This window comes from Streptomyces sp. NBC_01571, assembly GCF_026339875.1.
In the GTDB taxonomy this organism is placed as follows: Bacteria; Actinomycetota; Actinomycetes; order Streptomycetales; family Streptomycetaceae; genus Streptomyces.
On the sequence record NZ_JAPEPZ010000001.1, the window covers coordinates 2968866 to 3199551 of the forward strand.

Sequence of the window (230686 nt, forward strand, 5' to 3'; positions counted from 1 at the left end):
CCTGTGCCGCCGGCGGGACATGCTGCTGATCGTCGACGACATCCAGATGGGCTGCGGGCGGACGGGAGCGTTCTTCTCCTTCGAGGAGGCGGGGATCGTGCCCGACATCGTGACCGTGTCCAAGTCCATCAGCGGCTACGGACTGCCCATGTCGCTGTGCCTGTTCAAGCCCGAGCTGGACGTCTGGGAGCCCGGCGAGCACAACGGCACCTTCCGCGGCAACAACCCCGCTTTCGTCACGGCGGCCGCGACCCTGGAGACGTACTGGTCGGACGGCTCCGCCATGGAGAAGCAGACCCGCACCCGCGGCGAGCAGATCGAGCAGGGCCTGATCTCCATCACCGAGGAGAACCTCGCCGACGTCCGGGAGTACCGGGGGCGCGGGCTCGTCTGGGGGCTGGAGTTCCACGAGAAGGAGCGCGCGGGGCGCGTCGCGCAGCGCGCCTTCGAACTCGGGCTGCTCATCGAGACCTCGGGGCCGGAGAGCGAGGTCGTGAAACTCCTCCCGGCGCTCACCATCACCCCCGACGAACTCGACGAAGGCCTGCGCACCCTCGCCCGCGCCGTGCGCGAGACCCTCTGAGACCCACCCCGAACCCCGCACCCGAGCCACGAGAGAGAGGCATCGCAGCATCGTGATAGTCCGTTCGTTCAAGGACATCGAAGGCACCGACCGGCACGTGAAGTCGGCCTCGGGCACCTGGGAGAGCAAGCGCGTCGTCCTCGCCAAGGAGAAGGTCGGCTTCTCCGTGCACGAGACGATCCTGTACGCGGGCACGGAGACGTCGATGTGGTACGCGAACCACATCGAGGCCGTCGTGTGCGTCGAGGGCGAGGCCGAACTCACCGACGACGAGACCGGGTTCACGTACACGATCACACCCGGCACCACGTACCTCCTCGACGGACACGAGAGGCACACGATGCGGATCAAGGAGGACTTCCGCTGCATCTGTGTCTTCAACCCGCCCGTCACCGGGCGCGAGGACCACGACGAGAACGGCGTCTACCCGCTGCTCACCGAGGAGGTGTGACCCGCCGATGACCACCCTCACCGATCTCTACCCCAGCCGCGGCGCCACCGAGGTGTCCGTACCCCGCCAGGACCCGGTCGTGTGGAGCGCGCCGGGCGAACCCGGCCCGATCACCCCCTCCGAACTGCACACGTACGAGCGTGACGGCTTCCTCCCCGTGGAGGAGCTCCTCAGCGAGGACGAGGTCGCCGTGTACCGGCAGGAGTTGGAGCGGATCGTCACCGATCCCGCGATCCGGGCGGACGAGCGCTCGATCGTCGAGCCGAAGTCGCTCGAGATCCGGTCCGTCTTCGAGGTGCACCGGATCAGTGAGATCTTCGCCCGTCTCGTCCGCGACGAGCGCGTGGTCGGGCCGGCCCGGCAGATCCTCGGCTCGGACGTCTACGTCCACCAGTCGCGGATCAACGTCAAGCCGGGTTTCGGGGCCAGCGGGTTCTACTGGCACTCGGACTTCGAGACCTGGCACGCCGAGGACGGGCTGCCGAACATGCGGACCGTGTCCGTGTCGATCGCGCTGACCGAGAACTACGACACCAACGGCGGCCTCATGATCATGCCGGGGTCGCACCGGACGTTCCTCGGCTGTGCGGGGTCCACCCCGGAGGACAACTACAAGCAGTCGCTGCAGATGCAGGACGCCGGCACGCCGTCCGACGAGGCGCTCACCGACTTCGCCACCCGGCACGGCATCAAGCTCTTCACGGGCCGGGCCGGTTCGGCGACCTGGTTCGACTGCAACTGCATGCACGGCTCGGGCGACAACATCACCCCGTTCCCGCGCAGCAACGTCTTCATCGTGTTCAACAGCGTGGAGAACGCGGCGGTGGAACCCTTCGCGGCGCCGGTGCGCAGGCCCGACTTCATCGGGTCCCGCGACTTCACCCCGGTGCGCTGACCCCGGACCGCGCCGGGACGCCCCGGACCGCCGACAGTGGCGGCCCGGGGCGTCGCGCTCTCCCGTGCCGGGAGTCGCCGGGTTTCAGGGGCGCAGGGCGTCCAGCAGCCGGTCGACGTCGGCGGACGTGTTGTACAGATGGAAGGCGGCGCGCAGGTTGCCCGCCCGGTCGGAGACCTCGACTCCGGCCTCGCTCAACTCCGGCTGCAGGCGGCCCAGTCCCGGTACGGAGACGATCGGCGAGCCGGGCGCGGGCACCGGTTCGTGACCGAGTTCCCGCAGCCCGGCGCGGAACCGGTCGGCGAGGCCGAGGTCGTGGGTGCGTACGCGCTCCACGCCCAGCTTCTCGAGGAGCTCCAGCGAATGCCGGGCGCCCGCGTACGAGAAGAGGCTGGGGCTCTCGTCGAACCGCCGTGCCGAGTGGGCGAGTTCCTCGACCGGGCCGTAGCAGCTGTCCCAGGGCGCCTGCCCCGCGACCCAGCCTGCGAACAGCGGTGTGAGCCCGCCGAAGTCCTCCGGGACGACCAGGAAGGCCACTCCGCGGGGACAGACGAGCCACTTGAAGGCGACGGAGGAGACGTAGTCGTAGGCGTCCGCCGTCAGCGGCAGCCAGCCGGCGGCCTGCGACGCGTCGACGTACGTCCGCGCGCCATGGGTCCGCGCGGCCTCGCGGATCGCGGGCAGGTCGGCGACCCGGCCGTCCGCGGACTGCGCGGCGCTGACCGCGACGAGTGCGGTGCCGGGGCGTACGGATTCGGCGAGCCGCTCCAGCGGTACGGCGCGCACCTTGAGGTCGCCGCGGGCGTGGAAGGGGTTCACCACGGAGCTGAAGTCGGCCTCGGCGGTGAGCACTTCGGCGCCGGGCGGCAGCGCGGCGGCGATCAGCCCGCTGTAGACGGCGACCGAGGCCCCGGCCGCCACCCGGGCCGCCGGGACTCCGGCCAGCCGCGCGAAGGAGGCACGGGCGGCCTCGACGTCCGCGAACATGTCGGCGGGGCGTCCGGCCGCCACGGACGCGACGGCGGTGCGCATGGCGTCCACCGCGCGGACCGGCAGCAGTCCGGTGCTCGCGGTGTTCAGATAGGTGTTCTTCGGGGCGAACTCGGCGCGTACGAGGCTCTCGAAGGTCTCCATGGGACCTACTCTGCGGCCCCGGGCACCCCCCGTCCATTGCGGACTTTTACCCGGTTCCCCTAAAGAACGCTTATGCAAGCGCCCCGACCAGGGATTTTCACCGCTGGGGCACGGCGCATCCGTCCGGGCCGCAGACCTCCGCGTCGGTGGAACCCTGCTGGATCAGCCGCAGCGGCGGGCGCTCTCCCCAGGCCTGGGTCAGCGCCTGGGTGAACACCTCGGCGGGCTGGGCGCCGGAGACTCCGTACTTGCGGTCCAGGACGAAGAACGGCACTCCGTTCGCGCCCAGCTCGGCCGCCTCGCGCTCGTCGGCGCGCACGTCGTCGGCGTACGCCTTCGGGTCGGCGAGGACCGTGCGGGCCGCGTCCGCGTCGAGTCCGGCCGCGACGGCCAGCTCCACGAGCCGCTCGTCGTCGCCGAAGACGGTCCGCTCCTCGGCGAAGTTCGCCCGGTACAACAGGCCGATCAGCTCGTCCTGACGGCCCTGCTCCTTGGCGAAGTGCAGGAGACGGTGCATGTCGAAGGTGTTGCCGTGGTCGCGGTCCCGGGTGCGGTAGGCGAGGCCCTCGGCGGCGGCCTGCGTGCCCAGGTTCTCCTCGCCGGCCTGTGCCTGCGCCTCGCTCATGCCGTACTTCTTGGTGAGCATCGCGAGGACGGGCTGGACGTCACCCTTGGCGCGGCCCGGGTCGAGTTCGAAGGAGCGGTGCACCACTTCGACCTCGTCGCGGTGCGGGAAGGCGTCGAGCGCCTTCTCGAAGCGCGCCTTTCCCACGTAGCACCAGGGGCAGGCGATGTCGGTCCAGATCTCGACGCGCATGTCTCGGCTCTCTCCAGGTCGTACGGGTAGGGGGGTAAGGCGGCACCCTCCACGGGTCCTCGTGCGGAAACGTTCAGGCGACCAGGTTCATTCCCCGGGGACGGTGTACCGCAGGAAGAGGTGGTGATCGCCCTCGGCCGGCGGGTTCTCCGGGTCCGGCACCCAGCCCTGGCGGGCGTAGAAGGCCTGCGCGCGTTCGTTGCCGACGTGCACGTCGAGCGTCGCCGTCCGCTTCCCGTCGGCCTGCCACTCCTCCACACAGGCCGCGTGCAGGGAGGTGCCGATGCCGTCCCGCCAGCGGTCGGGGGCGACGTGGAACTGGAAGAGCTTCACGGAGTCGGCGGGCGCGCCCTCGTCCGTACGGAAGGAGGCGATGCCCACGAGCCGGCCGTCGCGCACCGCGCACAGCACATGGGTGTCCGGGCGCTCGATGGCGCCCCGCCAGCGCGCCGGCCAGTCGGCTCCGTCGTCGGGCAGGCCGTCCGGGTAGTAGGTGGCACGGGCGCGGACATGCAGGTCGGCGATGGCGGCCGCCTCTCCGGCCAGCGCGGTCCTGATCACGAGGGAGCCGACGGTGCGGTGCGTTCTGATCACGTAGCGGAGGACGTGGCGGTGGGGGTTCCGGTTCCGGTCCGTCCGAACCGGCTGCGGTCAGCTGCCGTCCCTCAGGTCCTGGGGCCAGTGCGGGCGGAACTCGATGCCGTCGTACGTGACCACGCACCCCTCCCCCATCGGGGACTGCGTCATGAAGCCGACCAGCGCGTCGGACGTCTCCTTCTCGTCGCCCAGCGTGAAGAGCCGGATGAACGTCCAGTTCGTTCCGTTGCGCGAGGCGTGGAAGGCGAAGGCGCGGCCGGTCCTGCTGATCCGCAGCCAGACTGAACTCCCCTCCACGGTGAAGGAGTTGGCGTCGTCGGAATGGCCCCGGGTGACCACGGTGCAGACGGTGGGCACGTCCGGGGAGTACTCCAGGCACAGCTTCGCCCAGGCCCGCTCCCCCACGTGGACGTAGAGCACGCCCGCGTCGAAGGAGGCACCGAAGCCGACCGTGACCCGGGCGATCAGCTGGAAGTCCCCCTCGGGGGCGCCGAGCAGCCGGGGCGCGTCCGAGGCGGGGTCCAGGGCCTCGCCGGTGGGCGGCACGAAACGGTCCTGGCGACCGCCGGCCCAGCCCGCGAGCACCCCGTCCTCGTAGGACCAGTGCCCGTCCGGGCCGTACGTGCGCAGCGAGAAGGGAAGTTCAGGAAGTTCCAGGTCCATCCGCCAAGTCTCCCAGGTCCACCACGGTGCGCTCGAACGGGGCGCGGGCGACCGCGTGGCCGGCCCGAGCCGGCCCGCGGCCCGCCGCCGGCCGCGGGCCCGAGGACGCTTCCCGCCGAGTTGTCAGCGCTCCAGCCGCCCGTTGAACCGACGCGGCAGGTCCAACGGGTTGTCGTCCCTCAGTTCGGCGGGCAACAGCGCCTCGGGCGCGCCCTGATAGGCCACCGGCCGGAGCCACCGCTCGATCGCCGTGCCGCCGACGGAGGTCGACGTGGACGTCGTCGCGGGGTACGGACCACCGTGGTGCTGGGCCGGGGCGACGGCGACGCCCGTCGGCCAGCCGTTGACCACCACGCGCCCGGCGAGCGGCGTCAGCTCGGCGAGGATCTCGGCGCCGCGCCCCTGGCCGGCCGCTTCCTCGGCGGAGAGCTGCACGGTGGCGGTGAGGTTGCCGGGCAGACGGGCGAGGACCGCGCCGGCCTCGGACTCGTCCTCGTAGCGGGCGATCACCGTGAGCGGGCCGAAGCACTCCTCCAGGAGCAGGTCGTGCTCACCGGCGGTCGCGAGCTTCTGCGCGGGCACGGTCAGGAAGCCGGGGCTCACCGTGTGCTCGCCGCCCGCGCCGGGCGTCACCGGGGCCTCCACGCCGGGGAGTCCGGCGCGCTCGGCGACCCCGGCGACGAAGTTGTCGCGCATACGGTGGTCGAGGAGGACACCGGCGTCGGTGTTGCTGACGGCGTCGGTGAGCGACTTGACCAGACGGTCGCCGGCCGCGCTCGCCGGGGCCAGCACCAGGCCGGGCTTCACACAGAACTGGCCGACGCCCAGCGTCATCGAGCCCGCGAGTCCGGCACCGATCGCCTCGGCGCGCTCGGCCGCCGCGGCCTCGGTGACGACGACGGGGTTCAGGGAGCCGAGCTCGCCGTGGAAGGGGATCGGCACGGGGCGCGCGGCCGCCGCGTCGAAGAGCGCCCGGCCGCCACGGACGGACCCGGTGAACCCGGCCGCCGCGACCAGCGGATGCCGGACGAGTTCGACGCCCGCGTCGAAGCCGTGCACCAGGCCCACGACGCCCGCCGGGATGCCGTGCCGGCCAGCGGCCCGGCGCAGGACGGCCGCGACCAGCTCGGAGAGCGCCGGGTGGTCGGGGTGCGCCTTGACCACGACCGGGCAGCCGGCCGCCAGCGCGCTCGCCGTGTCGCCGCCGGCGACCGAGAAGGCGAAGGGGAAGTTCGAGGCCGAGTAGACGGCGACGACACCCAGCGGCACCTTGTAGCGGCGCAGGTCCGGGATCGGCGGGGTCGCCGTGTCATCGGGGTGGTTGATCACGACGTCGAGGAACGCGCCCTCGTCGACGATGTCCCCGAAGGCCCGCAACTGGTAGCAGGTGCGGGTGAGTTCGCCGGTGAGCCGGACCGGTCCGAGCGCGGTCTCCGCGTCGGCGGCCTCGACGAGGTGGTCCTTGGCCCCTTCGAGCAGGTCCGCGGCGGTACGCAGGAAGGCCGCGCGCGCGGTGCGGTCCAGGAGGGCTCCCCGGGCGGCGTGCGCGGCGCGGACGGTCTCGTCGACCTCCTGGGCTGTGGCCTCCACCGCAACCTGCTCGCGCTGCTTCCCGGTACGGGGGTCGACACTCCAGACTGGTGCTGCTGCCACCGGGGGTCCCTCCAGATGTGATGCCGCGGTTCTTGTGTCACCGACCAGCGGCGTTCGATATACTGAACGCTGTCTCTGATGGTGAATATGATGCGGAGACTATTTCCCGTCCAACGAGGGGGTCAAGGGCGATGTCGGCAGGCGAGACAGGCGGCGGAGCGCAGGTCAAGTCCGCGGTACGGACCGTGGAATTGCTCGAGTACTTCGCGGGCCGGCCCGGAATGCACTCCCTGGCCGCGGTCCAGGAGGCCGTCGGTTATCCGAAGTCCAGCCTGTACATGCTGCTGCGCACCCTCGTGGAGCTCGGCTGGGTGGAGACGGACGCGACGGGCACGCGGTACGGCATCGGCGTGCGCGCCCTGCTGGTCGGTACCTCGTACATCGACGGCGACGAGGTGGTGGCCGCGGCCCGGCCCACCCTGGACCGGCTGTCGGACGACACGACCGAGACCATCCACCTTGCACGCCTGGACGGCACGAACGTCGTCTATCTGGCCACCCGCCAGTCCCAGCACTACCTGCGCCCCTTCACCAGGGTGGGCCGCCGCCTCCCGGCGCACTCGACCTCGCTCGGCAAGGCGCTGCTCGCCACCCACACCGACGAGCAGGTCCGCAAGATGCTCCCGGAGACGCTCCCCGCCCTCACCGAGCACACGATCACCGACCGCGAGAAGCTCATCGAGGAGCTGCGCCAGGTGCGGGAGCAGGGCTTCGCCGTGGACCGCGAGGAGAACACGCTGGGGCTGCGCTGCTTCGGCGTCGCGATCCCGTACCGCACCCCGGCCCGTGACGCGATCAGCTGCTCGGTGCCGGTCGCCCGGCTCACCCCCGCGCACGAGCAGACGGTGAAGGACGCGCTGTTCGACGCCCGCGACCGGCTGACGCTCGCCACCCGGAGGCTCTGACCCATGGAGGTCGCGCTCCGCCCGGTCCACGACAGCGACCTGCCGGTCTTCTACCGGCAGCTGAACGACCCCGAGTCCCTCCGGACGGCCGCGTTCACCCCCAGGGACCCGGCCGACCGGGAGGCCTTCGACGCCCACTGGAAGCGTGTCCGCGCCTCGTCCGACGTGACGCGCACGGTGCTCGCGGACGGCGACGTGGTGGGCAGCGCCGCGGTGTACGGGGAGCCCGGTGAGCGCGAGGTCACGTACTGGATCGACCGCGCCTACTGGGGCCGGGGCATCGCGACGGCCGCGCTGCGGGACCTGCTGGCCGAGGTGCCCGAGCGCCCGCTGTACGCGCGGGCGGCTGCCGACAACACCGGGTCACGGCGGGTCCTGGAGAAGTGCGGGTTCCAGGTCACCGCGCGGGCCCGGGGGTACGCGCACGCCCGGGGCGAGGAGACGGACGAGGTCGTTCTCACCCTGGCGCGCTGACCCGGACATCATGAACGGCGGATGAGAAATACCGGCGGGAGGGAACGCTTCGCCCCCGCCCGCTCGTCCTTCTGAGCGGGATGAACAAGACGATCAGGCGTGCCGCCGTCTTCACCCTGCTGCTCGTGATCTCCCTGCTGGTCAGGGCGACCTGGGTGCAGTTCTACGACGGCAAGGCACTCGCGGACGACAAGAACAACCGGCGGAACGCGATCGAGCAGTACGCGAACCCGCTCGGGAACATCATCGTGGCCGGCGACGCGATCACCGGTTCCGCGCAGACGAAGGGCAGCGACCTCAGGTACAAGCGCACGTACACCGACGGCAGCCTGTACGCGGCCGTCACGGGCTACAGCTCGCAGGTGTTCGGGGCGACCCAGCTGGAGGGCATCTACCGGAACCTGCTGGACGGCACGGACATCCAGCTCAGGAACCCCCTCGACACGGTCACCGGCAAGCGCGCCGATCCGGGTGACGTGGTCACGACGATCGACCCGGACGTGCAGAAGGCGGCGTACAGGGCGCTCGGCGACAAGAAGGGCGGGGCCGTCGCCATCGACCCCACGACCGGCAGGATCCTCGCCGCCGTCTCCACGCCGTCGTACGACCCCTCGCTGCTGAGCACCGGCGACTCCGCCGCCTGGAAGAGGCTGACGACGGACGCGGACAAGCCGATGACCAACCGGGCGATGCGCCAGCCGCTGCCCCCGGGGTCCACGTTCAAGCTGGTCGTCGCCGCGGCCGCCCTGGAGGACGGGCTGTACGCGGACGTGGATGCCAAGACGGACAGCCCGAACCCGTACACGCTGCCGAACACGACGACCGTCCTGAAGAACGAGAGCGCCTCCGCACCCTGTGCGAACGCCTCGATCCGTGTCGCGCTGCAGTACTCCTGCAACAACGTCTTCGCGAAGATGGCCGTCGACCTCGGCCAGGACAGGCTGAGGGCGATGGCCGAGAAGTTCGGCTTCAACGACACCTCGCAGGATGTGCCGGTGCGGGCGTACCCGAGTGTCTATCCCTCGGACATGGACAAGTCGTCCACGGCGCTGACGGGCATCGGCCAGTACGACGTGACCGCGACCCCGCTCCAGATGGCCATGGTGTCGGCGGCTATTGCCAACGACGGCAAGCAGGTCTCGCCGCACATGGTGACGCAGACCAGTGACGCCGGCGGCACTGTGGTGAAGAACTACGACGACAGTACGGAGACCAAGGAGATCGTCAGTCCGTCGACCGCCGAACAGCTCCGGTCCGCGATGCGCACGGTCGTCGAGGACGGCACGGGCACGAACGCGAGGATCCCCGGCGCGACGGTGGGCGGCAAGACGGGAACGGCCCAGCACGGCGAGAACAACAGCAAGACGCCCTACGCCTGGTTCACGTCGTACGCGAAGTCCGACTCGAACGGCAAGGAGGTCGCCGTCGCGGTCATGGTCGAGCAGTCCGACGCGGCCCGCTCCGAGGTCAGCGGCAACGGCCTGGCGGCCCCGGTGGCCAGGGCGATGATGCAGGCGGCCCTGAAGAACTGAGGCGCCCCGCACGACGCGCGAAGGGCCGCCCCGCATCCCCGGGGCGGCCCTTCGCGTGCCGTCACTTGACGCCGAACAGCTGCCTCACCGGGTCGATCGCGAAGTACACGAGGAACAGCGCCGACACGGCCCACAGCAGCCAGTGGACCTCACGGAGCTTGCCGAGCACCGCCTTGATCACGACGTAGGCGACGAAACCCGCACCGATGCCGTTGGTGATCGAGTAGGAGAAAGGCATCGCCGCGATGGTGAGGAACGCGGGAATCGCGATCTCGTAGTCGTCCCATTCGATGTGCTTGACCTGGGTCATCATCAGGAAGCCGACCGCGACGAGGGCGGGGGCCGCCGCCTGGAGCGGGACGATGGTGAGCAGCGGGGTCAGGAACAGGGCGAGAGCGAACATGCCGCCGGTGATCAGGTTCGAGAAGCCGGTCCGCGAGCCCTCGCCGACCCCTGCCGCGGACTCGATGTACGCGGTGTTGGACGAGGCGGAGGCCGCGCCGCCCGCGACCGCCGCGGCGCCGTCGATGAACAGCACGCGGCCGATGCCGGGCACCTTGCCCTCGTCGTCGAGCAGTCCGGCCTCGGCGCTGATGCCGACGATCGTGCCCATGGCGTCGAAGAAGTCCGACAGGATGAGGGTGAAGATCAGCAGGACGACCGTCAGGGCGCCTGTCTCGCCGAAGCCGCCGAACAGACTGAAGTGACCGACGAGGCCGAAGTCCGGGGCGGCCACCACGTCGGAGGGGATCTTCGGCGTGGTCAGGCCCCAGCTCTTGATGTCGGCGGCCGAGTTGATGAGCACGGCGAGCACGGTCATCGTCACGATGCTGATCAGGATGGCGCCCTTCACCTTGCGCGCCATCAGTCCGATGGTGAGCAGCACGCCGAGACAGAAGACCAGGACGGGCCAGCCGGTCAGCGAGCCCGTCGCGCCCAGTTGCACCGGCACGGTGGTGTTCGCGATGTCCGGGATGCGGCTGACGAAGCCGGCGTCCACGAAGCCGATGAAGGCGATGAACAGTCCGATGCCGACGCCGATGGCGTGCTTCAGCTGTTGCGGGATGGCGTTCATGACCGCTTCGCGCAGTCCGGTGAGCACCAGTACGCAGATGATGACGCCTTCGATGACCACCAGGCCCATGGCGTCGGGCCAGCTCATCAGCGGGGCGATCTGGAAGGCGACGACGGCGTTCAGTCCGAGGCCCGCCGCGATCGCGAGCGGCAGGTTGCCACCCACCCCCATGATGACGGTCATCACGGCGGCCACCAGGGCGGTGGCCGTGACGAGTTGGCCACTGTCGAGGTGGTGGCCGAACTTGTCCTTGGCACTGCCGAGAATGATCGGATTCAGGACAAGGATGTAGGCCATCGTGAAGAACGTGGCGAAACCGCCGCGTATCTCCCGCCCGAACGTGGAACCCCGTTCGGAGATCTTGAAAAACCGGTCGACGCTGTTCGCCGCCGGTGGCACGGCACTTGGCCGCTCTGCCACCTTCTGTGATTCGGACATGGCGATACTCCTCGTAACCTGCGTGGCGGGTGTGCGGATGCTGGCTGGATTGTTCCCGCGTTGAACCTCGTTCAGGTGTTCCCTGTGTTACGGAATCCGGTGCGGGCCGCCACACGCCGTTCGAGGCCCTGCCCGAACGCCCCCGCGGCCACGCATCGCGTCACACGGGGACACCGATTTCCCCATGGGTCGCGGACGCGGACCGTATACGCGGCCGGGCCACCCGCCGCGGGCGCGCACCACGGACCAACGGCCTCGTGCCAGGCGGCCCGAGGCGGCTCGGCAGCACGGATTCGTGCCGCGGAACAACCGCCCGCTCGTTTTCTTCGTCCTCTCCAGTGCGTGGAGGAAGGACACCGGTCGACGGCTCCACGGGCTCGGCCCCGCCGAACCCGGTGCGTTGTTCGGCCCCATGGATCTGCTGGCCTGAGCCCCCCCTCGGAGCCAGTCAGAGAAACGCCCCCGCCGGTGACGACCGGCGGGGGCGTCCGCCTTGTCCCACAGGGACGGTGAGGGTGTGTCAGCTGACGAAGTACGTCGGGTTCGGCAGCTTGTAGGTCTTGTCGGCGTAGCCGCCGTCGAGGTCCGAGTACTGGTCGCCGAAGTTGGCGACGATGTCGTACCCGAGGGACTCGATGTGCTTACGCGTGCCGGCCTTGTACTGCACGGTGGTGCAGTTCCAGGCGGCGGCCGTGGCGCAGGAGCTCAGGTACGCGGGCGGGTTGGCGGCGTCCTTGAGGAACATGTGGGCGGCGTCGAGGTTGACGTCGGCGCCGACCTTCCTGAGGTTCGTGACCGCGTCGACGCGCTGCGACTCCTTCAGGCCCGAGTTGTAGAAGACCTCGACGCCCTTGGACTTGGCGTACGCGACGAGCTCGGGGGTGCCGAAGACGGCCGGACGGTCGGCCTGGGCCACGTACGACGTCCACGTGGCGCCGTTGTACGTGTAGTTGGTCTTCTTCTCGTAGTCCAGGGAGAGCAGCAGCGTGTCGTCGATGTCGAAGACGACCGCCGGCTTCTCGCCCCGGTGCCTCGCCTTGTGCGCCGCCTTGTCGATGTGGCGCTCGGCGTCCGACTCCAGGCGCGCCAGGTCCTTGGCGTACTGGCTGGTGCTGGAGGCCTGGTACACGCCGTTGCTGTCGAGCGTGGTGCCGTAGTAGGTGTCGATGTCCTTGACCAACACCCCGATGTTGTAGGGCTCGTGGGTCGAGTTCGCCGTCGACTGCCCGGCGGTGGCGACACCGGTGCCGTAGAGGGCTGCACCGGCGACGACACAGGCGGCACCGATGGCCGCAGTTCTGAGGGACTTCCGCATGGGTTCTCCGGATCTGGGTGAGTTGGTTAACCGGCCGTTCCGCACCAGGTCACCGACTGTCTACGCGCATCACCCACGACACGCGAGAGCCTTTATCCGATCGATATCCCAGCCGCGGGGGGCACTTCCACCGACACATTGCCCCCGCGTGACATGTCCTTGACCGTCTCTTGGAGGGAATCTCCTGGGGTCGGAACGCGCATGCGAACGGTGCGTCGGACGGGGAGATCCGCGTGGGTGAGGGCAACGGCGACGGCATGGTCCTGCACATCCGCACCGCCGATCTGAAGCGAGCGGCGCCCGACTTCCAGGAAGGGGCGAAGAACCTCAGCAAAGCGCTCACCACTCTCGTCACCACCCTGGACGGTCTGGGCAAGCCCTGGGGCGACGACGAGCAGGGCAACGAGTTCGGTGACTCCTACTCACCCCTGCAGAAGAAGATCGAGAGCGCCGCGGGCACGCTCGTACTCGGCCTGGTGAGCATCCACGAGGCCATGGACGACCTGGCCGACGGACACGCGGACAACGACCAGTTGATCGCCGGGATGTTCACCGAGGTGAAGGTCACGGGCAAGGACAAGCAGAGCGACGGTGCCGGTGAGCGTTGAGGACGAGGCCAAGAAGATCCTGCTGAAGCTGGGACTGTGGTGGCCGGACGCCAACTCCGGTTCCCTGCGGTCCGCGGCGACCGCCTGGCGTACCTTCGCCGACGCGGTCGACGACGTACGGGGGCCGGTGCACACGAGCGCCTCCTCCCTCATCCACCACAACACCGGTGAATCGATCGACGCGTTCGCGAAGTTCTGGGACCGCTACGCCAAGGGCAAGGACGCCGGCTGGCTGAGCGATCTGGCCGGGTCCGCACGGGCGATGGCGACGGCGCTGGACAAGTTCGCGGACGCGATCGACGACGCCATCAACAAGCTCTGGACGCAGATCGGCATCGACGCCGCCGTGATCGCGGGCGGGGTGGCACTCGCCTTCTTCACCGCGGGCCTCGCCTCCGGAGCCGCCGTCGCGGCGGCGGACGCCATCATCGAGTTCGGCGCCACCATGGGCGTCGCCGTGTCCACCACCGTCGCCGAGATAGCGGCGGCCACCCTGGTCGCGGCCTCCTTCGGCGGGATCGAGTCGGTCACCGTCGATCTCGCCGTCGCCCAGCCGCTGAAGATTGTCACCGGACTTCAGCAGGGCTTCAGCCTGGACGAGGTCAACCAGGCCGCCAAGGACGGCATGATCTTCGGCGGCGCGCTGGGCGCGGGCAGCGACATGCTCAAGGCGGGGGTGGAGGGCGCGTTCAGCGACACCACTCCCTTGCTGCTGCGGCCACCGTCGCTCCGCCCCGACCTCGTCGAGCTCGGACCGGCCGCGCGTACCGCGGACCGCACACCCTGCGTCGGCGAGCCGATCGACGTGGCGACGGGCGCCATGCTGATGACCCGGACCGACCTGACCCTGCCCGCCTCCCTCCCCCTCCTCTTCCAGCGCACCCATCTGTCCTCCTACCGCGGCGGGGTCTGCTTCGGCTCCACCTGGACGTCGACCCTCGACGAGTGCGTGCAGATCGACGGCGAGGGGGTCGTCTTCGCGGCGTCGGACGGCATGCGGCTCGTCTATCCCGTGCCGGAGCCGGACGTGGCGACGCTCCCGGTGAAGGGCGCTCGCTGGCCCCTGTGCTGGGACGGCAAACCCGACGGCGTCATGACGATCACCGACCCCCGCACCGGCGTCGTGCGCACCTTCAGCACCCCCTTCTCCTCGGGCTCCTTCGGCGTCGTCCATCTGCCGCTGGACTCCTGGAGCGACCGCAACGGCGCCCGGATCGACGTCGAACGCGACGAGGAGGGCGTGCCGTTCGGCATCCGCCACTCCGGTGGCTACTACCTGGCCGTCGACACCCGGGGCCCCCGCGTCACCGCCCTGCGCCTGCTCGACGAACCCCCCTCCCGGTACGGCCCCGACGGCCCGGTGGGCGAGGGCACGCTCGTCATGCGATACGGCTACGACCCGTCGGGCAACCTCACCGAGGTGATCGACTCCAGTGGTGAACCACTGCGGTTCACCTACGACGACCAGGGCCGGATGACGCGGTGGACGGACCGCAACGGGACCTGGTTCTCGTACGTCTACGACGAGCGCGGGCGGGTCGTCCGTACCGAGGGTGTCGACGGCATCCTGTCCGGCACGCTGACGTACGACGACGCCACCTCCACGACGACGTACACCGATTCCCTCGGCCACGTCTCCGGCCATCGGTACAACTCCGAGGGCCTGGTCGTCGAGGAGACGGACGCGCTGGGGCACGTCACCCGCACGGAGTGGGACGAGTGGGGTGCGGGGCTCCGCTCGGTCACCGATCCGCTGGGACGTACGACCCGGTACGGCTACGACGGCGCCGGGAATCTCACCGGGCTCACGTTGCCGGACATGTCGGTGGCCGGGGCCGTCCACGACGCGCACGGCCTGCCGACGGAGGTCCTCGAACCGGGTGGGGCGATCTGGCGGCACACCCACGACGAGCGCGGCAACCTGCTGGCGACCACCGACCCGGCCGGTGCCGAGACCCGGTACACCTACGACGAGTCGGGCCGTCGGACGTCCGTCACGGACGCGCTCGGCCACACCCGCACGACGGCCCACGACGCGGCCGGGCTGCCCGTCGCCCTCACCGACGAACTGGGTCACACGACGTCCGTGCGCCGGGACTCCTTCGGCCGCGTCGTCGAGGTGACCGACCCGCTGGGCCACACCACCCGCATGGGCTGGACGACCGAGGGCAGGCCTGCCTGGCGCGAACAAGCCGGCGGCACGCGGGAGTTGTGGACCTGGGATGCCGAGGGCAACCTCCTCGCCCATACCGCTACCGCGGGGAACACGACTCACCGCACCACCGGTCACTTCGACGTTGCCGCCGCCCGGAACGACCCGGACGGTGCGGCTCACACGTTCACCTACGACACCGAGCTACGGCTGACCGGCGTCACCAACCCGCAGGGGCTGACCTGGTCGTACACCTACGACGCGGCCGGCCGCCCGACGGCGGAGACCGACTTCGACGGTCGTACCCTCACCTACACGCACGACGCCGCGGGCGGTCTGCTGTCCCGCACCAACGGCGCCGCGGAGACGTTGAGCTTCACCCGGGACGCACTCGGCCGGGTGACGGAGCAGGCGGACGACACGGGCACCGTCACGACGTACACGTACGGTCCGGACGGTCACCTCGCGCGCACCGCCAACGCGGATGCCGACCTCACCATGGAGCGCGACGCGCTCGGCCGTGTTCTAGCCGAAACCGTCAACGGCCGCACGACCACGCACGCCTACGACGCTCTCGGACGGCGTACCCGTCGCCGTACCCCGAGCGGCGTCACTTCGCGATGGACGTACGACCCCGCCGGGCGACCGGCCGAGCTCCTGGTCGCGGACGGGAAGCTGCGGTTCGCCTACGACGCGGCCGGACGCGAGACACGTCGCCTCATCGGCACGGACACAGCCCTCTCCCAGAGCTGGGACGCGGGCGACCGCCTCACCACCCAGTCGCTGACGACACGGGGCGCCGCGGAGGCGGACCTCCTGCTCCAGCACCGCGCCTACGCCTACCGAGCCGACGGCTACGTCACCGAGGTCCGCGAACTCACCACGGGCACCCGGCGCTACGACCTCGATGTCATGGGGCGGGTCACGGGCGTGCGCGGTCACGGATGGACCGAGACCTATGCGTACGACGCGTCGGGCAACCTCACCCACGCTCGGCGCCGGCCCACGACGCGACCGGCGACCACGCGTCCGAAGGCACCCTCGTCCGCCGCTCCGGCCGCACCTCGTACGCGTACGACGAGCAGGGCCGCCTGGTACGCAGGGTCCGCAAGCTGCTCAACGGGCAGCAGCGCGTCTGGACGTTCGCCTGGAACGCCGAGGACCGACTCACCGAGGCCACCACACCGGACGGCGGGCGCTGGCGCTACGCCTACGATCCGCTCGGTCGCCGCATGTCCAAGTACCGTCTCGGCGACGACGGCACAGAGACCGATCGCACGGACTTCACCTGGGACGACACCCGTCTCGCCGAACAGCGAGCCGCTGACGGCAGGGTCGCCACCTGGGACTACGCACCCGGCACACACCGTCCGCTCGCCCAGACCACGCACAGACCCGCGGAGATCGCCCCGGGCGCCTCGTTCCTCGCCCGGCTCGCCGAGGACACGACGGCCGACCGCACCGTCCGCTTCCACGCCGTCGTCACGGACTCGGTCGGTACCCCGGCCGAACTCGTCTCCACCGACGGCGACGTGGCCTGGCAGCGCCGTACCACCCTCTGGGGAACGCGATATCCCGCCCCCACGGACGACCGTGAGTCCGTGGACTGCCCGCTCCGGTTCCCGGGCCAGTACGCGGACCCCGAAACCGGCCTGCACCACAACTTCCACCGGTACTACGACCCGGAGACCGCACGGTACGTCTCGTCCGACCCGCTCGGTCTGGACACGGGTCCGAACCCGTACTGGTACGGCCCGCATCCGCTGACCTGGATCGACCCCTACGGGCTGGCGCTCTGCCGCACCGCTCCGAGGATGGAGGACGGCAACCCCAAGGAGGGCTGGCAGCACATCGACGAACGTCACATCGCGGGCACCGCGAACGGCGGCCACGGCGATCTCCTGCCTCCGTCGACCACACGCGCTCAGGTGGAGAAGGCCGCGGAGACGATGATCGAGAAGGGCACGCGGGTCTCCGATCCCGCGCGCCGGATGCAGACCTATGAGAAGAGGATGATCGTGAACGGAATGCGGGCCCGGTACCGCCTGGTCGTCGACTCGGACGACGGGAACCGCATCATCACCTTCTTCCCGGTAGGAAAGAGCTACACCCCGTGATCACTGTGCGGTTCACCGTCAGGCCCGGTCAGGGCGACCCCAGTGGCTTCGACCTGGGTGACATGTCCGTCGCCGGGGATCTGGGTACGGCCGACTCGGCGGGCCGTACCCCCGACCGGGGCATGATGATCTACCTCTCGGTGACACAACTGCTGGACAGCCTCCCCGCGCTTCTCCGCGGCAGTGTCAGAACACTCGCCTTCACCGGTGTCGACACCTCGTTCGGCCTCTCCTTCCGACGCAACAAGGACGGAGTCTCCGTCTCCTCCGAGGACGGCGTCATCGCCCGCACGACGCCGGACGAACTCGCGTCGGCGGTTCTGGGCGCGGCCGAGGCGCTGGCCCTCACCCTGCCCACCGGGGATCCGGCCGCGTCCGACTACGCGGACGCCCTGGCGGCATTTCGTCCGCTCGTGTCACGGCGCGGTCCCGGCGGCGGTCATTGATGGGGAGGGAGACGAACCGTCACGGGCACCAGTCGCCGAGGTACACCTCGCGGGTCGCCGACTCGGCCTCCGAGCGGCTCAGTTGGGGCCGGTTCGGCGGGACACTGATCGCCGCTCCGGGTCCGGAGTTGCGGTACTCGGCGAACCGCTGGCTCTGCCACGGGTAGGTGTCCGACATGTTGGTGTAGGGCGCGACCGCGTCGATCCCGGCGGTGAGCCGGGTGTCGCGGACGGTGAGCATGGGCCGGGCGGTGGTGTCCGAGCTGGGCACCCAGGGGCGGGCCAGCTTGTAGTACGCGTCCGGGGCCTCGCTGCTGACCCGGCCGTGGGTGACCAGGTAGCCGCGCGGGTCGGCGCGCGCGGTGGAGGGGGCGAAGACGAAGCCGTACGGGGCCCCGGCCAGGTCCGTGCGGTTCAGGGCGCGGAAGTGGCAGCGCTCGAAGACGGCGGTCGCCCGGCCGAAGACGAAGTCCACGTCACCCTCGACGTAGCAGCCGCGGTAGTACTGCCGGGCGAAGGTGCCGAGCGCCATGGAGTCGGCGTACAGCGTGTCCTGGTGGCCCAGGAACCGGCACCCCACGAAGGCCGAGCGGTCGCCCTGCACCTTGATGGCGACCGCCTGGGTGCCGGTGATCCCGGGGTGGCCGGCGCGCAGCCAGTCGTTGGCGAAGGTGATCCGGCGGGCGGTGAAGCCGTCGGCCTGCACGGTCGTGGTGGCCGACCCGGTCGTGCCGTAGGTGCCGCCGCCGGGCTTCGGCGTGCCGGCCGCGTTGTCGTACACGACGACGACGTCCCGCGGGTCCCCGGAGGCGCCGATCCAGGTCATCTCCGTACGGTCGGTGCCGACGGCCACGGTCTCGCGGTAGGTGCCCGGGGCGACGACCAGCGTGTATCCGCTTCCGCTCGCCGCGTTCACGGCGGCCTGGACGGTGGTGTGGTCGCCGCGCCCGCCGGGATGCACGTACAGAGTGCGGGCGGTGAGGCGCGCGGAGGGCGAGCCGTAGCGTCCGAACGGTGACCGGTCGACCGCGCGGGCGGGTGCCGCGAGCGCCGGAGCCAGTACGGCTCCGATGCCCGCGGCGACGAACGTCCTTCTGCTGAACGGGGCTTCGGCCATGGTCAGCAGACCTTGCCCGCGCCCGCGCGGTGGTCCACGATGCCCGGCACCGCACTCGGCGGATCGACCCGGGTCCGCAGGGTCGGGGTCCAGCCGGCGCCGGACTGCAGCGTCTCGGACGGGATCCCCGCGTTGTGCACGGCGATCAGGTCCGTCGCCACCCCGTTGACGTAGTTGTCCGCGGCGGTGAGCGGCGCCTCCTTCCACTTCTTCAGGACGGTCGCCGCGCTGATCCCGCCCGGCAGGGTGAACGCGTTGTGCTCGGCGACGAGTTGGGACTCCATTCCGACGCCGTAGCTGTAGGAGAAGCCGGCGTCCGCGACGAAGTGGTTGTTGTACGAGTCGACCTGGCCGAAGCGGACGCGCGGCGCGCGCTCGACCAGGTTCGAGAAGAGGTTGTGGTGGAAGGTCACCTTGAGGTGGCCCCGGTCGACGGCGGCCGTGGAGGCGCTGTCGCTGTTGCCGACCAGGATCGTCTTGTCGTGGTCGGTGAACACGTTCCAGGAGGCGGTCACGTAGTCCGCGCCTTTGACGATGTCCAGCTCGCCGTCGTGCTGCTCGTAGATCCGGCCGAAGTACGAGGGCAGCGAGCTGTCGGGGTGGTCCCCGTCGGTGAAGGTGTCGTGGTCCAGCCAGACATGGGTGGACCCGTAGACCACCGCGCTGTCGTACTCGGAGTTCCAGTTGCCGACGGCCGTGTCGGTCGGGTCCCACTGCGGGAAACAGTCGAGCGGGCTCTCGAAGGTGAGGTTGCGGACGATGACGTTCTCCACGGCCTCGATCTGGAGGCTGGCGCCCTTGAAGCCCGCGTTCCCGCCGATGCCGATGACGGTGGTGTTGGCGGGGATGTCCACCTTGATGGCGGTGGCCTGGCGGGCGGCGGAGGCGCGGCGAAGGCCTTCGGGACTGTCGTCGGGCTCGGCGTCCAGGTTGGTGCCGTAGCCCCAGTTCTCCGGCGCGTACTTCCGCAGATAGGCGTCGAAGTCGTAGCCCGGCACGGCGAAGGAGTCGCAGCCCTCGGCGGCGGCGTCGATCGTGCCCTTCACCCTGATGATCTTCGGAGCGGTCGAGCCGTTCTTCAGCGCGGCCTTGAACTCGGTCCAGTTGGTGACGGTGTAGACGTGCGCGGCGTCGGCTGCCGTTCCTCCGGTGGTGCCGGTGGTGGCGGAACCCCAGCCGTCGCCGGCGGGGAGGGCCTGGCGGGCGGGGTCGCGCGGCCGCGTCTGGGCCTGGGCGGTGGTGCCGGTGGCGGCCAGGACCAGGGCGGTGCATCCGACCAGGGAAGCTATGGCGCGTGCATGACATCCACGGGTGTTCATGGTGCGGCTCTCTCTTTCCGGTGGGCCGGCGGCCCGATGGGCCAGTAGGGCGAGGGGGTCGGGGGAAGAGGTGGGGTCCGGGGGGGGAAGAGGTGGGGTGGGACGGGGTGGGACGGGGTGTGAGGCGGGACGGGTGGATGGGCCCCGCGCGGGGGAACCGCGCGGTCCGGCCGCGGCCGGTCCGCGGGCCACGGGGCACCCGTGCAGGGCGGTCCCGCGCCCCCGGACCGGCCGCGCACGGACCGGCCGGCGCGGCGAACCGGCACGGCGGACCGGCGGACCGGCGGACCGGCGGAGCGAACCGGCGGAGCTAGTGATTCGCCTTCCAGTCCGCCTGCGCCTTGTTGAGCTGGTCGGCCAGCGTGTCCAGGAAGTCCTTCGCGGTCATCTTCCCGAGCAGCAGCTTCTGGAAGTTGGGCTCGTTGTCGGCCTTGGAGATGGTGTTCCAGTCGGGCAGGTAGTACGGCAGCTGCACGATCTTGGTGTCGGCGCCGTTGAGTGCCTCCGCGGCGAGCCTGGTCGGCTCGGCCTGCTGGATCCAGGCGTCCTCGGCGGCGTCGGTGTTCGCCGGGACCTGGCCCGCGGACTCGTTGAACTTGGAGTTCTCCGCGGCCGAGACGGCGAACTCGATGAACTTCCAGGCCGCCGACTTGTTCTTGCTGGACTTGAACAGACTCAGCCCGTCGACCGGGTTGGACACCTGCACCCGGGTGCCGTTGTCCTGCGTGGGGTTCGGGATGCCCTTGAACTTCTCCGCGCCCAGCGCCTTCAGATGATCCTGGTACGAGCCGAGGTTGTGGCTCAGCATGCCGATGCTGCCGCTGTCCCACTGGGCGACCATCTTGGCGAAGTCGTTGTTGACGTCGGCGGACGGGGTGTCCTTCTTGTACAGGGCGATGTACTTCTCCAGGGCCGCCACGTTCTTCGGGTCGTTGACGGTGGTTTTGTCGCCGTTCCAGAACGAGGTGAGGCCCGTCTGGCCGTACACCGCGTCCAGGGCCGGCGCGATGGCGCCCTCGCCGCCGCGGATGGTGAAGCCGAACCGGTTCCTGCCCTTGTCGGTGAGCTTGTCGGCGGCCTCGTAGAACTTCGACCAGGTGGTCGGCGCGTCCAGGCCGGCCGCCTTGAAGAGGTCGGTGCGGTACCACAGCGTGCCGTTGTTCGCGGAGGTCGGCACCTGGTAGAGCTTGCCCGCGCCGCCGGCGGCGCGGCTGACGTCGAGCAGGTTCTGGCTCAGCCTGCCGTTCAGCGGGCTCTTCTCCACGCGGCTGTCCAGTGGCTCCAGCGCTCCCTGGACCGCGACCTCGGCGAGCATCGCGGTGCCCACACCGCCGACGTCGGGCAGGCCGCCGCCCTGGATGGCGGTGTCGTACTTCGACTGGGCGCTCGCCGCGGGGATGCCGACGTAGTTGACCTTGATGTCCGGGTACTTCTTCTCGAAGTCCGCGATGATCTGCTTCCAGATGTCGGTGCGGACACCGCCGTTGTTGTCCCAGAAGGTGATCTCGCCCTTGCCCGAGCCCTCGTCGCCCTTGTCCCCGGCCGCTCCGCTGCCGTTGTCGCCGCAGGCGGTGGCGGTGAGCGCGAGCACGGAACCCAGGGCGACGGCCAGCGCGGAACGCCTGGTTCTGTGGTTGCTGATCTTCATTGGTCGGCTCTCTTCTTCTGGTTCCAACAGGGTTGCGGGGTCAGGTCGGTGATGGTCGGCCGGTGCCGGCGGCACCGGCCCCGGACGTCCGGCACACGATTTCGGAAAGCGCTTGCTCCGGAGATGCGGCACTGCGGCTCCCCTCAGGGCTCACGAATGGCGGTGGATGACCCTCAGGGGGTCGCGGTGATGCGGAACTGCGTGAACGAGGCCACGCCGGCGTGGCCCGCGCCGGCGGGGGCGAGCGCGAACAGCCCGAGCAGGGCGCCGACCCAGCGCCAGGGGGTGGCCGCGAAGACTTGACCGGAGGACACCCGGCCGTCGCCGACGTCGTACGAGAAACGGCAGCGCGCCCCCGCGCCGGTCTCGATCCACAGCCGGGCCCGCCCCTCGGGCGCCTCCCGGGAGACGGCGGCGTCCCGTTCCCTCCCCCACGGCCCCGAAGTCGTGGCGGGCGCCCCCGTCCCGAGGGACTCGGCGAACCGGTGCACGAGCCGCACCGACCCGTCGGGGCCGCGCTGGAGCCCGATCCAGCTGAACGCGTCCCCGAGCACGGCGAGTCCCGCCCGCGCGCCGGGCTCCTCGCTGTCGAGCCGCAGCTCCACCTCGGTGGTGGCGGCGATCCCGGGCAGCCGCTGGGTGAGGACGTGCGGCAGCTTGCGCAGGTCGTGCGCGTCCGCCGTCCGTACACAGGTCAGCCGCAGCCCGTCCGAGGAGTGCTGGGTGGCCCAGCCGTCGTAAGGGTCCCCCCTGTTCGAGCGGAGCCGAGAACTTGATGGAGGGTTGGCGGTCCACTGCCACTGCCGCCCGAACCGGCCGCCCGGGAAGTCGTCGTCGGTGGCGGGCGCCGAGGGCGGCTGCCACGGCAGATCGGGCTTCCGGTGTACGGCGACGGGGGTGCCCTCGTCGCCGATCACCGGCCAGCCGTCCGGCCCGTCCCAGCGCATCGGCTGGAGGTGCACGACCCTCCCGTACGGACCGCGGTGCTGGAAGTGCGCGAACCAGTCCTCGCCGGCCGCCGTGCGCACCCAGCCGCCCTGGTGCGGGCCGTTGACCCCGGTCTCCCCCTGCTCCAGCACCACCCGCTCCTCGTACGGGCCGAAGAAGCCGCGCGAGCGGAAGGCGCCCTGCCAGCCGGTCTCCACTCCCCCGGCGGGCGCGAAGATCCAGAACCAGCCGTCGTGCCGGTAGGCCTTGGGCCCTTCGAGGGTGAACCAGCCGGGGATCCGGTCCGCGTCGATGATCACCTCGCCCTCGTCGAGCAGGCCGGTGCCGTCGGGACGCATCCGGTGCCCGGTGAGCCGGTTCTTCACGCCCGAACGGGATCCGGCCCACGCGTGCACGAGGTAGGCCTCGCCGGTCTCCTCGTCCCACAGCGGACAGGCGTCGATCAGCCCCTTGCCCTCCTTCACCAGGTGCGGCCGGGTCCAAGGGCCGCGGATCTCAGGGGCGTTGACCTGGAAGATGCCGTGATCGGGGTCGCCCCAGAAGATCCAGAAGCGGTCGTCGTGATGACGCAGGGACGGCGCCCACACCCCGCGGTCGTGCCGGGGCCTGCTGAACTCCTGCACCGGTTCGAGGCGTTGCAGGGCGTGGCCGACGAGCGTCCAGTTGACCAGGTCCCGGGAGTGCAGCAGCGGCAGGCCCGGCACCCGGCCGAAACTGGAGGCGGTGAGGTAGAAGTCGTCCCCGACACGGAGCAGATCGGGGTCGGACCAGTCGGCGTCGAGAACGGGGTTGCGGTAGGTGCCGTCGTTCAGGTCGGCGGAGGGGAGGGCCATCAGGGGTTCACCGCCCCGCGGACGAGCGCGGCGGCCTCGCTCCGGTCGAGGATGCCGTCCGCGACGACGGTCACGACCCGGCGTACGACGGTGTCCTCCGCCCCGATGGGCAGCCGCTCGGTGTGCGCGAGGGAGGAACCGACGCCCGGATACTCGGTGGTGCGCACGAACCACGGGTCGAGGCGGGTCCGTTCGGTGGCCCCGGCGAAGACCAGGGTCCAGCGGGCACCCGCGAGCGCCAGCCAGTCGGCGCGGGCGCCGTGCACCGCCTCCTCGCCCTCGGTGTCGGCGGTGAACACGCGCGGCGCCCCGGACTCCTTGCGGGCCCGCCAGAAGAAGCCGCCGTAGGCCGCGCCCGGCCGCCCGTTGGTGGCCGGGCTGCCGATGGAGAGGGCTTTCCCGGTCGTGTTCGTGAGCGCGAAGGTGAAGTCCAGCGCCCAGGCGGAGTCGGTGAGTCCGGTCGCGGTGACGGTGCGGCGCTCGCGCAGCAGCTCGCCGCCCGCGGCCACCCAGCGCAGCTCCTCCACGAAGCCGTCCGGGTCGCTCAGCTGGAAGCCGGAGTGCCGCTGGGCGCCGTGGCCGGCCGGCTCGGTGGGGCCCTGGTCGCGCACATAGGTGCGCCCGCCCCAGAAGTTGTGCCCCTCGACGTCGGGAACGGCGACACCGACGCCGAGGTGGTGGAGGTGGTCGGCGGGACTGAACTCGGTGACCGCCGTGCCCGCCAGGGTGGTGACCGGATGGAAGTACGGACGCGGGGCCAAGCGGGCGGGCAGCTCGGGGCGGGTGTGGTACCGGCCGACCGGGCGGCCCGCGACCCGCAGGACCGGCGACTCGGGATGCGACGCGGTGTTCATCCGGTGCTCACCTCGTTCGGGGCCGCCCAGGAGGCGCCCAGCTCGGAGTAGAGGGCGAGGCTGTCGGCCGCCGCCGCGACGAGTCCGTCGATGCCGCGCACGATCCGGCGGTTCTCCGCGGGGACCGTCTCCCAGGCGTCCGCGGGCAGCGCGACCGGGTCGGGCGCCCGCCGGATCGCCTCGACGACCTTCATGAAGGCGCCTGTCGACTCCGGAGTCACCAGCAGTTCGTCGCCGCCGGTCAGATGCGCGACCAGGTTCTCCAGCAGGTCCGCGCGGCCGTACTCGATCTCCTCCGGGCCGTGCCCGGACCGCTGCACGAGTACGCGGTCGAGCTTGTACCAGAAGGTGATCCGGCCCCCGCTGCCGTGCACCAGGACATACGGCTCGCCCGGCCGTTCGGCGCAGAGCGTGGCGGCGACGGCGACCCTGCCCCGGGGGGTGGTGACGCGTACGCAGGAGGTGTCGTCGGACTCGATGTCGTTGGCGCGCAGCAGCTCGGTCTCGATCGTGCCGACGTCCTCGGCGCGGCTGGCCCCGTGCAGCGCGAGGGCGGTGACGACGGCGTGCGCGAGGGGGTTGGTGAGGGCCCCGTCGATCACGTCCACGCCGTTCAGGCGGCGCTTGCCCGCCCACGCCGCCCTGCGGTAATAGGCCTCGTCGCGTGCCCAGGCGCCCGCTCCGCCGATCCCGGTGACCGTGCCCAGTACACCCGACGCGATCATCTCCCGGATCGCCGGCAGGGCGTGCGAGCCCAGTGACTGGAAGCCGATCTGGCAGGCGACCCCGGCCGCCGCGACCCCGTCGGCCAGCCGGCGGAACTCGGCGTACGAGGGCGCGGGGGGCTTCTCCAGCAGCAGGTGGACGCCCCTGCCCGCCGCGATGAGCGCCAGGTCGGTGTGGGTCGGGATGGGCGTGCAGATCACCGCGATCGCGGCGCCGGTGGAGTCGAGCAGGGCCCCGAAGTCGGCGGACTGCTCGGGAGGCCGTCCCCCGAAGTCCTCGAAGTCCTCGAACACCTCCGCGAGTTCGTCCGGCGTGAGGGCGTTCAGCTCGCAGATGCCCGCCAGCCGTACGAGCCCCTTGTCCTGGAGCCGGCGGATGTTCCGCAGGTGCCAGCGGCCGTGGCCGCGCGCCCCCGCGAGGACGATCGGCAGCGGAAGTTCCCGGCCGGGCGTGTGCATCCCGCTCATCCCTTCACCGCCCCCGCGCTGAAGCCGGTGATCAGCCACTTCTGGATGAAGGCGAACACGATGACGACGGGGACGGCCGCGATGATGCCGCCCGCGGCGAGCGCGCCGAGGTCGACGCTGTCGGCGCTCATCAGGGTGTTGAGGCCGACCGGGATCGTCTGCTTGCTCTGGTCGCTGAGGAACATCAGGGCGAACAGGAAGTGGTTCCAGGCGTGGACGAAGGCGAAGGAGCCGACCGCGATCAGCCCCGGGCGCAGCAGCGGGAGTACGACGATCCGGAAGGAGGCGAGGCGGCCGCAGCCGTCGACCCAGGCGGCCTCTTCCAGGGAGTACGGCACGTTCCTGATGAACCCGCTGATGAGGATCATCGACAGCGGCAGCTGGAAGACCGTCTCGGCGATGACGACGCTGCCCAGCGAGTTGATCATCTGGAGCTTGGCGAAGATCTGGAAGAGCGGTACCAGCAGCAGCGCGCCCGGCACGAACTGCGAGCACAGCAGCGCCAGCATGAAGCCGCGTTTGATCCTGAAGTCGAAGCGGGCCAGGGCGTATCCGCCGGCCAGGGCTACCACCGTCGTCATGACGAGGGTGGCGACGGCGATGAGCACGCTGTTCTGGAAGTAGGTCCCGAAACTGCGCTCGGTCCACACCTTTTCGAAGTGCTCGAAGGTCATGGGCCACGGCACCAGCGAGGTGGAGCCGGCCGGGCGGAGCGCGAAGAGCAGGATCCAGTAGAAGGGGATCAGGGTGAAGAGGAGGTAGACGCCGAGCGGGAGGTAGATGTGCCGGCGCGGGACCTCGTCCCAGGCGCGGCGCTTCGTGCCCGGGCGCCGCCGGGGTTCCTCGGCCGCCGGGGCCGGTGCCGCGGGGGCGCTGACGGTGACGTCCTCGGTGATCACTTCTCCCCGCCTCCGAACTTGCTCAGCCGCAGATAGACGATCGAGCAGAACAGCAGAATCACGAACGCGACCGTGGTGAGGGCGGACGCGTAGCCGAAGTTGTGTGCGTCGACACTGGTGTTGGCGATGTAGAGCGGAAGGGTGGTCGTCTCACCCGCGGGTCCGCCGCCGGTCAGGGTGTAGAGCAGGTCGACGTTGTTGAACTCCCAGACCGCGCGCAGCAGCGTGGACAGGACGATGGCGTCCTTCAGGTGCGGCAGCGTGATGTGCAGGAACTGCCGGAAGCGGCTCGCGCCGTCCACCTCGGCGGCCTCGTACAGGTCCTTGGAGACGGACTGGAGGTCGGCGAGGATGAGGATCGCGAAGAAGGGCACGCCGCGCCACAGGTCGGCGACGACGGCGGCCGGGAAGACGGTGGCGGTGTCCGACAGCCAGCTGGTGCCGTACTGGCCGATGCCGGCGTCCGCGAGGTAACGGGTGATGCCCGTCTGGGAGTTGTAGAGCAGTACCCAGATGGCGGAGGTCAGCACCCCGGAGACGGCCCACGGCGAGAAGACCAGCGCCCGGCCGACGGCACGGCCCACGAAGGTCTGGTTGACGATCAGTGCCAGCGCCAGACCGAACAGCAGCTGCAGACCGACCTCGACGACGACCCACTGGGCGCTGAAGGTCAGCGTGTCCCAGAACTGGGGGTCGGCGGTGAAGGCGTGCACGAAGTTGTCGAAGCCCGCGAACCCGTTGCGCCACGGCTTGGTGGGGTTGTAGTTCTGCAGGCTGTAGTAGAAGACGCTGATGACCGGGTAGGCGATGAAGCCCAGCATCAGCAGCCCGGCGGGGGCGATCAGCAGATACGGGAGCCTGCGGGGCGTCGCCGAGCCGCGGCGCCGCCGGAGCGGCGCGGGCTGTTTCGCCACGGCTGCGGCTTGGGCCATGACTGTTCTCCGTTCTTGCGGGTGCCGTGGAGCGCTTGCTGTCGGTGACACAGGAAGCGCTTGCTACATGCGCATGGGTGAAAGCGCTTCGGACGTGTCGTTCGGTGGTCGGCCAGGCGTGCGATCCTCGCGGACCGCCCTCACCCGGCGTACGGATCCGGCACTTTGCCCGGCCGGGCCAGGAACGCGAAGTCGCAGCCGGTGTCGGCCTGGGTGATCTGCTCGTTGTAGAGCGCCCCGTAGCCGCGCTCGTACCGCTCGGGCGGCGCCGTCCACAGCGCCCTGCGCCGCTCCAGCTCCGCGTCGTCCACGTCGAGCCGGAGCGATCGCGCCTCGACGTCCAGAGTGATCGTGTCGCCGGTCCGCACCAGGGCGAGCGGGCCGCCGATGTGCGACTCGGGCGCCACGTGCAGCACACAGGTGCCGTAACTCGTGCCGCTCATCCGGGCGTCGGAGATCCGGACCATGTCCCGCACGCCCTGCTTCAGCAGATGGTCGGGGATGGGCAGCATGCCGTACTCGGGCATGCCCGGACCGCCCTTGGGGCCGGAGCCGCGCAGCACCAGCACACTGTCCGCCGTGATGCCGAGGGACGGGTCGTCGATGGTCCGCTGCATCGTCCGGTAGTCGTCGAAGACGACCGCGGGCCCGGTGTGCTTGAGCAGTCGCGGCTCGGCGGCGATGTGCTTGATGACCGCGCCGTCGGGGCAGAGGTTGCCGCGCAGGACGGCGACACCTCCCTCGGCGGCGACGGGGTTCTCCCGCGGGCGGATGACGTCGTCGTTGTGCACCCGGGCGGTGGCCAGCTGCTCGCGCAGGGTGTCGTACGACACCGTCGGCCGGTCCAGGTGCAGCAGGTCCGTGATCCGTGACAGGAACCCGGGCAGACCGCCGGCGAAGTGGAAGTCCTCCATCAGGTACGTCCGGCCGCCGGGCCGTACGTTGGCGAGCACCGGCACGGTCCGCGCGATCCGGTCGAAGTCGTCGAGCGTGAGGGTGACGCCCGCCCGTCCGGCCATGGCGATCAGGTGGATGACGGCGTTGGTGGAGCCGCCGAGTCCGAGGACGGTCGTCACGGCGTCGGCGAAGGCCTCCTCGGTGAGGATGTCGGACAGCTTCCGGTCCCGGTGCACGAGGTCGACGATCCGCAGGCCCGCGGCGGCCGCCATCCGGTCGTGGCCGGAGTCGACGGCGGGGATGCTGGACGCGCCCGGGACCGTCACCCCGAGCGCCTCGGCGGCGGCGGTGAGCGTGGACGCCGTCCCCATGGTCATGCAGTGCCCGGGGGACCGCGCGAGCCCGCTCTCCAGTTCGGTCATCTCGCAGTCGCCGATGAGTCCGGCGCGCTTGTCGTCCCAGTACTTCCACATGTCGGTTCCGGAACCGAGGACCTCGTCGCGCCAGTGACCGGGCAGCATCGGCCCGGCGGGCACGAAGACGGCCGGCAGGTCGGCGGAGGCCGCGCCCATCAGCAGCGCGGGGGTGGACTTGTCGCAGCCGCCCATCAGCACCGCACCGTCCACGGGGTAGGAGCGCAGCAGCTCCTCCGTCTCCAGCGCGAGCAGGTTGCGGTAGAGCATCGGGGTCGGCTTCTGGAAGGTCTCGCTGAGGGTGGAGACCGGGAACTCCAGCGGGAAGCCCCCGGCCTGCCACACGCCCCGCTTCACGGCCTGCGCCCGGTCCCGGAGGTGGACGTGGCACGGGTTGATGTCGGACCAGGTGTTCAGGATCGCGATGACCGGCTTGCCGAGGTGCTCCTCGGGCAGATAGCCGAGCTGGCGGGTCCTGGCCCGGTGGCTGAAGGAGCGCAGCCCGTCGGTGCCGTACCACTGGTGGCTCCTGAGGTCCTCCGGGCGCCTCGTCTCCCGTCCCGTGTTCACAGGGGCCATCCCGCGGCGATCCCGGCGACTTCCGACCGCTCGGACTCGGACAGCTCCCTGCTCGGCGGGCGCACCTCGCGCCGGCACAGACCGAGCGAGGCGAGCGCCTCCTTGACCACGGTCACGTTGTTGGCGGAGGCGTCGGCGGCGCGCAGTTCCTCGAAGCGGCGGATCTGCTCCCAGACCTTCATGGCGGCCGGGTAGTCACCGGAGCGGAGCGCCTCGATCATGTTGAGCGAGAGGGACGGGGCGACGTTCACCAGGCCGGAGGTGAAGCCGGTGGCGCCCGCCGAGAAGTAGGAGGGCGCGTAGGGCTCGGCGAGCCCCGCCACCCAGACGAACCGTTCGAGTCCCGCGTCCCGGGCGAAGGCGGCGAAGCGGGCGGCGTCCGGGACCGCGTACTTCACGCCGATCACGTTCGGGCAGAGGTCGGCGAGTTCGGCGAGCCGGGCCCCCGGGAGCCGGGGGTTGCGGATGTAGGGCACGACCCCGAGCTCCGGCACGGACTCGGCGACGGCCCGGTGGTAGTCGAGCCAGCCGCCCTCCGAGACGTAGGGGTGGACGGGCTGATGGACCATCACCATCCGTGCCCCGAGTGCGCGGGCGTACCGGGCGGAGGCGACGGCGGTCGGTACGTCGTGGCCGACCCCGACCAGGACGGCGGCCCGGTCCCCCGCCTCCTCGATGGTCAACTCCGTGACGAGCTGCCGCTCTTCGGGGGTCAGGGCGTAGAACTCGCCGGTGTTGCCGTTGGGTGTGAGGGTGCGGACCCCGCCGTCGAGCAGCCGGCGCAGCAGCGCCCGGTGGGTGTCGCGGTCGATCGTCCCGTCCTCCGAGAAGGGGGTCACGGGGATCGCCACGACCTCGGCGAGTGCCGCCCGCTGGGTCTCGTACGTCGCTGTCATTCCGGTCCGTCCTCCTCCCGGGCCGGGGGGAAGGCCCGTTGCACGAACGACGCGATGTGGGCGTGCAGCGCGCGGGCCGCGCCGTCGGCGTCGTCGTCGAGGGCCAGGCGCAGGATCTCCCGGTGCTCGCCGGCCTCGCGCTCCCAGGACGGGTCGGCGGCCCAGGCGACCGCGGAGACCAGGGCGGCCTGGTCGCGGACCTCGTCGAGCATGCGACCCAGCAGCGGGTTGCCGCAGGACACGTACAGGGCGCGGTGGAACTCCCGGTTGGCCAGGGAGCGTTCGGCGGTGTCGGTGGCGTCGTCGGCACGGGTGAGCGCGTCCCGCGCGGCGGCGAGCGAGGCTCCGCGCAGGACGGACCGGCGCAGCGCCTCCGGCTCCAGCAGCAGCCGGACGTCGTACACCTCGCGCGCCATGTCCGCGTCCACCATGCGCACCGTGACGCCCTTGTACTGGTTCATGACGACGAGTCCGGTACCGGCCAGGGTCTTGAGCGCCTCGCGCACGGGAGTCTTCGACACCCCGAACTGCGCGGCGAGCTCGCTCTCGACCAGGGCCTGACCCGGCGTCAACTGCCCGGTGAGGATGCGGTGTTTGATCCCCTCCAGCACGAACTGCGTGCGGGACGGTATCGGTGTGGGCACAGAGGTCATGCGCGCCTCTCGGATCTCACGTATCGGATCTCACGTATCGCGTCTCATATATGACGTACGAAGTACGACGCGACGAACGTAGGAGCGCGCTCGTGTTTCGTCAACGCTTCGGACAGAAGAGAGGGCGGCGAATCGCGGAAGGGCCCGGTCCGAAGCCCGCAACGGGGCTTCGGACCGGGCCCTTCCAGGGTGTGCTAGTACTTCCAGCCCGGGTCGCGGCCGCTGAGCGCGATCACACGGTCCAGCAACGGCGCGTCGTCCGGGACGGGCACCACGGGGCCGAACAGGCCGCCGCCCCGGCCGGGTCGGGCTCGTACTCCTGGCCGGTGGCGCGGGCCAGATCCCAGCCGTGCACGACGAGTTCGTCGGCGACCACGGCGCCGGCGACGGGGCCCGGCAGGGACACCCCGCCCGCTCGGGTCTCCCCCGCCCAGGCGGCCGGGTCGCGCCAGACCTCCACGAGTTCGTCGAGTGCCTTCGGCAGGGTCTCGCGCCAGTCCGGGGCGATGTCCGGCACGGCCGTGTCCGGGCTCGTGTCGGTCCTGGCACCCAGGTTCTTGCGCCCGGCGTCACAGAAGGCGACGGCCAGTCCGCCCAGATGCCCGAGCAGGTGGCGCACCGCGTACGCCGGACAGGGGGTGATGTCCTCGAGCTGCCGTTCCGTCACCCCCGCGGTGAGTCGCGCCACGATCAGGGCCTGCGGCCCGAGGTCGAGAGTCGGGTCGGTCATCGGCTGCTCCTCGGTTCAGAATCCTCACAGTGTCCGCTCACGGGGTAGACCGGGGACGCGCCGAGAACTCATCGGTGCGGCGCCCGCGGGACGGAGCGCGCCGGTCTAGGGCACCTGCCCGATCCCCGCCGGCCCCCCTTAGGACCACGATCACCTGTCATGACATGGACAGTGACGCGTGTGCTGCGGGACCGCGACGCGGGCCTCTATCTGACCGCGGTGGTGGTCTCCGGCTTCGGCTCCTCGGCGATGTGGCTGGTGTCGGGCATCTGGGTCAAGGACCTGACGGGCTCGAACGGTCTGGCGGCCCTGTGTGTGTTCGCGCTCTGGGCCCCCGTGCTCGCCGGCCCCCTCCTGGGCACGTTCGCGGACCGCACCCGCCGCCGGCCCCTGCTGATCGGCACGAACCTGGCACTGGCGGTGCTCCTGCCGACCCTCCTCGCCGTGGACGCCCCGGGCCGGCTGTGGATCCTGTTCGCCGTGCTCCTGGTCTACGGCGCGGCGGGCGTCGTCCACGACGCCGCCGAGTCCGCGCTGGTGGCCGCGGCGGTCGACCGGAGCCTCCTGGGGGACTTCAACGGGCTGCGCATGACGGCCAACGAGGGCATGAAGCTGGTGGCGCCGCTGGCCGGGGCGGCCCTGTACGCGGCGTACGGCGGCGCGCGGGTCGCGCTCCTCGACGCGGTGACGTTCGCCCTGGCGGCCGGGGTGTGCGCGCTGCTGCGGGTCCGGGAGGCGCCGCCCGCCCCGGACACCGCGGCCTGGCGGTCCCGGACGGCCGCGGGCGCACGGTACGTCCTCGGGCACCCGGAACTCCGGCCGCTGGTCCTGGCCGGCGGTACGACGATGCTCTTCGCGGGTGTCAACGGCGCCCTGATCTACGCCGTCGTCGAGGGACTTGGCCACTCCCCCGCGTACGCCGGGCTCCTCTACGCCGTCCAGGGCGCCGGGTCGGTGCTGATCGGCCTGGTCTCGGGCCCGCTGCTGCGGCGGTTGGGGGAACGTCGTTTCGCCGCGTACGGGATCGCGCTGACCGCGGTGGGGGCCGGGGCGCGTGCGGTGACGTCCGACGGGGTGGCCCTGGTGTGCAGTGCCGCGATCGGGGCCGGGCTTCCCTGTGTGCTGATCGCCGCGTACACCGCCGTGCAGCGTGAGACGCCGGGACCGCTGCTCGGGCGTACCGCCGCCACCGCGAACACCCTGATGTTCGTGCCGAACGCGCTCGGACTGGCGGTCGGGGCGGGGGTGGTCGAGCTGGTCGACCACCGTCTCCTGCTCCCGGTGCTGGCGCTCGCCCGCCTGCTGACGCTCCGGCCTCTGCTGACCCGGCGCTGAACCTGCCGTCGCCTCGGGGGCCGCGTCCCCGACCCGAACCCCCGCATCGGCCTGAACGGCCTCGTCCTCGAACGCCGGACGGGCTGAAGATCCCGACCCGCGCCGAATACGCCGGGCACGGGCCGCGCACCCGGCGGGCGCGAGGAACCGCGCGACCAGCCCCCACCCACCGCACCCGGACACGCCGGGCACGGGCCACGCCCTCGAGGGGCGCGGGGAACCGCGCGACCGGACCCCGCTCAGCCGCACTCGAAGAACCGCCTCAGGACGCGTCCCCCAGCGCCCCCCGCACCGCCTCCAGATCCCCCTCCGAGGCCAACCCCGCGTGATACAGCCGAAGCTCCCCCGCACCCAGCGAAGCCGCCCGCGCCGCGTCGGCCGCGAGCGTGCCCGGACTGCCTCCCATGCCCGACACGACCGTGAAGTTGGCGGCCAGTACCGCCTCGTCCCGCCCCTGTCGCGCGAACGGAGTCAGCAGTTCCGTACCACCGGTGCAGGGCACCACCACCCCGTCCGCCACGGAGAGGATGTGCGCGGGATCGACCCCGGCGTTCGCCCCGCAGTAGAACGACACGGGGTCGGCGTGCAGGAGCACCTGGAACCCGTCGGGCGCGGCCGCCCGTACCGCCGCGACCGTGGTCTCCTGGAGGGAGCGGGCCACCCCGTCGCGCCACGCGCGCGTGGCGCCCGCCACCTCGCCGCCGAGCAGTTTCTCGATCGCCGGCCAGCCCCCGTCCGACGGCACGGCCCCCCGCCACACGGGCTCCAGGGCCTCCCGTACGGTGGCCGCCACCTCGCCGCCGTCGAGCCCGTGCCCCGCGTACCCGTCCCGGCACGCCGGGCAGAAGCACAGCGACATCAGGTACTGCCCGGCGTCCCCGAGTCCCACCCCGCCGATCTTGTCGTGCGCGTGCAGATGCGCCATGCCGTACCACCCGAGGGACTCCAGCTCGGTGCCCCGCGCCCCGGGCCGCACCGCCGCCTCCACCGCGAGGTCGACGAGGTACTCCCGCGTGCCGGCCTGCGCGACACACGGCGCCCACCCGTACCGGTCGCCGTACGCGTTGACGACGGACGTGGCCGGATGCTCGGCCCCCAGGCGGGAGTTGTGCGCGAGGACCACCCATGTGTGGACGTCGAGACCGGCCTCGGCGAGCGCGGCGGCCGCCGTCCCGTACGCGTCCCCGGGCGCCCAGTCCCCGGCCTCGTACGGCCGCAGGGCGCGCCCGGCCCATCGCGCGCCGTCCACCGGGTACAGGACGGCCGCGTGCGACGCCGTCACGATGCGGTGCCGGGGGTGACGAGGGGTCAGCGCACGGGTGGAGTGGTAAGCGGAGGCGAGCGTCGCCTGCCGCACCCCGAGCCCGGCGATCCGCCCGGCCGCCGCCGGGTCCCCGACGACGTCCCACGGATAGACGAAGGCCGACGCCTTCACCGGCTCTCCCCCTCGACCGGCTCCAGCAGCGCGTACCCGCGCTCGACCAGCTCGGCGAGCTGCTTCACGTGGTCCTCGGTCGGTTCGTGCAGCGGCGGCCGCACCTCCCCCACGTCCAGGCCGCGCAGCCGTACCCCCGCCTTGACCAGCGACACGGCGTAGCCGCGCCCCTGGGCCCGCAGATCGACGAACGGCCGGTAGAACCCGTCCAGCAGGCGGTTCACCATGTCGTCGGCCCCGGCGTTCAGCGCGGCGTGGAAGGCCAGCGCGATCTCGGGCGCGAAGCAGAAGACCGCGGACGAGTACAGCGTGATGCCGATGCCGCGGTACGCGAGGCCCGTCAGTTCCGCGGTGGGCAGCCCGTTGAAGTACAGGAAGTCGCCGGGGAACTCGCTGCGCACCGCGCTGACGATGCGCTGCATCAGGTCCAGGTCGCCCAGCCCGTCCTTGAAACCGATGATCCCCTCGGTCCGGGCCAGTTCGACCACGGTGGCGGGCGTGAACACGGCGTTGTCGCGCTGGTACACCACGACGTCCAGCGAGGTGGCGGCGGCCAGGTCCCGGTAGTGGCGCAGCAGCCCCTCCTGTCCCGCGACCACGAGGTACGGCGGCATCGCGAGCAGCCCGTCGGCCCCGGCCTCCTCGGCGAGCCGCGCGAACCGTACGGCGAGCGCGGTCCCATACCCCGCGCCCGCGACGACCGGTACCCGTCCCGCGGCCTCCTCCACGGCCGCCCGCACGCACTCCTGGAACTCCTCGGGCGCGAGCGCGTGGAACTCGCCGGTGCCGCAGCAGGCGAAGACCGCGGCGGCGCCGGCCTCGACGCCGCGCCGTACGTGCTCGCGGTACACGTCGAGATCGAGGGCCCCGTCGGGGCCGTACGCCGTGACGGGGAAGAACAGCGGCCCGCTGGGGATGCTGAGCCGAGCGGCAAGGGGGGCTGACGTCACGGACTCTCCCTGAGACAGATGCTCACGCACGCGACAGCGGGTGCATGTTTCTGATCCACGTCCATATTTCTGAACGCGACCACGCTAAAGCGCGACCTTGGGGCCGGTCAAGCGCGCAAACCCGCAACACGGCAGCGGATTGACCGCCTCCGCGCGACACTTGACTCGACAGGCGGGCGATCCTTAGCGTGTCCATGGATGTGAATGCCGTACAAGCATACGGCCGCTCGCGTGGCCCTGAGGAGACACCCGCATGCCCGCTCCCCGCACCGTTCTGCTCACCGGCGCCGCCGGCGGACTCGGCACCCTGATGCGGGGGCTGCTGCCCGGGCACGGCCACCGGCTGCGCCTGCTCGACCTGCTCCCCGTCGAGGGCGAGCCGGACGCGATCACCGCGGACCTGGCCGACCGGGCCGCGCTGCGCGAGGCGGTACGCGGAGTCGACGCGATCATCCACCTCGCCGGCATCTCCCTGGAAGCCTCCTTCGACAAGATCCTCAAGGCGAACATCGAGGGGACCTACAACCTGTACGAGGCGGCGCGCGAGGAGGGGGTACGACGGGTCGTCTTCGCCTCCTCCAACCACGCGGTCGGCTTCACTCCGCGCCCGCGGGGGGACGCCCCGTTCGGTGCGGACTCCCTCATCCCCGTCGACACCCCCCGCCGGCCGGACACCTTCTACGGCCTGTCGAAGTCCTTCGGCGAGGACCTGGCCCAGTTCTACTGGGACAAGCACGGCCTGGAGACGGTCTCGGTCCGCATCGGCTCCTGCTTCGCGGAGCCCACCAGCGTGCGCATGCTCTCCGTGTGGATGAGCCCCGAGGACGGTGCCCGCCTCTTCCACGCGGCGCTCACCGCCGAGAACGTGGGCCACACGGTCGTCTACGGCTCGTCCGCCAACACCCGTCTGTGGTGGGACCTGTCGACGGCACGGGCACTGGGCTACGAGCCGCAGGACGACTCCGAGCCGTACGCCGAGAAGCTCATCGCCGAGCAGGGCGAGCTCGACCCGGACAATCCGGACCACGCCCATCTGGGCGGCCACTTCACCACGCACCCGCCGATCTGGCCGTACTGACGGCGCGGCACGGGCACGACCGAGCGGGCGGGCACCGAACGGGCCCGCCCGCCGCCGTGTTCGGACACGAACCCTGCCCGATCCCACCCCCGCAACGACTCCACCCCAGGTCCGGAGCGCTCCCCCGTGCCGCCGAACGGGCACAGCCGGGCATCATCGGGCGTGCAACAGGCCTGGTCAGTGCCGCGCGCCCGCTGTAGAACTTCCTCCAAGGCCCGACCGGGCCCGAACGGGCAGCGAGGACAGGACGCGGGAAGCGGGTGCCGGCCATGAGCGCGGAAGAACGTCAGCGGGAGATCGTCCGAGCAGCCCGCCGTACGGGTTCGGTCGACGTCACCGCGCTCGCCGCCGAACTGGGCGTCGCCAAGGAGACCGTACGACGCGACCTGCGCGCCCTGGAGGACCACGGTCTGGTACGCCGCACCCACGGCGGCGCCTATCCCGTCGAGAGCGCCGGGTTCGAGACGACGCTCGCCTTCCGCGCCACCAGCCACGTACCCGAGAAACGGCGGATCGCCGCCGCCGCGGCCGAACTGCTCGGGGACGCCGAGACGGTCTTCGTCGACGAGGGCTTCACCCCCCAGCTCATCGCCGAGGCCCTGCCCCACGACCGGCCGCTGACCGTGGTCACCGCGTCACTCGCCACCGCGGGCGCGCTCGCCGAGGCCGACAACACCAGCGTCCTGCTGCTCGGCGGCCGGGTACGCCCCGGCACTCTCGCCACCGTGGACCACTGGACGACGAAGATGCTCGCCGGCTTCGTCATCGACCTGGCCTACATCGGCGCCAACGGCATCTCCCGCGAACACGGCCTCACCACCCCCGACCCGGCGGTCAGCGAGGTCAAGGCCCAGGCGATCCGGGCCTCGCGGCGCACCGTCTTCGCCGGCGTGCACACCAAGTTCGGGGCGGTCAGCTTCTGCCGCTTCGCGGAGGTCACCGCCCTGGAGACGATCGTCACGAGCACCCTGCTCCCGACAGCCGAAGCCCACCGCTACTCCTTGCAGGGACCCCAGGTCATACGCGTCTGAACAACCGAACCACCCCCTCGCACCGCGTCCGACATCCCCGCCCACCGTTCCCGTCCCCACTCACCCCTCCCCACCCCCACCCCCACCCCCGTCTCCCGTCACCCTCCCCAGGGGCACCCCCACACCCGGTAGCGCCCCAAATCTCCCTATAAGTCCAGGAGTGATCCATGCGAACCCCGAGCCGACGGAGGCCGCGCGCGCTGCTCGCCGCGGTCGCCGCAGGGACGCTGCTCACCCCGCTGCTCTCCGGGTGTTGGACCGGAGCGGGCGGGGCGGGCTCCGGCGGCGACTCCATCAACGTCCTGATGGTCAACAACCCCCAGATGGTGGAACTGCAGAAACTCACCAAGGCCCACTTCACCAAGGAGACCGGCATCAAGGTGAACTTCACCGTGCTGCCGGAGAACGACGTCCGTGACAAGATCAGCCAGGACTTCGCCAACCAGGCGGGCCAGTACGACGTGGCCACGCTCTCCAACTACGAGATACCGATCTACGCCAGGAACGGCTGGCTGCACGAGATGGACTCCTACGTCCGCCAGGACAGCGGCTACGACGAGCAGGACATCCTCGCGCCCATGCGGCAGTCCCTGACGGCCGACGACGGCAAGCTCTACGGGCAGCCCTTCTACGGCGAGTCGTCCTTCCTGATGTACCGCAAGGACGTGTTCGCCGCGAAGGGCCTGACCATGCCCGCGCATCCCACCTGGGACCAGGTGGCACGACTGGCCGCCCAGGCCGACGGCGCCCAGTCCGGCATGAAGGGCATCTGCCTGCGCGGCCTGCCCGGCTGGGGCGAGCTGATGGCCCCCCTGACGACCGTCGTGAACACCTTCGGCGGCACCTGGTTCGACAAGGACTGGAAGGCGCGCCTCGACTCCCCCGAGTTCGAGAAGGCGACGAAGTTCTACGTGGACCTGGTCCGCAAGCACGGCGAGTCCGGCGCCGCCCAGTCCGGCTTCGCCGAGTGCCTCAACACCATCACCCAGGGCAAGGTCGCCATGTGGTACGACGCCACCTCCGCGGCCGGTTCCCTGGAGGCGTCCGACTCCCCCGTCAAGGGCAAGATGGGCTACGTACCGGCGCCCGTGGAGAAGACCGAGTCGTCCGGCTGGCTCTACACCTGGGCCTGGGGCCTCCAGAAGGCCTCCCACAACTCCGACAAGGCCTGGAAGTTCATCTCCTGGGCCTCCAGCAAGCAGTACGAGCAGCTGGTCGGGGACACCATCGGCTGGTCCAACGTGCCGGCCGGCAAACGCGCCTCGACCTACACCAACGCCGCGTACACCAAGGAGGCCTCGGCCTTCCAGGAGATGACCCGCGCGGCCATCGAGGGCGCCCGTCCCCGCGACCCGGGAGTTCAGCCGCGGCCCGCGCCCGGCATCCAGTTCGTCGGCATCCCCGAGTTCACCGATCTCGGCACCAAGGTCTCGCAGGAGATCAGCGCGGCCATCGCCGGACGCCAGTCCGTCGACTCGGCCCTGGAGAAGTCCCAGAAACTCGCCGAGAAGATCTCCAAGGAGTACGAGGGACGATGACCGCCACGACGACAGCCCCCCTGGCCACCGCTCCCGCCCGCGCGGCCCGGCCGCCCTCCGGCCGCCTGCGCGCCTGGGCCACCCGCGCCCCCCTCCTGCCCGCCCTGATCTTCATGATCGCCGTGACCCAGCTCCCGTTCGTGGCCACGCTGGTGATCTCCTTCTTCGACTGGAACTCCCTCTATCCGAAGGCCCGTCACTTCACCGGTCTGTCCAACTACTCGGACGTGCTCACCGATCCGGACCTGCGCCACTCGGTCTGGACGACGATCCTCCTGACCGCGGCCGTGGTCCTGGTCAGCCTGGTCCTCGGCCTCGCCCTCGCGCTGCTCCTGGACCGCAGGTTCCGGGGGCGGGGGGTGGTGCGCACGCTCCTGATCGCGCCGTTCCTGGTGGTCCCGGTCGCCGCGGCCCTGCTCTGGAAGCACGTGCTCTACAACCCTGAGTACGGTCTCCTCAATGGTCTGCTGCACTATGTGGGCGGACCCCAGCCGGACTGGATCTCGAACACCCCGCTGCTGGCCGTCGAGGCCTCCCTCGTCTGGCAGTGGACGCCCTTCATGATGCTGATCCTGCTGGCGGGCCTGCAGAGCCGCGACCAGCAGCAGATCGAGGCCGCCCGGGTGGACGGCGCGAGCGACTGGCAGGTCTTCCGCCACCTCACGCTCCCGCACCTGCGCCGCTACCTCGAACTCGGCGCCCTGCTGGGCTCGATCTACATCGTCCAGAACTTCGACGCCGTCTTCACGATCACCTCCGGCGGCCTCGGCACCGCCAACCTGCCCTACACCGTCTACCAGAGCTTCTACCAGGCCCATGAGAACGGCCTGGCCTCGGCCGCCGGGGTCCTGGTCGTCATCGGTTCGATCATCATCGCGACCTTCGCGCTGCGCGTGGTCTCGTCCCTGTTCCGCGAGGAGGTGTCCCGCGCATGAGCACCACCACGATCCGCGTACGTCCCCGGCGCACCCGGGGAACGGGCCTCGGCCTGCTGGCCTGGGTACTCGGTGTGCTGTTCTTCCTGCCCATCGCCTGGATGGCCCTGACGTCGTTCCACTCGGAGGCGGACGCGGCGACCAACCCGCCGTCCTTCGGCGCCGCCCTCACCCTCGACGGCTACCGCGACTTCTTCGGCACGGGCGGCGGCGCGAGTCCCTGGCCGGCGCTGGTCAACTCGCTGGTGGCCTCCGTGGCCTCCACCCTCTTCGTCCTCCTCCTCGCCCTGCCCGCGGCGTACGCGCTCTCGGTCCGGCCGGTGAAGAAGTGGACGGACGTCCTGTTCTTCTTCCTGTCGACGAAGATGCTGCCGGTGGTGGCGGGCCTGCTGCCCATCTACCTGTTCGCGAAGAACGCCGGGATGCTCGACAACATCTGGCTCCTGGTCATCCTCTACACCTCGATGAACCTGCCGATCGCGGTGTGGATGATGCAGTCGTTCCTCGCCGAGGTGCCGGTGGCGGTGATCGAGGCGGCGCAGATCGACGGCGCGCGGCTGCCCACGATCCTGGCGCGGGTCGTGGCCCCCATCGCCCTGCCGGGCATCGCCGCCACGGCCCTCATCTGCTTCATCTTCAGCTGGAACGAACTGCTGTTCGCCCGAGTCCTGACCGGTGTGGTCGCGGAGACCGCCCCCGTCTTCCTGACCGGCTTCATCACCAGCCAGGGTCTCTTCCTGGCCAAGGTGTGCGCCGCGTCGCTCGTCATCTCCCTGCCGGTGCTCGCCGCGGGGTTCGCCGCCCAGGACAAACTGGTCCAGGGCCTGTCACTGGGAGCCGTGAAATGAAGGCCGCCGTCATCGAGTCCGTGGGCCGCGCCGTCGTCACCGAGGTCCCGGACCCGACGCCCGGCCCGCGCGAGGTCGTCGTCGAGGTCGCCGCGTGCGGGCTGTGCGGCACGGACCTGCACATCCTCCAGGGCGAGTTCGCGCCGAAGCTGCCGATCGTCCCGGGCCACGAGTTCGCCGGCACGGTGGTCGGCGTGGGCACCCAGGTCACGGAGGTCTCGGTCGGCGACCGGGTCGCGGTGGATCCCTCGCTGTACTGCCACGAGTGCCGCTACTGCCGTACGGGCCACAACAACCTCTGCGAGCGCTGGGCCGCGATCGGTGTCACGACGGCGGGCGGGGCCGCGCAGTACGCGACCGCCCCCGTCGCCAACTGCGTCAAGCTGCCCGATCACGTCCGCACCCAGGACGCGGCTCTCGTCGAACCGCTCTCCTGCGCGGTGCGCGGCTACGACGTGCTGAACTCCCGGTTGGGGGCCCATGTCCTGATCTACGGCTCCGGGACGATGGGGCTGATGATGCTGGAACTGGCGAAGCGGACGGGGGCGGCGAGCGTGGACGTGGTGGACGTGAACGCCCAGCGGCTCGCCACGGCCCAGTTGCTGGGGGCGTCCGCGTCGGCGGCGAACGCGGACGAGCTGGACCGGCCGCGGGGGTGGGACGTGGTGATCGACGCGACGGGGAACGCGGCGGCGATCCAGGACGGCCTGGACCGGGTCGCCAAGGCCGGCACCTTCCTCCAGTTCGGGGTCGCCGACTACGCGACGCGGGTCTCGATCGACCCCTATCGCATCTACAACCAGGAGATCACCATCACCGGCTCCATGGCCGTCCTGCACAGCTTCGAACGTGCGGCCGAACTCTTTGCCGGGGGTGTCCTCGATCCGGACGTCTTCATCAGTGACCGCATCCCGCTGGCGGACTATCCCCAGGCGCTGGAACAGTTCGCCGCGGGCGTGGGCAGGAAGATCGTCGTGGTCCCGTAGGGGTTCTCTCACCCCCGTCGCCCCTACCCGCCCCGTCCCTGGGGCTGCCGCCCCCAGACCCCGCCAAGGGGCTCTGCCGTCCCCGGACCCCCGCACCGCCCGAAGGGCTCGCCCTCAAACGCCGGACGGGCTGGGTATTTCAGCCCGTCCGGCGTTTGAGGACAAGGCCCTTGAGGCCGGAGCGGGGGTCCGGGGGCGGCAGCCCCCGGGGACGGGTCGGGTAGGGGCGGCGGGGGCGAGGGAAGCCCCTTTTCTCCGGCCCGCACCCGCCCCGGGCAACTCACCCTTGGGTAAGGGAACGGTAAAGCGCCCCCGGTCGTTACCCCAGTCATGACAGCTATGACCCCTGGCTCGAACATCCCTCTCCCCGTCACCCGCGTGACGGTGGACGTCGCCGCTCCGGTGCGGCTAGACGTGTCGGGCCTGCTGCTCACCGCCGACGGCAAGGTGCGCTCCGACGACGACTTCATCTTCTACAACCAGCCCACCGGCCCCGGCGTGACCTACCGCTCGGGCGGCGGCACCTCCCCGGACGCGATCACGGTCGACACGACCGCGATCCCCCCGGGCATCGAGAAGATCGTCGTCACCGCGAGCCCCGACGCGGCCGGCCAGACCTTCCAGGGCATCGAGCCCACGGCCACCATCCGCAACGCCGACGACAACGCGGTTCTGGCCAGTTTCACCCCGCCCCGGCTCGGCACCGAAACGGCCCTGGTGATCGTCGAGGTCTACCTCCGCAACGGCGCCTGGAAGGCCCGCGCGGTCGGCCAGGGGTACGCGAACGGCCTGGCGGGCATCGCCACGGACTTCGGCGTCACGGTGGAGGAGCCGGCCCCCGCCGCCCCGGCGGCCGCACCGACGCAAGCCCCCGTGACCCCGACCTCCGTGACCCCGCCGGCCCCGGCGGCTCCCCCCGCGCCCGCCGCCCCGCCCGCCGCCCCGCCGTCCGGGAAGATCAACCTCGACAAGGGCCGGGTCAGCCTCCAGAAGAACCAGACCGTCTCCCTGGTCAAGGGCGGCCGCCCGCTGCTCTCCCAGGTCAAGATGGGCCTCGGCTGGGAGCCGGCGTACCGCGGCAAGGACATCGACCTGGACGCCTCGGTCATCGCCTACGGCCCGCAGCGCAACCACATCGACAGCTGCTACTTCGGCAAGCTCTCCATCGTGAACGGCGCGATCAAGCACTCCGGCGACAATCTCACGGGCGAGGGCGGCGGTGACGACGAGGTGATCGTCGTCGACCTCGGCCGGCTGCCGCAGGAGGTCACCGGCCTGGTCTTCACCGTCAACTCCTTCTCCGGCCAGAAGTTCACCGAGGTCGCCAAGGCGTACTGCCGCCTGATCGACGCGGCCAGCGGCGAGGAACTGGTCCGCTTCGACCTCACCAACGCCGAAGCCCAGACCGGCGTGATGATGGCCAAGCTGATCAAGCAGTTCTCCGGCGAGTGGGAGATGACGGCCATGGGCGACTTCGTGAAGTCCCGCACGGTCCGCGGCATGGTGAAGCCAGCAGCCCAGGCTCTCTGAGCCACCAGCCCCCACCACCCCCGCGGCCACCCCGAACGAAAGGGGCCGTGCCGGTACATCGCAAGCCCGTCGCTCACGCCCGGATCCGGAAACGGACCCCTCCGGGGCAACGTCTGATCCAGCGGCGACGGGCTCGATGTACCGGCACGGCCCCGACCCGCCATCAGGCCGCGCCCGCGCGCACACCCCAGCAGCGCCCCCACCCCCGCAACACCCCCGACGCTAGGGCCGAAGCCCCTCCGTCAGCAGCGACAGGTACCGCCGGATGTACTTCCCCTGGCCGTCCGCCAGCTCCGACGCCGTGGCGACCCCGTGCGCCAGCCGCAGCACCTCGATCGGCTCCACGTCCGCCCGCAGCGTGCCCTCCCGCTGAGCCGCCTCGACCAGCCGTTCGGCCGCGCCCTTGACGGACGTCCCGCACGCGGTGAGCACCGCGCTGCTCCCGTCCGCGACGGCCGATCCGAGCAGCGCCTTCAGGCCGCGGACCTGGATCATCATCCCGCTCAGCTCGTTGAGCCATTCGACCAGCGCCTCGCCGGGCGCGAGTTCCGCGGCGATCTCGTCCGCGCGGGCGGCGATCGCCTCGATGCTGTCGACGTAGACGGCCTCCAGGAGCGCCTGCCGGGTGGGGAAGTGCCGGTACAGCGTCCCGGAACCCACTCCGGCCCGCTTGGCGATGTCGTCGAGGGACGCGCCCTCCCCGTGCTCGGCGAACGCCACGGCGGCCTCCTCGATCAGCCGCTCATAGTTCCGCCGCGCATCCGCCCGCATCGGCTTGACCTGCGTCATTCAGTTACTCCTTGCCAACCGGGGACACTCTCCGTATCTTGGCGAGCATCAAACGGAGACAGTCCCCGCTTTTCTTCGCGGGCGGTCCGCGCTGCCCGCACGCCACTCACCGGGGACACCAGACAGGGAGCATCCCATGTCCACCCCGTCACTACCTTCCACGCCGTCGGTACCTTCCACCCCGTCAGCACGTACCACGCCGCCGGCACCCTCCACCACGTCCACGCCCGGTCCGCCCGAGGCCCCGGAACAGGCCGCCGACCAGCACCCGGCCCGGCTCGGCACCGCTCTCTTGGTCATCGTCACCGCCTACCTCATGGTCGGCGTCGACTCCACCGTGGTCAATGTCGCGCTGCCCGACATCCAGCGGGACCTGCGCTTCAGTCCCACCGGCCTGTCCTGGGTGCTCAACGCGTACACCCTCGCCTTCGGCGGCCTCTTGCTGCTCGGCGGCCGCGTCGGCGACCTCGCGGGCCGCCGCCGCACCCTCGCCTCCGGCGTCCTGCTCTTCGCGTTCTCCTCGCTCCTCGGCGGCCTGGCCACCGACAGCGGCTGGCTGCTCGCGGCCCGCGCGCTGCAGGGCGTGGGCGCCGCGCTCACCGCGCCCAGCACCCTCGCCCTGATCACCACCAACTTCCCGGAGGGCCCCCGCCGCCACCACGCGCTCGGCATCTACACCTCGATGGCGAGCATCGGCGCCTCCATCGGCCTGGTCCTCGGCGGCATGCTCACCTCCTGGGCGTCCTGGCGCTGGGCCCTGCTGATCAACGTGCCGATCGGCGTCTCGGTGGCCCTCGCGCTGCCGCGTGCCGTGACCGAGACCCCCCGGCACGCGGGGCGGTTCGACGCGGCGGGCGCGCTCACCGGGACGGCCGGGACGACCTCACTGGTCTACGCGTTCATCCGGGTCTCGGAGGAGGGCTGGACCGACACCGGGTCTCTGCTCGGCTTCACGACCGCGGCCGCGCTGCTCGCGGGCTTCGTGCTGATCGAGTCCCGGGCCGAGCAGCCGGTCATGCCACCGCACCTGTTCCGCGACCGCAACCGCGCGGGCGGCTACGCCGGCGTGCTCCTGCTGCCCGCGGGCATGTTCGGCGCCTTCTACTTCCTCACCCTCATCACCCAACAGTCGCTCGGATACAGCCCGTTGCGGGCCGGCTTCGCCTTCCTGCCGATGACCGCGGCGGTCTTCCTGCCGCTGCGCTTCGTGCCGCGGCTCGTGCAGCGCGTCGGCGCCAAGCCGCTGCTGCTGACCGGCATGTCGCTCATCGTCGTCGCGGGCGCCTGGCTCTCACGGATCGAGCCCGGTGACGGATACACCGCGGGCCTGCTGGGACCGATGATCCTCATGGGCCTCGGCGTCGGCCTCAGTTTCATGCCGCTCAACGCGACCATCCTGGCGGCCGTCGCCCCGCGCGAGGCGGGCGCCGCGTCCGGTCTGCTGCAGACTCTGCAGTGGCTCGGCGGGACGCTCGGCCTCTCGGTCCTGGTCACGGTCTACGGAACGGCGACCCGGCACGCGACCGGTTCCCCGGCCGCGGTGCTCACCGAGGGCGCGGCCCGCGCGTTCGGTGTCGGCGCGCTGATCGCGGTGGCGGCGCTCCTCGTGGCCGCCCTGGCCATCACCGGGCGCCGCCGACAGGATCAGAAGAGCGCGCTGTAGGCGTTCAGGGCGGCCTGGCCGCCGAGATGCGCGTACAGGACGGTGGAGTCGCGCCCGATCTCGCCGCGCGCCACCAGGTCGATCATCCCGGCCATCGACTTCCCCTCGTAGACGGGATCGGTGACCATGCCCTCGGTGCGCGCCGCCAGGCGCATCGCCTCCAGGGTGGCCTCGTCCGGAATCCCGTACGTGCCCGCGTGGTACCGCTCGTCCAGTTCGACGTCCGAGTCCGTCAGCTCCTTCTCGACACCGATGAGCCGTCCCGTGCCCTGGGCGATCCGTGCGATCTGCTCACGGGTGCGGGCGGGCGCCGCCGACGCGTCGATCCCGAGGACACGCCGCGGCCTGCCGGCCGCCTCCTCCAGGGCGAACCCGGCGACCATGCCCGCCTGCGTCGAGCCGGTGACCGAGCACACCACGACGGTGTCGAAGAAGACCCCCAGATCCCTTTCCTGGGCGGCCACTTCATGGGCCCATCCGGCGAAGCCGAGACCGCCGAGCGGATGGTCGGAGGCACCGGCGGGAATGGCGTACGGCTTGCCGCCGGCCTCCTCCACCTCCCGCAGGGCCTGCTCCCAGCTCTCCTTGAAACCGATCCCGAACCCGGCCCGTACCAACCGTACGTCCGCGCCGGCCAGGCGGCTGATCAGGATGTTCCCGACCCTGTCGTAGACGGGGTCCGGCCACCGAACCCAACTCTCCTGCACAAGAACGCACTTCAGCCCCGCATACGCGGCAACGGCCGCCACCTGACGGGTGTGGTTGGACTGCACCCCGCCGATCGAGACCAGGGTGTCGCAACCCTGGGCGAGTGCCTCGGCGACCAGGTACTCCAGCTTGCGGGTCTTGTTCCCGCCGTACGCCACACCGGAGTTGCAGTCCTCCCGCTTGGCCCAGAGCGCGGCACCTCCGAGATGCCGGGTCAGCCGCTCCAGCGGATGCACCGGCGACGGTCCGAACAGCAGCGGGTAACGCTCGTACGAGGAAAGGGACATGGGGCCGGCCTGCCTCTCCACTCCACCGCGCCCGCGCCCGGGCCGGGCAAGTCACCGCGTCGCCCGATGACTTCCCCGGCGGCCGCGCGCTCATTCAGTCATCCACGGCCAGAGCCCTTCCCTGCCGGACTCGAGCAGGGAGACCATCCGGAACGCCGTGTCCGACAGGCCCCCGAACGTGTGCCGGTTGTCCTTGCCGGACGGGCCGTGGCCGGCCCGGTGGCCGGCGAGGTTCCAGGTGTAGACCGGTACGTGCGCCGGGACCTGCTCGGTCGGGTCGCCGCGGTGGCTGTACGCGGCCTGCTCGTCCGTGACGATGAGCACCCGGTCGTGCTCGCGGTAGTGCGCCCGTACCGCCTCACTGGTGTTCGTGCCACCGAGGTCACCGAACCGCTCCAGCACCTTCAGCACCGACTCGCCCCTGCGGTAGCGCACCCGGTCGCTGCTGGTGCCGAACTGGACGAGGTCCGCGTCCGCCGCGCGCAGTGCGAGCGCCGTGCCGAAGACCGCGGCCGCGTCGGCCCGGTTGAGCTCCGAGCGGTCCGACAGCCGCGAGAAGAACATCGAGCCGGACCGGTCGACGAGCACGAGCGTCCGTCCGGGCAGCGCCGGCACGTTGGCCAGCGAGTGCCCGAGCGCCTGCTCCAGCGGGTACGCCCAGCGCAGCGAGGGCGCGTGCTGGTAGGCGGCCAGGTAGCGGAAGGGGAACTGGCGCGAACGCACCACCTCCGCCGGGTCGCTGATCCGCGTGGCGACACGCGCCGCCACGTCGTCGCCGACACCCGCCTCGTCGAAGTTCCGCAGGTTCCGGACGAGCGCCATCGTGCCCATGGACGGGATCACCGCCTCCCAGGCCGCCTTGTCCATCGGACCCTGGAGCCAGCCCGCCAGCGCCTCCCAGGTGAGACCCGCCGCCGCGAGCCGCTCGGCACCGTCCGGAGCCGTCACGACCGCGCGCCGCTCGGCGACGGGCACCGCCATCAGCTCGCGGTGCGCGACGAGCACACGGTTCGAGGCGGGCGGCTGCGCCGTGTCGGGGTTGTGGCGCCGGTCCAGGGCGTACTGGAACAGCTCGCCCTGCCACGGCTTGTCGGGGTCGGGCGCCGCGTGCACGAGGTTCAGGATGTCGCCGAAGCGGTAGCCCTTGGACGCGGTGTCGTACTTCAGCAGCGACCTGCCGTTGTAGAGACGGCGTACGGCGTCGGCGACGCCGCGCTTGACGGGCTTGGGCACGTTGCGGCCGTACCGGGAGGTCCAGTAGGCGAGCAGCTCGCCGGGCTCGTCGGGTCGGCGCAGCACGGAGGCCACGACCTGACGGTTGGCGGGACCGTCGGTGGCGCCCGCGTCGAGGCGTGCCTTCACGTACTCGGCGGCGCCCATGACCGAGGCGGAGCGCAGGTTGCCGTCGCCGCGCAGCCAGCCGAGCAGGGCGGCCGTCCACGAGGGGTCGTGGACGGCGAGCTCGCGCACCAGTGCGGTGAACCGGTCGTCACGGTCGGTGCCGGTCTCGTAGAAGGTCTGCTGGGAGACGAAGTGGGAGACGGCGAGGAGAAAGAGCTCGGAGCGCGCGTCGCGCTCCTGTCCGCGGCCGCCCTGATGTGTCCGCAGGACGCGGCCGGTCGAGGTGACCCGCGAAGTGGGCTGTGCCTTGGCGGCCTTGGTGTTGAATCGCGCCATGATGAATTCCCCCGAATTCTCGGTACGACGGTGACGTCGTGTTTCGGAGGGAGGCACAGCGAAGGGAGGGTGCCCGAGTTCGGAGGGCGGCGACGGACTCAGCCAGATGCTCTTCCCGATTGAGCTACGCCGGCCGAAGCCGGCGGCGGGACTCGAACCCGCAACCGTCCGATCCAATGAAGTAACCGTCGCCTGCGCACCGGGCACCCACCATGTGCTGCGCCTCCCGAGATCAGAATCGGCGGCGGCATGGGATTCTTTTGCAGAGAAGTAGCCGCAGCCCGCGCACCGGGAGGTGCATGAAGTTGTGGTGTCCAGAGTTCAGGATCGACGGAACCGACAAGGTGCTCTGGCCCCTGAGCTACACCGGCCCGTTGTACCGGTGACGGGATTCGAACCCGCGGCCGCCCCATGATGAGTGGAAGTAGGTCCTGCCTTCGCACCTGGACGTGCATCACTCTAGGAGGCGTACCGCGGGACGGGCGAGCGAATTAACCGCCGGGTGGAAGCGGGGAGTTCAGCCGCGCTTCTGGCGCTTCCAGGGACCTGTGATCGCGAGCATGATTCCGGGCTCCTGGATGTTCGCGAACAGTGTCCGGCCGTCGGGCGAGAAGGTGACGCCGGTGAACTCGCTGTAGGCCGGCTCCTCCGCGGTGCCGATGTTGAGTTCGTTGCGGGCGATCGGGTACGTACGGCCGCTGTCGGTGGCGCCGAACAGGTGCTGGACGCCTTCGCCGTCCTCGGCGATGACCAGGCCTCCGTACGGGGAGACCGTGATGTTGTCGGGACCGTCGAAGGGGCCGTCGGCCGAAGGGTCGGGGTTCACACCGATCAGTACCTTCAGGGTCAGGGTGCGACGCTTGGGGTCGTAGAACCAGACCTGGCCGTCGTGCTGGACGGGGCTCTCCTCGCGGGCGTACGAGGAGACGATGTAGACGCCGCCGTCACCCCACCACATGCCTTCGAGCTTGCGGGCGCGGGTCACCTCACCGGCGGCGAACTGCTTGCGTACGGAGACCGTCCTGGCGTCGCGGTCGGGGACGTCCACCCAGTCGACGCCGTACACGGTGCCGATCTTCGTGGCGCGGGAGAGATCGTCGACGAAACGGCCGCCGGAGTCGAAGCACTTGAAGGCCTGCAGGGCGCCCGCGTCGTCGGCGAGGGTGCGCAGTTGTCCGTGGCCGTGCTCGAAGCCCTGCGGCGGGGTCCAGCGGTACAGCAGGCCGTTGGGCGTCGCGGCGTCCTCGGTGAGGTAGAGGCGGCCGCGCTTGGCGTCGACGACGACGGCCTCGTGGGCGTACCGTCCGAGCGCCTTGATCGGCTTGGGATTCCGGTTGCGACGCCGGTCGGCGGGGTCGACCTCGAAGACGTAGCCGTGGTCCTTGGTCATGCCGCCCTGGCCGGCCTTGTCCTCGGTCTCCTCGCAGGTGAGCCAGGTGTCCCAAGGGGTGTTGCCGCCCGCGCAGTTGGTGGAGGTACCGGCGATGCCGACCCACTCGGCGACCTTGTCGTGGCGTACCTCGACGACCGTGCAGCCGCCGGACGCGGCCGGGTCGTAGACCAGGCCCTCGGTGAGCGGCACGGGGTACTTCCAGCTGTCGCGGGCGCCCTTGAGCTCGTGGTTGTTGACGAGGAGGGTGGCGCCGCGGGGGCCGTCGAAGGTGGACGTGCCGTCGTGGTTGGACGGCGTGAACTCACCGGATTCCAGCTTGGTCCGGCCGCTGTAGGTGATGACGCGGTAGGAGAATCCGGCGGGCAGCGCGAGTACGCCCTCGGGGTCGGGGACCAACGGTCCGTAGCCCACACCGCCGTGCCGGTCCGCGGACTCCTCCCCGACACTCTCGGTGTCGGTGGAGGCGAGGGCGTTCGGAGCGGTGGCGAGGGCGCCCACGCTGCCGGCCAGGGCCACTCCGGCACCGGTGATCGCGGATCGTCTGGCGAAGTCCCTGCGGGTGAGCGACATGGGTGTCTCCTGTGACGGTGAGGATGACCATGGAAGGCTACGGAGGGCCGCGGACGGCGTTGCGGCCACACCGTCCCGCCCTGGCCTGAACGGGAGTTGAACGCCCGGCGACTTCACCGGACTCCCTTCCATGAATCCGTAAGGACTCGGCCACAGGAGCCCAAAACCCCCTCACCCGCCCTCGCGCACCCCGCCCCTCCCCGACCCGGCGCGCGACTGCCGGCCGGGCCTCAGCCCCCTTGTTGGGAACGTGCCTTGAAGGCGGCCTTGCGGGCCTCCTTGGCGACCTTCTTGTCGGGGTGCAGCCGCCCCATCGCCTCCAGGACGTCCGGCGTGGCGGGGTGGTCGACCCGCCACGCCGCCGCGAAGAAGCCGCCGTGCTGCTGCGCCAGGCCTTCCACGAGCCCCTGGAGCTCCGCGGAGTTGCCCTCGGCCGCGAGTTGCGCGGCGACCGTGTCGATGGTGAGCCAGAAGATCATCGCCTCGGACGGCGGGGGCACGTCGACGGCGCCGTGCTCGGAGAGCCAGACCCGGGCGAGGCCGCCCAGCTCGGCGTCGTCGAGGACGTCACGCAGCGCGGGCTCGGCCTCCATGCCGACGAGCGAGAGCGCCTGCTGACAGCGCAGCCGCCGCAGCGGCGCGCCGGCGTCGCCGCCCCGTGCCGCGGCGAGCAACTCCCGTGCGGCGGCGAGGGGTTCACGCCGGACGAGCCACTGCTCGGTCTCGGCCCGGGCCGCGGCCGGCGGGAAGACGCCGGTGCTGTCCAGCAGCGCGTCCGCGCCCTTGTCCGCCAGGTCGCCCACCGCGGGAACGGAGAATCCCGCCTCCAGCAGCCGGGCCCGCAGGCCGTACAGCCCGAGCGGTGTCAGCCGCACCATCCCGTACCGCGAGACGTCCGTCTCGTCGAGGGGGCCGGCCGGCTCCTCGTCGGTGTCCGCCATCAGCGCCTCGTCGACCGGCTGGAAGTCGACGAGTCCGACGGGTTCCAGCAGCCGGAACTGGTCGTCGAGCCGCATCATCGCGTCGGACACCTGTTCCAGCACGTCGTTGCTGGGGTCTCCCATGTCATCGGGCACGATCATCGACGCGGCGAGGGCGGGCAGCGGCACCGGCCCCTCCCCGTCGTCGCTCACGGTCAGCAGGTACAGGTTCCCGAGCACTCCGTCCAGGAACTCGGCCTCGGCCTCGGGGTCCCAGTCCAGCGAGGAGAGGTCGAGCTCCCCGCCCTCCTCCACCGCCCCGGCCAGTTCGTCGAGGTCGGGCACGCTCGCGTCGGCGAGCACCGCCTCCAGGGCGACGAGCCACACCCCCAGGACGTCCTGCGGCCCGCCGGAGGTGAGCAGGGCGAGGTCCGCGCCCGCGGCGACGGTGCCCTCGTCCTCGTCCACGATCTCCACGAGCCCGGCGTCGACGGCGATCAGCCAGGCCTCACTGGCGAGGGCGGCGGCGTCGTCACCGGTCAGCCCGAGCGCGCCGGCCGCCTCCGCGAGCTGCTCGTCGACGAGTTCACCGCCCGCGTCGACCCGCGTGTCCGGCCCGGCCCAGCGGGCCAGCCGCGCGGCGCGGGAGAGCAGCGGCGTGGCGAGCGCGTCCCGCGCCAGCTCCGCTTCGGAAGTCAGCCGCACCGGCGGCAAGGGGGAGCTGTCTGACATCGGCTGGGTTCTCCTCCGAACGATCAGGACCCGACGAGCGGGACCGGACAGGACCCGACGAACAGGACCGGTACAAGCATGACGGACAGGGGTGGGCGTGACGGACGAGGACAGGCGGGGCACGTCAGGGAGTCCGTCGAGGCCAGGAGCCCGCCCTGGACACGCACACCCGGACGCCGCCCCGGAAAACCACGTGGACGACTCAGCCTAGACGGATTTCCACCCATGCCGCCCGGTTCATGTCCCTGCCAAAAGCTGGACACCACCGAAACCTTGACAACTCCCCCGCTCACACACGAGATTGACGCGCGTAGAAGTTCAACGGGGGTTGGGCTCGCCGATTTTTTTCTACGCGCGTCACCGATCCGCACACGGGTCGTGTCCCCCCACCGCTTCGCCCTCGTCCCGGCGCTCATGTAAGTCCCCGGAGGGATTCCCTTGCCGAGCAAGAGAACCGCGCGCATCGGCGCGCTGACCGTAGCCGCGGTCTGTTCCACCGTCTCCGCCGTCGTGCTCACCGCACCGGCCCACGCGGACACCGTCCGCATCCACGACATCCAGGGCACCACCCGGGTGTCCCCGTATGCGGGCCGGCAGGTCACGGACGTCGCGGGCGTGGTGACGGGGGTGCGGACCTACGGCTCGTCCAAGGGCTTCTGGATCCAGGATCCCACCCCGGACGCCGACCCCGCCACCAGTGAGGGAGTCTTCGTCTTCACCAGTTCCACCCCGAAGGTGGCGGCCGGCGACTCGGTCACGGTCTCGGGCACCGTCTCGGAGTTCGTGCCGGGCGGAGCCTCCACCGGCAACCAGTCGGTGACGGAGATCACCAAGCCGGTGGTCACGGTGCTGTCGTCCGGCAACGCGGTCCCCGCCGCCACGGTGATCAACAGCCGTTCCGTGCCGGACGCCTACACCCCCGCCGGTGACACGGCGGCGAGCGGCTCGGTCAACGCGCTCACCCTGGAGCCGAAGAAGTACGCCCTGGACTACTACGAGTCCCTGGAGGGCATGAACGTCCAGGTCTCCGACACCCGAGTGGTCACCGCGACCGACCCCTACAGCGAGCTGTGGGTCACGGTGAAGCCGCACGAGCACGCCAACCGCCGCGGCGGCACGGTCTACGGCGCGTACACCTCGCAGAACACCGGGCGTCTTCAGATCCAGTCCCTGGGTTCGACCGCCGACTTCCCCGCCGCGAACGTCGGCGACGAGCTCGCGGGCACCACCGCGGGCCCGCTCGACTTCAACCAGTTCGGCGGCTACACGCTCGTCGCGAGCCGGCTGGGCACCCTGGACAAGGGCGGCCTGCAGCGCGAGACGACCCGCAAGCAGTCGCGCGGCGAGCTGGCGGTGGCGACGTACAACGTGGAGAACCTGGACCCGGGTGACAGCACCTTCGCCGCCCACGCGGCCGCGATCGTGAACAACCTGCGGTCGCCCGACATCGTGTCCCTGGAGGAGATCCAGGACAACAACGGCCCGACGGACGACGGCACGGTCGCCGCCGACCAGACGGTGAACAAGCTGATCGACGCGATCGTCGCGGCGGGCGGCCCGAAGTACGAGTGGCGTTCCATCGACCCGGTCAACGACCAGGACGGCGGCGAGCCGGGCGGCAACATCCGCCAGGTGTTCCTGTTCAACCCGCAGCGGGTCTCCTTCACGGACCGCGCGGGCGGCGACTCGACGACCGCCGTCGGTGTCACCAAGGTGCACGGCGAGGCGCGGCTGACCGCGTCCCCGGGGCGGATCGACCCGGGCAACACGGCCTGGACGACCAGCCGCAAGCCGCTGGCCGGCGAGTTCGTCTTCCGCGGCCGGACGGTCTTCGTGATCGCCAACCACTTCGCCTCCAAGGGCGGCGACCAGGGTCTGACCGCGCAGTACCAGCCTCCGGTGCGCAGTTCGGAGACCCAGCGCCACCTCCAGGCGACCGCGGAGAACACCTTCGTCAACCAGATCCTGAAGGCGCAGAAGGACGCGGACGTGATCGCGCTCGGCGACCTGAACGACTTCGAGTTCTCGGACACGGCGAAGATCCTGGAGGGTCACGGCGAGCTCTGGTCGGCGATCAAGTCGCTGCCGAAGAGCGAGCGTTACACGTACGACTACCAGGGCAACGAGCAGGTTCTCGACCAGATCCTGGTCAGCCCGTCGATCCGCCGGGACTGCGACTTCGACTACGACAGCGTGCACATCAACTCGGAGTTCTCCGACCAGATCAGCGACCACGACCCACAGGTGCTGAGGTTCAGGCCGTAACCCCGCGTGCGGAAGAGCCCGGCCCCGTCGTCCGGGGGGCCGGGCTCTTTCCTGCGCACGCTCAGGCCGCGAACACGCCGTTCAGCCAGCCCCGCCAGGCGATCTCGTCGCGCTTGGCGTCGGCGTCGGCCGCGAAGTCGTGGACGCTGATGCCGACCGGCGCACCCCAGCGGTTGCGTCCGAAGAAGCGCAGCAACTGGTCCTCGGTGCGCAGGCCGATGAAGTACGGGTTGCGGAAGTCGAGGACGGCGTCGAGGAGTTGTCCCTCGGCTCCCCGCACCCGTACGCGCGCCCCGGCCTCGGTGTCGTCGGCGAGACCGAGCGCCCGCCCCACCGCGGTGAAGGCGTCGGACGCCATGGACGCCTCGGGTCCGTCGAAGGTGGCGAAGGCGACCGGGCGGCCCGCGAAGTGCGTCACGTACTCGCGCAGGGTGTGCAGGTAGAAGTCCGTGTGCCAACTCGCCCCGTCGTACTGGTTGTCCCAGTCCTCGACGAAGATGCCGCTGTGCACATAGCGCACCCAGGAGCGGCGGCCGTCGTCGCGCGGCTCGATGGTCTCGTCGATCTGGTTGAGGGTCTGCTGGGAGATGCCCTCGACGTCCTCGACCCGGCTGGTCAGGCGGTGCGGCGGGTCCCAGTTGGTGAGCGTGGAGCCGAAGGGTCCGGTGCCTCCCTGGCGCGGCTCGAACTCCATCGGCCACAGCCAGCCACCGGTGCCACTGGTGATGGCGTCCCACACCTGCTCCGGGGAGGCGTCGACCTCGAACTCGCGGGCGATCTCGAATTCCTTGGACATGGTGGTGATTCTCCTGGGGTCAGCCCTGTGCGGGCGGGATCGGGGCGGGGGCCGCGGCGGCGACGGCGGAGGCCGCCGAGGAAGCGGCCTCGACGGGAGCGGCGTCGGAGGTCGCGGCGGACTCCGGCTTGAGCGTGGGGTGGACGGCGACGACGATCCGGTGATCCCGGCCGCCCTCCGCGTTCCCGTCGTGGTACTTGCGGATGAGCGCGCCGACCCCCTGCGTCAGCTCCTCGATGAACGCGGCACGGTCGGCGGCGGTCGCGAAGGTCACCTCACCGTCGAGCGCGAACGTGGCGAGCCGCTTGCGGGCCTTGGCCGCGCCGGTGATCAGCGAGCCGACGTCCCGGACCAGCCGGGCGCCGAGCGCGAGCAGCCAGCGGGCCGAGAGCTGGTCGCGGAACCGGTCCGGATCGGGCTGCACGGCGGCGAGCGCGAGCGGCGAGATGACGTACGACGCCGCGGTCGCCCGCATCAGCCGCTCGGTGACGTTGCCCTTGCGGCGCTCGCCCGCCAGCTCGACCAGGCCGTGCCGCTCCAGCGTCTTCAGGTGGTAGTTCACCTTCTGCCGCGGCAGCCCGACCTTTCCGGCCAGCATGGCGGCCGACGCGGGTCCGGCGGCCAGCTCGGCCAGCAACCGGGCCCGTATCGGGTCCAGCGAGACGGCGGCGGCCTCTGCGTCCTCGATCACGGTCACATCCAACATGACTCCACCGTCTCACCGAACACTTTTTTTGTCCAGGCGGGTGGAGTTGTCGGTTGGGTGGCGGGTGATGGGGCGGGGCGGGGTCAGGGGGCGGACCGGGGGGGTGCGCAGGGGCAGCAGAGGCGGGCGGCGCGGGGAACGACAGGGAGAGGTGGCGCGGGCGTGCGCGAAGTCGGCGTCGGCGTCGGCGTGCGCGAGGCCGGCGGCGCGGGCGTGCTGCGCAGGCGTACCGGAGGCCCCCGGCGCGGGCGTGCTGCGCAGGCGTACCGGAGGCCGGCGGCGCGGGCGTGCTGCGCAGGCGTACCGGAGGCCGGCGGCGGCGCGCCGGCGGACACACGGTGCGCGTGCCCGCCGGCGCCCGGCCACGCCACCCCTCTGCCGCCGTCCCGCTCCCGCGCTATCCCCGCTCCCCGCTGTCGTCGAGACGCGCCAGCTGGGTCTGGAACCAGTCGAGCCGGGCCTGCAACAGGGCTGCCTCGGCGACGAGTTCGGCCATCCCGAGCCCGGCGGACGGGTCCACCGCCGCGATCCCGCTCCCGGCGCGGACCCGCAGCCCCTCCCCGGCCAGCCGGGCGAACCCGGCGGGCGACACGGACCTACGGCCGCGTACGCAACCCGCGCAGGCCGCCGTCAGACCGCACCAGCCCGGTCGCCCCCAGCCCGCGTCCGCGAGCGCGGCGGCCACCGCACCGCATGCGCAGGGGCCGACCGTCGCGGTCCGCACCCGCTGGCGGGCGTAGCGGAAACCCCGCTCGAAGCGGATGTACGCGCCGAGGACGGAGACCTCCAGAAGGGCGGCCGCCCGGTGCTCGGTGGTGCACAGCAGCGCCTCGGCCGTGGTGCGGTCGTGCACACAGTGGAAACCGCAGTCGCAGCGGCGGTGCGGCGTACGGTGCCGCAGTCCGTAGACGCAGCGCGCCTCGTCCAGCACTCCGTACGGCAGCGCGCCGCCCAGTGAGACGCCGGTGAACCCGGCCCGGGTGCCGTCCTGGGACAGTACCGGGTGGGCGATCTTGTATCCGGTCGGCGGCTCCGTCGGACGTTCCTCGGGGAGCCGCAGCCTCATCGGGCGACCGGGACCTCTTCGCGCGTGGACGCCTCCGGCTCCGCGGTCTCCGCGATCTGCCGGAGATCCTCTTCGTCCACGCGGACCTGCTCCTCCGCGACTCCGGTGGCGAGTGCCCTGCCCAGCCTCATGACGCCTCCCGCGATCTGCCGTCGACTTCCGTCCTCGCCATGGTGACCCATGGGGAGCCGAGTTGGCACCAGTGCCTCCGGGAAGCCCCCGAAAGAGGCATGTCGTAGCAGTCCTTCTCCTCATGTCGTAGAAGAATTAAGTGGAGCTTCACCATGGGGGTGCCGAGACTGCTCGCATGACGCGGACACCTCGCACCACGACCTCGGCCACACCGACACCTCCCTTCGGCCGCGCGCTCTGCGCGATGGTCACGCCCTTCACCGATGCGGGCGCGCTCGACCTCGACGGGGCGGGGCTGCTCGCCGACCGGCTGGTCCGCGGGGGCTGCGACGGTCTGGTCCTGTCCGGCACCACGGGCGAGTCCCCGACCACGACGGACGCCGAGAAGGCCGTGCTCGTAAGAGCCGTGCGGGAGGCGGTCGGAAACCGTGCGTCGATCCTCGCGGGCGTCGGCACCGCCGACACACGGCACACCGTGGAGCTGGCCCGGCAGGCCGAAAAGGCGGGTGCGGACGGCCTGTTGGTCGTCACCCCGTACTACAGCAGGCCGCCGCAGGACGCCGTCGAGGCCCACTTCCGCGAGATCGCCGACGCCACCGGGCTGCCGCTCGCCCTCTACGACATCCCGGGCCGCACAGGAACCCGCATCGAGCCCGACACCCTGATCCGGCTCGCCGGGCACCCCAGGATCATGGCCGTCAAGGACTGCGCGTACGACCTGCTCGGCACCCAGAAGGTGCTGGCCCGGACGGAGTTGGCGTACTACACCGGGTGCGACGAGTACGTGCTCGCGCTGCGGGCGGTCGGCGGGACCGGCTACGTCAGCACGGTGGCGAACGCGGCGCCGGGCGCCTTCCGCGCGATCCTCGACGCGTTCGACTCCGGCGACACCGCCGAGGCGGCCCGGCGCCAGCGGCGGGTGATCCCGCTGGTCGAGGCGATGATGTCGGCCGGTCTGCCCGGCGCGGTCACGGCGAAGGCCCTGCTCGGCCGGCTCGGCCTGCCCGCGGGTCCGGTCCGCGCGCCCCTGCGGTCCGCCGGCCAGGAGGTGACCGGCGGTCTGCTGGCGGTCTACGAAGAGCTGGTGGCCGGGTGATCAGCGGTCGGCGAAGACGGGCTCCCACAGCTGCCGCGTCGGGTCGCTGTTCAGTGCCGGGCCACCGCTCAGCGGTACGACCTTGTCGCTGCCGATCGTCACCAGCACGAGCCGGGGCCGGTACAGGGTCCCGCCCGGGAGCCTCTCCCAGGCGATGAGCCTCTTGTCGTCGACCCAGGCGAGCAACTCCGCTCCACGCACCAGGGTGATCCGTTTGCCGGTGCGCGGATCGAGGAGCGCGGAATACGACTTGTCGGGCTTCTCGCGCGTCAGGCCGCTCGCGGCGAGGCCGCCGTCCGGGGACAGCCGCGCGCCGACGTCCGCCCGGAGGTACAACTCGTCCGCGGGTGCGGGCACCTTCGCGCCCTCCAGGTCGTAGAACTGCTGCGTGCCGTCCCGGCCCCCCGGCACGACGACCCGGGAGTACACCAGCCTGCCGTCGCGGCTGAAGGCGAAGTCCTCACGGGCTCCGGTGTAGCGGCCGGATGCGACACCGCTCCAGGTCCCCTTGCCGGAGGCCACGTCGACGACGAGGAACCCTGACCTGCTCGACCCGCCGTAGCGCGCCATCCAGTCGGTCCCGGAGGGGCCGTGCACCTTGTCGCGCAGGTCCGGGTTCTCGTCGTAGGTCGTCGCGACGAGCCTGCTCCCGTCCCGGGAGAACGCGAGTCCCCCCACCCCGTGGTCGACCGGGATCCACCGCTCGATCCTGCCGGTGGTGAGGTCGAGCAGACCGATCCGGCGGGTGGGCAGGTCCTGTTCCAGGACGGCGGCGGTCCGCAGACCGGGGGCGAGGGCGACGAAGGACCACTTGGTGCTCTTCTCGTACCGTCCGGACCTCGGGTCGAGCAGCCAGTAGGTACGGGCGTAGACGGCGCGGTCCTTCGTCCGTGGCACGGCCTGCGCCGTGTAGTACGCGCCCAGCGCCACATTTCCGGCCGCGATGAGGTCGCGCGGCGGCGACTGGTCCGGGTGGGCGCTCAAACCGGTTCCGTCCAGAACGCTCGCGGGGCGCACGTCGTCCCGGCCGGAGACGAGCGGCACCGCCACGGCGACGGCGACCACCGCGGCTACGGCCGCGGCTACGGAGCCGAGCGTACGGACGCGACGGCGCCGGCGGACGGTCAGCACGCGGTCGGCGAAGCCCGGCCCCACGGAGGGCTGTTCGGCGGCCTGCTCCCGCAGGGAGTCGCGCACCAGTTCCTCGACGTTCACGATCGCACCTCCACGGGCGAGAAGTCACGGGACGGCTGCTGCCCGGCGTCCCCGGTTCCCAGCGCGGCCAGTTCAGGGGCGAGGGCGCGGAGCCGGGCGAGCGAGCGGTGTGTCGTGGACCGCACGGTCCCGACGGAGCAGCCGAGGAGCCGGGCCACGTCCGCCTCGGGCAGATCCTCGAAGTAGCGCAGCACGAGCACGGTGCGCTGGCGTGCGGTGAGCCGGGCCAGCGCTCCGCGCATCACGACGCGCAGCTCGGCCGCGGCGGAGGAGTCCGTGCCGTGGCGCGCCCCGTCCGGCGGCTCGGCGACACTCACCTCCCGCCGGGGCCACTTCAGCCGCCAGCGGCTCACCTGCTGCCGGTACAGGATCTGCCGTACGTACGCCTCGGGTTCGTCGATGCGGTGCCAGCGCCCGGCGGCCTTGATCAGGGCGTTCTGCAGCAGGTCCTCGGCGGCGTGCCGGTCCCCGCCGCTGAGCAGGACGGCCGTCCTCAACAGCGCGGACGACCTGTTCGCCACGAACTCCCGGAAGTTCTCCTGTGCGTCGGCATCCATCGTCACCTTCGTCTTTCCCGAGGGTCTTCTCCGACGGCCCTTGCCGTACTCCCCTGTGCCCCGTGTGACGCGCGGAGCCGCCCCCCGCTATGCCTCCGACCCGAGGGAAATTATCGGCCTCCTCCAACCGGTGTCCCCTACGGTGGCCCCGTGAGCCGACCGCTGCTGTTCCTCGACGTCGACGGCCCGCTGAACCCGTACGCGGCCCAGCCGGAGCGCCGGCCCGAGGGGTACACGACGATCCGGGTGACGCTGACCCCCGGCAGGCCCCTGCGTGTCTGGCTCCACCCCGGGCACGGCCGTGCCCTCCTGGACCTCGGCTACGACCTGTGCTGGGCGACCACCTGGATGGACGCCGCCAACCGCCACATCGGGCCGGTCATCGGTCTGCCCGCACTCCCGTACGTCGACTTCACCGGCGCCCTGTTCGCCGCACGGCCGGACGGCGTGCACTGGAAGACGGAGCGGATCGTGACGTACGCGGCCGGCCGGCCCTTCGCATGGGTGGACGACGAACAGTCCCCGGCCGACGACACCTATGTGGCCGCCCACCACCCCTCCCCCGCGCTCCTGCACCACGTCGACCCCCGACGGGGTCTGCTCGCACCGGACTTCACGGCCCTGGAGGAGTTCGCGGCGACGCTGCCCGCGTAGCGGGTCCCCCGGCCTCTCCTGTCGCGGAAACCCGTGGCTCCCCGCTGTCCCGGCACCCACGTGCGGTCGCCCGATCTTCCGAGCTGCTGCGGCGTGGCCGCTAGGATCGGCCCATGACGTCCCCTCAGGCGGATGCCGCGTAGATCTCCGCGCGAGCTGCGGGCCACCGTGCCCGCCGGCCGAAGCGCTGGTGCGGTGAGCACGCTCCTCATCAGCACGTGTCCTGGGCCGCCGGTGTGTGCTGCCCTGCACACGTACCTCTTCGTCGACGGCCTCGACGTGGTCGCGCGCAGCGACAGCAGAATGGCCGGCCTCGATCCGATGCGGCTGCTCCGCCCGGGCGGACCGCTCCGTCCGGCGGATATGCCGTGCAGGGTGGAGGTGGCGGCCCAGGAGCGGCCCGAGCCGGGGCCCGACAGGCTGACCGTCCGGGTCCGGCTCCGGGGCGAGACGGTCGTCTGGTCCGGCCTGATGTACCCGGGCCTCGACGGGCGGGTCGTCGAGGAGGTCCGCTTCCGTCTGGAGCAGTACCTGGGCGAGGTCGGGCGCGCCTACGCGGCGTTGGAGAACGGGCTGGTGATCCCGCCCGGTGAACCGGGGTGAGGCGCGGTCGTCCGTCGCCGTCGTCGACGGACGTCACGCGGTCGGACAGCTCAGCCGGTGCCGAAGGAGGCGATGACGCGGGCCGGGGCGCGGAGGGTGGTTCCGGTGGGGGCGCGTTCGATCAGGATGCTGACACCCGGGCCGGGGCCCGTGCCCTGGTAGCTCCAGGCAGGTCCCTTGAGAGCGGGGCCGCACAGTCCGTCGGGCAGCTCGCTGTCGCCCTCACGTAGCCCGTATGCGCTGCCGTCGTTCTCGTCGAACAGGGAGTCCCCCTCCGGGACGAGTCCCGCGCGGTGCAGATAGTCCGGCATCTGGTCGCTCAAGGAAGGAGACCTCGGCGAAACCCTGCTTCGTGAGGTAATGGACGTCCGTGGCGTCGGCGGGGATCGGCACGCCCCCGAGCACGATCCTCCCTGTCAGCGCGGCGTCGCTGCCGTCACAGGCCCGGGCGTCCCCGAACGGGTGGAACAACTCGTCCTGGAACAGCCAGAACGCGCCTCCCGCCACTACGGCGACGAAGGCGAGGCCGACGACCACGACCGCCGGGCTCAGCAGTCCCCATCGCCGTATGGAGCCCTCGCGAACCGCGTCGTCCGCGCCCTCGGGATACGACGTTTCGTTCGTCTCCTCCGCTACGACGCCCCCGCCGCCCGCTTCCGCCTCACCCATGAAAGCCCCCTCAGACTGCCCGCCCGTGATCACGGGCAGCATAGGTGAGCCGAACGGCGCGAACCCCGGGCACAGTTGACTTCAGCGATGTCACCCGACGCACGAGCGCCCTCCCGGGCCGTCCTCGGGCCGTGGAAGGGCGCTCGGTGGTGACCGGCGTCGACGACTGCCGACGACTCGGCAGCGGGTCGGGGCGGTGGTCGATGAGGCGGCCGCACGTCACGGCCGCCAGTTATCAGTCCTCAGTTGTCAGTTGTGGCTGTGCAGGATCTCGTTCAGTCCGCCCCACACCGCGTTGTTCGGCCGCGCCTCGACGGTTCCGGTGACCGAGTTGCGGCGGAAGAGGATGTGGGAGGCGCCGGAGAGTTCGCGGGCCTTGACGATCTGGCCGTCGGGCATGGTCACGCGGGTGCCCGCGGTGACGTACAGGCCCGCCTCGACCACGCACTCGTCGCCGAGGGCGATGCCGACACCGGCCTCGGCGCCGACCAGGCAGCGCTCGCCGATGGTGATGCGGACGTTGCCGCCGCCGGACAGGGTGCCCATGGTGGAGGCGCCCCCGCCGATGTCCGAGCCGTCACCGACCACGACGCCGGCCGAGATACGGCCCTCGACCATCGAGGTGCCGAGGGTGCCCGCGTTGAAGTTCACGAAGCCCTCGTGCATCACGGTGGTGCCCTCGGCGAGGTGCGCGCCGAGCCGGACGCGGTCGGCGTCGGCGATACGGACGCCCTTGGGCGCGACGTAGTCCGTCATGCGCGGGAACTTGTCGATGGACGTCACCTGGAGGTGCAGCCCCTCGGCGCGGGCGTTGAGCCGCACCCTCTCGACGTCGTCGACGGCGACCGGGCCGAGCGAGGTCCAGGCGACATTGGCGAGGTGGCCGAAGATGCCGTCCAGGCTCTGGCCGTGCGGGCGTACGAGACGGTGCGAGAGCAGGTGCAGCCGCAGGTAGGCGTCGTGCGCGTCGATCGGCTTCTCGTCCAGCGAGGCGATGACCGTGCGGACCGCGACCACTTCGACGCCTCGGCGGGCGTCGGACCCGACGGCTTTGGCGGCGCCTTCACCGAGCAGTTCGACGGCACGCTCGGCGGACAGCCGCTCGGTGCCGGCCGGGCCGGGTTCGGTGGACAGTTCGGGCGCGGGGAACCAGGTGTCGAGGACGGTGCCGTCGGCCGTGAGGGTGGCGAGGCCCGCGGCGACGGCGCCGGTGGTGCGCGTAGCAGTCGTGTCGGTCATGGGTGAAACCTAACGCGGCGCGGGCCGCGCGGGCCAACCGGTGCCACCGCCGTCTCATGTCCCGGGCGAACCGCGCCCCCGCGCCCCCAGTCCCCTGTGACGGGGCGACCCGCGCACCCGCCGTCGCGTGCGCCGGACGACCGGCCCGCCCGGCGGCCCGCCCCGCCGGGGCACGGCCCGCGCACCGTACGCGGCGGCTCCGGACCGGCGCGCGGGTGCTCTCACGGGCACCCGCGCCCACCCGCTCTCAGCCTCCGGCTCCGCTCCCGTCTCCGCCGATCAGCCGGCTCAGCACCTCCCGCGCGTACGTCTCGTCGTAGATCCCCCCGGTCAGCAGCACCTGGAGACAGATCCCGTCCACCATGGCCACGAGCGCCCGCGCGGTGACGGGGTCGGTGCGGCGGGCGAGGGGGTCGACGAGGCCCTGGACCCAGGCGGCGGCGACGGGACGCAGGGCAGGGCGGCGCAGGGCGGCGAGGTACAGCTCGTACTCCAGCTCGACCCCCGTGCGCTCCCCGGCGAGCCAGGCGCCCATGAGTCCGGCGAGTTCGCCCGCGAGGTCGACGCGGGGGTCCTCCAGCGCGCCGCGCGCGGCGACCATCTCGGCGAAGCCCTCGTTCGCCTGGCGCAGGGCGGCGACCATGAGTTCGTCGAGGGTCTTGAAGTGGTAGGTGGTGGAGCCGAGCGGCACGTCGGCCTCGGCGGCGACGGAGCGGTGGCTCAGCCCGGCGAGCCCCTTGCTGCCCACGACCCGGATCGCCGCGTCGATGATGCGCTGGCGTCGCTCGGGGTCGTAGCGGCGCGGGGCCATCAGTGCGCTCCGCCCAGGTTCAGCACCACGACCCCGCCGATGATCAGCAGTATCCCGGCCACCTTGGTGACGGTGAGCGCCTCCCCGAGGAAGAGCGTGCCGATCGCGGCGATGACGGCGGTCCCGGCGCCGGCCCAGATCGCGTAGGCCGTGCCGACCTGGACGGTCTTGAGGCACTGCGCGAGCAGGAGGAAGGCGACGACGTATCCGAGGGCGGTCACCAGCGACGGCCACAGCCTGCTGAAGCCCTCGCTGTACTTCATGGCGGTCGTCGCGGCCACCTCGGAGACGATGGCTCCGGCGAGCAGCAGGTATCCCATGTGTACAAGGGTACACATGGATGCGTACGACCGTACACAAGGCGGTCGCGCGCTTCTGACGGCCGTCGACGGAGCGGAAACAGGCGTGACCCCCGGCGCACTGCCGGGGGTCACGCCTGTACGAGCGGGGTGGGCGTCCCGATCGGACGCCGCCGCGGAGGGCCGGACCGATCGGACGTCGGAGCGGACGATCGGTTCGGACGTCGGTCGGAGCGGCCGACCGGTCAGACGTTGAAGCCGAGCGCCCGAAGCTGCTCGCGTCCGTCGTCCGTGATCTTGTCCGGGCCCCACGGCGGCATCCACACCCAGTTGATGCGCAGCTCGTTGACGATGCCGTCCGTGGCGGACTTGGCCTGGTCCTCGATGACGTCGGTGAGCGGGCAGGCCGCGGACGTCAGGGTCATGTCGATCGTCGCGATGTTCGCGTCGTCGATGTGAATGCCGTAGATCAGGCCGAGGTTGACGACGTCGATGCCCAGCTCGGGGTCGACGACGTCGTACAGCGCCTCACGGAGTTCGTCCTCCGAGGCCGGCTTCGTCGTCAGGGTCTCGTTCTCGCTCATGCCGTCTTCCTCTCGGCGCTCTCGCCCAGAGCCTGGGCGGTCGCGTCCTTCCACGCCATCCAGCTGAGGAGGGCGCACTTGACCCGGGCCGGGTACTTGGAGACACCGGCGAACGCGACCGCGTCCTCCAGTACCTCCTCCATCGCGTCGTCCGGCTCGGTGCGGCCCTTGGACTGCATGAGCTCCAGGAAGGTCTCCTGGATCTTCTGCGCCTCGGACACGTCCTTGCCGACGAGCAGGTCGTTGAGCACGGACGCCGAGGCCTGGCTGATGGAGCAGCCCTGCCCCTCGTACGAGATGTCCGCGATCTGTTCGCCGTCGTACTTCACGCGCAACGTGATCTCGTCGCCGCACGTCGGGTTGACGTGGTGCACCTCGGCATCGCCATCCCGCAAGCCCCGCCCGTGCGGGTGCTTGTAGTGGTCCAGGATGACTTCCTGGTACATCGAATCCAGCTTCACGATCCAGCCAGCCCCTCAGCCGAAGAAGTTCCGGACGTGCTCCAGGCCGTCGACCAGAGCGTCGATCTCGGCCGGCGTGGAGTACAGGTAGAACGACGCTCGCGTGGTCGCAGGAATTCCGTACCGCAGGCAGACCGGGCGCGCGCAGTGGTGTCCGACCCGGACCGCGATGCCCTGCTCGTCCAGGACCTGGCCCACGTCGTGCGGATGGATGTCACCCAGCGTGAACGAGATCGCCGCGCCACGGTCCTCGGCCGTGGTCGGGCCGATGATCCGCAGGTCGGGAACCTCGGTGAGCCGCTTCACCGCGTACTCGGTGAGCGCGTGCTCGTGGGCGAGGATCTTGTCCATGCCGATCGAGTTCAGGTAGTCGATCGCCGCGCCGAGACCGACCGCCTGGGCGATCGGGGGGGTGCCCGCCTCGAACTTGTGGGGCGCCGGGGCGTATGTCGACGAGTGCATCGACACTGTCTCGATCATCTCGCCGCCGCCCAGGAACGGGGGCAGGTCCTCCAGCAGCTCCTGGCGGCCCCAGAGGACGCCGATGCCCGTCGGGCCGCACATCTTGTGGCCGGTGAAGGCCACGAAGTCGGCCTGGAGGGCCTGTACGTCCAGCGGCATGTGCGGAGCGGCCTGGGAGGCGTCGATGCAGACCAGTGCGCCGACCTCCTGGGCGCGGCGCACTATCGCCTCGACCGGGTTCACGGTGCCCAGGATGTTCGACACCAGCACGAAGGAGACGATCTTCGTCTTCTCGGTGATGATCTCGTCGATGTTCGAGAGGTCGAGACGGCCGTCGTCGGTCAGGCCGAACCACTTCAGTTTCGCGCCCGTGCGCTGCGCCAGCAGCTGCCACGGGACGATGTTGGAGTGGTGCTCCATCTCCGTGATGACGATCTCGGTCTCGTGGTCGACCCGGTAGGGCTCGTCGGCCCAGCCGAGCATGTTGGCCACGAGGTTGAGCGACTCGGAGGCGTTCTTGGTGAAGATCACCTCGTCGCGGCTCGGCGCGTTGATGAACGCGGCGACCTTGTCGCGCGCGCCCTCGTACAGCGCCGTGGCCTCCTCGGCGAGCACATGCACACCGCGGTGGACGTTGGCGTTGTACTGCTCGTAGTAACCACTGAGGGCGTCCAGCACCTGGCGCGGCTTCTGCGAAGTCGCCGCGTTGTCCAGGTACACGAGCTTCCGGCCGTCGTGGACCTGTCGGTCCAGGATGGGGAAGTCCTTGCGGATCGCCTCGGTGTCGAGGAGGCCCGGCAGCTGCGTCACGCTGATACGCCACCCTTCGTGTAAGCCTCGTACCCCTCGTTCTCCAGCTTGTCGGCGAGCTCGGCACCGCCGGACTCGACGATCCGACCGGCGGAGAAGACGTGGACGAAGTCAGGCTTGATGTAGCGCAGGATGCGCGTGTAGTGCGTGATGAGCAGGGTGCCCACCTCGCCGGACTCGCGGACGCGGTTCACGCCCTCGGAGACGACGCGCAGGGCGTCGACGTCCAGGCCGGAGTCGGTCTCGTCGAGGATCGCGATCTTCGGCTTGAGAAGCTCCAGCTGAAGGATCTCGTGGCGCTTCTTCTCACCGCCGGAGAAGCCCTCGTTCACGTTGCGCTCGGCGAAGGCGGGGTCCATGGAGAGGCGCTCCATGGTCTCCTTGACCTCCTTCACCCACGTACGCAGCTTGGGGGCCTCGCCGCGGACGGCGGTGGCGGAGGTACGCAGGAAGTTGGAGACGGAGACACCGGGGATCTCGACCGGGTACTGCATCGCCAGGAACAGGCCCGCGCGGGCGCGCTCGTCGACGGACATCTCCAGGACGTCCTCGCCGTCGAGGGTCACGGTGCCACCGGTGATCGTGTACTTCGGGTGGCCCGCGAGCGAGTAGGCGAGGGTCGACTTGCCCGAGCCGTTGGGGCCCATGATGGCGTGCGTCTCGCCCTGCCGGACGGTGAGGTCGACGCCCTTGAGGATCTCCTTCGTGGCGTTGTCGGCCTCGACGGTGACGTGCAGGTCGTGGATTTCAAGCGTAGCCATGGGTTCCTCAGGACTCCTGGGAGAGGGAGACGAGCACGTCGTCCCCTTCGATCTTTACGGGGTAAACGGGGACGGGGCGCGTCGCGGGAAGGCCGGACGGTTTGCCGGTGCGGAGGTCGAACGCGGAGCCGTGCAGCCAGCACTCGATCTGACAGTCCTCCACCTCGCCCTCGGAGAGCGAGACGTTCGCGTGCGAGCAGATGTCGTTGATCGCGAACACCTCCCCCTCGGTCTTCACGACCGAGACCGGCGTGCCGTCGAGTTCCACCCGCTTCGGGGTGTCCTCCTCCAGCTCGCTCAGCCCACAGGCGCGTACGAACGTCGTCGAGGCAGTCATCAGAGCGACGCCTCCAGCTCCTCGTCGATCTTCACGAGAAGCCGCTCTTCGATGTCGTCGACGCCGATCTGCTGGACCAGGTCGGCGAAGAAGCCGCGGACGACGAGCCGACGGGCCTCGTCGGCCGGAATGCCGCGGGCCATCAGGTAGAAGAGCTGCTCGTCGTCGAAGCGGCCGGTGGCGGAGGCGTGACCGGCGCCGACGATCTCGCCCGTCTCGATCTCCAGGTTCGGCACGGAGTCGACCCGGGCCCCGTCGGTCAGAACCAGGTTGCGGTTCATCTCGTAGGTGTCGGTGCCCTCGGCCTTGGCCTCGATGAGGACGTCACCGATCCACACCGCGTGGGCGCCGTCGCCCTGGAGCGCGCCCTTGTACATGACGTTGGACTTGCAGTGCGGGGTGTTGTGGTCCACCAGGAGGCGGTGCTCCTGGTGCTGGCCGGCGTCCGTGAAGTACAGGCCGAACAGCTCGGCCTCGCCGCCGGTGCCGGCGTAGGCGACCCGCGGGTGCAGGCGTACGACGTCGCCGCCGAAGGTGACCACGAACGACTTGAAGGTGGCGTCCCGGCCGATCAGGGCGTTGTGCTGGCCCACGTGTACGGCGCTGTCGTCCCAGTCCTGGACGGAGACGACGGTGAGCTTGGCCCCGTCGCCCAGCACGAAGTCGACGTTGGCGGCGAGCACCGCGTCGCCCGTGTGGTCGATGACGACGACGGCCTCGGCGAAGGCTCCGAGCTCGACGACCTGGTGGCCGTAGGCGACCCCGCCCTCGCCGTGCACGGCGATGCGGATCGGCTCGGTGAGCACCGTCTCCTTGGGGACGGTGACGACACCGGCCTTCTCGAACGCCGAGTACGCCTGGGCGGCGACGCGGTCGACGGGGGTGCCCGCCGCGCCCAGCCGGGCGTCGTCGCGGCCGACGGTCTCCACGACGACGCCCTCGGGCGCGTCGATGTCGACCTTCACGCCGTCACCGGTGGCGACCGCGGTGCCGTCGTGCAGCCCGCGCAGGCGCTCCAGCGGCGTGAACCGCCACTCCTCCTCGCGGCCGTTGGGGACCGGGAAGTCCGCCACGTCGAAGGACGGGGGCGCGCTCATGCGTGTGGCGACGGTCGACTCGGCGGCCACCGCGATCTGCCCGGCGGTGGTGGAACCCAGGGGTGGGGGTCCCCCCGCCCGAACGGAGTTGAGGGTGGGGGAGTTCTGAGCCTCGGCCATGGCTGTCGGTCTGCTCTCTTTCCTGCGTCGGTTGAGATCCTCGGGCCCGCCGGGAGAGGCGGGCCACCAGCTGTTCTCCGGAAGGCGGCGTTTAACCGACCGAGCCTTCCATCTGCAGCTCGATCAGCCGGTTGAGTTCGAGGGCGTACTCCATCGGCAGTTCCTTGGCGATCGGCTCGACGAAGCCGCGCACGATCATCGCCATCGCCTCGAACTCGGTCATGCCCCGGCTCATCAGGTAGAAGAGCTGGTCCTCGGAGACCTTGGAGACCGTCGCCTCGTGGCCCATGGACACGTCGTCCTCGCGGACGTCGACGTACGGGTACGTGTCCGAGCGCGAGATCGTGTCGACGAGCAGCGCGTCGCACAGCACGTTGGACTTCGAGCCGTGAGCGCCCTCGCCGATCTCGACCAGACCGCGGTACGAGGTACGGCCACCGCCGCGCGCCACCGACTTGGAGACGATGTTCGACGAGGTGTTCGGCGCCATGTGGACCATCTTGGAGCCGGCGTCCTGGTGCTGGCCCTCGCCCGCGAAGGCGATGGACAGCGTCTCGCCCTTGGCGTGCTCGCCCATCAGGTAGACGGCCGGGTACTTCATGGTGACCTTGGAGCCGATGTTGCCGTCGATCCACTCCATGGTCGCGCCCTCGTACGCCACGGCGCGCTTGGTGACCAGGTTGTAGACGTTGTTCGACCAGTTCTGGATGGTCGTGTAACGGCAGCGGGCGCCCTTCTTCACGATGATCTCGACGACCGCGGAGTGCAGGGAGTCCGACTTGTAGATCGGCGCCGTGCAGCCCTCGACGTAGTGGACGTAGGCGTCCTCGTCGACGATGATCAGCGTCCGCTCGAACTGGCCCATGTTCTCCGTGTTGATACGGAAGTAGGCCTGGAGCGGGATCTCGACGTGCACGCCCTTCGGCACGTAGATGAAGGAGCCGCCGGACCACACCGCGGTGTTCAGCGACGCGAACTTGTTGTCGCCGACCGGGATGACCGTGCCGAAGTACTCCTTGAAGAGCTCCGGGTGCTCCTTGAGGGCGGTGTCGGTGTCCAGGAAGATGACGCCCTGCTCCTCCAGGTCCTCACGGATCTGGTGGTAGACGACCTCGGACTCGTACTGGGCCGCGACGCCCGCGACGAGGCGCTGCTTCTCCGCCTCCGGGATGCCGAGCTTGTCGTACGTGTTCTTGATGTCCTCGGGCAGGTCCTCCCAGGACTCCGCCTGCTTCTCCGTGGAGCGCACGAAGTACTTGATGTTGTCGAAGTCGATGCCCGACAGGTCCGAGCCCCAGTTGGGCATGGGCTTCTTCTCGAAGAGGCGCAGACCCTTGAGGCGGAGCTTGGTCATCCACTCCGGCTCGTTCTTCTTCGCGGAGATGTCGCGGACGACGTCCTCGTTGATGCCGCGCTTGGCAGAGGCACCGGCCACGTCGGAGTCGGCCCAACCGTATTCGTACGTACCCAGACCCTCGAGCTCGGGGTGGGCAGTCTCCTCGATGGGGAGCGTCATGCGGGGTTCCTCCCGGCGGTGCTTGCAGATGCGTTGGGATCACGCTGATCGGACTTGGAAATCTTGGGGATGAACGTCGTGCACACACCGTCGCCGTGGGCGATGGTGGCCAGTCGCTGGACATGTGTGCCGAGCAGCTGGGAGAAGAACTCCGTCTCCGCCTCGCACAGCTGCGGGAACTGCTCGGCGACATGCGCGACCGGGCAGTGGTGCTGGCAGAGCTGCTCGCCGACCGGTGCGCTACGCGCCGTAGCAGCGTACCCGTCCGCACTCAGGGCCTTGGCCAACGCTTCGGTGCGTCCTTCGGGGGCCGCGGACTCGATGACCTCGCGGTACGCGTCCGTCTGGGCGGCGATCCTGGCGCGGGCGAAGGCGACGATCGCCTCGTCCCCGCCCTCACGCTCCGCGATCCAGCGCAGAGCGTCCGTGGCGAGCGTGTCGTAGGACTGGTCGAAGGCGTCCCGGCCGCAGTCGGTCAGGGCGAACACCTTGGCGGGACGGCCGCGCGTCCGCGCGCCGTAGACCCGCTGCTCACGTGCTTCCACGACGTCGTCGGCGACGAGCGCGTCGAGGTGGCGGCGCACGGCGGCCTGGGTCAGTCCCAGCCGTCCCGCGAGGTCGGCCACCGTCGACGGGCCGTGGTCCAGGATGGACCGCGCGACCCGGTTGCGGGTGGACCGCTCACCGGTCGCGAGTTCCTCCTGCGGGGCCCCCGTGGGGGTCTCCCGAGCCTCGCCAACGTTTTTCACAACGCCATTGTTGCGTAATTCCTCAGGGCCTGACAAGCCGCGTCCCAGGAGGCGGACGGTGCGCTGCATCACTTAGGCATGCCTAAGGTGACCTGCGGAAACGATCTTTGATCGATCAATTCGGTGGCATCGGGACGAGGTCTCGGGGAGACTCGCGAAGCATGTCGACACCCCCTCCCACCGGCCCACTCGTCACCCGGGGCACCCTCGCGACGGAGCTGCGCGCGCTCGGCGTCCGGCCCGGCGAAGCGCTCCTCGTGCACTCCTCGCTCCGTTCCCTCGGCTGGGTGAACGGCGGCCCGGTCGCGGTCGTCCAGGGCCTGCTCGACGCACTCGGTCCCGACGGCACGCTGGTGGTCCCCACACAGTCCGGCGACCTGTCCGACCCGGCCCTGTGGAGCCGTCCGCCGGTACCCGAGGAGTGGTGGTCGGCCATTCGGGCGACGATGCCCGCCTACGACCCCCTCGTCACCCCCACCCGCGGGCTCGGCGTGATCCCGGAGACCGTCCGCACCTGGCCCGGCGCCCTGCGCAGCGCGCACCCGCAGACCTCCTTCGCGGCCGTCGGCCCGCGCGCGGCCGGGATCGTCGACGGCCACGCCCCGGACTGCCGGCTGGGTGAGCGCAGCCCGCTGGCCCGGCTGGAGGCCCTCGGCGCCCGGGTGCTCCTGCTCGGCACGGGCTATGACACCTGCACCAGCTTCCACCTCGCCGAGTACCGCATACCGGCGCCGCGCGTCGAGGTCGGACGCCCGGTGCGGACGGCGCGGGGAGCGACCCGGTGGGAGGTGGTCACGGAGGTCGCGATCGACTCCGACCGCTTCGACCAGCTGGGCTCCGACTTCGAGCGGGACCGCCCCGTCGTACGCGGCCGGGTGGGCGCGGCCGACGTACGCCTGTTCCCGGTCGCCGACGCGGTGGCGTACGCGGAGCGGTGGCTCGCGCTGCACCGCCCCGGTGCGCCCTTCCCTGATGCGGCCCCCGGCGCCCGCGGGCCCCGGAGACGTCCCTAGACTTGCGCCTCATGCGAAGCGAGCCCGTGCTCCAGGTCCAGGCCCTGGTGAAGCGGTACGGCACGAAGACCGCGGTGGACGGCCTCGACCTGGTGGCCAGGGCGGGCATCACCGCCGTACTCGGTCCCAACGGTGCGGGCAAGACGACCACGGTCGAGACCTGCGAGGGGTACCGGAGGCCGGATTCCGGCACGGTGCGCGTCCTGGGCCTCGACCCGGTCAGACAGTCCGGCGAGCTGCACACCCGTATCGGCGTGATGCTCCAGTCCGGCGGGGTCTACTCCGGCGCACGGGCCGACGAGATGCTCCGGCACGTGGCGAAGCTCCACGCCCGTCCCCTGGACGTGGACGCGCTCATAGCGCGCCTGGGCCTCGAGAGCTGTGGCCGTACGACCTACCGGCGGCTGTCCGGCGGCCAGCAGCAGCGCCTCGCGCTCGCGATGGCCGTGGTCGGCCGCCCCGACCTGGTCTTCCTCGACGAGCCGACCGCCGGCCTCGACCCGCAGGCCCGCCGGGCGACCTGGGACCTGGTCCGCGATCTGCGGACCGACGGGGTCTCGGTCGTCCTGACCACGCACCACATGGACGAGGCCGAGCAGCTCGCCGACGACGTCGCGATCATCGACGCCGGCCGGGTCATCGCACAGGGCTCCCCGGAGGAGCTGTGCCGCGGCGGCGCCGAGAACACGCTGCGGTTCACCGGCCGCCCCGGTCTCGACGTCGGCTCCCTGCTGAAGGCCCTCCCGGCGGACTGCACGGCGGCCGAACTGACCCCCGGCGCCTACCGGGTGGGCGGGAAGGTCGATCCGCAGCTGCTGGCCACCGTCACCTCCTGGTGCGCGCAGCACGGGGTCATGCCGGAGAAGATCTCCGTCGAGCGGCACACCCTCGAAGACGTGTTTCTGGAACTGACCGGCAAGGAGCTGCGTTCGTGACCACCGCCGGCACCTACACCCCGAGCCCGGGGGCGGCCCCGCTGCCCCGCATGATCGGCGCGCAGGCCGCACTCGAGACGAGGATGCTGCTGCGCAACGGCGAGCAGCTCCTCCTCACGGTCGTCATCCCGACCCTCCTGCTGGTCCTGTTCGGGTCGGTGGACATCGTCGACACCGGCAAGGGCGCGGCGGTCGACTTCCTCACCCCCGGCATCCTGGCGCTCGCGGTGATGTCGACGGCCTTCACCGGCCAGGCCATCGCCACCGGCTTCGAGCGGCGCTACGGCGTGCTGAAGCGGCTCGCCGCCTCCCCGCTCCCCCGCTGGGGTCTGATGACCGCGAAGACGGTGTCCGTGCTGGTCACGGAGGTCCTCCAGGTCGTCCTGCTGACGGTGATCGCCTTCGCGCTCGGCTGGTCGCCGCACGGCAACCCGGCGGCCGTCCTGCTCCTGCTGCTCCTCGGCACGGCCGCGTTCTCGGGCCTCGGCCTGCTGATGGCCGGCACGCTGAAGGCGGAGGCGACCCTGGCCGCCGCGAACCTCGTCTTCCTGCTGCTGCTGGTGGGCGGCGGGGTCATCGTCCCGATGGACAAGTTCCCCTCCGGTGTTCAGGACGTGCTGGGTCTGCTGCCGATCTCGGCGCTCTCGGACGGCCTGCGGGACGTGCTCCAGCACGGTGCGGGCATGCCGTGGGGGGACCTGGGGATCCTGGCGGTCTGGGCGGTCGTGGGTCTGGCGGCCGCGGGACGCTTCTTCCGCTGGGAGTAGCGGGACGCTTCTTCCGCTGGGAGCAGGCCGGGGCGCGGGACAGCTCTCGCGCGGCGCGCGGCGGGGTCCGTGAGCAGCGACGCGCGCGGGTGCCCGGGGCCCTCGTGAAGGCGTGCACAAGCGGCCGCCTACGATGGGCCGCGTGCCAAACGTGACCCGAGCCGACGCCGTAGCCCTCGTGAGCAACCCGCTCGCCTTCATCGCCGAACGCTGGACTCCGACCGCACGGACGGTCCGCCGGGCGGCCCTCGCCGCACTGGTCATGTCCGTGGTCATCGTGGTCACCGGCGGCGCGGTACGGCTGACCGGTTCGGGGCTCGGCTGCCCGACCTGGCCCAAGTGCACCGACGACTCGCTCACCACGACGAGCGCGATGGGCTTCCACGGGGTCATCGAGTTCACCAACCGCATGCTGACCTACGTGCTGTGTGCCGCGGTGGGCTGGGCGATCATCGCCGCGCGCTCCGAGAAGCCGTGGCGGCGCGACCTCACCCGGCTCGGCTGGGCGCAGTTCTGGATCGTCATGAGCAACGCGATCCTCGGCGGCGTCGTCGTCCTGGTCGGCCTCAACCCGTACACGGTCGCCGCGCACTTCCTGCTCTCGACCGCGCTCATCACCGTGGCGGCGGTGATGTGGCAGCGCACCCGGGAGGGCTCCGCCGCGCCGCGCCCGCTGGTCGGCAAGGCGGTGCAGCAGCTCGTGTGGTGTCTGGTCGCCGCGACCGTGGTGCTGATCGCCGTCGGCACGGTCGTCACCGGCGCGGGTCCGCACGCGGGTGACTCGAGCGAGGTCGACCGCATGCACGTCAGCTGGGAGAACGTCGCCAAGCTGCACGCCGTGCTGGCCTGGATCGTGGTCACGCTGACCTTCGCCCTCTGGTTCGTCCTCAAGGCGGTCGACGCCCCCCGGGGCCCGCTGGACCGCACCCGCGACCTGTTCCTGATCCTGCTCGGGCAGGGCGTCATCGGCTATGTCCAGTACTTCACGGACCTTCCCGAGGCTCTGGTGGGCCTGCACATGTTCGGCTCCTGCCTGGTGTGGATCGGCGTGCTGCGCGTCCTGCTGTCGCTGCGCGAGCGGCCCGCCCTCGTGGCGGACCTGACGGGGCCGGCCGCGGAATCGGCGCTCACGCGCGCGTGAGCGGTTCGTACGGGGCCACCGCAGCGTCGCCCGCGGGGCGCGGGTAGGTCCAGGCCGGTCCGCCGGGAGCGCGCGCCGGAAGCCCCTCCTTCCCGTCCGCCTCGGCCCGTACAGCGCCTTCACCGCACCCCGTACAGCGCCTTACAGCCCTCTCACCACACCCCGTGCGCCCGTTCACTGCACCCCGTAGACCCGGCGCGCGTTCCCGGCGGCGATCAGCCCCGCCACCCGTTGCGCGTCCGCCGGCGACCAGGCCCCCTCCGCGACCCAGGTGCCGAGCACCCGGGTGAGCGCCTCGCGGAAGAGACGTGCGCCGACCACATGAAGTTCGGGCAGGCCGTGTGCTCCGCTGGAGAAGAGGAGCTTGCCGAAGGGAGCCAGCTCCAGGATCTCGGAGAGGACGGCCGCGGCCCGGGCTCCGGTGCGCACCAGTGCGGCGCCCAGGTCGGCGTACACGTGCGGGAAGACCCCGGCGAGGTGCGCCGCGTGCCGGTGGTACGGGTAGCCGTGCAGCAGCACGAGATCGGTGCCGAGACCGGCCGTGGCGCGTGCGAAGTCCGTGAGCAGGACGGGGTCGGTGCGGTCGATCCGCAGGCCCGGCTCGCCGAGACCGGCGTGGAGCTGGAGGGGCAGCCCCGAGGCGACCGCGATCCACAGCAGATGGCGCAGCAGGACGGGGTCGCTGAGCGCCCCGCCGGCCCGGCGGTCCGCGAGCCACCGGCCCGCCGCCCCCCGTACCTCGCCCGGCCCGGGCGGTTCGGGAGCGAGCGCCAGGCCGTGCCGTCCGCCCGCCACGGACGTGAAGGCGACGGCGTTCGCGGCGGCTCCGTGGACCGACTCGGCGAGGTTGGCGAGGAAGGACTCGACCGTGCCGGAGGTGTCCGCGACCTGTTCCGCCAGCAGCTCCAGGCGGACGATCTCGTGGGCGTCGGCAGCGCCGGTGGAGGCCATCTCGCCCGGCCCGGTCAGGTCGCCGGGCAACCCGGTGTCCACGAGAAAGGTCGTGACGCCGCTGCCGCGCAGCAGTCTGCGGCCCGCTTCGAGGACGCCGAGTTCGCGCCGCCGCGCGAGATAGCGGGCGGGCGGGCAGTGCGGCTCCAGGCCGAGCAGGGGCGGACACCAGCGGCGTACAGCGAAGCCGGTCTGGGTGTCGAAGAGGGTGGTGCCGGGGGCCGGCGGCCCCTCGGTTCTGGCGAGGTGGGCCTCGAAGGTGCCGAGGCCCAGCTCGGTCCTCAGCACCCCGTGACAGTACTGGTCCACCAGGGACGGCGTTTCGATCATCCGGACTCCCCCGCGCGACTGGACCGTTCTTTCTCAGGTCCTAACGGGTGAGCCGGGCGTCAGGTGTTGGTCGCCCGTGTTCCAGGAGCGTCGCTCGGCCGTTCGTGGGGTCCGGAGACCCCCGGCGGCACGCACCCGTGGCGGGGCGGACGGCCGGACCAACAGCTTGCCGCTACGGCTCCCCGGAGCCGTCCGGGGGCGCGGACGTCACGGGCCCGCCCGCGGCCGATCGGGTGAGGTCGGCCCGGCGTGAGCCACCCGTTCGGCTCAGTCGTTGCGCGGGCCGCCCAGCTGGATCCCCGCCATCCGCTTCCACTCGTACGGCCCGGTCCGCACCTTGGCGGCGAACTCCCCGTCGAACTCCTCGTGAACAGTGATCCCGGCCTGCTTCACTGCGTCCTCGGCGATCGCGTAGCTGGGCGCCACCAGATCGCCCCAGCCGCCGTCCTCGCCGACGAGCACGACGCGCGCGCCGAGCTCCCCGATGTACGCCACGTGGCCCTCGGCCCCGCCGTGCTCGTCGGCGAAGGCGCGGATCTGCCGGGCGAGCCTGGCCGCCTTGCGCTCGGCGCCGGTGTCCCGGGCGGTGCCGGTGGTCTCGTCAGTCTGCTCGGTGTCTGCCATGGCCAGGATGCTACCGACGGGTAGATCGAACGGCGACGGGCGGGGTGCGTGGCCTTGACCACGCGCCCTCAAGCTTTCTCGGCTTCCCCCGAGCGGGGGGCGGGCACCTCCATCGCCCGTCGGGCGGATCCAGGGCGCCTCCGGCGGAGGAAGGGCTCCACCTAGTGGAGGAAGGGGTCCACCGCGACGGCCACGAAGAGGATCGACACATAGGTGATCGACCAGTGGAACAGTCGCATCTCCTTGAGCTTCCCGCCCGTCACCTCGGCCTTGGCGCGGTTCTGCAGCCCGTGCGCCTCCCACAGCCAGAACCCGCCGGCGGCCAGCGCGACCACCGTGTAGAACCACCCCGTGTAGCCCAGCGGGGTCAGGAGCAGCGAGACCCCGACCATCACCCAGCTGTAGATGACGATCTGGCGGGCGACCACCTTGTTGGAGGCGACGACCGGCAGCATGGGCACGCCCACGCGCGCGTAGTCGTCCTTCACCTTCATGGACAGCGGCCAGTAGTGCGGCGGCGTCCAGAAGAACATGACGAGGAAGAGGATGACGGGCGCCCACGACAGCGAGTTCGTGACGGACGACCAGCCGATGAGGACCGGGAGGCAGCCCGCGATGCCGCCCCAGACGATGTTCTGGGACGTACGACGCTTGAGGAGCATCGTGTAGACGACGACGTAGAAGAGGAGCGCTCCGAGTGACAGCCACGCGGACAGCCAGTTGACGGCCAGACCGAACAGCAGCGTCGAGACGACCGCCAGCGCGATGCCGAAGGCCAGGCACTCACGGGGGCTGACCATGCCGGTGACCAGTGGACGTTGTGAGGTCCGCTCCATCAGGGCGTCGATGTCACGGTCGATGTACATGTTGAGCGCGTTGGCGCCGCCCGCGGACAGATAGCCGCCGAGGCAGGTGAGCAGGACCAGTTTGAGGTCCGGTACACCCTGCTGGGCCAGGAACATCACCGGAACGGTGGTGATCAGGAGCAGTTCGATGATTCGTGGCTTGGTGAGCGCCACGAATGCCTTCACACGGGCCCCGAACGGCCGGTGGCTCGGGCTGCTGCTCGTCCCGAGCACCCCCGCTGGACGGGATTCGACGGCCGTCACGCACACCCCTGACAGAGACATCCCAGCAAGCCCCCGGGTGTGAACTCCCCGTAAAGGCTCGCGCGTACCACGCCACTGTAGACGTTGCCCAGACCCCGACCTTCGCGGGGGTGGGGTCGTGTTGGGGGCGCCCGGACCGGCGCCTCGGCGGGGCCCGCACAACGGGCGTCGGGGAGCTCGATTGAGCACTCTTACGAGCGGCTCCGTATTCAGTTGCCGAAGACGGAACGGACCAGTCGGGAGGCGGATTCCGCCGAGTCCCGGCAGTCTGGAATGACTCGAAAAAACGCAGGTACCTACGGGGGTAGGCTCGACAACGGCCGGTGGGCGCCCAGTGCACCGGTATTCGACATGCGTGACATGTGGAGAGGAGCCCTGACCCAGGGTGAGCACCAAGCCGACCACCACAGACCTCGAGTGGACCGAGTTGGACCAGCGGGCCGTCGACACCGCCCGCGTCCTGGCCGCCGATGCCGTACAGAAGGTCGGCAACGGCCATCCCGGTACGGCGATGAGTCTGGCGCCTGCCGCCTACACCCTCTTCCAGAAGGTGATGCGGCACGACCCGGCGGATCCCGACTGGACCGGACGCGACCGCTTCGTGCTGTCCGCGGGCCATTCGTCCCTGACGCTCTACACACAGCTCTACCTGGCCGGGTTCGGCCTGGAGCTGGACGACCTGGAGTCCTTCCGCACCTGGGGCTCGCGCACTCCGGGCCACCCTGAGTACGGACACACCCCCGGCGTGGAGACCACGACGGGTCCGCTGGGACAGGGCGTCGCCAACGCGGTGGGCTTCGCGATGGCCTCCCGCTACGAGCGCGGTCTGTTCGACCCGGACGCACCGCAGGGCGAGTCCCCGTTCGACCACTTCATCTACTGCATCGCCGGTGACGGCTGTCTGCAGGAGGGCATCTCCGCGGAGGCGTCCTCCATGGCCGGGCACCAGAAGCTCGGCAACCTGATCCTGCTGTGGGACGACAACCACATCTCGATCGAGGGCGACACGGAGACTGCGGTCTCCGAGGACACCGCCAAGCGGTACGAGGCCTACGGCTGGCATGTGCAGCGGGTGGCCCCGAAGCCGGACGGCGACCTCGACCCGCACGCCATCTACAACGCGATCCAGGCCGCCAAGCTGGTGACCGACAAGCCGTCGTTCATCGCGATGCGGTCGATCATCGCCTGGCCCGCCCCGAACGCGCAGAACACCGAGGCCGCGCACGGCTCGGCGCTGGGCGACGACGAGGTGGCGGCGACCAAGCGCGTGCTGGGCTTCGACCCGGAGCAGTCCTTCGCCGTGGCCGACGAGGTCCTCGCCCACACCCGTCAGGCACTCGACCGGGGTCGTGAGCAGCGGGCCGAGTGGGAGAAGGGCTACCAGGAGTGGCGCACCGCCCAGCCCGCGCGTGCGGCCGAGTTCGACCGCATCGCCGCGTGCGAGCTGCCGGCGGGCTGGGAGGAGAAGCTCCCGGCGTTCGAGACCGGCAAGACCGTCGCGACCCGTGCCGCGTCCGGCAAGGTGCTCCAGGCGCTCGGCGCGGTCATCCCCGAGCTGTGGGGCGGCTCCGCCGACCTCGCGGGCTCGAACAACACGACGATCGACAAGAACTCCTCGTTCCTGCCGGCCGACAACCCGCTGCCGGGCGCGAACCCGTACGGGCGAACGATCCACTTCGGTATCCGCGAGCACTCCATGGCCGCGGAGATGAACGGCATCACGCTGCACGGCAACACCCGCGTCTACGGCGGCACGTTCCTGACGTTCTCCGACTACATGCGCAACTCGGTGCGGCTGTCCGCGCTGATGCACCTGCCGGTCACCTACGTCTGGACGCACGACTCGATCGGCCTCGGTGAGGACGGTCCGACGCACCAGCCGGTCGAGCACATCGCCTCACTGCGCGCCATCCCCGGCCTCAACGTCGTCCGTCCCGCGGACGCCAACGAGACCGCGATCGCCTGGCGCGAGATCCTGAAGCGCTACACCAAGGTGTTCGGCGAGGGCGCCCCGCACGGGCTGACGCTGACCCGGCAGGGTGTGCCCACGTACGACCGCAACGAGGACACCGCGAAGGGCGGCTACGTCCTGTTCGAGGCGGAGGGCGGCGAGCCCGAGGTCATCCTCATCGCCACCGGTTCCGAGGTGCACGTGGCCGTGGAGGCGCGCGAGCAGCTCCAGGCCGGGGGTGTGCCGACGCGCGTCGTCTCCATGCCGTGCGTGGAGTGGTTCGACGAGCAGGACCAGGCCTACCGCGAGAGTGTGCTGCCGCCGTCCGTGCGCGCGCGGGTCTCGGTCGAGGCCGGTATCGGACTGACCTGGTACCGGTTCGTCGGGGACGCGGGACGCATTGTTTCGCTGGAGCACTTCGGTGCTTCGGCCGACGGCAAGGTGCTCTTCCGCGAGTACGGCTTCACTGCCGAGAACGTCGCCGCCGCCGCCCGGGAATCGATCGCCGCAGCCCAGCTCTGACGCTGACATACGACACGTAGGAGATGCATTTTCCATGACAGACGCACTCAAGCGCCTCTCCGAGGAAGGCGTCGCGATCTGGCTGGACGACCTGTCGCGCAAGCGGATCACGTCCGGCAATCTCGCCGAACTGATCGACCAGCAGCACGTCGTGGGCGTCACCACCAACCCGTCGATCTTCCAGAAGGCGATCAGCAGCGGCGACGGCTACGAGCAGCAGCTCGCCGAGCTCGCCGCCCGCAAGGTCACCGTCGAAGAGGCCATCCGCATGATCACGACGGCGGACGTCCGTGACGCCGCCGACATCCTGCGCCCGGTCTTCGACGCGACGCAGGGCCAGGACGGCCGGGTCTCCATCGAGGTCGACCCGCGCCTGGCCCACAACACCACCGCGACCGTCGCCGAGGCCAAGCAGCTGGCCTGGCTGGTGGACCGTCCGAACACGCTCATCAAGATCCCGGCGACCAAGGCGGGCCTGCCCGCGATCACCGAGGTCATCGGCAAGGGCATCAGCGTCAACGTCACGCTGATCTTCTCGCTGGAGCGTTACCGCGAGGTCATGGACGCCTACCTGGCGGGGCTGGAGAAGGCGAAGGCCGCGGGCCTGGACCTCTCCAAGATCCACTCGGTGGCGTCCTTCTTCGTGTCCCGCGTGGACACGGAGATCGACAAGCGGCTCGACGCCCTCGGCACCCCCGAGGCCAAGGCCGCACGCGGCAAGGCCGCCCTGGCCAACGCCCGGCTCGCCTACCAGGCGTACGAGGAGGTCTTCTCCTCGGAGCGCTGGGCCGCCCTCGACAAGGCGCAGGCGAACAAGCAGCGCCCGCTGTGGGCGTCGACCGGCGTGAAGGACCCGGCGTACAAGGACACCCTGTACGTCGAAGACCTGGTGGCGCCGAACACGGTGAACACCATGCCGGAGGCCACCCTGCAGGCCACCGAGGACCACGGCCGGATCACCGGCAACACGATCGCCGGTACGTACGAGCAGTCCCAGGCGGAACTCGACGCGGTCGAGAAGCTCGGGATCTCGTACGACGACGTGGTCCAGCTCCTGGAGGAGGAGGGCGTCGAGAAGTTCGCGGCGTCCTGGAACGACCTGCTCAAGTCCACAGAGGCGGAGCTCCAGCGCCTCGCCCCTTCGGAGGGCTGAAACCTTGTCAAGCAGCAACCCGCTGCGTGACCCCGCAGACCGACGGCTCCCGCGTATCGCGGGGCCGTCGGGCCTGGTCATCTTCGGCGTCACGGGCGATTTGTCACGTAAAAAGCTGATGCCCGCCGTGTACGACCTCGCCAATCGCGGACTGTTGCCGCCGGGCTTCTCGCTCGTCGGTTTCGCCCGTCGCGAGTGGAAGAACGAGGACTTCGCCCAGGAGGTCCACGACGCCGTCAAGGAACACGCCCGTACGGAGTTCCGCGAGGAGGTCTGGCAGCAGCTCATCCAGGGGATGCGCTTCGTCCAGGGCACCTTCGACGACGACGACGCGTTCGAGCGGCTGCGCGCCACGATCGAGGAGCTGGACAAGGCACAGGGCACGGGCGGCAACTTCGCCTTCTACCTCTCCGTGCCGCCGTCCGCCTTCCCTGTGGTCATCAAGCAGCTGAAGAAGCACCACCTGGCCGACCAGCCGAAGGGCTCCTGGCGGCGCGCGGTCATCGAGAAGCCCTTCGGGCACGACCTGAAGTCGGCCGAGGAACTCAACGCGATCGTGCACGAGGTCTTCGCCTCGGACCAGGTCTTCCGTATCGACCACTACCTCGGCAAGGAGACCGTCCAGAACATTCTGGCGCTCCGCTTCGCCAACACGATGTTCGAGCCGATCTGGAACCGGTCCTTCGTCGACCATGTGCAGATCACCATGGCCGAGGACATCGGCATCGGCGGCCGGGCGGGCTACTACGACGGCATCGGCGCGGCCCGTGACGTCATCCAGAACCACCTGCTCCAGCTGATGGCCCTGACGGCCATGGAGGAGCCCTCGTCCTTCGACGCGGACGCGCTCGCCGCCGAGAAGACCAAGGTGCTCGGCGCGGTGCGGATCCCGAAGGACCTGGGACGCGACACCGTCCGCGGACAGTACGCGGCCGGCTGGCAGGGCGGCGAGAAGGCCGTCGGCTATCTCCAGGAAGACGGTATCGACCCCAAGTCGAAGACCGACACCTTCGCCGCGATCAAGGTGGAGGTGGACAACCGCCGCTGGGCGGGCGTCCCGTTCTATCTGCGGACCGGCAAGCGGCTGGGCCGTCGTGTCACCGAGATCGCGGTCGTCTTCCAGCGCGCCCCGCACTCCCCCTTCGACCACACCGCGACGGAGGAGCTGGGCCAGAACGCGATCGTCTTCCGCGTCCAGCCCGACGAGGGCGTCACGGTCCGCTTCGGCTCCAAGGTGCCCGGCACCTCCATGGAGATCCGGGACGTCTCGATGGACTTCGCCTACGGCGAGTCGTTCACCGAGTCCAGCCCGGAGGCGTACGAGCGACTGATCCTCGACGTGCTGCTCGGCGACTCGAACCTCTTCCCGCGCACCGAGGAGGTCGAGCTGTCCTGGAAGATCCTCGACCCGATCGAGCAGTACTGGGAGACGCACGGCAAGCCCGCGCAGTACCCCGCGGGTACCTGGGGCCCCGTCGAGGCGGACGAAATGCTCGAACGAGACGGACGGAGCTGGCGTCGCCCATGAAGATAGACCTCACCGACTCCACTGCCAGCAAGATCAACAAGGCGCTCGTGCAGGGCCGCCGGGCCATCGGCACCCCCGCGGTCGGCATGGTCCTGACCCTCGTCATCGTCACCGACGAGGAGAACGCCTACGACGCCCTGAAGGCCGCCAACGAGGCCTCCCGCGAGCACCCCTCGCGCACCCTCGTGGTCATCAGGCGTGTCTCGCGCTCGCCCCGTGACCGCACGAAGTCCCGCCTCGACGCCGAGGTGCGGGTCGGCGCGGATGCGGGCACCGGCGAGACCGTCGTGCTTCGGCTGTACGGCGAGGTGGTCGACCACGCCGACTCGGTCGTCCTGCCCCTGCTGCTGCCGGACGCGCCGGTCGTCGTCTGGTGGCCGGTGAACTCGCCGCTCGACCCGGCGAAGGACCCGCTGGGCGCACTGGCCCAGCGCCGGGTCACGGACACCTACGCGGCCGAGGCGCCGGTACGGGAGCTCAACGCCCGCGCCGACGCCTACGCCCCCGGGGACACCGACCTCTCCTGGACCCGCATCACACCGTGGCGTTCGATGCTGGCCGCGGCCCTGGACCAGGTCGTCTGCGACGTGAGCGCGGTCGAGGTGGAGGGCGAGGAGTTCAACCCGAGCTGCGAGCTGCTCGCCATGTGGCTCGCGGACCGGCTGAACGTGCCGGTCAGGCGTTCGCAGTCGTCCGGCCCCGGCCTCACGGCCGTCCGGATGGAGACCACCTGCGGCCCGATCGTCCTGGACCGTGCCGACGGCTCCCTCGCCACGCTGTCCATCGAAGGCCAGCCCGACCGTGCCGTGGCGCTCAAGCGCCGCGACACGTCCGAGCTGATCGCCGAGGAACTGCGCCGGCTCGACCCGGACGACACGTACGCCTCGGCGCTGCGGTACGGGGTGGACCGGCTGAACACCTCGTCGGACGAGTCCTCGGACGAGACCCCGGCCAGGACGGCGGTCAAGGTCGCCGCCAAGGCACCGGCCAAGGCACCGGCCAAGAAGGCCGCCGCCAAGACCGGCACCTCGGCCCCGGCCAAGAAGGCGGCCTCCAAGTGATCACTCCGCAGCTTGTCGTGCACCGCGACAAGGAGCTCATGGCCCAGGCCGCCGCGGCTCGGCTGATCACCAAGGTCGTGGACGCGCAGGCCTCGCGCGGCTACGCCTCGGTGGTCCTCACCGGCGGCCGCAACGGCAACGGACTCCTCGCGGCGCTCGCGGCCGAGCCCGCCCGGGACGCCATCGACTGGGGCCGGCTCGACCTGTGGTGGGGCGACGAGCGGTTCCTGCCCGCGGGCGACCCGGAACGCAACGACACCCAGGCCCGTGCGGCACTGCTGGACTCGGTACCGCTGGACCCGGCACGGGTGCATCCGATGCCGGCGTCCGACGGTCCGCACGGCGCGGACGCGGACGCGGCGGCCGAGGCCTACGCCGCCGAGCTCGCGAAGAACGCGGGACCGGAGAACCACGGTTCGGTCCCGACCTTCGACGTCCTGATGCTGGGCGTCGGTCCGGACACGCATGTGGCCTCGCTCTTCCCCGAGATGCCCGCGGTGCGCGAGACGGAGCGGACGGTGGTGGGTGTGCACGGCGCGCCGAAGCCCCCGCCGACCCGGATCTCGCTCACGCTGCCCGCGATCCGCTCGGCCCGCGAGGTGTGGCTGCTCGCGGCCGGCGAGGACAAGGCTCAGGCCGCGGCGATCGCCCTGTCGGGCGCGGGTGAGGTACAGGCTCCGGCGGCGGGTGCCCGCGGGCGCTCGCGGACGCTGTGGTTGCTGGACGCGGCGGCCGCTTCCCAGCTGCCGCGCTCGCTGTATCCGCCGGCTTCGGCGTGAGGTGACCGGGTAGGGGCGAGCGAGGGGTCACACGCCCCCGCCGCCCCTACCCGTCGTCCGTCCCGGGACAGGCTGGAGGTGCCGGGCGCGGACCATGCTCTTGAGGGGCGCGGGGGAGCCGCGCGACCGGCCCCCACCCCCTCGCACCCGGGAGAACACCTCGGACGGGCGGCCCCCCACCGCCCGTCGTCCCGCACGCACGGGGCCTAACGGCTGCGCAGCTCGCGGTACTTGCCGACCAGCGCCGTGGTGGAGGGGTCGAGGCCGGGTACCTCGGTGCCGTCGGTGAGTGCGGGTTCGATGCGTTTGGCGAGGACCTTGCCGAGTTCGACGCCCCACTGGTCGAAGGAGTCGATGTTCCAGACGGCGCCCTGGACGAACACCTTGTGTTCGTAGAGGGCGATGAGCTGGCCCAGGACGGAGGGGGTCAGTTCGCGGGCGAGGATCGTGGTGGTGGGGTGGTTTCCCTTGAACGTCTTGTGGGCCACCAGGTCTTCGGGCACGCCCTCGGCGCGGACCTCGTCGGGTGTCTTGCCGAAGGCCAGGGCCTGGGTCTGGGCGAAGAAGTTCGCCATCAGCAGGTCGTGCTGGGCGGCCAGGCCCGTCTCCAGCTCGTCGACCGGGTTGGCGAAGCCGATGAAGTCGGCCGGGATGAGCTTGGTGCCCTGGTGGATGAGCTGGTAGTAGGCGTGCTGGCCGTTGGTGCCGGGAGTGCCCCACACCACCGGTCCGGTCTGCCAGTCCACCGGCTCGCCCTGCCGGTCCACCGACTTGCCGTTGGACTCCATGTCCAGCTGCTGGAGGTAGGCGGTGAACCTGCTGAGGTAGTGGGAGTAGGGCAGCACGGCGTGGGACTGCGCGTCGTGGAAGTTGTTGTACCAGATGCCCAGCAGGCCCAGCAGCAGCGGCGCGTTGGACTCGGCCAGCGCGGTACGGAAGTGCTCGTCGACGAGGTGGAAGCCGTCGAGCATCTCCCTGAACCGGTCCGGGCCGATCGCGATCATCAACGACAGGCCGATGGCCGAGTCGAAGGAGTAGCGTCCCCCGACCCAGTCCCAGAACTCGAACATGTTGTCCGTGTCGATGCCGAAGTCGGCGACCTTGCCGGCATTCGTCGACAAGGCCACGAAGTGCCTGGCGACCGCCTCCGGACCGGCTTTGAGTCCGGACAGCAGCCAGGACCGCGCCGAGGTGGCGTTGGTGATCGTCTCGATGGTGGTGAACGTCTTCGACGCGATGATGAAGAGTGTCTCGGCCGGGTCGAGGTCACGCACCGCCTCGTGCAGGTCGGCACCGTCCACGTTCGACACGAACCGCACCACCAGACCACGGTCGGTGAAGGACCGCAACGCGTCGTAGGCCATCGCGGGACCCAGGTCGGAACCGCCGATCCCGATGTTCACGACGTTCCTGATACGCCTGCCCGTGTGCCCGGTCCACTCACCCGAACGCACCCGCTCGGCGAAGGCCGCCATCTTGTCGAGGACCGCGTGGACCCCCGGGACCACGTTCTCCCCGTCCACCTCGATCACCGCGTCCCGCGGCGCCCGCAACGCGGTGTGCAGAACCGCACGCCCCTCGGTCACATTGATCTTCTCACCACGGAACATCGCATCCCGCAGCCCGAACACATCCGTGGCCACCGCCAGCTCACGCAGCAGCCGCAGTGTCTCGTCGGTGACGAGGTGCTTGGAGTAGTCGACGTGCAGGTCGCCGACCTGGAGGGTGTACCCGGACCCGCGCCCGGGGTCGGCTGCGAACAGGTCCCGCAGATGGGTCTCCGCGAGCTCCTCGCGGTGCTCCCCCAGAGCGGTCCACTCGGGCGTCCGGTCGAGCCTGGTACGGGTGTCTGCGTTCATCTCTGACTTCCGCCTTCTCTCCTGCGTGTGCTGCTGCGTACCTCGCCCCGCTGCCGGTCCCAACCTAATTGATCAGGGCTTGACGTGAGCTGTCGTCACGCCGTCGTCCGGCTCAACAACAGATACGTCCGGCTTGAGCGCGGGTATCAGCGAAGCGACGGCGAGTGCGAAGAGCGCGGCCGCGAACAAGGCGGGCCCGTTCAGCCCGTACGCCGCGGCGACCGCGCCGCCGAGCAGGGCGCCGACCGGGGCTCCGGAGGTGGAGGCGGTGCGGAAGGCGGCGCTGATGCGGCCGACCAGGGCCCTGGGGCTGCGCTGCTGCATCAGCGTGACCTGGTTGACGTTCCACACCATGCCCATCACTCCGAGCAGCGCCATGCCCAGCAGGAGGGCACCCAGCTGGCGGACGGTACCGATGAGCAGGAGGGACGCCGTCTGGACGCTTCCGCCCAGGAACAGGCCGCGGACGCGTCCGAACCGGCGTGCGACTCGCTGTGCCAGCAGTACTCCGCCGGCCAGGCTTCCGGCCGAGTAGGCCGTCATCGCGGCGGCGAAGCCCGCGTTTCCCGCGTGCAGCCAGCCGGTCACGTGCAGTACCAGCGTGGCGATCAGGGCGCCCATGCCGATGTTGCACAGCAGCGTGGCCGTACAGACGGCACGCAGCACCCGGTCGCGCCACAGGGCGCGCAGTCCCTCGGCGGCCTCCGCCCGCAGGGTGCTTCCGGCCGGCCGGGGCGCCCGCTCGGGCGCCGCGATCCGGAGGGACGCCACGAGCGCGGCGGCCAGCAGATAGGTGGCGGCGTCGGCGACGAACGGCACGGCGGCCCCGGCGGCGAGCAACAGCGGTACGAACGGGCCGGCCAGGAAGCCGCCGGCGAGCTGCTGACCGGTCATCAGCCGGGCGTTGGCGCTGCCCAGGGCCTCCTTGTCGACCAGGGACGGCAGCAGGGCCGTGGACGCGTTGTCGAAGAGGGTCTGGAGGCTGGTCAGGGCGAAGGCGAGCGCGATCAGCAGCCCGATCGAGGCGTGGCCGAGCCCGACGGCGAGGCCGAAACAGGCGACGAGCGTGCCCCGCAGGGTGTCCACGGCCCACATCGCCCGGCGCTGGTCCACCCGGTCCGCGACCGCGCCGCCGAGCAGCCCGAAGAGCAGCCACGGGAGGTATCCGCAGGCGGTGACGGACGCGATGACGAACGGGTCGTCCGTGAGGCGCACGGCGATCAGCGGCAGTGCGGCGGTACGCAGCGCGTCCCCGAAGCGCGACACCACCGCCGCGCTCCACAGTCGCCCGAATCCCCCGCGCCACGCGGGCACCCGCACACCTGTCGCCTCGCTCACCGCCACAACGCCCCCTCCTCTGCCACCACTTCGACAACCGTAGAGGGCACCACTGACAGTCGGACGGAGAGCGGATGGGGGGGCGGGCGGGGCAAGCCCCACCGGACCGCGAGGTACTGGGACGCCCGCCTCGGACGCGACGCGCAGACGCCACGGGATGTCACCCGGACGAGGCTCGGCCGGAACGAAAAGCCCCCGGCCCAGTGGACCGGAACGGGATGTTCACCCGCACGAGGCGAGACCGGGCCAGGCGGGTACAGACAGTCGCAGGGACAACCGCGACAGGTACGGCCGCGACGGCGCACGGCCTTCGGCACGAGATCGGCCGCGCGTGAGCGACCGTGCACGGTCCGGCGTACGAGGTCGCCGCACGAGGTCGGCCGCACGAGATTCGCCGTACGAGATCGGCAGCCGCGCGGCGCCGGGTCGCCGTGCGGGCCCGGCTCACGGGCCCCAGGGGCCCCACGCACACCCGTGCTCACGAGGGGCACCACAACGACCACGCACTGCCCGCGCGCGGCCCTGCGCGGCAGGCGTACGGATCAGGTGCGACCGGAGGCACCGAGGCGGTCGGCCGCGCGGCGCCGGAGGGTTCGCGCCGCGGGCACGCCGATTCCGTTCGCGGACGTCGTGCGAAACAGCTCCGGCCGGACACCTCTCGATGCCCGGCCGGTTCGCAACTCCTAGATCTCGCCCCGCAGTTTGGCGAGCGCCTCGGCGAGGATCGCCTCGCCGTCCGCGTCGCTGCGCCGCTCCCGTACGTACGCCAGGTGCGTCTTGTACGGCTCGGTGCGCGGCGGGTCCGGCGGGTTGTCCCGGTCCTGTCCGGCGGGAAAGCCGCAGCGCGGGCAGTCCCAGGTGTCGGGAACCTGCGCGTCGCTGGCGAAGCTGGGCTGCGTCTCGTGCCCGTTGGAGCACCAGAAGGAGATGCGCAGCCGGGGCGCGGACTCGCCACGCTCGGCCTCGCCCATCGGCCCCGCCCCGACCCGGCTTCCTCGGATCGCGTTGCCACTTGCCACGGTCGTAACTCCCTGCGTGATGGTGCCGCGAAGCGAGTCGGCGTGACGCTTCGCTGCGAGCGCCTCAGTCTACGTAAGGCCCAACGCGCGTCCAGTGTTTGGAGTTACACCCCACCCCTAGACGCAAGCCCCATGATAGGCCGCGCCCGCGGGCGCGTACCGGACATGGGGCCTTACGTGTGGATCGTGCTTGCGTACTGTGCGATTGTGCGCCCGTACCGATGTCAGCCGGTGATCAGTTGTTGACCTTCATCAGGATGCCGAGCACGACAATGCACGCGAACCACAGCAGACCGATCACCACGGTGATGCGGTCGAGGTTGCGCTCGGCGACCGAGGAGCCGCCGACGGACGACTGCATGCCGCCACCGAACATGTCGGAGAGGCCGCCGCCCTTCCCCTTGTGCATCAGCACCAGCAGCATCAGCAGCAGGCTGAAGACGATCAGGGCGATCGAGAACCCCAAAACCACGGCTGGACCAACTTCCTCGGAACTGGATGGACGACGGGGGTCCGGTGACACTCACCAGACCCCCGCAAGGGTACGACGGATCGTCGCTACCGCATACTCACTGGTCGCGGAAGCGGACGATCTTGACGAACTCGTCGGCGTCCAGGGACGCGCCACCGACCAGGGCGCCGTCGATGTCCGGCTTCGCCATGATCTCGGCGACGTTGCCGGACTTCACCGAGCCGCCGTACTGGATGCGGACCTTGTCGGCCACCTCCTGGGTGTACAGCTCGGTCAGCCGGCCGCGGATCGCCGCGCAGACCTCCTGGGCGTCGTCGGCGCCGCAGACCTTGCCGGTTCCGATGGCCCAGACCGGCTCGTACGCGATCACGATCGTCTCGGCCTGCTCGGCCGGGATGTCCTTGAGACCGCCGTCGACCTGCGAGAGCGTGTGGGAGACGTGGTCCCCCGCCTCGCGGACCGCCAGCTCCTCGCCGACGCAGAGGATCGGGGTCAGGCCGTGCCTGAACGCGGACTTGACCTTGGCGTTGACGATCTCGTCGGTCTCCGCGTGGTACTGGCGTCGCTCGGAGTGACCGACCACCACGTACGTGCACTTCAGCTTGGCCAGCATGGAACCCGAGATCTCGCCGGTGAAGGCACCGGAGTCGTGCGCCGAGAGGTCCTGGGCCCCGTACTTGATCTTGAGTTTGTCGCCGTCGACCAGGGTCTGCACGGAGCGCAGGTCGGTGAAGGGCGGAAGGACGGCGACCTCACAGGCGTCGTAGTCCTTGTCGGCCAGGGCGAAGGCGAGCTTCTGGACGTGCGCGATGGCCTCGAGGTGGTTGAGGTTCATCTTCCAGTTGCCCGCCATCAGCGGCGTGCGCGTGCTCATAAAAGGTCAGTCCTCCAGTGCGGCGAGACCGGGAAGCGTCTTGCCCTCGAGGTATTCGAGGGAGGCGCCGCCACCGGTCGAGATGTGGCCGAATGCCTTCTCGTCGAAGCCCAGGGTGCGGACGGCCGCGGCGGAGTCGCCACCGCCGACCACCGTGAAGGCCGGGGAGTCGAGGAGGGCCTGGGCGACCGCCTTGGTGCCCTCGGCGTAGTCGGGGTGCTCGAAGACGCCCATCGGACCGTTCCAGAAGACGGTGGCCGCGTCGGCGAGCTTCGAGGCGTAGAGGGCACCGGTCTCGGGACCGATGTCGAGGCCCATCCCGTCGGCCGGGATGGCGTCCGCGGCGACGATGGTGGGGTTGGACGGGGCCTTGGTCTTCAGGTCGGGGAACTGCGTCGCGGTCACGACGTCGACCGGGAGGACCAACTCGACGCCGTTCTTCTCGGCGCGCTCGATGTACTCCTTGACGGCGGACAGCTGGTCGTCCTGAACGAGGGAGGCGCCGATCTCGTAGCCCTTCGCCTTGAGGAAGGTGAAGGCCATGCCGCCGCCGATGAGCAGCCGGTCGGCCTTGCCGAGCAGTGCGTCGATGACGGCGAGCTTGTCGGAGACCTTGGAACCGCCGAGGGCGACGACGTAGGGGCGCTTGACGTCCTCGGTGAGCCTCTTCAGGACGCCGACCTCGGTGGCGATGAGGTAGCCGGCGTAGTGCGGCAGGCGGGCGGGGAGGTCGTACACGGAGGCGTGCTTGCGGTGCACGGCGCCGAAACCGTCACCCACGTAGACATCGGCCAGAGCCGCGAGCTGGTCGGCGAACTCGCCGCGCTCGGTGTCGTCCTTGGACGTCTCGCCCGCGTTGAAGCGCAGGTTCTCGATGACCGCGACCTGGCCGGGCTCCAGGCCGTTCACGGCGTCGTGGGCGGCGGGGCCCACGGTGTCCTGGGCGAACGCGATCGGGGCGCCGAGGAGTTCGCCGAGGCGCTCGGCGGGCTGCAGCAGGGAGAAGGCGGGGTCCGGGGCGCCCTTGGGACGGCCCAGGTGGGAGGCGACGATCACCTTGGCGCCCGCTTCGGCCAGCGCCTTGACGGTGGGCAGGACCGCGCGGATGCGGCCGTCGTCCGTGATGAGGCCGTCGGACAGTGGCACGTTCAGGTCGGCGCGGACGAAGACCCGCTTGCCGTCCACGCCTTCGGCGATGAGTTCGTCGATCGTCTTCATGAAGGGACTCCTAGGAAGGCTCTTGAGATCCGAGAGGGCTGATCGATCCGTACGCGAGACAGGGCTCGGGCAGCGCGGCCTTGCGCTGCCCGAGCCCTGTGCTCACATCGAGGTGCCTGGCTCCGGGACTTAGAGCTGGCCGCCGACGAAGACCGTGAGGTCGACGAGGCGGTTGGAGTAGCCCCACTCGTTGTCGTACCAGCCGAGGATCTTCACCGAGTTGCCCTCCTGGACCATGGTCAGGGAGGAGTCGAAGGTGCAGGAGGCCGGGTCGCCGACGATGTCCGACGAGACGATCGGGTCCTCGGTGTAGGCCAGGTAGCCCTTGAGGTCGCCGTCCTCGGAGGCCTTCTTGAACGCGGCGTTGACCTCGTCCTTGGTGACCTCGCGCTGCAGCGTCACGACCAGGTCGGTGGCCGAGCCGGTCGGGACCGGGACGCGCATCGCGATGCCGTCGAGCTTGCCCTTGAGCTGCGGGAGGACCAGGGCGGTGGCCTTGGCGGCACCGGTCGTGGTCGGGATGATGTTCTCGGCGGCGGCGCGGGCGCGGCGCAGGTCCGAGTGCGGGAAGTCCAGGATGCGCTGGTCGTTCGTGTACGCGTGCACCGTCGTCATCAGGCCCTTGACGATGCCGAAGTTCTCGTCGAGCACCTTGGCCATCGGCGCCACACAGTTGGTGGTGCAGGAGGCGTTGGAGATGATGTTGTGCTGCGCCGGGTCGTACTTGTCCTGGTTGACGCCCATCACGATGGTGATGTCCTCGTCCTTGGCCGGAGCCGAGATCAGGACCTTCTTGGCGCCGCCGGCGATGTGCTTCTCGGCGTCGGCCTTCTTGGTGAAGATGCCCGTCGACTCGATGACGATGTCGACGCCGAGCTCGCCCCACGGGATGTCGGCGGGGTTGCGCTCGGAGAGCACCTTGATGGTGTGGCCGTCGACGGTGATCGTGTCGGCGGTGTGCGACACCTCGGCCTTGAGACGGCCCAGGATGGTGTCGTACTTGAGCAGGTGAGCGGTGGTCGCGGTGTCACCCAGGTCGTTGACAGCCACGATCTCGATGTCAGCACCCTGCTCCAGCAGCGCGCGGAAGTAGTTACGACCGATGCGGCCAAAGCCGTTGATGCCTACGCGGATCGTCACGAACCGATCTCCTCGTTGGTACGCCGGCTCACGTGCCGGCGAGTTGTATGGGATGTCCCCGACCGCCTTGAACCCTACCTCCCTGAGACGTCTGGAGTGACATTGAGATGCCCCATACACGGCAGGGTGTTCCGTACCCACCAGTAGGGGTACGGAACACCCTCGGCGTTGACGAGGCGGTCGCCTGAAATCAGCTCTTCAGAGCGGTGAGCGCCTTCCCCATCAGGGCCGCGCGGTCGGCCGCGGCGGTGACGTGCTCCAGGCCGAAGCCCAGCAGCACGGTGTCACCGGTGGTGATCCCTCCATAGGTCTTGAACAGCTCTCCGTAGCGTGCCCAGTCCTTGAGGACGGCCGGGCTGCCCGGGGGCGGTCCGGGGACGCTCCAGGGGCCGAGTGAGGTCTCGAAGCCCTCCGTCCCGGTGGCCGTCCCGGCAACGACGAGAGAGGTGTCGTCCGCGAGGACGCCGTGGCCGCCGGTGCTCGGGTCGGTGACGTAGCTCAGGGACACCTCCACCGACTTCCCGGCGTACGCGCTGAGGTCGAAGGCGACCTGCTGCCAGCCGCTGGAGGCGCCGGTGAAGCTGTTCCAGGCCCCGCTGGTGCCGGTGTTGGCGCAGCCGGACGCGTTGACGGTCAGGTAGTGCTTGAGCCAGGGGTGCTCGTGGACCAGGAATCCGGCCTCGCACTCCGCGGGTACCTCGCTGCTGGTGGCGCCACCCGCCTCGGGCAGCGTCGTCCAGTCGTCGGCCCCGGTGGTGTGGATCTCGACGACGGCGTGGTCGTAGCCGGGCTCGGTGTCCCACAGGAGCTGGGTGCGCAGCGCCGGCTTGTCGGCGGCGCTGACGCCGGTGAGGTCGATGGTGCGGGTGAGTCGTTTGTAGGCGTCGTCGGTGTGCACCGCGGCGGCCATGGACGAGCCGGCGTAGGGCCCGTAGGGGTTGACGGTGCCCGCGAACTGGCCGGCGCCCGCGCTGGACGCGAACTGCGGGTACTGGGCGGCGGGCAGGCTGTCCGAGGTGACGCCGTAGGTGCCCGCCGTGTTCAGCGGGTTGCCGGGCGCGTCCCCGAGCGCTCCCGTGAAGCCGGTGAGCCTGCCGGAGCCGGTGAAGCCGTTGGCTCCCGGGGTGGACGTACGGGAGTAGGCGCCGAGGTAGTACTGGCTGAAGTCGTTGGAGAGGTTGCCTCCGCCGAGGTCGACGTTGCCGCCGGCCTGTTCGCCCGCCTCGACCAGCTTCCCGCCCTGGTTGAGGAAGGCGCGCAGCTGGAGCTGGGTGGCGTTCGCGGGCCGTGCGGCTCCGGTGTAGTGGACGACCGTCCTGAAGTGGTCGAGCACGCCGAGCGCGTCGGGCGCGCCGAGGGTGGCCACGTCCCAGACGAGGGACTTCTTCCCGTTGGCCTTCAGGGCGTCGACGTACGCCTGGGACTGGGTGGCTGCCGCGCCCTCCTCGGCGACGACGAGGGTGTCGGCCACGGGCCGTTCGGCCACGGTGTAGGTGAAGTGGGTGCTGGAGGTCTTCTTGCCGCTCCTGGTCTCGCCGGTGAACCAGACCTCGACCTTGTCGCCCCGGTCGCCGTCCTTGACCTTGGCGCGGTACTCGTCGAAGTAGAGGTTGTCCGCGCCGCCGTAGGTCTCGCCGCCGCGCCAGGGCTTGAGGGCCATGTCCAGCGTTCGGCCGCCGTTGACGCGGTACTTGAGCTCCTTGTCGCGTACGGACTTGCGGACGACGACGGAGACCTCCTGGTCCGCTCCGCGGGAGTACGACGTGGTGAAGGCGGCCGGGGTGAAGTCGGGCGCGTCGATGCCGACCGAGGACGAGGGCCGGTCGGGGTGGGCGGCGGTCTCGGCGACGGAGAGCGCGAACGGGACGTTCTTCTCGAACTCCTGCTCGATCAGCTTCTCGTCGTCCGGGAAGGTGAAGACCGAGGCGCAGTCCGCCGCGTTCCAGGCGTCGTTCGGGTCGATGTTCGACGCGGTCTGGCAGGTCGACATCTCGGGGGTGAACATCGCCATGCCGTTGACGTTGCCGGCGTGGCCGTCCGCCTCGCCGTTGGTGGTGTAGAGCTCCGAGGAGACCTGCGGGTGATAGCCGGGGATCGCCGAGTTCTCCGGGGTTCCGGCGAGCGACTTGTAGAGCACGTCGTCCGGGGTCGGCGTCGCCACCTGCCAGCCCACTCCGTAGAGGAGCAGTTCGGCGGCGGAGTGGTAGTTGATGCCGTACGTGAAGTCGACGCGCTTCTCGAAGGCGTCGAGGGCCCGGGTCTCGGGCTCGGACCCGGGGCTCGCGCCGCGGTAGGTCTCGTTGGTGGGGTTGGGGGACGAACCCTCGTCGTCGTAGCCCCACTTGTAGGCGAAGTTGCGGTTGAGGTCGACGCCGTCGCCGGTGGAGATGACGCCGTCGCCGTTCACGTCCCGCAGGTTCTTGCGCCACTGGCGCTCGTCCTCGCCCTGGAACGTGTAGTCGTAGCCGTCCGGGTTGGCCGACAGCACGAACCACAGTTCGGTCGAGTCCACGATCTTCTTGATGCGCTTGTCCGTGGAGTAGTTGTCCAGGTAGTAGTGCATCAGGCGCCGGGTCATCTCGGGCGTGATCCACTCGCGAGCGTGCTGGTTGGACATGTACAGCACGGACGGCTTGGAGCCGTCCTTCGTCTTCTTCGCGCCCTTGGTCAGCTTCAGCGCGAGGATGTCCTGGCCCTTGAGGGTCTTGCCGATGGAGACGACCTTGGTGAGGTCGGGGTGGGCCGCGCCGGTCTTGACGATCTCCTCCTGGAGATTGCCCTTTCCGCTGTACGGCCGGAACACGCCCTGGGCCGCGTCCTCGACGCGCGCCTCGGTCCTGGCGGAAAGCGTGTGCTCGGTGAGCTCGACGCCCTGCTTCTCCAGCTTCCGGGCCTGCTTGTCGGTCAGGTAGACCTCGACCGCGCTCTTGCCGTTCTTCGCGGTCTGGTCGCCGAGTTCGTGTCCGTCCTGCCCGGCCGCGAGCAGCAGGGGTATCTGCTGTTTCGTGACCTCCGCGTGGAACACCTTCACGGCGTTCGCGTCGGGTTCGGGCGAACTCCCGCTCTGCGCCTGGGCGATGGGCGCCATGCCGGCACCGCCCAGCAGGAGTGCGCCCGCAGCGAGGATCGCTCTCGCTCTTCGTCTCATGAGCCCCCCTTGCATGTGTCCGCCACAGTGGCGAACAGATGCCAGGCTCATGACACTTCATGGTCAAGTCAAGGGCGCCTCACAGACAGGCAAACGCCGGTGCCGATGTCCCAAGTGGGCATCGGCACCGGCGGGTTGGACTTCCGGCGACCCATCGAGCCGTCAGCCCGCGAGGTTGTCCGCCATCTCCTCGGTGAGATTGGACTCCGTACCCGGGATCCCCAGGTCCTGGGCCCGCTTGTCGGCCATGGCCAGCAGCCGCCGGATACGGCCGGCGACGGCGTCCTTGGTCAGCGGCGGGTCGGCGAGCGCGCCCAGCTCCTCCAGGGATGCCTGCTTGTGCTCCATGCGCAGCCGTCCGGCCGCGGCGAGGTGTTCCGGCACCTCGTCGGCGAGGATCTCCAGGGCGCGCTGCACGCGCGCCCCGGCGGCGACGGCCGCGCGGGCGGAGCGGCGCAGATTGGCGTCGTCGAAGTTGGCGAGCCTGTTGGCCGTGGCCCGGACCTCGCGGCGCATCCGCCGCTCCTCCCAGGCGAGCACGGACTCATGGGCGCCGAGGCGGGTCAGCAGCGCGCCGATCGCGTCCCCGTCCCGTACGACCACCCGGTCCACACCCCGCACCTCGCGGGCCTTCGCCGCGATCGACAGCCTGCGGGCGGCGCCGACCAGCGCGAGCGCGGCCTCCGGGCCCGGGCAGGTCACCTCCAGCGAGGAGGAGCGGCCCGGCTCGGTCAGCGAGCCGTGCGCGAGGAAGGCTCCCCGCCAGGCGGCCTCGGCGTCGCAGGTGGCCCCCGAGACCACCTGCGGCGGAAGGCCCCTGATCGGGCGTCCACGGCCGTCCACGAGTCCTGTCTGGCGGGCCAGCTGATCGCCGCCCGCCACGACGCGTACGACATAGCGGGAGCCGCGGCGCAGTCCGCCGGGCGCCATCACGATCAGTTCGGAACTGTGGCCGAAGATCTCCAGGATGTCCCGCTTCAGCCGACGTGCCGCCATCGCTGTGTCCAGCTCCGCTTCGATCACGATCCGGCCGCTCACCAGGTGAAGGCCGCCCGCGAACCGCAGAATGGCGGAGACCTCCGCCTTTCTGCAGCAGGTCCGGGTGACGGGAAGCCGGGAGATCTCATCCTTCACCGCTGCCGTCATCGCCATGGGCCGATCCTTCCATGCATCCGAAAAATACGGTCGTACGCGGCGGCCAACAGCTCCGGGTCGTGCCGCGGAGATCCGTCGGTCCGGGCCACCGGCGCCAGCTCGACCGCGGCGCCGAACCGCTTGGCAGCGTCGGTCAGTGAGTCGCGGTCGGGCACGGCGGCCTCGTCGGCCAGCACCACGTCCAGGGCGAGTTTAGGGGCGTGTCGTCCCAAAACCTCCAAATGACGCTGCGGAGAGAAGCCCTCGGTTTCTCCGGGCTGCGGGGCGAGGTTCAGGGAGAGTACCCGGCGGGCCTTCGTCTGTGTGAGGGCGTCCAGCAGCTCGGGGACGAGAAGGTGCGGAATCACCGAGGAGAACCAGGAGCCGGGACCCAGCACCACCCAGTCCGCGTCGAGGACGGCCGCCACGGCCTCGGGGACGGCGGGCGGGTCGTGCGGCACGACGTGCACGGACTGCACCTCGCCGGGCGTGAGGGCCACCGTGGCCTGCCCGCGGACCGTCTCCACCTCGTCGGGCCGCTCCGGCCGGTGCCCCCTGACCAGGGCCTGCAGCTCCAGGGGCACGGCGGACATGGGCAGCACCCGGCCGTGCGCGCCCAGCAGTCTGCCGACCAGGTCCAGGGCCTGGACGTGGTCGCCGAGCTGCTCCCACAGGGCGACGATCAGCAGATTGCCGACCGCGTGCTCGTGGAGGTCGCCCTTGGACTGGAAACGGTGCTGGATGACGCGGGCCCAGGTCTGGCCCCAGTCGTCGTCGCCGCACAGCGCCGCCAGGGCCTTGCGCAGGTCACCGGGGGGCAGTACCCCCAGCTCGTCCCGCAGGCGACCGCTGGAGCCGCCGTCGTCGGCCACGGTGACGACGGCGGTGAGGTCGCCGGTGATCCGGCGCAGCGCGGCGAGCGAGGCGGACAGGCCCATGCCGCCGCCCAGGGCGACCACCTTGGGCTGGGCACCGCGGCGGCGCGGCTTCGCGCCGCGTGCCTCGGCGGGTCTGCCGCCCTGTCCCTCCGCGGTGATCCTCCGCAGCCTGCTGAGCCGCAGTGCGGCACGTCCCGTCATTCGCGGCCCATGTCCCGGTGGACGACCACGGTCTCCACACCCTGGGAGGCGAGGCGGGCGGCGAGCTTCTCGGAGGTGGCGACGGAGCGGTGCTTGCCGCCGGTGCAGCCGACCGCGATGGTCACGTAGCGCTTGCCCTCGCGGCGGTAGCCGGCGGCGATCAGCTGGAGCAGCTCGGCGTAGCGGTCGAGGAACTCCTTGGCGCCGGGCTGGTTGAAGACGTAGGCCGCGACCTCCTCGTTGAGGCCGGTGTAGGGGCGCAGCTCCGGGACCCAGTGGGGGTTGGGCAGGAAGCGCATGTCCACGACCAGGTCGGCGTCCACGGGAAGGCCGTACTTGAAGCCGAAGGACATGACGGTGGCCCGCAGCTCGGGCTCCTCCTCGCCCGCGAACTGGGCGTCCATCTTGGCGCGCAGCTCGTGCACGTTCAGGCTGGAGGTGTCGATGACCAGGTCGGCGTCGCCGCGCAGCTCGCGCAGCAGCTCGCGTTCGGCGTCGATGCCGTCGACGATGCGGCCGTCGCCCTGGAGGGGGTGCGGGCGGCGCACGGACTCGAAGCGGCGTACCAGGACCTCGTCGGAGGACTCCAGGAAGACGATCCGCCGGGTGACGTTCTTCGACTCCAGGTCGGCGAGGGACTCACGGAGGTTGTCGAAGAAGCGGCGGCCGCGTACGTCGACGACGACCGCGATCCGGGCCACGTTGCCCTGGGAGCGGGCGCCGAGCTCCACCATGGTGGGGATCAGCGCGGGCGGCAGGTTGTCCACGACGAACCAGCCGAGGTCCTCCAGGCACTTTGCGGCCGTCGACCGGCCCGCTCCGGACATCCCGGAGATGATCACCAGTTCGGGGATGGCGGCGTCGGATGCCACGGCCGTCTCCGTCGTCGTGTCTTCCTGTGTTCCCTCTGTCGCGTCGGCGCCCTGCGGGGCGTCCTCTTGTCGGTCCTGTCGTTCGTTGTCGCTCATGTCTCCTGCCCCCGTCGCTCGTACGAGGCGCCCGCGGACACGGGCTCCTCCGGGGAGTCCGGCGTCGTCCCGGGCTCCTCGTCTTCCATGATCTCTCCAGTCGCCGTGTTCACGGCGGGTGCGGCCGGAGCCGCCTGGGCGAGGGCCACGGCGATCGCCTCGGCCGTCTTGCGGCCTATGCCGGGAACTTCGCAGATCTGGTCGATTGTCGCGGATCGCAGCTTTTTCACGGAACCGAAGTGCTTGATCAGCGCCTGTTTGCGTGTCTCGCCGAGGCCCGGCACCTCGTCCAGCGGGCTTGCTTTGAAGCGCTTGGCCCGTTTGGCGCGCTGGTAGGTGATGGCGAAGCGGTGGGCTTCGTCACGGACACGCTGGAGCAGGTAGAGGCCCTCGCTGGTGCGCGGCAGGACCACCGGGTCGTCCTCGCCCGGCAGCCAGACCTCCTCCAGCCGCTTGGCCAGACCGCAGACGGCGATGTCGTCGATGCCCAGCTCGTCGAGAGCCTTCTGGGCGGCCGCGACCTGCGGCCGGCCGCCGTCGACGACGACCAGCTGCGGGGGGTAGGCGAAGCGCTTGGGGCGGCCGTCGTCCTCGGTGAAGGTGTTCTCCCCGTCGCTCGCCCCCTCGCCCTCGCCGTCCGTCCATTCGCCGGTCCGCTCCTTCTCGGCGAGATAGCGCCGGAAGCGGCGGGTGATCACCTCGTGCATGGACCGGACGTCGTCCTGGCCCGCGAAGCCCTTGATCTGGAAGCGGCGGTACTCGCCCTTGCGCTGCAGGCCGTCCTCGAAGACCACCATCGACGCCACCACGTCGTCGCCCTGGAGGTGCGAGATGTCGTAGCACTCGATGCGGAGCGGGGCGCTGTCCAGGGCGAGGGCCTCGGCGATCTCCTCCAGGGCCCGGGAGCGGGTGGTGAGGTCGGAGGCGCGCTTGGTCTTGTGCAGGGCGAGCGCCTGGAGCGCGTTGCGCTGCACGGTCTCCATGAGCGCCTTCTTGTCGCCGCGCTGCGGGATGCGCAGGGACACGTTGGACCCGCGGCGCGCGGCCAGCCACTCCTGGACGGGCTCCACCAGGTCGGGGAGCGCCGGGACGAGCACCTCCTTGGGGACGGAGTCGCCCGTCTCCTCCCCGTAGAGCTGCTGGAGCGCGTGTTCGACCAGGTCACCCGTGGTGACGGCCTCAACCTTGTCGGTGACCCAGCCGCGCTGTCCGCGTACCCGGCCGCCGCGTACGTGGAAGATCTGCACGGCGGCTTCCAGCTCGTCCTCGGCTACGGCCATCAGGTCGGCGTCGGTCGCGTCGGCGAGGACGACCGCGTTCTTCTCCATGGCCTTCTTCAAGGCCTCGATGTCGTCACGCAGGCGAGCCGCCCGCTCGTACTCCATGTCCTCGGCAGCGTCCGTCATCCGCTTCTCCAGGCGGCGGATGTACGTCCCCGTGCGGCCGGCCATGAAGTCGCAGAACTCCTCGGCCAGTTCACGGTGCTCCTCGGCGGTGACGCGCCCGACGCAGGGGGCGGAGCACTTTCCGATGTACCCGAGGAGGCAGGGGCGGCCGGTGCGGGCGGCGTTCTTGAACACGCCCGCGGAGCAGGTACGGACGGGAAAGACGCGCAGCAGCAGGTCCACGGTGTCGCGGATCGCCCACGCGTGCCCGTACGGACCGAAGTAGCGCACGCCCTTGCGCTTGTGGCCGCGCATCACCTGGACGCGCGGGAACTCCTCGTTCATGGTCACCGCGAGGTAGGGGTAGCTCTTGTCGTCGCGGTACTTGACGTTGAACCGGGGGTCGAACTCCTTGATCCAGGAGTACTCCAGCTGGAGCGCCTCGACCTCCGTGGACACCACCGTCCACTCCACGGACGCTGCCGTGGTGACCATGGTGCGGGTGCGGGGGTGGAGGTTCGTCAGGTCCTGGAAGTAACTGGCCAGGCGCTGGCGCAGGCTCTTCGCCTTCCCGACGTAGATCACCCGGCGGTGCTCGTCGCGGAACTTGTACACCCCTGGAGAGTCCGGGATCTGTCCCGGCTTGGGGCGGTAGCTGGAGGGGTCGGCCATGCCACACACCCTACTGGCGCGGGGTGACACCGTGACGGCCCCCCGGCCCGCCGGTGGACGAGTCCGGCGCCGTCCGGGGCCCCGGCTGGACTCCGGATCGCCGGGCCTGTGCGGTGAGGCCGCGGATACCAGGGGCGCGACAGCGAGGCCGGGGCCGGCCGGCGACCCAGGACCGGTACGGGGAGCCGGGCGGGTGCCACGGACCCGATATCCGCGGGGCGCCCGACCAGCGACGTGACGCGCTCCCGGTGATCTGCTGCCGATCGTGACCGGTCCGGCCCGCGCGTTCCCGCCGAAGTCGGCTCCGGCCGGGCGTGCGCCCGGGGTGCCCCTCGGCCTCTCCGGCCCTGTCGGCGGGACGGGCGGGCGCGGCGGACGAACGGATCCGCGCCACAGGGCCGACCGTGTTGGGCATCAGGTGTTGTCGGGACTTGGTCAACACGCTTCAATGCGGGGGAACTCGGGGGCGTGGACGGCGACAGGCGCGTGTGAACCGGACCCACGCGCCGGCCGGGCGTCCCCGGGAACCCTCGCGCGACGGTCTGACCAGCCGTTGTGAACTCCACAGAAAGGCCCCTGCATGCGGTACGGCACACAGCACGCGGACGTCGCCACGGCGGAACTGGAGACGGCCCTCGCGGGCGGCCCCTTCCATATCGCGCTGCGCGCCGCGATCACCGCACGCGGCCTGCCCCTGCAGCGCGTCCAGCACCATCTGTCGCGGTACGGGGTGAAGGTCGGGGTGACCAGCCTGAGCTACTGGCAGCAGGGTGCGCGGCGCCCGCAGCGCCCCGAGTCGCTGCGGGCCGTTCGCGCCCTGGAGGAGATCCTCCAGCTCCCCGACGAGTCCCTGATCCGGCTTCTCACCAAGGCCGACGAACGCTCCGAGCCCCAGCGCCCGGGGGGCCGCTCGTACCGCTCCCTGGTGGAGGCCTCCGGCGTCCTGGAGGAGCTGCTGGCCGAGCTGGAGTCGACGCTCGACGGCGGACTGCACACGATCGGCCACCACGAGCGCGTACGGATCGGCGCACACCGCGAGCTCCTGGCACGCGAGTCACAGCACATAGTCCGGGCCCACAGAGACGGGGTGGACCGCTATGTGGCTATCCACCATGGCGATCCGGGTTGCGCTCCTGACCGTACGAGGGTCCGCGCCCTGGAGAACTGCCGTTCGGGCCGGGTGCGATGGCACCGTGACACCGGGGTGCTGGTGGCCGAGCTGCTCTTCGACACACGCCTGCGCGCGGGCGACACGTTCCTCTTCCGCTACGCGTTCGAGGACGGCACGGCGGGCGCGTCCAGCGAGTACGTGCGCGGGTTCAGCTTCGCGGGCGGGCAGTACGCCCTCCAGGTGGGGTTCACCGAGGAGGCGCTGCCGGTGCGCTGCCACCGCTTCACCCAGCACTCGGCCGCGGCACCGCGCAGCGGCCGCCAAGAGCTGCCGCTGAGCGGGCACCACCGCTCGGTGCACCTCGTCGAGCCGCGGGTACGGTCGGGCATCGTGGGGATCGGCTGGGACTGGGAGTGATCCGGTCCGCGCGTCCGCGGTGATCAGGCGCCGGGACCCGCGACGATCTTCCCGCCCTTCGCCTCCACGGGCAGTTCCTTCAGCGGTTCGGTGGCCGGCTCCCGCAGCACCCTGCCCGTCGCCGCGTCGAACTCGCTGCCGTGGCAGGGGCAGACCAGCGTCGTTCCCTGAAGCTTGTTGATGGCACAGCCGGCATGCGTGCAGATCGTACTGAAGGCCCTGAGGGAGCCGTTCCCGGCGCGGCTGACCACGACGTTCTGGTCCCGGTACAGCTTGGCGCCGCCCTCGGCGATCTCGCTCTCGGCACCCAGATCGACGGGCGCGGTCGGCGCCGCCGGTGTCCCGCCGCCGCTGCCGGAGCAGGCGGTGAGGGCGATCCCGGCGACGGGGGCGAGCGCCGCTCCTCGCAGGACGGTACGGCGGCCGGGCATGGCGTCTCCACTGGTCGGGGCCGGATGCGCCTCGACGATACCGGTACGGACCGCGCGCTCCCGAGCGGGGCGGGGGTCGGGCACCCTCGGGGACGTAAACGTTTGCGCAACCGTTTACGCCGACCCCCGCGTGCGATAGGTTCCGGCCCGGGAAGGACCACGGCGGGGAAGGGCTGGGCGATGGCGACGATGGTCGACGTGGCGGCGCACGCGGGAGTGTCCGTGGCGACCGTCTCCCACGTCCTCAACGACACGCGCCCGGTGCTCCCCCACACACGTCAGGCCGTCCTGGACGCCATCGACGCGCTCGGGTACACCCCCAACGCCCTGGCGCGCTCACTGGTCACCTCGCGCACCCGGTCCATCGGCCTCGCGGTGTCGGCCATCAGCAACCCGTACTTCACGGACATCCTCCAAGGTGTCGAGGCGGGCGCCCTGGAACAGGGCTACGGCCTGCTCCTCGCCGACCCGCACGACGACCCCCGGCACGAGCGGAAGGTCGTCCAGCTGCTGCACGAGCGGCGGGTCGACGGACTGATCGTCGCGCCCTCGGCGGACCCCGACGCGCTGCTGCGCTACCTCGGCCGGCACCAGGTTCCGACCGTCTTCCTGGACCGCCTGGTCGAGGTCCCGGCCGGTCACTCCTTCGCCTTCGACCAGGTCTGCACCGAGAACGCCGCCCCCATGGCGCGGCTGGTCGCCCATCTCGCCGAGCGCGGCCACCGGCGGATCGGACTCGTCGCCGGCCTGCCCGGCCTGAGCACCACCACCGAGCGGATCTCCGGCTACCGCCACGGCCTCGCGGGGGCCGGGCTCCCGTACGACGAACGGCTCGTGGCACACGGCGACTCCGTGACGGAGGCGGCCGAGCGTGCCACCGGGGCCCTGCTCTCCCTCGGCGCGCCGCCCACCGCTCTCGTCACCGCGAACAACGCGATGACCATCGGCGCGCTGCGCGCCCTGCGCGAGCGCGGCCTGTCCGTACCGGACGACCTGGCACTGTGCTGCTTCGACGACTTCGCCTGGGCGGACCTGTTCGCGCCCCGGCTGACCGTGATCTCCCAGCCCAGCAAGGAGATCGGAGAACAGGCCGCGCGGCTGCTCCTGGAACGGCTGGCCGCGCCGGAACTGCCCGGCCGGACGGTCCGGCTCCCGTGCGCCTTCGTCCACCGCAGCTCGTGCGGCTGTGCCGAGACCCTCCGCCCCGAGATTCCCGAGAGCCACGCGAAAGGATCCCTGTCGTGATCGTCGTCGCCGGTGAGGCCCTGATCGACCTGGTGCCGCAGGGCGCGGGCGCGCTCGTGCCCCTGCGGCCCGCGCGAGGGGGCGGTCCCTACAACACCGCGGTGGCACTGGGCCGCCTCGGCTCCCCCACCGTCTTCTGCTCCCGTGTCTCGAACGACGCCTTCGGCGAGGCACTGCTGGGCGGACTGCGCGAGGCGGGCGTCGACGTGTCCTCGGTGCAGCGCGGCGCGGAGCCGACGACGCTGGCGGTCGCCACCGTCGACGCGGCCGGTTCGGCCGCGTACTCCTTCTACGTCGAGGGCACGGCGGACCGTCTGTTCACCGCACCGGACCGGCTTCCCGACGCCGTGCGGGCGGTGTCCTTCGGCACCGTCTCCCTGGTCCTGGAACCCGGCGCGAGTGCCTACGAAGAGCTGCTGCGGACCGCTGCCGCACGGGGTGTGTTCACCGCGCTCGACCCGAACGTCCGGGCGGGGCTGATCCCTGACGCGGACGCCTACCGCGCCCGCTTCAAGAGCTGGCTGCCTTCCGTGGCGCTCCTGAAGCTCTCTGAGGAGGACGCGCGGTGGCTGGGCGGTACCCCGCGCGAGTGGCTGGCGTCCGGTCCCGCGGCCGTCGTGATCACCCGGGGCGGCGACGGTCTGACGGTGTTCACCGAGGCCGGCGCGGTCCACTCCGTGCCTGGTGAACCGGTCGAGGTCGTGGACACCATCGGCGCCGGTGACACGGTGAACGCGGCGCTGCTGCACGGCCTGGCCGCGCGGGACGCGCTCTCTCCCGCCGCCCTGGCGGACCTGAACGCCGAGGACTGGACCGGGCTGCTGCGTTTCGCGGCCCGCGCGGCGGCGATCACCTGCTCACGCGCGGGCGCGGAACCGCCGTACGCCGCCGAACTCGACGCCCCCTGAGCTCTCCAGGTCCCTTACTCTCCAGGCCCCTTTCGGAACCGGACGGGCAGCGGACGGGCAGCGGACGGGCAGCGGACGGGCAGCGGACGGGCAGCGGACGGGCGCCGAATGCGCGGGCCCCGCGGGGAGTTCCCGCGGGGCACCGTTTTCTGCCGTCCTGCTGCCGTCGTGTCAGGCCTTGCGCGCCCGCGTGGTCTTCTTCGCGGGTGTCGCCTTCTTGGCCGCCGTGTTCTTCGTGGCCGTGTTCTTCGTGGCCGCGGCCGCCTTCTTCGTGGCCGTGTTGTTGACGGCCTTCGTGGTCGTCTTCCTGGTCGCCGTCTTGGCCGCCACCGCCTTCTTGGCCGCCGCCTTGCGCGGGGCCTTCACGGCGGAGCCGTCACTGATCCGGTCGGCGCCCAGGATCTCGCGGAGGAACTTGCCCGTGTGGCTGGTCGGAACCCCGGCGACCTCCTCGGGGGTACCCTCGGCGACGACGAGACCGCCGCCGTTGCCCCCTTCGGGGCCCATGTCGACGACCCAGTCGGCGGTCTTGATGACATCGAGGTTGTGCTCGATCACGATGACGGTGTTGCCCTTGTCGACCAGGCCGGACAGCACCGTGATGAGCTTGCTGATGTCCTCGAAGTGCAGACCGGTGGTCGGCTCGTCCAGCACGTACACCGTGCGTCCCGTGGAACGCTTCTGCAGCTCGCTCGCCAGCTTGACGCGCTGGGCCTCGCCGCCGGACAGCGTCGGCGCGGACTGGCCGAGCCGGACGTAGCCGAGACCGACGTCGTTGAGCGTCCTGAGGTGGCGGTTGATGGCGGGGACGGCCTCGAAGAAGTCGAGGGCCTCCTCGATCGGCATGTCCAGGACCTCGGAGATGGACTTGCCCTTGTAGTGGACCTCCAGGGTCTCCCGGTTGTACCGCGCCCCGTGGCAGACCTCGCAGGGGACGTACACGTCCGGCAGGAAGTTCATCTCGATCTTGATCGTGCCGTCGCCCGAGCAGTTCTCGCAGCGGCCGCCCTTGACGTTGAAGGAGAAGCGGCCGGGCAGATAGCCCCGCACCTTCGCCTCGGTCGTCTCGGCGAACAGCCTGCGGACGTGGTCGAAGACCCCGGTGTAGGTCGCCGGGTTCGAGCGGGGGGTGCGGCCGATCGGCGACTGGTCGACGTGCACGACCTTGTCGACGAGGTCGTCGCCCTCCACGCGGGTGTGCCGCCCGGGAACGCTCCGGGCGCCGTTGAGCTCGCGCGCCAGATGCGTGTACAGGATGTCGTTCACCAGCGTGGACTTGCCGGAACCCGAGACACCCGTGACGGCCGTGAGCACGCCCAGGGGGAAGGACACGTCGATGTCCTGCAGGTTGTTCTCCCGGGCGCCGTGCACCGTGAGCCTGCGGCCCGGGTCGGCGGGGCGGCGGATGTCGGGGAGCGGGATCTGCCTCTTGCCCGACAGGTACTGGCCGGTCATCGACTCGGTGTTGGCGAGCAGCTCCTTCAAGGGGCCGCTGTGCACGACCTTGCCGCCGTGCTCGCCCGCGCCGGGGCCGATGTCGACGACCCAGTCGGCGACCTTGATGGTGTCCTCGTCGTGCTCGACGACGATGAGCGTGTTGCCCATGTCGCGCAGTCGGACGAGGGTCTCGATCAGGCGGTGGTTGTCGCGCTGGTGCAGGCCGATGGAGGGCTCGTCGAGGACGTACAGGACGCCGACGAGTCCGGAGCCGATCTGGGTGGCCAGGCGGATGCGCTGGGCCTCGCCGCCGGAGAGGGTGCCGGCCGCGCGGTTGAGCGAGAGGTAGTCGAGGCCCACGTCGACCAGGAAGCGCAGCCGTTCGTTGACCTCCTTCAGAACCCGCTCGGCGATCTTCTTGTCGCGGGCGTCCAGTCTCAGCTCGCCCAGGAAGTCCGCGCAGTCGCTGATCGACATCGCGGAGACCTCGGCGATCGACTTCCCCATGACGGTGACCGCGAGGATGAGGGGCTTGAGGCGCGTGCCCTCGCAGGTGGGACAGGGCACCTCGCGCATGTACCCCTCGAAGCGCTCCCGGCTGGCGTCGCTCTCGGCCTCGCTGTGCCGCCGCTTGACGAAGGGGACGGCTCCTTCGAAGGGCGTGGTGTAGACGCGCTCGCGCCCGTACCGGTTGCGGTACCGCACTTCGATCTGCGTCTTGTGGCCGTACAGCAGGGCCTTCCTGGCGCGCTGCGGGAGACCGGCGAAGGGGATGTCGGTCCGGAATCCCAACGCCTCCGCGAGGGCTCCTACGAGCCGCCCGAAGTAGTCCTTGGTGTGCCCGTGCGACCAGGGGTGGATGGCTCCCTCGTCGAGCGACTTGTCCTCGTCGGGGATGATCAGCTCGGGGTCGACCTCCATGCGCGTGCCGATGCCGGTGCACTCGGGGCAGGCGCCGAAGGGCGAGTTGAAGGAGAAGGAGCGGGGCTCCAGCTCCTCGAAGGAGAGGTCGTCGTAGGGGCAGTACAGGTGCTCCGAGTACATGCGCTCGCGCTCGGGGTCGTCCTGCGGGAGGTCGACGAAGTCGAGCACGACCATGCCGCCGGAGAGGCCGAGGGCGGTCTCCACGGAGTCGGTGAGGCGGCGCTTGGCGGTGTCCTTGACCGTGAGGCGGTCGATGACCACCTCGATGGTGTGCTTCTCCTGCTTCTTCAGCGTGGGCGGCTCGGTGAGCTGGATCGTCTCACCGTCGACCCTCGCCCTGCTGTACCCCTTGGTCTGGAGGTCGGCGAAGAGGTCGACGAACTCGCCCTTGCGCTCGCGCACCAGCGGCGAGAGCACCTGGAAGCGGCTCCCCTCGGGGAGCTCCAGGACCCTGTCGACGATGGCCTGCGGCGACTGCCGTGTGATGGGACGGCCGCACTCGGGGCAGTGCGGCTTGCCGATGCGCGCGAAGAGCAGGCGCAGGTAGTCGTAGACCTCGGTGATGGTGCCGACCGTCGAGCGCGGGTTGCGCGAGGTCGACTTCTGGTCGATGGAGACCGCCGGCGAGAGGCCCTCGATGAAGTCGACGTCCGGCTTGTCCATCTGGCCGAGGAACTGCCGGGCGTACGACGAGAGCGACTCGACGTAGCGCCGCTGACCCTCGGCGAAGATCGTGTCGAAGGCCAGCGAGGACTTGCCCGACCCCGACAGGCCCGTGAAGACGATGAGCGAGTCGCGCGGGAGGTCGAGCGAGACATTCTTCAGATTGTGCTCGCGCGCTCCACGGACGATGAGACGGTCGGCCACGCCGGTCCGCACCTTTCTTGAGAGAAGTGACAGGGGCGGGGCCCCCGTCGTTTTCAGACTAGGGGGAGCCACTGACAGCGCTGGTTGCTTTCTCCGGTTCACAACAATCCCGGACTCTCAAGCATGCCCGACGCCGCGCCCGAGCTTATAGCACGCGCATTCGATTTACGGGGGCGGCCGACCACCTTCACCCGAACGTGTGGCGGGGCTAGGGTCGGCCTCATGATGGATCATGTGCGCGACCTGGCGTCTGTACGTGACGCGACCGAACGGCTGCTCAGCGCAGCCACCGAACTGGACAACGCCTCCGCGGCCGAGCCGTCACGGCTGCCGGGCTGGAGCCGTGGTCATGTGCTCGCCCACCTCGCCCGCAACGCGGACGCACTGGTGAACGTCCTCGACGGCCGCCCCATGTACGTCTCCGGGGACGCCCGGGACGCCGACATCGAACGGGACGCCCCGCGCCCCCTGGACGTACAGATCGCGGACCTCCGCGAGAGCGCGGCCCGTTTCCAGGAGACCGGGGCCGCACCGGCGGACTGGTCGCGCACGGTGGAACTGCGCAACGGGGTCACCGACATCGCCGCCCGGGTGCCGTTCCGGCGATGGGTCGAGGTCGCGCTGCACCATGTCGACCTCGGGATCGGGTACGAGCTGGAGGATCTGCCCGCGGAGTTCGTCACGCGGGAGATCGACTTCCTCGCGGAGCGGTTCGGCGGCCACAAGGACGTGCCGTCGACCGGGCTGGCCACCGACGAGGGGCAGGTCTGGACGACCGGCGGCGGCGCCGGAGGCGGCCCGGTCGCCCTCCGCGGTCCGGCCACCGACCTGCTCGGCTGGCTCTCCGGCCGCCGTGACGGGTCCGCGCTGCGGGTCGAGGGCGGAACACTGCCGACGCTCCCGGCCCTGTAGGCCAGGACGGACCTCGGGCCCGCTCCCCCGCTATAGGCTGGCCGCCATGACGTACAGCGGAGCGGTGAAGGTCGGCGGACCCGCCGAAGTGCACGAGCTGCAGAACCTGATGATCTCCAAGGTCGCGGTCGGCCCGATGGACAACAACGCTTATCTGCTGCGCTGCCGGGCCACCGACGAGCAGCTGCTGATCGACGCCGCCAACGACGCCTCGGCGCTGCTCACGCTGATCGGTGACGACGGCATCGCGTCCGTCGTCACCACCCACCGGCACGGTGACCACTGGCAGGCGCTCGACGAGGTCGTGGCGGCCACCGGCGCCCGTACCTACGCGGGCCGGGACGACGCGGAGGGGATCCCGGTGCCCACCGAGGTCCTCGTGGACGACGGCGACACGATCCGGGTGGGCCGTGTGGAGCTCACCGCACGTCACCTGGTGGGACACACGCCGGGCTCGATCGCCCTCGTCTACGACGACCCGCACGGGCACCCCCATGTCTTCACGGGGGACTGCCTGTTCCCCGGCGGTCCTGGGCGGACAACACGTCCGGAGGAGTTCAACTCCCTGATGGACGGCCTGGAGACCAAGCTGTTCGACGTCCTGCCCGACGAGACGTGGATCTACCCCGGCCACGGCAACGACACCACCCTCGGCACGGAGCGGCCCCACCTCGCGGAGTGGCGCGCACGAGGCTGGTAACCGGCCGCATCCGCGCGGTGCCGCCACCCCGGTGAGGTCCAACGCCCGCGGCCACTGCCGCACGCCGAATGGCCGGGGTTACGCTGGCCGAACGGTGAGGGCCGGATAGACCCTCACCGCAGGCTGCCTTCATGACGGGAGGCCCGTGTCTTTGCCCTGCGAAAGCGAGCACGGATCCCCAGATCGGGTAGCCAGGGGCCGGTCCCTCATCGAGGGCCGGCCCACAGACTGAGCAGGACCGGCGCGGCCAGCAGCACGGTGTCCAGCGCGTGCCACGCGAATCTGCCGCGTGCGGTCATCGACCAGCGCACGAACCGGCCGTACTTGGCCCTCGGCTGCTGCCGCTCGCGCCGGCGGGCTGTCTTCCTCATTGCTCCTCATCCCTCCTTTCTCGATCGTCGTTGTGGTCGGGGCGGCGGACGTGTCCGGTGGTCCTCGGCTTCGCGGACGCAGGTGGTCGGCGGCGGTCATCCCGGCTGTCCGGCCTGGATGTCGGCGCCGTCCTGCGGCGCGAGCGGGCCGCGCTCCTCGGCCTCCAGTCGTTCGACCTCGGCCTTGCTCAGGTTGATGTTGAACGGTTCGGCCAGCTGGTAGGTGTGCAGCCATTCCCAGCCGCGCATGGCGCGCGCGTCCATCACCTCGTCGGGCCCCATCTTCACCAGCAGCTTGTGGTGCAGCAGCTCCTCGATGCCCCGCGCCATCGTGTGGCGACCCAGGCCCAGGGCCTGGGCACCGCGGGTGTCCTGCGGGAGGGTGAAGGTTTCCTTCCGTCTGCTCATCGCGGCCAGCAGGACGGCCTTGCCGGGCATGTTCAGCTTCACGTGCCAGTTCTCGCGCCAGTAGGCGAAGGGGACCCGGAAGTAGACATCGCTCTTGGTGCCGGTGGGGACGGTGTAGTCCACCGTCATGTTCTCGACCCGTCCGATCTCGTGGCGCTTGACGATGCGCTTGAGGCGGCCGTGCTGCCTCCGCTCGATCAGGCCCAGCTTCTCCAGGTGCTCCCACTGCCGGGAGACGGCCACGCTCGCCCCCTTGTCGGGACGCATGTAGATGCCGGCCGCCCGCGCCCAGAGCTGCGAGCGCTCGGTGACGCCGAAGTCTCTGCCGGTGGTGACGGCGTAGACGAGCAGCAGCAGCTCCAGGGCGTGGGGGGTCCGCAACAACTTGGACAGGGGCCCCGGCCCAGTGCTCGGATCTCCGGGCGGACTATTGATGTGGCTCTTCTGGACGAACTCCCGGCGTATCGGGAACACTTCGTCCTTGCGTCGGGAACGCCGCAACAGGTACTCGATCGACTCTTCCCGGGTCATCACACGCTCGACCATGGCCTCGCTCCCCTCCACCGGCACCCCGACGGTGCCCCCGAGAAGAGAATGCCTCCAGCCCCGTGGTCCGGACGAACTGCGAGCGCGGCTCCCGCACCCCCTCGTCACCGGTGCCGGAGGCACTGGTAGATCCAGACCACCAACACCACCATGCAGGACCCTGACCCGCCGAAAAGGCAGGTCAACGCGCAGCAGCACCGCCTCAATGTCGGTTCTCAGACCGGAATGTTGCAGTCTGAGAACCCATCGGCGTCATAGATCTGCAGCAAAGGGTGCACCGCGAGGCACGGCGAACCGGCCGCCTCCGGAACCCGACCCGCGACCTCAATCTTGGGGAACGGCGGTACGGCGGCGCTGAAAACGACCATGGTCAGGGGTCTTCGATCGAGGAAGCTACCCGCCAGGAACATGCAGAGGACCCCGAGAAGTCGTCTCGCGCCACTTCTCCGTCGCGGTAGGCTCTCGCCCGGTTAGATGCGTACGCCGCCCGCCGCCACCCCGCGCCCACGCCGCAGGTGATCGACCGGCCAAGGTTCCTGCGGGAGCCCGCACCCCTCCGGCATTCCTCGTCCGGCGGGAGCGTGGGGACCGCCAGGAGCGAGCGTCAGAGATGCCGAAGAAGAACCCGTCGACAGCCGCGCAGCGGGCCCGCCAGCGCCAGGCCACGACGGGCGAGAACTACACGACCGCCCTCCGCGCCGAGACCCGTCCCGCCGTCCCACGGCCCGCCGTCGCGCACGCCATCTTCAGCGCGGCTGGCGAGGGATGGGCGCCCATCAGCAGGCAGGCGGAGCGCGAGCTGCGCGAGGTCTGGCCCGGCCACCCCGTGCCGTACTGGCAAGAGAAGTTCGGTGACCTGTGCTGGAAGTCCGTGCCTTACGACGCGGCTCCCGAGGTCCATGCGGTGATCTTCCGGGCCATCCGGCAAGCATCGGTCACCTGCCAGACCTGCCCGTCCCCGGGCCGCAAGCGTGTCGTCTGGGTCGGTCTGGACTGGGGAGGGATGCCGTGGGTCAAGACCTGCTGTGACACCTGCTACTACATGCCACCGGCCCATGAAATCCCCGGCTGGAGGATCCAGCGGAGCGAGTACCAAGATCTCGTCGACTCGTACGAGGACCGCGGCTGACCGTACGGCCGGATAGACCGACGGGGCCCGGCGGAATCGTCCGCAGGGCCCCGCCGGTCGCGGTGTCGTCGGGGGAGGGAGGTCAGGTCAACCCGGCCGTGGCGTTGTCCTCCCAGCCATCGACCCGCTGGAAGTAAGCTGGCCCGGGACGTGTGCCACGGCAAGCGCGGCACCATCCACCAGGCGTACCGGGACGGGATGGAGGACCAGCTCGGCGCGCTCGGCTTGGTCCTCAACGCCATCGTGCTCTGGACGACGAAGTACATCGACGCCGCCGTCGCCCAGCTCCAAGCCGAGGGCCACGACATCCGGGAAGAGGACATCGCCCGACTTTCCCCGCTCAAGCACCGCAACCTGAACCTGCTCGGCCGCTACAGCTTCGCCGGCAGCGTCCCGGCCGCCGGTGCCCTGCGTCCGCTGAGCGACCCGGATGCGCACGAACTGGATGAGGACGAAGAGGGCGAGGAGTGAGCAGGAGGGTGCTGCTCAAGGGTTACGCGGTGCCCTCGATCTCGGCCCGCAGCCGGGGCGGCGAAGCCACAGCGCCGGATGTGCTCCCAGCGTTGCCGCACGCGGCACCAAGAAACACCCGTTGAGTTTGTCCTCGAACGGGCCGGTCCGGTCAGTTCAGCAGGGCAGCTGTGAACGTCTTGCGGTGGTCCACCAGCCAGGTCTGCACGCGGTCCCAGCGCTCCCATCCACCACGCTCGGCCAACGCCTGGAGATAGGTAGGGTCTCCGCTGGCTACGCGGTGGGCGACGAAGGCCCGGCAGACCTCCGTGGCCTGCTCGATGACGCCAGGCAACTCGGCGCGGCCCTCCGCCGAGAGGCCGTAGCCGTCGGCAAGAATCCGCAGCCGTGCGGCCGTCTCTAGCCCGGGGGGATGGAGAGCAGCCGCGGGCTCGGGATCAAGCATGGGCACCCAATAACGGGCGGTCATGGCGATGTCCCAGAGGGCACGGCCCGGGGCCGCCAAGTCGAAATCGATCAGGGCCGCGGCACGACCGTCGCGGAAGACGACGTTCTCCGGGCACACATCGTTGTGGCACAGCATCGTTCCCCCCTCCGGGTCGGCCAGGTCCCGCGGCCACTCGGCACGGGTGTCGACCGCGACGGCCGCGCTGGTCTCATGCAGACGCCGCAGCAGGCTCCCCACCGATTCGAGGGCAGAACTCCTCATCGCCCAGTCCGGGAACGGCGGCAGAGCCACGTCGCCAGGGATGAAGGTCAGCTGCTCACGGCCATCCGCTGTGAGACCGACAGGGGCCGGCGCCGCGTCGAAGCCGTGCTCCTTCAGCGCAAGGAGATAGGCATGCAGGGCGCGTGCGTTGCGCGGTGCCGGTCGCTCCACCAACTCCCCCCGGCGGAAGACCGCCCCCACGTTCACCATCCCGCCGACCAGCGCCTCGTCTTCAGCCGTCATGAGGATCACGCTATCGGCAGATCGACCCCGCGCGGGGCGGCCTGCGCACGACGTGGATCAACGTACGACGGAACGCGCGACGCGGAATCCCACGTCGTCGACCTGGAAAGTCGGGTGGCTGCGGCGCCGCGCGGAGGCCCGGCAACTCCAGTGCTCATCTAACCAACCACCGCCACGGAGCACCCGGTGGGCGCCATAGACCTCGGCGTCGTAGACGTCCCAGCACCAGTCCCAGACGTTGCCGAGCATGTCGTAAAGCCCCCACGAGTTGGGGCGTTTGCCGCCCACCTCGTGGATGCGCTCGGCGAGTTACCGCGGTACCAGCCGATCTCGTCGAGATCCCCGTAGTGCGGCCCGGTCGTCCCGGCCCGGCAGGCGTGCTCCCACTCGGCTTCGGTCGGCAGTCGATACCCGTCGGCGGACGCGTCCCACTCGATGACTTCAGCCTCGGCACGGATGTGGTACGCGGGCGTGAGGCCGGCCCACTGGGACAGGGCGTTGCAGAACCGCGTCGCGTCCCACCAGGAGACGCACTCGACGGGCAACTGGTCCCCAGGGGTGGTACTGGGCCGCTGGCCTGTGATCTGTTGATCGACGCGATGCGCGCCGCCGGAGTCGCCGAGGAGCACATCTACGTCGACAAACGCACCGGCGCGAACATGGACCGCGAGGGCCTGGCCGCGCTGGTCGCCTTCGCCCGGCCCGGCGACCGGATCAACGTGCTCACCCTGGACCGGCTCGGCCGCAACATGCGCGAGACTCTCAACCTCGTGCACGACCTCACCCAGCGCGGCATCCACTTGCGTACCCTCGGCGACAAACTCGCCGTCGACACCGGCGAGCCCGGCCCCGGCACCGAGATGGCCATCGCCCTGCTGGCGATGTTCGCCCAGATGGAACGGATCTACATGCTGGAGCGTGCCGCAGGCGCCCGCGCCGCCAAGCAGGCCCACGGCCTGCCGACCGGGCGCCCGGCAAAGCTCAACGCGACAACCCGCGCCGGAGCCGCTCAACGGATCAAGGACGGCGCGATCCCCGAGCAGGTCGCCGCCGAGCTCGCGGTGAGCCGCTCCACCCTGTACCGGGAACTACGCAAACACCGCGAGAGCGCCACCGCCGAACAAGTCGCGCAGGAGGGCTGATCAGCCACCCGGCCCACATTCCTACTGGTCAGCGTTATCCGTTGTTTCTGCGGCCGTTGCTACCGGGATCCCATGAAGTGGCGTGGATCACATCACGTCGAAAACCTGATGGCCGGCCCCGGCGTCTAGCCGGTGTGAGATCAGTCAGGAAGGCACCGGGCGAGTCGGACGAGGAGCGCCTTGTCCGACTGGTGGCCAGGGGCGACCGCGCGGCGTTCGATGAGCTGTACTGGCGCACCGCGCCATGGCTCGCGGTGCGTCTGCGGCGGCGCTGCGCGGACGAGCAGATCGTCGCCGAGGTCATGCAGGAGACGTATCTGGCGGTGTGGCGGGCGGCGGGCGCGTTCGCCGGGGCCGCGGTCGGTGGAAGCGCCGTGGGCTGGCTGTGGACGATCGCGGCACGCCGTCTCGTCGACGCGTTCCGGCGCAGGGCCCACCATGCGGAGCCGCCGCCGGCGGCCGCCGCGCAGTGCGTGGCGCCCGCCGCCGAGGAGGAGGCGCTCGCGGCGACCGTCGGTGGTGACGTCGGGGACGCGCTGCGGCGCCTCGCGCCCGAACTCAGAGAAGTACTGCAGGCCATGGTGCTGGACGGGTTGTCCGTCCGGGAGACCGCGGTCCTGCTCGGCGTGCCCGAGGGCACGGTCAAGACCCGTGCCCGCCGGGCCCGGACCGAGATGCGGAGGGAGCTGGCATGAGTATGGAGCACGCGTCGGCACGGCTGATCGACGACTACGCGCGCGGTGACCGGGGCATCGCCGCCGACGAGGTGTGGGCCGTGGAGGCCCACCTGGAGGTGTGCCGGGAGTGCCGTGACCGGCTGTCGGCCGCGACCCGGGCGCATGCGCCTGCCGTGACGGCGCTGGTCGAGGCGGTGTGGTCCGGCCTCGGACCCCGGCTGGACACCGGCAGCATGTCCCGCCGGCCGCGCTGGTCGGCACGGGTGTCCGGCTGGCTGACGCCCACGATGGTGCCGTGGCTGGTCATGGTCATGAGCGTGACGCTGCTCGCGCTGCTGCTCGATCTGGCCGGCACCGGCGCGGGTTACGGCTCCGGCCACGTGTCGCTGGTGCTGCTGCTCGCCCCCGTGCTTCCCGTGCTCGGCGTCGCGGCGTCGTGGTCGCGCGGTCTGGACCCGGCATACGAGCTGACGGCCTCCGTGCCCAGGGCCGGGCTTCCCCTGGTGCTACGGCGCACCGTGTCCGTGCTCACGGTCGTCGTCCCCGTGTTGCTGGTGGGCGGATGGGCGACAGGGGTGACGGTCGCGCAGTGGCTGCTTCCCTGCCTGGGGTTCACCTCGACGACCCTGGCACTCGGCGGCGTCGTCGGCGTGAGCCGTGCCGCCGTCGCGCTGGCCATGGTTTGGGCCGCGGTGGTCCTGGCACCGGCCCTGGCCACCGACGGGATCCCCCTTGCTCTGCACACGGCCGGCCTGCCCGTGTGGGCGCTGATCCTCACCCTCGGCATTGGTGTCGTGATCGCCCGCAGGGGCGCGTACGCCGAGTTGGGGGCCCATCGATGACCCATAGGAAGGAACACCTCTTGATGTCCGAGGTGAACGCGGCCGACCTCGCACCGACGCCCTACGCCTGGGAGATCCAGGCAAGGGGGCTGAAGGTGCGGGTCGGTCGGAAACGGATGGCCGTCGACGGGCTCGACCTGAAGCTGGGCACCGGCGTGCACGGCCTGCTCGGACCCAACGGGGCCGGCAAGACCACCCTCATCCGGGCGCTGGCCACGGTGCTGCGCCCCGCCGAGGGCACCTTGGAACTCCTCGGCGAGCCTGCGGGCGGGGTGGGCCGGCATCGTGCGCTACGCCGTCGGATCGGCTATCTGCCGCAGGAGTTCGGCTACTACAGGCGGTTCACGGTACGTGAGTTCGTCGAGTACATGGCGTGGCTGAAGGAGGTTCCCAAGGCGGACATCCCCGCGGCGGTACAGCGAGCAGTCGAGCGAGTCGGCCTCGCGGACCGTGCCGACGACCGGATGAGGACCCTGTCGGGCGGCATGGTGCGGCGCGTCGGGATCGCCCAAGCCATCGTCAACGACCCGGCGATCCTGCTCCTCGACGAGCCGACCGTCGGCCTGGACCCGGCCCAACGACTGCGCTTTCGCGCGCTGTTGCAGGAACTGGGCACGGACACCTGCGTGGTCGTCTCGACCCACCTGGTGGAGGACGTCGGCGCCGCCTGTACCGACGTGGTGCTCTTCGCCGAGGGCCGGCTGGTCTTCCAGGGCACCCCGGACGAACTGGCCGCGGCCGGCCGTCCCGAGCATGTTGGCGACAGCCCGCTGGAGCGCGGCTACTCGGCGCTGCTGCTCGCCCCCGAGCGGGCAGGGGGTACGTGGTGAGTCTCCGTGTCCTGTCCATCGAGCTGAAGCGCTCCGTCGCACCGTGGGCCGGCGCCATGAGCCTGGCAACGGCGCTGACGTTCCTGCTGTCGGGCTCTGGGCAGGGAACCCTCACGGGATGGACGGCGCAGTGGACGTCACTGGCCCTGCAGACCCGCTTCCTGTTGAACTTCCTGTGGCCGCTGGCCATGGGACTCGGGGCGCTGCAGGGCCTGCGTGACCACCGCTCCAAGGTGTCTGAGCTGCTGACAAGTACACCGAGGCCGGCCTCGCACCGTGCGGCCTCACTGTCGAGCGCGATGGCGATCACGCTCGCCTCGGCTTTCGCGGTGCTCGTTCTGGTGGGCGGGGTGCAGGTAGTCGCCCGCACCGAGTACACGCACCTCGGGTGGCTGCCGATTTCGCTGGTGGGGGCACTCGCTCTCGCCGCGGGGGCCGTGCTGGGCATGGGGGTCGGGCGAACCCTGCCGTTCGTGCTCACTCCACCCGCGCTGGCCGTCAGCGCCCTGGCGTGCATGCAGCTCGTGTACATCTCGCTGACGAAGGTGGACGCGTCGACGGGGTTCACCATGCAGGAGCCGAACCGGCTCTCGCTGCTGTCGCCGGCCCAGGAAGCACGCGATGTGCTCCTCACGCTCTCCACGTCGGTGCACGTCGGGCAGATGATCTGGCTGCTGGGCATGACCGCGACCGGATTCGCACTGCTGGTCACCAAGAGGCTTCGCAACCGGCTGATCGCGCTGACGCCCATCCTGGTGGGCGCGGCGATCGCCCTGTGCGTCTTCCCCTCCGACCCACATCGGATGTACGTCGTCGACAAGGCCGCCGCGCACCTGGTGTGTGACGGCCCCATATGTGTGACGAGGACTCACCAGGCCCGACTCGACGCCCTGGCAGGCCCTGGCAAGGACGCGTTGCGCAGGATGCGCGGTGCCCTGGGGGATTACGCGCCGGTGTCGGTCCGGGAGGACACCGACGCATGGCCGGACGGCTCTACACCGCGGTGGTCCCGCAGGATCGCGCTCTTCGACTTCGCCAGCGACGACACCCTGCTCACCGCGGAGGGAGAAGAGCTCTCCAAGGCCCTGGTCGGCGACAGTCTGGTGCCGAATTGTTCTCCACGCGCCTGGGCATCGGTGAACGTCAGCGACATCTCCGCGCAGAGTATCGCCGTGGGCTGGCTCTTCAACGACCCCGAACCGTCCAGCAGCGACATCGCCTATCTGTCGAAGGACCAACTCGGCAAGGTTCGTAGGGTGTGGAGTGAATTCAAGGATCTCCCGTCGGCCGAACAGCGCACGCGGGTCAGGGCGATGTACCTCGGCGCGGTCGCATGCAAGGGCGATCCGCTCGCCGTGCTGGACGGCGGACCGGCATGATGAGATGGCTGACCCTGTACGCACGCTCGCGGCAGATACCCGTGTCCCTCGCCACCCTGATGACCAGCACAGTGCTTGTCTGCGCACTCGCCTGGGACGGGAGCGCGGGGCCAGGTGATCCGCGACTGCCTGTGCTCGTCATCGGTACGGGGACGATGGCAGCCTCGATCGGGCTGAGCGGGCAGGACCTCGCACTGGACCGGACGGCCGCGATCCCGTGGATCCCCCGAAGAGCGGCGCATGTGCTTTTGGCCGGAGTGCTTATCGGCGCGGTATTGGCGGCAGCGCAGACGATCGGCGAGGACATGGCCCCTACCGGCCTCATAGCCCGAGACTGCGCGGGCCTGATGGGACTGGCTGCGCTGGGCGCGACCCTCCTGGGCGGTCACTACGCGTGGTCCCTACCGTTCGCCTGGCTCGCGTTCTCGATTTTCGCCCCGCCCCCGACCAGCGTCGCCACGGAGGCGGCCACCTGGCTGCTCCTGCCACCCGGCACACCTGCCGGCACCTGGACTGCCCTGAGCCTCGCACTCGTCGGCACGACCACCTACGCCATCGCGGGACCGCGCCGTTTCGGAGTCCGGCACCAGTAGCCGGAGATCGCTGACCGGGACGGAAGTGCCGGTCAGCGATGGGGCCCCACGCCGACTCAGCCCCCGCCATGAGCGAAACCACCACAGCTACCTGACCTCCTCGGACTCGCCGCCGCACTGTGCTGCCACAACCGACTCATCCGCCTCACCACGTAGGACACGGTGCAAGTGGGGCGGGCGTTCGGAGGGGGCCGCCCTCTGTGACCGTAGTTCGGTGATCTCCTTCCGTGCGGCAGTCTCCCGCCGATCGAGCTCCTCCAGCCACGACACCATCGCCGCCTCCCACCACGTCCTGAGACACGACGATCCGCCGTCCGAGCACGAACGGCAACGGCGCACAGCATCACCAGCTCACTGCAGAAGAGCCGCACCCGTCGTCCTTCACTGACACAGACAGCCATCGATCATCCTTCAGTGGCAATCGATCAACGTTCACTGGCACAGGTCAATCTCCCCAGGCTGATCGCCGTCCAGCTTGCGCCTGTCGGCAAACGATCGTTTGACGACAGGCAGGCGGCGCGTCCAATGAACCCGTGCAATCCGGGGGTTCACGGCGGCCCGAATCCAATCGGATCCGATGGTGATTGCCGACAGGGTTTGACGACAGGTAGGGTCCGATCCTCCGTACGGAAGGGGCCCCTCGGTGGCGAACCTGGTCTACAAGCGGGTCTCGACCGACCAGCAGTCCACCGCCCGGCAGAACCTCGTCCTGGACGAGGCCGGGATCGAGGACCCGGTCGTCTTCGAGGAGGACCCGGGCACCTCCAGCCGCCTGCACCCCCTCCAGCGGCCGAAGTTCCGCGAGCTGCTGACGTATTCGCGGCCGGGCGACACCGTGCACATCTCCGAGATGTTCCGCCTCGTCCGCGGCACCGGGCACATCCTCGACGTGCTCGACGTCCTCCACTGCGACCAGGTGGCGCTGCGCATCCACGACGGCGCGTTCTCCGCGATGGACCTCACCGCCCGTCACCCGCGCACCGGGGAGCTGCTGTCCACCGTGAAGTTCATGGTGCAGACCCTCGCCGCCGCCGGCGAACTCCAGCGAGACCTCCAGCGCGAGCTGACCTACGACGGACTACGCGCCGCCGAGGCCAAGGGCAGCAAGGGCGGCCGTCGGCCCGCCGTGGCGACCGACAAGACCGACACCGTCCGCACCGCATACCTGGAGGGCCGCTCGATTGCTGCCCTCGCCCGCGACCACGGCGTCAGCCGCGGCGCGATTCGCACGGCGGTCGCCGACCTCATGCCCGACCACAACGGCATCGCGCAAGAGGGCACCCGCGCCTTGGAGCTGCCGGTCACCCTCGACATGCCGGGCAAGGTCGCGGACTTCCTCCGCACCGCTGACCTGGAGCCCGCCGAGCGGGCCGCGCTCGGCGAAGGGGTGACCGTACGGCGCGGCCAGGGCTACACCCTGCGCATCACGGCCGTGCCAGCGGTCCACCGCCAGCTCCTCGCCCGCTGCCAACCGCTCGATGGCGGCCAGGGTGTCCCTGCCGTCCCTGCCCAGCGCAAAGCCCGGCGCGAGTACGAGAACCGCGTCACCGGCCTCGGAAATCCGGCCTGAACAAGATCACCCGCTTAGCGTTAACCGCTGTACCGATGTTCCCCGAGGCCGGTGTCGGCGGTGTTCTCCGAGGTGATCGCCTTCCCGGGTGGTGTGGGCAACACCCGCAAGGACCCGGAGGCGTTCGCCAGCCTCATCCACGACGTGGAGACGAAGATCTTCGGCCCGCTGCCGGACGAGACCTGGGTCTACCCGGGGCACGGCAACGACACGACTCTGGGTGCCGAGCGCCCGCACCTGCCGGAGTGGCACGCGCGCGGCCGGTGATCGCGGGCCGTCCGGCGGAACCCCGGCCGGGGCGTGAAGCAGCCGGGAGCGCGCCCCGTGTGAATCGGATGCACGCGTCGGCGCCCCGCGCGCGCTCCCGGCGTGCGCAGTGGTGCAGTCCACTGGAAGCTGCCCCGCACAGGATGACGGCTCCTGTGGTGGAACGGGCCGCCGGCCTTCGATCCCCACGCTCGGCCGGCGGCCCCGGCGAAGCCCCCGCCGGAGCGATCGGCCGGGCTTCTCGCCGAGCGTTCACGGGACTGCAACACACGTTCCCACTATGCGGACAATTACCGCTGTGACCTCGACAAACGGCATGGTGCACTGCCACTCTCCCGCCATGCCTCTCGCCCAACGCGCTCTGCGCCGCGCCGCGTCCACCGCCACCGTCGCCCTGCTCGCCGTCGCCGTGGGCTGTGCCCCGCAGCCGGAAGGCAAGGCCTCCGACAAGGCTTCCGGAAAGACCGGGAAGACCGGGGGGACCTGCGCGAAGGGCGCGTTGGGCACCCGGTCGTCCGGCGAACTGACGGTCGCGACCGACGAACCCGCGTACGAACCGTGGTTCAAGGACGACAAGCCCGCCAACGGCAAGGGCTTCGAGTCGGCGGTCGCGTACGCCGTGGCGAAGCAGCTCGGCTACGACAGGTCCAAGGTCGTCTGGCAGACCGTCCCCTTCAACAAGGCCTTCGCGCCCGGTGAGAAGACCTTCGACTTCGACATCAACCAGGTGTCGATCAGCGCCGAGCGCAAGAAGGCCGTGGACTTCTCGTCCGGCTACTACGACGTCCGCCAGGCCGTCATCGCGCTCAAGGGCTCCAAGGCGGCCGGGGCGAAGAGCCTCGCGGACCTCAAGGGCGTGAAACTCGGCGCCCAGGTCGGCACCACCAGCCTGAACTACATCGACGACGTGGTGAAGCCGGACCGGCAGCCCGCCGCGTACGCCAAGAACGACCAGGCCAAGTCCGCGCTGAAGAACGGTCAGGTCGACGCCATCGTGGTCGATCTGCCGACCGCCTTCTACATCACCGCGGCCGAGGTGACGGACGCGAAGATCGTCGGGCAGTTCGAGAACACCGGTGGCACGCCGGAGCAGTTCGGACTCGTCCTCGACAAGGGCAGCGCGCTCACCCCGTGCGTGACCAAGGCCGTGGACGCGCTGCGCGAGGACGGCACGCTCGCCTCGATCGAGAAGCAGTGGCTGTCCGAGGCCGTCGACGCTCCGGTGCTCAAGTGACCGTCACGAAGGAGGAGTCGGGAGAAAGCCCGGGAGAGGACTCCGGCGAGGGTGACCTGGCCGGGACGTACGTTCCGTCGCGACGACGCATCGAACGGGAGCGCTACAAGCGGGCCCGGGCCCGCCGGGCGACGGCGATCGCCGCGCTCTCCACCCTGGTGACAGGCGCCGCCCTCTATCTCGTCGTCGTCAGCGCGCCCGGCTGGCAGCGCACCCAGGAGACGTTCTTCAACGGCCGGTACGCGCGCGAGGCGTTCCCCAAGGTCCTGGAAGGGCTCTGGCTCAACGTCCGGCTGCTCCTGGTCTGCGGTGTCGCCGTCCTCGTCCTGGGCATGCTGATCGCCGTCGCCCGCACCCTGCGCGGCCCGGTGTTCTTCCCGGTGCGCGCGCTCGCCGCCGCGTACACGGACTTCTTCCGCGGACTCCCGCTGATCATCAACCTGATGATCGTGGTCCTGGGCGTCCCCGCGCTGCGATTGCAGGGCGTCACCGTGGACCCGGTGCTGCTAGGCGGTACGGCGCTCACCCTGACGTACTCGGCCTACGTCGCCGAGGTGTTCCGGGCCGGCATCGAGTCCATCCACCCCTCACAGCGCGCGGCGGCCCGCTCGCTCGGTCTCACCAACCGGCAGGCCCTGCGGTACGTCGTCCTCCCCCAGGCCGTACGCCGCCAGGTGCCGCCGCTCCTCAACGACCTGGTCTCCCTCCAGAAGGACACCGGGCTCGTGTCGATCGGCGGCGCGGTCGACGCGGTGCGCGCCGCGGACATCATCGTGGGCCGCAGTCTCAACTACACGCCGTACATCGTCGCGGGACTGGTCTTCGTCGCCCTGACCATCCCGATGACCCGCTTCACGGACTGGGTCACGGGCCGGATGGACCGTCGGCGGGCGCAGGGAGGGGCCATATGAACGACACTCCGGCGATGACCGGCGCTCCGGTGCTGCGGATGGAGTCCGTCCGCAAGACCTTCGGCGAGACGGTGGTGCTGCGGGACGTCGACCTGGACGTCGCCCCGCACACGGTGACCGCGCTGATCGGCGCCTCCGGCTCGGGCAAGTCGACCCTGCTGCGCTGCGCGAACCTCCTGGAGGAGATCGACGACGGCGCGATCTGGCTCGACGACGAGGAGATCACCCACCCACGGGCCGACCAGGACGCCGTACGTCGCCGTATCGGCGTGGTCTTCCAGGCCTACAACCTCTTTCCGCACATGACGGTCCTGGAGAACATCACGCTCGCCCCGCGTCGTGTGCACGGCGCGAGCCGCGCCGAGGCTGAGGCGCACGCCCGGGAACTGCTGGACCGGCTCGGCCTCGGCGCCAAGGCCGGCGAGTACCCCGACCGACTCAGCGGCGGCCAGCAGCAACGGGCCGCGGTCGTCCGCGCGTTGGCCGTACGTCCCCGGCTGCTGCTGCTCGACGAGATCACCGCCGCCCTCGACCCGGAGCTCGTGGGCGAGGTGCTGGCCGTCGTCCGGGACCTGAAGGACGAGGGCATGACGATGGTGCTGGCCACCCATGAGATGGGCTTCGCCCGCGAGGTGGCCGACCAGGTGTGCTTCCTGGACGGTGGTGTGGTCCTCGAACGCGGCACGGCCGAGGCGGTCTTCGGGAACCCGCGCGAGGAGCGCACCCGGCGGTTCCTGCGCCGGATCGTGGAGGCGGGACGGCTCTGAACCGCGCCTCTGCCGGTCAGGCCTCCGTCTTCCCCGTTCCCGCCAGCGCCGCGACCCGCTCCACCGCGAACGCGTACCCCTGCACGCCGCATCCGGCGATGACCCCGTCGGCTCGCAGGGAGACGTACGAGTGGTGCCGGAACTCCTCGCGCTGGTGGATGTTGGAGATGTGGACCTCCACCACCGGCAGTCCGTCACAGGTGTTGAGCGCGTCCAGGATCGCGACAGAAGTGTGCGAGTAGGCGGCCGGGTTGATCACGATCCCGGCGTGGTTCTGCCGTGCCTCGTGGATCCAGTCGACCAGTTCGCCCTCGTGGTTGGACTGGCGGAAGTCCACCGTGCCGCCGTGCACGGCCGCCGCCTTGGCGCACAGGGCCTCGACGTCGGCGAGCGTGTCGGAACCGTAGATCTCCGGCTGCCGCTGCCCGAGAAGGTTCAGATTGGGCCCGTTGAGAATCATGATCGGGGTGGTGGCGAGGGTGCGGGGCACGGTTCCTCCGGTCCTTCCAGGTCTGCCGGCCCTTCAAGGACCGCTGCTCAGACCCCGGTTTATCACGGTGCGACGCGTCCGTGACCGTCCGTGCGCGTCCCTCGTGACTACGCCCCCGGCCTCACGATCGTCGCGGCGTGGCCCCGGGACAGGACGGTCCCCGACCGGTCGTCCCCCAAGGGGGAGCAATCCGTGTCGACGTAACCGCGCCCGGCGCATCACCGTCACCTGCTGACACACCCTGCGCTCCCGCACGCCCCCCGTAACCGTTGGTCACTGTGGGTAGTTGACGCGGCATGCACGACGTACGCACCGTTAGGGCGCCCTCCATGGTCAGGCTCGCGGCCGCCTCGCTGGTCGGGACGGCCATCGAGTTCTACGACTTCTTCGTCTACGGGACCGCTGCCGCGCTCGTCCTGGGGCCACTGTTCTTCCCCACTTTCTCGCCGCTGGCCGGGACGCTCGCGGCCTTCGCGACGTTCGGCGTCGGATTCGTCGCGCGCCCTCTCGGCTCGGTGCTGTTCGGGCACATCGGTGACCGGCGCGGACGGCGGCCGGTGCTCGTCGCCTCGCTGCTGCTGACCGGCGCGGCGACGGTCGCGGTCGGCTGCGTGCCGACGTACGACACCCTCGGCGCGGCCGCTCCCGCGCTCCTTCTCGTGCTGCGGTTCCTGCAGGGGCTCGGGCTCGGCGGGGAGTGGGGCGGGGCGGTACTGCTGACCGCCGAGCACGCGCCCGCCGAGCGCCGCGGGCTGTGGTCCAGTTTCCCGCAGATGGGCCCCTCACTGGGGTTCGTGCTGGCCAACGGTGTGATGCTGGTGCTGTCGGCGGCACTGTCCGACGCGCAGTTCGCCGAGTGGGGGTGGCGGGTGCCGTTCTGGGCCTCGGGCGCGCTCGCGGCGGCGGGGCTGTGGCTGCGCGGCTCGCTACCGGAGAGTCCTCGGTTCCTGGAGGTGTGCGACCACTCGCGGGCGCCGATCGTGGAGGTGGTGCGCGACCACTGGCGCCTGGTGCTGCTGACGGCCGGCGGCCTCGCGGTCGGATACGCGGTTTTCTACGCCGTGACGACCTGGGCCCTCGCCTACGGTGTCGAGCGGCTCGGCGTGAGCCGTACCGTCATGCTGGCCTGCATCATGGCCGCCGTGGTGGTGAAGGGCTCCCTGACCCCCGTGGTCGCGCTGCTCGGCGACCGGTACGGACGGCGGCCGCTGTGTCTGGCCGGGTGCACGGGGGCCGCGCTGTGGATGTTCCCGATGATCGCGCTGCTGTCCACCGGCGAACCACTGCTGATGTTCCTCGGGTTCCTGGTCGCGCTGCTCACCTTCATCACGATGTTCGCCGTGATCGCCGCGTATCTGCCTGAGTTGTACGAGCCTCGGGTGCGCTGCACGGGTGCGGCGGTGGGCTACAACCTGGGCGGGGTCCTCGGGGGCGCGCTCACGCCGATCGTGGCGACGGCGGTGGCCGACGGAGAGCGGGTTCCCTGGGGCGTGGCCGCGTATCTGACGGGGGTCGCGCTGCTCAGCCTGGGGTGCTTCGCGCTGCTGCCGGAGACCCGGCCGGTGCCCCGCCTGGCCGTCTCGGCCGTCACCGAATGACCACCGGTCACCGAGCGCCGGCCCAGGGCCGGCCACCGGCCGCGACGTGGACGTCGATCACCGGGCGGGCGCCGTCTAGGGGTTGACCGCCAGTTCCAGGTACGCCGCGAAGAGCACCAGATGGACGCCTCCCTGGAGAGGCGTGGCGCGCCCGGGGACGACCGTCAGGGAGCTGACGACCACGGTCAGCACGAGCAGCACCATATGGGTGGCGCCGAGGCCGAGGACCAGCGGCCCGGAGAGCCAGACGGACGCCAGAGCGACCGCGGGAATCGTCAGGCCGATGCTGGCCATCGCGGAGCCGAGCGCCAGGTTGAGACTGGTCTGCACGCGGTCGCGACGGGCCGACCGGAGCGCGGCGATGGTCTCGGGGAGCAGAACGAGCAGTGCGATGATCACGCCGACCACGGACTGTGGCAGGCCGGCCGCCTCGACACCGGACTCGATGGTGGGCGAGACGCCCTTGGCCAGACCGACCACGCCCACCAGCGCGAGGGCGAGCAGCCCCAGACTGATCCTCGCGGCGCGGGCGGACGGGGCGTCCGCGTGCTCGTCCACCTCGATCACCTGGCCCTGGCGGGTGATCGGCAGGAAGTAGTCGCGGTGCCGCACGGTCTGGGTCGCCACGAACAGGCCGTACAGGACGAGCGAGGCGAGCGCGGCGAAGGTGAGCTGGACCGTGGAGAACTCGGGGCCCGGCTTGCTGGTGGTGAAGGCCGGGAAGACCAGGCTCAGTGTCGCGAGCGTCGCGACGGTCGCCAGGGCGGCGCCCGTGCCCTCGGCGTTGAAGACGGCGAGCCCGTGGCGCAGGGAGGCGACGAGCAGACACACCCCCACGATGCCGTTACAGGTGATCATCACGGCCGCGAACACCGTGTCGCGGGCGAGGGTCGAGCTCTTGGCGCCGCCGTCCGCCATCAGGGTGACGATCAGAGCCACCTCGATGATCGTGACGGCGACGGCGAGCACGAGGGAGCCGAAGGGTTCACCGACCCGGTGCGCCACCACCTCCGCGTGGTGGACGGCTGCCAGCACCGCCCCGGCGAGGACCAGGGTCACCAGCGCGACCATCGCGCCGGGCAGGCCGCGCCCCCAGGTGAGGACGAGCAGGACCACCGCGACGACGGGCACGACGGCCGTCCACCGTGTCACGAGTGACCGGAGCGGAACGATCATGCAGCGATCGTCGCAGGCGTGGACGACCCCCGCATTCCGATGGAGCGCCGCCCCCGGCGACCGGAAGCCCCGGGAGGACCGCGCGACAGTTCAACCGCGCAACCGTCCCGGGATGCCCGCTCCCGCGCCCGACGCGGTCAGACGTCGACGCTGTCCTTCTGAGTGCCTTCGGCGTTCTCCCGCGCCGTCCGCTTCCTCGTGGCCGTCAGGCTGGTGATCGTCGTGACGATCAGGACCGCGCAGATGACGCCGAGCGAGACCGGGATGGATATCTCGGGGACGTGGGCGCCGGACTCGTGGAGCGCGTGCAGCACGAGCTTGACGCCGATGAAGCCGAGGATGACCGACAGGCCGTAGGAGAGGTGGACCAGCTTCTTCAGCAGACCGCCGATCAGGAAGTACAGCTGACGCAGACCCATCAACGCGAACGCGTTGGCGGTGAAGACGATGTACGGGTCCTGGGTCAGGCCGAAGATGGCGGGGATGGAGTCCAGTGCGAAGAGCACGTCCGTGGTGCCGATCGCGAGCATCACGACCAGCATCGGCGTCATGACGCGCTTGCCGTTGTGCTGGATCCACAGCTTGGTGCCGTGGTACCGGTCGGCCACACCGAAGCGCTTCTCCGCAGCCTTGAGCAGGCGGTTCTCCTCGAACTCCTCCTCGTCCTCGTCGGCCCGGGCCTCCTGGATCAGCTTCCAGGCCGTGTAGATGAGGAACACGCCGAAGATGTAGAAGACCCACGCGAAGTTCGCGATGATCGCGGCGCCCGCGGCGATGAAGATCGCGCGCAGGACCAGCGCTATGAGCACACCGACGAGGAGCACGCGCTGCTGGTACTGCGAGGGCACCGCGAACTTCGCCATGATCAGGACGAAGACGAAGAGGTTGTCCACACTCAGCGACTTCTCGGTGATGAAGCCCGCGAAGAACTCGCCGGCCGGCTGGCCGCCGGAGAAGACGAGCAGTCCCAGCCCGAACAGTCCGGCCAGAGCGATCCAGACGAGCGTCCAGATTCCGGCTTCCTTGATCGAGACGTCGTGCGGTTTGCGGCCGATGAAGAAGTCGACCGCGATGAGGGCGGCGAGGCCCAAGATCGTGAGGACCCAGAGGGTCAAGGAAACATTCACTGCGCCTCCGGCAGTACGTAACGGCAGATTTCAGCGTCGTCGCTACCGGAGGTCTCTTCCACCCGTGTCCGGTGGGGCGCGTGGTGCGCCTTCCGGTCACGGGCCGGCGCCCCGGGATCTGGCCAGATCCGTATTGACGGGTACGCCGCAGCAGGTAGGGAGTACTCCCCTCCGTGAGAACGAGAGTACCCGAATTACCAAGTGAAGGTAAAGGGATTGGTAAAAGAAATGCCAAGTTGGCTGGTCAGGGAGCTTTACTGATGCTTGGTGAAGCGTCCCGACGGTCAGCGGTTCCACGAGCGGCGGGCCGCCGCGACCTGGGAGAGCACCTGCTGGAGCACCTGACTGCCCGGCGGGACTAGCGCGGGCTCGTACACCCAGGCGTGACCGACCCACGGGTCGGCGAGGTGGTCGTCGGGCACCGGCGTGAGGCGCAGCAGCCCACGCCACAAAGGGTCCAGCAGAGGGCCGTAGCCGGCGGCGTCCTCCCGGTCGGCCACCAGCATCAGATGCACGCCGACGGCCGGCCCCTCGTCCGCGAGATAACGCAGCTGGGTCACGGCGCGGTCGTCGAAGCCGTGCGGGAAGTCGTTGACGATCAGCAACTGCTCCGCGGTGTCGAGGCCGGGCGGCAACGAGTCGGCGGCTCCGCCGCGCACCGCCATCTGCACCAGGTCCACCCGCTGGGTGAGCCGGGTCAGGACGTCGGCCACACCCGTGGCGCCCGCGGCGGGTGGACCGTCCAGCACCCCGGAGCGCACCAGCGGCGCGAGCGACGGGGCCGCGGAACCGGCCGGGTCGATGACGTGCACGGTGAACTCGCCCGCGGGATGGACGGCGAGCAGCCGCGCGGCGTTCGCCACCGCCGTGTCCATCGCGAGCCGGCGCAGTTCGTCGGAGTCGGCGAGCGAGTCCTCCAGAGTGGCTCGTCCGCTGTCGATCCACAGACCGCGCTCCAGCGGCAGCCGGACCAGCATCGGAATGCTCAGCTCCTCGCTCTCCGGCAGGTGGAGGTCGCCGAGGCGCACGGCCATGGGGATCTCCATGGGCACCCGGTAGCCGTGCCAGACCGGGTTGTCCCAGCGTGCGTACGCCGCGGGCAGCGCGGGCTCGACGACGTCGGCCTCGGCGGCGAGCTGGGCGAGGTCCCGGTCGAGCGCCGCGCGGGCCTGGTCGACCAGGTCGGCGTGCTTCGCCTGGGCGGCCTCGCGGGCGGCCTCGCTCTGCCCGCCGATCCGGCTGCGCGGGTCGGACAGGGCCTTGTCGAGCTCCTGCTCCATGCGCGAGTCGGCGAAGTCGACGGCACTGCGGTAGGCGGCCGTGCTGCGGGCCAGGTCCTCGAACATCCCCCACACCTGGTTGTAGAGGCGCTCCTCCATGGACCAGCCGGTCGCGTCGCCCGCGACGGGCCGCGCGGGCTGTCCGGGCGGGGCCGGCGGCGCGGTCGGCGGGGGCGGGGGCGGCGCCGAGGTCCGCCGGCCGGGGTGGCTGTAGTCGACCGGGCCGGTGGTGGGTCCGGAGGGCTGCGCGACCGCGGAGGGATCGGGCTGTGCGGTGCCGCCCTGGTATCCCGGCTGCGGCACGGTGACTCCCTGACCACCGGGCGTGTCGTACGGGGACGAGGACGGGGTCTGGAGCGGCGGTACGGTCCCGGAGGCGCCCTGCGGTCCGGCGTACGGCTGATCCGGTCCCGGCGCCGAGGCGGCCGCGTGTCGTGAGCGGTCCGCGTCCGGCGTACGGGGCGGGGGCGCCGGCACCGAGCGGGCCAGCCCCTGTGCCACCGCCTCGTTGATGCTGTCCGCGAGCCGGCGGGCCTCGGGCAGCCCCTGGTCGGTGAGGAGTTCGGCGAGGCCGCCCGCGTATCCCTGGCCGACCGCGCGCACCTTCCAGGCGCCTTGTCTGCGGTAGAGCTCGAGGGCGACGACGGCCGACTCGGTGTCCAGGCCGGTGATGGTGTAGCTGGCGACCTCGGAGCCGTCGAGTCCGGTCACGGCGACGAAGGGGGCGGCCACGGCTCCGAACCGGACCGGGCCCACGCCGGCCGGCAGCGCGAGCAGCACGCTGACCCGGTGCACGGTCCCTGGCAGGGCGTCGAGATCGAACGCGAGACGGTGGTCCGCCGCCGCCTGCTTGGAGACCTCAAGCCCGGGAAGAGTGGGGGCGCCCGGGTGCGCCACCCATTCGGCGCCCCGGACCCTGCCCTGCTCGTCACTGAGCGTGGCCCCGGCCACGACCGGCCGGCCGGCCGATACACGGACCTCAAGACGGACCTGGGAGAGCGGGTGGTTCTGCCCCCGGACCAGCTCGGCCGTCATCGCCTTGTCCCCCTGTGTCGCTTCGTGCCTACGGTCGGGCTGCCTACAGGTGCGGCAGGATCGCGGGCATCAGGTCCTGGAAGGTACGGCCGTTGGCCGGGGTGCCGAGAGCCGTCATCTGCCAGCCCTGGCCGGAGCGGTGCACCTTCGCCATGATCTGGGCGGTGTACTGGCCGCCGCCCGCGAGCGTGTAGCGGGCGAGCTCCTGGCCGTTGGTCTCGTCGACCAGACGGCAGAACGCGTTCTGCACCTCCTGGAACGTCTGGCCCGTGAAGGAGTTCACGGTGAAGACGATCTGGTCGATGTGGACCGGGAGGCGCTGCAGATCGACGAGGATCGCTTCGTCGTCCCCGCCCTGGCCCACTCCGCCGACCACATTGTCACCGGTGTGCCGCACGGAGCCGTCGTCGCTGACGAGGTGACGGAAGAACACCACGTCGACGGGCTGCTTGTCCGCGAACAGCACGGCGGAGGCGTCGAGGTCGATCTCCCTGGTGCGCGAGCCGAACAGGCCGCGCCGGGGTGCCGCCTGCCAGCCGAGCCCCATGCGCACCGCGGTCAGGGTGCCCCCGTCGTTCTTCTGCAGACTGATGGCCTGACCCTTGGTCATGTTGACCGTCACGCGCTGATCCCCTCTCGGACTGTCCCCTGTTGCCGCGGAATCCGCGGATGACCAGAACCCTACGCAGCGCCACCGACAGTGCCGAACCCCGCGGCGCGCTTTGTGTCGGTCTTGCAACACAGCGCGTATCCGCCGAGGTCCGACGCGGTCGAAGGGGCGTCAGGCCAGGCCCGCCTCCCTCATCTGACGCAGTTCCTTCTTCATCTCCGACACCTCGTCGCGCAGTCGGGCCGCGATCTCGAACTGGAGGTCCGCCGCGGCGGCCCGCATGCGGTCCGTCATCTCCTCGATCTGCCCGGCGAGCTCGGCCGCGGGGCGGTCGGTCGGGGTCTTCGCGGCACTCTTGGCGGACTTGGCCGCCTTGCCACCGAGCGAGGGCACCGGGGCCTTGGCTCCCTTGCCGTCCTTCGCCTTGCGGTAGCCCGAGCCGAGCAGCTGCTCCGTGTCGACGTCCTCGCGGGCGATCTGCGCCACGATGTCGTTGATCTTCTTGCGGAGGGGCTGCGGGTCGAGGCCCCTCTCCTCGTTGTACGCGACCTGCTTCTCGCGGCGCCGGTTGGTCTCGTCGATGGCCTTCTCCATCGCCGGGGTGATCCGGTCGGCGTACATGTGGACCTGGCCGGAGACGTTGCGCGCCGCGCGGCCGATGGTCTGGATCAGGGAGGTGCCCGAGCGCAGGAAGCCCTCCTTGTCGGCGTCGAGGATCGACACCAGGGACACCTCGGGCAGGTCGAGGCCCTCTCGCAGCAGGTTGATGCCGACCAGGACGTCGAACTCGCCCGCGCGCAGCTCGCGCAGCAGCTCGACCCGGCGCAGGGTGTCGACGTCGCTGTGCAGATAGCGCACCTGGATGCCGAGTTCCAGGAAGTAGTCGGTGAGGTCCTCGGCCATCTTCTTGGTGAGTGTGGTGACCAGAACGCGTTCGTCCTTCTCGGTGCGCTTGCGGATCTCGTGCACCAGGTCGTCGATCTGGCCCTCGGTGGGCTTGACGACGACCTCGGGGTCGATCAGGCCGGTGGGCCGGATGATCTGCTCCACGTAGCCGTCCGCGCGGGAGAGCTCGTACTTGCCCGGGGTCGCCGACAGATAGACGGTCTGTCCGATGCGCTCCTGGAACTCCTCCCACTTCAGGGGGCGGTTGTCCAGGGCGGAGGGCAGCCGGAAGCCGTGGTCGACGAGCGTGCGCTTGCGGGAGGCGTCGCCTTCGTACATGGCACCGATCTGCGGCACCGTGTTGTGCGACTCGTCGATGACGAGCAGGAAGTCGTCCGGGAAGTAGTCGATGAGCGTGTTCGGCGGGGAACCGGGCTCACGTCCGTCGAAGTGCATCGAGTAGTTCTCCACGCCGGAGCACGAGCCGATCTGGCGCAGCATCTCGAGGTCGTACGTGGTGCGCATGCGCAGCCGCTGGGCTTCCAGGAGCTTGCCCTGCTTCTCCAGCTCGGCGAGACGCTCGCCGAGCTCCTTCTCGATGTCGTTGACGGCGCGCTCCATGCGCTCGGGACCCGCCACGTAGTGGGTCGCCGGGAACACGTAGATCTGTTCGTCGTCGCTGATGACCTCGCCGGTGAGCGGGTGCAGCGTGGAGAGCGCCTCGATCTCGTCGCCGAACATCTCGATGCGGACGGCGAGCTCCTCGTAGACCGGGAAGATCTCGATGGTGTCGCCGCGGACCCGGAAGGTACCCCGGGCGAACGCCACGTCGTTACGGGTGTACTGGATGTCGACGAAGCGGCGCAGCAGGTCGTCGCGGTCGATCTCGTCGCCGACCTTGAGGCTGACCATCCGGTCGACGTATTCCTGCGGCGTTCCGAGGCCGTAGATGCAGGAGACCGAGGCGACGACCACGACATCGCGTCGGGTGAGCAGCGAGTTGGTCGCGGAGTGGCGCAGCCGCTCGACCTCCTCGTTGATCGAGGAGTCCTTCTCGATGTAGGTGTCCGACTGGGGGACGTAGGCCTCGGGCTGGTAGTAGTCGTAGTACGAGACGAAGTACTCGACCGCGTTGTTCGGGAGCAGCTCGCGGAACTCGTTGGCCAGCTGCGCGGCCAGCGTCTTGTTCGGGGCCATGACGAGCGTGGGGCGCTGGAGCTTCTCGATCATCCACGCGGTGGTGGCGGACTTGCCGGTGCCGGTCGCGCCCAGCAGGACGACGTCTTTCTCACCTGCGCGGACGCGCTTGTCCAGCTCGGCGATGGCCGCCGGCTGGTCACCGCTCGGCTGGTAGGGGCTGACGACCTCGAAGGGCGCCACCGAACGTTCGATCTTTGATACGGGCCGCATGGGTTCCACCGTACGACCCCGCACTGACAACGGGGCCCGATCACCGGCTCTGCGGGGTCCGCACGTTCCGGTGCGCACGGTCGTGGCCGGTGCGCCGCTGCGGGCGGTGGCCGCGATAGGGACCGCCCGGGTGGGCCGGAATGCCGGGTATGCGCTCCACGGGGGTCCGGTCCGGCTTTCCCATCACCATCAGGGGGTCGAACAGCACGACGGCACCGGCCAGACAGAGGAAGACCAGCGGGCCGATCATCATGGGCGCGAGCAAGGTGGTGGCCGAGTCACCCGCGGGGGTGCTGGAACTGTGGTGGAGATGGACGCTGAGGGCGGCCATACCCGTGTAGTGCATGCCGCTGACAGCCAGCCCCATGACGAGACTGGCGCCCACGCTCCAGAGGAATCCCCGGACCTGGCCCGCCGCCCACAGGGCGGTGATGGCGGCGACGACGGCTATGACGACGGAGGCGGCGACGGTGAGCGTGTTGTACTCCAATTTGCCGTTCAGGCGCATGCCGGCCATGCCCAGGTAGTGCATGGAGGCGACGCCCAGACCGGTGAGGGTGCCCCCGGTGAACAGTGCCGTCCCGGTGGCGCCGCGGTAGCCCACGATGAAGATCCCGACGCCGACCATCACGATGGCCACGCCCAGACTCGCGAACGTCGTGGGCCTGTCGTAGTGGATCGGGGTCTCCGCGACAGAGAACCCCATCATCGCGATGAAGTGCATGGTCCAGATGCCCGAGCCGATCGCGGCCGAGCCGAGCGCTAGCCAGCCGGCCCGCCAGGAACGGGTGACGAGCATCGATCTGGTGGTGCACCGCAGGCCGAGCGCTCCACCCAGGCACGCCATGAGGAACGCCACCACCGGTGTGACGAGTCCGTAGCTGAAGCCGTCGATCGTGCCCTGCATGTACGGCTGTCCTTCCCGCCCTTTTGCACCAGAAATCCCAGAAACGCCCCCACTCCTCCGGGCCGCGTCGACGGCCGGGGGTGAGGCAGAGAGTATGACCCCCACCGGAATGGTCGAACGATTTTCCGGCAAAGAATCACGATCTCACCGCACTTGTGCGTTGCCGGTGCGCGGACTTGGTCAACTCCATTCGATGCACGCCCGGCGCACCTCCCCCATGTCTCACCCTCTGCTGTCACTCTTGAGCTGTACGTGATCGATCGACGCGAGGAGTACGCATGCACGCGCGCGTTGCCGCCGCCACGACCACAGCGCTCATCGGGGGCACCGTGCTTCTCGGGGGCACCGCCTCGATACTGCCCGCTCCGCACGGGCGGGCCGGCTCCCCGGACGGCGGTGTCGTGATCGTCGCGCACCGCGGCGCTTCCGCCCACGCGCCCGAGAACACCCTGGCCTCCATCGACAAGGCCGCCGCGATGGGATTCGACTGGGTCGAGAACGACGTCCAGCGCACCAAGGACGGCCAACTCGTGGTGCTCCACGACGCCACACTGGCGCGCACGACCAATGTCGAGAAGGTCTATCCCCGCCGGGCTCCCTGGAAGGTCAAGGACTTCACCGCCGCGGAGATCGCGCGTCTCGACGCGGGCAGCTGGTTCGGCCGCCGGTACGCCGGTACGCGCGTGCCGACGCTGCGGCAGTACATGGAGCGGGTCTCGCACAATCACCAGAAGCTCGTCCTGGAGATCAAGAACCCCGACCTCTATCCGGGCATCGAGCGGGAGACCCTCAAGCTGCTGAGCAACGAGGGCTGGCTCGACCAGGAGCACCTCCGGCACCGGCTGGTCGTCCAGAGCTTCAGCGCGGAGAGCGTGCGGACGGTCCACGATCTGCGTCCCGGGATCACGACGGCTTTCCTGGGCAAGCCGTCGTACGCGCAGTTGCGCGAGTACGCGCGGTTCACCGACCTGATCAACCCGGACAGCACCTCCCTCACCTCCGGCTACGTCGCCACGGTCCATGCCTTCAAGGGACCGCACGGCAGGCCCATGGGGGTCTTCGTCTGGACCGTCGACGACGCGCGCACCGCCCAGCGTCTGTCCGGCTACGGCGTGGACGGCGTCATCACGAACAAGCCCGACGTGGTCCGCAGCGCGCTGCAGGAGAGCTGAACGGCTCCCGGGGCCGTCGGACGCGGCACGGACGCCCCTGGTGCGTGCCGCGTCCGGACCGCGGGCGGGACCACGGGCGTTGTCAGTGGCGCGCCGTACGGTGGATCTCATGAACAGCCATGGACAGGACGAGCATCGGGTCGTGTGGAGCGTCGTCGGCACGGACATCGGTCCGCTGCTGCTGGCGGCGACGGACGACGGCCTGGTGAACGTGGTGTTCCACGCCACGGACGCGGTCCGCGACAGGGCGCTCGAGCGGCTCGCCGCGCGCCTGGGCACCGAGCCGGTCGAGGCACCCGCGTCCCCGTTCCTGGCCGAGGCGATACGCCAGGTCGGGGCGTACTTCGCGGGTGAGCGACGTGACTTCGAGCTGCCGCTGGACTGGTCGCTCATCTCCGGGTTCAACCGCCAGGTGCTGCGCGAGCTGGAGTCCGGCGTCGCGTACGGCGCGGTCGTGGGCTATGGCGACCTCGCCCGGCGGGTGGGCCAGCCGGGCGCGGCGCAGGCGGTCGGCGTGGCGATGGGTTCGAACCCGCTGCCGGTCGTCGTGCCGTGCCACCGGGTCGTGGAGAGCGACGGCGGCATCGGAGGGTTCGGGGGCGGACTGGAGACGAAGCGGAAGCTGCTGGCGCTGGAAGGGGTGCTGCCGGAACCGCTGTTCTGAAGCGGAGACGAGGAGCGGCGACCGGACCGGAGGTCCTGAGCGGCCGCCCTGAAGCCGTGGCTCGCACGGCGGTGTACCGGCGCCCGCGGACGCAGGCGGCCGGCCGCCCCGAGTGCTCCCCCTTGTTCGCTCGCGGCGCGGAATGGAGACTGCGCCGGTGACCCGAGCCCGTTCCACCGCATCCGCACGCCCCGTGGCCGCACACCTCGCAGTCGCGTGCCCGGCAGACGCCGGCTCCGCCTCCACGTGCGCCGCTTCCAGGTGCGCAGCTTCCGGTTGCTCCGCTTCCGCTTGCTCCGCTCGTTCCACCTGTTTGACATGCGGGTCTTCGCGGTGACCGCCGTCGGACGGCAGGCCGCCGTGCCCGTGGACATCGAGGGGATACCGGCGCTGCGGCGCCGAGTCACCGCCGTACTGATCGCGGGCCAGATCCTCGGCGGGCTCGGTGTCGCCACCGGCATCGCGCTCGCCACCGTACTGGCCAAGCAGGTCAGCGGAACCGAGTCGCTGTCCGGTCTGGCGCCCACCGCGACGGTCACCGGCACAGCGGTGCTCTCCGTACCGCTGGCCGCGCTGATGACCGCACGCGGGCGTCGGCCCGGGCTCGTACTCGCCTATCTCATCGGCGCCTCGGGGGCCTGCCTCGTCGTGGTCGCCGCGTGCCTCGGGAGCTTCCCCCTGCTGCTGCTCGGCATGGCGGGGTTCGGCGCGGCCTCGTCGGCGAACCTCCAGGCGCGGTTCGCGGCCGCCGACCTGGCCGAACCCCAGCGGCGTGCCCGCGCCATCTCGAACGTGGTGTGGGCCACCACGATCGGTGCGGTGCTCGGGCCCAACATCGCCGCGCCCGCGGGACGCAGCGTGGCCGGGCTCGGGATACCACAGGCGGCCGGGCCGTTCCTCTGGGCGGCCGGGGTCTTCCTGCTCTCGGCGCTGCTGGTGGCCGTCCTGCTGCGGCCCGATCCACTGCTGACCGCCCGGGCGCTCGCGCCGGCCGAGGAGGGGTCCGCCGACGCTCGGTCCGTCCGAGCCGGTTTCGCCGCCGTCGCCGCTTCGCCACGGGCCAGGCTGGCGCTCGTGACCGTGGCGGTGTCGCACACCGCGATGGTCTCGATCATGTCGATGACCCCTGTCGACCTCGGGCACCACGGGGCGAGCATCGATCTGATCGGGCTGGTGATCAGCGCGCACATCGCGGGTATGTACGCGTTCTCGCCCCTCATGGGACGGCTCTCCGACCGCTACGGGCGTCTCTCCGGGATAGCGCTCGCCGGAGGTCTGCTCGCCTGCGCGGCACTGCTCGCGGGCACGGCGGGCGGCAGCCACGGACAGACCGCAGCGGGGCTCTTCGTCCTGGGCCTGGGCTGGTCGTCCGGACTGGTGTCCGGGTCGGCGCTCCTCACGGACTCGGTGCCCCAGGCCGCGCGGGCCGCCGCGCAGGGGGTCTCCGACCTGACCATGAACACGGCGGCCGGTGTGGGTGGGGCGACGGCCGGTCTCATCGTCGCGGAGGCGAGTTACGGGTGGTTGAACCTCGTCGCCGCGTGCCTGCTGCTCCCCCTGGGCGGACTGGCGCTCTTCACCCGCAGACGGCACGGCCGACCCTCCGAAAGCCTTCGGGACACCGCGGGCCAGGGCCCCACGGCCCTGGGCTAGGGACAGGGGCTCCCAAGTCCGGAGCAGCGGGCGGGGAACGAGGCGTCGGGCTGAAACAGCCGGAGGCTACAGGCTGATGTGGTACGCCTTGCGGAGCGTCTCGTGCACGGTCCACGTCGTACGGTCGCCCTCGCGCAGGATCGCCGCGTCGCCCGGGCCCACCTCGATGAGGCCCCCGCCCTCGATCGCGATCGTGGCGCGGCCGCTGACGACGACGAAGAGCTCGTTCGCCTCGGTGTCGGTCACCACGCCGGGGGTGATCTGCCAGATGCCGCGCGACTGCTTGCCGTCGGCCGACTCCCACAGCACCTTGCCGGTCACGACCGGGGCGCCGGAGACGATCTGGTCCGGGTCGAGCGGCTCCGGTTCGAGCTCGGCGTCGGGGATGTGGACGGCGAAGGACGGGGTGGCCCGGCTGTTCTCGGTCATGAGCGGTCACCTTAGGGGCATTCGGGAAAGGCGTCGCGCGGAGGGTGGTCGGAACGCGTGACCGGTAGCAGACTCCGCCCTGCGCACAGCCGCTGGCATCCGAAGACACGGGGGCCGAAGGGACGGCGATCACGCATGAGCGAGAGCGGAAACAGGGCAGTCGCTTATCTCAAGCCGGGTGCGGTGGAGGTCAGGACCATCGACCATCCGACGCTCGAACTGCAGGACGGGCCGGGAGTGGCCTCCGAGAACGTCGGCCGCAAGTGCCGGCACGGGGTCATTCTCAAGGTGCTCGCGAGCAACATCTGTGGCAGTGACCAGCACATGGTGCGGGGCCGTACGACCGCCCCCGAGGGGCTGGTCCTCGGACACGAAATCACCGGAGAGGTACTGGAACGCGGTCCGGACGTCGAGTTCATCGAGGTCGGGGACATCGTCTCGGTACCGTTCAACATCGCCTGCGGCCGGTGCCGCAACTGCAAGGAGCGCAGGACCGGCATCTGTCTGAACGTCAATCCGGCCCGGCCGGGGGCCGCCTACGGTTATGTCGACATGGGCGGCTGGGTCGGAGGCCAGGCCCAGTACGCCATGGTCCCCTACGCGGACTTCAACCTGCTGAAGTTCCCCGACCGCGACCAGGCGCGCGAGAAGCTCCTCGACCTGACCATGCTGTCGGACATCTTCCCCACCGGCTTCCACGGCGCGGTCACCGCGGGCGCCGGGGTCGGTTCGACGGTGTACGTCGCCGGGGCTGGTCCGGTCGGTCTGGCAGCGGCCGCGTCGGCGCAGCTCCTGGGCGCCGCAGTCGTCATCGTCGGAGACCTCAACGCCGAACGCCTCGCCCAGGCCCGGAGTTTCGGCTGCGAGACGGTGGACGTCTCCGAGGGCCGGGTGGAGGACCAGATCGCGCAGATCCTCGGCGAACCCGAGGTCGACGCGGCCGTCGACGCGGTCGGCTTCGAGGCACGCGCGCACGGCCCGGACGCCGAGGAGGCGCCCGCGACCGTGCTCAATTCGCTGATGGGCATCACGCGCGCGGGTGGGGCGCTCGGCATTCCCGGGCTGTACGTCACGGACGACCCCGGCGGGATCGACCAGGACGCGCGCACCGGAACGCTGAAGGTGCGGCTCGGCCTGGGGTGGGCGAAGAGCCATCGCCTCAGCACGGGGCAGTGCCCGGTGATGCGATACCACCGGGGGCTGATGCAGGCGATCCTGCACGAACGGGTGCACATCGCCAAGGCGGTCAACGCGACCGTGATCGGTCTGGAGGACGCCCCGCGCGGCTACGCCGAGTTCGACCAGGGCGCCGGCCGCAAGTACGTGCTCGATCCGCACGGGGCCCTGGCCGGTGTACGGCCTGTCTGATCCAGGGCGTACGAAGGGGGTGCTTCCCCGAATCCGGGAAGCACCCCTCTCCCGTTCTACTCGTAGTGCCGCGCCTCGAAGACGTTCCCGTCCGGGTCACGGAAGTAGAAGCTGCGCCTGGCCAGGCCGCGGGCGCCGAACGAGTCGTAGGAGAAGCCCGAGACGGGGACGGACCGCTCCTCCAGACGCGCCCGCAGAGCGTCGAAATCGTCTCCCCCCAAGGACAGGCATACATGGTTGACGGGGTGGCCGGCACTGGCCGCGCCCCCGGGGACCATGTTCATGTACGCCGCCAGCGGGAGCGGCGCGAGGTCGAAAATCGTCTCCTCGTTCAGGCGTACGGAGGGGAACGGTTCCTTCCCCGCGGCGTATTCGGTGACCCTCAGGGGCTCCAGGCCGACCGCCCTCTCGTAGAAGTCGGCCGACGCGACCGGATCGCGTACCCAGAGAACGACATGGTCGAGACGTGGCGAGTTGTCCGTCATGCCCCCAGGCTGGTGCCGTGGGCCTCGGCTCGCAAGGGTTTGACCGGGCGCGCCGCCCGCCAGAGATGAGGTAGGCCGACAGACAGGAGGCAGGCGCGTGATCGTGGTGTCCGAAGAGGTGCGGGAGGCGCTCGACACGCGCCGGCCGGTGGTGGCCCTGGAGTCGACGATCATCGCGCACGGGCTGCCGCGTCCGCGCAATCTGCAGGTCGCGCTGGAACTGGAGGACGTCGTACGGCGGGAGGGTGCCGTACCCGCGACGATCGCCGTGCTGGACGGGCGTCCTCATGTCGGACTGGACAAGGAGCAGTTGGAACGGGTCGCGAACGAGGACGGCATCCGCAAGCTCGGGCACCGCGATCTGCCGCTCGCGGTGGCGACGGGCGCGAGCGGGGCGACGACCGTGTCCGCGACGGCGCTGCTGGCCGCCCTCGCGGGCGTACGGGTGTTCGCGACGGGCGGGCTCGGCGGTGTGCACCGGGAGTGGACGACGACGCAGGACGAGTCGGCCGACCTGGGCCTGCTGGCGCGTACCCGGATCACGGTCGTGTGCGCGGGCGTGAAGTCGATCCTCGACGTGCCGGCGACCTTGCAGCGCCTGGAGACGCTGGGTGTCGCGGTGGCCGGGTACGGCACCGGTCACTTCCCCGGCTTCTATCTGTCCGACTCAGGTCATCCCGTGGACTGGACGCTGGATTCTCCCGGTCAGGTGGCGGATGTCATGCGCGCGCAGGACGCGCTGGACGGCCCGGCATCGGCGCTGATCGTCGCGAACCCCGTCCCCGAGGAGGAGCAGCTCGATCCGGGGCTCCACGCGCGCGTGCTCGCCGACGCGCTGCGCGCGTGCGAGGCCGAGGGCGTGACCGGGCAGGCCGTGACGCCGTTCCTGCTCGACCACCTGGTGCGGCACACCGACGGCGCGTCGCTCAGCGCCAATCTGGCGGCGGTGCGGGGCAACGTACGACTCGCGGGACGGATCGCGGCGGCCTGGGCGGGGGCATGAGCGGAACGGATCGCGGCGGCCTGGACCCGGACGCGAGCGGGACGGATCACGGCGGCCTGGACCCGGACGCGAGCGGGACGGATCACGGCGGCCTGGACCCGGACGCGAGCGGGACGGATCACGGCGCCCCGGGCCCGGACGCCGACGGCGCCGACCGTACCGACCGCGCCAACGAGTCCGGTGCGGCCGGTACGCGGAGAGGTACGCGGCGTGGGGCGGCGCAGGACGCGGGGCCCCACCCGGATGTCGCCCGGGCGCTGCTCGTCGTCGGTGACGTGATCACGGACGTGGTCGCCCGGCATCGGGGGCCGCTCGCGGCGGGCACCGACACGGCCGCCGCGGTCCGCACCCTGCCCGGTGGGGCCGGCGCCAACGTCGCCTGCTGGGCGGCTCATCGGGGCTGCCCGGACGTACGACTGCTGGGCCGGGTGGGCGCGGACGCCGCCGCCTGGCACGAACGCGAGCTGTCGGCCTGCGGTGTACGTCCCCTGCTCGTCGTCGATCCCGAGGCACCGACCGGGACGGTGATCTGTCTGGTGGACCAGGGCGACTCGGCCGAGCGGACGTTCCTCACGGACAGCGGGGCCTCACTGCGGCTCGATCCCGGCGACTGGTCGTCCACTCTGCTCGACGGTGTCGCGCGACTGCACCTGTCGGGCTACCTGTTCTTCTCCGAACCGAGCCGGGCGCTGGCCTCGGCGGCCCTGGAATCGGCACGCGCGCGGGGTGTACCGGTCAGTCTGGACCCGGCGTCGGCGGGCTTCCTCGCGAAGCTGGGCGTGGACCGATTCCTCGCGCTCGCCGAGGACGTCGACCTGTTGCTGCCCAGCCGCGACGAGGCGTGCCTGCTGACCGGTCTGCCCGATCCGGCGGACGCTGCTGCCGAGTTGAGCCGCCGTATTCCGCTGGTCGTCGCGAAACTGGGCGGCGACGGCGCCCTCGTGGCCCGCTCGGGCACCGTACTGGCGCACGTTCCGGCGGCGCCCGCGACGGCCCGGGACACCACGGGCGCCGGTGACGCGTTCACCGGCGCGTTCCTCGCCGCCCTGCTCGCGGGCGCCGAACCCGAGGCGGCGGCGGTGGAGGGATGCGGGGCGGGAGCGATGGCGGTGGAACGGGTCGGAGGAAGGCCGGAAGCGGCGCCCCCGGCCCGGTAGTCCCTCACCCGCGCCGTCTACTTGCGCCCCCAGGCCGAGATCATGGGCGCCGTCGCCAGATCCATCGAGCCGGTGGCCACGTTGGCCAGGTGACGCTCGATGTCCTCTGGAGTGGCGAGGCCCGCGGTGACGAGCTGCCGGCCGATCTGCCGGACCGTCGCGGTCTCGAGGGCGGCGCAGGCGGGTGAGGTGACGGGGAAGTACGCGTCGGCCTCCACCTCCCGCAGCCCCGCCTCACGCAGCAGGCGCGGGAGTTTGCGGCCGTAGGCGAGGTCGGCGCCGCGCTCGGCGAGCAGCTTGCGGAAGCCCTGGCGCAGCCGGTTGGCGAGTTGTTGCTCGGGGCCGTGCTCGTCGGGACAGGGCAGGGGCTGCAGCGCCGGGTCCGCGTCCTCGACGAGAAGCCGGCCGCCGGGCCGCAGCGCCTTGATCATCGACCGCAACGCCTGCTCCCTGTCCGGCACATGGACCAGCACGAGCCGTGCGTGCACGAGGTCGAAGCCCTCCCCCGGGGGTTCCTCCGCGGCCACGTCGTGCACCCGGACCTCGACCGGCGTTCGGGCCGCCGAGACCGCCCAGGACGTGTCGATGTCGGTCGCGACGATCTTTCCGGTCGGGCCGACCTTCTTGGCGAGCCAGGACGCCACCGACGTGCCGCCCGCGCCGACCTCCCAGCAGCGCCAGCCGGGCCCGATGCCGAGGCGCTCGATGTGCCGGAACGTCGTGGGGTCGAAGAGGGTGGCGAAGGCCTCGAAGCGCTGTCCCGCCTCGGTCTGCTGGTTGTCGAGGAGATACTCGTCGGTTCGCGTCATGCAGGGATCATCCCAGTTGACCCCCTTGTCCGGAATCGACGACGCTTCCCGATCCCTCGGAAGCGAAGCGGAGGATTCCGTTCCCACAGGCTTTCCCGGAGATCGAACGTGCCTGGCAGACTGGCGGGCGAAGGCGCGGAATGCGGCGCGGGAAGATCCACGCAAGGGGGTCCTGATGTCCATGGCTGGGAATCTGCGGAAGGTCACGAGCCTCGGCGGGGTCGGCGGCCTGCGCAAGGTGGCGCGACTGGCCAGGCGGCGCGTCCGCGTCGACCTGAGTCACCCCGCCCGGTCCCCGCTGGGCTCCGCCGTGGTCAACTGCGTGGCCTACCGGGACGGCGTCAGGGTTCCGGGCGGCCGTGATCTGGTCGACACCGTGGAGCGCATCCGCAAGAGCGACGAGGGCTTCGTCTGGCTCGGACTGCACGAGCCGACCGACCGGGAGTTCGCCGGCATCGCCGACCTCTTCGACCTGCACCCGCTGGCCGTCGAGGACGCGGTGGAGGCCCATCAGCGCCCGAAGCTGGAGCGGTACGGCGAGACGCTGTTCGCGGTGTTCAAGACGGTCTGTTACGTCGAGCACAAAGAACTGACGGCGACGAGTGAGGTGGTACACACCGGCGAGATCATGGTCTTCGTCGGTTCCGACTTCGTGATCACCGTGCGGCACGGACGGCACGGCTCGCTGGGCCCGCTGCGCGAGGAGCTGGAGGCCGACCATCGCCAGCTCGCCAAGGGGCCGGCCGCCGTCCTGCACGCGATCGCGGACCACGTGGTCGACGACTACGTCCATGTCACGGACTCGGTTCAGGAGGACATCGACGCGGTCGAGGCCGATGTGTTCGCCGAGAACGGCGCACGGGCCGACGCGGGCCGCATCTACCAGCTCAAGCGTGAACTCCTGGAGCTGAAGCGTGCCGTGGTCCCGCTCGCCCGCCCCGTCCAGCAGCTCGCCACCCGGCCGATCCGTGTGGTCGACCCCGAGATACAGGCGTACTTCCGGGACGTCTCCGACCATCTGATCAGGGTCACCGAGCAGATTGCCTCGTTCGACGAACTGCTCAACTCGATCCTGCAGGCGCATCTGGCACAGGTCACCGTGGCGCAGAACGAGGACATGCGGAAAATCACGGCGTGGGCGGCGGTCATCGCCGTTCCGACGATGGTCTGCGGTGTGTACGGCATGAACTTCGACAACATGCCGGAGCTGCACTGGCGGTTCGGCTACCCCATCGTCATAGGCGTGATCACCGTGGGTTGCCTGGTCCTGTACCGGGGGTTCCGGCGCAACGGCTGGCTCTGACGCGCTTCTCGCCCGGTACGGCCGACCGGACGAGAAGCGTGACGGGAAGACTCCGTGCGGTCAGCGGGTCATGCTCGACGCGTAGACGCTCTCGACCCAGCCCGCCAACTGATCGTCCGACAGGTGCTGGGCAAGATCGGCTTCGCTGATCATGCCGACCAGGCGTTTGTTCTCGATCACGGGAAGCCGGCGGATCTGGTGTCCCTTCATCTCCTGGAGCACCTCGCCGACGTCAGCCTCCGACTCGATCCAGCGCGGGGTGCCCTGGGCCATCTCGCCCGCGGTGATCTGGGCCGGATCGTGACCCATGGCCACACAGCCGACGACGATGTCGCGGTCCGTGAGGATGCCGCAGAGCCGTTCGTTCTCGTCACTGATGGGCAGCGCGCCCACGTTCAGTTCGCGCATCAGCTGAGAGGCGCGGTCAAGGGTCTCGTGGGCGGGGATCCACTGGGCACCACGGTGCATGATGTCTCCGGCAGTGGTCATGAAGTACCTCCCGGTGCCGGACGGCCGGCGCGGCGCGGAACACACCGCTAGTCCCGGCGCCCTCATTCTTGCCGCGTCCCGGGGGATGTGCACCCGGAAGTCCTTGCCAGGAGGGTCGGCACACACGATCGCCGGGGGTGGGCGAACGAACCGGCGCCGTCAGGGCGCTGCGGTCCGTGCCGTCAGCCGTTCCAGGCCGGGTGGCGCGGATCGTCCGCGCGGACCAGCACATCGGCCACGGTGCCCGGGGCCACTTCCGTCTCGTAACGCCGGAAGGCGGGGAGGGTCCAGTGCTCGGGCTCCGGCGTACGGCGGCTCAGAGCGCCCGGGGAGAGGAGGACATGGACGCTCAGGTCGAACGGGAACCAGTGCCGCAGCAGGAAGGGGCCATGGAACAGGAGCAGCCCGCCGGGCGGGAGTTGGACGTAGGCGCTGCGGGTGGCGCGGTCGGTGGCCGGGTCCCAGAGGTCGGGCAGGACGCGGCCGTTCCCGCCGGGGTCGAGGGGACCGAAGACCTCGCGCCACAGAGCGCCGGTGTCGAACCAGCCGTCGTAGTAGGCGTCGACGTCCTCGTGACCGTATTCGAACCGGAGGGACGCGGGCCGCATGAAGTCCTGGGCGCCGACGACGAGCGAGGACCGGCCGCGTATCCGCAGCGCCTCCGAGACACGGTGCGCGAGCTCGCCGGGGCGGGCGGCCGGCGCTCCGTCGAAGGCGATCCGCGGCCAGGGGCTGCCGTCGTCGGGCTTCAGGTCGAGCAGGCGCTCGGCGAGGAGGTCGCCGAGCCGTTCCCAGGTGATCGCTTCGAGTCGCACAGGCCCATGATGCCGCGCCCGGGCATCGCGCTCGCGGTCCCGGGGAGGCGGACGGGAAGGCGGGAGCGGGGCCGGCCCGTGGTCGAGGGCCCGCGGGAGAGACGGCAGGCGGTGGCGTGGGTCCCGGGCCGGGCAGGGGAATGAACTGTATATGGCACCGATCGCGACTCCTCCGTCCCGCGGCGGACTTCTCGTCATCCAGCCGCTCAGGAAACGGCACTGTGCCGAGTGCCGGACCGGACCGCTGACCCTGTTGGTGCTGGAGGAGGGATTGCCGCGCTGCGTGGACTGCGCTGACCTGGGGCATCTGGTGTTCCTGCCGCGCGGCGACACGGCGCTGACGCGGAGATCGCGGGAAGGCAGTGCCCTGTCGGCGGTGGTGGTGCGGTTCAACCGGCGGCAGGGCCGGTACGAGCGGCAGGGCGTCCTTGTCGAGGAGACGGCGCTCGCCCGGGCCGAGGAGTGGTGCCTGGAGGACGCGGAGGCGCGGCGGCGGCGCCGTGCGCGGGACGCGAGACGCCGGGAGGCCGAGGACCAGCGGTTCACGGACGCGTTCGGGTGGGAGATACGCCGGCTGTTCCCCGGCTGTCCGGCCGAACGGGCGCGGGAGATCGCCACGCACGCGTCGGTGCGCGGGAGCGGACGGGTGGGGCGCAGTGCGGCGGGCCGTGCGCTGTCCGAGGGCGCGGTGGCCTCGGCGGTCCGTGCGTCCGTACGGCACGTGGACACGCCGTACGACCAGCTGCTGATGAGCGGCGTGCCGCGGCACGAGGCACGTCGGCGGATCGCGCCCACCGTGGAGGCGCGGCTCCAGGGGTGGCGCGAGGAGCTCACGGCAGGCGCGTGACGGTGGCCTTCCCCGCGTGCCCCGCCGTGTGCGCGGGACGGCGGTGACTCGCTCCTGGACGCTCGCGCATGCGTCCGGGCAGCTCGGCCATGGCCGGGGTCACCGCCACGGATTTCACTTGTGGGGACGGGAGGCGCCATGCAGGATCTTTGGCTTCGGGGAACGACGACGCGGGGGTTGTCATGATCGATGGGCCTTATCTCGTACTGACGGTGCTGGGGGTGCTCGGCTGCGGGCTGGTGGCAGGGGTGTTCTACGGGTTCTCGGCCTTCGTGATGCGGGGGCTGGCCGAGCTGCCGCCCGCCCAGGGCGTGGCGGCGATGAACGCGATCAACACGGCCGCGGTCCGCCCGGCGTTCATGCTGCTGTTCGTCGGGTCGGCCGGGCTGTGCGCCGTGCTCGGCGTGGTCACTTTCGTGCTGCTGCCCGAGGACGGAACGGTGGAGCTGTTGCTCGGCAGCGCTCTGTATCTGTTCGGGTCGTTCGGGGTGACGGTGGTCGCGAACGTCCCGCGCAACGACGCGCTCCTGAGGGTGGACCCGGGCAGCCCGGAGACCGCCGTGCACTGGCGCTCGTACGTGCGCGGGTGGACGAGATGGAACCACGTCCGCACGGTCGCGTCGGCCGCCGCGGCGATCTCGTACACGCTGGCTCTCACCTGAGCACGCGGGGGCACCCTCCGCGTGCTCGCGCCGGCTCCCGACCGGGGCGCTCGCAGGCCGTCACCTGAGCGGCAGGGCCCGGGAAGGCGTCGTATCGTGGCGGGAGAGGGGTGTCGCCCGAACGGCGTGGCCAAGGTGTCCGACGCCCGTGCGGCTCCGTGACGGTATGCGCACGCAAGGGGGACGGCCATGGCCGATCCCAAGGGATTCATGACCACTCCGCGCGAGGAGTATCCTCGCCGGCCCGTCGGGGAGCGGGTGCGGGACTGGAACGAGGTGTACGTCCCGGGTGCGCTGTTGCCGATCATCAGACGCCAGGCCGACCGCTGCATGGACTGCGGAGTCCCCTTCTGCCACGAGGCCTGTCCGCTCGGCAACCTGATCCCCGAGTGGAACGACCTCGTCTCCCGCGACGACTGGCGTGCGGCGAGCGACCGGCTGCACGCGACGAACAACTTCCCCGAGTTCACCGGCCGGTTGTGTCCCGCGCCGTGCGAGGCGGGCTGTGTCCTCGCGATCAACCAGCCCGCGGTCACCATCAAGAACGTCGAGGTGGCCATCGCCGACCGTGCCTGGGCGGACGGCTTCACGCCGCCGAACCCACCGGAGCGGCTCTCCGGGCGGACGGTCGCGGTGGTCGGATCGGGGCCCACCGGGCTGGCGGCGGCCCAGCAGTTGACCCGGGCCGGTCACACCGTGGCCGTCTATGAGCGTGCCGACCGGATCGGCGGCCTGCTGCGGTACGGCATCCCCGCGTTCAAGATGGAGAAGCGTCACCTGGAGAGACGGCTCGAGCAGATGCGGGCGGAGGGAACCAAGTTCCGTACCTCGACGACGATCGGCCAGGACCTCACGGCGTCGGAGCTGCGGATGCGCTACGACGCCGTCGTGCTCGCGACGGGGGCCACGGCCTGGCGCGAACTCGACGTGGAGGGAAGGGAGTTGAGCGGCATCCATCAGGCGATGGAGTATCTGCCGTTCGCCGACCGGGTGTGCGAGGGCGATCTGGAGGTCTCGCCACTGTCCGCGGCCGGCAAGCACGTCGTCATCGTCGGCGGCGGCGACACGGGAGCGGACTGTCTGGGGACGGCGGTGCGTGAGGGCGCGGCGTCCGTGACCCAGCTCGACATCTATCCGCAGCCGGAGGAGGAGCGTGACCACGACGTCGAACCGTGGCCCACGTATCCGAAGATCTACCGGCTATCGCCCGCGCACGAGGAGGCCCGGGACCTGGAGACGGCACCGGCGGCACACGCGGACGCGCGGCTCTTCGCCGCGTCCACGCTCCACTTCACCGGGGACGCCAGGGGACGGGTGCGCTCGCTGCACCTGGTCGAGGTGGACGCGGGGCGCCGCCCCGTCCCTGGTTCCGGCCGGACCCTCCCGGCCGACCTCGTGCTGCTCGCCCTCGGTTTCTCGGGCCCGGACCGGCACGACGGTCTGATCGATCAGCTCGGGCTCGCCCTCGACGCGCGCGGCACGATCACCCGCGACGCGCGTTTCGCGACCAATGTTCCGCGGGTGTATGTCGCCGGGGACGCGGCCCGTGGCCAGTCCCTCATCGTGTGGGCCATCGCCGAGGGCCGCGCGGTGGCGGCCGCGGTGGATCGCGCACTGACCGGAATCTCCAGCCTGCCGGCGCCGATCGGCCCGTACGACCGCCCCATGACGGCGTAGGCGACCAGCCCGCGACGGCGCGGGTCCGTCCCTACGACAGACCCGCGACGGCGCGGGCGCGTTCGAACGACCCGTCCCGCGACACGCGCGAGGCGCTCTCCCGGTCTCACCCGGGGTCCCGTCACGGCGCCTGGGCCTCCCCTCAGCGGGTGTCCGTCCCCGCGACCTTCGCCGTCGACAGCGCGACTCGGTTCCAGGTGTTGATCGTGAGGATCAGGGCGAGGACGTGGGCCAGTTCCTGGTCGTCGAAGACCGCGGCGGCCCGCGCGTAGACGTCGTCCGGGACACCGCCGTCGGCGACCAGGGTGACCGCTTCGGTGAGGGCGAGGGCGGCGCGCTCCCGCTCGGTGAAGAAGTGGCCGGCCTCGCGCCACACCGCGACCATGTGCAGCCGGTCCTCGCTCTCACCGGCCTTGCGGGCGTCGTTGGTGTGCATGTGGAGGCAGTACGCGCAGTGGTTGAGCTGCGAGGAGCGAATCTGGATCAGTTCGACGAGGGCCGGGTCGAGCCCCTCCCGGGCCGCCGCGTCGAAACCGATGAGGGCCCGGAAGACCCTCGGGGCGGACTTCGCGAGGTCGAGGCGGGGGCGCCCGGCGACGGCGGGCGCGGGCGTCGTTCCCGCGGGGGCGCCCGCCGCGCGCTCCGTGCCGGTGCTCGTGCTCGTGTTCCCGTCCGTGTTGCTGTTCGTGTTCGTCGTCATGACCATGAATCTATGGGCCGGAAAGACCGGTTGTAGGGTTCATTCCCATGGCGGAATCATGGGTCAATTCTGCGGAACGGATCGGTGCCGACCTGCACTTGGAGCTGGCCGGGCCGGGCGGACGCCGGGCCGCCCTGATCCGGGCGCTGCGCGACGCCGTGCGCGGCGGAAGGCTGGCGCCGGGCACGCGGCTGCCGCCGTACCGCTCGCTCGCCGCCGACCTGGGCATGGCGCGCAACACCGTCGCCGACGCGTACGCCGAGCTCGTCGCCGAGGGCTGGCTGACCGCCCGCCAGGGCTCGGGCACCCGGGTCGCCACGCCCTTGAGGCAGTGGGGGAACACCGCAGCGCCGGGCGCCGCCGCGCGCGTACCGAAGAAGGCACCCGCACCCGCCCGGGGCCCCCGGCACGATCTGCGGCAGGGCACCCCGGACGCGTCGTCGTTCCCGCGCTCCGCCTGGCTCGCCTCGTACCGCCGGGCCCTCCAGCAGGCGCCCAACGACGCCTTCGGGCCGGGCGATCCGGCGGGTCGGCGCGAGCTGCGCGAGGCTCTGGCCGAATACCTGACACGGACGCGCGGCGTAGCCGCCGAGCCGGATCGGATCGTGATCTGCTCCGGCTTCGCGCACGCTCTGCGGCTGTTGTTCCCCCACGTCCTGCGGGGGCCGCTGGCCGTCGAGTCGTACGGTCTCGGCTTCCACCGCGAGTTGCTGACCAGCGCGTCCGTACGGACCGTGCCGCTGGCCCTGGACGAGGACGGCGCCCAGGTGGGCGAACTGGACCGGGAGCGGGCCGTACTGCTCACGCCGGCACACCAGTTCCCGACCGGCGGCCCGCTGCATCCGGCGCGGCGGGCCGCGGTGGTCGACTGGGCACGCGCGCGCGGCGGACTGATCCTCGAGGACGACTACGACGGTGAGTTCCGCTATGACCGCAGGCCCGTCGGCGCCCTGCAGGGAATGGACCCGGAGCGGGTCGTCCACATCGGCTCGGTCAGCAAGAGCCTGTCGCCCGCCCTGCGGCTCGGCTGGATGGTCCTTCCGGAGCGGTACGTCGACGCCGTCCTCGCGGCCAAGGGCGAGCGGGAGGCGTGGGCGAGCGCCCTGGACCAGCTGACGCTCGCGGAATTTATCGCCTCCGGGTCGTACGACCGTCATGTGCGCCGCATGCGGCAGCGGTACCGGACGCGGCGCGACCGGCTCGTCGCGGCGCTCGCCGAACGGGCCCCGCACATCGAGGTCACCGGGATCGCGGCCGGCCTGCACGCGGTGCTGAGACTGCCGCCCGGGACCGAGAGGTCGGCGGTCAAGGCCGCGACGTGGCAGGGCGTCGCGCTGGACGGACTCGCCGAGTTCCGCCACCCACGGGCGACGATGCGCGGACCGGACGGGTTGGTGGTGGGGTACGCGACGCCTTCGGAACACGCGTACGGGGCCGCCTTGGAGGCGTTGTGCGAGGCGCTGCCACCCGGATGACCGCGTCCGCCGTCACCGGGACGACCACGCCCCGCACCGTCGTGCTTCCGAGTTCTGCGGCGCACCTCCGGATTCTTCCCGTATCGACGATGGGTGTTCAATTCAGCACTGTTTTAGGGGGGTTCAACAGCATTCAATGGAGCTCAAGAGGAGGGCAAGGGGACCAGACGAGAAGAAAAGGGTCGCAAGAGCGGAAGGGTCAGGGGAGAAGAGGGCCGGGGAGAAAAGGTTCAGGAGAGAAGGAAATCCGCCACCCCTTCCTTGGCTCCCTGGATGAACGCGGTCATCTCACCGGGCGTGTAGATGAGAGCGGGTCCGTCCGGGTCCGCCGACTGGCGCACCGCGATCCGCCCGTCGGCGAGTTTCATCGCTTCCAGGCAGTTGCCGCCGTTGCCTCCGCTCCACGGCTTGTGCCAGCCCTCGCTGCCGAGTTCACGAGCCGGCATTCCGTTGTAGATCCGCTCGTTGCGCATCCGCTGCTTGATGTTGTCCATTCACAACTCCTTGCGGAGATCCAGAAGGATCTCCTTCGTGCGATGTGCCGTCGCGGCCTGAGCCGCCATGCGGTCCATGACCTCGAGGTGGGTCGCCACCTCGGAACGCTCGTCCAGATAGACGGCGCCGGTCAGGTACTCGCTGTAGACCATGTCCGGGAGCTCCGGCATGGCAAAGCGAAACAGCACGAAGGGCCCGTACGTGCCGGCGTGCGGCCCCGTGGAGAACGGGACGACCTGGAGCGTGACGTTGGGCAGCTTCGTGGACTCGATCAGCTTGTCGACCTGTGCGCGCATCACCTCTGGTCCGCCGACGGCGCGGCGCAGGGCCGTCTCGTCCATCACGGCCCAGATCCGGGGTGCGCCCTCACGAATGAGCAGATCCTGGCGTTTCATGCGCAGCGCCACGTGGCGCTCGATGTCCTCGGGTCTCGTCTGGCCGACGGCGCCCGCCTTCAGGACACCACGGGCGTACTCCTCGGTCTGCAGAATGCCGGGGACGAAGTGGGGTTCGTACGACCGGATGAGGGTGGCCGCGCCCTCCAGGCTGACGTACATCGAGAACCAGCCCGGCAGGATGTCGTGGAAGCGCTGCCACCAGCCGGGCCGGTTGGCCTCCTCGGCCAGTTGGACGAAGGCCTCGGCCTCCTCGTCGGAGATCCCGTACGACTTCAGCAGCAGCTGGAGGTACGGGATCTTGAGGGAGACCTCGGCCATCTCCATCCGGCGGACCGTGGCGGGCGCGACGCGCAGGATGCGCGCGGCCTCCTCGCGCTTGAGGCCGGCGCGTTCGCGCAGGTCCAGCAGGCGTCGGCCGAGGACGACCTGACCGACCGTCGGCGCGGACCGCGGTTCGCTCACGTCCCACCTCCACTGAAGTCCTGTGAGTCCTGAACGACACTGTGCCCCGAACGACTGCGCTCGCGGGCCGGACACCAAGTCCGGACAGAACGGGCGGCGCCCTCCGGGTTCCGTCCGTCTGCTTCGACGATCCCAACTGGCGCCGCTCGGCGAGCTGTTGCCTGAAGTCTGCCACGGCCCTTCTCGGAGTCACACGGCACTCTGCATTTTTCAGAGTGACACTTGCCAAGTGTCCACGGCAGGGCGATAGTGGCACGCGTGACTCCGTCCGCGCCTTTAGGAACAGACACCGCCGAAGACCGTTCCGGTCTCCGTGCCATCGCAGGGCTGCGCTCGCGTGCGGCCCGCGGGCGCCGGTTCCGCTTCGAGCTGGCCGCACACCCGGCTTCCGTCGCTCAGGCGCGGCATCTGACGCGTGCCCGGCTCACCGGCTGGGCCCTGTCCGACGACACCTGTGACACGGCTGTCCTCGTCGTGTCCGAGCTGGTCACCAACGCCATCCTGCACAGCGCGAGCCGGCGGGTGGTGTGCGAACTGCACGACAACGACGACCTGGTGCGGATAGCCGTACGGGACGAGGGCTGCGCTCCGGGCGAGCCGCGCCCCTCGGCGCAGCGCCCCGACGAGGAGCGCGGCCGGGGCCTGCCGCTCGTCGCGGCCATGTGCCGGGCCTGGGGCGCCCAGGACACCGGGCCGGGGCTGCTGGTCTGGGCCGATCTGCCGCGCTGCCCCTCGACGGGCGCCGAATCGGCCCGGTCCGACCTCGGCTGGACCGCGAAGAAGCCGCCGTCCGAAGGGCGGGGCACCGGAACGGAAGCGTCGGGGGGCACGGCGACGGAAGCATCGTGGGTCACCGGGACGGAGACGTCGTGGGGCACGGGGACCGAATGGCTGTGAGGGGTACGTCAGCCGCAGGACCCGCCGCTCAGGTCCTTGGCCTGGACACGCTGGTCCGCCTGAAGCGCGCGCGGGCCGCGTCCGGAACCGTCGGACGTCTCCCCGTACCCGAGGGAATGGCCGTGCCGCTGGGGTGCGACGCGGTGGCCGTACCCGCCCCCTTCGGTCCCCTGCTGCTGTCGCGACTGCCCCGCGTGGGTTGTGTGTACGCCGACAGGGCGCAGTGGTGGTGGCTCGTGCCCTCCGAGTCCGATGTGGCCCTGGACTGGCCCGCGCCCGCCCACTACGCCACCGGCGCGGTCGTACCGGACGCGCCGCTCGCCCCCGGACTCATCCACAGACCGCACGGCACCCTGCCGTACACCCCGCCGATCCCCCTCTATCTCGCCCTGTGCCGGATCACGGGGACGACGCCTGTCTGGTCGCGCCCGATCAGCGCGTAGACCGCCGCGACCGGGGCTCCCGGGCGGGCCCGAAGTGCGCCGGTCGCCGCCCATGCCCCGCTGCCGCCGTGCGTGAAGGGCCGCGTTCCTGGGGAGGGCACCGTTCGTCCGTACCCGGGGAGGCCCATGGTGGGGAGTTCGGCAGGAGAGCCGGTGCAGAGGACGCCGCATGCATCGGCGTCCCAAGCAGCGGAAGAAGAAGCGGAACGGGAAGCAGCACAGCAAGCACCGCCCGGATCGGCACGGGAAGCGCCGCCCGACGCGGCACAGGACGCGACACCGGGAACCGAACAGGGATCGGCGCGGGAAGCGGCTTCGAAGAAGAGGCGTGACGACGGCAGGACGGCGCCCTCCGCATCGGAACGCCTGCTCTTCGGCGGCCCCCTGCGCTACGACATGGGGTGGTCGCAACACTCGGACGCGTTCCTGGAGTTGAACTTCCGCGCGATGGTGACGCGGCTGCCGGCGCTGCTCGCCTCCAGCTTCCGGCTCGCCTGGACCGCGGACCGCCGCGCCGCCCGTATCGTGCTCGTCGCCGAGCTGGCCCGGGGCGCGGCGCAGGCGGTGAGCCTGCTGGCCGTCAACAACGTGCTGGGCAGGCTGGTCACGAGCGGCCCGGTCCAGGACCGGCTGCGCGGAGCCTTGCCGGCGCTGGTCACGGTCGCCGTCGTGATGTTGCTCTCCGCACTGCTGCGGGCGGCCTCCACCTATGCCACCGGACGTCTGGAACCCAAGGTGGAGCGGGTGGCGACCGAGCTCTATCTGGAACGCGCCGCGGCCGTGGAGTTGTCCGCGATCGAGGACGACGCCTTCCACAAGCTGCTGGACACCGCGCAGTACGGTGCCTCGTCGGCCCGGCGCATGATCGCGATCGCCACCCGCGTCGTGAACGCGATGATCTCCCTGATCGCGGCCGCGGGCGTGCTGACCGTGCTGCACCCCGCCCTGCTGCCGCTGCTCGTGACGATGACCCTGCCGAGCGCCTGGAGCTCCCTGACCATCGCCCGGCGCCGCTACGAGTCCTTCCACACCTGGGTGCAGCACGCCCGTGCCGGCCATCTGATCAGCAACCTGCTGACCGAGCCCGAGGCGGCTCCGGAGATCCGCGTGCACGGTGTCGGCCCGTTCCTGCTGCGCCACTTCCGCTCGATGTCGGAGACCGCCGAGGCGGAACAGGCCCGACTGGCACGCCTCTCCGCCCGTACCGGCCTGATCGCGGCGGCCTGGACGGGGCTGGCCACGGTGGCGACCTACGCGACCCTCGGCGCGCTGCTGGTCAGCGGTGCGATGGCGCTCTCGGTGGCGGGGACGGCCGTACTCGCGATCCGCACCGGCTCCGCGAGCCTCGACACCCTCGTCCTCGAGGTCAACTCCCTGCACGAGGAGGCGCTGTTCGTGGGCGACCTGCAGCGGCTGTACGTCGAGGCGGCCGAGCGCGCGATCCCGGTGGGCGGCGATCCGCTCCCCGAGGATCCGAGCGAAATCCGCTTCGAGAACGTCACGTTCACCTATCCGGGCGTGTCGACCCGGCCCGCGCTCGCGGATGTCACCCTCCGGCTGCCGCTGGGCCGGATCGTGGCGCTCGTCGGCGAGAACGGTTCGGGCAAGACGACCCTGGTGAAGCTGCTCGCGGGTCTCTACGCGCCCGAGCGGGGCCGGATCCTGTGGGACGACGTCGACGTGGCGACCGTCGACCGGCAGCAACTGGCCGGGCGCATCGCGATGGTGGCGCAGGACTTCAAGCGGTGGCCGTTCACGGCCCGCGTCAACGTCGCGGTCGGCCGGGCCTCGGCCCCGCTGACCGACGAGCGCGTCGCCTCCTCGGTCGCGGAGGCCGGTGCCGAGGACGTGGTCGCCGACCTGCCCCGCGGCCTGGACACGCTCCTCGCCCGGGGCTTCAGCGGCGGACACGAGCTGTCGGGCGGGCAGTGGCAGCGTCTGGGCATCGCGCGGGCCGCGTACCGCCGCGGCCGCATCCTGATCGTGGACGAGCCCACCGCGGCCCTCGACGCGCGGGCCGAGCTGGAGGTGTTCGAGAAGATCCGGGCGCTGGCGGGCAGCGGGCAGACGGTCATCCTCATCACGCACCGGCTGGCCTCGGTCCGCCACGCCGATCTTGTGCACGTACTCGAACAGGGCCGTCTCGTGGAGTCCGGCAGCCCCGACGAACTGCTCGCCTCGGGCGGGGTCTACGCCGAGCTGTACTCGCTGCAGGCGGAGCAGTTCACCTCGAAGGTGCCCGCGCCGAAGGCGGGTTGATCCGGCGCGGAACGCTACTCGACGAGTTCCCCGCCGCGCACGATCACCAGGAACGCGTCCGTGGCGAGGTCCATGACGACCTCCGCGGCCTGCCCCTCCAGGCGGCACGCGTGCGCGAACTCCTCGGCGGGCCACGAACCGCGTGGTCCGCCGGCGGGAAAGCGCTCCAGCACCATTCGCCCGTTCACCCTGTACCTCCATGCAGCGCTGTACTTCAAAAGTTGAGCGACTCATAGAGTTAAACGCCAGAGGCGGGGTGAAGGGCTCGCCCGGTGACGGTACTGAGACGTAGCCGACACCTGTTCACCGCATGGTGTGAGAGAGCTCTCCTTCCGCGCACGTTTCCTGTCAGTTCTTGTACTCGGCTCGGTCCTCTTGCCCGGCTCGGTCCTCGCCCTCGGTTCGGCGCACGTGCCCGGCTCAGTCCTCGTACTCGTCGTGGTACCGGATCCGTTCGCTGCCCGCCGGCGCCCCGAGCGCGGACGCCCGTCCCGCGGGCTCCTCCCACTCCTCCTGCCGTCCGAGCGCGGTGAGGTCGAGCAGGGTGGTCGTGGAGCCGAGCCCGTCGAGGCCGCGCTCGTACGTCGAGTACGTGTGGAACACCCGGTCGCGCTCCCGCAGGAAACAGCTCACCCCCGGCCGCTCGTAGGGCTCGTCGCCCCCGAAGGACGCCTGGAAGTCGTAGTTGAAGTCGCTCTCGCGGGACGAGTACCAGGGCAGCGTCCAGCCCATACGGGCCTTGAAGGGCAGGATCTTCGTGTACGGCGCCCGGGAGACGGCGGCGAACTCGGTGCCGCGGGCGCGCAGATGCGCGAGGTGTCCGATCTGGTCGAGGAAGGCCGAGCAGCTGCGACAGCCCGCATCCCACTCCGGCGCGAACATGAAGTGGTAGACCACGAGTTGGTGGCGTCCCGCGAAGAGGTCGAGCAGCGTCGCCTTCCCGTCGCCGCTCTCGAACACGTACTCCTTGTCGATCTCGACCATGGGCAGCCCGCGCCGCTCCGCGGCCAGCGCGTCCCGCGCGCGCGTGGCGGCCTTCTCCCTGACCAGCAGTTCCTCGCGCGCGGTGCGCCACTCCTCGCGCGAGACGATCCGCGGAAGCGTCATGTGTCCCTCCTACCGAACGGTGCCTTCGGTGTGGTGACCGGGCGCGGGGACGGAACTCATCGGCGCAGCACCAAGATTTTTCCGACCGCTTGGCGCATCGTTCCGCCGACGTCCGCGCCGGGATGTCGTCCGGGCTCTCGCCGGGCTGTCGCCGGACTGTCGCCCGGCGGTGATCAGCCCGCGAGCGGCGCGGGGGCGGCCCGCTGCCCGTCCCGTGGCGTGAGCCCCGCCCCCGCCCGTCGTTCGTCGAGTTCGTCGAGGAGTTCGGCGACCCGTCCGGTGTGCCGGGGGGTGAGCCGTCCCGTGTCGTCGAGCTGTACGGCGCAGGCGGTGGTGGTGTCGACCAGCCGTTCGAGGGTGGCCGCGACCTCGTCCGTGCCCTCGGCGTGCCGGGCCAGGGCGGGGAGCTCCGCGGCGGCGACGTCGATCACGGCGCGGGCCTCGGCGAGTGAGCGGTAGGCCTCCCGGCGGAGCGCCCAGCGGCCCGTCCGGTCGTCCGTCGTGCCGTCGTCCAGGACATGGGTGAGGTAGGCGTGCGCGGCCTCGGCGGCGCGTGCGAGCCGGGCCCGTACGCCTCCCCCGCGCTGCCCGAGCGCCGGGAGATGCCCGACGAGCAGCACGATCGCGCAGGCCAGCAGCGTCTCGCCGATCCGGTTCCAGGAGGCCTGCGTCTCGCCTCCCACCATGACGAGGCTGAGCACGAGGACGGTGACGACGGCGGTCTGTGCGGCGAAGTGCCGGGTGGCGACGGGGATCAGGGCGCCGCACACCGCCACCAGGACGACCAGCCCGGCCGGCCTCGGCAGCAGCGCGGCGAAGCCGGCGAAGGCGACGGCGCCCAGCACGGTCCCCGCGGCCCGGCAGATCACCCGCGACGCGAGCGGTCCGAGATCGGGCTTGACGAGGAAGACGGCGGTGGCGGGAAGCCAGTACCAGTGGGGATGGCTGCCGTACCAGCGGGTGTGGTGGAGGGCTTGGGCGACGGCCACGCCGGCGCCGAAGCAGAGGCCGACGCGCAGGCCGTACTCGCGCCCGCCGGAGCCCAGGGCGGTGCGCACGAGGGACATGGCGGTTCGGCGCCGGATGTGCGGGCGTTGTCCGGCACCGCTCCGGTCTCCCTGGCCTCCCCGCACTCCCCGGTCTCCTCGGTCGAAGGCGTCGGCGGCGTGCAGCAGCGCGTCGTCGAGGGCGCGCAGGGCGGGTGCGGAGCGGGCGGGAGCGGGCAACGCGCCGGTGTGCGTGCCGGTGCGCACGGCGACGGCGAGACGACGTGGCCCCTGCACGGCGCGCGCGGGTACCGGGTCGCCCGCCCAGGCGAGGGCGGTCGCGGCCTCGGCGAGCGGCAGTGCGGCGGCGTACTGGGCGTGCAGCCGCCGCTCGGCCGTGGAACCGGTGCGGCGTCGCAGCCGGGGTCCGTCGAGCGCGTCCTGGGCGTGATCGAGTGCGGCGGTCAGCGCGACCCGGCGGCGGGTCGCGTCCGGCCCCCCGACCGCTTCGAGCAGCGCGGCGACGGCCTCGTACACGGCGCCGACGGCGTCCCGCTCTCCGTCGAACCGGTAGTCGCCTGCGGTGACACCGGGCGTGGGCAGGGCGAGCCGCAGCGCGAGCAGCCAGCCGGCCCCGCCGAGGAAGAGGAGCGCCCGCTGCCATCCGGGCTCGGGCAGCGGCATTCCGGCCCCGATGGCGGAGGCGACGAGCAGCTGCGTCCCCGCTCCGCTCGCGACGGGGCCGACAGCGCTGACGGCTCCGGCGACCAGCCCGAGCACGGTGAGAAGAAGGGTGAGCGTCACCGCCCCGACGTGCTGTCCCGCGTACGACCCCACGAGCAGCCCACCGGCTCCCGCGAGCGCCGGCGCTCCGAGCCGCCCGACCGCGGCCCGACGGCTTCCCGGCCGGTCGTTGATCCCGGCGAGCATCGCGCCGAGGGCCGCGACGACACCGGCGGAGGTACGGCCGCTCAGGACGGCCACGAGCAGGAGGGGGCCGGCGGCCAGGGCACCTCGTACGACCGCGCTCCAGGGCACGGGTCCCCGCTGCGTGCGCAGGGCGTGGGCGAGCCAGGGCGGTACGGCGGCGGTGAGGCGGGACACGGGGCTCCGGTCGGGCGAGGGCGGGGTGCCTTCGGGCGACATCGGCCGGGCTCTGTGGGGACCAGGGTAGATCGCCTGCCCGGCCGGAAAGGGGCGCGGGCGTTTCGACGATGTGACGCTTTGCGGGAGAACGGCGTTCTTTATGAACGCAACTCCGCGCGCTGTGACGGGAAGCGGGGCCGGGAACGGGAAGCCGGTCCGGGAACGGGGAAGCGGGTCCGGGAACGGGAAGCGGGTCCGAGGGCGTAGCCGGCCCCCGGACCCTGTGATGCCACCCATTTCGCACGCCGGCACGCTTGAGGACCCAGGTCAGTCGTTATGTCGCCGCGTCCTGCCTTTGGACCACCACGCATCGAGCTGCGCGGACCGGACTTGAACCGGCATTTCGGCGTCCCGGGGCCTGGGCCCGGTCGATCCGGCGATCGGTGGCGAATGCTGAGTCTGGAGCAAGAGTCTGAGATTGATCACGGTCTGCCTCTGCCGAATTGGGCTACCGCGGCGCGTGGGCACCGTGGGGGTGCCGTTGGGTGCCGCGGGGAGGGCTCGAACCTCCACTGGAACCGTGCATTCACGACAAGCTTCAGGTTCAGCTTGCGCTCCTCGCGCACCCCGGCCGTGGTGCGTGGTGGCCGGGGAGATTCAGAGGCTACCCGAACAGGTAGCCGAAAATGGAGTCCCCGACTCGCTGGTCGACGACGTCCACGCCGTTCGCCTCCTCGCGGGCGAACTTGACGGCCTGCTGCAACTTCTCGACGCGGTCGAGGAGTTCGTTCACGCGCCGGGCGGGCAGGGCGCCGGAGAACTTCACGGTCGTCCAGTACCCGACGGGGATGTCCTCGTAGTACACCTCGACCTGCGCGGGGTGCTTCTCGGTGGCCTCGGCCTTCACGTGGTTGCGCGGGACCTTCTTCGTCCGCAGCGTGCGGACGGGCTCGGTCTTCCACGCGTCTGTGGAGGGATCCTGCACCCAGGACTCGGAGGCGTCGAGAACCGGCAGCTTCCTGACGAAGGTGTTGATGTCGGTGAGCTGCTTCTCGAGGAAGAGCAGGTAGGAGACGGGCACGTCGGCGACGAGCACCCGGCCGTCCACCTTCACGTCCGCACGGGCCGCGCAGTTGGCCCAGTCCTTGGTGGCGGTCACATCGAACAGCCGCGTGAGCGTCCCCGCGGTGTCCCGGAGCACGTCCTCGGCCTGCACCTGCACCCGCGTGGACTCGGGCGGCAGCTGCTCGCCCTCCTCGTCCTTCGGCTGATAGGTCCGCGAGATACCGGCCAGCAACGCGGGCTTCTGCAGCCCGTGATGGGCCGCCGTCAGGTCCTGATGGGACTTGGACTTGACGCCCTTCTCCACTGCGATGATCTGATTGAGTTTCGCCACGTCGGTGACGGTAGCAGTGACAACGGGACCATTTCGAAGGGTTATTCGGTGCGCGCCTCCCGGGCCCCGGCCGCGAAGCCTATGAACTCGGTCCAGGCGGTGGGGGTGAGGCCCAGCGCGGGGCCGGTCCTGTGCTTTGAGTCTCGGACGTACGTGACGCCGGACCAGGACGCGACCTCGACGCATTCTCCGCCTTCGCCGCTGCTGTAGCTGCTCTTGCTCCATGCCGGCTCGGGTACGTTCCCGACAGGGTTCACGACGCTCATCTCTCCCCTAGCAACTTCTCGATGAAGGCCAGCGACTCGCGCGGAGAAAGTGCCTCGGCGCGCAGAAGCCCGTACTGCTCTTCGAGCTCCCGGACCGATTTCCGCTCCGTATAGAGGCGGCTGTCCTTGTGCACCTCCGCGTAGGCGATCCTCCGCCCTTCCCCTGTCTCGATCAAGGTGAACGGACCAGCCAGTCCGGCGTGGTCCTCGCGTTCCGTGGGCATCACCTGGATCTCGACGTTACGTCGATGACCGTGCAGCAACATTTGCTCCAACTGGCCCCGCATCACAGCCCTGCCGCCCAGCGGACGCCGCAGGACGGACTCCTCGACGACGAAGCTGATCGTGGGCAACGGCACCCGGGAGAAGGTCTCTTGCCTGACCAGGCGTGCTCCGACACGCTGTTCGACAGTGTCCTCGTCCAACAGAGGGCGCCTCATCGTGAACACGGCTCGCGCGTACTCCTCCGTCTGCAAGAGGCCGGGGACCGCCTGGTTCGCGTACACGTGAAGCTCGACCGCGTGCTCCTCCAACCGGGCCGCGTCCCTGAAGAACGCCGGATACTGCGCCCGAGCCACCTCTCCCTTGCCCGCCTTCAACACTCCACCCGCATCCAGCACTTCGTCAGCGGTGTCGATGAATCTCGGCGGAGGAATCCGCCTTCCCTGCTCGAAGGAGGCGATCGTCGACGCCGAGTACCCCGTCCGCGTCCCCAACTCGGTCCGGTCCAGCCCCGCCCGCTCCCGGCACAGCTTCAGCTGACGCCCGAACACGTGCAGAATCCCGGCCCCGAACTCGTGCTCGCCCTCGGCCTGCTGCTCCTCCACGCCCGGCACCCTCCGTACGAACCACCGCAATCGCTCCCGCGACCAACGCGCCGTACGGGAGGCCGGTCACGCCACACTCCGCGTACAACCGGGCGCCCGTCACGTACAAGCGGCAGCGGTCAGCGCGTCGTGCCTGTTCAAAGCTACGCACGCGCCACGACCGTTGACGTCATGAAGTCCGCAACTCCCCCACAAGGGCATATGCCACAACGTATGGCGTGCGTACAGGAGTTCGCCATGCGGTTCACTTCCACCCCACGCGGCGCACGACTCGCCCGTCGTCTCGTCTCCCACCGTCTGCACGCGTGGGGCCACCCCTACGCCTCCACGGCCAACGAGACGGTCACTCTCATCGCGGCGGAGCTCACCGCGAACGCTGTCCGCCACGGCCACGTGACCGGCCGCGACTTCGGTCTCCGCCTCACGGAGAGCGGGGGCGCGCTCCGGGTCGAGGTCGCCGACACCCGCGCCGAGAAGCTCCCGAACCGGGGGACACCGTGCCCGGACGGCGAGTCGGGCCGCGGTCTCCTCCTCGTCGAAGCCCTCGCCGACGACTGGGGCGTCGCCCCGCGCCCCGCCGCACCCGGCAAGACGGTATGGGCCGAACTGCGCCTCCCCACGTCGGGGGCCACCGCCTGAACACGGCACGGGGAGGCTGCTCGGGTGGTGTCAGGAGGCGGGCTTGTCGGTCGAGAGGAGGGATCACGCGATTCTCATCTCCGCCGCAACCCGCTCCCCGATGGCTGCTCCAGCGATCTGAACCGAGCGACGGGACCCTGAACTTTTCGGCGAAGCGTACGACCACGCCGCTCGAGGCAGGTCCCGGGTGGCCGAAGAGTGCTGGCAGCTCTGTGATCACCCATGGCCTGCGCCGGTTTCAGGACAGGGCTCCCACCTGTCCGCACGGGCCCTTGGCTTCGCTCTTCCGTGAAGGGCCGTCAGCCCGCCGCCGACCCCTCTTTCCCCCGCGGCCCCCAGTCCCGCCGCTTCGGCAGCGGCCGCGCGTATCCCCCCGCCCGGCTCGTCGTCAGTCCCAAGGACACCAGGGACTCCGCCAGTTTGACCGCCGCGGCGACCCCGTCGACGACCGGCAGGCCCAGCTTCTCGCCCACCGCCCGTCGGAGGCCGGTCATACCCGCGCAGCCGAGGACCAGGACCTCGGCCCCGGCCTCGCGGGCGCGCTCGGCGGCGCGTACGAAGGCCGCCTCCGTGCGCTGGGCGTCGCCGAGGTCGAGGACGCCGAGGCCCGTGCCGACGACGGCGGCGCAGTGCTGGGCGACGCCGGCGGCGTACAGGCTGTCCTCGATCTGGCCGCGCGAGCGTTCCAGCGTGGTGACGACGCCGTAGCGGCGGCCGAGCAAGCAGGCCAGGTGGGCGGCGGCCTCGGTGATGTCCACGACGGGAACGTTCACCAGTTCGCGCGCGCCCTCACGACCGTGCTCCCCGAAACCGGCCATGACCACGGCGTCGTACGGGCCCTCGTACGTGCGCAGGGTGTCGAGGACGGCGGCGGCCGAGAGATAGCTGTCGAGCCAGCCCTCCGCGGACTCGGGCCCCCACGCGGGGGTGAGACCGAGCACGGCCGTGCCCGGGCCTGCGGCGGCCCGGGCACCTCGCACGATCTCCTCGGTCATCCCCTGCGTCGTGTTGCAGTTGGTGACGACGATGCGCACGCCGCTCAGACCTCCACGGGCTCGGTGACGGGGTGGTCGGCGGCACGGCGCTCGGTCCGGCACAGGGCCATGTACAGGCCCGCGGCCAGCGCGGTCCCGATGAACCAGGAGTACGGGGCCACGTCGCTGAACGTCTTCACCAGGGCCAGGACCGCGGCGACCGCCGCCGACGGGAGGAACGCCCACAGGGCCTTGGGATTGACACCCTTGCGGTAGTAGTACGGCGATCCGGGCCGCGCGTCGAAGAGCTGGTCCACGTCGACTCGACCGCGCCTGACCCAGTAGTAGTCGAGCATGATCACGCCGAACAACGGGCCCAGGAAGGCACCGAGGCCGCCGAGGAAGTAGTTGACGACGGTGGGGTTGGAGAAGAGGTTCCACGGGGTCACGACCAGCGCGGCGACCGTACTGATCATGCCGCCGACCCTGAAGGTGATTTTCTGCGGCCAGACGTTCGCCAGGTCGTACGCCGGCGACACGAAGTTGGCGACGATGTTGACGCCCATGGTGGCGACGGCGAAGGGCAGCGCGCCCAGCACCATGACCCAGGTGTTGCCGACCTTGGCGACGAGTTCCGCGGGGTCGGTGATGGCCTCGCCGAACGCCTCGATGGAGCCGGCCGTGACGACGACCGACACGATCACGAAGGCCGTGGAGTTGATCGGCAGACCCCAGAAGTTGCCGCGCCTGACCGTCCGGTAGCTGGGTGCGAACCGTGAGAAGTCGCAGAAGTTGAGCATCAGCGTGCCGTACGTGGCCAGGATCAGACCGACCGCGCCGAACCACTGCCGCCACTGCTCCCCCACCGAGACCGGGTGCGGGGTCGAGGTGAGCGAGATGCTCCAGCCGGCCTTGGCGAGGACCCAGACGGCCAGCGCGATCATGACGAGCCAGATGGCCGGGCCGCAGAAGTCCTGGAACTTGCGGACCGACTCCATGCCCCGGCTGATGATGAGCGCCTGGATCACCCACAGCGAGAGGAAGGACGTCCAGCCGAGCGCGTCCAGACCGAGGAAGGAGTGATGGGTCCACGACACCAGGCCCGGCCACGCCGCGAGGAGCATGACGTTGACGGCGACCGACGCCAGATAGGTCTGGATGCCGTACCACATGATGGCGATGACGGCCCTGATCAGCGCGGGGATGTTGGCGCCCCACACGCCGAAGCTGATGCGGCTGACGACGGGGAAGGGCACGCCGGTGTGCTGGCCGACGCGGCCCATCAGGTTCATGCCGGCATAGATGATCACGAAGCCGACCAGCAGCGACGTGAAGATCTGCCAGACGTTCATGCCGAGGACGAGCAGGCCCGCCGCGAAGGTGTAGTTGCCGAGGTTGTGGACGTCGGACATCCACATGGCGAAGAGGTCGAAGACCTTCCAGTTGCGCCTCTCCGCGGGCGCGAGGTCTTCGTTGACCAGCCGGGGGTCGGGCACGAACGCGGGCGTGCCGGTGACTTCGGCACGATCGGCGAGGGACACGGGGCCTCCATGGGCAAGGGGACGGAGGACAGATGGCGCCTTGCGGTCGGATTTCACCGTCGGAAGACGCGTTCGGGGCTGCGAGGCAGCCTTACCGGTCACGTTTGGTATACCAAACTGCGCACATGGTCCCGCCGTCAAGCGTTCCGACCGATGTCCGTGCCGTTACGGCTCCGTAAAACACCCACCGAGTCGGCGAAGATGAGCCCATGACGAAGATCGAACCCCTGGGCGCGGTCCGTGAACGCGTCCTGGGCGAGCTGCGGCAGGAGATCATCGCGGGGCGGCTGCGCCCCGGCGACCGCCTGGTCGAGCGCGAACTCGCCGAGCGCTTCGGGGTCTCCCGGGTTCCCGTGCGCGAGGCGATCCGCGCACTCGTCGCCGAGGGCTTCGTGCACTTCGAGACTCCGCGCCGCACGGTGGTGCGCCGGCTCACCCCTACGGACGTCGCCGAACTCTTCGAGCTGCGTGAGGCGTTGGAGGTCTACGCGGCCGGGCTCGCCGCGGCACGGGCGAGGCCGCGGGATCTGGCGGAGGTCGAGGAACTCCTCGACCGCGCGGCCGTCGCCACCGAGGCCGGGGACGCCGAGGCCATCACCGACATCAACAGCCGCCTCCACGAACGCATTCTGGCGATGGCGGACAACAGTCTGCTGGTCTCCGTCCTGGAACCGGTCGCCGGCCGGCTGCGCTGGCTCACCCGGCAGAACGAGGAGTGGACGCAACTCCTTCTCGAACACCGGGAGTTGTACGAGGCCATCGCCTCCGGCGACCCGGAGCGCGCCCGCGCCCACGCCCTCACCCACGTACGGACCAACTACCGCTCGACGGTACGGCAGCTCTTCGGCGGCGAGGAAGAGCCCCGGCGGGCGGAGGAACGGGGGTGAGCGAGCAAGTCACGGCCGGTACAGGTGCCGTGGTGGGCGAGGGCCCCGCAGTGGGCGCGGAACCCGCTCAGCGCAGGGCGTACTTGTCCGTCGCCGCCACCAGCGCGTCCACCACCCCGGTCGCTCCCATGGTGTGCCCCACGTCGTCCACGACGATCAACTCGCTGTCGGGCCAGGCCTGGTGGAGCCGCCAGACGACGCCCAGCAGGTTCCCGAAGTCGAGGCTGCCCTGCACGAGGGTGCCGGGGATCCCCTTCAGCAGTGGGGCGTCCCGGAGCACCACCCCCTCGTCGTTCCCCTCGCCCAGGAAGTGGTCGTTGCCGAAGTAGTGCGTGACGGTCCGGGCGAACCCCATACGGAACTTGGCGTCCTCGTACCGCTGCACGGAGCGCGGCGGCGCCGGCACGATCGCCGTTTCCCAGTCCGTCCAGGCCCGCGCCGCCCGTGTCCGTACCTCGGCGTCCGGCGATTCGAGCAGCCGGTTGTACGCGGCCGCGAGATTCCCCGCGCGCTCGGCCTCGGGCAGGTCGGCGAGGAATCGCTCGAAGGCCTCGGGAAAGATCTTCCCGAGCCCCCGGGTCAGGAGGGCCACCTCGGGGTTCGAGCCGGTGGCCACGGCGGTCAGCACCAGCTCGGAGACGACGTCCGGACACGTCTGCGCGTAGCGCAGCCCGAGCACCGAGCCCCACGACACCCCCCACACCAGCCACCGCTCGACGCCCAGGTGGCGTCGCAGCAGTTCCAGGTCCCCGATCACGTGTGCGGTCGTGTTGACGCTCATGTCGGTGCCGTGGGCGCTCGCGTGCGGGGTGGAGCGTCCGCTGCCGCGCTGGTCGAGCAGTACGATCCGGTACTTGGCCGGGTCGCAGTAGCGCCGGAACCAGGGTCCGCAGCCGGATCCCGGACCGCCGTGCAGCATCAGCGCGGGCTTCCCGGCCGGGTTCCCGCAGACCTCCCAGTGGACGCGGTTGCCGTCCCCGACGTCGAGCATTCCCTGGTCGTACGGTTCGATCTCCGGATACAGGCCCATCGCGGGAGACTAACCGTCGTACGGCCGGGTCGTCAGCCCCGCCGCCGAGGCCGCCGTGCGCAGCACCTCCCTCAGCATGGCGGGGGTCAGCCGTCCGGTGAAGGTGTTCCGCTGGCTGACGTGGAAACATCCGAAGAGGTCGAGCCGCGTGGGTGAGGTGAGGGTGACCCGGGTGCCGTGCGCGAACGCCGGGCGGGGGCGCGGCACCTCCCAGCCCGCCCGCGCGAAGGCGGGCAGCGCGGCCTGCCAGCCGAAGGCGCCGAGGACGACGACCGCGCGGAGGGACGGCCGCAGCAGTTCCAGTTCGCGCACCAGCCAGGGCCGGCAGGTGTCCCGCTCCTCGGGGGTGGGCTTGTTGGCGGGCGGGGCGCAGCGCACCGGCGAGGTGATCCGTACGCCGCGCAGGGACAGTCCGTCGTCCGCGCTCACGGCTGTCCCCCGGGAGGCCAGTCCCACCTCGTGCAGCGCCGCGTAGAGCACGTCTCCCGAGCGGTCCCCCGTGAACATGCGGCCGGTGCGGTTGGCCCCGTGCGCGGCGGGCGCCAGACCGACGATCAGCAGGGACGCGTCGGGCGGACCGAAGCCCGGGACAGGGCGGCCCCAGTACGTCTGGTCGGCGAAGGCGGCACGTCGGGTGCGGGCCACCTCCTCTCGCCAGTCCACCAGCCGCGGACAGGCGCGGCACCCGGTGATCCGCTCGTCCAGTTTCGCCAGGTCCGTCAGGTCCGCCGATGCGGCGGGATCGGCCGGGCCGGCGGGACCTGCCGGGACCCCGAGGCCTCTGTCACCTGTGAGATCCGTGTGATCGCCGCTGTCCGTCCGGCCTCTGTCCATGCCCCCCACCGTACGACCGGGCGGCAGCGCTCCCGCCGTCGAGGGTGGTCCCCTGTGACGGAAATGCGGCCCGGCCGGGCGACGTCTTCTAGAGTCGGGGCATGGCTTCTGAGGGTGCGGACGTCGAACGGGACGACGAGAAGAAGAGCGCGGACGACGGCGCGACGGCTTCCGGTGACGCGGTGGCCGCGGCCGTGGCCGCGCGTCCGGCGGGCGGCGAGAGCGTTCGCGTCGACAGCTGGATCTGGTCCGTACGTCTGGTCAAGACCCGCTCGATGGGCGCGACCGCGTGCCGGGGCGGTCATGTCCGGGTGAACGGCGAGCGCGTCAAGCCCGCGTACGCGGTGCGCGTGGGCGACGAGGTCCGCCTGCGGCACGGGGGCCGGGAGCGGATCGTGGTGGTGAAGCGCGTGATCCGCAAGCGGGTCGGGCCGCCTGTCGCGGCCGAGTGCTACGTGGACAACAGTCCGCCGCCCCCGCCGCGCGAGGCCGTCGCCCCGGCGGGTGTCCGCGACCGGGGCGCGGGGCGCCCGACCAAGCGCGACCGCCGCGAGCTGGAGCGCCTCCGGGGCCTCGGCGGTCCTGAGGCCCCCTGACACCCGGACGTCACGGGCCCGGGTCCCTGGAGACCGGGGGCGCGGTCCCGCGACGCGCGCCGGCCACCGGTGACCGGTCGCCGGTCGCGCCGGTGTCCGGTCCTCCGTCCCCGACGTCGTCGAGGGCTCCCCGTCACGGCCGGGGAGCCCTCGACGGCGTACAGCGGTCACGCCCGTCGTCGTACCAGCCGGACCAGCCGGACCAGCTCGGCATTGTGACTCCTGCGGGCCCACGCGATCAGCGCGAGCGGCAGGATCAGGATGAGCGGGGTCGCCACGTACGGTCCGTGCACCACCGTGACGTTCACGATGAAGGCGCCGACCATCAGCGCGCTGAGCGCCACCGCCGCGACCGAGGACAGCAGCGGGATCAACAGGGCCACGCCACCGGCGAGTTCGAGCGTGCCGATGAGGTACATGCCCGTGTTGCCCCAGCCGAGCTTGTCGAAGGACTCGGCCGCCGACGGGTTCGCGACGAGCTTGGGCAGGGCGCTCGCGAACACGTAGAAGAGACCGAGCAGGATCTGCAGGGCGCCCAGCGGAATCCGTGCGCCCTGGCCCCGGAGGAGTCGGGAGCGCGACGGGGCGGCGGAGGCGGGGGCGGCCGTGGTGGCGGGGACGGTGGTCTCGGACATGGGGTCTCCTGTGCGAAGCGGTGCGAGGTGCTGCCGCAGGGGTAGACCGGGCGGGCGTCCGGAACTCATCGCCGCGGGCCGGGTCCGATCGGCCCACCGGCTCCGCCGCCCCGGGCCGGGCGCCGCCTCGGGTCCTCACGCCTTTCCTTCACGCAGTTCCACGCTCACACTCGTCCAACGGGCAGCCCGCGTCGCCTCGTTCCTGCGCCCCCCTCACTCGTTCGAGGGGGTTTGCAGCGCGAACCAGCCGTGCCCGACGTACCAGTGGCCGCCACCCCGGAGATGGTCCCCCACCGCCCGCTCCACGGCGCTGCGCCTCGGCAGGTCCCGGGTCGGCAGCTCGGGATCGCCGAAGACGAACCCGACCGGCACCCCGTCGTCCGGGGTGGTCTCCTGGTACGCGACGCGGAAACGTTCCTGGAAGCGCATGATGTTCGAGTCCGCCGGCAGGTACCGCCCGAGCTGCGGATCCAGCAGCCAGGAGTGGCACTCCGCCACCTCGTAGCGCTCGTCGGGGTAGTGCCGGGCGAAGAACTCCCGTGCCAGGGCGAGCGACCGGTCGCAGGCGGCGGGCGTCAGCGGTCCGCGGAAATCGGCTATGTGCACGCTCAGACAGGGATCGCCCGGTCCGGAGCCGAGGCCCGCCGCCGCGACGGCGTGGCCGGTGCGCTGACCGAGCCGGGACCGCTGGAACTGCAGCCGGCCCAGCTGGAACAGCTCGCCGTGGAAGTGCAGGGCGATCCACCAGGGGAACAGCAGACCCGGCGTGCCGAGCCGTCTGCGGTGCACAGCCACCTGCCGTCCGAGGTCGGCGAGGGTGCGCCGGGACACGTCGTCGGGGATGCCGCGACCGCGGTGGTACGCGCGGACGTAGGGGAGCGCCGCGACGAAGACGTACAGGTGGAAGCAGCGCCCGAGCGACCCTGTCGAGGCGGGGAACGCGGGCGGTTCCCATCCCTTTCCGATCTCTCCCATGTCCCGTACGAAGCGGGCGACGCACCGCGTGAGCAGCGTCATCGCCTCCGGGTCCGCGGCGAGCCGGGAGCGCAGGGCGACGAGCTCGTTGACGTGTTCGTGGGCCACGGACAGGTCGAGCAGGATGTCCGCCAGCTCGTCCGCGTCCGGAAGCGTCGCCTCCGTCCGGGGCGGGGCCTCGCTCTCCAGGTCTCTCAGCCATTCGGCGAGCCTCGCGTCCGCCCGCAGCGCGTCCAGCAGCACTGTCGCCTCCCCCGTCGGTCCGACCGCCGTCCCTTTGGTGAACGTGCACGACGAGAGTACGTTTTCCGGTAGGAACGGTGGTCCGGGAACGGTGATCCCGATGCGTACAGGCAGTGAACCGACGACAGCGCGCAGTGCCCTGCGGATGCGCTTCTGGCTGAGTGCCTGGGGCCTGGTCTGGGCGATCTTCGGAACGGCCGCGTTCGCGCTGGCCGGACGGCCCGGGTGGGCCGCCGCCTGCGGTGTGCTGTGGGTCGTCGCCACCGTGGACATGACCGTGATCCTGTGGCACATCCATCAGGGCCCGCACTACCAGCCGAGCCGTGACATCCCGCCGTACCGGCCGCCGGAGCACCACCACCCGTAAGCCTGGTCCGCCCACCCGTGGGTCTCGTCCGGGCGTCCGGGGCCCTGCGGATTCCAGAGCCCCGCGTCCCGGCCCCAGGACCCCGTGACTCACGGTCGCGGGCGGCTTAGGGTGTGTCCGAGTCGAAGCGCGCGGCTTCCAGGTACTGCGGTTTCGGATCGAGCGCCGCCGCCAGTCTGAAGTGCCGCTTGGCCTGCTCGGGGCGGAGCTGGCGCTCATAGGTGCGGGCGAGCGCGAAGTGCGCGAACGCGTTGTCCGGTTCGCGCTCCAGCACGATCGTGAACTCCAGCTCGGCGGGGCGCAGTTGCGCGGCGGCGAAGAAGGCACGTGCGCGCAGCAGGCGGGCCGCCGTGTTCTCCGGATGTGCGGCGATCACCGGGTCGAGCAGCTTCACCGCGCCCCGCGGGTCGCGCGCGGCGAGCAGCTGCTCGGCGGCACGGAAGTCGATGACATGCGTCTCCGGAGTACGTCCGGTCGGTCCGCTGGTCTCGGGCACGGCTGAGTCCTTCCCTCACTTCACGGGTTCAACGCCCCCGACGAGGGCCGCTATTCCTCGCGAGCGTGCGCTCGGCGTACGAGATCCGCCCACACCTCCCCCACGCGCCGCCTCAGCTGCTCCAGGGGTACGTCGTTGTCGATGACGACGTCGGCGATCGCGAGGCGCTGTTCGCGGGTGGCCTGAGCGGCCATGCGGGCGCGGGCGTCAGCCTCGGTCATGCCGCGCAGCCGCACCAGCCGGTCGAGCTGGGTCTCGGGGGCGGCGTCCACGACGATCACGAGGTCGTAGAGGCCTGCGAGGGAGTTCTCAGCCAGGAGGGGGACGTCGTGGACGACCACGGCGTCGGGCGCGGCGGCGCTCTCCAGGGCGCGGGAGCGAGCCCCCACCAGGGGGTGCACGATCGAGTTCAGGACCGCGAGTTTCCCGGGGTCGGCGAAGACGATCGAGCCCAGTCCGGGACGGTCCAGGCTTCCGTCCGGTGCGAGCACCTCCGTGCCGAAGGCCTCGACGACGGCCGCGAGCCCGGGAGTTCCGGGTTCGACGACCTCTCGCGCGATGCGGTCCGCGTCGACCAGTACCGCGCCGTGCTCGACGAGGAGCCGCGACACCTCGCTCTTGCCGGCGCCGATACCGCCGGTCAGGCCCACCTTCAACATGCCGGAAAGCCTAGGGCCTGCCCCCGACGGACACCGGCGCGGCCCCCACGCGGGGAGGCCGCTCCCGGCCGGACGCGGTGCGGGCGCCCGGCACGGCCTACGAGTCGCCTTCGCGCTCCGCGAGGAAGCGCTCGAACTCCAGCCCGATCTCGTCCGCCGACGGGATCTCCACGGGCTCCGCGAGCATGTTGCCCCGCGTCTCCGAGCCCGCCGCGGCGTCGTACTGGTGCTCGAGGCCCTGGACGAGGGAGACGAGTTCCTCGTCGCCCTCCTGGATCTGCCGGTCGATCTCCGTCTGGGTGCGGTGCGCCTCGTTGCGCAGCGAGTGCGCGATGCCGGGAAGCACCAGGCCCGTGGCGCCCGTGATGGCCTCGAGGACGGTCAGTGCGGCGTCCGGGTACGGGGAGCGGGCGATGTAGTGCGGAACGTGCGCGGCGACACCCAGTACGTCGTGCCCGGCCTCCATGAGGCGGTACTCGACGAGGGCCTCGGCGCTGCCGGGGACCTGTGCCTCGTCGAAGGGACTGCGGTGACCGGGCACCAGGTCGGTGCGGTTGCCGTGCGGTGTGACACCCACGGGGCGGGTGTGCGGAACGCCCATGGGGATGCCGTGGAAGTTCACCGCGAGCCGGACGCCGAGCCGCTCCACGATCTGCTCGACGGCGGCGGCGAAGCGCTCCCACTCGACGTCCGGCTCGGGGCCGGACAGCAGCAGGAAGGGCGCGCCCGTGGCGTCCTGGACGAGCCGCACGTCGAGCGCGGGCTCCTCGTAGTCGGTCCACCGGTCGCGCTTGAACGTCAGCAGCGGGCGGCGTGCCCGGTAGTCCACCAGCCGGTCGTGGTCGAACCGGGCCACGACCTGGTGGGGCAGCGAGTCGAGCAGCCGGTCGACGATCTGGTCGCCCGTTTCACCCGCGTCGATGTATCCGTCGAAGTGGTAGAGCATGACCAGTCCGGCCGACTCCTGGGCGAGCGCCATGTCCACCACGGCCAGGCCCTTCGGCTCCCATGCGTACAAACCCTGCGGATCAAGCACTGTGACCGCTCCTCCTCGTGTTCCTAGGGCACAACGTGGCACGGAGCACGGACATTCCCGTCCCGTGCTCCGTGCCGCTGCTCGTCGCTTCTTCCCGTCCGTCACGAGCGGCCGGGTGCCCTGCGGTGACGTGACCGCGGGCGGCCACGGGCACGGCGCACGCCTGTTGCGAGGACTCCACGCGCGCGTGGAGCGTTACGACGACAGCACGCGCGCGTGGATCGAGGTGACGGCGTTGCGGGCGGAGGTGAAGGCGCCGTGCTGCCAGGCGTCGGTGTAGCTGAGCCAGTCGCCCGCGAAGTGGACGCGTCCGGTGGGCCGGTTCAGGGGTGCGTAGCGGGGGTCGTCGGGGCCGCCGGGGGTGTCGTGCCAGGCGGCTTCCAGGTGGGGTGTCTGGCGCCAGTGGTGGGAGAAGGACGAGTCGAGTTCGGTGCGGTACTTCTCGCCGTAGATCTTCACGCCCGCGGCCACCGCGCGCTTCTCGCGGTCCTTGGGGCTGAGCTTGGCGTAGGAGTCCGCGTCGGAGCCGTAGTTGTAGTAGCCGATCATGACGCCGCGCCGGCCGTTGAAGCCGTAGGAGGGGTGCCAGATGTGGGTGACGTCCTGGTCGGTCTCGGTGATGCCGCCGTAGATGCGGTGATCGAGCTCCCACCAGCGTGAGCGGTATTCGAGGCCGATCTTGCCCGCGGACTGCGGGGTGATCGCCTCCAGGGCGTTCTGTACGCCGGAGCCGAGGTTGTGCGGGATTCCGGCGAGGATGTTGGGTGGCAGGGCGCCGACGCAGAAGTCGGCGTCGAGGGATTTCGTGCGCCCGCCCTGGGTGTAGGTGACGGTGACGCCGTTCCCCTTGTCGGTGATCCGGGAGACCACCGCTCCGGTGCGTATGCGGTGGGAACCGATCGCCCTGGTGAGCGCCTTCGGTATCTGGTCCATGCCGCCCACGGGCTGGAACATCAGCATGGCCTGGTCGAATTCGAACTCGAAGGAGAAGTAGCGGCCGACGCCGCTGGCGAAGACCTCGGAGGCGGTCGGTACGTCGCCGAGGAGCACCCCCGGAGTCCCGGCGGCGGCGGGGACGGTGGTGTAGCCGCGGCGTGGTCCGCCCTCGTATGCGAGTCCGTCGCCGAGTTCACCGAAGTCCTTGAGGAACTCGACGAGCCGGTCCTGGTCGGTGGCGGTCAGCTCCTTGTCGAGGGCGCCCTTGTCGGTGGCCTTGGCGAGGAGTTCGGAGACGTAGCCGTACACGTCGGCTTTGGCGGTGCGGTGGCGTACGGGCTTGGTCATGCCGGACGACTCGTTGTACATGTACGCATCCGCGTTCGTGTTCGTGAACACCTCGACGGGGACGCCGAGTTCGCGGCAGTAGTCGAGGGTGACCATCCACTGCGGGATGCGGGCCGGTCCGGCGTTCATGTACTGGCCGTCGCCGAACCGCGCCGTCTGGGTGTTGCCGTACAGGTCGGTGGTCGTGTCCCCACCGCGCACGGTGAAGTTACGGCCGCCGGTCCGGTCCCTCGCCTCCAGGACCGTACAGTCGTAGCCCGCCTTGCCGAGCTCGTACGCGGAGGCGAGTCCGGCGATGCCCCCGCCTACGATCACGACCTTCGCGGCGCCTCTCCCGGTGAGTGTGAAATCGCCCGACTTCGGTGCGCGGTACGGCTGTTCACGCTGGGCTGCCTGCGCGGTGGGCGCGAGGCCGAGGGCCCCCATGGTGGCGAACATCGCGCCCGCACCACCGGTCAGACCGACGGTGCGCAAGAACGCGCGCCGGCTCGACGCACTCGATCGCTCCTGTGCTGCCATGCTTCGGCTCCCCTCTCGATCTTGAATGACCCGGGGATCCTGGCAACGGCCGGTTACAGCCCTGCAGTTACTCGTGTATCCGCCACGTTTCCCTCCCCGCACACCGGCCCGGTACGGACCTTGACGCGGATTCGGGGCACCCTTACGTTCATATGGGCGCCCATAGTTCACGTACAAGAACAGTCTTGCGAACCGACGGGAAGGTCACCCCCACATGCGTATCCGATGCGCGCTCCTCCTCCCCCTGCTCGGCGCGACACTGGCCACGGGCGGGATGCTGGCGTCAGCGCCCACCGCGACCGCGGCCCAGACCATCGAGGTCGCCACGGCGGCTCAGCTGAAGTCGGCGCTCACCTCCGCCGCGCCCGGCGACACCATCCACCTCGCGGACGGCACGTACACCGGCAACTTCAAGACGACGACGGTCGCGACCTCCGGCGCCCGCATCACCCTCAGCGGCTCCTCGAAGGCCGTCCTCACAGCGGGCGGCGGCTATGGGCTGCATCTCAACGGCGCCTCGTACTGGACGGTCCGGGGCGTCACCGTCACCGGTGGCCAGAAGGGCATCATGATCGACTCGGCGAAGGGCGTCGTGGTCGACTCGGTGACCGTCCACGGGCTCGACATGGAGGGCGTCCACTTCCGCAACTCCAGCACGGACGGCGCGATCAGGAACTCGAGGATCTACGACACCGGCAACGACGGCCGCGGCATGGGCGAGGGAGTTTACGTCGGCACGGCCGGCGGGACCTCGGACAGGAGCGACCGCATCGAGATCGCCGGCAACACGATCGGACCGGACGTGGGCGGCGAGAACGTCGACATCAAGGAGGGCACCACGGGTGCGCGCATCACCGGCAACACGTTCGACGGCAGCGGTCTGACCGGCGCCAACTTCGACGACTCCTGGGTCGACGTGAAGGGCAACGACGTCCTCGTCGAGAACAACAAGGGCACCGCCACCACGAACGACGGCTACGAGACCCACACGCAGCAGTCCGGCTGGGGCTGCGCCACGGTGTTCCGCGGCAACACCTCGGACCTGCGGGGCGCGTCGGGCGACAAGCAGCTGGCGGTGAACGTCACGAACTACAGCACCTCGTGCAGGACCACCGTGTACGCGTCGAACACGGTGACGGGCGGCGAGGGGCTCACCAACATCACGGTGACGCCCTGACCCGTCCCGGAAAAACGGACCCCTCATGGAAGTGGGCCCGCACCGAACCGGTGCGGGCCCACTTCTTTCAGCTACTGCCTAGCGGGGAGCCTTTCAGCTCTGGCCGCCGGCGAGCTTCTCACGCAGGGCAGCCAGGGCCTCGTCCGACGCCAGGGCGCCGGAGGTGTCGTCCGACTCCGAGGAGTACGAACCGCCACCGGACGCGGCCGGAGCCGCGCTGGAGGTGCTGGCACCCTCGGCCTCGGCCTGAGCGTCCGCCTCGCGGGACTTGATGACCTGAGCCTGGTGCTGCTCGAAGCGCGTCTGCGCCTCGGCGTACTGCGTCTCCCACACCTCACGCTGGGATTCGAAGCCCTCGAGCCAGTCGTTGGTCTCGGGGTCGAAGCCCTCGGGGTAGATGTAGTTGCCCTGGTCGTCGTACGACGCGGCCATGCCGTACAGCGTCGGGTCGAACTCGACCGACGCCGGGTCGGCACCGAAGGCCTCGTTGGCCTGCTTCAGCGAGAGGCTGATGCGGCGGCGCTCGAGGTCGATGTCGATGACCTTGACGAAGATCTCGTCGTTGACCTGGACGACCTGCTCCGGGATCTCCACGTGGCGCTCGGCCAGCTCGGAGATGTGGACCAGACCCTCGATGCCCTCGTCCACGCGGACGAACGCACCGAACGGAACGAGCTTGGTGACCTTACCCGGGACGACCTGACCGATCTGGTGCGTACGGGCGAACTGCTGCCACGGGTCTTCCTGCGTCGCCTTGAGCGACAGGGAGACGCGCTCGCGGTCCATGTCGACGTCGAGAACCTCGACGGTGACTTCCTGGCCGACCTCGACAACCTCGGAGGGGTGGTCGATGTGCTTCCAGGAGAGCTCGGAGACGTGCACCAGACCGTCGACGCCACCCAGGTCCACGAAGGCACCGAAGTTGACGATCGAGGAGACGACGCCGGAGCGGACCTGACCCTTCTGGAGGGTGGTGAGGAACGTCTGGCGAACCTCGGACTGGGTCTGCTCCAGCCAGGCACGGCGGGACAGGACCACGTTGTTGCGGTTCTTGTCCAGCTCGATGATCTTGGCCTCGAGCTCCTTGCCCACGTAGGGCTGGAGGTCGCGGACACGGCGCATCTCGACGAGGGAGGCCGGCAGGAAGCCACGGAGGCCGATGTCGAGGATGAGACCACCCTTGACGACCTCGATGACGGTACCGGTGACGATGCCGTCCTCTTCCTTGATCTTCTCGATGGTGCCCCAGGCGCGCTCGTACTGGGCGCGCTTCTTCGAGAGGATCAGGCGGCCTTCCTTGTCCTCCTTCTGGAGAACAAGGGCTTCGATCTCGTCACCGACGGCGACGACCTCGTTGGGGTCGACGTCGTGCTTGATCGAGAGCTCGCGGCTCGGGATGACACCTTCGGTCTTGTAACCGATGTCGAGCAGGACCTCGTCCCGGTCGACCTTCACGATGACGCCGTCGACGATGTCGCCGTCGTTGAAGTACTTGATCGTCTCGTCGATCGCGGCGAGGAAGGCTTCCTCGTTACCGATGTCGTTGACCGCTACCTGCGGCGTGGTAGAGGTGGTCTCGGTGCTGCTCGTCATGTGGGAAAGGGCTCCGGTACGGACAGTGAGTCGTAGGTACTGCTTACGCCGGGAGCCCGTTTCGCTCTGCAGACGGCCGGACAGCCAAGGAAGCGCCCGTCCCGGCACCGTGTTCTTGCGAACACCACCGGTGGCGCCTCGAAAACCGAGGGGACATACATACAGATGCGAGCGCAGCCTGCTACGTCTGAGGTGCGCAGGCCCGCAGCGCAACTTGTAGCATACGGGGGCAGCCGGGCAGGGTCAATGCGCGAAGGCGCACACCCGGGGCAGATCGCCGCATTCCCGGCACAAGACCTGTCTCATGAGGCCACGCGGGCCCTGGTCGACCCCTGCCGTGACACCCCCGAGGCGGGTCGAAGGGCCGAGCCCGCAGATTAATACGAGGGAGCCGATCATCCAAGAGCCCGAGCAGTCCGAGCCCGAAGCCACCCGACGCGACGCGGACGTCACGGAGAGTTCCCGCGCCAATCGCAGCTGGTGGGACCGGAACGCGGACGACTATCAGATCGAGCACGGCACGTTCCTCGGGGACGACCGCTTCGTGTGGGGCCCCGAGGGCCTCGACGAGGTGGAGGCCGAGCTGCTCGGCCCGCCGGAGGACCTCAAGGGGAAGGACGTCCTGGAGATCGGCGCCGGCGCGGCCCAGTGCTCGCGCTGGCTGGCGGCCCAGGGCGCCCGCCCGGTCGCCCTGGACCTCTCCCACCGCCAGCTCCAGCACGCGCTGCGCATCGGCGGCCGGGTGCCGCTGGTGGAGGCCGACGCGGGCGCGCTGCCCTTCGCGGACGGCTCCTTCGACCTCGCGTGTTCCGCGTACGGGGCGCTGCCGTTCGTCGCCGACCCCGTCCGGGTGCTGCGCGAGGTGCACCGCGTCCTGCGTCCCGGCGGCCGCTTCGTCTTCTCCGTGACGCATCCGGTCCGCTGGGCGTTCCCGGACGAGCCGGGCCCGGAAGGACTGTCGGTCTCCGCCTCGTACTTCGACCGCACTCCCTACGTCGAGCAGGACGACGAGGGCCGCGCGGTGTACGTCGAACACCACAGGACGGTGGGCGACCGGGTGCGTGACGTGGTGGCCGGGGGCTTCCGGCTCGTGGACGTCGTCGAGCCGGAGTGGCCCGCCTGGAACACCCAGGAGTGGGGCGGCTGGTCCCCGCTGCGCGGGAACCTGATCCCGGGCACCGCGATCTTCGTGTGCCTGCGGGACTGAGGCCGTTCCCCACCGTTCGCCCCCGGCCTGCCCCCCAGGGGTGTCCGCGTGCACCTCACAGGTCGCACGGGGGTGTGTCCCCAAACGGCACCCGCGCGTGCGGTGCATGCGCGCGCGGGGCGTGTTTGACGTCCCTGCGCGACCTCGTACGAGACTGGGGGCGTGATCCGTACCGACGCCCTCGACCGGCTGCCCGTCCGTTCCGCCGTGCCCGCGCTGCGCGACGCCCTGGAGGAGCACGGTGCGGCGGTGTTGTGCGCCCCGCCGGGCACCGGCAAGACGACACTCGTGCCGTTGGTTCTCGCCGGGCTCGTCGGCGGGGGCCCGGCGCGCCGGGTGCTGGTCGCCGAACCGCGGCGGATCGCGGCCCGGGCCGCCGCCCGGCGGATGGCGTGGCTGCTCGGCGAGCAGGTCGGCGAGAACGTGGGTTACACGGTGCGCGGGGAGCGGGTCGTGGGGCCACGCGCGCGCGTGGAGGTCGTCACGACGGGAGTGCTCCTGCAGCGGCTGCAGAGGGACCAGGAGCTCGCGGGCGTCGACGTGGTGGTCCTCGACGAGTGCCACGAACGGCATCTGGACGCCGACACGGTGGCCGCCTTCCTCCTGGACGTCCGGGCCGCGCTCCGTCCCGAACTGCGGCTCGTGGCCGCCTCCGCCACGACCGACGCCGAGGGCTGGGCCCGGCTGCTGGGCGGGGCGCCGGTCGTCGAGGCGCAGGGGGTCTCGTATCCGGTGGAGGTGGTCTGGGCGCCTCCGGCGCGGCCCGTCCGTCCGCCGCACGGCATGCGGGTCGATCCCGCTCTGCTCGTACACGTGGTGTCGGTGGTGCGGCGGGCGCTGGCCGAGCGCGACGGGGACGTGCTGTGTTTCCTGCCCGGCGTGGGGGAGATCGCGCGGGTCGCCGGTCAGTTGGGGGACTTCGGCGGGATCGACGTGCTCCAGGTGCACGGGCGGGCGCCCGCGGCGGTGCAGGACGCGGTGCTGGCCCCAGGCGCCGGGCGCCGGGTGGTCCTGGCCACCTCCGTCGCCGAGTCGTCGCTGACGGTTCCCGGAGTGCGGGTGGTCGTGGACTCGGGGCTCGCGCGCGAGCCCCGGGTGGACCACGCGCGCGGGCTGAGCGCGCTGACGACGGTGCGGGCCGCGCAGGCGGCCGGACGACAGCGGGCGGGGCGGGCCGGCCGTGAGGCGCCGGGACGGGTGTACCGCTGCTGGTCCGAGGCGGAGGACGCCCGTCTCCCACGCTTTCCCGCGCCCGAGATCAAGGTGGCCGACCTGACGGCGTTCGCCCTGCAGGCGGCCTGTTGGGGCGATCCGGAGGCGACGGGACTGGCCCTGCTGGACCCTCCGCCGGCCGGCGCGATGGCGGCGGCGCGGTCCGTCCTGGCGGCGGTGGGCGCGGTGGACCCGGCGGGCCGGGCCACGCAACGGGGTGTGCGCATGTCCCGGCTGGGCCTGCACCCACGGCTGGCGCGGGCACTGTTGGACGCGGTGCCCGAGGTCGGTGCGGACCGGGCGGCCGACGTGGTCGCGCTGCTGAGTGAGGAGCCGCCGCGGGAGTACGGGGACGATCTGGCGGCGGCCTGGCGGACGGCCCGGCGCGGCGGTGACGCCTACGCGGCACGCTGGCGCACCGAGGCGCGCCGACTGCGCTCGGCCACCAAGGACGCCGCGAAGAAGGCGCCGAAGGACCTGCCGCCGGACAGGGACACGGGTGGCCGGGCCGGCCCCGGGGACGACCGCGTCGTCGGGCTGGTCGCCGCCCTCGCGTTCCCCGAGCGCCTCGCGCGGGCGCAGGGCGGCTCGTACCTGATGGTGAACGGGACCCGCGCCGACATCGGTGACGGTTCCGCCCTGCGCGACGCGCCCTGGCTGGCCGTCGCCGTGGCCGACCGTCCCGTCGGCGCCGGGCACGCGCGCGTGCGGCTCGGGGCGGTGGTGGACGAGGGGACGGCCCGGCGCGCCGCCGCGAGCTTCGCGGCCGAGGGCGAGGAGGTCCACTGGTCCGAGGGCGATGTCGTCGCGCGGCGGGTCGAGCGGCTCGGGGCGGTGGAGCTGGCGGTGCGCCCGCTCAGGAACGCCGACCCCGGGCTCGTACGCGAGGCGCTGCTGGAGGGACTGCGGGCGGACGGACTCGGGTTGCTGCGGTGGTCGCCGGACGCCGAGGCGCTGCGCCGGCGGCTCGCCTTTCTGCGACTGCATCTCGGCGCGCCCTGGCCCGACGTGGGCGACGACGCGCTCCACGCGCGCGTGGCGGAGTGGCTGGAGCCGGAGCTGAGCCGCGCGCGGCGGCGGGCCGATCTGGCGCGGATCGACGCGGGGCAGGCCCTGGCCCGGCTGCTGCCCTGGGCCACTGGTGAGGCAGCCCGGCTGGAGGAGCTCGCGCCCGAGCGGATCGAGGTGCCCAGCGGGTCCAGGATCCGGGTCGACTACGCCAATCCCGAACAGCCCGTCCTCGCCGTCAAGTTGCAGGAGATGTTCGGCCTCCACGCGTCACCCGCCGTGGCCGGGGTGCCCGTACTCGTCCATCTGCTGTCGCCCGCGGGGCGGCCCGCCGCGGTCACCGCCGACCTCGCCTCCTTCTGGAAGGACGGCTACCGGGCGGTCCGGGCCGAACTGCGCGGCCGTTACCCCAGGCATCCGTGGCCCGAGGATCCGGCGGCCGCGGAGCCGACCCGCCATACCAACGCGCGGCTCAGGCGCTGACCGGCTCGGGCCGTGCGGCCCGGGCGGGGGCGGGATCGTCGGGGCGGCGGCCGCGCGCCTCCAGGTAGAGGGAGAGGGACAGCAGGGCGGCGCCCAGGAACAGCAGGCCCCAGGGGAGGTAGGAGGTCATCAGCAGGACCAGGGTGCGGTTGGACTTGACCAGGGCGACGGTGTGCTCGATGTAGTCCTCGCGCATCTTCACGTGCCCGGCGAAGGCGGTCACCTTGGCGCGCCCGCCGAGCAGGGTGCCGCCGCGCAGTTCCTCCTTGTGGATCTCCTCGCCGTAGACCGGTGCCCCGGTGACCGGTTCGACCCAGAATCTGCGGACGGTCGTGTACCAGCGTGTCGTACCGGTCCTGGCGACCGACTGCGCGGTGATGCCCTGGACGGGCATGACCTTGGGGAACGCGACCTTCGTCCAGGGAATCGTCTGCTCGAAGTAGTAGACCTCGACGCCGCGGAAGGTGCGGGTGCCCTCGTAGTGGATGGGGGCCGAGGTGCGGGTCTGCGCGTCGAAGTACTCGTAGTCCCGCTTCTCCGTCCGGAAGGGCCACTTGAACTCGATGCCGTCGCGCCGGACGGGGTCGCCGTCGACCGACTCGCCGGTCGCGTGGACGGGTTCCTGGGTGTGGGCGTCGAAGATGTAGCGCTCGGGGAGCTTGGAGACCATCTTCCCGTCGGGGCCCTGCACGTAGGAGAGGGAGTCCCAGACGACCACGTCGCGGCCCGCCGTCCGCTCGATCCGGTCGGAGGCCTCGACGTTGCCCTTGAGGGTCTGCACGACAGTGACCTCGGGGACCTTCTTCGCCTTCATGGTGCCGTAGTCGAGCAGGGTCGCGTCCTTCGCCTCCAGGACCATGTCCTGGTACTGGTCGGCGGGGATCTTGGCCACCCGTGGGAAGACGTACCAGCGCGTCAGTGGGGACAGTGCCGCGCAGAACACGGCGAGGGCGAGCAGGATCAGGCTGGCCTTGCGGCGCATCTGGACGGCCCTCCCGGCTGGTTACGGATGCTTGGGGACGGTGGTGAGCAGCGGCTTCGGCGACGTCCTGCCGGCCGGTGAGCCCATGGCGGTGATGGTGAACACCAGGGCGAGCGCCACGGCGAGACCGGTCGCGGCGGCGATGAGGGCGCGCATGCGGGGCCTCCCGAGAGCCTGGAGCTGATGCATCGTCAGGTCGGGCACCGTAGCAACGGCGGGCCGAGATGAGAACACGTCGCGCACACGACGAGGGCGCCCCTCCGCCGGAAGCGGAGGGGCGCCCTGGTGGCGCGGGGGCCGCGAGCGGCCGTGTCCCGCCCTGGCGTGGCCCTGGCGGGACCGGCCGTGCCGGGAGTACGGCGTGGCCGTGCCGGACTACGGCGTGGCCGTGGCGGACGGCGCGGGGGTGCCGGACGGCGCGGGGGTGCCGGACGGCGTGTCCGTGGCGGCCGGGGCCACCTTCAGCTCGACCGTCAGCGTCGCGCCGCCCGTGGTGGTGACGCGGAGCAGGAACGTGCCGGTCGTGTCGTCCGCGTACAGCTTGGGGAGCTTGAGAGCACCGTCGGCGTCGGTCGTGAGGTCCGTGAGGGTGCGGACCGTCTTGCCGTCCGCGTCCTTGAAGTACGGGCCCTTGTCGTTCTCGGTCGCGTCGTCCGCCGACTTCACCAGTGTGGCGGTGGCCGCGACCTTGCCCGCGGCTGCGCCCTTGTAGGTGGCCTTCAGCTGGACCTGGTCGGCGAACTCGCCGCCCGGCACGCAGGTCAGCTCGGTGTCGCCGGTACGGGTCAGGGTGTCGGCCTGGCGCGCGGTGACGGTCGCGGCGTAGTCGAGGCCGCTGAGGGTGCGGCCCACGACGGTGGCGCGGACCGTGAAGCCGCCGGTCTTCTCGCCCGCCACGAGCGTGGGCGCGGTCGCCGTGCCCTTGCTGTCGGTGACGAGCGTGGCGGCGCTCTCGCCGCCCGTGAAGGTGGCGTCCGTGTCTCCGACGATCATGAACCGGACGCGGACCTTCGCGACCGCCTTGCCCGCCTTGGTCTCGGTGCGCACCGCGACCTTGGTGTCGAAGGTCCGGCCCGCCGTCGCGGTGAGCTTCCCGGTGTCCGCGTCCTCCAGGTGGTCCACCGTCTCGGTGGGCGTGGGCGGCGTGGCCGGCGGGGTCGAGGGCGAAGCGGGCGCGGACGGGCTCGTGCCGGGGCCCGTCGAACCGCCGCCGCCCGGCTTGGGAGTGCTCGGCTTCGACTCGGGTGTCGAGGGCGCGGACGGCGACGGGCCCGGGTCGGCCGTGGAGTTGTCGCCGCTGCTGTGCGACGGCAGGCTGCCCGTGCCGTCCGGCACCTCGTGGGTGCCCTTGCGGTAGTACTCCAGCCACGACAGCACCGTGTTGAGGTAGGCCGTCGAGTTGTTGTAGCTGAGGATCGCCGCGTTCATCTGCGCCTGCACGGACAGGTCACGGCCGGCCCGGCACAGGTAGTGACCGGCCGCGAGTGCCGCGTCGTAGACGTTGTTGGGGTCCTTCTTGCCGTCGCCGTTGCCGTCGCGGCCCGCCCACTCCCAGGTGGAGGGGATGAACTGCATGGGGCCCACCGCGCGGTCGTACGCGCTGTCGCCGTCGTACGCGCCGCTGTCGGTGTCGCCGATCAGCGCGAAGCCGTTGCCGTCGAGCTTGGGACCGAGGATCGGCGAGTACGTCGTGCCGTTCGCGTCGACACGGCCGCCGCGCGCCTGCCCGGACTCGACCTTGCCGATGGCCGCGAGGAGTTGCCAGGGCAGATTGCAGCCCGGCTTGGACGCGCGCAGCGAGGTCTCGGCCCTCTTGTAGGCGTCGAGCACGGTCGCCGGTATGCCGGCCTCGGCCTCGCCGACGGAGACGGGCGTCCCGATGGTCGACGACGGGCTCGGGTTCGGACTCTTCAGCGGCGGCAGATCGGTGTAGTAGGGCGAGTTGCCGGTCGCCGCGCCGTCACCGCCGCCCTGGCCGCCGGCGCTCACGTCGGCCGAGGGCTGGGCGCCAGAGGCCTGTCTGCCGAGGCTGTCGGTGGCCACTCCGGGTGCCTGGGAAGCGGACAGGGCCGCGACCGCTGCCGCGGCTACGGCGGTGGACGCCGCCCCCTTGCGCAGTCTGCCGAAATGCGCCGCCATTGAGTGAACCCCTCCCGTGGTCGACCGCCCGCGCTCCGCGCGTTCGCTGGCACAGTGACGCAGGTGACCCTACGACAACTTCCGTCGCCCGGGCACCCGTTCGTGCCCGATTTTCACCGGTTGGCCATGTTCGATTGTCCGGTGGGTCACGTACCCCGGGCGGCGCGTCCGGACCTTCTCACCCGTCTCTCATAATGGCCTTCGGTGATCACCGAAGGCGACGCCTTCGACCGACGTCGGCCACAGGGGGACGATTTGCCCTTCACTCTCAGTCATGCGGCGGCCGTACTGCCCGCCGTGCGGGGCGACGGAAGCGGCCGGAGCCGACTGGTGCCGGCGGTCCTGGTGGCCGGCTCCTTCGCTCCCGACATGACCTACTACGCGGCGAGTGCGGTACCCGGAGCGATGGAATTCGGCACCTTCACGCACTCGTTCACCGGTGTCCTCACCTTCGACGTGCTCGTCTCCTGGGCCCTCGTGGGCGTGTGGCTGGTCCTGCGCGAGCCGTTGGTGGCCCTGCTGCCACGGAACCGTCAGGGGCGCCTCGCGGGACTGCTGCGCTGCGGGACGGCCCGCCGGGAGCCCGGTGCGTCCCTGGCGCTGTGGTGGTACGCGTCGGCGGTGCTCGGCGCGCTGACGCACGTCGTGTGGGACGCGTTCACGCACCACGACCGGTGGGGGGTGCGGCTGCTGCCCGCGCTGGGACGGGACGTCGGGGGCACCCCCGTGTTCACGTACGCGCAGTACGGCACTTCGATGGCGGCGGCCGTGGTGATCACGGTCTTCGTGGTCGTCGCGCTGCGGCGGACACCGCCCGGCGAGCCGGTCGGGGTGCCGCAGTTGTCGCGTGCCGACCGGTGGCTCGCGGCCGCCGTGACCGGCGGCTGCGCGATCGTCGCCGCCGCGCAGCGGGCTGCCCGGTGGTGGGCCTACTGGGGCTCGGGCGCGAAGACGTGGGAACTGATCCCGACGCTGTGCTTCGGCGCGGGTGCGGGTCTCGTCCTCGGCCTCACGGTGTACGCCGTCGGCGTCAGGGTGTGGCGCCCCGCTCCGGTTCGTCGCGGCCCGGTGGCCACGCGTACGGAGCCGAACCGTCCGACGCGCCGCTGAACCCGCTCCGCGGGGCCGGGCCCCGGACGAGGCCGCGTCCCTGGCCCAGGCCGCGGTGGACGGCCCGGGCGAAGCGCCCGAGGGTGCGGGTTCCGTACACCGTCGACGGGTTGTCGTGCGACAGGACGACGATGCGGCAGGTCCTTCCGGTGCCCGTGAACGCGCCGACACTGTGCACCCGCCAGCCGTGCGCCGGGCGGGGCAGCCGGCCGTTCTCCGGGTGCGCCCACGGACCGCCCGGCATCCCGGCGGGGCTGCCCCGGAGCGCTGCACCGCGGACGTGGCCGAGCAGGCTCAGGCCGTGGACGCGGGACTTCAGGAAGGAACGGGAGCCGGCGACGACGTCCGGCAGGCGCAGGGCAGCGATGCCGTCCGAGACGGTGCCCAGGGGGCGGAGGGCGGCGAGCTCCCACCGGTCCAGGGTGTGCCGGAACCGGTCCGCCCGCCGCGGCACGACCTCCATGGCTGTGCCCTCGGCGAAGCCCTCCGCGTCGTACTGACACTCGCTCGCGAGATCGCAGGTCGGGCCGGCGCCGCCGGTGTGCACCGGCAGGGCGAGGGTGCCCGGGCGTGAGGCCGGTGCCGCCCCGGGGTCACGGGACGCGCGCGCGGCGAGCTCGGGAGTGCGGCCGGGACGGCGGCCCGCGGGTGTCTGAGCGGTGCTCGCGCTCGCGGCCACCGCGGGCACCGGCGCGAACAGCGCCGGGACGACGCCCGCGGGGAGGGCCGTGCGGCGGTGGAGTATGCGTATACCCATGCCCGCATCCTTGCGGTCCCCCTGCGCGGGGGGCGTCTTTGCGAGGGCCACGCGAGTGACGGGCCCTCCGGGGGGTGAGCGGCAGACGGCTGATCGCTGTCTCCGGGGCCCCAGAGCCGTACTGGGACCCGGCCCGGGTCCCGTACGAGCCTCGGGGTTCCCGAGCCTCCGGGCCCGGAGTCCGGGGGCCCGATAGTCCGGGCTCCGGGCCCCCGGTCTCCGGGGCCCTGGGCCTGCGAGGCCCTGTGACTCCGGGTCCCCGGGCCCGGGGACCCAGGCCTCAGGCCTCCAGGTCACCAGACCTCCAGGTCTCCAGGTCTCCAGGTCTCCAGGTCTCCAGGTCACCAAGTCACCAAGTCACCAAGTCACCAAGTCACGGGTCCCCGGGCCCCGACCGTCGGGCACCGGCCCCCCGGCCAGCAGGCAGGACGCCGTCGTCCATGGGCCACCGCCGGGGGCCGGTTCGGCGCCGGAGGGCCCGCCGTACGGGGCCCGTGCCGAGACGGACCGGGGCCCGGCACCCGATGGTGCCGGGCCCCGGTCCGGTGACGGTGCAGGCTCCCCGGTCCGCGGTCACCCGGAACCTCGGTCGCCGAAGCGGCTAGTGCGCCGCCGATTCCCAGTCGGCTCCCGAGCCGACGGAGACGTCGAGCGGGGCCCGGAGATCGACGGCGGACGCCATCTCGCGGCGCAGGAGCTCCTCGGTCTTCGCGCGCTCTCCCGGGGCGATCTCCAGGACGATTTCGTCATGGACCTGGAGGAGCATGCGGGACTTCAGACCGGCCTCGCGCAGCGCCCGGTCGACGTTCAGCATCGCGATCTTGACGATGTCCGCGGCCGTGCCCTGGATCGGCGCGTTCAGTGCCATGCGCTCGGCCGTCTCGCGACGCTGACGGTTGTCGCTGTTCAGGTCGGGCAGATAGCGACGCCGGCCGAAGAGGGTCTCCGTGTAGCCCGTGGCACGCGCCTCGTCCACGACCCGGCGCAGATAGTCCCGGACACCGCCGAAACGCTCGAAGTACGTCTCCATCAGGGCACGCGCCTCACCCGCGTCGATGTTCAGCTGCTGGGACAGGCCGAACGCCGACAGCCCGTACGCCAGGCCGTACGACATGGCCTTGATCTTGCGCCGCATCTCCGCGTCGACCGCCGAGCGCTCGACCGAGAACACCTGGGACGCCACCGTCGTGTGCAGGTCCTCGCCCGACGTGAACGCCTCGAGCAGGCCCTCGTCCTCGGACAGATGGGCCATCACCCGCAGCTCGATCTGGCTGTAGTCCGCCGTCATCAGCGACTCGAAGCCCTCGCCGACCACGAAGCCGCGGCGGATCGCGCGGCCCTCCTCCGTACGCACCGGGATGTTCTGCAGGTTCGGGTCCACCGACGACAGACGGCCCGTCGCCGCCACCGTCTGGTTGAAGGTGGTGTGGATCCGGCCGTCCGCGGCGATCGTCTTGATCAGGCCCTCGACGGTCACGCGCAGCTTCGCCTGCTCACGGTGGCGGAGCATGATGACGGGCAGCTCGTGGTCGGTCTGCGTGGCCAGCCAGGCCAGCGCGTCCGCGTCCGTCGTGTAACCCGTCTTCGTCTTCTTCGTCTTGGGCAGATCGAGCTCCCCGAAGAAGACCTCCTGGAGCTGCTTGGGCGAGCCGAGGTTGAACTCGTGGCCCACGGAGGCGTGCGCCTCCTTCACCGCCTGCTGCACGGCGGCACCGAACATCTGCTCCATGGCCTCCAGGTGCGCCCGGTCGGCCGCGATGCCGTACCGCTCCAAGCGCGCCAGCAGCGCCGACGTGGGCAGCTCCATGTCCCGCAGCAGATCGGCCGCGCCGACCTCCCGCAGCTTCTCGCCGAACGCCTCACCGAGGTCGAGGATCGTGCGGGCCTGCGCCATCAGCGCCTCGGCCTCGGCTCCGTCGTCCGCACCGAACGCCAGCTGCCCGTCGGCCGCGGCGGCCGGACCCAGCTCCCGCCCGAGGTACTCCAGCGACAGCGCGTCCAGCGCGAACGAACGCCGGCCCGGCTTGACCAGGTAGGCGGCGAGCGCCGTGTCCATGGACACGCCCTCGACGCTCCAGCCGTGCTCGGCGAAGACCCGCATCACACCCTTGGCGTTGTGCAGCACCTTGGGCTTCGCGGGGTCGGCGAGCCACTTCGCGAACGCGTTCTCGTCGCCCTCGTCCAGCTCCGAGGGGTCGAACCAGGCGGCCGCCCCCTCCGCCGCGGCGAGCGCGATCTCCGCCACCGAGCCGGCGCCCAGCGCCCACGCGTCGACCGTGGCCAGGCCCAGGACCGCCCCGCCGTGCTCGGCGAGCCACGGCTTCAGCTCGCCCGCGCCCAGCACCGCGCCGTCCAGCTCGACACCGGCGACGACCGGCGCCGCCTCCTCGGCCTCCTGCGCCCCGGGGTCGACCGCGAACAGGCGCTCGCGCAGCGAGGGGTTACGGATCTCCAGGGTGTCCAGGACCATCGCCACGGCCGTACGGTCGTACGCCGCGCGCTCCAGGTCGGTGACCGCCCTCGGCAGCTCGACGTCCTTCACCATCTCCGTGAGACGGCGGTTGAGCTGCACCGCCTCCAGGTGGTCACGGAGATTCTGGCCGGCCTTCCCCTTCACCTCGTCGACGCGCTCGACCAGCTCCGCGAACGAACCGAACTGGTTGATCCACTTCGCGGCCGTCTTCTCACCGACACCGGGGATGCCCGGCAGGTTGTCCGACGGGTCACCGCGCAGCGCCGCGAAGTCGGGGTACTGCGCCGGCGTCAACCCGTACTTCTCGACGACCTTCTCCGGAGTGAACCGGGTCAGCTCGGAGACACCCTTCGTCGGGTAGAGGACCGTCGTGTGCTCCGACACCAGCTGGAAGGAGTCACGGTCGCCGGTGACGATCAGGACCTCGAAGCCCTCCGCCTCGGCCTGCGTGGCCAGCGTGGCGATGACGTCGTCGGCCTCGAAGCCGTCGACCGCGAACCGCTGCGCGTGCATCGCGTCCAGCAGCTCACCGATCAGCTCGACCTGGCCCTTGAACTCGTCCGGGGTCTTCGACCTGTTCGCCTTGTACTCCGTGAACTCCTCGGAGCGCCAGGTCTTGCGCGAGACGTCGAACGCCACCGCGAAATGCGTGGGCGCCTCGTCGCGCAGCGTGTTCGCCAGCATCGACGCGAAACCGTAGATCGCGTTCGTCGGCTGGCCGCTCGCGGTCGTGAAGTTCTCCGCGGGCAGCGCGAAGAACGCGCGGTACGCCAGCGAGTGCCCATCCATGAGCATCAGTCGCGGACGGCTCGTACCTGCGGTCTTCTCGGTCTTCTTCGATGCTGTTTCTGCCACGCCCCCGATCCTGCCACGCCCCACTGACAGCGCGGACCGTCCGGGACCGGCCGCAGGCATCGTCACCACCGCGTGCGAGGATCGAAGAGGTACCGCACACAGGCACGCGAGAGGGGTTCAGCGATGGCCGGCAAGCCGCCCAAGAGCGATCCGGTTCAGGACGCGCCACAGGTCGTCGAACCGAAGCACGCGGCGGCCGGGCTGCCCGCGATCGGCCACACCCTGCGGATCGCCCAGCAGCAGATGGGAGTGCGCCGCACCGCGCTCACCCTGCTCAGGGTCAACCAGAAGAACGGCTTCGACTGCCCCGGCTGCGCCTGGCCCGAGCCGGAGCACCGGCACACGGCGGAATTCTGTGAGAACGGCGCGAAGGCGGTCGCCGAGGAGGCGACCCTGCGCCGGGTCACCCCCGAATTCTTCGCCGAGCACCCCGTCACCGACCTCGCCGGCCGCAGCGGCTACTGGCTCGGACAGCAGGGCCGCCTCACCCACCCCATGTACCTGCCCGCGGGCGCCGACCAATACGAGCCGGTGACCTGGGAGCGCGCCTTCGACATCGTCGCCGAGGAACTCACCGCGCTCGACTCCCCCGACGAGGCGCTCTTCTACACCTCCGGACGCACGAGCAACGAGGCCGCCTTCCTCTACCAGCTCTTCGCCCGCGAACTCGGCACGAACAACCTCCCCGACTGCTCGAACATGTGCCACGAGTCCTCGGGATCCGCCCTCTCCGAGACCATCGGCATCGGCAAGGGCAGCGTCCTGCTCGACGATCTCCACAAAGCGGACCTGATCATCGTCGCCGGGCAGAACCCCGGCACGAACCACCCCCGCATGCTCTCCGCCCTGGAGAAGGCCAAGGCCAACGGCGCGAAGATCATCAGCGTGAACCCGCTGCCCGAAGCGGGCCTGGAGCGGTTCAAGAACCCGCAGACCCCGCAGGGCATGATCAAGGGCGCCGCCCTCACCGACCTGTTCCTGCAGATCCGCCTCGGCGGCGACCAGGCCCTCTTCCGCCTCCTGAACAAGCTCGTCCTGGACACGGAGGGAGCCGTCGACAAGGATTTCGTCGCCGAGCACACCCACGGCTACGAGGAGTTCGCGGCCGCCGCCCGCGCCGCCGACTGGGACGAGACGCTCACGGCGACCGGCCTCACCCGCGCGAAGATCGACGAAGCCCTCGCCATGGTCCTCGCCTCGCGGCGCACCATCGTCTGCTGGGCCATGGGCCTCACCCAGCACAAGCACTCCGTGCCGACGATCCGCGAAGTCGTCAACTTCCTGCTGCTGCGCGGCAACATCGGCCGTCCCGGCGCCGGCGTCTGCCCGGTCCGCGGCCACTCGAACGTGCAGGGCGACCGCACCATGGGCATCTTCGAGCGCCCCGCCCCGGCCTTCCTGGACGCCCTGGAGAAGGAGTTCGGCTTCGCCCCGCCCCGTGAACACGGCTACGACGTCGTCCGGGCCATCCGCGCCCTGCGCGACGGAGACGCGAAGGTCTTCTTCGCCATGGGCGGCAACTTCGTGTCCGCGTCCCCCGACACCGAGGTGACCGAGGCCGCCATGCGCCGCGCCCGCCTCACCGTGCACGTGTCGACGAAGCTCAACCGTTCGCACGTGGTCACCGGCGCCCGTGCCCTGATCCTGCCCACCCTCGGCCGCACCGAGCGCGACCTCCAGGGCAGCGGCGAGCAGTTCGTCACCGTCGAGGACTCCATGGGCATGGTGCACGCCTCACGCGGCCGCCTGGAGCCCGCGAGCAAGCACCTGCTGTCCGAACCGGCCATCGTGTGCCGCCTCGCCCGCCGTGTGCTCGGCGACGACTCCCGCACCCCCTGGGAGGAGTTCGAGAAGGACTACGCGACAGTCCGCGACCGCATCGCGCGCGTGATCCCCGGCTTCGAGGACTTCAACGCGCGCGTGGCCCACCCCGCGGGATTCGCCCTCCCGCACGCCCCGCGCGACGAACGCCGCTTCCCGACCGCCACGGGCAAGGCCAACTTCACCGCCGCGCCCGTCGAGTACCCGAAGCTCCCCGAAGGCCGGCTGCTGCTGCAGACCCTGCGCTCGCACGACCAGTACAACACCACGATCTACGGCCTCGACGACCGCTACCGGGGCATCAAGAACGGCCGCCGGGTCGTCCTGGTCAACCCCGAGGACGCGCGCTCGCTCGGCGTCGCCGACGGCTCGTACGTCGACCTGGTCAGCGAGTGGCAGGACGGCCTGGAGCGGCGCGCCCCCGGCTTCCGCGTCGTGCACTACCCGACCGCCCTCGGCTGCGCGGCCTCCTACTACCCGGAGACCAACGTCCTCGTCCCGCTCGACGCCACCGCCGACACCAGCAACACCCCGGCCAGCAAGTCCGTCGTGGTCCGTCTGGAACAATCGGCCACCGACTGAGCGTTTGCTCAGGAAGTCAGCCAGAGAGATCCACGACGATCGGAGCCGGCCCCCATGGGCGAGCAGAGTCACGTGAAGTTCCCGCAAGAGGTCCTCGACGAGTACGCCGCGCTCGGCGTCGACCTGCCCGCCCTCTTCTCGGCGGGCCACCTCGGCACCCGCATGGGCGTGCAGATCGTCGAGGCCTCCGCGGACCGGGTCGTCGGCACCATGCCCGTGGAGGGCAACACCCAGCCGTACGGACTCCTGCACGGCGGCGCCTCGGCCGTCCTCGCCGAGACCCTCGGCTCCGTCGGCTCCATGCTGCACGGCGGCAGCTCCAAGATCGCCGTCGGCGTCGACCTGAACTGCACCCACCACCGCGGGGCGCGCTCCGGCCTCGTCACGGGCGTGGCCACACCCGTCCACCGGGGGCGCTCCACGGCCACGTACGAGATCGTCATCACGGACGAGGACGACAAGCGCGTGTGCACCGCACGGCTGACCTGTCTGCTCCGGGACGTGAATCCCGGCGACGAACAGCACGTACGTTCCCAGGCCTGACGCCCGACAACACCAGAACGCCGAATCGGCCCGCCCGCCACACCGGCGGACGGGCGGACGGACGGGCGGGCAGACGGGCGGGCAGACGCCGGACGGGCGAAGGACGGGTGGAAGCCCGGAGGACGCGTGGACGGCGAGGCCCGCCGAACGCAGGCACGGCCGCGGCCGATCAGTACGGACGTAGCTGACAGGCACGGCCGCGGCCGGCCGGCACGACCGCTGCCGAGTGGGCGCGGCACGGCAGGAGTTGAGCCCCACCCCGCCGCCCCGACCCGCCCGCCCGGCCCGCTCTCCCCCGGGGCCGGCCGGACGCGAACCGGCCACGCTCCTCGCCCGCGCCCCTGCCGCGACCAAGACCTCCCCGCCTGACGCCTCCTCATGAAGCCGTGATCATGCGGGACATGGCGATCGACGCCGCCAACTCCAGCCGTACGGCGCCGAGTCACACGCCGTTCACCCCGACTCGGCTCGCCCGGAACCCAGTTGCGACGTCTCCACCGCTTACGGGATCACCACGCCTTCGCCGGACTTCACGCCCGGACCCCACCGCATGCGCCCTTTCCCGCGCGCGCCGGGACAACCCACCTGATCACGGTCCACATCTCCGTGACCGAGCGTTCCGGACTCCCCCTCGACACCGGACTCCCCGCCCCCGACGTAACGCTGCGTAACACGCGCGCAATACAGCACCGGAGTTCCCCCCTCGAAGCCCCGTGCTCCAGGGGATCTTTCCGCGCTCCTCCACGCGACCTGCGACGCCGTCCGCCCCGGACGCTCACCCACGCACAACCGGAAGTGCGGATTCTCAACATGTGGACTTCGCAGAATTTCCGCCAAACCGGCCGAGAGCACCCTTCCTCGAAGCTCACCAACCAGCACGTCATAACAAGAAAGTCACAAGCCAGCCCACCACGATGCCGGGGCCCACAGACAGGCTTAGAGTCACGGCCAGTCACCGCGCCGCCGGGCGCGTCTGCAGCACGGCATCTGTACCACCAGTACGGCCCGGCGAGACTCACAGCGGCTCAGCCGAGCTGCTGCGCCAGGGAGAGGAATCATCGTGCGACAGCGTTCTTTGGTCATACTCACCTCCGTGCTCACCACAGGAGCACTCACGCTGACCGCCTGCGGTTCGCGCGACGACGGTGGGAACAAGGACAGCGGCAAGAAGACCGAGATCATCATCGGTGTCGACGCCCCGCTGACCGGTCAGAACTCCGCCACCGGCCTCGGCATCCAGGGCGGCGTCCAGATCGCCGTCGACGACGCCAACAAGAACAACACCGTTCCCGGCGTGACCTTCAAGGTCCAGGCGCTCGACGACAAGGCGATCCCGGCCAGCGGCCAGCAGAACGCCACCGCCCTCGTCGGCAACGACAAGGTCCTCGGCGTCGTCGGCCCGCTCAACTCCGGTGTCGCCACCCAGATGCAGCAGGTCTTCGCGACCGCCAACCTGGTCGAGATCTCGCCCTCGAACACGGCACCCGAACTCACCCAGGGCAAGAACTGGCAGACCTCGAAGTCCCGCCCGTTCAAGACGTACTTCCGCACCGCGACCACCGACGCCCTCCAGGGCGGCTTCGCGGCCGAGTACGCGAGCACCACGCTCAAGAAGAAGAACGTCTTCGTCGTCGACGACAAGCAGACCTACGGCGCGGGCCTGGCCAAGCTGTTCAAGGCCGGCTTCACCAAGAGCGGCGGCAAGGTCGCGGGCGAGGACCACGTCAACACCGGCGACACCGACTTCTCCGCCCTCGTCACCAAGATCAAGAACTCCAAGGCCGACCTCGTCTACTACGGCGGCCAGTACGACGAGTCCGAGAAGCTCACCAAGCAGCTCAAGGACGGCGGCGCCAAGATCCCCGTGTTCGGCGGTGACGGCATGTTCAGCGACACCTACATCCAGACCGCCGGCAAGACCTCCGAGGGCGACCTCGTCACCTCGGTCGGCCAGCCCGTCGACTCCCTGGCCTCCGCCGCCGACTTCATCAAGAAGTACAAGACCTCCGGCCTCAAGGGCGACTACGGCACCTACGGCGGCTACTCCTACGACGCCGCCACCGCCATCATCAAGGCGATCGGCAACGTCGTGAAGGACGGCAAGGTCCCGGACGACGCCCGCGCCAAGATCGTCGACGAGGTCCAGAAGACGAAGTTCGACGGCATCGCCGGCCCCGTCTCCTTCGACGAGTTCGGTGACACCACCAACAAGCAGCTCACCGTCTACCAGGTCGTCGCCGGCAAGTGGAAGGCCGTGAAGAGCGGCACGTTCAACGGCTGATCCGATCTGATCCCATCGGATCCGATCCGCCGCTAGCACAACCCCAGGGCCGCGCGGCCTCGACCACACGTCACCGCGCGGCCCGCTCCATACTCCCGTTCACTCTCCCCACCCACATGGAGGCCATGCGGTGAACACTCTGCCGCAGCAGCTGGCCAACGGGCTGTTCCTCGGCTCGATGTACGGGCTGATCGCCATCGGCTACACGATGGTGTACGGCATCGTCCAGCTCATCAACTTCGCCCACGGCGAGATCTTCATGACCGGAGGCTTCGGCGCACTCACGGTCTACCTCTACGTCCTGCCCGACGGCACATCCATGTGGATAGCCCTTCCGGCGATGCTCATCGGCGGAGGCCTCGTCGCCGTCCTGATCGCCGTCGGGGCGGAACGGTTCGCCTACCGTCCGCTGCGCGGCGCACCACGCCTCGCACCACTCATCACCGCCATCGGCCTCTCCCTCGCACTCCAGCAGGCCGTCTTCAACTGGTACCCGGACGCCAAGACCGACCGCAAGTTCCCCCAACTCGACTTCGGCCCCTGGCACCTCGGCTCCATCAGCGTCCAGAGCGGCTCCGTCTTCGTCATCATCGCCGCCCCCCTCTGCATGGCAGCCCTCGCGATCTTCGTCCGCATGTCCCGCACCGGCCGCGCCATGCAGGCCACCGCACAGGACCCGGACACCGCCCAGCTCATGGGCATCGACACCAACAAGATCATCGTGATCGCCTTCGCCATCGGCGGCTTCTTCGCCGCCGTCGCCGCCATCGCCTACGGCCTCCGCTACGGCACGATCCAATACAACATGGGCTTCCAGATGGGCCTCAAGGCCTTCACCGCGGCCGTCCTCGGCGGCATCGGCAACATCTACGGCGCCATGATCGGCGGCCTCGTCCTCGGCCTCGCCGAAACCATGGCCACCTCCTACATCGACGGCATCCCCGGCATGCAGCAGCTCGGCGGCGGCGGCTGGTCCTCCGTCTGGGCCTTCGTCCTCCTCATCCTCGTACTGCTGTTCAGACCACAGGGTCTGGTCGGCGAACGCGTCGCGGACAGGGCGTGAGCACCATGGCAACCACCGAGAACACCGCAGAGAACACCACCGGGGCCACCACACCCACGGCCGGCCTGATCTCGCTCCCGCAGACGGCCGCCCGCGTCCTCATCGCCGTCGGCGCCATCGGCACCATCGCCAGCACCTTCATGTCGTGGACCTACACGGCCGACTTCCCCGGCGACCTCACCTACTACGGCTCCCCCGCGGGCCTCCAGGTCCTCGACCTCGTCGCGGGCGCCCTCACCCTCCTCTTCGCGCTCACCCAGTACGGCGTCCGCGGACTGCGCTGGCTCAACCCGACCGGCGCCACCGCACCGGTCGTCCTCGCCACCGCCTCCGCGTTCGCCATCAGCTGGTTCAGCGCCATCGCCATCGCCGTCGACCTCAAGGGCCTCGTCGCCCTCGACCCCGGCGCCTACGTCGCCGCCGTCGCCTCCCTCATCGCCCTGCTCGGCGCCCTGGCACTCCCCAAGCCCGGTGACACCTTCAAGGACTACGTCACCAAACCCGAACACCTCCCCACCGCCGCAGCACTCCCCGCCTGGGGCGAACGCCTCGTCATCACCGGCGCCACCGCCGTCGCACTGATCGTCTTCACCTACGGCATCGGCGTCGACCCCGACGCCAGCGAGACCTTCATCGGCTACCTGCTGCTCGTCGTCCTCGGCGTCTGGGCCCTCCAGTCCGCCGGACTCTTCGACCGCTTCGCCCAACTCAACGCCCAGCACAAGGGATTCGCCACCTCCATGGCGTTCCTCGCCGCGGCGATCTTCCCCTTCGTGGAGAACGACGAACACAACGCCAACCTCGGCGTGAACATCCTCGTCGTCGCCACCGTCGCCCTCGGCCTCAACATCGTCGTCGGCCTCACCGGCCTCCTCGACCTCGGATACGTCGCCTTCCTCGGCGTCGGCGCCTACGCCGCCGCCCTCGTCTCCGGCTCCGAGTTCTCCCGCTTCTCCGGCGTCCAGTTCCCCTTCTGGGCCGCCATGCTCACCGGCATGGCCGCGTCGCTCGTCTTCGGCGTCCTCATCGGCGCCCCCACCCTGCGACTGCGCGGCGACTACCTCGCCATCGTCACCCTCGGCTTCGGAGAGATCTTCCGCATCACCGTCAACAACCTCGACGGCTCCTCCGGACCCAACCTCACCAACGGCCCCAACGGCATCTCGATGATCCCGGACCTCAACATCTTCGGGTTCAACTTCGGCAACACCCACGAGATCGGCTCGCTCACCCTCGGCCGCTTCGCGAACTACTTCCTGCTGATGCTGATCATCACCGGCATCGTCGTGATCGTCTTCAACCGCGCCGCCGACTCCCGCATCGGCCGCTCCTGGATCGCCATCCGCGAGGACGAGACCGCCGCCACCGCCATGGGCATCAACGGCTTCCGCGTCAAGCTCATCGCCTTCGCACTCGGCGCCTCCCTCGCCGGCCTCGCCGGCACGGTCAGCGCCCACGTCGGCTACAGCGTCAACCCGGCCCCCTACCAGTTCGCCGGCTCCGTACCCCCGAACTCCGCGTTCCTGCTCGCCGCGGTCGTCCTCGGCGGCATGGGCACCGTCAACGGCCCCATCCTCGGCGCCACCCTGCTCTACCTCCTCCCCGAGAAGCTCGGCTTCCTGAAGGAGTACCAGCTCTTCGCCTTCGGCCTCGCGCTCGTCATCCTCATGCGCTTCCGCCCCGAAGGAATCATCGCCAACCGTCGCCGCCAACTCGAGTTCCACGAGGCCGACGAGACCATCGACATCCCCGAACAGGGCCTGCCCGACTCCACCGTCGGCGTCACCAAGGCAGGGGCGTGACCCACATGACCACCACCACAGCCCCCAGCCCCGTCCTCGAGGCCAGCGGCGTCACCATGCGCTTCGGCGGCCTCACCGCCGTACGCAGCGTCGACCTCACCGTCAACAGCGGCGAGATCGTCGGCCTCATCGGCCCCAACGGCGCCGGCAAGACCACCTTCTTCAACTGCCTCACCGGCCTCTACGTCCCCACCGAGGGCAAGGTCTCCTACAAGGGCACGGTCCTGCCGCCCAAGCCCCACCTCGTCACCAGCGCCGGCATCGCCCGCACCTTCCAGAACATCCGGCTCTTCGCCAACATGACCGTCCTGGAGAACGTGCTCGTCGGCCGCCACACCCGCACCAAGGAAGGCCTCTGGTCCGCCCTCCTGCGCGGCCCCGGCTTCCGCAAGGCCGAAGCCACCTCCCGCGAACGCGCCATGGAACTGCTGGAGTTCATCGGCCTCGCCCACAAGGCCGACCACCTCTCCCGCAACCTCCCCTACGGCGAACAGCGCAAGCTCGAGATCGCCCGCGCCATGGCCAGCGAACCCGGCCTCCTCCTCCTGGACGAGCCCACCGCCGGCATGAACCCCCAGGAGACCCGCGCGACCGAAGACCTCGTCTTCGCCATCCGCGACCGCGGCATCGCCGTCCTCGTCATCGAGCACGACATGCGCTTCATCTTCAACCTCTCCGACCGCGTCGCCTGCCTCGTCCAGGGCGAGAAGCTCGTCGAAGGCACCTCCGACGTCGTCCAGGGCGACGAACGCGTCATCGCCGCGTACCTCGGCACCCCCTTCGAAGGCGCCCCCGGCGCCGACGAACTCGCCGAGGTCGAGGCGGCCGAAGCCGGCGGCGCCACCACAGCGGCGGCCACACCGGCCGAGCCCACCGTGCCCGCACAGGCCACCGAACCGGCCGCAGAGACGGTGCCGGCCACGGAGACCACGGAACCGGCAACGGAAACACCGGAGACCACGGAACCCGCCGACACCCCGGACGCACCCGACGCCCCGGAAGCCCCCGCCACCACCGAGACCCCGGAAGCCGCCCAGGACGACGCCTCCGCGAACAGCACCACCAGCAAGGAAGGAAACGCCCAGTGACCGCACTGCTCGAGGTCGAAGACCTCAAGGTCGCCTACGGCAAGATCGAAGCCGTCAAGGGCATCTCCTTCTCCGTCGAAGCCGGCCAGATCGTCACCCTCATCGGCACCAACGGCGCCGGCAAGACCACCACCCTGCGCACCCTCTCCGGCCTCCTCAAGCCGACCTCCGGCCGCATCACCTTCGACGGCCAACCCCTCGACGGCATCCCCGCCCACAAGATCGTCTCCCTCGGCCTCGCCCACTCCCCCGAGGGACGCCACATCTTCCCCCGGCTGACGATCACCGAGAACCTCCAGCTCGGAGCCTTCCTCCGCACCGACAAGGCAGGCATCGAGAAGGACATCCAGCGCGCCTACGACCTCTTCCCCATCCTCGGGGAACGCCGCAAGCAGGCCGCGGGAACCCTCTCCGGCGGCGAACAGCAGATGCTCGCCATGGGCCGCGCCCTCATGTCCCAGCCCAAGCTGCTCATGCTCGACGAACCCTCCATGGGCCTCTCACCGATCATGATGCAGAAGATCATGGCCACCATCGCCGAACTCAAGTCCGACGGCACGACCATCCTCCTCGTCGAACAGAACGCCCAGGCGGCGCTCTCCCTCGCCGACCAGGGACACGTCATGGAAGTCGGCAACATCGTGCTCTCCGGAACCGGACAGGACCTCCTGCACGACGAGTCCGTACGCAAGGCCTACCTCGGCGAGGACTAGCACCCCGCCCACAGCCGAAGAGGCCCGCGCCCCTCGTGGGGACGCGGGCCTCTTCGCGCGCTCGCACGCGACGGGACTAACCCTTCGACGACTTCTTCTCCGCGGCGTCCGCGATGACCGCCTCCGCCACCTGCTGCATCGACATCCGACGATCCATCGACGTCTTCTGGATCCACCGGAACGCCGCCGGCTCCGTCAGGCCGTACTCCGTCTGCAGCACCGACTTCGCCCGGTCCACCAGCTTCCGGGTCTCCAGCCGCAGGCTCAGGTCCGCGACCTCCTGCTCCAACTGCTTCAGCTCCGCGAACCGCGACACGGCCATCTCGATCGCCGGCACCACATCGCTCTTGCTGAACGGCTTCACCAGGTACGCCATCGCGCCCGCGTCCCTCGCCCGCTCCACCAGATCGCGCTGCGAGAACGCCGTCAGCATCAGAACAGGGGCGATGCCCTCCTCCGCGATCTTCTCCGCCGCCGAGATCCCGTCCAGCTTCGGCATCTTCACGTCGAGGATCACGAGGTCCGGCTTGTGCTCACGGGCCAGCTCGATGGCCTGCTCACCGTCCCCCGCCTCACCCACGACGGAGTAGCCCTCTTCCTCGAGCATCTCTTTCAGGTCGAGACGGATCAGCGCCTCGTCCTCGGCGATGACGACACGGGTCGTCAGCGGAGGCACGTGCGACTTGTCGTCGTCGGGCGCGTCTACGGGCTGGGGCGACTCGGGGGCGGTCACGGGGGCTCCTCGTTCAGGGGCGGGTACTGCTCCCAAGAGCCTACCTAGCTGCGGTAAGGTGGTGGCCCGAGGGGTTGGGCTAATCCTTCCTTTCTAAGGCCCCAGTACTCCAACCGGTTAGAGAGGCCGCTCTCAAACAGCGGACAGTGTGGGTTCGAATCCCACCTGGGGCACTTTTCCTTCGTTTCCAAGGTTGTCACCCGAAAGCGGATGTTCCCATTCTCGTGAATATCCGCTTTTCGCTGCATGTCGTCACGATCATGCGCACAAAGTGGCCGCATGTACGACGTGGGCACACGCAAACGAGCTCTGGCGCTGGTCACTCAGGGGCGCAGCCTGAACTCCGTGAGCAAGGAGACCGGGGCCTCCCGGTCGGCGATCCGGTCGTGGCAATCACGCCTCGACCCGCTGCCGCGGATGCTGAACCCGCCGTGCGCCAGGTGCAGCCCGATGACCATGACGCCTCCCGACACGGCGGCCTACAGCTACCTCTTGGGGCTCTACCTCGGTGACGGCTGCATCAGCCCACACCGGCGAGCGGGCTACTTTCTCCGCATCGCCTGCGCCGCCGCCTGGCCAGGTCTGATCGAAGCATGCGCCGCCGCTGTCGAAGCTGCCAACCCCCGCGGGAAGTCGAGCCGCGTCCAGGAGATCGGGTACGTATCGGTCGTCGGCTACAGTCGGCACTGGCCCTGTCTCTTCCCCCAACACGGCCCCGGCAAGAAGCACGAGCGCCCCATCGTCCTCGAACCCTGGCAACAGGAGATCGTCGGCGCTCATCCCTGGGAATTCGTCCGGGGACTCGTCCACTCCGACGGATGCCGGATCACCAACTGGACCACCCGCATGGTCGGCGGTGAACGCAAGCGCTACGAATATCCCCGGTACTTCTTCACCAACGTGTCCGACGACATCCGGCGGCTCTACACCGACACCCTCGACACGCTCGGCGTCCGGTGGACGCACTGCACCCGCGACGGAAACCCATACAACATCTCCGTCGCCCGTAAGGCCTCCGTCACCCTCATGGACACCCACGTGGGCCCCAAGTACTGACGAGGCCCGTCTACTTGGGGCTGTCGTCCTCTCCGACGTGGTGGACGCGGACCAGGTTCGTCGTGCCGGAGACGCCGGGCGGGGAGCCGGCCGTGATGACCACGATGTCGCCCTTCCGGCAGCGGCCGTACTTCAGCAGCAGTTCGTCCACCTGGTCGACCATCGCGTCCGTGGAGCCGACGTGCGGGCCGAGGAAGGTCTCCACGCCCCACGTCAGGCTGAGCTGGGAGCGGGTCGCCGGGTCGGAGGTGAAGGCGAGCAGCGGGATCGGGGAGCGGTAGCGGGAGAGGCGTCGGACGGTGTCGCCGGACTGGGTGAAGGCGACGAGGAACTTGGCGCCGAGGAAGTCGCCCATCTCGGCTGCGGCGCGGGCGACGGCGCCGCCCTGGGTGCGGGGCTTGTTGCGTTCGGTGAGGGGTGGCAGGCCGGTGGCGAGGATGTCCTCCTCGGCGGCGGCGACGATGCGGGCCATGGTGCGGACGGTCGCGATGGGGTATTTGCCGACGCTGGTCTCGCCGGAGAGCATCACGGCGTCGGTGCCGTCGATGACGGCGTTGGCGACGTCGGAGGCCTCGGCGCGGGTGGGGCGGGAGTGGTCGATCATCGAGTCGAGCATCTGGGTGGCGACGATGACCGGTTTGGCGTTGCGCTTGGCGAGTTTGATGGCGCGCTTCTGGACGATGGGCACCTGTTCGAGGGGCATTTCGACGCCGAGGTCGCCGCGGGCGACCATGATGCCGTCGAAGGCGGCGACGATGCCGTCGATGTTGTCGACGGCCTGGGGCTTCTCGACCTTGGCGATGACGGGGAGGCGGCGGCCTTCCTCGTCCATGATGCGGTGGACGTCGTGGATGTCTTCGCCGGTGCGGACGAAGGAGAGGGCGATGACGTCGAAGCCCATGCGCAGGGCCCAGCGGAGGTCTGCTTCGTCCTTGTCGGAGAGGGCGGGGACGGAGACGGCGACGCCGGGGAGGTTGAGGCCCTTGTGGTCGGAGACCATGCCGCCTTCGACGACGGTGGTGTGGACGCGGGGGCCGTCGACGGTGGTGACTTCGAGGCAGACCTTGCCGTCGTCGACGAGGATGCGCTCACCGGGGGTGACGTCGGCGGCGAGTCCGGTGTAGGTGGTGCCGCAGGTGTGGCGGTCGCCTTCGACGCCTTCTTCGACGGTGATGGTGAAGGCGTCTCCGCGTTCAAGGAGTACGGGACCTTCGGTGAAGCGGCCGAGTCGGATCTTCGGGCCTTGAAGGTCGGCGAGGAGTCCGATGCTGCGGCCGGTTTCGTCGGCGGCCTTGCGTACCCGCTGGTAGCGGTCCTCGTGTTCGGCGTAGGTGCCGTGGCTGAGGTTGAAGCGGGCTACGTCCATTCCGGCGTCGACCAGGGCTTTGATCTGGTCGTAGGAGTCGGTGGCGGGGCCCAGGGTGCAGACGATTTTTGCTCGGCGCATGGTGTGAGCCTAGGCCTTACCCGTGGGTAGAGAATTGGCCGTGCATGACTACTCAACAACCTTTGCGTGAAGGATTATTGACAACTGTTGAATTGTGCGTGGGGCCGCTCCTATGAGCAGATTAGGGGCCTGGTGTGTGCGTCGCGGCCCGGTGGCGCTGTGCGGATGGGCCGGCCGATGGACCGCGCGGAGGGATCGTCCCGTCACCGAGTGTGACGGTTTCGGTGGTCACAGCTGGGGTGGGGTCATCGTGAATCGGGCGTTGACCTGGGCGTGGACGTGCTGGCGTTGGGGTTCGAGGTCCAGGGCCGGGGCTTCTTCGGGGGCGGCTCCGGCGAAGGACATGGAGCGCATGCCGCGGCCGGGGGCGGCGGGGTAGGGCGGGGTGTTCTCGGCGCCGATGTCGGCGAGTTCGACGAGGGCGGCGAGGGTGGTGCCGAGGGCTTCGGCGTATTCGCGGGCGCGTTGGACGGCTTCGTGGACGGCTTGTTGGCGGGCTCGGCGGTGGGCGGGTGAGTCGGGGCGCAGGTCCCACCAGGGGCCGTCGACGCGGGTGAGGTCGAGGTCGGCCAGTCGGGTGGTGAGTTCGCCGAGGGCGGTGAAGTCGGTGAGTTCGGCGGTGATGTGGACGCGGCCGTGGTAGGCGCGGATGCGTTCGCCGCGGCCGTGTTTGGTGAGTTCGGGGCTGATGGAGTAGGTGCCGGTCTCGATGTGTTCGACGGCGTCGCCGTAGGACTTGATGAGGTCGAGGGCGGTGGTGTTGCGGCGGGTGAGGTCGGTGAGGGCTTCTCGGCGGTCCGTGCCGCGGGCGGCGACGGTGATGCCGATGCGGGCGATTTCGGGGTCGACTTCGAGGTGGGCTTCGCCGCGGACGGCGATGCGGGGTGCTTCGGGGGTGCCGTAGGGGAGGGAGGGTTGGGGTTCTTCCGGGGTGGGGGTCATGCGCTCCACTCTGTCATCGTGCGGGTGGGTGTGGGGTTGGTCGTGGGGTGGCTGGTCATCAGATGGATACCTTCGGGGCCTGTTCGGGAGTGTCATGCGTGGGTCAGAATCTACGCGCGTCGTTGACCGATTCCCGAGGAGTCTGTGACATGTCTTTGAACCGCCGGAAGTTCCTGGAGAAGTCCGCCGTGACGGGTGCGGGGGTGGCGCTCGCGGGTGCGGTAGCGGCTCCGTCCGCGCAGGCCGCGACGGAGTCGGTGGCGGGGGGTAGGAAGAAGCCTGTGAAGCGGTACTCCCTGACGGTGATGGGCACGACGGATCTGCACGGGCACGTCTTCAACTGGGACTACTTCAAGGACGCGGAGTACCGGGACGGTGCGGGCAACGCGCAGGGTCTGTCGCGGATCTCGACGCTGGTGAACGCGGTCCGCAAGGAGAAGGGGCGTTGCAACACGCTGCTGTTGGACGCGGGTGACACGATCCAGGGCACTCCGCTGACGTACTACTTCGCGAAGGTCGATCCGATCACGGCCAAGCACGGTCCGGTGCACCCGATGGCGCAGGCGATGAACGCGATCGGGTACGACGCGGTGGCGCTCGGGAACCACGAGTTCAACTACGGGATCGAGACGCTGCGGAAGTTCGAGTCGCAGTGCGATTTCCCCTTGTTGGGTGCGAACGCGCTGGACGCGAAGACGCTGAAGCCGGCGTTCCCTCCGTATCTCATGAAGACGTTCCGGGTTCCGGGTGCGCCGGCGGTGAAGGTGGCGGTGCTGGGGCTGACGAACCCGGGTATCGCGATCTGGGACAAGGCCTATGTGCAGGGCAAGTTGGTGTTCCCGGGGCTTGAGGAGCAGGCGGCGAAGTGGGTGCCGAAGCTGCGTTCGATGGGGGCGGACGTGGTCGTGGTGTCGGCGCACTCGGGTGCGTCGGGCACCTCGTCGTACGGTGATCAGTTGCCGTATGTCGAGAACTCGGCGGCGTTGGTGGCGCAGCAGGTGCCGGGGATCGACGCGATTCTGGTCGGGCACGCGCATGTGGAGATTCCGGAGTTGAAGGTCACCAACGCGAAGTCGGGGCGGACGGTGGTTCTTTCGGAGCCGTTGGCGTTCGCGGAGCGTTTGTCGGTGTTCGACTTCGAGTTGGTGTTCGAGGAGGGGCGGTGGCAGGTCGAGTCGGTGGCGGCGTCGGTCCGCAACTCGAACTCGGTGGCTGACGACCCGAGGATCACCCGGCTGCTGAAGGACGAGCACGCGTTGGTGGTGGAGTACGTCAATCAGGTGGTCGGTACGGCGACGGAGACGTTGACGACGGTCGAGGCGCGGTACAAGGACGCTCCGATCATCGATCTGATCACGAAGGTGCAGGAGGACGTGGTCAGGGCGGCGCTGGTCGGGACGGAGTACGCGTCGCTGCCGGTGATCGCGCAGGCGTCGCCGTTCTCGCGGACGTCGGAGATTCCGGCGGGTGAGGTGACGATCCGGGATCTGTCGAGCCTGTACGTGTACGACAACACGTTGGTGGCGAAGGTGCTGACGGGTGCGCAGGTGCGGGCGTACCTGGAGTACTCGGCGAACTACTTCGTGCGGACCGCGGCGGGTGCGGTGGTGGACGTCGAGAAGCTGACCAACGCGAACGACCGTCCGGACTACAACTACGACTATGTGTCGGGGCTGGCGTACGACATCGACATTGCGCAGGCGGAGGGTTCGCGGATCAGGAATCTGACGTACGGGGGTGTGGCGCTGGATGACGCGCAGCAGTTCGTGTTCGCGGTGAACAACTACCGGGCGAACGGTGGTGGCGCGTTCCCGCATGTGGCGTCGGCCAAGGAGGTGTGGTCGGAGTCGACGGAGATCCGTACGCGGATCGCCGAGTGGGTGACGGCGAAGGGCACGCTGGACCCGAAGGAGTTCGCGTCGGTGGACTGGAGGCTGACGCGGGAGGGCACGCCCGTCTTCTAGGACTGCGCGGTGACGTGAACGGCGTCGGCGTTCCCTTTCGGGGGGCCGGCGCCGTTTGGCGTGCGGGCCCGTGTACGGCGCGGTCCGCGGGGGCCGGGGTCGTGGGCCGGCCGGTTTTATCGTCCGTCGACGAGGGGGGTGAGGGTCGGGATGTGCCGGGTGGCCGGGACCTGTGGGTGGGGTTCGAGTCCGAAGGTGGTGAAGGCCGTCCGGCGTGGGAGCGGGTAGGGGTCCTTGCCGGTGAGGGAGTTGAGGATGGTGGCGCTGCGCCAGGCGGCGAGGCCGAGGTCGGGGGCGCCGACGCCGTGGGTGTGGAGTTCGGCGTTCTGGACGTAGACGCGGCCGGTGACGGAGGGGTCGAGGTGGAGGCGGAACTGGTCGTCGATGCGGGGGCGTTCGGAGCTGTCGCGGCGTAGGTAGGGGTCGAGTCCGGCGAGGATGCGGTCGAGGGGGCGTTCGCGGTAGCCGGTGGCGAGGACGACGGCGTCGGTGGTGAGGCGGGTGCGGGTGCCCTGTTGGCCGTGTTCGAGGTGGAGTTCGACCTTGGTGGTGGCGACGCGTCCCGCGGTGCGGACGGTGACGGCGGGGGTGAGGACGGCGTCGGGCCAGTCGCCGTGCAGGGTGCGGCGGTAGAGCTCGTCGTGGATGGCGGCGATGGTGTCGGCGTCGATTCCTTTGTGGAGTTGCCATTGGGCGGCGACGAGGCGGTCGCGTACGGGTTCGGTGAGGGCGTGGAAGTAGCGGGTGTAGTCGGGGGTGAAGTGTTCGAGGCCGAGTTTGGAGTACTCCATGGGGGCGAAGGCCTCGGTGCGGGCGAGCCAGTGGATCTTCTCGCGTCCTGGGGGGCGGTTTCTGAGGAGGTCGAGGAAGACCTCGGCGCCCGACTGTCCGGCGCCGATGACGGTGATGTGTTCGGCGGTGAGGAAGCGGTCGCGGTGGGCGAGGTAGTCCGCGGCGTGGATGACGGGCACGCCGGGGGCTTCCACGAGGGGTTGGAGGGCGTCGGGGATGTGGGGGGCGGTGCCGACGCCGAGGACGATGTTGCGGGTGTGGGTGCGGCCGAGGGCTTCGGCGTCTCCGTCGGGGTCGAGTTGGGTGAAGTCGACTTCGAAGAGGGTGCGTTCGGGGTTCCAGCGGACGGCGTCGACCTGGTGTCCGAAGTGGAGTCCGGGGAGGCGGTCGGCGACCCAGCGGCAGTAGGCGTCGTATTCGGCGCGTTGGATGTGGAAGCGCTCGGCGAAGTAGAAGGGGAAGAGGCGGTCGCGGTCCTTGAGGTGGTTGAGGAAGGACCAGGGGCTGGTGGGGTCGGCGAGGGTGACCAGGTCGGCGAGGAAGGGGACCTGGAGGGTGGCGCCGTCGATGAGGAGGCCGGGGTGCCAGTCGAAACCGGGGCGTTGTTCGTAGAAGACGGTGTCGAGTTCGTGCAGGGGCTGGGCGAGGGCGGCGAGGGAGAGGTTGAACGGGCCGATGCCGATGCCCACGAGGTCGCGGGGTGCTTCGGGTTCGTGGCGTGGGAGGAGGGGCGTCGGGCTCATCGGGGGGTGTGTCCTTCCACCAGTTTCAGGAGCGCGGCCAGGTCGTCCGGCCGGGTGTGGGGGTTGAGGAGGGTGGCTTTGAGCCAGAGGCGGTCGTCGAGCCGGGCGCGGCCGAGGACGGCGCGGCCGTCGTGGAGGAGGGTGCGGCGTACGGCGGCGACGGCTTCGTCGGAGGCCCCGGCGGGCCGGAACAGGACGGTGCTGAGGGTGGGTGGGGCGTGGAGTTCCAGGCCGGGGCGGGCGGCGATCAGGTCGGCGAGCTCGGTGGCTCGGGCGCAGACGTGGTCGACGAGTGCGCCGAGGCCTGTGCGGCCGAGGGTCTTGAGGGTGACGGCGATCTTGAGGATGTCGGGTCGTCGGGTGGTGCGCAGGGAGCGGCCGAGGAGGTCGGGGAGTCCGGCTTCGGTGTCGTCGTCGGCGTTGAGGTAGTCGGCCTGGTGTCGCAGTGCGGCGAGGTCGTGGGGGTCCCGTACGGCGAGGAGGCCTGCGGCGATGGGCTGCCAGCCGAGTTTGTGCAGGTCGAGGGTGACGGTGTGGGCGCGGTCGAGTCCGTCGAGTGCGGCCCGGTGGCGGTCGCTGAAGAGGAGGCCTCCGCCGTAGGCGGCGTCGATGTGGAGGCGGGCGCCGTGGGTGGCGCAGACGTCGGCGAGGTCGGGCAGGGGGTCGATGAGTCCGGCGTCGGTGGTGCCGGCGGTGGCGGCGACGAGGAGGGAGCCGCGGGGGCCTCGGAGCGTGGTGAGGGCTTCGTCGAGGGCTACGGGGTCCATGGTGCCGGCGGGGGCGGGGACGACGACGGGGTCGGGCAGGCCGAGCAGCCAGGCGGCGCGAGGCAGTGAGTGGTGGGCGTTGGCGCCGTGGACGAGCCGGACGCCGTTGTGTGCTTCTCGGGCGAGGAGTACGGCGAGTTGGTTGGATTCGGTGCCGCCGGTGGTGACGAGGGCGGTGGCGGTGTGCGGCTCGTTCGCCGTTCCGTAGACCTCCGCGGCGAGGGCGGTGGTCACGAGGGATTCGAGTTCCGAGGCGGCCGGTGCCTGGTCCCAGGAGTCCAGGGACGGGTTGAGGACGGAGGCGGCGAGGTCGGCGGCGGTGGCGACGGCGAGGGGCGGGCAGTGGAGGTGGGCGGCGCACAGGGGGTCGGCGGGGTCGGCGGAGCCTTCGGCGAGGGCGTGGACGAGGGTGCGCAGGGCGTCGTCGGTTCCGTGCCGGGGAAGGATGTCGCCGGCCGCGTCCCGTAGGCGTCGGGCGACGTTCTCGGGTCCTCCGGCGGGCAGGGGGCCGCCGCGTGCGGTGCTGCCGGTGCGCAGCGCGTCGAGCACGGTGTCGAGCAGTGGCCGCAGTGCGCCGGGGCCTTCGGGACCTGAGGCGAGGGGCGGCGTGCTCATGGGTGTCCTCCGGTGGGCGCGCGGCAGGGGGGTTCCAAGCCTGTACGGGTTGGGGGCGGCGCGCCCACAGAGCACAACGATCTGACCCGAATGGGGGTACTGCCGGGGGGAGGAAAGGTGAGCGGAGGGGCGGGGGTGACGGGGGGTGTGCGGGGGCCGGGTGGGGTGCGGGGCCCTGCCGGGCGGTGCCGGGCCCTGCCGGGCGGTGCCGTGCCTTGCCAGGCGGTGCGGGGCCCTGCCGTGCCGTGCGTGTCGGGCCGGTGCCGTCGCCGGGGAGGGCGCCGCGGTCGGCGAGCGCGTGCCGGGCCCTGCCGGGCGGTGCCGTGCCGTGCCGTGCCGTGAGTGTCGGGCCGGTGTCGTCGCCGGGGAGGTCGGCGAGCGCGTGCCGGGGAGTGCCGTGCCGTGCCGTCCGTGAGTGTCGGGCCGATGCCGTCGCCAGGGAAGTCCCCGCGGTCGGCGAGCGCGTGCCGGGGAGTGCGGTGCCGGGGGCGGCGAGGTGAGGCCGATCGTCCCTGCCGTGCCCCGCGAGGGACGATCGACCTGCCGTGTGGCCGGAGGGGAGGAGCGGGTCCTCCCCTGCCGGACCCGGCCCTGCCGGACCTGGCCCTGGAGGCACCGGCCCTGCCGGGCATGGCCCTGCCGGACCCGGCCCTGCTGGATCCAGGGCCGGTGCCTCCAGGGCCGGTGGAATCCGCGGCCGGTGGAACCCTCGGCGGTGGATCCCGGGGCGTGGAACCCAGGCCCCGGTGGATCCCCGCCCCGATGGATCTAGTTCCGGCTCGACTCCCGTACCTTCAGCGCCCTTGACAGGTCGTCGAGTTGGTCGACGAGCTTGCGGCGCAGTGCCGGGATGGGGTCGGCGTCGCGCAGGCAGGCCTCGCCGAGGCCGAGGGTCTCGGGGGTGACGGCGTGGGCGGGGAAGGCGTAGCGGCCGGCGGCTTCGGCGATGGCGGGGCCGCGGCGGGCGGCGAGGGCCACGGCGTCGGACCAGTAGCGCTCGACGTACTCCCGTACGAGGTCGGTCTGTTCGGGCTGCCAGAAGCCCTGGGCGGTCGCGGTGAACAGGTAGTTGGAGAGATGGTCGGAGGCGAACATCTCCTCCCAGGCGCGTCGTTTGGCCTCGGGGTCGGGCAGTGCGGCGCGGCAGCGGGCGGCGCCTTCCTGGCCGGTGGCGCTGGGGTCCTGGACGAGTTCGGCCTCGATGACGGCGTCGTCGATGGCGCCGAGGACGGCGAGGCGGCCGAGGACGCGCCAGCGCAGTTCGGGGTCGAGCTCGGGGCCGCCGGGGACGGTGCCCTCGGAGAACCAGGCGCTGATGGTGTCGGGGTGTGCGGCGACGTCGATGTAGTGGCGTACGGCGGTGAGGCGCAGCCCCGGGTTGTCGCCGTCCTCGGTGCGGCGCAGGAGGTCGCGGCAGAGGTCGGTGAGGGTGGCGAGGGCGGTCGGGCGGTCCTCGGCGGGCAGGAGGCGGTCGGCGACGTGGGTGGCGGCGAACGTCAGGACGCCTTGGACGAGGGCGAGGTCGGTCTCGTGCGGGAGGTGGGTGCGGGCTGCGTCCACGTAGGCCATGGCGGGCAGTTCGCCGTCGCGGACGGCGTCGCGCAGGGCGTTCCAGACGACGGCGCGGGTGAGGGGTTCGGGGAGGCCGGACAGGGCGGCGCTGACGGTCTGGAAGGAGTCGGTGTCGAAGCGGATCTTGGCGTAGGTGAGGTCGCCGTCGTTGAGGAGGATCAGGGCGGGGCGGCGGCCGGTGCCGAGTTCGACGGGGGCGTCCTGGGGTACGTCGGTCTCGAAGCGGTCCCGTGGGACGAGTCGCCTGTCCTCGCCGGGGACAGTGTCGTAGGCGCCGACGGCGATGCGGTGCGGGCGGCTGCCGTGGTGTTCGACGGTGAGGTGCCAGGTGCCCTGGGTCTCGGTGAGCGCGGGGCGCAGGAGGTCGACGCCGGTGGTGCGCAGCCAGGAGGCGGCCCAGGCGTGGACGTCGCGTTCGGTGGCGGCGGCGAGGGAGTCGATGAAGTCGGCGAGGGTGGCGTTGGCGAACTTGTGGCGGGCGAAGTGGGTGTTGATGCCGGCCAGGAAGTCCTTCTCGCCGAGCCAGGTGACGAGTTGACGCAGGGCGGAGGCGCCCTTGGCGTAGGAGATGCCGTCGAAGTTGAGCATGGCGGACGCGGTGTCGGGGACGGCGTCCGGGTCGGGGGCGACGGGGTGGGTGGAGGGGCGCTGGTCGGCGTCGTAGCCCCAGGGTTTGCGGGTGACGCCGAAGTCCGTCCAGGTGTCGGTGAAGCGGGTGGCTTCGGTGAGGGTCTGGTAGCCCATGTACTCGGCGAAGGACTCGTTGAGCCAGATGTCGTCCCACCAGCGCAGGGTGACGAGGTCGCCGAACCACATGTGGGCCATTTCGTGGGCGATGACCATGGCGCGGGTCTGGCGTTCGGTGTCGGTGACGGCGGAGCGGTAGACGAACTCGTCGCGGAAGGTGACGAGGCCGGGGTTCTCCATGGCGCCGGCGTTGAATTCGGGGACGAACGCCTGGTCGTAGGAGTCGAAGGGGTAGGGCTCGTCGAACTTCTCGTGGTAGCGGTCGAAGCAGGCGCGGGTGACGTCGAGGATCTCGTCGGCGTCGGTGTCGAGGTAGGGGGCGAGGGAGCGGCGGCAGTGGATGCCGAAGGGGAGGCCGCGGTGCTCGGTGCGGACGGAGTGCCAGGGGCCCGCGGCGACGGCGACGAGGTAGGTGGAGATCGGTGGGGTGGGGGCGGCCTTCCAGTGGCCCTCTCCCAGGTGTTCGGTGATGCCGTTGGCGAGGACGGTCCAGCCGTCGGGTGCGGTGACGGAGAGGTCGAAGACGGCCTTGAGGTCGGGTTGGTCGAAGGCGGCGAAGACGCGCTGGACGTCTTCCATGAAGAGCTGGGTGTAGAGGTAGGTCTCGCCGTCGGTGGGGTCGGTGAAGCGGTGCATGCCTTCGCCGGTGCGGGAGTAGTGCATGACGGTGTCGAGGCGCAGTTCGTGTTCGCCCTCGGTCAGGCCTTTGAGGGGCAGCCTGTTCCCGTCGAGGGTTTCGGGGTCGAGGGGCTGCCCGTCGAGGGTGACGGAGCGCAGCTCGGCGGGCTTCAGCTCGACGAAGGTGTCCGCGTCGGCGCGGGCGGTGAACCGGATGACGGTCCGGGAGTCGAAGGTCTCGTCCCCGCGGGTCAGGTCGAGTTCGATCCCGTAGTGGTGGACGTCGAGGAGCTTGGCACGGGTCTGCGCTTCGTCGCGCGTCAGTACGGACATGGGGACATGCTGCCTGATGGCTCCGACAGGGCACAGGGGTGGCCCGTCATGTGGCTTATGTCCGGTCCGGTCAGGGGGTGCGGCCCTGTTCCAGTGTGGGGTGGGCGGCGTCGGCCTCGGCGCGCAGTTCGCGCACTTCCTGTTCCAGGGCCTGGTGGCGGCGGTGGGTGTCGTAGAGGTAGCGGACCTTGGTGCGCAGGGTCCAGGGGTCGACGGGTTTCATGACGAGGTCGGCGACGCCGAGTGCGTAGGCGGTGGCGGACAGTTCGGTGTCCGGGCCGAAGCCGGTGAGCAGGATGACGGGGATGTGCTGGGTCTGCTCCAGGCGCCGCATGTAGCGCACGACGTCGAGGCCGCTGACGCCGGGCATGCGTACGTCGAGGAGGAGCAGTCCGATCCGGCCGCGCAGGAGTTCCTTGAGGGCACCGTCGCCGCTGGTCGCGCTTGTCACGGGGTGGCCCAGGGGGGCCAGGGCGTTCTCCAGCGCGTACAGCGTGTCCTCGTGGTCGTCGACGATGAGGATCCTGGCATCCGACGGCATGGCCCGATACGTCCCCTCGCTCGGGTACCGGCCGGCCCGGGCGTGCATGGACGGGCGGCATGTGCCCTTGGCCTGACACCTGACAGGAGTGCTTCGCGCAGGATGCCCGCTGGGGGCACCCGGTGTCACTCCCCCGTGGTCCCGGTGGCCTGTCCCGTGCCGTCCGCGATGCTCTCGTGGTGGCGGATGACCTCGGCGATGATGAAATTCAGCAACTTTTCCGCGAAGGCCGGATCCAGCTTGGCGTTCTCGGCGAGCCGGCGCAGCCGGGCGATCTGCTGGGCCTCGCGGGAGGGGTCGGCGGGCGGCAGTTGGTGGGCTGCTTTGAGGTGGCCGACCTGCTGGGTGCATTTGAAGCGTTCGGCGAGCATGTGGACGACGGCGGCGTCGATGTTGTCGATGCTGTCGCGCAGTCGGGCGAGTTCGGCGCGCACCGTCGCGTCGGCGTCCGTGCCGGGGGTGCCGGTCGCGTGGCCGGTGTCGGCGATCGTGTCGCCGCTGTCGTCAGTCGCGTTGCCGGTGGGGTCGGTCGCGTCGCCGGTGTTGCTGGTGGTCATGGTCGACCAGCCTACGTGGGAGGCGGGCGCTCGGTCGTGGGCGGATCGTGGGGGTCGGGGGGGCGGTCGTTGCGGGCGCCGGGCGGGGTGCGGGCCTGTTGTGCGCGGAAGTGGACGGGAGCCATGCCGACACGGCGGGTGAACAGGCGGGAGAAGTAGGCGGGGTCGTCGTAGCCGACGCGTCTGGCCACGGCGGCGACGGGGAGTTCGGTGGCGGCGAGGAGTTCCTTGGCGCGGCCGAGGCGGATGGCGAGGAGGTAGTCCTTGGGACTGCGGCCGGCGGCGCGGCGGACGGCGCCGCGCAGTTCGGCGGGGGTCATGCCGTGCCGGGCCGCGTGTTCGGCGACGGTCAGTGGCTGGAAGGCGTCCCGGGCGAGGGCGTGCAGTACGGGGTCGCCGTCGGGGGTGAGGTCGGCGCGGGCGCGGCGCAGCGCGACGAGGAGTTCGTGGACGGCGGCGCCGGTCTCGACCTCCAGGAGGGGGTTGCCGCTGCGGGCGGCGCGGGCGATGCGGGCGACGGTGGCGCGGGCTCCGGTCGTGTCGGAGAGGGGGACGACGGGCCGGTCCGGTTCGATGTAGCCGAGTTCGGTGTAGGCGGTGGTCGCGGGGCCGGTGAAGTCGACGAAGCACTCGTCCCAGCTGGGGTCGGGCCCGTAGTGGTGGGGTACGCCGGGGGTGAGCCAGAGCAGGGCGGGCGCGGTGACGGTGTGGCGGTGTCCGTCGGGGTCCTGGAGCCAGCCGCCGCCCGCGCTGACGACGACGGCGACGTGGTGGTCGAGGGTGCGTGGCCCGACGGTGGGCAGTTCGCCGTGCTGGAGGCCGACGCCGAGGCAGGTGAGGCCGAGCCGGTGGTGGACGGGGGCGGGGGTGAGGTACCGCATCCAGGTGTGGTGCATCCGCTGTCCTCCCGCCGGTGCGGCCGGTGTCGTTCTTCGGTCCAACCAGAGGTGATCTTTGTCCATGGACGGGGTCGCCGCCAGGGGGTGAGGGTGGGCCCATGAGCGAGTTCACCGTGGGGGACACGGATTTTCTGCTGGACGGGCGGCCGGTGCGGCTGCTGTCCGGCGCGCTGCACTACTTCCGGGTGCGTGAGGAGCAGTGGGGGCACCGGCTCGGGATGCTGCGGGCGATGGGGCTCAACTGTGTGGAGACGTACGTCCCGTGGAACCTGCACGAGCCGCGGCCGGGCGTGTTCCGTGACGTGCAGGCGCTGGGCCGGTTCCTGGACGCGGCGCGGGAGGCGGGTCTGTGGGCGATCGTGCGGCCCGGCCCCTACATCTGTGCGGAGTGGGAGAACGGCGGGCTGCCGCACTGGCTGACGGGACGGCAGCGCACCAGGGACGAGGAGTATCTGCGGGACGTGGAGCGCTGGTTCCACCATCTGATGCACGAGATCGTGCCCCGGCAGGTCGACCGGGGTGGCCCCGTGGTGATGGTGCAGGTCGAGAACGAGTACGGCAGTTACGGATCCGACCAGGTGTATCTGCGGCGGCTGGCCGACGTGCTGCGGGCCGAGGGGGTGAGCGTCCCGCTGTTCACCTCGGACGGTCCCGAGGACCACATGCTCAGTGGCGGCTCGGTTCCCGGTGTCCTCGCGACGGTCAATTTCGGCTCCCGCGCGCGTGAGGCGTTCGAGGTGCTGCGCCGGCACCGGCCCGGGGGGCCGCTGATGTGCATGGAGTTCTGGTGCGGCTGGTTCGACCACTGGGGCGGTGAGCACGTCGTACGGGATCCGGGGGACGCGGCGGAGGCGCTGCGCGAGATCCTGGAGTGCGGGGCGTCCGTCAATCTGTACATGGCGCACGGGGGGACGAGCTTCGCGGGCTGGGCGGGTGCGAACCGGGCCGGTGGAGCGCTCCACGAGGGCCCGCTGGAGCCGGATGTCACGTCGTACGACTACGACGCTCCGCTCGACGAACTGGGGCGGCCCACGGAGAAGTTCTGGCGCTTCCGGGAGATCCTGTCCGGGTACGCGGAGGGGCCGCTGCCGGATGTGCCGCCGGCTCCGGCGCCGCTGGGCGCGTCCGCGGTCGTGGACCTGCGGGAGTGGGCTCCGCCGGAGGCCGTGCTGGAGGCGCTGGGGGGTCCGGAGGGCGAGTACGCCGTGCCTCCGACCTTCGAGGAACTGGACGTGGACCGGGGCCTGGTCAGGTACGAGCTGACCGTGCCGGGGCCGCGGGGGCCGTATCCGCTGCTGCTGCGCGGGCTGCGGGACCTGGCGGTGGTGTACGTCGACGGAGCGGCGGCCGGGGTGCTGACCGAGGACGACTCCCGGCTCGAGGAGCCCGTCGCGGGACACGCGCGGGTGGAGATGTGGGTGGAGTCGCTGGGCCGGGTCAACTACGGGCCGCGTTCGGGCGAACCGAAGGGCATCACCGGGGGTGTGCTGCACGAGCGGCAGTATCTGCACGGGGTACGGGCTCGGGGACTGCGTCTCGACGCGTTCGACGACGGCGTCGGCGCGGTGCCGTTCGCGGGGCTGCCCGCGGAGGGTGCCCGTGGTCTGTACCGCGGCACGGTGGAGGTGCGCGGCGCCGGGGACGCCTTTCTCGATCTTCCCGGCTGGACACGGGGGTTCGTGTGGATCAACGGGTTCAATCTCGGCCGCTACTGGTCGGCGGGCCCGCAGCGGTCGCTGTACGTGCCCGGGCCGGTGCTGCGCGAGGGGGCCAACGAGGTGTGGGTCCTGGAGTTGCAGGAGTCGGGCGGGGAGTCCGCCGGGCCGGTGCCGCCGGTTCTGCGCGGTCCGGCTCCGCCCGGGGCACACGATGCTTCCCCTGTGCCGGGGGACCGGGATCGGACCGTGTAGGGCGAGCCGTCCGCGAGCGGGGTGCCGGCGTCCCGGGAGTCGGCGTGAACGTCTGTGTGTGAGTGGTGGGGCGGGCGTCCGGGAGTCGGCGGGGGCATCTGCGATGTGGTGCCGGTGTCCGTGAGCGCGGCGCGGGCGTCCGTGAGCGGGTCGCGGACGCCCGCGCCGTGTCATGAGGGCGACCGGTCCGCTACAGGGTGGAGGCCGCCCTGGCTATGGCGGCCGCGAAGGTCGAGACCTCGCTGTAGACGCCGGGGTATCCGGGCTCGGCGCAGCCCTGGCCCCAGCTGACGATCCCGACCTGGACGAACGCGCCGGAGTCGTCCTTGCGGAACATCGGTCCGCCGGAGTCGCCCTGGCAGGTGTCGACCCCGCCCTGCTGGACGAACCCGGCGCAGATCTCGTCACCGGGCACGAGGTCGCTGCCGTAGGCCTGCTGGCAGGCGGCGTCGCTGACGAAGGGGACGGTGGCCTTGAGGAGGTAGCGCTGCTGGGCGCCGCCCTCGCGGGTGGCACCCCAGCCGGCGATGGTGAAGTTCCCGTTGTTGTAGGCGGTGGTGGTGGCGATCTTCAGGGTGGGCTGCTCGATGGGCGTGGCGAGCTTGATGAGGGCCCAGTCCTTGCCCTTGCCGTTGTAGCCGGGTGCCTGGAGTACCTTCGTCGACTTGACCTTGACGGCGCTGGTGCTCTGCAGGTCGACGACGCCGGCGGTGGCGGTGATGGAGGTGTTGGTGCCGGAGCCGTTCACACAGTGCGCGGCGGTCAGCACGATCTGCTTGGTGTAGAGGGCACCGCCGCAGCCCATGGAGAGCCGGACCATGAAGGGGAACTCGCCCTGCGCGGCGCGGGTTCCGCCGACGACGGGCGCGGGCGCGGCCTGCGCGGAGACGGGCTGGAGCGAGACGGCGGCGAGGGCGACGGCGCCGAGGGCGAGGAGTCTTCTGAGGCCCGTGAACTTCTTCGGAGACTTCAACGTGCTTCCTCTCGTGGGGGGTCGAGGCCTGGCGGCGGCACGCACCACGCGTCCTGCGGTATGCCGAGGCAGCGGGAGCCGTGCGGTGAACGGCACGACGCGCAGCACGACAAGCCAACGAAATGGCATGTACCCGCCAATCCTTTGCGCATTATTGAGACGCCGGAGCGCCCCGGCAAGGACCGCGTTTCGGCCAGCCGCTCCCCGGCGCACGCCGTCGCACCCCCGCGACCGCGCGCACTCGTCCGGCCGCTCGGTGGAACCCGGCTTAGAGTGGAGTGCGGATGGCGGCGCCTTCAGGGGGTGCGGACGTGGCGAACGGCGGACCCGTCGAGCACGGCTACCCGCACCTCGACACGGTGCGGGCCTCGATCACCGCGCTCTACAGACGGCTCTCGTACGACACCGTCCACACCTTCGCGACCAGCGTGGCCCCTGTCGACGTGGCCTTCGCGGACACCGACGACCTGTACCTGGGCGCGCAGCGGGTGGCCCGCGAGATGGTGCGCCACTACCACCTGCCGGACGCCCGGATGATCATCGGCTTCCGTGAGATGACCCATGCGGCGAACGTCGAACTCACGGCGGGCCCCGAGTACTTCGTCGAACTCAACGACCGCTTCCGCACCCATCGCAGGGACATCGGCGCCGCACTCGCCCACGAGGTGATGCACGTCTATCTGCACCGCCTCGACCTCTCCTTCCCCGGCACCCGCGACAACGAGATCCTCACGGACACCGCCGCGACGTACCTCGGCGCGGGCTGGCTGCTGCTCGACGCCTACCGCGAGGACGCGGCCTCCTCGCAGAAGCTCGGCTATCTCACCCCCGAGGAGTTCGGCTACGTCCTCGCCAAACGCGCCCTGGTCTTCGGCGAGGACCCCTCCATCTGGTTCACCAGCCCGCAGGCCTACACCGCGTACACGAAGGGCATGGCGAAGGCCCGCGGCGACGAGCAGCAGCCCCCGCTGACCGCGGCCGGCTGGGCGGGCCGCCGCCGCTACGCGAAGGACCGGCGCCATGCCCAGGACCACCCCGTCGCCGGCCCGCACCCCGGCGTCCCCTACGAGTTCACCCCGGACGGCCGCGGCCCGCTGCGTGTCTCCTTCCCCTGTCCGACCTGTCACCAGCGGATCAGGGTGCCGGTACGGGGCCGGGTACGGGCGCGCTGCACGCTGTGCGGGACGGTGCTGGAGTGCGACACGTAGGGGGGTGCCGCGGCGCAAGGGGTGCGCGGGATCCGCAAGGTGAGTCAGAACACCCCAAAAGGCTTTGCCTCGCACGTCCTTCACGAGCGAGGGTCGAAGGATGAGCACGAACGACCCCGCGGCGCGCCTCCTCACCGCTGTGTACGAGGGTGACAAGGACGCGGTGGTGCGGCTGCTGCGCTCCGGCGCGAGCCCGGAGTCGGCGGACGCGGAGGGCGAGACGGCCCTGTATCTGGCCGCGGTCAGCGACCGGCCGGACGTCGTACGGCTGTTGCTGGCCACGGGCGCCGACCCGGACCGGCTCAGCCAGGGCACGGACGCACCGCTGTGCGGGGCGGCCTGCGGCGGCCACACGGAGGTCGTACGGGCCCTGTTGGCAGCCGGCGCGAGTCCCGACCGCGTGGAGGGGTTCGGATTCACGGCGCTGACCTGGGCGGTGCAGCAGGGCCGGGCCGCGGTGGTGACGGAACTGCTCGCGGCCGGCGCGGACCCCGACCGCCCGGGACCGACGGGTGAGCCCCCGATCGTGACGGCGACCCGCCGCGGCTCTCCCGGCTGTGTCCGCGCCCTGCTCCGGCAGGGAGCGCGGGAGCGGTCCGCGGCGCTCGCCGAGGCGCACCGCTGGCTGACCGTCGACGTGGAGGCCGCGCTGCGCGCGGGCCTGGAGCAGACCTACGGTCCCGGCCACCCGTCGGCCGTCCACCGCTACCCGGAGGACGGCGGCGTCACCGTCGAGGTCCAACTCCTCGACCCAGCCGGGCGTCCCGTGTCCGGCAACGACCAGCAGACCGGTCACGCCGCCATCGCCACCCTCCTGGAAACGTCCCTCGGCATCGCCGCCCCTGCCCCCGAACTCGCCGCCCGCGCCCTGCGCCGCGCCGACCCCGCCGACGACGACTGGACCGAGGCGGCGACGGCTCTCGGGCTGCGCGGTGACGAGGACACCTTCCGTGCGGCGGTGCTGTGGTGCCGCGGCGCCGAACCGCTCCGGCAGGCCTTCGGCGCGGACGTGCTGGGCCGGTCGCGCACGCCTCGCGGCCGGCAGGTGCTGCGCGAACTCGCCCGCGAGACCGAGCATTCCGTGGTCGCGCGAGCCGCTGTCGCCGCCCTGGGCCGCCGCGCGGACCCGGCCGCGCTCCCCGAAGTCCTGCGCCACGCGGAGCACCCGGAGCCCGCGGTACGCGCGGCGGTCGCCGACGCACTGGCGGGACTGCTGCCGGCCGGCCACCCCGAGGGCATCGAACGACTGCGCGCCCTGGCCGAGGACCACGACGCCGAGGTCCGCGCACGGGCGGCCCGCGCGCTGACGGTACTGCCCGGGGAGAGCTGATGGACCGACAGGGAGAACACACCGGCGGCGGAACGGCCTGTGGGGAGATCCGGCCGGCGGGGCAACCCGATCAGGGTTCGACGCGTTTTGCGGCAGCCGGGTACGGCCGGTCTCCGCGCACGAACTGCCCGTCCCCGCGCACGAACTGCTGGCCCTGGGACACGAGCTGCTGGCCCTGGGACACGAACTGCCGGTCCTCGCGCGGGGCGGGCGGGACGGCGGGCTCAGGCTCCGGCCGGTATCGCTCCGGTGGCGGTGATCCGACGCGCTCTGACGCGCACCACGGCGAGCCGGCACACGACCTGGGCCAGGGCCATCAGCAGCAGTGCGGCGGTCCAGGCGTCGGCCCCGGTGATCAGGTTGTCGCGGCTGAACCGAGCGACGCTGCCCTCACCGCCGTGGGTCGCCCAGAACTCGAATCCGGCGCGGGCCGCCATGCCGGCGATCCACAGGACCGCGGCGACCGCCCCGGCCCTGGCGATCGCCACGCCGTCGGACGCCCGGCCGAGCCGGGTGGCCGCGCCGCAGCCCAGGCCCAGGGCCGCGCCCGCGGCGACGGTGACGGCATCGAGGCGGACGTCGTGCCCCTGGGTCGGGAAGGACTTGAGGTAGTACGCGGCCGCGGAGGCGACGGCGGCCAGCGGCAACAGCGTGTGGAGCAGGGTCAGGCGGGTGCCGCGGATCTGCGGGATCACGAGAAGGATGAGAGCCGCGGAGATGATGTAGTCGGTCGTCGTCATGTCTTCGAGCCTGCCGTTCGCGGCGCAGCGCGTCCTCAACCACCGGGTTGAGCACGGGTTGGTTTCCGGCCTCCACCCAGGGGTTGAGACCGGCGTACGCGCAGGCCGGCGGACGCGGCCCGCGCGTACCGGCGGGACGGGTCCGTCAGCGGCCTCCCACCTGCTCCCCCGCCGCGACGCCCGCTCCCGCTCCGTACACCGCGCCGGGTTCCTCCGCGCGCGCCAGGAGTTCCAGGGCCGTCTCACCGGCCTCGGAGGGGCTGCGGCGGGCTCCGCTGTCCGCGCCCGGTCCCGGCCGCCAGCCCTCCATGACGGTGATGCGGCCCCCCTCGGTCTCGAAGACGCGTCCGGTGACGCCGGCGCTCGCGTCCGCCCCCAGCCACACGACCAGCGGCGACACGTTCGCGGGCGCCATCGCGTCGAAGGAACCGGCGTCCGGGGCCGCCATCTCCTGGGCGAAGGCACGTTCCGTCATCCGGGTGCGTGCCGCGGGCGCGATCGCGTTGACCTGGACGCCGTAGCGCCCCAACTCGGCGGCGGCGACCAGGGTCAGCCCGATGATCCCGGCCTTGGCCGCGCTGTAGTTGCCCTGCCCGAGCGAGCCCAGCAGACCGGCCCCGCTGCTCGTGTTGACGACCCTGGCGCGCGGCGTCCGCCCCGCCTTCGCCTCGGCCCGCCAGTGCGCCGCCGCGTGCTTCAGAGGCAGGAAGTGTCCCTTGAGGTGGACGCGCAGGACGGCGTCCCAGTCCTCCTCGTCGAGGTTGACGAGCATCCGGTCGCGCAGGAAACCCGCGTTGTTGACGAGGGTGTCGAGGCGTCCGTACGTGTCCAGGGCGGTGCGCACCAGGGACGCGGCACCCTCGGTGGTGGCGACGTCGCCACGGTGGGCCACCGCTTCGCCGCCCGCCGCGCGGATCTCCGCCACGACCCGCGCGGCCGGGCCGTCCGCACCCGGGGAGCCGTCCAGCCCGACCCCGAGGTCGTTCACGACGATCCGCGCGCCCTCGGCGGCGTACGCGAGCGCGTGCGCCCGGCCGAGTCCGCGCCCCGCGCCGGTGACGATCACGACCCGTTCCCGGCACAACAGCGGTCCGCTCATCTCAGTCCTCCTGGTAGGTCGGATCGGCCCGGTTGACGGTCGCGGCGTCGAGGAAGGCGGGCCGCTCCCCTCCCCCGTGGACGAGGAGCGAGGCCCCGCTGATGTAGGCCGCGGCGTCCGAGGCGAGGAAGACGGCGGCCTCGCCGACATCGGACGGGTCGGCGAGACGGCCGAGCGGGACGGTCCGGGAGACGGCGGCGACGCCGTGCTCGCCGCCGTAGTGGAGGTGGGACAGCTCTGTGCGGACCATGCCGACGACCAGGGTGTTGACCCTGATGTCGGGGGCCCACTCGACGGCCATCGAACGGGCCAGGTTCTCCAGGCCCGCCTTGGCCGCCCCGTACGCCGCCGAACCGGGCGACGGGCGTGTCCCGCTCACACTGCCGATCATCACGATCGAGCCCCCGGCCCGTCTGAGGTGCGCGTACGCGGCGAGCGACGCGGTCAGCGGCGCGACGAGGTTGAGCTCGATCACGCGCGCGTGCCGGTCGGCGCCGGCCTCGGCCAGGGGCCGGTACGGGGCGCCGCCGGCGTTGTTGACCAGGACGTCGAGCCGGGGCAGCGCATCGAAGAAGGTGTGCACGGCGGGCGGGTCGCGCAGGTCGACCGGGGTGAACTCCGTCCCCGCGACGGGCACTTCGGGGGGTCTGCGGGCGCAGACCAGCACTTTCGCGCCCGCCCTGACGAAGGCCCGCGCGATCCCGGCCCCGACCCCGCGGGTCCCGCCGGTGACGACTACGGTCCGCCCGCCGAGATCCATGCCGCCGTCCGTGCCGTCCACGTTGTCCACAGGGCCTCCCGCGCGGATGCATTCGCTGCTAGCTTCGAGACTGCACCTAACAAACGTTTGGTGGGAAGGTAGCTGATGCGTCCATGGGTGTCTCCACCTCGTCCCCGGAAAAACGGATCTCCGTCGTCACGGTCGACTTCCCGCCGGTGAACGCGCTGCCGGTGCGCGGCTGGTTCGACCTCGCCGACGCCGTGCGCGCCGCGGGCCGCGACCCCGGAGTCCGGTGTGTCGTCCTGACGGCCGCCGGGCGCGGTTTCAACGCGGGTGTGGACATCAAGGAGATGCAGCGGGAGGCCCTGGAGACCGGGGGCCACCACGCGCTCGTCGGGGCGAACCGCGGCTGCTTCGAGGCCTTCGCCGCGGTCTACGAGTGCGAGGTGCCGGTCGTCGCGGCGGTCCACGGATTCTGTCTGGGCGGCGGGATCGGACTGGTGGGGAACGCGGACGTGATCGTGGCGAGCGAGGACGCCACCTTCGGCCTGCCCGAGCTGGACCGCGGCGCCCTCGGCGCGGCCACCCACCTGGCCCGTCTGGTCCCGGGGCACCTGATGCGCGCGCTGTACTACACCGCGCGTACGGCGACCGCGGCCGAGCTGCACGCGCACGGCTCGGTGTGGAAGGTCGTACGGCGGGCGGAGCTCCAGGAGGCCGCCTTGGAGCTGGCCCGCGAGATTGCCGCCAAGGACGGCGAGTTGATCAGGCTCGCCAAGGCCGCTCTCAACGGCATCGACCCCGTGGACGTCCGTCGCAGCTACCGCTTCGAACAGGGCTTCACCTTCGAGGCGAACCTCAGCGGAGTGGCCGATCGCGTCCGCGACACGTTCGGCCGAGAGGCCCCGGAGGCGGCCACGCGGGCCGCCGGCACCCCGCCGCGCGAGGCACACGGGGCACACCAGGCACACCACGAACCCGAGGAGCACGGGAACCACGGCAACCACGGGAACCACGGGAACCACGGGAACCACGGGCGAGAGTACGGGAATCGGGAGGCCGCCCAGTGAGCGACAAGACCATGTCGGCGGACGAGGCCGTCGCCCGTCTCGCGAGCGGGATGACGCTGGGCATCGGCGGCTGGGGTTCGCGCCGCAAGCCGATGGCCCTGGTCAGAGCGCTGCTCCGGACGGGGATCACTGATCTCACCGTCGTGTCGTACGGCGGCCCGGACGTCGGTCTGCTCGCCGCCGCCGGACGGATCCGCAAGCTGGTCACCGCCTTCACCACCCTCGACTCCATCCCGCTCGAACCGCACTACCGCGCGGCGCGCGAGAGCGGCGCCTTCGAGCTGACGGAGGTCGACGAGTCGATGTTCATGTGGGGTCTGCACGCCGCCGCGAACCGGCTCCCCTTCCTGCCGGTGCGCGCCGGTCTCGGCTCGGACGTGATGCGGGTCAACCCCGGCCTGCGGACCGTGACCTCCCCGTACGAGGACGGGGAGACGTTCGTCGCCATGCCCGCTCTCCGCCTGGACGCGGCCCTGGTCCACATGAACCGCGCGGACCGCGCGGGCAACGGCCAGTATCTGGGCCCGGACCCGTACTTCGACGACCTGTTCTGCGAGGCGGCCGACACGGCGTACGTCTCCTGCGAGCAGCTCGTCGACCATCTCGGCACCGCCGCGCTCAGCAAGGAGGCCGCGCCGCAGACACTGCTGCTGAGCCGGTCGAGCGTGACGGGCGTCGTCGAGACGCCGAACGGCGCGCACTTCACCTCCTGCGCCCCCGACTACGCGCGCGACGAACCCTTCCAGAAGCTGTACGCGACCACACCGTACGACCGGTTCGCCGAGCGCTTCCTCGCCGGTGACGAAGAGGCGTACCAGTCCGCCGTGCGGACCTGGCACAAGGAGCGGCGATGAGCCCGGTCCCCGCGGTCACCCGCGCCGAGTACTGCGTGATCGCCTGCGCCGAGGCCTGGCGGGGCGACGGCGAGGTGCTCGCCAGCCCCATGGGCACGATCCCTTCCATCGGCGCCCGTCTCGCCAGGCGCACCTTCTCCCCCGACCTGCTGATGACCGACGGCGAGGCCCTGCTGGTCGGCCTCGACGGCACCCCCGAGGGCTGGCTGCCGTACCGCCGGCACCTCACCGCGGTGACCGGCGGACGCCGGCACGTGATGATGGGCGCGAGTCAGATCGACCGCTTCGGCAACCAGAACATCTCCTGCGTCGGCGACTGGGCCCGGCCGCGGCGCCAACTGCTCGGCGTGCGCGGAGCGCCGGTCAACACCCTTAACAATCCGACCAGTTACTGGATCCCGAAGCACTCCCGGCGGGTCTTCGTCGAGCGGGTCGACATGGTGTGCGGGGTGGGGTACGACCGGGCGGCCGCCGCGGGCCCGAGCGCCACCCGCTTCCACCGCATCCCGCGCGTGGTGAGCGACCTCGGCGTCCTCGACTTCGCCACGCCCGACCACTCCATGCGCCTGGCCTCACTGCATCCGGGCGTCACCGTGGAGGAGGTGCGGGAGGCCACGGGCTTCGAGCTGTGCGTGCCCGCCGATGTGCCGTACACCCGCGAACCGACCGCGCTGGAGCTGGAGTTGATCCGCACCGTGATCGATCCGGGCGCCGACCGGGACCGCGAGGTCGCGGGGCCGGCCCCGCGCGCCGGAGAGGCCGGGCGCTGATGGAGACCGCGCTCACCCGTCTCGTCGGCGTCCGTCACCCGGTCGTGCAGACCGGCATGGGGTGGGTCGCGGGGCCCCGGCTGGTCTCCGCCACGGCGAACGCGGGAGCGCTGGGCATCCTGGCCTCCGCGACGATGACCCTCGACCACCTGCGGGACGCGGTGCGGGAGGTCAGGTCCCGTACGGACGCGCCGTTCGGGGTGAATCTGCGGGCCGACGCGGGGGACGCGGGCGAGCGGGTGCGGATCATCGTCGAGGAGGGCGTGCGGGTCGCGTCGTTCGCGCTCGCGCCCTCCCGTGAGCTGATCGCCGAGCTGAAGGAGGCGGGGGTGGTCGTCGTGCCCTCCGTCGGGGCGCGCCGGCACGCGGAGAAGGTGGCCGGGTGGGGCGCGGACGCGGTGATCGTGCAGGGCGGCGAGGGCGGCGGACACACCGGCGAGGTGGCGACGACGGTGCTGCTGCCGCAGGTGGTGGACGCCGTGGACATCCCGGTGGTGGCGGCGGGCGGTTTCCACGACGGGCGGGGGCTGGTCGCGGCGCTGGCCTACGGGGCGGCGGGCATCGCGATGGGGACGCGTTTCCTGCTCACCTCCGACTCCACCGTCCCGGACGCGGTGAAGGCGGCGTATCTGGCGGCCGCCGTCGGGGACGTCACGGTCACGAGAGCCGTCGACGGACTGCCGCACCGCATGCTGCGTACGGAGTTCGTCGGCTCCCTGGAGCGGGCCGGCCGTGCGCGGGCGCTCGTCCGGGCGGTGCGCCGGGCGGCGGCCTTCCGGCGGGTGTCCGGTCTCTCCTGGCCCCGGATGGTCCGTGACGGCCTCGCCATGAGGCACGGCAGGGACCTGACCTGGAGCCAGGTGCTGCTGGCCGCGAACACGCCGATGCTGCTCAAGGCGGCGATGGTGGACGGGCGTACGGATCTGGGGGTGATGGCGTCGGGGCAGGTCGCGGGGGTGATCGAGGATCTGCCGTCCTGCGCGGAGCTGGTCGAGGGGCTGATGGCGCAAGCGGGGGCGGTTCTCCGGGGGCTTCCCGCACACCCCGGGTGTACGCACCCCGGTGTACAGCCGGCGCATGACCGAGACGCCGGGCATCCGCGAGGCCCGTGCCCGGCCGGCCGAAATCCTCAGTAGCCCCGGGGCCGAGGGGTAACCACGGTGATCATCCCGCCGAGGCGGACGCCCCCTCGCTGCCGCGGCCTGAGCGGCCCGGCGAACCTGCGTGGGGCAGAGCGCGCACGCGGGGCACCGACGACGTGCCTTCGCGCCGCAGAGGCGCAGAGGCGCAGAGGCGCGGAGGCGCGGAGGCGCAGAGGCGCAGAGGCGCAGAGGCGCAGACGCAGTGCGCTTTCCAGGGCACAGCGTCTCCGCCTCCTGGGCGGTGAGGCGCCCGGTCGCGATGTGTGCCGCGGCGGTGTGCTGGAGCCCGAGGACGGCGGCGAGCCAGTCCGGGGGAAGTGCCGGGTCGAAGTCGCCCGTGTGCCGGCCTCGCCGGATGAGCCGTTCGAGCCGCACGGGCGCGAAGTCATGGGGGTCGTCGTCGGGCCGCGGATCCCGGCCGCCGATGCGTTCCGCACGAGGGGATAGCGGACGAGGAACCGCCGGCCCGCGCCGAGGAACCGGGCCAGGGCATCCGAGCGGTGTCCGGCGCGAGCGCGGTCAGAGCCGTTCGATGATCGTCACGTTCGCCTGGCCGCCGCCCTCGCACATGGTCTGCAGCCCGAACCGGCCGCCCGTGCGCTCCAGTTCGTGCAGGAGCGTCGTCATCAGCTTCACGCCGGTGGCGCCGAGCGGGTGGCCGAGGGCGATCGCGCCGCCGTTGACGTTGACCTTCTCGGGGTCGGCGCCGGTCTCCTTCAGCCAGGCGAGGACGACCGGGGCGAAGGCCTCGTTGATCTCCACGAGATCGATGTCCCCGAGGGACATGCCGGTCTTCTTCAGGGCGTACGCGGTGGCCGGGATGGGCGCCGACAGCATACGGATCGGGTCCTCGCCCCGTACGGAGAGGTGGTGGACGCGGGCTCGCGGGGTCAGACCGTGTTCGCGTACCGCCCGCTCGGAGGCGAGCAGCATCGCGGCGGCGCCGTCGGAGACCTGGGAGGAACAGGCGGCGGTGACGGTGCCGCCCTCGACGACCGGCGCGAGGCCGGCCATCTTCTCCAGCGAGGTGTCCCGGCGGGGGCCCTCGTCGGCCGTGACCCCGCCGAGGGCGACGGTCTCACGGGCGAAGCGGCCCTCGTCGAGGGCGCGCAGCGCCCGTTGGTGGGAGCGGAGCGCGAACTCCTCCTGGTCGCGGCGGCTGATGCCCCACTTGGCGGCGATCAGTTCGGCGCCGTGGAACTGGTTGACGGGCCGGTCGCCGTACCGGGCCCGCCAGCCCTCGCTGTCGGCGAAGGGGCCGTCGGTGAGGCCGAGGGGCTCGGCGGCGCGGCGGGAGGCGAAGGCGATGGGGATCAGGCTCATGTTCTGGACGCCGCCCGCGACCACCAGGTCCTGGGTGCCGGACAGGACCGCCTGGGCCGCGAAGTGCACGGCCTGCTGGGAGGAGCCGCACTGGCGGTCGACGGTGACGCCCGGAACCTCCTCGGGGAGTCCGGCCGCCAGCCAGCAGGTACGGGCGATGTCCCCGGCCTGGGGTCCCACGGTGTCCAGGCAGCCGAGGACGACGTCCTCGACGGCGGCCGGGTCCACGCCGGAGCGCTCGACCAGCGCCCTCAGGACGTGTGCGCCGAGGTCGGCCGGGTGGACGGCGCTGAGGCCTCCCCCGCGTCGCCCGACGGGCGTGCGGACCGCTTCGACGATGTAGGCCTCGGCCATGACCACTCCTCCGCAGACGGGGCTAGGGACGTACGGAGATCCCGTCCAGCACCATCGACAGGTACTGCCGGGCGATCTCCTCCGGGCTGTGCTGTCCGCCGGGCCGGTACCAGGACGCGGCGACCCAGACGGTGTCGCGCACGAACCGGTAGGTGAGCCGGATGTCGAGGTCGGACCGGAAGGCCTCGGCGGTGACGCCGCGCTCCAGCGTGGTCAGCCACGCCTTCTCGAAGTTGCGCTGCGATTCCGCGAGGAACGCGAAGCGCTGCTGGGCGGCGAGGTGCCGGGACTCCTTCTGGTAGATCGCGACGGCGGCCCGGTGCCGGTCGATCTCCCGGAAGGACTCGGTGACCAGGGCCTCCAGGGTTTCCCGGGGGCCGAGTTCGGCGGCGAGGACGGTGTCGTAGCCGTCCCAGAGCTCGTCGAGGAAGGTCCGCAGGATCTCTTCCAGCATCGATTCCTTGGAGTCGAAGTGGTAGTAGAGACTGCCCGCGAGCATCCCGGCCTGGTCCGCGATCCTGCGTACGGTGGTGGCGTTGTAGCCCTGCTCGGCGAAGACCTCGGCGGCGAGGCCGAGGAGTTCACGGCGGCGCTCCGGGGTGGCGGTCACCTGGGGCTTCTTCTTGGTAGGCACCGGTCCATTGTGATGCCGGTGCCGCGGCAGGAGACGTCTGCCCGTGAAGGAGCGGCGTCCGGGCGGACGACGGGACTTTCGCGACCCGCCCTAGGCATGCTGGCTGCTGACGGCGACGACCTCACCGGTCATGTACGAGGAGTAGCCGGACGCCAGGAACACGATCACGTTGGCCACCTCCCAGGGTTGCGCGTACCGGCCGAAGACCTCACGGCCCGTCAGTTCCGCCAGCAGTTCGGGGGTGGTCACCTTCGCCAGGTGCGGGTGCATGGCGAGACTTGGGGACACCGCGTTGACCCGGACCCCGTAGGCGGCAGCCTCGATCGCGGCGCAGCGGGTGAGCGCCATGACCCCGGCCTTGGCGGCGGCGTAGTGCGCCTGGCCCGCCTGGGCGCGCCAGCCGACGACGGAGGCGTTGTTCACGATCACGCCGCCGCCGGCCTGCTCCTTGAAGCGCCGCAGTGCGGCGCGGGTGCACCGGAAGGTGCCGCCCAGGGTCACGTCGAGGACCTTCGACCACTGTGCGTCGGTCATGTCGACCAGGGCCGAGGTGCCGCCGAGACCCGCGTTGTTGACGACGACGTCCAGTCCGCCGTGGAGGTCGTCCGCCCGCGCGAACAGGGCCTCCACCTGTCCTTCGTCCGTCACGTCGCAGGGCAGCGCGGAGACGTTCCCGGCGCCGAACTCGGCGGCCAGGGCTTCCTCGCTCTCGTTCAGGCGGCGCAGGTGCGCGTCGCTGATGACCACCCGCGCGCCCTCCTCCAGGAGCCTGCGCGCCGTGGCTCCGCCGATGCCCGCGCCCGCGGCGGCCGTGACGACGGCCGTGCGTCCCCTCAGCAGTCCGTGCCCCGGTTCGTAGGCGGGAGTCTCGACGTCGCTCATACCGCCAAGCTAACCTACCAAACACTTGTTAGGGAAGCTCGCCGTCGAGAGGTCACGTCGATGGATCTCACGCACTCCCCCGCCGACGAGGCGTTCCGCGCCGAGGTCCGGGCCTGGCTCGGTGCCCATGTGCCGAGCGTCCCGCTGCCCTCTTTGGAGACCGAGGAGGGTTTCGCCGCCCACCGCGCGTGGGAGGCCGAACTGGCCGCGGACCGCTGGTCGGTGGTGTCCTGGCCCGCGGCGTACGGCGGCCGGGACGCGGACATCGTGCGCTGGCTGGTGTTCGAGGAGGAGTACTACGCGGCGGGCGCGCCGGGCCGTGTCACCCAGAACGGCATCAACCTGCTGGCGCCCTCCCTCTTCGAGCACGGCACACCGCGGCAGCGGGCCCGGGTGCTGCCCTCCATGGCCACCGGTGAGGTCGTCTGGGCACAGGCCTGGTCCGAGCCGGAGGCCGGGTCCGACCTGGCGTCCCTCACCTCCCGCGCGGTGCGCGCCGAAGGGGGCTGGCTGCTGAGCGGCCAGAAGACCTGGTCGTCGCGTGCCGCCTTCGCCGATCGCGCGTTCGGACTGTTCCGCAGCGACCCCGACACGCCGAAACCCCACCAGGGGCTGACCTATCTGATGTTCGGCCTGCGGGCGCCCGGGGTCACGGTCCGGCCGATCGGCCGCCTCGACGGGAAGCCGGCCTTCGCCGAGATCTTCCTGGACGAGGTCTTCGTCCCCGACGAGGACGTGATCGGCGAGCCCGGCCAGGGCTGGCGGATCGCCATGTCGACGGCGGGCGACGAACGCGGGCTGCGGCTCCGCTCCCCCGGCCGCTTCCTGGCCGCCGCGGACCGGCTGTTCGCCCTGTGGCGGAGCCGGGACAGCCCGGCGTGGGCCGCGGACCGGGTGGCGGACGCGCTGATCGGCGCCCGCGCGTACCAGTTGTTCGCCTACGCCCACGCCTCCCGCCTCCTCGACGGCGGGAGCATCGGCCCGGAGGCCAGTCTGAACAAGGTCTTCTGGTCCGAGTACGACATCGCGCTGCACGAGACCGCGCTCGATCTCCTGGGCCAGGAGGGCGAGACGGCGGACACGGACTGGTCCGAGGGGTACGTGTTCTCCCTCGCCGGCCCGATCTACGCCGGCACGAACGAGATCCAGCGCGACATCGTCGCCGAGCGCCTGCTCGGCCTCCCGAAGGGCCGTCGCTGATGCGCTTCCTCCTCGATGCCGAACAGCGCGCGTTCGCCGGCTCCCTCGACGCGATGCTGACGGCCGCGGACACGCCGTCGGTCGTACGGGACTGGAGCCGGGGCGAGCACGGCAGCGGCCGTGCGCTGTGGTCCCGGGTCGCCGAGGCGGGCGTGTTCGCGCTGGCGGTGCCGGCCGCCCACGCGGGACTGGGCCCGCTGCCGGTGGAACTGGCCGTGGGCTTCGTCGAGCTGGGGCGGCACGCGGTGCCGGGTCCGTTGGCGGAGACGGTCGCGGCGGCCGCCCTGCTGGCGGAGCTGGCGGACCCCGGC

The 230686-nt window shown here is 70.9% G+C and carries 202 protein-coding genes, 1 tRNA gene and 7 pseudogenes (2 of these 210 only partly in view); 92 read left to right on the forward strand and 118 right to left on the reverse strand.

Annotated features, from left to right (window positions below; translation table 11 throughout):
• The 3 genes in view from ectB to thpD are tightly spaced (at most 52 nt apart) and all read left to right on the forward strand, a layout consistent with a single transcriptional unit that may run on beyond the window.
• A protein-coding gene (gene ectB / locus OHB41_RS13375; protein ID WP_266698222.1) for a diaminobutyrate--2-oxoglutarate transaminase crosses the window boundary here: on the forward strand, positions 1-583 show its 3' end. The gene continues 689 nt to the left of window position 1, outside the view; the window shows 583 of its 1272 coding nt (coding positions 690-1272); the start codon falls outside the window, past its left edge; its stop codon occupies positions 581-583.
• Between the two features lie 52 nt (positions 584-635).
• Positions 636-1034 (forward strand): ectoine synthase, encoded by a 399-nt coding sequence (locus OHB41_RS13380; protein WP_266698223.1) that lies wholly within the window; start codon positions 636-638, stop codon positions 1032-1034.
• Between the two features lie 7 nt (positions 1035-1041).
• Positions 1042-1929: an ectoine hydroxylase gene (thpD, locus tag OHB41_RS13385; RefSeq protein ID WP_266698224.1), complete on the forward strand. Its 888-nt coding sequence runs from the start codon at positions 1042-1044 to the stop codon at positions 1927-1929.
• Between the two features lie 84 nt (positions 1930-2013).
• On the opposite strand, the gene OHB41_RS13390 is transcribed toward thpD, so the two are convergent.
• The 5 genes from OHB41_RS13390 to OHB41_RS13410 form a co-directional block, all read right to left on the reverse strand.
• Positions 2014-3063, reverse strand: coding sequence for an aminotransferase class V-fold PLP-dependent enzyme (locus OHB41_RS13390; RefSeq protein WP_266698225.1), 1050 nt, complete (start codon positions 3061-3063; stop codon positions 2014-2016).
• 97 nt (positions 3064-3160) lie between these two features.
• The gene (locus OHB41_RS13395) at positions 3161-3880 is read right to left on the reverse strand and encodes a DsbA family oxidoreductase (RefSeq protein WP_266698227.1); all 720 of its coding nucleotides are present in this window, start codon (positions 3878-3880) and stop codon (positions 3161-3163) included.
• Between the two features lie 87 nt (positions 3881-3967).
• The gene (locus OHB41_RS13400; protein WP_451289694.1) at positions 3968-4471 is read right to left on the reverse strand and encodes a GNAT family N-acetyltransferase; all 504 of its coding nucleotides are present in this window, start codon (positions 4469-4471) and stop codon (positions 3968-3970) included.
• Positions 4472-4531: 60 nt separating this feature from the next.
• Complete coding sequence (locus OHB41_RS13405; RefSeq protein WP_168527495.1) at positions 4532-5140, reverse strand: DUF1349 domain-containing protein; 609 nt, start codon at positions 5138-5140, stop codon at positions 4532-4534.
• 123 nt (positions 5141-5263) lie between these two features.
• A complete protein-coding gene (locus tag OHB41_RS13410) occupies positions 5264-6793 on the reverse strand; it encodes an aldehyde dehydrogenase (NADP(+)) (protein WP_266698234.1) in 1530 nt (509 codons plus the stop codon).
• A 131-nt stretch (positions 6794-6924) separates the two neighbouring features.
• Here OHB41_RS13410 and OHB41_RS13415 point away from each other — a divergent pair, with 131 nt between their 5' ends.
• The 3 genes from OHB41_RS13415 to OHB41_RS13425 all read left to right on the forward strand — a co-directional run bounded on the left by OHB41_RS13415 (position 6925) and on the right by OHB41_RS13425 (position 9704).
• Positions 6925-7698: an IclR family transcriptional regulator gene (locus OHB41_RS13415; RefSeq protein ID WP_266698236.1), complete on the forward strand. Its 774-nt coding sequence runs from the start codon at positions 6925-6927 to the stop codon at positions 7696-7698.
• A gap of 3 nt (positions 7699-7701) precedes the next feature.
• Positions 7702-8172, forward strand: a complete 471-nt coding sequence (locus tag OHB41_RS13420; RefSeq protein ID WP_266698238.1) for a GNAT family N-acetyltransferase — start codon at positions 7702-7704, stop codon at positions 8170-8172.
• An 80-nt stretch (positions 8173-8252) separates the two neighbouring features.
• Entirely contained in the window at positions 8253-9704 is a 1452-nt protein-coding gene (locus tag OHB41_RS13425) for a peptidoglycan D,D-transpeptidase FtsI family protein (RefSeq protein ID WP_266698239.1), read from the forward strand.
• A gap of 61 nt (positions 9705-9765) precedes the next feature.
• Here OHB41_RS13425 and OHB41_RS13430 read toward each other — a convergent pair whose 3' ends face one another.
• Both OHB41_RS13430 and OHB41_RS13435 read right to left on the reverse strand, forming a co-directional pair.
• Positions 9766-11217, reverse strand: coding sequence for an NCS2 family permease (locus tag OHB41_RS13430; protein WP_266698241.1), 1452 nt, complete (start codon positions 11215-11217; stop codon positions 9766-9768).
• A gap of 520 nt (positions 11218-11737) precedes the next feature.
• The gene (locus OHB41_RS13435) at positions 11738-12532 is read right to left on the reverse strand and encodes an HAD family acid phosphatase (RefSeq protein WP_266698243.1); all 795 of its coding nucleotides are present in this window, start codon (positions 12530-12532) and stop codon (positions 11738-11740) included.
• Positions 12533-12765: 233 nt separating this feature from the next.
• Here OHB41_RS13435 and OHB41_RS13440 point away from each other — a divergent pair, with 233 nt between their 5' ends.
• From OHB41_RS13440 to OHB41_RS13460, 3 genes and pseudogenes are all read left to right on the forward strand, one after another.
• Positions 12766-13140, forward strand: coding sequence for a hypothetical protein (locus tag OHB41_RS13440; protein WP_266698244.1), 375 nt, complete (start codon positions 12766-12768; stop codon positions 13138-13140).
• Positions 13124-17409, forward strand: a pseudogene (locus OHB41_RS52610) (RHS repeat-associated core domain-containing protein). The gene OHB41_RS13440 and the pseudogene OHB41_RS52610 overlap by 17 nt, the downstream one beginning before the upstream one ends.
• Positions 17406-17855 carry a hypothetical protein gene (locus tag OHB41_RS13460; protein ID WP_266698246.1) on the forward strand — a complete coding sequence of 150 codons (450 nt, stop codon included), beginning with the start codon at positions 17406-17408 and terminating at the stop codon, positions 17853-17855. Before OHB41_RS52610 ends, OHB41_RS13460 begins: the two are co-directional and overlap by 4 nt.
• Positions 17856-17874: 19 nt before the next feature.
• Here OHB41_RS13460 and OHB41_RS13465 read toward each other — a convergent pair whose 3' ends face one another.
• The 12 genes and pseudogenes from OHB41_RS13465 to OHB41_RS13520 form a co-directional block, all read right to left on the reverse strand.
• Positions 17875-18972: a pectinesterase family protein gene (locus OHB41_RS13465; protein ID WP_266698247.1), complete on the reverse strand. Its 1098-nt coding sequence runs from the start codon at positions 18970-18972 to the stop codon at positions 17875-17877.
• 2 nt (positions 18973-18974) lie between these two features.
• Positions 18975-20291 carry a pectate lyase family protein gene (locus tag OHB41_RS13470; protein WP_266698249.1) on the reverse strand — a complete coding sequence of 439 codons (1317 nt, stop codon included), beginning with the start codon at positions 20289-20291 and terminating at the stop codon, positions 18975-18977.
• A gap of 310 nt (positions 20292-20601) precedes the next feature.
• The gene (locus OHB41_RS13475) at positions 20602-21939 is read right to left on the reverse strand and encodes an ABC transporter substrate-binding protein (protein ID WP_266698251.1); all 1338 of its coding nucleotides are present in this window, start codon (positions 21937-21939) and stop codon (positions 20602-20604) included.
• A 173-nt stretch (positions 21940-22112) separates the two neighbouring features.
• Positions 22113-23720, reverse strand: coding sequence for a glycoside hydrolase family 43 protein (locus OHB41_RS13480; protein WP_266698253.1), 1608 nt, complete (start codon positions 23718-23720; stop codon positions 22113-22115).
• Complete coding sequence (locus OHB41_RS13485) at positions 23720-24574, reverse strand: DUF6807 domain-containing protein (RefSeq protein WP_266698255.1); 855 nt, start codon at positions 24572-24574, stop codon at positions 23720-23722. The genes OHB41_RS13480 and OHB41_RS13485 overlap by 1 nt, the downstream gene beginning before the upstream one ends.
• Entirely contained in the window at positions 24571-25767 is a 1197-nt protein-coding gene (locus OHB41_RS13490; RefSeq protein WP_266698257.1) for a Gfo/Idh/MocA family protein, read from the reverse strand. The genes OHB41_RS13485 and OHB41_RS13490 overlap by 4 nt, the downstream gene beginning before the upstream one ends.
• Positions 25764-26666 carry a carbohydrate ABC transporter permease gene (locus OHB41_RS13495; RefSeq protein ID WP_266698259.1) on the reverse strand — a complete coding sequence of 301 codons (903 nt, stop codon included), beginning with the start codon at positions 26664-26666 and terminating at the stop codon, positions 25764-25766. Before OHB41_RS13495 ends, OHB41_RS13490 begins: the two co-directional genes overlap by 4 nt.
• Positions 26663-27598, reverse strand: a complete 936-nt coding sequence (locus OHB41_RS13500) for a carbohydrate ABC transporter permease (protein WP_266698261.1) — start codon at positions 27596-27598, stop codon at positions 26663-26665. The genes OHB41_RS13495 and OHB41_RS13500 overlap by 4 nt, the downstream gene beginning before the upstream one ends.
• Before the next feature lie 140 nt (positions 27599-27738).
• Complete coding sequence (gene araD / locus OHB41_RS13505) at positions 27739-29487, reverse strand: L-arabinonate dehydratase (protein ID WP_266698262.1); 1749 nt, start codon at positions 29485-29487, stop codon at positions 27739-27741.
• A complete protein-coding gene (locus OHB41_RS13510; protein ID WP_266698263.1) occupies positions 29475-30383 on the reverse strand; it encodes a dihydrodipicolinate synthase family protein in 909 nt (302 codons plus the stop codon). The genes araD and OHB41_RS13510 overlap by 13 nt, the downstream gene beginning before the upstream one ends.
• Positions 30380-31036, reverse strand: a complete 657-nt coding sequence (locus tag OHB41_RS13515) for a GntR family transcriptional regulator (protein WP_266698264.1) — start codon at positions 31034-31036, stop codon at positions 30380-30382. Before OHB41_RS13515 ends, OHB41_RS13510 begins: the two co-directional genes overlap by 4 nt.
• Before the next feature lie 194 nt (positions 31037-31230).
• Positions 31231-31766: pseudogene (locus OHB41_RS13520) on the reverse strand (TIGR03086 family metal-binding protein).
• A 159-nt stretch (positions 31767-31925) separates the two neighbouring features.
• Between OHB41_RS13520 and OHB41_RS13525 the strand changes: the two are divergent.
• Positions 31926-33101 (forward strand): MFS transporter, encoded by a 1176-nt coding sequence (locus OHB41_RS13525; protein WP_266698265.1) that lies wholly within the window; start codon positions 31926-31928, stop codon positions 33099-33101.
• Positions 33102-33363: 262 nt separating this feature from the next.
• Here the strand turns inward: OHB41_RS13525 and OHB41_RS13530 are convergent, their stop codons facing one another.
• Together OHB41_RS13530 and OHB41_RS13535 are read right to left on the reverse strand one after the other, a co-directional pair.
• Entirely contained in the window at positions 33364-34536 is a 1173-nt protein-coding gene (locus OHB41_RS13530) for a hypothetical protein (protein ID WP_266698266.1), read from the reverse strand.
• Complete coding sequence (locus tag OHB41_RS13535; protein WP_266698267.1) at positions 34533-35486, reverse strand: 5-dehydro-4-deoxyglucarate dehydratase; 954 nt, start codon at positions 35484-35486, stop codon at positions 34533-34535. The genes OHB41_RS13530 and OHB41_RS13535 overlap by 4 nt, the downstream gene beginning before the upstream one ends.
• A gap of 253 nt (positions 35487-35739) precedes the next feature.
• Between OHB41_RS13535 and OHB41_RS13540 the strand changes: the two genes are divergently transcribed.
• The 7 genes from OHB41_RS13540 to OHB41_RS13570 all read left to right on the forward strand — a co-directional run bounded on the left by OHB41_RS13540 (position 35740) and on the right by OHB41_RS13570 (position 43432).
• Positions 35740-36564, forward strand: coding sequence for an NAD-dependent epimerase/dehydratase family protein (locus tag OHB41_RS13540; protein WP_266698268.1), 825 nt, complete (start codon positions 35740-35742; stop codon positions 36562-36564).
• 260 nt (positions 36565-36824) lie between these two features.
• Entirely contained in the window at positions 36825-37595 is a 771-nt protein-coding gene (locus OHB41_RS13545; protein ID WP_266698269.1) for a DeoR/GlpR family DNA-binding transcription regulator, read from the forward strand.
• A gap of 167 nt (positions 37596-37762) precedes the next feature.
• Positions 37763-39133 (forward strand): ABC transporter substrate-binding protein, encoded by a 1371-nt coding sequence (locus OHB41_RS13550; protein ID WP_266698270.1) that lies wholly within the window; start codon positions 37763-37765, stop codon positions 39131-39133.
• Positions 39130-40068 carry a carbohydrate ABC transporter permease gene (locus OHB41_RS13555; protein WP_266698272.1) on the forward strand — a complete coding sequence of 313 codons (939 nt, stop codon included), beginning with the start codon at positions 39130-39132 and terminating at the stop codon, positions 40066-40068. The genes OHB41_RS13550 and OHB41_RS13555 overlap by 4 nt, the downstream gene beginning before the upstream one ends.
• On the forward strand, positions 40065-40916 hold the full coding sequence (locus tag OHB41_RS13560) for a carbohydrate ABC transporter permease (RefSeq protein WP_266698274.1): 852 nt from the start codon (positions 40065-40067) through the stop codon (positions 40914-40916). The genes OHB41_RS13555 and OHB41_RS13560 overlap by 4 nt, the downstream gene beginning before the upstream one ends.
• Entirely contained in the window at positions 40913-41902 is a 990-nt protein-coding gene (locus OHB41_RS13565) for a zinc-dependent alcohol dehydrogenase family protein (RefSeq protein WP_266698276.1), read from the forward strand. Before OHB41_RS13560 ends, OHB41_RS13565 begins: the two co-directional genes overlap by 4 nt.
• A 339-nt stretch (positions 41903-42241) precedes the next feature.
• On the forward strand, positions 42242-43432 hold the full coding sequence (locus OHB41_RS13570) for a TerD family protein (protein WP_266698277.1): 1191 nt from the start codon (positions 42242-42244) through the stop codon (positions 43430-43432).
• A 222-nt stretch (positions 43433-43654) separates the two neighbouring features.
• Here the strand turns inward: OHB41_RS13570 and OHB41_RS13575 are convergent, their stop codons facing one another.
• Positions 43655-44221, reverse strand: coding sequence for a TetR/AcrR family transcriptional regulator (locus OHB41_RS13575; RefSeq protein ID WP_266698279.1), 567 nt, complete (start codon positions 44219-44221; stop codon positions 43655-43657).
• 136 nt (positions 44222-44357) lie between these two features.
• Between OHB41_RS13575 and OHB41_RS13580 the strand changes: the two genes are divergently transcribed.
• A complete protein-coding gene (locus OHB41_RS13580) occupies positions 44358-45884 on the forward strand; it encodes an MFS transporter (RefSeq protein WP_266698280.1) in 1527 nt (508 codons plus the stop codon).
• On the opposite strand, the gene OHB41_RS13585 is transcribed toward OHB41_RS13580, so the two are convergent.
• The 4 genes from OHB41_RS13585 to OHB41_RS13600 form a co-directional block, all read right to left on the reverse strand.
• Positions 45866-46879, reverse strand: coding sequence for a 1-aminocyclopropane-1-carboxylate deaminase (locus tag OHB41_RS13585; protein ID WP_266698281.1), 1014 nt, complete (start codon positions 46877-46879; stop codon positions 45866-45868). The two genes, OHB41_RS13580 and OHB41_RS13585, sit on opposite strands and share 19 nt — an antisense overlap.
• Positions 46880-46969: 90 nt before the next feature.
• Complete coding sequence (locus OHB41_RS13590; RefSeq protein WP_266698282.1) at positions 46970-48556, reverse strand: TROVE domain-containing protein; 1587 nt, start codon at positions 48554-48556, stop codon at positions 46970-46972.
• Between the two features lie 517 nt (positions 48557-49073).
• On the reverse strand, positions 49074-50519 hold the full coding sequence (locus OHB41_RS13595) for an alkaline phosphatase PhoX (RefSeq protein WP_266698283.1): 1446 nt from the start codon (positions 50517-50519) through the stop codon (positions 49074-49076).
• 230 nt (positions 50520-50749) lie between these two features.
• Positions 50750-52171, reverse strand: a complete 1422-nt coding sequence (locus tag OHB41_RS13600; RefSeq protein ID WP_266698284.1) for a hypothetical protein — start codon at positions 52169-52171, stop codon at positions 50750-50752.
• Between the two features lie 438 nt (positions 52172-52609).
• On the opposite strand from OHB41_RS13600, the gene OHB41_RS13605 reads away from it, so the two are divergent.
• Positions 52610-54436, forward strand: a complete 1827-nt coding sequence (locus tag OHB41_RS13605) for a DUF8508 domain-containing protein (protein ID WP_266698285.1) — start codon at positions 52610-52612, stop codon at positions 54434-54436.
• A gap of 61 nt (positions 54437-54497) precedes the next feature.
• Here the strand turns inward: OHB41_RS13605 and OHB41_RS13610 are convergent, their stop codons facing one another.
• The 4 genes from OHB41_RS13610 to OHB41_RS13625 form a co-directional block, all read right to left on the reverse strand.
• Positions 54498-55232 carry an SRPBCC family protein gene (locus tag OHB41_RS13610; RefSeq protein WP_266698286.1) on the reverse strand — a complete coding sequence of 245 codons (735 nt, stop codon included), beginning with the start codon at positions 55230-55232 and terminating at the stop codon, positions 54498-54500.
• Between the two features lie 19 nt (positions 55233-55251).
• The gene (locus OHB41_RS13615) at positions 55252-55938 is read right to left on the reverse strand and encodes an ArsR/SmtB family transcription factor (RefSeq protein WP_266698287.1); all 687 of its coding nucleotides are present in this window, start codon (positions 55936-55938) and stop codon (positions 55252-55254) included.
• Positions 55939-56335: 397 nt separating this feature from the next.
• Positions 56336-57004: a hypothetical protein gene (locus tag OHB41_RS13620; protein ID WP_266698289.1), complete on the reverse strand. Its 669-nt coding sequence runs from the start codon at positions 57002-57004 to the stop codon at positions 56336-56338.
• Positions 57001-57135 carry a hypothetical protein gene (locus OHB41_RS13625; protein ID WP_266698290.1) on the reverse strand — a complete coding sequence of 45 codons (135 nt, stop codon included), beginning with the start codon at positions 57133-57135 and terminating at the stop codon, positions 57001-57003. Before OHB41_RS13625 ends, OHB41_RS13620 begins: the two co-directional genes overlap by 4 nt.
• 176 nt (positions 57136-57311) lie before the next feature.
• Between OHB41_RS13625 and dapA the strand changes: the two genes are divergently transcribed.
• Positions 57312-58232 (forward strand): 4-hydroxy-tetrahydrodipicolinate synthase, encoded by a 921-nt coding sequence (dapA, locus tag OHB41_RS13630; protein ID WP_266698291.1) that lies wholly within the window; start codon positions 57312-57314, stop codon positions 58230-58232.
• On the opposite strand, the gene OHB41_RS13635 is transcribed toward dapA, so the two are convergent.
• Together OHB41_RS13635 and OHB41_RS13640 are read right to left on the reverse strand one after the other, a co-directional pair.
• Positions 58233-59447: a WD40 repeat domain-containing protein gene (locus OHB41_RS13635; RefSeq protein WP_266698292.1), complete on the reverse strand. Its 1215-nt coding sequence runs from the start codon at positions 59445-59447 to the stop codon at positions 58233-58235.
• The gene (locus OHB41_RS13640; RefSeq protein ID WP_266698293.1) at positions 59444-60004 is read right to left on the reverse strand and encodes a SigE family RNA polymerase sigma factor; all 561 of its coding nucleotides are present in this window, start codon (positions 60002-60004) and stop codon (positions 59444-59446) included. Before OHB41_RS13640 ends, OHB41_RS13635 begins: the two co-directional genes overlap by 4 nt.
• A gap of 150 nt (positions 60005-60154) precedes the next feature.
• Between OHB41_RS13640 and OHB41_RS13645 the strand changes: the two genes are divergently transcribed.
• Together OHB41_RS13645 and OHB41_RS13650 are read left to right on the forward strand one after the other, a co-directional pair.
• The gene (locus tag OHB41_RS13645; RefSeq protein ID WP_266698294.1) at positions 60155-60658 is read left to right on the forward strand and encodes a hypothetical protein; all 504 of its coding nucleotides are present in this window, start codon (positions 60155-60157) and stop codon (positions 60656-60658) included.
• Between the two features lie 132 nt (positions 60659-60790).
• The gene (locus OHB41_RS13650; protein WP_266698295.1) at positions 60791-61261 is read left to right on the forward strand and encodes a hypothetical protein; all 471 of its coding nucleotides are present in this window, start codon (positions 60791-60793) and stop codon (positions 61259-61261) included.
• Positions 61262-61311: 50 nt separating this feature from the next.
• Here the strand turns inward: OHB41_RS13650 and OHB41_RS13655 are convergent, their stop codons facing one another.
• From OHB41_RS13655 to OHB41_RS13710, 12 genes are all read right to left on the reverse strand, one after another.
• A complete protein-coding gene (locus tag OHB41_RS13655) occupies positions 61312-61584 on the reverse strand; it encodes a hypothetical protein (protein WP_266698296.1) in 273 nt (90 codons plus the stop codon).
• A gap of 595 nt (positions 61585-62179) precedes the next feature.
• Positions 62180-63169 carry a 2,3,4,5-tetrahydropyridine-2,6-dicarboxylate N-succinyltransferase gene (dapD, locus tag OHB41_RS13660; RefSeq protein WP_266698297.1) on the reverse strand — a complete coding sequence of 330 codons (990 nt, stop codon included), beginning with the start codon at positions 63167-63169 and terminating at the stop codon, positions 62180-62182.
• A 247-nt stretch (positions 63170-63416) separates the two neighbouring features.
• Complete coding sequence (locus OHB41_RS13665; protein ID WP_266698298.1) at positions 63417-63980, reverse strand: TetR/AcrR family transcriptional regulator; 564 nt, start codon at positions 63978-63980, stop codon at positions 63417-63419.
• The gene (locus tag OHB41_RS13670; RefSeq protein WP_266698299.1) at positions 63980-64300 is read right to left on the reverse strand and encodes a DMT family transporter; all 321 of its coding nucleotides are present in this window, start codon (positions 64298-64300) and stop codon (positions 63980-63982) included. Before OHB41_RS13670 ends, OHB41_RS13665 begins: the two co-directional genes overlap by 1 nt.
• Before the next feature lie 224 nt (positions 64301-64524).
• On the reverse strand, positions 64525-64863 hold the full coding sequence (locus OHB41_RS13675) for a metal-sulfur cluster assembly factor (RefSeq protein WP_168527540.1): 339 nt from the start codon (positions 64861-64863) through the stop codon (positions 64525-64527).
• On the reverse strand, positions 64860-65324 hold the full coding sequence (gene sufU, locus OHB41_RS13680) for a Fe-S cluster assembly sulfur transfer protein SufU (protein WP_266698300.1): 465 nt from the start codon (positions 65322-65324) through the stop codon (positions 64860-64862). The genes OHB41_RS13675 and sufU overlap by 4 nt, the downstream gene beginning before the upstream one ends.
• A gap of 15 nt (positions 65325-65339) precedes the next feature.
• A complete protein-coding gene (locus OHB41_RS13685) occupies positions 65340-66596 on the reverse strand; it encodes a cysteine desulfurase (protein ID WP_266698301.1) in 1257 nt (418 codons plus the stop codon).
• Positions 66593-67357: a Fe-S cluster assembly ATPase SufC gene (gene sufC / locus OHB41_RS13690; RefSeq protein WP_168527543.1), complete on the reverse strand. Its 765-nt coding sequence runs from the start codon at positions 67355-67357 to the stop codon at positions 66593-66595. Before sufC ends, OHB41_RS13685 begins: the two co-directional genes overlap by 4 nt.
• A 7-nt stretch (positions 67358-67364) precedes the next feature.
• Positions 67365-67694, reverse strand: a complete 330-nt coding sequence (locus OHB41_RS13695; RefSeq protein WP_168527544.1) for a bifunctional 3-phenylpropionate/cinnamic acid dioxygenase ferredoxin subunit — start codon at positions 67692-67694, stop codon at positions 67365-67367.
• Positions 67694-68911 carry a Fe-S cluster assembly protein SufD gene (sufD, locus tag OHB41_RS13700; RefSeq protein WP_266698302.1) on the reverse strand — a complete coding sequence of 406 codons (1218 nt, stop codon included), beginning with the start codon at positions 68909-68911 and terminating at the stop codon, positions 67694-67696. The genes OHB41_RS13695 and sufD overlap by 1 nt, the downstream gene beginning before the upstream one ends.
• A 91-nt stretch (positions 68912-69002) precedes the next feature.
• Positions 69003-70427, reverse strand: coding sequence for a Fe-S cluster assembly protein SufB (gene sufB / locus OHB41_RS13705; RefSeq protein WP_266698303.1), 1425 nt, complete (start codon positions 70425-70427; stop codon positions 69003-69005).
• Positions 70424-71176 (reverse strand): helix-turn-helix transcriptional regulator, encoded by a 753-nt coding sequence (locus tag OHB41_RS13710; protein ID WP_266698304.1) that lies wholly within the window; start codon positions 71174-71176, stop codon positions 70424-70426. Before OHB41_RS13710 ends, sufB begins: the two co-directional genes overlap by 4 nt.
• Before the next feature lie 161 nt (positions 71177-71337).
• On the opposite strand from OHB41_RS13710, the gene OHB41_RS13715 reads away from it, so the two are divergent.
• The 4 genes from OHB41_RS13715 (at position 71338) to OHB41_RS13730 (ending at position 75032) form a co-directional block, all read left to right on the forward strand.
• Entirely contained in the window at positions 71338-72189 is an 852-nt protein-coding gene (locus tag OHB41_RS13715) for an AAC(3) family N-acetyltransferase (RefSeq protein ID WP_266698305.1), read from the forward strand.
• An 11-nt stretch (positions 72190-72200) separates the two neighbouring features.
• Complete coding sequence (locus OHB41_RS13720) at positions 72201-73124, forward strand: ABC transporter ATP-binding protein (protein ID WP_266698306.1); 924 nt, start codon at positions 72201-72203, stop codon at positions 73122-73124.
• Between the two features lie 50 nt (positions 73125-73174).
• The gene (locus OHB41_RS13725) at positions 73175-73891 is read left to right on the forward strand and encodes an ABC transporter permease (protein ID WP_266705845.1); all 717 of its coding nucleotides are present in this window, start codon (positions 73175-73177) and stop codon (positions 73889-73891) included.
• Positions 73892-74024: 133 nt separating this feature from the next.
• On the forward strand, positions 74025-75032 hold the full coding sequence (locus OHB41_RS13730) for a COX15/CtaA family protein (protein WP_266698307.1): 1008 nt from the start codon (positions 74025-74027) through the stop codon (positions 75030-75032).
• A 174-nt stretch (positions 75033-75206) separates the two neighbouring features.
• Here the strand turns inward: OHB41_RS13730 and OHB41_RS13735 are convergent, their stop codons facing one another.
• From OHB41_RS13735 to OHB41_RS13745, 3 genes are all read right to left on the reverse strand, one after another.
• The gene (locus OHB41_RS13735; RefSeq protein ID WP_266698308.1) at positions 75207-76313 is read right to left on the reverse strand and encodes an amidohydrolase family protein; all 1107 of its coding nucleotides are present in this window, start codon (positions 76311-76313) and stop codon (positions 75207-75209) included.
• Between the two features lie 267 nt (positions 76314-76580).
• Complete coding sequence (locus OHB41_RS13740) at positions 76581-76937, reverse strand: hypothetical protein (protein WP_266698309.1); 357 nt, start codon at positions 76935-76937, stop codon at positions 76581-76583.
• Between the two features lie 161 nt (positions 76938-77098).
• Positions 77099-78052, reverse strand: coding sequence for a heme o synthase (locus OHB41_RS13745; RefSeq protein ID WP_266705847.1), 954 nt, complete (start codon positions 78050-78052; stop codon positions 77099-77101).
• 379 nt (positions 78053-78431) lie between these two features.
• On the opposite strand from OHB41_RS13745, the gene tkt reads away from it, so the two are divergent.
• The 5 genes from tkt to pgl are packed head-to-tail and all read left to right on the forward strand — an operon-like array spanning position 78432 to position 85040.
• A complete protein-coding gene (tkt, locus tag OHB41_RS13750; protein ID WP_266698310.1) occupies positions 78432-80519 on the forward strand; it encodes a transketolase in 2088 nt (695 codons plus the stop codon).
• Positions 80520-80553: 34 nt separating this feature from the next.
• Positions 80554-81672, forward strand: coding sequence for a transaldolase (gene tal / locus OHB41_RS13755; protein WP_266698311.1), 1119 nt, complete (start codon positions 80554-80556; stop codon positions 81670-81672).
• Positions 81673-81676: 4 nt separating this feature from the next.
• Complete coding sequence (gene zwf, locus OHB41_RS13760; protein ID WP_266698312.1) at positions 81677-83200, forward strand: glucose-6-phosphate dehydrogenase; 1524 nt, start codon at positions 81677-81679, stop codon at positions 83198-83200.
• Positions 83197-84261 carry a glucose-6-phosphate dehydrogenase assembly protein OpcA gene (opcA, locus tag OHB41_RS13765; RefSeq protein ID WP_266698313.1) on the forward strand — a complete coding sequence of 355 codons (1065 nt, stop codon included), beginning with the start codon at positions 83197-83199 and terminating at the stop codon, positions 84259-84261. The genes zwf and opcA overlap by 4 nt, the downstream gene beginning before the upstream one ends.
• Positions 84258-85040 (forward strand): 6-phosphogluconolactonase, encoded by a 783-nt coding sequence (gene pgl / locus OHB41_RS13770; RefSeq protein ID WP_266698314.1) that lies wholly within the window; start codon positions 84258-84260, stop codon positions 85038-85040. The genes opcA and pgl overlap by 4 nt, the downstream gene beginning before the upstream one ends.
• A gap of 206 nt (positions 85041-85246) precedes the next feature.
• On the opposite strand, the gene pgi is transcribed toward pgl, so the two are convergent.
• The 12 genes from pgi to uvrC all read right to left on the reverse strand — a co-directional run bounded on the left by pgi (position 85247) and on the right by uvrC (position 101346).
• On the reverse strand, positions 85247-86899 hold the full coding sequence (pgi, locus tag OHB41_RS13775) for a glucose-6-phosphate isomerase (protein WP_266698315.1): 1653 nt from the start codon (positions 86897-86899) through the stop codon (positions 85247-85249).
• Positions 86900-86971: 72 nt separating this feature from the next.
• The gene (locus tag OHB41_RS13780; protein WP_526024913.1) at positions 86972-88243 is read right to left on the reverse strand and encodes an MFS transporter; all 1272 of its coding nucleotides are present in this window, start codon (positions 88241-88243) and stop codon (positions 86972-86974) included.
• A gap of 677 nt (positions 88244-88920) precedes the next feature.
• Entirely contained in the window at positions 88921-89256 is a 336-nt protein-coding gene (locus tag OHB41_RS13785) for an RNA polymerase-binding protein RbpA (protein WP_003957010.1), read from the reverse strand.
• Between the two features lie 235 nt (positions 89257-89491).
• Positions 89492-89728, reverse strand: coding sequence for a preprotein translocase subunit SecG (secG, locus tag OHB41_RS13790; RefSeq protein ID WP_094052663.1), 237 nt, complete (start codon positions 89726-89728; stop codon positions 89492-89494).
• A gap of 97 nt (positions 89729-89825) precedes the next feature.
• Positions 89826-90602 carry a triose-phosphate isomerase gene (tpiA, locus tag OHB41_RS13795; protein ID WP_266698317.1) on the reverse strand — a complete coding sequence of 259 codons (777 nt, stop codon included), beginning with the start codon at positions 90600-90602 and terminating at the stop codon, positions 89826-89828.
• 6 nt (positions 90603-90608) lie between these two features.
• Positions 90609-91820, reverse strand: coding sequence for a phosphoglycerate kinase (locus OHB41_RS13800; RefSeq protein ID WP_266698318.1), 1212 nt, complete (start codon positions 91818-91820; stop codon positions 90609-90611).
• A gap of 129 nt (positions 91821-91949) precedes the next feature.
• Complete coding sequence (gap, locus tag OHB41_RS13805; protein WP_266698319.1) at positions 91950-92960, reverse strand: type I glyceraldehyde-3-phosphate dehydrogenase; 1011 nt, start codon at positions 92958-92960, stop codon at positions 91950-91952.
• A 190-nt stretch (positions 92961-93150) separates the two neighbouring features.
• A complete protein-coding gene (locus OHB41_RS13810; protein WP_266698320.1) occupies positions 93151-96108 on the reverse strand; it encodes a M14 family metallopeptidase in 2958 nt (985 codons plus the stop codon).
• A gap of 162 nt (positions 96109-96270) precedes the next feature.
• Complete coding sequence (gene whiA, locus OHB41_RS13815) at positions 96271-97260, reverse strand: DNA-binding protein WhiA (protein ID WP_010987695.1); 990 nt, start codon at positions 97258-97260, stop codon at positions 96271-96273.
• Positions 97251-98321 carry a gluconeogenesis factor YvcK family protein gene (locus OHB41_RS13820; protein ID WP_266698321.1) on the reverse strand — a complete coding sequence of 357 codons (1071 nt, stop codon included), beginning with the start codon at positions 98319-98321 and terminating at the stop codon, positions 97251-97253. Before OHB41_RS13820 ends, whiA begins: the two co-directional genes overlap by 10 nt.
• Positions 98318-99289, reverse strand: a complete 972-nt coding sequence (rapZ, locus tag OHB41_RS13825) for an RNase adapter RapZ (protein WP_266698322.1) — start codon at positions 99287-99289, stop codon at positions 98318-98320. The genes OHB41_RS13820 and rapZ overlap by 4 nt, the downstream gene beginning before the upstream one ends.
• A complete protein-coding gene (gene uvrC, locus OHB41_RS13830) occupies positions 99286-101346 on the reverse strand; it encodes an excinuclease ABC subunit UvrC (protein ID WP_266698323.1) in 2061 nt (686 codons plus the stop codon). Before uvrC ends, rapZ begins: the two co-directional genes overlap by 4 nt.
• 580 nt (positions 101347-101926) lie before the next feature.
• On the opposite strand from uvrC, the gene OHB41_RS13835 reads away from it, so the two are divergent.
• Complete coding sequence (locus tag OHB41_RS13835) at positions 101927-102874, forward strand: hypothetical protein (protein WP_266698324.1); 948 nt, start codon at positions 101927-101929, stop codon at positions 102872-102874.
• Positions 102875-102897: 23 nt separating this feature from the next.
• On the opposite strand, the gene OHB41_RS13840 is transcribed toward OHB41_RS13835, so the two are convergent.
• Positions 102898-103305: a QcrA and Rieske domain-containing protein gene (locus tag OHB41_RS13840; RefSeq protein ID WP_266705851.1), complete on the reverse strand. Its 408-nt coding sequence runs from the start codon at positions 103303-103305 to the stop codon at positions 102898-102900.
• A 180-nt stretch (positions 103306-103485) separates the two neighbouring features.
• Between OHB41_RS13840 and OHB41_RS13845 the strand changes: the two genes are divergently transcribed.
• Positions 103486-104550, forward strand: coding sequence for a LacI family DNA-binding transcriptional regulator (locus OHB41_RS13845; protein WP_266698326.1), 1065 nt, complete (start codon positions 103486-103488; stop codon positions 104548-104550).
• Positions 104547-105458, forward strand: coding sequence for a carbohydrate kinase family protein (locus OHB41_RS13850; RefSeq protein WP_266698327.1), 912 nt, complete (start codon positions 104547-104549; stop codon positions 105456-105458). The genes OHB41_RS13845 and OHB41_RS13850 overlap by 4 nt, the downstream gene beginning before the upstream one ends.
• Positions 105459-105629: 171 nt before the next feature.
• Here OHB41_RS13850 and uvrA read toward each other — a convergent pair whose 3' ends face one another.
• Positions 105630-108686, reverse strand: coding sequence for an excinuclease ABC subunit UvrA (gene uvrA, locus OHB41_RS13855; protein ID WP_266698328.1), 3057 nt, complete (start codon positions 108684-108686; stop codon positions 105630-105632).
• A 222-nt stretch (positions 108687-108908) separates the two neighbouring features.
• Between uvrA and OHB41_RS13860 the strand changes: the two genes are divergently transcribed.
• Entirely contained in the window at positions 108909-109598 is a 690-nt protein-coding gene (locus OHB41_RS13860) for a maleylpyruvate isomerase family mycothiol-dependent enzyme (RefSeq protein ID WP_266698329.1), read from the forward strand.
• A gap of 46 nt (positions 109599-109644) precedes the next feature.
• The gene (locus OHB41_RS13865; protein WP_266698330.1) at positions 109645-110298 is read left to right on the forward strand and encodes an MBL fold metallo-hydrolase; all 654 of its coding nucleotides are present in this window, start codon (positions 109645-109647) and stop codon (positions 110296-110298) included.
• Positions 110299-110504: 206 nt separating this feature from the next.
• On the opposite strand, the gene OHB41_RS13870 is transcribed toward OHB41_RS13865, so the two are convergent.
• A complete protein-coding gene (locus tag OHB41_RS13870; protein WP_266698331.1) occupies positions 110505-110669 on the reverse strand; it encodes a hypothetical protein in 165 nt (54 codons plus the stop codon).
• Between the two features lie 96 nt (positions 110670-110765).
• Positions 110766-111623 (reverse strand): hypothetical protein, encoded by an 858-nt coding sequence (locus OHB41_RS13875; protein ID WP_266698332.1) that lies wholly within the window; start codon positions 111621-111623, stop codon positions 110766-110768.
• Between the two features lie 610 nt (positions 111624-112233).
• Here OHB41_RS13875 and OHB41_RS13880 point away from each other — a divergent pair.
• Positions 112234-112752: a hypothetical protein gene (locus OHB41_RS13880; protein ID WP_266698333.1), complete on the forward strand. Its 519-nt coding sequence runs from the start codon at positions 112234-112236 to the stop codon at positions 112750-112752.
• A gap of 138 nt (positions 112753-112890) precedes the next feature.
• A pseudogene (locus tag OHB41_RS13885) lies at positions 112891-113223 on the forward strand (Tn3 family transposase); the annotation flags it as partial.
• Between the two features lie 151 nt (positions 113224-113374).
• Here OHB41_RS13885 and OHB41_RS13890 read toward each other — a convergent pair.
• Positions 113375-114175, reverse strand: a complete 801-nt coding sequence (locus OHB41_RS13890) for an aminoglycoside phosphotransferase family protein (protein WP_266698334.1) — start codon at positions 114173-114175, stop codon at positions 113375-113377.
• Positions 114176-114232: 57 nt separating this feature from the next.
• Positions 114233-114762, reverse strand: a pseudogene (locus OHB41_RS13895) (formylglycine-generating enzyme family protein); the annotation flags it as partial.
• Positions 114763-114774: 12 nt separating this feature from the next.
• On the opposite strand from OHB41_RS13895, the gene OHB41_RS13900 reads away from it, so the two are divergent.
• The 12 genes and pseudogenes from OHB41_RS13900 (at position 114775) to OHB41_RS13955 (ending at position 124387) form a co-directional block, all read left to right on the forward strand.
• On the forward strand, positions 114775-115317 hold the full coding sequence (locus OHB41_RS13900) for a recombinase family protein (protein ID WP_266698335.1): 543 nt from the start codon (positions 114775-114777) through the stop codon (positions 115315-115317).
• Positions 115318-115451: 134 nt separating this feature from the next.
• Positions 115452-116012, forward strand: a complete 561-nt coding sequence (locus OHB41_RS13905; protein WP_266698336.1) for an RNA polymerase sigma factor — start codon at positions 115452-115454, stop codon at positions 116010-116012.
• Positions 116009-116836 (forward strand): zf-HC2 domain-containing protein, encoded by an 828-nt coding sequence (locus OHB41_RS13910; RefSeq protein ID WP_266698337.1) that lies wholly within the window; start codon positions 116009-116011, stop codon positions 116834-116836. Before OHB41_RS13905 ends, OHB41_RS13910 begins: the two co-directional genes overlap by 4 nt.
• A complete protein-coding gene (locus OHB41_RS13915; protein ID WP_266698338.1) occupies positions 116833-117666 on the forward strand; it encodes an ABC transporter ATP-binding protein in 834 nt (277 codons plus the stop codon). The genes OHB41_RS13910 and OHB41_RS13915 overlap by 4 nt, the downstream gene beginning before the upstream one ends.
• On the forward strand, positions 117663-119045 hold the full coding sequence (locus OHB41_RS13920; protein WP_266698339.1) for a hypothetical protein: 1383 nt from the start codon (positions 117663-117665) through the stop codon (positions 119043-119045). The genes OHB41_RS13915 and OHB41_RS13920 overlap by 4 nt, the downstream gene beginning before the upstream one ends.
• Complete coding sequence (locus OHB41_RS13925; RefSeq protein ID WP_266705853.1) at positions 119045-119638, forward strand: hypothetical protein; 594 nt, start codon at positions 119045-119047, stop codon at positions 119636-119638. The genes OHB41_RS13920 and OHB41_RS13925 overlap by 1 nt, the downstream gene beginning before the upstream one ends.
• 49 nt (positions 119639-119687) lie before the next feature.
• Positions 119688-119794: pseudogene (locus tag OHB41_RS13930) on the forward strand (IS5/IS1182 family transposase); the annotation flags it as partial.
• A gap of 487 nt (positions 119795-120281) precedes the next feature.
• A complete protein-coding gene (locus OHB41_RS13935; protein ID WP_266698340.1) occupies positions 120282-121208 on the forward strand; it encodes a recombinase family protein in 927 nt (308 codons plus the stop codon).
• A 78-nt stretch (positions 121209-121286) separates the two neighbouring features.
• Positions 121287-121475, forward strand: a pseudogene (locus OHB41_RS13940) (MBL fold metallo-hydrolase); the annotation flags it as partial.
• Positions 121476-121815: 340 nt separating this feature from the next.
• A complete protein-coding gene (locus tag OHB41_RS13945) occupies positions 121816-122709 on the forward strand; it encodes an ABC transporter substrate-binding protein (RefSeq protein WP_266705855.1) in 894 nt (297 codons plus the stop codon).
• On the forward strand, positions 122706-123620 hold the full coding sequence (locus OHB41_RS13950) for an amino acid ABC transporter permease (RefSeq protein WP_266698341.1): 915 nt from the start codon (positions 122706-122708) through the stop codon (positions 123618-123620). Before OHB41_RS13945 ends, OHB41_RS13950 begins: the two co-directional genes overlap by 4 nt.
• Positions 123621-123634: 14 nt before the next feature.
• A complete protein-coding gene (locus tag OHB41_RS13955; RefSeq protein ID WP_526025042.1) occupies positions 123635-124387 on the forward strand; it encodes an amino acid ABC transporter ATP-binding protein in 753 nt (250 codons plus the stop codon).
• A gap of 16 nt (positions 124388-124403) precedes the next feature.
• On the opposite strand, the gene aroQ is transcribed toward OHB41_RS13955, so the two are convergent.
• Entirely contained in the window at positions 124404-124877 is a 474-nt protein-coding gene (gene aroQ / locus OHB41_RS13960; RefSeq protein WP_266698342.1) for a type II 3-dehydroquinate dehydratase, read from the reverse strand.
• A gap of 296 nt (positions 124878-125173) precedes the next feature.
• Between aroQ and OHB41_RS13965 the strand changes: the two genes are divergently transcribed.
• Positions 125174-126475, forward strand: a complete 1302-nt coding sequence (locus OHB41_RS13965) for an MFS transporter (protein ID WP_266698343.1) — start codon at positions 125174-125176, stop codon at positions 126473-126475.
• A gap of 75 nt (positions 126476-126550) precedes the next feature.
• Here the strand turns inward: OHB41_RS13965 and OHB41_RS13970 are convergent, their stop codons facing one another.
• The 6 genes from OHB41_RS13970 to OHB41_RS13995 form a co-directional block, all read right to left on the reverse strand.
• Complete coding sequence (locus OHB41_RS13970) at positions 126551-127651, reverse strand: calcium:cation antiporter (RefSeq protein ID WP_266698344.1); 1101 nt, start codon at positions 127649-127651, stop codon at positions 126551-126553.
• A 137-nt stretch (positions 127652-127788) separates the two neighbouring features.
• Positions 127789-128778 (reverse strand): TerC/Alx family metal homeostasis membrane protein, encoded by a 990-nt coding sequence (locus tag OHB41_RS13975; protein ID WP_266698345.1) that lies wholly within the window; start codon positions 128776-128778, stop codon positions 127789-127791.
• A 284-nt stretch (positions 128779-129062) separates the two neighbouring features.
• Positions 129063-131093 carry a TerD family protein gene (locus OHB41_RS13980; RefSeq protein WP_266698346.1) on the reverse strand — a complete coding sequence of 677 codons (2031 nt, stop codon included), beginning with the start codon at positions 131091-131093 and terminating at the stop codon, positions 129063-129065.
• Positions 131094-131136: 43 nt separating this feature from the next.
• Complete coding sequence (locus tag OHB41_RS13985; protein WP_266698347.1) at positions 131137-131715, reverse strand: TerD family protein; 579 nt, start codon at positions 131713-131715, stop codon at positions 131137-131139.
• 159 nt (positions 131716-131874) lie between these two features.
• On the reverse strand, positions 131875-133998 hold the full coding sequence (uvrB, locus tag OHB41_RS13990) for an excinuclease ABC subunit UvrB (RefSeq protein WP_266698348.1): 2124 nt from the start codon (positions 133996-133998) through the stop codon (positions 131875-131877).
• A gap of 40 nt (positions 133999-134038) precedes the next feature.
• Positions 134039-134905 (reverse strand): MHYT domain-containing protein, encoded by an 867-nt coding sequence (locus OHB41_RS13995; RefSeq protein ID WP_266698350.1) that lies wholly within the window; start codon positions 134903-134905, stop codon positions 134039-134041.
• Positions 134906-135183: 278 nt separating this feature from the next.
• On the opposite strand from OHB41_RS13995, the gene OHB41_RS14000 reads away from it, so the two are divergent.
• From OHB41_RS14000 to OHB41_RS14010, 3 genes are all read left to right on the forward strand, one after another.
• Entirely contained in the window at positions 135184-136077 is an 894-nt protein-coding gene (locus OHB41_RS14000) for a glycerophosphodiester phosphodiesterase (protein WP_266698351.1), read from the forward strand.
• Between the two features lie 109 nt (positions 136078-136186).
• A complete protein-coding gene (locus OHB41_RS14005) occupies positions 136187-136741 on the forward strand; it encodes a methylated-DNA--[protein]-cysteine S-methyltransferase (protein WP_266698352.1) in 555 nt (184 codons plus the stop codon).
• 318 nt (positions 136742-137059) lie between these two features.
• Positions 137060-138394, forward strand: a complete 1335-nt coding sequence (locus OHB41_RS14010; protein WP_266698353.1) for an MFS transporter — start codon at positions 137060-137062, stop codon at positions 138392-138394.
• Between the two features lie 66 nt (positions 138395-138460).
• On the opposite strand, the gene OHB41_RS14015 is transcribed toward OHB41_RS14010, so the two are convergent.
• Positions 138461-138823 carry a cupin domain-containing protein gene (locus OHB41_RS14015; protein ID WP_266698354.1) on the reverse strand — a complete coding sequence of 121 codons (363 nt, stop codon included), beginning with the start codon at positions 138821-138823 and terminating at the stop codon, positions 138461-138463.
• Positions 138824-138958: 135 nt separating this feature from the next.
• On the opposite strand from OHB41_RS14015, the gene fdhA reads away from it, so the two are divergent.
• Positions 138959-140191: a formaldehyde dehydrogenase, glutathione-independent gene (gene fdhA / locus OHB41_RS14020; protein ID WP_266698355.1), complete on the forward strand. Its 1233-nt coding sequence runs from the start codon at positions 138959-138961 to the stop codon at positions 140189-140191.
• A gap of 56 nt (positions 140192-140247) precedes the next feature.
• Here the strand turns inward: fdhA and OHB41_RS14025 are convergent, their stop codons facing one another.
• Entirely contained in the window at positions 140248-140676 is a 429-nt protein-coding gene (locus OHB41_RS14025; protein ID WP_266698356.1) for a VOC family protein, read from the reverse strand.
• A 97-nt stretch (positions 140677-140773) separates the two neighbouring features.
• Here OHB41_RS14025 and OHB41_RS14030 point away from each other — a divergent pair, with 97 nt between their 5' ends.
• A complete protein-coding gene (locus tag OHB41_RS14030) occupies positions 140774-141679 on the forward strand; it encodes a pseudouridine-5'-phosphate glycosidase (RefSeq protein WP_266698357.1) in 906 nt (301 codons plus the stop codon).
• A gap of 257 nt (positions 141680-141936) precedes the next feature.
• Complete coding sequence (locus OHB41_RS14035; protein ID WP_266705859.1) at positions 141937-142836, forward strand: carbohydrate kinase family protein; 900 nt, start codon at positions 141937-141939, stop codon at positions 142834-142836.
• Between the two features lie 17 nt (positions 142837-142853).
• Here OHB41_RS14035 and OHB41_RS14040 read toward each other — a convergent pair whose 3' ends face one another.
• Positions 142854-143645: a class I SAM-dependent methyltransferase gene (locus tag OHB41_RS14040; RefSeq protein WP_266698359.1), complete on the reverse strand. Its 792-nt coding sequence runs from the start codon at positions 143643-143645 to the stop codon at positions 142854-142856.
• Between the two features lie 175 nt (positions 143646-143820).
• Between OHB41_RS14040 and corA the strand changes: the two genes are divergently transcribed.
• On the forward strand, positions 143821-144948 hold the full coding sequence (corA, locus tag OHB41_RS14045) for a magnesium/cobalt transporter CorA (RefSeq protein ID WP_266698361.1): 1128 nt from the start codon (positions 143821-143823) through the stop codon (positions 144946-144948).
• 60 nt (positions 144949-145008) lie between these two features.
• Here corA and OHB41_RS14050 read toward each other — a convergent pair whose 3' ends face one another.
• Both OHB41_RS14050 and OHB41_RS14055 read right to left on the reverse strand, forming a co-directional pair.
• Positions 145009-145437, reverse strand: coding sequence for a CBS domain-containing protein (locus tag OHB41_RS14050; RefSeq protein WP_266698363.1), 429 nt, complete (start codon positions 145435-145437; stop codon positions 145009-145011).
• Between the two features lie 182 nt (positions 145438-145619).
• Positions 145620-146252: a nucleoside/nucleotide kinase family protein gene (locus OHB41_RS14055; RefSeq protein WP_266698364.1), complete on the reverse strand. Its 633-nt coding sequence runs from the start codon at positions 146250-146252 to the stop codon at positions 145620-145622.
• Positions 146253-146403: 151 nt separating this feature from the next.
• Between OHB41_RS14055 and OHB41_RS14060 the strand changes: the two genes are divergently transcribed.
• The 3 genes from OHB41_RS14060 (at position 146404) to gltD (ending at position 149438) form a co-directional block, all read left to right on the forward strand.
• On the forward strand, positions 146404-147099 hold the full coding sequence (locus OHB41_RS14060) for a DUF2293 domain-containing protein (RefSeq protein ID WP_266698365.1): 696 nt from the start codon (positions 146404-146406) through the stop codon (positions 147097-147099).
• A 182-nt stretch (positions 147100-147281) separates the two neighbouring features.
• On the forward strand, positions 147282-147761 hold the full coding sequence (locus OHB41_RS14065) for an anthrone oxygenase family protein (RefSeq protein WP_266698366.1): 480 nt from the start codon (positions 147282-147284) through the stop codon (positions 147759-147761).
• Positions 147762-147950: 189 nt separating this feature from the next.
• A complete protein-coding gene (gltD, locus tag OHB41_RS14070; protein WP_266698368.1) occupies positions 147951-149438 on the forward strand; it encodes a glutamate synthase subunit beta in 1488 nt (495 codons plus the stop codon).
• A gap of 142 nt (positions 149439-149580) precedes the next feature.
• On the opposite strand, the gene OHB41_RS14075 is transcribed toward gltD, so the two are convergent.
• Positions 149581-150138: a carboxymuconolactone decarboxylase family protein gene (locus OHB41_RS14075; RefSeq protein ID WP_526024914.1), complete on the reverse strand. Its 558-nt coding sequence runs from the start codon at positions 150136-150138 to the stop codon at positions 149581-149583.
• A 47-nt stretch (positions 150139-150185) separates the two neighbouring features.
• On the opposite strand from OHB41_RS14075, the gene pdxR reads away from it, so the two are divergent.
• Positions 150186-151613: a MocR-like pyridoxine biosynthesis transcription factor PdxR gene (gene pdxR / locus OHB41_RS14080; protein WP_266698371.1), complete on the forward strand. Its 1428-nt coding sequence runs from the start codon at positions 150186-150188 to the stop codon at positions 151611-151613.
• A 230-nt stretch (positions 151614-151843) separates the two neighbouring features.
• Here pdxR and OHB41_RS14085 read toward each other — a convergent pair whose 3' ends face one another.
• Complete coding sequence (locus OHB41_RS14085) at positions 151844-152107, reverse strand: DUF397 domain-containing protein (protein WP_148013473.1); 264 nt, start codon at positions 152105-152107, stop codon at positions 151844-151846.
• The gene (locus tag OHB41_RS14090) at positions 152108-152968 is read right to left on the reverse strand and encodes a Sco1979 family transcriptional regulator (protein ID WP_266698373.1); all 861 of its coding nucleotides are present in this window, start codon (positions 152966-152968) and stop codon (positions 152108-152110) included.
• A gap of 249 nt (positions 152969-153217) precedes the next feature.
• Here OHB41_RS14090 and OHB41_RS14095 point away from each other — a divergent pair, with 249 nt between their 5' ends.
• The 3 genes from OHB41_RS14095 (at position 153218) to OHB41_RS14105 (ending at position 156567) form a co-directional block, all read left to right on the forward strand.
• Positions 153218-153865, forward strand: coding sequence for an ATP-binding protein (locus OHB41_RS14095; RefSeq protein ID WP_266698374.1), 648 nt, complete (start codon positions 153218-153220; stop codon positions 153863-153865).
• Complete coding sequence (locus OHB41_RS14100; protein WP_266698375.1) at positions 153856-154308, forward strand: hypothetical protein; 453 nt, start codon at positions 153856-153858, stop codon at positions 154306-154308. The genes OHB41_RS14095 and OHB41_RS14100 overlap by 10 nt, the downstream gene beginning before the upstream one ends.
• A 396-nt stretch (positions 154309-154704) precedes the next feature.
• Positions 154705-156567 (forward strand): ABC transporter ATP-binding protein, encoded by a 1863-nt coding sequence (locus OHB41_RS14105; protein ID WP_266698376.1) that lies wholly within the window; start codon positions 154705-154707, stop codon positions 156565-156567.
• Between the two features lie 14 nt (positions 156568-156581).
• On the opposite strand, the gene OHB41_RS14110 is transcribed toward OHB41_RS14105, so the two are convergent.
• From OHB41_RS14110 to OHB41_RS14135, 6 genes are all read right to left on the reverse strand, one after another.
• Positions 156582-156755, reverse strand: coding sequence for a DUF8839 family protein (locus tag OHB41_RS14110; RefSeq protein WP_266698377.1), 174 nt, complete (start codon positions 156753-156755; stop codon positions 156582-156584).
• A 232-nt stretch (positions 156756-156987) separates the two neighbouring features.
• On the reverse strand, positions 156988-157674 hold the full coding sequence (locus tag OHB41_RS14115) for a DUF899 domain-containing protein (protein WP_266698379.1): 687 nt from the start codon (positions 157672-157674) through the stop codon (positions 156988-156990).
• A gap of 173 nt (positions 157675-157847) precedes the next feature.
• Positions 157848-159764 carry an FUSC family protein gene (locus tag OHB41_RS14120; RefSeq protein WP_266698381.1) on the reverse strand — a complete coding sequence of 639 codons (1917 nt, stop codon included), beginning with the start codon at positions 159762-159764 and terminating at the stop codon, positions 157848-157850.
• Between the two features lie 646 nt (positions 159765-160410).
• Positions 160411-161142, reverse strand: coding sequence for a DUF7873 family protein (locus OHB41_RS14125; protein ID WP_266698383.1), 732 nt, complete (start codon positions 161140-161142; stop codon positions 160411-160413).
• A gap of 41 nt (positions 161143-161183) precedes the next feature.
• Positions 161184-161408, reverse strand: a complete 225-nt coding sequence (locus tag OHB41_RS14130; RefSeq protein WP_266698385.1) for a DUF397 domain-containing protein — start codon at positions 161406-161408, stop codon at positions 161184-161186.
• Positions 161405-162235, reverse strand: a complete 831-nt coding sequence (locus OHB41_RS14135) for a helix-turn-helix domain-containing protein (protein ID WP_266698386.1) — start codon at positions 162233-162235, stop codon at positions 161405-161407. The genes OHB41_RS14130 and OHB41_RS14135 overlap by 4 nt, the downstream gene beginning before the upstream one ends.
• A 237-nt stretch (positions 162236-162472) precedes the next feature.
• Between OHB41_RS14135 and OHB41_RS14140 the strand changes: the two genes are divergently transcribed.
• Positions 162473-162874, forward strand: coding sequence for an ATP-binding protein (locus OHB41_RS14140; protein WP_451289365.1), 402 nt, complete (start codon positions 162473-162475; stop codon positions 162872-162874).
• A gap of 299 nt (positions 162875-163173) precedes the next feature.
• On the opposite strand, the gene OHB41_RS14145 is transcribed toward OHB41_RS14140, so the two are convergent.
• Positions 163174-163908, reverse strand: coding sequence for an aspartate/glutamate racemase family protein (locus OHB41_RS14145; RefSeq protein ID WP_266698389.1), 735 nt, complete (start codon positions 163906-163908; stop codon positions 163174-163176).
• 5 nt (positions 163909-163913) lie between these two features.
• Positions 163914-165389 carry an NCS1 family nucleobase:cation symporter-1 gene (locus tag OHB41_RS14150; protein WP_266698391.1) on the reverse strand — a complete coding sequence of 492 codons (1476 nt, stop codon included), beginning with the start codon at positions 165387-165389 and terminating at the stop codon, positions 163914-163916.
• A gap of 209 nt (positions 165390-165598) precedes the next feature.
• On the opposite strand from OHB41_RS14150, the gene OHB41_RS14155 reads away from it, so the two are divergent.
• Entirely contained in the window at positions 165599-166276 is a 678-nt protein-coding gene (locus tag OHB41_RS14155; protein WP_266698392.1) for a GntR family transcriptional regulator, read from the forward strand.
• Between the two features lie 67 nt (positions 166277-166343).
• Here the strand turns inward: OHB41_RS14155 and pip are convergent, their stop codons facing one another.
• Together pip and OHB41_RS14165 are read right to left on the reverse strand one after the other, a co-directional pair.
• Positions 166344-167306: a prolyl aminopeptidase gene (pip, locus tag OHB41_RS14160; RefSeq protein WP_266698393.1), complete on the reverse strand. Its 963-nt coding sequence runs from the start codon at positions 167304-167306 to the stop codon at positions 166344-166346.
• 9 nt (positions 167307-167315) lie between these two features.
• The gene (locus OHB41_RS14165; protein WP_266698394.1) at positions 167316-168140 is read right to left on the reverse strand and encodes a uracil-DNA glycosylase; all 825 of its coding nucleotides are present in this window, start codon (positions 168138-168140) and stop codon (positions 167316-167318) included.
• A 101-nt stretch (positions 168141-168241) separates the two neighbouring features.
• On the opposite strand from OHB41_RS14165, the gene hslR reads away from it, so the two are divergent.
• A complete protein-coding gene (hslR, locus tag OHB41_RS14170) occupies positions 168242-168736 on the forward strand; it encodes an Hsp15 family ribosome-associated heat shock protein (RefSeq protein WP_266698396.1) in 495 nt (164 codons plus the stop codon).
• A 167-nt stretch (positions 168737-168903) separates the two neighbouring features.
• On the opposite strand, the gene OHB41_RS14175 is transcribed toward hslR, so the two are convergent.
• Entirely contained in the window at positions 168904-169371 is a 468-nt protein-coding gene (locus tag OHB41_RS14175; protein WP_266698397.1) for a DoxX family protein, read from the reverse strand.
• 213 nt (positions 169372-169584) lie between these two features.
• The gene (locus OHB41_RS14180) at positions 169585-170589 is read right to left on the reverse strand and encodes an acyltransferase domain-containing protein (protein WP_266698398.1); all 1005 of its coding nucleotides are present in this window, start codon (positions 170587-170589) and stop codon (positions 169585-169587) included.
• Between the two features lie 100 nt (positions 170590-170689).
• Here OHB41_RS14180 and OHB41_RS14185 point away from each other — a divergent pair, with 100 nt between their 5' ends.
• Positions 170690-170956, forward strand: coding sequence for a DUF6343 family protein (locus OHB41_RS14185; RefSeq protein ID WP_266698399.1), 267 nt, complete (start codon positions 170690-170692; stop codon positions 170954-170956).
• A gap of 106 nt (positions 170957-171062) precedes the next feature.
• Here OHB41_RS14185 and OHB41_RS14190 read toward each other — a convergent pair whose 3' ends face one another.
• The 4 genes from OHB41_RS14190 to OHB41_RS14205 form a co-directional block, all read right to left on the reverse strand.
• Positions 171063-171452 (reverse strand): tetratricopeptide repeat protein, encoded by a 390-nt coding sequence (locus tag OHB41_RS14190; RefSeq protein ID WP_266698401.1) that lies wholly within the window; start codon positions 171450-171452, stop codon positions 171063-171065.
• A gap of 50 nt (positions 171453-171502) precedes the next feature.
• Entirely contained in the window at positions 171503-172111 is a 609-nt protein-coding gene (coaE, locus tag OHB41_RS14195) for a dephospho-CoA kinase (protein ID WP_266698402.1), read from the reverse strand.
• A 97-nt stretch (positions 172112-172208) separates the two neighbouring features.
• Positions 172209-173147 carry a PAC2 family protein gene (locus OHB41_RS14200; protein WP_266698403.1) on the reverse strand — a complete coding sequence of 313 codons (939 nt, stop codon included), beginning with the start codon at positions 173145-173147 and terminating at the stop codon, positions 172209-172211.
• Positions 173148-173342: 195 nt separating this feature from the next.
• Positions 173343-174869, reverse strand: a complete 1527-nt coding sequence (locus tag OHB41_RS14205; protein WP_266705862.1) for a flavin monoamine oxidase family protein — start codon at positions 174867-174869, stop codon at positions 173343-173345.
• Positions 174870-175164: 295 nt separating this feature from the next.
• Here OHB41_RS14205 and OHB41_RS14210 point away from each other — a divergent pair, with 295 nt between their 5' ends.
• On the forward strand, positions 175165-176127 hold the full coding sequence (locus OHB41_RS14210; RefSeq protein ID WP_266698405.1) for a right-handed parallel beta-helix repeat-containing protein: 963 nt from the start codon (positions 175165-175167) through the stop codon (positions 176125-176127).
• Between the two features lie 93 nt (positions 176128-176220).
• On the opposite strand, the gene rpsA is transcribed toward OHB41_RS14210, so the two are convergent.
• Complete coding sequence (gene rpsA, locus OHB41_RS14215) at positions 176221-177720, reverse strand: 30S ribosomal protein S1 (RefSeq protein ID WP_168527616.1); 1500 nt, start codon at positions 177718-177720, stop codon at positions 176221-176223.
• Between the two features lie 304 nt (positions 177721-178024).
• Here rpsA and OHB41_RS14220 point away from each other — a divergent pair, with 304 nt between their 5' ends.
• Complete coding sequence (locus OHB41_RS14220) at positions 178025-178927, forward strand: class I SAM-dependent methyltransferase (RefSeq protein ID WP_451289360.1); 903 nt, start codon at positions 178025-178027, stop codon at positions 178925-178927.
• Positions 178928-179089: 162 nt separating this feature from the next.
• Positions 179090-181630: an ATP-dependent helicase HrpB gene (hrpB, locus tag OHB41_RS14225; RefSeq protein ID WP_266698409.1), complete on the forward strand. Its 2541-nt coding sequence runs from the start codon at positions 179090-179092 to the stop codon at positions 181628-181630.
• On the opposite strand, the gene pgfA is transcribed toward hrpB, so the two are convergent.
• The 3 genes from pgfA to OHB41_RS14240 all read right to left on the reverse strand — a co-directional run bounded on the left by pgfA (position 181620) and on the right by OHB41_RS14240 (position 184751).
• Positions 181620-182612 carry a cell envelope lipid trafficking protein PgfA gene (gene pgfA / locus OHB41_RS14230; protein ID WP_266698410.1) on the reverse strand — a complete coding sequence of 331 codons (993 nt, stop codon included), beginning with the start codon at positions 182610-182612 and terminating at the stop codon, positions 181620-181622. The genes hrpB and pgfA overlap by 11 nt on opposite strands.
• 21 nt (positions 182613-182633) lie before the next feature.
• Positions 182634-182768 (reverse strand): SPW_0924 family protein, encoded by a 135-nt coding sequence (locus OHB41_RS14235; RefSeq protein WP_266698411.1) that lies wholly within the window; start codon positions 182766-182768, stop codon positions 182634-182636.
• Positions 182769-182987: 219 nt separating this feature from the next.
• The gene (locus OHB41_RS14240; RefSeq protein WP_266698412.1) at positions 182988-184751 is read right to left on the reverse strand and encodes a lytic transglycosylase domain-containing protein; all 1764 of its coding nucleotides are present in this window, start codon (positions 184749-184751) and stop codon (positions 182988-182990) included.
• Positions 184752-185006: 255 nt separating this feature from the next.
• On the opposite strand from OHB41_RS14240, the gene OHB41_RS14245 reads away from it, so the two are divergent.
• Entirely contained in the window at positions 185007-185861 is an 855-nt protein-coding gene (locus tag OHB41_RS14245) for a DUF4184 family protein (protein ID WP_266698414.1), read from the forward strand.
• Here the strand turns inward: OHB41_RS14245 and OHB41_RS14250 are convergent.
• Positions 185782-186618, reverse strand: coding sequence for a hypothetical protein (locus OHB41_RS14250; protein ID WP_266698416.1), 837 nt, complete (start codon positions 186616-186618; stop codon positions 185782-185784). The two genes, OHB41_RS14245 and OHB41_RS14250, sit on opposite strands and share 80 nt — an antisense overlap.
• A gap of 601 nt (positions 186619-187219) precedes the next feature.
• Positions 187220-189946: a DNA polymerase I gene (polA, locus tag OHB41_RS14255; RefSeq protein ID WP_266698418.1), complete on the reverse strand. Its 2727-nt coding sequence runs from the start codon at positions 189944-189946 to the stop codon at positions 187220-187222.
• A gap of 123 nt (positions 189947-190069) precedes the next feature.
• Between polA and OHB41_RS14260 the strand changes: the two genes are divergently transcribed.
• The 7 genes from OHB41_RS14260 to OHB41_RS14290 all read left to right on the forward strand — a co-directional run bounded on the left by OHB41_RS14260 (position 190070) and on the right by OHB41_RS14290 (position 199839).
• A complete protein-coding gene (locus OHB41_RS14260) occupies positions 190070-192349 on the forward strand; it encodes an FdhF/YdeP family oxidoreductase (RefSeq protein WP_266698420.1) in 2280 nt (759 codons plus the stop codon).
• A gap of 54 nt (positions 192350-192403) precedes the next feature.
• Complete coding sequence (locus OHB41_RS14265; protein WP_266698422.1) at positions 192404-192892, forward strand: PaaI family thioesterase; 489 nt, start codon at positions 192404-192406, stop codon at positions 192890-192892.
• Positions 192893-193952: 1060 nt separating this feature from the next.
• Positions 193953-195173: a branched-chain amino acid ABC transporter substrate-binding protein gene (locus OHB41_RS14270; RefSeq protein ID WP_266698423.1), complete on the forward strand. Its 1221-nt coding sequence runs from the start codon at positions 193953-193955 to the stop codon at positions 195171-195173.
• Positions 195174-195303: 130 nt separating this feature from the next.
• Complete coding sequence (locus tag OHB41_RS14275) at positions 195304-196236, forward strand: branched-chain amino acid ABC transporter permease (protein WP_153291151.1); 933 nt, start codon at positions 195304-195306, stop codon at positions 196234-196236.
• 5 nt (positions 196237-196241) lie between these two features.
• Positions 196242-198038 (forward strand): branched-chain amino acid ABC transporter permease, encoded by a 1797-nt coding sequence (locus OHB41_RS14280; RefSeq protein WP_266705864.1) that lies wholly within the window; start codon positions 196242-196244, stop codon positions 198036-198038.
• Entirely contained in the window at positions 198035-199126 is a 1092-nt protein-coding gene (locus OHB41_RS14285; protein WP_323138373.1) for an ABC transporter ATP-binding protein, read from the forward strand. The genes OHB41_RS14280 and OHB41_RS14285 overlap by 4 nt, the downstream gene beginning before the upstream one ends.
• On the forward strand, positions 199123-199839 hold the full coding sequence (locus tag OHB41_RS14290) for an ABC transporter ATP-binding protein (protein WP_153291150.1): 717 nt from the start codon (positions 199123-199125) through the stop codon (positions 199837-199839). Before OHB41_RS14285 ends, OHB41_RS14290 begins: the two co-directional genes overlap by 4 nt.
• Positions 199840-199915: 76 nt before the next feature.
• Here the strand turns inward: OHB41_RS14290 and OHB41_RS14295 are convergent, their stop codons facing one another.
• Positions 199916-200572 (reverse strand): ANTAR domain-containing response regulator, encoded by a 657-nt coding sequence (locus OHB41_RS14295; protein WP_266698427.1) that lies wholly within the window; start codon positions 200570-200572, stop codon positions 199916-199918.
• Positions 200573-200670: 98 nt separating this feature from the next.
• Between OHB41_RS14295 and OHB41_RS14300 the strand changes: the two genes are divergently transcribed.
• Positions 200671-200745: transfer RNA gene (locus OHB41_RS14300), tRNA-Leu, on the forward strand.
• Positions 200746-200851: 106 nt separating this feature from the next.
• On the forward strand, positions 200852-201628 hold the full coding sequence (locus OHB41_RS14305; protein ID WP_266698429.1) for a transcriptional regulator: 777 nt from the start codon (positions 200852-200854) through the stop codon (positions 201626-201628).
• A gap of 10 nt (positions 201629-201638) precedes the next feature.
• On the opposite strand, the gene pyk is transcribed toward OHB41_RS14305, so the two are convergent.
• Positions 201639-203075, reverse strand: a complete 1437-nt coding sequence (pyk, locus tag OHB41_RS14310) for a pyruvate kinase (RefSeq protein WP_266698431.1) — start codon at positions 203073-203075, stop codon at positions 201639-201641.
• Positions 203076-203303: 228 nt separating this feature from the next.
• Positions 203304-204017, reverse strand: coding sequence for an SIMPL domain-containing protein (locus OHB41_RS14315; RefSeq protein WP_266698433.1), 714 nt, complete (start codon positions 204015-204017; stop codon positions 203304-203306).
• Between the two features lie 149 nt (positions 204018-204166).
• Between OHB41_RS14315 and OHB41_RS14320 the strand changes: the two genes are divergently transcribed.
• Positions 204167-205981, forward strand: coding sequence for a bifunctional metallophosphatase/5'-nucleotidase (locus OHB41_RS14320; RefSeq protein WP_266698434.1), 1815 nt, complete (start codon positions 204167-204169; stop codon positions 205979-205981).
• Positions 205982-206097: 116 nt separating this feature from the next.
• On the opposite strand, the gene OHB41_RS14325 is transcribed toward OHB41_RS14320, so the two are convergent.
• The 6 genes from OHB41_RS14325 to OHB41_RS14350 form a co-directional block, all read right to left on the reverse strand.
• Positions 206098-207516, reverse strand: coding sequence for a lysine N(6)-hydroxylase/L-ornithine N(5)-oxygenase family protein (locus OHB41_RS14325; protein WP_266698436.1), 1419 nt, complete (start codon positions 207514-207516; stop codon positions 206098-206100).
• On the reverse strand, positions 207513-208898 hold the full coding sequence (locus OHB41_RS14330; RefSeq protein ID WP_266698438.1) for a pyridoxal phosphate-dependent decarboxylase family protein: 1386 nt from the start codon (positions 208896-208898) through the stop codon (positions 207513-207515). Before OHB41_RS14330 ends, OHB41_RS14325 begins: the two co-directional genes overlap by 4 nt.
• Positions 208899-209666: 768 nt before the next feature.
• Positions 209667-212168 carry an aminopeptidase N gene (gene pepN, locus OHB41_RS14335; RefSeq protein WP_266698440.1) on the reverse strand — a complete coding sequence of 834 codons (2502 nt, stop codon included), beginning with the start codon at positions 212166-212168 and terminating at the stop codon, positions 209667-209669.
• A gap of 70 nt (positions 212169-212238) precedes the next feature.
• Positions 212239-212709 carry a response regulator gene (locus OHB41_RS14340; RefSeq protein ID WP_266698442.1) on the reverse strand — a complete coding sequence of 157 codons (471 nt, stop codon included), beginning with the start codon at positions 212707-212709 and terminating at the stop codon, positions 212239-212241.
• A gap of 125 nt (positions 212710-212834) precedes the next feature.
• On the reverse strand, positions 212835-213266 hold the full coding sequence (locus OHB41_RS14345; RefSeq protein WP_266698443.1) for a chorismate mutase: 432 nt from the start codon (positions 213264-213266) through the stop codon (positions 212835-212837).
• A gap of 11 nt (positions 213267-213277) precedes the next feature.
• On the reverse strand, positions 213278-214162 hold the full coding sequence (locus tag OHB41_RS14350) for a helix-turn-helix transcriptional regulator (protein ID WP_266698445.1): 885 nt from the start codon (positions 214160-214162) through the stop codon (positions 213278-213280).
• Positions 214163-214263: 101 nt separating this feature from the next.
• On the opposite strand from OHB41_RS14350, the gene OHB41_RS14355 reads away from it, so the two are divergent.
• Positions 214264-216075 carry a glycoside hydrolase family 35 protein gene (locus OHB41_RS14355; protein WP_266698446.1) on the forward strand — a complete coding sequence of 604 codons (1812 nt, stop codon included), beginning with the start codon at positions 214264-214266 and terminating at the stop codon, positions 216073-216075.
• A gap of 190 nt (positions 216076-216265) precedes the next feature.
• Here OHB41_RS14355 and OHB41_RS14360 read toward each other — a convergent pair whose 3' ends face one another.
• On the reverse strand, positions 216266-217048 hold the full coding sequence (locus OHB41_RS14360; protein ID WP_266698448.1) for a S1 family peptidase: 783 nt from the start codon (positions 217046-217048) through the stop codon (positions 216266-216268).
• Between the two features lie 311 nt (positions 217049-217359).
• Between OHB41_RS14360 and OHB41_RS14365 the strand changes: the two genes are divergently transcribed.
• Both OHB41_RS14365 and OHB41_RS14370 read left to right on the forward strand, forming a co-directional pair.
• Complete coding sequence (locus tag OHB41_RS14365) at positions 217360-218256, forward strand: hypothetical protein (protein WP_266705866.1); 897 nt, start codon at positions 217360-217362, stop codon at positions 218254-218256.
• 100 nt (positions 218257-218356) lie between these two features.
• A complete protein-coding gene (locus tag OHB41_RS14370; protein WP_266698449.1) occupies positions 218357-219586 on the forward strand; it encodes an ankyrin and HEAT repeat domain-containing protein in 1230 nt (409 codons plus the stop codon).
• A 224-nt stretch (positions 219587-219810) separates the two neighbouring features.
• On the opposite strand, the gene OHB41_RS14375 is transcribed toward OHB41_RS14370, so the two are convergent.
• The 3 genes from OHB41_RS14375 to OHB41_RS14385 form a co-directional block, all read right to left on the reverse strand.
• Positions 219811-220326, reverse strand: coding sequence for a hypothetical protein (locus OHB41_RS14375; RefSeq protein WP_266698450.1), 516 nt, complete (start codon positions 220324-220326; stop codon positions 219811-219813).
• Positions 220327-220471: 145 nt separating this feature from the next.
• The gene (locus OHB41_RS14380; protein WP_266698452.1) at positions 220472-221425 is read right to left on the reverse strand and encodes an SDR family oxidoreductase; all 954 of its coding nucleotides are present in this window, start codon (positions 221423-221425) and stop codon (positions 220472-220474) included.
• 1 nt (position 221426) lies between these two features.
• A complete protein-coding gene (locus OHB41_RS14385; protein ID WP_266705868.1) occupies positions 221427-222185 on the reverse strand; it encodes an SDR family oxidoreductase in 759 nt (252 codons plus the stop codon).
• Between the two features lie 113 nt (positions 222186-222298).
• On the opposite strand from OHB41_RS14385, the pseudogene OHB41_RS14390 reads away from it, so the two are divergent.
• The 4 genes and pseudogenes from OHB41_RS14390 to OHB41_RS14405 all read left to right on the forward strand — a co-directional run.
• Positions 222299-223048, forward strand: a pseudogene (locus tag OHB41_RS14390) (enoyl-CoA hydratase family protein); the annotation flags it as partial.
• A gap of 164 nt (positions 223049-223212) precedes the next feature.
• Positions 223213-224070 (forward strand): CoA transferase subunit A, encoded by an 858-nt coding sequence (locus OHB41_RS14395; protein WP_266698453.1) that lies wholly within the window; start codon positions 223213-223215, stop codon positions 224068-224070.
• On the forward strand, positions 224067-224840 hold the full coding sequence (locus tag OHB41_RS14400; RefSeq protein ID WP_266698455.1) for a CoA-transferase subunit beta: 774 nt from the start codon (positions 224067-224069) through the stop codon (positions 224838-224840). The genes OHB41_RS14395 and OHB41_RS14400 overlap by 4 nt, the downstream gene beginning before the upstream one ends.
• Positions 224840-225976 (forward strand): NAD(P)H-dependent flavin oxidoreductase, encoded by a 1137-nt coding sequence (locus OHB41_RS14405; protein ID WP_266698457.1) that lies wholly within the window; start codon positions 224840-224842, stop codon positions 225974-225976. Before OHB41_RS14400 ends, OHB41_RS14405 begins: the two co-directional genes overlap by 1 nt.
• A gap of 525 nt (positions 225977-226501) precedes the next feature.
• Here the strand turns inward: OHB41_RS14405 and OHB41_RS14410 are convergent.
• The 3 genes from OHB41_RS14410 to OHB41_RS14420 form a co-directional block, all read right to left on the reverse strand.
• Positions 226502-227659 carry an acetyl-CoA C-acetyltransferase gene (locus OHB41_RS14410; protein WP_266698458.1) on the reverse strand — a complete coding sequence of 386 codons (1158 nt, stop codon included), beginning with the start codon at positions 227657-227659 and terminating at the stop codon, positions 226502-226504.
• Between the two features lie 22 nt (positions 227660-227681).
• Complete coding sequence (locus OHB41_RS14415; protein ID WP_266698460.1) at positions 227682-228293, reverse strand: TetR/AcrR family transcriptional regulator; 612 nt, start codon at positions 228291-228293, stop codon at positions 227682-227684.
• Positions 228294-228383: 90 nt separating this feature from the next.
• The gene (locus OHB41_RS14420; RefSeq protein WP_266698461.1) at positions 228384-229175 is read right to left on the reverse strand and encodes an SDR family oxidoreductase; all 792 of its coding nucleotides are present in this window, start codon (positions 229173-229175) and stop codon (positions 228384-228386) included.
• Between the two features lie 60 nt (positions 229176-229235).
• Between OHB41_RS14420 and OHB41_RS14425 the strand changes: the two genes are divergently transcribed.
• Positions 229236-230375, forward strand: a complete 1140-nt coding sequence (locus OHB41_RS14425; protein ID WP_266698462.1) for an acyl-CoA dehydrogenase family protein — start codon at positions 229236-229238, stop codon at positions 230373-230375.
• Positions 230375-230686 carry the 5' end (the start) of an acyl-CoA dehydrogenase family protein gene (locus OHB41_RS14430; protein WP_266698463.1) on the forward strand. 657 nt of this gene lie beyond the right edge of the window, so 312 of the gene's 969 nt are visible here — the first part of the coding sequence; its start codon is at positions 230375-230377; the stop codon falls past the right edge of the window. Before OHB41_RS14425 ends, OHB41_RS14430 begins: the two co-directional genes overlap by 1 nt.

Coding starts and splice junctions, on each gene's coding strand:
- pyk (WP_266698431.1), bottom strand. CDS start 203,075: ATGCGCCGAGCAAAAATCGTCTGCACCCTGGGCCCCGCCACCGACTCC.
- OHB41_RS14175 (WP_266698397.1), bottom strand. CDS start 169,371: ATGTCCGAGACCACCGTCCCCGCCACCACGGCCGCCCCCGCCTCCGCC.
- OHB41_RS14015 (WP_266698354.1), bottom strand. CDS start 138,823: ATGACCGAGAACAGCCGGGCCACCCCGTCCTTCGCCGTCCACATCCCC.
- OHB41_RS13575 (WP_266698279.1), bottom strand. CDS start 44,221: ATGACGCAGGTCAAGCCGATGCGGGCGGATGCGCGGCGGAACTATGAG.
- OHB41_RS14385 (WP_266705868.1), bottom strand. CDS start 222,185: ATGGATCTCGGCGGGCGGACCGTAGTCGTCACCGGCGGGACCCGCGGG.
- gltD (WP_266698368.1), top strand. CDS start 147,951: ATGGCCGATCCCAAGGGATTCATGACCACTCCGCGCGAGGAGTATCCT.
- OHB41_RS14000 (WP_266698351.1), top strand. CDS start 135,184: ATGCACGCGCGCGTTGCCGCCGCCACGACCACAGCGCTCATCGGGGGC.
- OHB41_RS13800 (WP_266698318.1), bottom strand. CDS start 91,820: ATGAAGACGATCGACGAACTCATCGCCGAAGGCGTGGACGGCAAGCGG.
- dapD (WP_266698297.1), bottom strand. CDS start 63,169: ATGACCGACACGACTGCTACGCGCACCACCGGCGCCGTCGCCGCGGGC.
- OHB41_RS13740 (WP_266698309.1), bottom strand. CDS start 76,937: ATGGCAGACACCGAGCAGACTGACGAGACCACCGGCACCGCCCGGGAC.
- OHB41_RS13695 (WP_168527544.1), bottom strand. CDS start 67,694: ATGACTGCCTCGACGACGTTCGTACGCGCCTGTGGGCTGAGCGAGCTG.
- OHB41_RS14155 (WP_266698392.1), top strand. CDS start 165,599: ATGACGAAGATCGAACCCCTGGGCGCGGTCCGTGAACGCGTCCTGGGC.
- OHB41_RS13475 (WP_266698251.1), bottom strand. CDS start 21,939: ATGAAGATCAGCAACCACAGAACCAGGCGTTCCGCGCTGGCCGTCGCC.
- OHB41_RS13925 (WP_266705853.1), top strand. CDS start 119,045: ATGAGATGGCTGACCCTGTACGCACGCTCGCGGCAGATACCCGTGTCC.
- OHB41_RS13840 (WP_266705851.1), bottom strand. CDS start 103,305: ATGCCCGGCCGCCGTACCGTCCTGCGAGGAGCGGCGCTCGCCCCCGTC.
- OHB41_RS13870 (WP_266698331.1), bottom strand. CDS start 110,669: ATGAGGAAGACAGCCCGCCGGCGCGAGCGGCAGCAGCCGAGGGCCAAG.
- opcA (WP_266698313.1), top strand. CDS start 83,197: ATGAAGATAGACCTCACCGACTCCACTGCCAGCAAGATCAACAAGGCG.
- OHB41_RS14085 (WP_148013473.1), bottom strand. CDS start 152,107: ATGGACAACATCAAGCAGCGGATGCGCAACGAGCGGATCTACAACGGA.
- OHB41_RS14345 (WP_266698443.1), bottom strand. CDS start 213,266: ATGACCACCAGCAACACCGGCGACGCGACCGACCCCACCGGCAACGCG.
- OHB41_RS13420 (WP_266698238.1), top strand. CDS start 7,702: ATGGAGGTCGCGCTCCGCCCGGTCCACGACAGCGACCTGCCGGTCTTC.
- OHB41_RS13970 (WP_266698344.1), bottom strand. CDS start 127,651: ATGATCGTTCCGCTCCGGTCACTCGTGACACGGTGGACGGCCGTCGTG.
- OHB41_RS13640 (WP_266698293.1), bottom strand. CDS start 60,004: ATGGATGCCGACGCACAGGAGAACTTCCGGGAGTTCGTGGCGAACAGG.
- OHB41_RS13510 (WP_266698263.1), bottom strand. CDS start 30,383: ATGACAGCGACGTACGAGACCCAGCGGGCGGCACTCGCCGAGGTCGTG.
- pgi (WP_266698315.1), bottom strand. CDS start 86,899: ATGAACGCAGACACCCGTACCAGGCTCGACCGGACGCCCGAGTGGACC.
- OHB41_RS14060 (WP_266698365.1), top strand. CDS start 146,404: ATGGCACCGATCGCGACTCCTCCGTCCCGCGGCGGACTTCTCGTCATC.
- OHB41_RS13945 (WP_266705855.1), top strand. CDS start 121,816: ATGCCTCTCGCCCAACGCGCTCTGCGCCGCGCCGCGTCCACCGCCACC.
- OHB41_RS13555 (WP_266698272.1), top strand. CDS start 39,130: ATGACCGCCACGACGACAGCCCCCCTGGCCACCGCTCCCGCCCGCGCG.
- OHB41_RS14105 (WP_266698376.1), top strand. CDS start 154,705: ATGGGGTGGTCGCAACACTCGGACGCGTTCCTGGAGTTGAACTTCCGC.
- OHB41_RS14315 (WP_266698433.1), bottom strand. CDS start 204,017: ATGACCCCCACCCCGGAAGAACCCCAACCCTCCCTCCCCTACGGCACC.
- OHB41_RS13880 (WP_266698333.1), top strand. CDS start 112,234: ATGCCGAAGAAGAACCCGTCGACAGCCGCGCAGCGGGCCCGCCAGCGC.
- fdhA (WP_266698355.1), top strand. CDS start 138,959: ATGAGCGAGAGCGGAAACAGGGCAGTCGCTTATCTCAAGCCGGGTGCG.
- OHB41_RS14075 (WP_526024914.1), bottom strand. CDS start 150,138: ATGACGACGAACACGAACAGCAACACGGACGGGAACACGAGCACGAGC.
- pip (WP_266698393.1), bottom strand. CDS start 167,306: ATGGGCCTGTATCCGGAGATCGAACCGTACGACCAGGGAATGCTCGAC.
- OHB41_RS14280 (WP_266705864.1), top strand. CDS start 196,242: ATGGCAACCACCGAGAACACCGCAGAGAACACCACCGGGGCCACCACA.
- OHB41_RS13715 (WP_266698305.1), top strand. CDS start 71,338: ATGTCGACACCCCCTCCCACCGGCCCACTCGTCACCCGGGGCACCCTC.
- coaE (WP_266698402.1), bottom strand. CDS start 172,111: ATGTTGAAGGTGGGCCTGACCGGCGGTATCGGCGCCGGCAAGAGCGAG.
- OHB41_RS13675 (WP_168527540.1), bottom strand. CDS start 64,863: ATGAGCGAGAACGAGACCCTGACGACGAAGCCGGCCTCGGAGGACGAA.
- OHB41_RS13845 (WP_266698326.1), top strand. CDS start 103,486: ATGGCGACGATGGTCGACGTGGCGGCGCACGCGGGAGTGTCCGTGGCG.
- OHB41_RS14205 (WP_266705862.1), bottom strand. CDS start 174,869: ATGTTCGCCACCATGGGGGCCCTCGGCCTCGCGCCCACCGCGCAGGCA.
- OHB41_RS13485 (WP_266698255.1), bottom strand. CDS start 24,574: ATGAACACCGCGTCGCATCCCGAGTCGCCGGTCCTGCGGGTCGCGGGC.
- OHB41_RS13490 (WP_266698257.1), bottom strand. CDS start 25,767: ATGAGCGGGATGCACACGCCCGGCCGGGAACTTCCGCTGCCGATCGTC.
- OHB41_RS14140 (WP_451289365.1), top strand. CDS start 162,473: ATGCGGTTCACTTCCACCCCACGCGGCGCACGACTCGCCCGTCGTCTC.
- sufC (WP_168527543.1), bottom strand. CDS start 67,357: ATGGCTACGCTTGAAATCCACGACCTGCACGTCACCGTCGAGGCCGAC.
- OHB41_RS13720 (WP_266698306.1), top strand. CDS start 72,201: ATGCGAAGCGAGCCCGTGCTCCAGGTCCAGGCCCTGGTGAAGCGGTAC.
- OHB41_RS14005 (WP_266698352.1), top strand. CDS start 136,187: ATGAACAGCCATGGACAGGACGAGCATCGGGTCGTGTGGAGCGTCGTC.
- OHB41_RS14210 (WP_266698405.1), top strand. CDS start 175,165: ATGCGTATCCGATGCGCGCTCCTCCTCCCCCTGCTCGGCGCGACACTG.
- pepN (WP_266698440.1), bottom strand. CDS start 212,168: ATGTCCGTACTGACGCGCGACGAAGCGCAGACCCGTGCCAAGCTCCTC.
- OHB41_RS13955 (WP_526025042.1), top strand. CDS start 123,635: ATGACCGGCGCTCCGGTGCTGCGGATGGAGTCCGTCCGCAAGACCTTC.
- OHB41_RS13390 (WP_266698225.1), bottom strand. CDS start 3,063: ATGGAGACCTTCGAGAGCCTCGTACGCGCCGAGTTCGCCCCGAAGAAC.
- OHB41_RS13465 (WP_266698247.1), bottom strand. CDS start 18,972: ATGGCCGAAGCCCCGTTCAGCAGAAGGACGTTCGTCGCCGCGGGCATC.
- OHB41_RS14325 (WP_266698436.1), bottom strand. CDS start 207,516: ATGAGCCCGACGCCCCTCCTCCCACGCCACGAACCCGAAGCACCCCGC.
- araD (WP_266698262.1), bottom strand. CDS start 29,487: ATGGCCCCTGTGAACACGGGACGGGAGACGAGGCGCCCGGAGGACCTC.
- OHB41_RS13500 (WP_266698261.1), bottom strand. CDS start 27,598: ATGGCCCAAGCCGCAGCCGTGGCGAAACAGCCCGCGCCGCTCCGGCGG.
- OHB41_RS13650 (WP_266698295.1), top strand. CDS start 60,791: ATGCCGCGTAGATCTCCGCGCGAGCTGCGGGCCACCGTGCCCGCCGGC.
- OHB41_RS13915 (WP_266698338.1), top strand. CDS start 116,833: ATGACCCATAGGAAGGAACACCTCTTGATGTCCGAGGTGAACGCGGCC.
- OHB41_RS13910 (WP_266698337.1), top strand. CDS start 116,009: ATGAGTATGGAGCACGCGTCGGCACGGCTGATCGACGACTACGCGCGC.
- OHB41_RS13670 (WP_266698299.1), bottom strand. CDS start 64,300: ATGGGATACCTGCTGCTCGCCGGAGCCATCGTCTCCGAGGTGGCCGCG.
- OHB41_RS14250 (WP_266698416.1), bottom strand. CDS start 186,618: ATGGGTATACGCATACTCCACCGCCGCACGGCCCTCCCCGCGGGCGTC.
- OHB41_RS14240 (WP_266698412.1), bottom strand. CDS start 184,751: ATGGCGGCGCATTTCGGCAGACTGCGCAAGGGGGCGGCGTCCACCGCC.
- whiA (WP_010987695.1), bottom strand. CDS start 97,260: ATGGCGATGACGGCAGCGGTGAAGGATGAGATCTCCCGGCTTCCCGTC.
- pgfA (WP_266698410.1), bottom strand. CDS start 182,612: ATGCGCCGCAAGGCCAGCCTGATCCTGCTCGCCCTCGCCGTGTTCTGC.
- OHB41_RS13585 (WP_266698281.1), bottom strand. CDS start 46,879: ATGTCCCTTTCCTCGTACGAGCGTTACCCGCTGCTGTTCGGACCGTCG.
- corA (WP_266698361.1), top strand. CDS start 143,821: ATGTCCATGGCTGGGAATCTGCGGAAGGTCACGAGCCTCGGCGGGGTC.
- OHB41_RS14305 (WP_266698429.1), top strand. CDS start 200,852: ATGTACGACGTGGGCACACGCAAACGAGCTCTGGCGCTGGTCACTCAG.
- OHB41_RS13735 (WP_266698308.1), bottom strand. CDS start 76,313: ATGATCGAAACGCCGTCCCTGGTGGACCAGTACTGTCACGGGGTGCTG.
- OHB41_RS13560 (WP_266698274.1), top strand. CDS start 40,065: ATGAGCACCACCACGATCCGCGTACGTCCCCGGCGCACCCGGGGAACG.
- OHB41_RS14235 (WP_266698411.1), bottom strand. CDS start 182,768: ATGCGCGCCCTCATCGCCGCCGCGACCGGTCTCGCCGTGGCGCTCGCC.
- OHB41_RS13730 (WP_266698307.1), top strand. CDS start 74,025: ATGGGCCGCGTGCCAAACGTGACCCGAGCCGACGCCGTAGCCCTCGTG.
- OHB41_RS14380 (WP_266698452.1), bottom strand. CDS start 221,425: ATGAGCGGACCGCTGTTGTGCCGGGAACGGGTCGTGATCGTCACCGGC.
- OHB41_RS13995 (WP_266698350.1), bottom strand. CDS start 134,905: ATGCAGGGCACGATCGACGGCTTCAGCTACGGACTCGTCACACCGGTG.
- sufD (WP_266698302.1), bottom strand. CDS start 68,911: ATGGCCGAGGCTCAGAACTCCCCCACCCTCAACTCCGTTCGGGCGGGG.
- dapA (WP_266698291.1), top strand. CDS start 57,312: ATGACGCGGACACCTCGCACCACGACCTCGGCCACACCGACACCTCCC.
- OHB41_RS13580 (WP_266698280.1), top strand. CDS start 44,358: ATGTCCACCCCGTCACTACCTTCCACGCCGTCGGTACCTTCCACCCCG.
- OHB41_RS13540 (WP_266698268.1), top strand. CDS start 35,740: ATGCCCGCTCCCCGCACCGTTCTGCTCACCGGCGCCGCCGGCGGACTC.
- OHB41_RS14185 (WP_266698399.1), top strand. CDS start 170,690: ATGCGTACAGGCAGTGAACCGACGACAGCGCGCAGTGCCCTGCGGATG.
- OHB41_RS13415 (WP_266698236.1), top strand. CDS start 6,925: ATGTCGGCAGGCGAGACAGGCGGCGGAGCGCAGGTCAAGTCCGCGGTA.
- OHB41_RS14025 (WP_266698356.1), bottom strand. CDS start 140,676: ATGACGGACAACTCGCCACGTCTCGACCATGTCGTTCTCTGGGTACGC.
- OHB41_RS14330 (WP_266698438.1), bottom strand. CDS start 208,898: ATGAGCACGCCGCCCCTCGCCTCAGGTCCCGAAGGCCCCGGCGCACTG.
- OHB41_RS13610 (WP_266698286.1), bottom strand. CDS start 55,232: ATGTCCAAGGAATTCGAGATCGCCCGCGAGTTCGAGGTCGACGCCTCC.
- OHB41_RS13525 (WP_266698265.1), top strand. CDS start 31,926: ATGACATGGACAGTGACGCGTGTGCTGCGGGACCGCGACGCGGGCCTC.
- OHB41_RS13625 (WP_266698290.1), bottom strand. CDS start 57,135: ATGAGGCTGGGCAGGGCACTCGCCACCGGAGTCGCGGAGGAGCAGGTC.
- OHB41_RS14130 (WP_266698385.1), bottom strand. CDS start 161,408: ATGAGCGTCGTGAACCCTGTCGGGAACGTACCCGAGCCGGCATGGAGC.
- OHB41_RS13835 (WP_266698324.1), top strand. CDS start 101,927: ATGCGGTACGGCACACAGCACGCGGACGTCGCCACGGCGGAACTGGAG.
- rpsA (WP_168527616.1), bottom strand. CDS start 177,720: ATGACGAGCAGCACCGAGACCACCTCTACCACGCCGCAGGTAGCGGTC.
- OHB41_RS13405 (WP_168527495.1), bottom strand. CDS start 5,140: ATGGACCTGGAACTTCCTGAACTTCCCTTCTCGCTGCGCACGTACGGC.
- OHB41_RS13965 (WP_266698343.1), top strand. CDS start 125,174: ATGCACGACGTACGCACCGTTAGGGCGCCCTCCATGGTCAGGCTCGCG.
- hslR (WP_266698396.1), top strand. CDS start 168,242: ATGGCTTCTGAGGGTGCGGACGTCGAACGGGACGACGAGAAGAAGAGC.
- OHB41_RS13900 (WP_266698335.1), top strand. CDS start 114,775: ATGCGCGCCGCCGGAGTCGCCGAGGAGCACATCTACGTCGACAAACGC.
- OHB41_RS14320 (WP_266698434.1), top strand. CDS start 204,167: ATGTCTTTGAACCGCCGGAAGTTCCTGGAGAAGTCCGCCGTGACGGGT.
- tpiA (WP_266698317.1), bottom strand. CDS start 90,602: ATGAGCACGCGCACGCCGCTGATGGCGGGCAACTGGAAGATGAACCTC.
- OHB41_RS13595 (WP_266698283.1), bottom strand. CDS start 50,519: ATGTCGCTCACCCGCAGGGACTTCGCCAGACGATCCGCGATCACCGGT.
- OHB41_RS14410 (WP_266698458.1), bottom strand. CDS start 227,659: ATGGCCGAGGCCTACATCGTCGAAGCGGTCCGCACGCCCGTCGGGCGA.
- OHB41_RS13430 (WP_266698241.1), bottom strand. CDS start 11,217: ATGTCCGAATCACAGAAGGTGGCAGAGCGGCCAAGTGCCGTGCCACCG.
- OHB41_RS13395 (WP_266698227.1), bottom strand. CDS start 3,880: ATGCGCGTCGAGATCTGGACCGACATCGCCTGCCCCTGGTGCTACGTG.
- thpD (WP_266698224.1), top strand. CDS start 1,042: ATGACCACCCTCACCGATCTCTACCCCAGCCGCGGCGCCACCGAGGTG.
- OHB41_RS13565 (WP_266698276.1), top strand. CDS start 40,913: ATGAAGGCCGCCGTCATCGAGTCCGTGGGCCGCGCCGTCGTCACCGAG.
- OHB41_RS13470 (WP_266698249.1), bottom strand. CDS start 20,291: ATGAACACCCGTGGATGTCATGCACGCGCCATAGCTTCCCTGGTCGGA.
- OHB41_RS13425 (WP_266698239.1), top strand. CDS start 8,253: ATGAACAAGACGATCAGGCGTGCCGCCGTCTTCACCCTGCTGCTCGTG.
- OHB41_RS13480 (WP_266698253.1), bottom strand. CDS start 23,720: ATGGCCCTCCCCTCCGCCGACCTGAACGACGGCACCTACCGCAACCCC.
- OHB41_RS13550 (WP_266698270.1), top strand. CDS start 37,763: ATGCGAACCCCGAGCCGACGGAGGCCGCGCGCGCTGCTCGCCGCGGTC.
- OHB41_RS13865 (WP_266698330.1), top strand. CDS start 109,645: ATGACGTACAGCGGAGCGGTGAAGGTCGGCGGACCCGCCGAAGTGCAC.
- uvrC (WP_266698323.1), bottom strand. CDS start 101,346: ATGGCCGACCCCTCCAGCTACCGCCCCAAGCCGGGACAGATCCCGGAC.
- OHB41_RS14420 (WP_266698461.1), bottom strand. CDS start 229,175: ATGAGCGACGTCGAGACTCCCGCCTACGAACCGGGGCACGGACTGCTG.
- rapZ (WP_266698322.1), bottom strand. CDS start 99,289: ATGAGCGACAACGAACGACAGGACCGACAAGAGGACGCCCCGCAGGGC.
- OHB41_RS14050 (WP_266698363.1), bottom strand. CDS start 145,437: ATGACCACTGCCGGAGACATCATGCACCGTGGTGCCCAGTGGATCCCC.
- OHB41_RS14405 (WP_266698457.1), top strand. CDS start 224,840: ATGGAGACCGCGCTCACCCGTCTCGTCGGCGTCCGTCACCCGGTCGTG.
- OHB41_RS13515 (WP_266698264.1), bottom strand. CDS start 31,036: ATGACCTCTGTGCCCACACCGATACCGTCCCGCACGCAGTTCGTGCTG.
- OHB41_RS14115 (WP_266698379.1), bottom strand. CDS start 157,674: ATGACGCTTCCGCGGATCGTCTCGCGCGAGGAGTGGCGCACCGCGCGC.
- OHB41_RS14040 (WP_266698359.1), bottom strand. CDS start 143,645: ATGACGCGAACCGACGAGTATCTCCTCGACAACCAGCAGACCGAGGCG.
- tal (WP_266698311.1), top strand. CDS start 80,554: ATGACAGACGCACTCAAGCGCCTCTCCGAGGAAGGCGTCGCGATCTGG.
- OHB41_RS13665 (WP_266698298.1), bottom strand. CDS start 63,980: ATGGCCCCGCGCCGCTACGACCCCGAGCGACGCCAGCGCATCATCGAC.
- OHB41_RS13590 (WP_266698282.1), bottom strand. CDS start 48,556: ATGGCGCGATTCAACACCAAGGCCGCCAAGGCACAGCCCACTTCGCGG.
- OHB41_RS14340 (WP_266698442.1), bottom strand. CDS start 212,709: ATGCCGTCGGATGCCAGGATCCTCATCGTCGACGACCACGAGGACACG.
- uvrB (WP_266698348.1), bottom strand. CDS start 133,998: ATGCGGCCCGTATCAAAGATCGAACGTTCGGTGGCGCCCTTCGAGGTC.
- OHB41_RS13980 (WP_266698346.1), bottom strand. CDS start 131,093: ATGACGGCCGAGCTGGTCCGGGGGCAGAACCACCCGCTCTCCCAGGTC.
- OHB41_RS14010 (WP_266698353.1), top strand. CDS start 137,060: ATGCGGGTCTTCGCGGTGACCGCCGTCGGACGGCAGGCCGCCGTGCCC.
- OHB41_RS13810 (WP_266698320.1), bottom strand. CDS start 96,108: ATGAGACGAAGAGCGAGAGCGATCCTCGCTGCGGGCGCACTCCTGCTG.
- OHB41_RS14350 (WP_266698445.1), bottom strand. CDS start 214,162: ATGCACCACACCTGGATGCGGTACCTCACCCCCGCCCCCGTCCACCAC.
- OHB41_RS14375 (WP_266698450.1), bottom strand. CDS start 220,326: ATGACGACGACCGACTACATCATCTCCGCGGCTCTCATCCTTCTCGTG.
- OHB41_RS13875 (WP_266698332.1), bottom strand. CDS start 111,623: ATGGTCGAGCGTGTGATGACCCGGGAAGAGTCGATCGAGTACCTGTTG.
- OHB41_RS13890 (WP_266698334.1), bottom strand. CDS start 114,175: ATGACGGCTGAAGACGAGGCGCTGGTCGGCGGGATGGTGAACGTGGGG.
- OHB41_RS13570 (WP_266698277.1), top strand. CDS start 42,242: ATGACCCCTGGCTCGAACATCCCTCTCCCCGTCACCCGCGTGACGGTG.
- OHB41_RS14370 (WP_266698449.1), top strand. CDS start 218,357: ATGAGCACGAACGACCCCGCGGCGCGCCTCCTCACCGCTGTGTACGAG.
- OHB41_RS14355 (WP_266698446.1), top strand. CDS start 214,264: ATGAGCGAGTTCACCGTGGGGGACACGGATTTTCTGCTGGACGGGCGG.
- OHB41_RS14220 (WP_451289360.1), top strand. CDS start 178,025: ATGAGGCCACGCGGGCCCTGGTCGACCCCTGCCGTGACACCCCCGAGG.
- OHB41_RS14165 (WP_266698394.1), bottom strand. CDS start 168,140: ATGGACAGAGGCCGGACGGACAGCGGCGATCACACGGATCTCACAGGT.
- OHB41_RS13860 (WP_266698329.1), top strand. CDS start 108,909: ATGATGGATCATGTGCGCGACCTGGCGTCTGTACGTGACGCGACCGAA.
- OHB41_RS13600 (WP_266698284.1), bottom strand. CDS start 52,171: ATGTCAGACAGCTCCCCCTTGCCGCCGGTGCGGCTGACTTCCGAAGCG.
- pdxR (WP_266698371.1), top strand. CDS start 150,186: ATGGCGGAATCATGGGTCAATTCTGCGGAACGGATCGGTGCCGACCTG.
- OHB41_RS14265 (WP_266698422.1), top strand. CDS start 192,404: ATGGGCGAGCAGAGTCACGTGAAGTTCCCGCAAGAGGTCCTCGACGAG.
- OHB41_RS14425 (WP_266698462.1), top strand. CDS start 229,236: ATGGATCTCACGCACTCCCCCGCCGACGAGGCGTTCCGCGCCGAGGTC.
- OHB41_RS13725 (WP_266705845.1), top strand. CDS start 73,175: ATGATCGGCGCGCAGGCCGCACTCGAGACGAGGATGCTGCTGCGCAAC.
- OHB41_RS14065 (WP_266698366.1), top strand. CDS start 147,282: ATGATCGATGGGCCTTATCTCGTACTGACGGTGCTGGGGGTGCTCGGC.
- OHB41_RS14260 (WP_266698420.1), top strand. CDS start 190,070: ATGGCCGGCAAGCCGCCCAAGAGCGATCCGGTTCAGGACGCGCCACAG.
- OHB41_RS14400 (WP_266698455.1), top strand. CDS start 224,067: ATGAGCCCGGTCCCCGCGGTCACCCGCGCCGAGTACTGCGTGATCGCC.
- OHB41_RS13615 (WP_266698287.1), bottom strand. CDS start 55,938: ATGTTGGATGTGACCGTGATCGAGGACGCAGAGGCCGCCGCCGTCTCG.
- OHB41_RS14100 (WP_266698375.1), top strand. CDS start 153,856: ATGGCTGTGAGGGGTACGTCAGCCGCAGGACCCGCCGCTCAGGTCCTT.
- OHB41_RS13435 (WP_266698243.1), bottom strand. CDS start 12,532: ATGCGGAAGTCCCTCAGAACTGCGGCCATCGGTGCCGCCTGTGTCGTC.
- OHB41_RS13820 (WP_266698321.1), bottom strand. CDS start 98,321: ATGACGGGACGTGCCGCACTGCGGCTCAGCAGGCTGCGGAGGATCACC.
- OHB41_RS13620 (WP_266698289.1), bottom strand. CDS start 57,004: ATGAGGCTGCGGCTCCCCGAGGAACGTCCGACGGAGCCGCCGACCGGA.
- sufB (WP_266698303.1), bottom strand. CDS start 70,427: ATGACGCTCCCCATCGAGGAGACTGCCCACCCCGAGCTCGAGGGTCTG.